Origin of the sequence: Streptomyces sp. NPDC086989, from assembly GCF_044745505.1 — a bacterium.
Lineage (GTDB): Bacteria > Actinomycetota > Actinomycetes > Streptomycetales > Streptomycetaceae > Streptomyces.
In genome coordinates, this window is record NZ_JBIVAL010000005.1 from 1 (window position 1) to 226,693 (window position 226,693).

Sequence of the window (226,693 nt, forward strand, 5' to 3'; positions counted from 1 at the left end):
CCTGCGGCCACCCTTGACCGCCCGTCCCGTCCCGGAAAGACAAAGACTGCCGGGAAGCCCCCGAAGGATGGCCGGGGGGCACGTGTCCAGGGGCGGCCCCATCACAGATCCGGGCCGGGAGTCCCCGTCCATCCGGAGCCGGCTCACCGGGACCGGCCAGCCGACCAGTAATGGCGGGCGCGGCCCCCATGCGGGCCCATAAAAGCCCTTTCGGGACCCCGGCAGGGTCAACCCGCATCAGGCAGCGGCCAGCACCCCATCCCGGTGGCCCTGGGCCGGTGGACGCCTCAGATCGCTACGCGCTTCTCCCGGCTAAGCGTCCACCGGCCGTCCGTGGCCGTTCACAGGCCGCCCGAACATGGGATATTGGCGACCTTTTAGGGCGTCTGCGTTCTGTTTGTGGTGAAAAGCGGCGAAGAGGGAGTCTGAGGCCGGATTTTCCAACCTCCCGCTCCAGTAAGCCGTCTCACGCTCCCGGAGTGCCGGATGAAAGGGACAAATGACCCGCTGTCGCGTGCTTGGTGAGGTGGTGTTGGTCGTGGGCGGCTTATGTCCGGCCCCAGACGGCCGGCGGACGCTGAGCAGAGAGAAGCGCGTAGCGATCTGGGGCGCCCTCGGGCCCGCCCCGCCCCTGATGGGCTTCTGATCGCTGCCTGGTGCAGGCTGCGCCCCATCGTCGTCTGACTGGCCGGTCCTGGCGGGCCGGCTGCGGATGGACGGGGACCCCCGGGCGGGATCTGTGATGGGGCCGCCCCTGGACACGTGCCCCCCGGCCATCCTTCGGGGGCTTCCCGACAGTCTTTGTCTTTCCGGGACGGGACGGGCAGTCAAGGGTGGCCGCAGGCCATCGCGAAGCGACGCGACGAAGGAGCGCCCTTGACGGGCCGGCACGGCACGGAAGGACAGTGGACTGACGGGAAGCCCCCGAACCCACCCCGACACCGCCCCACCCACACCCCGCCCCTCGGCTCCCGCCCTACTCTGCCGACCCCGCCCGCCTGTGTCCGCCCCTGGGAATCCCGCCCCGCGCTTCCGACCCCGACCCACCCAGCCCCCCAGCCCCCCAACCCCCCGCCCAACCGCAACCCCCCGCCCTCGCCCCCGCCCCGCCCAACCCCCACCTGGCCGGTTCTCGACCACCCGGCCCGCCCTTGGTTCTTCCCCGCCAAGGGGCTCGGCGGGCTTTTGGTCAGCGGGTTTGTGGGCCTGTGGGGGTTTCTGCGGCGCGGCCGGTGGGCTTCGGCGGGGCCTGCCGTACGGCCGGGTTCCGGCCCCCGTGGGCTTCCCTTTGGGGTTTTCCGGCGGGGCGTCGATTAAGGTGACCAGGTGAAGATCGCCCTCATGGACTCCGGAATCGGCCTCCTCGCGGCGGCTGCCGCGATGCGGCGGCTGCGGCCCGACGTCGATCTGGTCCTCTCCTCCGACCCCGTCGGCATGCCCTGGGGGCCGCGCACCCCCGACGACCTCACCGGGCGCGCCCTCGGCGTGGCCCGGGCCGCCGCCGGGCACCGGCCGGACGCGCTGATCGTGGCCTGCAACACCGCAAGCGTGCACGCCCTGCCCGCCCTGCGGGCCGAGCTCGAACCCGGCATCCCGGTGATCGGGACCGTGCCCGCGATCAAGCCCGCCGCCGCCGCGGGCGGGCGCGTGGCCATCTGGGCCACGCCCGCCACCACCGGCAGCCCCTACCAGCGCGGGCTGATCCGTGACTTCGCCGCCGGGGCCCGGGTCACCGAGGTGCCGTGCCCGGGGCTCGCCGACGCCGTCGAGGCGGGGGACGACAGCGCCGTCGCGGCGGCCGTCGCCGCGGCTGCCGCGCTGACCCCGGCCGATGTCACCGACGTCGTCCTCGGCTGCACGCACTACGAGCTCGTCGACGCGCCCATCCGGGCCGCCCTGGCCGAGCGGACCGGCGGCGCCGACCTGCGCTTCCACGGCTCCGCCGAGCCGGTCGCCGTACAGGCCCTGCGTCGCCTCGGCGCCCTCCCCGAGCCGGGCCTGCCCCGTACCGGGACCCTGACCGTCCTGCTCAGCGGCCAGGACGGTGCGCTCCCCGCCGCCGCGCTCGGCTACGCCGAGGGGCGGCTGCTCGTGGGCGAGGGCGCGGCCGTCGGACGGTGACCCCGTCCGCACCGGTGCGCGGCGGCCCCGACGGCCTCGGCTGCGGGTGATCCCCGGCCGTTACGTCCGCTCCGCCAGTGACCGAGCCAGCGAGCCCAGCGCGTCCGCGTCCAGCACCCGGCCGCCGTACCCGGGAAGCGGCACGTGCAGCGCGGCGGTCCACCCGCGCGGTATCGCCGCCCGGCCGTAGCGGGCTCCGGCCAGGGCGGGAGCCCGCACCGTATTACGGCCGGCGGTCGGCCGTACTGGCGAGGCGCTCGTCGGCCGCCGCTGCCCCGGTGGCTGGGGCCGTCGGGGTCATGCGCCCGTCAGTCGGCGGTCCAGCTCGTCCCAGGACACGTCCTCCAGGTGGGTCAGGAACACCCACAGGTGCCCGAACGGGTCCCTGAGGATGGCGGTCCGGTCGCCGTGGAACTGGTCGGCCGGCGGCTGGAGCAGTTCCGCGCCCTCGGCGACCGCCGTCCGTACCAGGGCGTCCACGTCCGGTACGAACACGTGCAGTGCGGCCGAGGTGCCGCCCAGCGTCGACGGGGCGGTGAACGGCCCCTCGGAGACGTCGCCGAGCATCAGGGTGGCCCCGGCGATCCGTATCTCGGCGTGCATCACCCCGCCCTCGGGGTGGTCGAGCCGGAAGTCCTCGACGGCGTCGAAGGCCCGTCGGTAGAAGGAGAGTGCGGCCGGCGCGTCGGCCACCATGATGTGCGCGACCACCGCCGTGCGGTAGCGGTCGGGGACGGTGTGTGCGGTCCGTACTGCCTGCTCGTCTGTCTCGTGAGTGCTCATGAGGGGGAACGTAGGACCTCAAGTTTGCTTGAGGTCAAGGCCGGGCAGATGCCTTCCGGCGCGTCCGCCGCGCGGGCGAGAGGCAGTGGCGCAGATGCGGAACGTGAGTACGCTGCTACACATGACGGTTCACCCACCGGGTCCCCTGTGGACGGGACGGGCCTCCAACCGCGGGCAATGGCTCCTTGCCGTGGCCGGCGCGGCCTGCGTCGCACTCGGCGTCGAGCTCGCCGTCGACTCGAACTGGACCGGCGGCCTCGCCCCGCTCCTCATGTCCGTCATCGGCTGCCTCGCCGTCGGACTGCTGATCCTCTTCGGCACCCTCGCGTTCGTGCACGTCGCCGTCACGGTCGACGCCGAGGCGATGGAGGTCCGCTGCGGCCACATCGGGCTGCCGCGCCGCAGGATCCGTCTGGTGGAGGTGACCTCCGCCGAGTTCCTCCCCCGTATCACCCCCCAGCAGTGGGGCGGCTGGGGCTGTCGCTGGCGCCCGGACAAGGGCACCGCCGTCATCGTCCGGCGCGGTGAGGGACTGGAGTTGCGGCTCGGCGACGGCAAGGTGTTCACGGTCACCGTCGACGACGCCGAGAACGCGGTCCGGGTCATCCGCGCCCACCTGCGCGCCCTCGCCGGCTGAGGCTTCTCCCGCTGCCGCGGGTGGGCACGTACACTCCGGCAAATGAGCAGCAGCATCACCGCAGAGCCCGGCCGCACCGCAGAAGCGGAAGCCGGAACCGAAGCCGCCGCAGCCCCCTGGAAGCGGTGGGCGGGCTCCTGGCCGCTGCGCGCCGCCCTCGCGGCCGGCTCCGGCGTGCTGCTCTACCTCAGCTTCCCGCCGCGCCCGCTGTGGTGGCTGGCCCCCTTCGCCCTCGCCGTGCTCGGCGGCTGCCTCCACGGCCGCCGCGCCCGCGCGGGCTTCGGCCTCGGCCTCCTGCACGGACTCGGCTTCCTGCTGCCGCTGCTCGTCTGGACCAGCGAGGGCGTCGGCCCGGTCCCCTGGCTCGCCCTCGTCACCCTCGAAGCCCTCCTGACCGGCCTCACCTGCCTCGGGATCGCCCTGGTCAGCCGACTCCGCGTCTGGCCCCTGTGGGGTGCGGCCGTCTGGATCGCGGGCGAGGCGCTGCGCGCCCGGGCCCCCTTCGGCGGGTTCCCCTGGGGCAAGCTCGCCTTCGGCCAGGCCGACGGGTTCTTCCTGCCGCTCGCGGCCCTCGGCGGCACCCCGCTGCTCTCCTTCGCCGTCGCCCTCTGCGGATTCGGGCTGTACGAGGCCCTGCGCACGGCCCGCAGCCAGCCCCGCCGGACCGCCGCCGCCCTCGCCGCGCTGACCGTCGTGGCCCCGGTCGGCGCGGCGCTCGCCGCCCGCCCGCTGGTGTCCGACGCCCCCGAGAGGGGCACCGCCGTGGCCGCCGTCGTCCAGGGCAACGTCCCGCGCGCCGGCTTCGACTTCAACGCCCAGCGCCGCGCGGTCCTCGACAACCACGCCAACCGCACGCTCCAGCTCGCCGCGGACGTCAAGGCGGGACGGGTCCCGCGGCCCGACTTCGTGGTCTGGCCGGAGAACTCCTCCGACATCGACCCGTACACCGAGCCCGATGCGTACGCGGTCATCGACAACGCGGTCAAGACCATCGGCGTGCCGGTCGCGATCGGCACGGTGCTGGCGCCCGAGACCGGCCCGCTGCGCAACACGATGATCCTGTGGGACCCGGCCAAGGGGCCCGTCGCCACGTACGACAAGCGCAAGATCCAGCCCTTCGGCGAGCGCATCCCGATGCGGTCGTTCGTCCGGCTCTTCAGTGCGGACGTGGACCGGGTGCAGCGCGACTTCGGCCCCGGCAAGGAGCCGGGCGTCTTCGCCATGGCGGGCAGCCGAGTCGGCATGGTCACCTGCTTCGAGGCGGCCTTCGACGACGCCGTGCGCTCCACGGTCCGGGCGGGGGCGCAGGTGATCGCCGTGCCGAGCAACAACGCGACGTTCGGCCGCTCGCAGATGACCTACCAGCAGCTCGCGATGGACCGGGTGCGCGCCGTCGAGCACAGCCGGACCGTGCTCGTGCCGGTCACCAGCGGTGTCAGCGCCGTGATCCGCCCCGACGGGCACATCGTCCAGCAGACCGAGATGTTCACGGCGGACGCGCTGGTCGACGAGATCCCGCTGCGCTCCACGCAGACCCCGGCCACCCGCGTGGGCCCGCTGCCCGAGTACGCGCTGCTCCTGGTGGCCGCGGGTGGCCTCGGCCGGATCCTCGCCCGCCGGATCCGGTCCCGCCGGGCCTCCTGACCCCTGACGCGGGCCGCCCGGCGCGGGCGGCGTGCGCGGTTCCGTAGGGTCGGGGGATGACCACACCTGAGTTCATCCGCCAGATCCGCGCCTCCGCCGGGAATCAGCTGCTCCTGCTGCCCGGGGTCACCGCCATCGTCTTCGACGACCGGGGACGGGTCCTGCTCGGCCGGCGCTCCGACAGCGGCCGCTGGTCCGTGGTCGGCGGTATCGCGGAGCCGGGGGAGCAGCCCGCCGTCACGGCGGTGCGCGAGGTGTACGAGGAGACGGCGGTGCACTGCGTGCCGGAGCGGGTGGTGCTGGTGCAGATGCTCGAACCGATCACCTACCCGAACGGGGACGTCTGCCAGTTCCAGGACATCACCTTCCGCTGCCGGGCCACCGGGGGCGAGGCCCGGGTCAACGACAGCGAGTCGCTGGAGGTGGGCTGGTTCGACGTGGACGCCCTGCCCGATCTGGAGCCCTTCGCGGTGGACCGCATCCACCGGGCCCGGCAGGAGGACGCCCCGACCTGGTTCGCCGGGGTGACGGGCCCGTCCGGAGAGGAAGGAGAGGAAGGCGAGGAAGGCGCCCTGCCGGAGGAGGAGCCCGCGGATCCGCGCGACGAACCGGCGCGGATCCGCGCGGAGCGTGACGCGGCGCTGCGCGACGCCGCCCGGCTGCGGCTGGAGGTCGAGTCCCTGACGTGGCCGGGCGAGGCCACGGCGGCGAGCTGGTCGCGCGTCGACCACCTGATCCTCGGGGGCCGCCGGATCCAGGCCGTGCAGAAGCTCCGGGAGGAGTTCGGCGTCGGCCTGCGGGAGGCCGTGGAACTGCTCGACAACCGCGTCGGGCTGCTGCGGCGGGAGCGGCCGGAGGATTTCGGCACGGACCCGCTCGGGCGGTCCGGCGACGAGCCGGGCGGTCAGCCCGCGGAGACCGCCGCCTCGCGGTAGAGCTCCAGGGCCTGGTCGCCCATCACCGCGCTGTAGGAGACCTCCGGGACGGCGCCGCCGGCCTCGTAGCCGCCGAGGACGCCGGCCAGGGCGCCGTCCGCGAGCCAGGGGCTGCCGCTCGTGCCGCCGCTGAGGTCCGGGCAGTCGATCCGGCGCTGGGTCTGCGAGAACAGGCTCGTGGCGTTGGCGCAGCGCAGCGGGGCCTCGTCCGAGCTGGGGTAGCCGAGGACCGTCACCGTCACCTCGTCCGGCTGCTCCGTGGCCACGGGAAAGCCGCCCACCGCGTCCTCGATGCGCCGGGCGCCGCCGTCCGCCGGGACGACCGTCGCGAAGGCGATGTCCTGGTCCGGGTCCCGGCCGTCCGTCCAGCTCGGGGCGATGTACGTGCCGGTCAGCTTCCACGTGCCGTACGGGGCCTTGCCGTCGCGGTAGCCCGGCGCGAACACCGTGGTGTCCGGGTTGTCCAGGCAGTGTGCGGCGGTAGCGATCACATCGCGGTCGTCGCTGTGCACCACGGCCGCCGTGCAGAAGTGGCCGCCGTCGAGGCCGTCCGCGAACAGGGCGCCCACCCGGTTCGCCGCGGCGTCGGACCCGGCCTCGACGGTCACCCCGAGCGGCGGCACGGCCGCGGCGTCGGGCAGGTCCACGCTGACCAGGGCGGCCATCGCGGCCAGCGCGAGCAGGATCCGGGACGCCGCACGCCGGGTGCGGGCTCGGTCGGCCGGTCGTCGGGAGTGCATGCGCGGGATCATGCCCCGAGCCTCCCCGCCGAAGCTATGTCCGGAGCCAGATATTCCATATGAATGAGCTGTGAATCATGAACGAGCTCTGCATCCGGGCGCCGCAGGTGGGCGGCGGCGTGGCGGGGGCGCGCGCCGCGGGCGAGACTGGCAGAGGCGCCAGGGGGGCCAGGAGGTGTCCCGTCATGACCGCACAGCGCCGCACGCCCGTGGTGTTCATCCACGGTCTCTGGCTGCACTCCACGAGCTGGGAGGGCTGGGCGGACACCTTCGCCGAAGCCGGGTACGAGCCCGTCCTGCCGGAGTGGCCCGGGGTTCCCGACACCGTCGCCGAGGCCCGCCGCCGGCCGGACGACCAGGCCGGGGTCGGGCTCGTCGAGATCTCCGACGCGCACGCCAAGGTGATCCGCGAGCTGCCGGCCCGGCCCGTCCTCGTCGGGCACTCGGTCGGCGGGTTCATCGCCCAGCACCTGCTCGGCCAGGGGCTCGCCGACGCCGCGGTGGCCATCTGCCCGGGGCAGATCAAGGGCGTCAAGGCGATCGCCCCGGCCCAGGCCAGGTCGACGTTCGCGGTCCTGCGCGACCCCGGGAACACCCGCCGGTCCGTATCGCTGAACCGCGAGCAGTTCCGCTACGGCTTCGCCAACGCCGTGTCCGAGGAGGAGTCCGAGGAACTGTACGAGGAGTGGACGATCCCGAGCACCGCCCGCCCGCTGTTCCAGCTGGCACTCGGCAACTTCACCCCGCACTCCCCGGCCGAGGTCGACACCGGGAACGAGACCCGCGGCCCGCTGCTCCTGCTCTCCGGCCGGCTCGACCACACCGTCCCGGACCTGCTGACCCGCTCGACCTACAAGCAGTACCAGCACTCACACGCGACCACCGAGTACCAGTGCTTCGAGGACCGCGGCCACTCGCTGACCGTCGACCACGGCTGGCCCGACCTGGCCCGCGCCTCGCTGTCCTGGCTGGACTCCCACGCCGCCGGGGCCCGCGCCGCCTGACGGCCTCCTACCGGCGCTCGTACACCGTCACGCGGCGGCCCCGGACCTGGCGGTCCTCCACCGCCCGGAACCGCTCCGCGAGCACCGCCGCCTTCGCCGCGTCCCGGGCGGCGCCCGACGGCTTCGCCACCTGCGCCGCGTCCGTCACCAGCAGCACCCGCCGCTGCCCGAGCAGCGCCGCCCGGATCCGCGCCGGGTCCGCCTCCTCGCCCTTGAGGGTGGCCGAATCCACCGGACTGCGTTCCAGGGCCACGTCCACCAGCCCCGCGAAGGCACCCGGCGACACCAGCGCCGTGTCCCGCCGGGCGGCCGGTACGAACAGCACCGCGTCCCCGGGCCGCCCGAGCCGGGCCACTTCCCCGGCCACCGACAGCACGTCGTCGACCCGGCTGGCCGGAGCCCGCTTGCCCAGCTCCACCGGCAGCAGCGCCACCACCGCGACACCCACCACGCCCGGCACGAGCAGGACCGCCGCCCGCGGGGAGCGCGGCCGGACGGCCCGTACGGCAGCGCCCAGCCCCGCACCGATCAGCAGGGCCAGCCCCAGCATGCTGAACAGCACGTACCGGTCCAGGAAGAGCGGCTGGACCAGGGAGATCCCGATCAGGCCCAGCTGGGGCACGGCCAGCAGCGGCAGCCCCACCGCCGTCGCCGACAGCCGCCCCGCACGCGGCCGGTCCGCAAGAGCGCAGACGCCGCCCACGGCGAGCAGAATCGCCGGGCCGATCATCATGTGCCAAGTCAGCGGCGGTATCCACGACACCTGGTCGGACTGGCTCCGGCTGAACAGCACCAGCGGCAACGCCCCCGCGACGGCGCACGCCCCGTACGCCGTCCAGCGCAGCCACACCCCGCGCCCGGCCCGCGCCCACCACAGCGTCGCCGCATGCGCGGGCAGGATCAGCAGCGACAGCCAGTTCAGCAGTGCGCACACCAGCACGGCGAGCGCGTACCCCGTCCACCGCGGCCGGGCCCGCCGGCCGGCCGGCTCCGACAGCAGCGACACCAGGAGCAGGGTCGACAGCCCGGCGCCGGCCGCGACCAGCGCGTACGGCCGGCCCTCCTGGAGGTAGAACTGCACGGCGGGCAGCAGCCCGAGCGCCAGCCCGCCGCCCAGCCCCGCCCAGAAGCCGGCCAGCCGCCGCCCGGTCACGGCCACGCAGGCCGCGGCCGCCGCCACCGCGAGCACCGACGGCAGCCGCAGCGTCGTCGTACCCGGCCCGAAGAGCCCGAAGAGCCCGTGCATCAGCAGGTAGTACAGCCCGTGCACGGCGTCGACGTTGCCGAGCATGTCCCATATCTCGCCGGTCGACCGGCGCGCCACCTGCCAGGTCGCCGCCTCGTCCCGCCACACGCTGTCCTGCCGGGAGAGCCCCCACAGGCCGAGGGCCAGGGTCCACAGGACCGGAACCAGCCACACGATGTGCCGGCGCGGACCGGTCGGTGTTCGGGAGATGTCGGAAGTCATGAAGGCGTGCGGATCCTCGATCGGCTGTTCGGGGGACGGCGTCAGTCTATGGACGCGGCGGCGGCTTTCGGGCCGGCTGTTGTGCGCCGCGGAGCGTGATCGCCCGGCCCGCCCGCCCCTAGCCTCGCCACAAGCAGCACGAACGAGGGGCGGTACCCGGTGAACTGGCTCATCCACGACTACCGCGAGAGTGATCTCGCCGCGGTGGTCCACCTGATCGACACCACGGCCGAACTCGGCCAGGAGTCCGTCTTCTCGCTCGCCGAGTGCATCAGCGCCCTCACCGACCGGCAGCCCTGCGTGGTCGCCGTCCACCAGGGCGTCCCGATCGGCGCGGCCCTCGCCTGCGTCACCGGCGAGCGGGCCTGGGTGATGCGGATCGCCATCGCCGCGGGCTGGCGCGGCCGGGGCCTGGCCAGCGCCCTCCTCGTCGAGCTGGAGCGTCGGCTGATCGCCGCCCGCGTCGGGCGGATCGCGTACGTCCTGCCCGAGGAGGACCTGCTCGGCGAGGGCCTCCTCAACGCCGGGTACACGCGCCAGCCCGCCGTCGCCTACTTCGAGAAGACGGAACCCCTGCACGGACCGGCGGCCGGCCTGCTCGACGACCTCGGCGGCCGCTTCCTCCCCAACGACCTGTGGACCAAGGTCGCCGGCATGGAGCACGAGAAGGACCTCATAGAGCGGCGCGTCGTCCTCCCGCTCGCCGAGCCCGAGCGGGCCGCCGCACACGGTGTGCGGCCGCCGCGCGCGATCACCCTCTTCGGCCCGCCCGGCACCGGCAAGACCACCTTCGCCCGAGCCATCGCCTCCCGGCTCGGCTGGCCCTTCGTGGAACTGCTGCCCTCCCGCCTCGCCGACGAGGGAAACCTCGCCGCGGCACTGCGCGACGCCTTCGCCCGGATCGCCGAGCTGGAGCGGGTCCTCGTCTTCATCGACGAGGTCGAGGAGATCGCTCCCGTGCGCACCGAGCCCGCGCAGCCCGGCGGGATCCACGGGGTCACGAACGAGCTGCTCAAGCTGATCCCCGGATTCCGGGAGGGCGACGAGCGGCTGCTGGTGTGCGCCACCAACTCCATCCGCTCCCTGGACCCGGCCTTCCTGCGGCCCGGGCGCTTCGACTACCTGATCCCCATCGGCACCCCGGACGCCGGGGCGCGCGCCGCGATCTGGTCCCGCCACACGGCGGGCCGGCCGGACGTGGACGTGGCGGCGCTGGTGGCGGCGAGCGAGCTGTTCACCCCGGCCGACATCGAGCACGCCGCGCGGATCGCGGCGCAGGTGTCCTTCGAGCGGGACCTGGAGGCGGTGGGCGCGCGCGGCGTGGCGGCGGTCCAGCCCGGCGCCTCCACCCAGGACTACCTGGCGGCGGTCGCGCAGTGCCGGCCGACGGTGACACCTGCGATGACGGGCGAGTTCGAGGCGGACATCACCGCCCACGCCCGCTTCTGAACGGCCTGCCACGGACGGGCCGGCAGGAAAGGCCCGCAGCCGCTCCCCGAAGCGGCTGCGGGCCTCCCGCGCGGACAACCGGCGGCCCCGGCCTGATCCGGAAGCAGGACTGACGGGACAGCCCTCAGCCGGCGCAGCGGTACGTGAACTGCGTCGCGGCGGTGCGCTGCGCGGGCGAGACCAGCTGGAGCTCGGCCTCGGCCGCGTACGTGCCCCGGCCCTGGAAGGTCCACAGCAGGTGCAGCCGGGCCTCCTTGCGCCCGCCCGGCACCCGTTCGGTGAGCTGCTCGGAGCGGGTGCCGTCGGAGCGGATCCACCGGTACGTGAGAGTCCCCGCCCGCCCGTTGGTCCGTACGACGGCCACCACGTCGGCCGTGGAGTCACAGCCGGGACCCTGCGCGCCGGCGGCGGCGACGGTCACGCCGCGGACTTCCAGGGCCGGGCCGTACCGCTGCCAGGCCAGGTACGCGAGCACCGCCAGCAGGACGACCGCGGCCAGGGTGTAGCGGCGCCACTCCCCGCGCCGGCGGCGCACCACCGGTTCGGCGACCACGGGGAACGGGGCCGGCAGGGCGGCCGTCACCCCGGGCCCGAAGCGCAGGACCGACCCCTCGACCCGGTCGGGCACGACGTCCTGAGGCTGCGGCTGGGGCTGCGCCAGAGGCTCGGTCGGGGAGTCCGGCTGCGGCAGGGGCCGGGTCGCGGACTCCGGCTGGGACTCCGGCCGCGGCAGGGGCTGGGTGCGGGGCTCCTGCTGGGGCGGCCCGCTGAACCAGTGGCTGCCGAGGACGGTGGCGCTGTAGTCGTCGTCGCTCATCCGATCGTGCACCTCCTGATGTAGACCTGGGAGGTCGGGGATCCGTTGCCGGCGGCGGGCTTGGTGGTGGCGCGCACGCCCCAGTAGCAGCCCCGGCCGTCGAAGGTGTGGGTCTTGACGAGCGGCGCGGCGGCGCGGCCCGGCTGGTACGTCAGGGTGTCGGGGGCGCCGTCCGGCGTGCCCAGCTTCCCCTCCGCGTTGCCGGTGAACCACTCCAGGACCACCGTCACCGGCGCGGTGCCCTTCGCGTCGACCGTCACCGTCGCCTGTCCGAGGGAGGGCCCCGTCTCGCGGAGGGTGACGGACACCGCGCCGACGACCACCGTGGGCTTCGGCGAAGGCGGCGCGGTGGTCGGCGCACTCGTCGTCGGCGCGGTGGTGGTGGGCGTCGCCGCCGGGGAGTGACTCGTACTCGTGGTCGGGCTCGGCGTGCCCGACGGCGAGGCGGACGCGGAGGGGGACGGCGAGGGGGAGGGCGACGGCGAGGCCGTGGCCGACACGCTCGGACCCGGCGCGGGCGCCGGGCCGGTGGCGCCGGGGCTCGCACTCGACGTCGCGAACGCGTTCAGCGCGGCGGCCCCGCCGCTCTCCCCGCCGGCCGCACTGTAGGTGAGCGCCGTGAGCACCCCCAGGACCAGCGCCGCGCCGCCCGCGACCAGGCCGCGCCGGCCCGGTGCCCAGCGCGAGGGGCTGGAGATCGTGGTCGTGGCCACCGCCGTGGTCCCGGCGGCCGGAGCGCCCGCGGAGGGGAACAGCAGCGGCAGCAGCGCGGCCAGCGCCGCGAGCTTGCGCTGCCCGCGCTCCTCCCAGTCCGGCCCGTACGCGGCGAGCGCCACGCCCTCCAGCTCCGCCACGAACGCCTCGGCGTTCTCCGGCCGCGCTTCCGGGGCCTTGGCCAGACCGCGCCGGATCAGCGGGCGCACCGGCTCGGGCGCCTCGGTCTCCGGGACCGGGGCCTCGATGTGCTGGACCGCGAGTTCCGCGAAGTTCTGCCCGGCGAACGGCTTGCGGCCGGTCAGGCACTCGAAGAAGGTCGCCGTCGCCGCGTACACGTCGGCGGCGGGCGAGGCCGGACGGCCCTGCCACTGCTCGGGGGCCATGTACGCCGGGGTGCCCGCCACCCCGGGTGTCGTCCCGCGGCGCGCGGCGATGCCGAAGTCCACCAGCTTCGAGGAGCCGTCGGGGGCGACCAGGACGTTCTCGGGCTTGTAGTCGCGGTGGACGACGCCCGCCCGGTGCGCGGCGGCCAGGCCGAGCAGGGAGCCCTTCAGCACGACGAGGGCGGCCTCGGGTTCCGCCTGCCCGGCCTGCTTCAGCAGGGCGCGCAGGGATACCCCGTCGACCAGCTCCATCACGATGGCCGCGCCGCCCGGAGCCTGCGTGTACTCGACGTACTCGTAGAGCCGCACCACGTAGGGGGTGTCCAGTCCGCCGAGCAGCCGGGCCTCCGCCCGGAACTCCGCGACGAACGCCGGGTCCTCGCGCAGCCGGTCGCTGAGGTATTTCACCGCGACCGGCGTGCCGGTGGCCTGGTGGACGGCGAGGACCACGCGGCCGCTGCCGCCGGAGCCGAGTTCGCGGACCTCCGCGTAGCCGGGCACCGTCCACGCGTTCTTCATCGTCTGCCCCCGTCCGTGGCGTCACCGAGTTCCGGGCCCGGTCGATCCGAGCCACACCCAGGGACACGGTTTCCGCCACGGCTGGTTCCCAACCTGACGGGGTGTCTCTCCCGGTGCTCAGGCCGCGGCCTGCGCGGCGCCGATCATGGCGTGCAGCCGGTCGGCCGCAGCCCTGCCGAAGGCCGGGTCGTTGATGTGGGTGTCGTAGTCGTAGAGCCGGGCGGAGCTGCCCCGCAGCCCCTCGCGCAGCGCCGAGAACAGGGCCCGGTCCGCGTCGGGGTCATGGTAGGTGCCGCCCGGCGCACCGAGCGTGGACAGTCCGCGGAGTGGGACACACACGGCCGTGGGTCCGGTCGCCGCGCGGAGTTTGGCGGCGACCCGGCGGCCGAGCTCCGCGCATTCGGAGCGGGTCGTACGGATCACCGTGATGGACGGGTTGTGCACGTGGACCCGCCGGTAGCGGGCCCGTTCGGGCAGGGTCTTCAGCGGGCCGAACTTCACCATGTCCAGTGCGCCCAGGCTCACGACCTGCGGGATCCCGGCCCGCCCGGCGGCGCTGAGCCGGTCGGGGCCGGCGGTCAGGATGCCGCCGCACAGGTCGTCGGCGAGCTCGCTGAGCGTCAGGTCGAGCACGCCGGCGAAGACGCCCTGCCCGGCCAGGGATTCCAGGGTGCGGCCGCCGGTGCCGCTGACGTGGAAGACCAGTACCTCGTAGCCGAGTTCCGTCAGCCGTTCGCGGGCCGCGTCCACGCCGGCCGTGGTGACGCCCGCCATGCTCGCCGCGACCAGCGGGCGGGATCCGGCGCCGAGCCCGGCCGGGTGGCGCAGGTCCGTCGAGGAGCGTTCGAAGGCCTTGGCCATCCCCGCGGCCGCCTCGACCGCGTTCGCGAGGACGGGCGCGGAGATGCTGTTGATCCCCGCGATGTCCACCACGCTGTACATCATCGTGATGTCCGAGGATCCGACGTACGGGGCCACGTCCCCGGACGCCATGGAGGAGACCATCAGCTTCGGCACGCCCAGCGGCAGTGCGCGCATCGCCCGGGTGGCTATGGAGGTGCCGCCGCTGCCGCCTATGGCGAGCACCGCGTGCAGCCGGCCCTCGGCGTGCAGGCGTAAGAGCGTCGCCTCGGCGCCCTCGGCCATCGCGGTCACGGCCGCACCACGGTCGGCGGCCGTGCGCAGGTGTGACAGTTCCGTTCCCGCGGCCCGGGCGACCGCATCGCGCGGTACGTCCGCGGGGACCCGGGGATCGCCCATGATTCCTGTGTCGACCATGATCACTTCGACGCCGGTGCGCAGCAGCCTCTCGCGCAGCCAGCCGTACTCGACACCCTTGGTGTCCAGGGTTCCCACCAGCACGACGTTCGTCATACGTGCAATGTCCAGGCAGGTGGGGTTTGTTGGCAAGTCAAGGTCGGGTCAACCCCGCTGCAGCCCCAACAGCCTCTCCAGAAAGGGAATCTGAGAGGGAATCAACTTGGTTTCGGCCACCGGGGGAGTGAACCACGCCACCCGGTCCAGCTCGGGGAACTCCTGCGTCCGGCCCGAGTGCGGAGGCCACTCCATCGTGAAGGTGCCGGGCACCATCAGTGCCGGATCGAGGTCCGCCCGCACCGCCCAGATCGTCACCAGCTTTCCGCCCGGGATCCGCAGCTCGCCGAGCGGCAGGTACGGGCCCTCGGGCGGCGGCAGGCCGATCTCCTCCGTGAACTCCCGGCGGGCCGCGTCGAGCGGAGCCTCGTCCGCCTCGTACTCGCCCTTCGGGATGGCCCAGCCCCCGTCGTCCTTGTGCTCCCAGTACGGTCCGCCCATGTGACCGAGGAGCACCTCGATGCCTTCGTCCGCCGGGGCCGTGCGGAACAGGAGCAGTCCGGCGCTGCGCTTCTGCGTCATGCGCCCATGTATGCCCCGCGGAGGGGCCGCTCAGTGCGCCGTCAGTGGTCGTGCGGACCCTGGCGGTGCACCGGGCCGTGCGCGTCCGCGCAGTGGGGGTCCGGGTCCGCGCCGTGGCGGCCGACGCTGAGCAGCGCCTCCTGCACGTGGTCCACCTGGAGGGTGGTGTGCGTGATCCCGTACTCCTTCTCCAGCAGCCGCTCCAGGTCGCGGCGCACGGCGTGGCAGTCACCGGCCGGTTCGACGAGGACGTGCGCGGACAGGGCGGCCTGCCCGGAGGTGATCGTCCAGATGTGCAGGTCGTGCACCTCGGTGACCGGCGGGTGCCCGGCCAGCCGGTCGCCCACCGCGTCCGGGTCCATGTGCGCAGGGGCGGCCTCCAGGAAGATCCGGCCGGACTCGCGGACCAGCCCGTAGCCCGCCTTGACCATCAGCACCACGACCACGAGCGTGGCGATGGCGTCGGCCTGGACGAATCCCGTGGTGAGGACGATCAGACCGGCGACGGCGGTGCCGATGAAGGCGAACAGGTCGTTCAGGATGTGCTGGTAGGCGCCCTCCACGGCGAGCGAGGAGCGGTTCGCCCGGGAGATGCACCACGCGGCGGCCACGTTCACGACGATGCCCGCGAGCGCCGTCACCAGGACCAGCCCGCCCGCCACCGGCGGCGGATCGAGCAGCCGCCGGACCGCCTCGTACGCCAGCCAGACCGCGAGCAGCAGCAGCGTGAGCCCGTTGGCCTGGGCGGAGAGTATCTCCGCGCGCTTGAGGCCGTACGTGAACCCGCCGCGCGCCGGGCGGGCGGCGAGCCGCATCGCGATCAGCGCGAGGACGATCGAGACGGCGTCGGTGAGCATGTGGGCGGCGTCGGAGATCAGCGCCAGGGACTGGGCCACGATGCCGATGGCCACCTCGACCGCCATGAACGCGCCGATCAGGCCGAGCGCGATGGCCAGCCAGCGCCGGTCGGCGTCCGCGGAGACGCCGTGGCTGTGACCCCCGTGGCCCCCGTGGTCGTGGCCGCCGTGGTCGTGACCCCCGTGGTCGTGGCCGGCGGCGTGGCCGTGGTCGTCGTGCGCGTGGTCGTGCCCACTCATGGCGTCCCCCGTGTGTTCGGTTCCGACGCGTGAAGTGAAGCGCACCCCGTCGCAATGGGCAAAGGCTGCAACGGGGACCGTTGTCATTACCCATAAGAGGCCGCTGACCTGCGGCGATGTCGACGGCTGCCGAGTCGGGCGGATCGTGGGAAAATCTGCTCATGGTCCAGCGCCCCGGTGTGCCGACCGCGCCCGAGCTCGTCCTGGAGACCGACACGGGCACCACCGCGATGGTCCCGGGCCGGACGTACCACGTCGGCCGGGACCCCCTCTGCGAGATCTGCCTGGACGACGCCCGCGTCTCCTGGCACCACGCCCTCCTGCGCCCCGACGGCGACCACTGGACCGTGGAGGACGAGAACAGCACCAACGGCACCTGGGCCGACGGCCACCGCATCCACGAGTGGAGCGTCGGCGCGGGCAGCGAACTGCGCTTCGGCAGCGCCGCGGACGGCCCGCGCGCGCTTCTCCTGGGCCCCGCCCCGGTACTCCCGGCCGCCCCGCCGGTATCGGCCGCCCCGCCGGTCCCGGCCGCCCCGTCGGCTTCGGCTGCCCCGCCGGACCGGGCGGCTGCGGGTGGCGGTTCCCGCCCGTCCTCGGTGTCCCAGCCCTCTCTGACCGGCACCTTCCGCCGCCCCACCAGCGTGCGCCCGCTGCCCGGCCGGACCGCCGTGCGCATCGGCCGCGCCCCCGGGAACGACCTCGTCATCGACGATCTCGTCGTCTCCCGCCGGCACGCCGAACTGCGCGCCCTCGCCGACGGCACGTACGAGATCGCCGACCTCGGGAGCCACAACGGCACCTTCCTCAACGGCACCCGCACCGAACGCGCCCCCGTCACCGAGGGCGACATCATCGGCATCGGCCACACCGCCCTGTGCCTCGTCGGCGACCAGCTCCAGGAGTACGTCGACACCGGCGAGGTCTCCCTCGACGTCCAGGACCTCGCCGTCGCCGTCGACCACGGCCGCAAGACCCTCCTCGACCACGTCTCCTTCCCCGTCGGCGCCAAATGCCTGCTCGCCGTCGTCGGCCCCAGCGGAGCCGGCAAGTCCACCCTCCTCGGCGCGCTCACCGGCCTGCGCCCCGCCGACCACGGCAGCGTCCTCTACGACGGCCGCGACCTCTACCGCGACTACGCCGAACTGCGCAGCCGCATCGGCCTCGTCCCCCAGGACGACATCCTGCACGCCCAGCTCACCGTCCGCCGCGCCCTCATCTACGCCGCCGAACTGCGCTTCCCGCAGGACACGGCCCCCGCCGAGCGCCAGGCCCGCGTCGACGAGGTGATCGGCGAACTCGGCCTCGGGCAGCGCGCCGACCAGCCCATCCACAGCCTCTCCGGCGGCCAGCGCAAACGCGTATCCGTCGCCCTGGAACTGCTGACCAAGCCCTCGCTGCTGTTCCTGGACGAGCCCACCTCCGGTCTCGACCCCGGCATGGACCGCTCCGTCATGCACATGCTGCGCGGCCTCGCCGACGACGGCCGCACCGTCATCGTCGTCACCCACAGCGTGCTCAGCCTCGACGTCTGCGACCGGCTGCTGGTCCTCGCCCCCGGCGGGCGCATCGCGTACTTCGGGCCGCCCGAGGAGACCCTCGGCTTCTTCGGCTTCGAGCAGTGGCCCGAGGCGTTCGAAGCCTTCGAGAACCAGCGGGACCGGGACTGGGCGGGGGAGTACCGCGGCTCCCCGCAGTACCGCAGGTTCGTACAGCACGCCGCGCGGCAGCCCCGGCAGGACGCGGACCGGTCCGGGACGGCCGCGTTCGCCGCCCCGCCGCCCAAGGCCCAGAGCTGGGGCGCCCAGCTCTCCACCCTGATGCGCCGCTACGCCGCCGCGCTCAGCGCGGACCGCACCTTCCTCGCCATCATGATCGCGCTGCCGTTCGTCATGGGCGCCATGGCCCGCGCCCTCGCGGGCAGCACCCTCACGGCGGAGACCGCGATCAACGCCCTGCTCATCCTGTGCGTCGGCGGCGTACTGACGGGCGCCGCCAACGCCGTACGCGAGCTGGTCAAGGAACGCGTCATCTACCAGCGGGAACGGGCCGTCGGACTGTCCAGATCCGCCTACCTGATGTCCAAGGTGCTGGTCCTCGGCGCCGTCACCGTCGCGCAGGCCGTGGTGCTGACGCTGGTCGGCCTCTACGGGGTCGACACCAATGCCCCCGGCGGCAAGGGAGTCTTCCTGCCACCCCTCGTCGAGATCACCCTCGCCGTCGCCCTGCTGTCCTTCACCGCCATGATGCTCGGCCTGCTGGTCTCCGCCCTGGTCCGCAAGGAGGAGGTCACCATGCCGCTGCTGGTCCTCCTCGCCATCGTCCAGGTGGTCTTCTGCGGAGCCCTGCTCCAGCTCGACGGCGTACCCGTCATCGGACAGCTGGCCTGGCTGGTGCCCTCCCGGTGGGCGCTCGGAGCCATGGCCGCCACCATCGACCTGGGCGCGATCGTGCCCGGCAAACTCACCGACGACCCGCTCTTCGCGCACAGTCCCGGGGTGTGGCTGCTGGACATGGGGATGCTGGTGGCCCTGTCCGTCCTGTTCGGGGTGCTGGTCCTGCGGCTGCTGCGCCGCCACGAACCCGCGATCATGCGGAAGTAGGCGCCGATGACCAGCCCGGCCGGTGCCGCCACCTTCCACCCCACGCACGTGGTCCCGCGCGAAGGGCTGCCCGCCTGGGAGGAACCCGACGTCTCCCGGCCCACCGCGGCCCTGGACCCCTTCCTGCCCGTGCAACTGCTGACCCGGCGCGGGGAGTGGGGGGAGATCCTGTGCGCCAACGGCTGGTCCGCCTGGGTGGACGGACGGCTGCTGGTCGCCGTCCCGGAGCCGCCACCGGCCGGCGGCATGCCGCCGACGCGCACCGAGGACCCGCTGCCGCTGCTCGCGCGCGGCGCCGAGACCCTGGAGCGCTACCGGCGGGCCGCCGTGGAACTCGCCGCGGGACGCACCGACTCCGGGGCCTTCGGGCGGGCGACCCGGGGACTGCGCGCCGGCATCGTGATCGACGGGGAGTCCGTCTGGCTGTACGAGGAGACCACCGGCCGCTGGATGTACGGGGACGGCACGCGCCTGACGACCTACGCGGCCGGTGAGGGCCCCGGCGCACCGGCCGAGCCGGATCCTCCGTCGCAGCCGCCGCGGGAAGCCGGACACGAGCCGACGCAGGTCTCGACCCCGCCCGGGAGCGGAGGGCGGTGATGGCGGCCGGCTCCCTCGGCGGACGGCCGTCCGACCTGTGCGGGAAACAGATCGCCGGATACCTCGTGGAGAGCGAGATCGGCCGGGGCGGCATGGCGGTCGTCTACCGGGCGCGCGACCTGCGGCTGGACCGGACGGTCGCCCTCAAGCTGCTGGCCCCCGAACTCGCGCGCAACGACACCTTCCGGCAGCGCTTCGCCCACGAGTCGAAGGTCGCCGCGGCGATCGACCACCCGCACATCGTCCCGGTCTTCGAGGCGGGGGAGACCGACGGACTGCTGTTCATCGCCATGCGGTACGTCCCCGGGCAGGACCTGCGCGCCCTGCTGGACCGCACCGGACCGCTGCCCGTGGAGACCGCCGCCCGGATCGCCGGGCAGGTGGCCTCCGCCCTGGACGCCGCGCACGATCACGACCTCGTCCACCGGGACGTGAAACCGGGGAACATCCTGGTCGCGGAGGGGACGGACAGCGAACACCCCGAGCACGTGTACCTGACGGACTTCGGACTGACCAAGAAGTCGCTGTCCCTGACCGGGTTCACCAGCGTCGGGCAGTTCGTCGGCACCCTGGACTACGTGGCGCCCGAGCAGATCTCCGGCAAGCCGGTCGACGCCCGCTGCGACGTCTACAGCCTGGGCTGCGTCGTCTACGAGACGCTGACCGGGAGCCCGCCGTTCCTGCGGGACGACGACATGGCCCTCCTCTGGGCCCACCAGTACGATCCGCCGCCGACGGTGAGTTCGCGGCGGCCCGGTCTGCCCGCCGCGGTGGACGGGGTACTGGCCAGAGCGCTGGCCAAAGCCCCGGACGACCGGTGGAACACCTGCCTGGAGTTCACGGCCGCGCTGCGCCGGGCCGGAGCGGAAGCGGCCCGGCCGCCCGCTGCGGCGCCCCCGGCCCCGCAGCCCCGCCCGATTCCGCAGCCCCCGCGCTGGGCGCTGCCGGTGTTCCGGGGCGGGAGGGACGAGGTCAGCGGCTGACGGTCTCCGCCGGCGCCCCGACGAGACCGCGGCGGTGGACAGGGCGGGCCAGCAGCGCCCCGAGGAAGCCCGCGAGCGCGCCCCAGAGCAGGGCGAGGCCCACGTTGCGCCACAGCACCGGCGTCAGCTCCACCTTGCCGCCGAGACCGCCGACGTCGCCGAGGCCCAGCAGGGACAGGCCCAACCGGGCCTGGACACCGGCCAGCAGGCACACCGTCAGGACGGCGAGGGCGAGGGCCACGCCCAAGTGGAGGGCGTGCTGCCAGGCGCGGACGCCCGCCGGGGAGCGGACGGCCGCCAGGAATCCGGCGCCGAGCAGCAGCACGGCGGCCACGACCACCAGCCACCAGGCGCGGGAGTCCCGCTGCGCGAGCGAGGCGACGTCGACCCGGGACAGGCCGGGCCCGCGCAGCACCTCGTCCGCCACCTGCGGCATCGGCAGCCCGAACGGCCCCTCGACCCTGCCCTCCCAGGCCCCGCCGAGCCCCAGGGTGAGGGCCGGCCAGGCCAGGTTCGGCAGGCCGAGCAGGATCACGGCGAACGTCCGGTCCGCATGCCCCTGCGTGGCGGCCACGACCAGCCCCACGCCGACGCCGACGACCACGTACGCGAGGAGCAGGACCACGGTGGCGAACGCGGCGGGCCGCACCGCCGCGTGGAAGCGGACCAGCCCGGCAGGCAGCGGTGCCCGCCGCGAGATCAGCAGGGCGACCAGCAGCAGGCCCAGGATCCACAGCAGCCCGAAGAAGAGGGTCGCGGGCAGCGCCGCCCGGAAGCCGGCCGTCGGGGAGGAGCCGAGCAGTTCGCCGAGGTCGGCGATCGGGGAGTCGCCGCCGACGCCGAAGCTCTGACGGGCGAGCAGCGCGGCGCCGGTGAGGGCGAGCAGCCACAGCACGACCAGCGGGACGACGTGGGCCAGCAGGAGTTCCCGCGGCCGGGCCACCGCCCGGTTGTGCAGCGGGCGCAGGAAGAGCGAGCCGGCCGTGAGGGCCCCGGCCAGGCTCACCGAGAGCGGGAGCACGGACAGGCTCGCGTCGGCCTCGGCCAGGAATCCGGCCCCGCCGGTCACCTCGACCGATCCGCCGGCCGCCATCACGACGACCGCCGCGAGCACCCGGGGGAACGCGCCGTCGGGTAGACCGGTCGCTCCGGCGCAGGCCAGACCCGCCGCGGCGACGGCGGTCATCGCCACGAAGCCCGCCACGACGGCGACGAGGGCGTCCCGCCACGCCCTCGCGGCGCCGCCGGGTGCCGAACGCGGTGCCGACGGACTGCTCACGCTGCAACCGTAGGCACGCTCCGTTCGCGGCCACCACCTGAACGGCGCACGCAAGGGGCCGCGGGAGTGCGGGAGTACCCCGGACTTCCCTATATGGAATGGGGGCCAGCTGCGGAACGTCCGCAGGGACCGGAACTCCTCCGTCTGGGAAGAAGAGCCCGTGACCACGCAACCCTCCGGCCCCGGCCGGGAGCCGCAGCGGCCGACGCAGTCCTCGCAGCCACCGCCCGGGCGCCCCACCGGCCCTCCCTCCGGTCCCCTCTCGGGCGGTGGGCAGGGCCCGCCCCTGCCACCGCCGCCCGCTCCGCCGCAGCCGCCCGGAGGCACGCCGCCCGGCTCGGCCGGGCCACCGGACAAGGGTCCCTGGTCGCGGTCCGTACCCCGGGTGGCCACCGCGCTCGTCGCGGTGGCCGCCGCCGTGGTCCTGGCCGTGGTGCTGACCCGGCCCGGCGGCACCCCCAGCGCCCGCGGCGAGGTGTTCCTCCAGCCCGCCTCCGCGACCGGCCCGGACCCGTTCACCGAGTCGACCGCCGCCAAGGAGGCCGTACCACCCCCGCAGAGCCCCGCGCCGTCGACGGGCAGCACGGCGCCCACCGCCACGCGCAGCATCAGCGGTGCGGCGCCGGGCCTGTACGGCGGGACCCAGTCCGTGGCCAGCTGCGACGTCGAGAAGCAGATCCGGGCGCTGTCCGCCCAGCCGGACAAGAACGCCGCGTTCGCCTCGGCGCTCGGCATCAGGCCGGCGTCCGTCCCGGGCCACCTGCGCTCGCTGACCCCGCTCCAGCTGCGCGCCGACACCCGCGTCACCAACCACGGCTACCGCGACGGCAAGGCCACCGCCTACCAGGCGGTGCTCCAGGCCGGGACGGCGGTCCTCGTGGACGACCGGGGCGTGCCGCGGGTGCGGTGCGCCTGCGGCAACCCGCTCGGCCCCCCGGTCGCGCTGAAGCCCGACCCGGAGCAGCACGGGCAGCCGTGGGGTTCGTACCAGCCGTCGAAGGTGGTGGTCATCGCGCCGTCGGCGACGGTCGTCGACAAGTTCGTGATCTACGACCACCACGGCGGGCGCTGGTTCGCCCGGGACCCGGGCGACCACCGGGGCAGCCACGACAGACCCGTGCCGCCCCCGGTGGTCCCGGCGCCGGTGACGCCCAGCCCCGCAGCCACCCGCACACCGCCGTCCCCCCAGACCTCGTCGGCGTCCCCGGTCCGGCCGACGGCGTCGCCCACCCCGTCCGGCCCGGCGTCCGAACCGGGCGCGACACAGCCGCCCACGCCCCCGCCGTCGTCCAGGCCCCCGTCCGCGCCGCCGTCCGAGCCCTCGTCCGCCACCCCGTCGGTCACTCCGTCGGTCACTCCGTCGGTCACTCCGGCCGCCGGCAAGACCTCGGGCCCCGCCATCGGATAGCCGGCCGGCGGCCTGTGCGGGCACACGTCCGGGAACGGTGAGACCCTGGCTGCATGGCCGAAAGGGGAGCGAGCCCCGAGGTCGACTGGCCCGCACAGCCGGACATGAGCCTCGCGCTCAACCGCATGGGCACCTTCGACTGGGACCTCGACAGTGGGCAGATGCATCTGGATCCCACCGCCCTGAGGGTCCTCGACCTGCGCCCGGAGGAGTTCAGCGGCACCCCCGACGGGCTGCGGGCCCGGGTGCAGCCGGGCGAGGAGGTCCGGCTCGACGCCCGGGTCGCGCAGGCGCTCAAGGACGGCCGGAGCCATTACGGGGCGTACGTCCGCACCCGCGGCCGCGACGGCACCCCCTCCTGGACCCACGTCCAGGGCCACATCCTGCGCGACGCCAACGGCCGTCCGTACCGGATCATCGGGATCCTGCGCGACGCCGCCCACGACCCCGGCGACCCGGGCGCCGGCGGGGAGCAGGCCGAGGGACGGCGCCGCATGACCGGCGTCGTCGAGCGGACCAGCGCCATCCTGGCCCACGCCCGCACCGTCAACGACGTGACCGACGTCCTGAAGGACCCCAAGGCGCTCGGCCACCTGGGCGCGGTCAGCGTGATGCTCGGCATCGTCGACGGCGGCCGGATCCACCTCGTCGCGGAGGGTCAGCTCGGCTCGTACGTCCCGGAGATCGAGTACACCCGCATCGACGCGCAGTTCCCGATGAGCGAGGCCGTACGCAACCTCCAGCCGGTCTTCATCGCCTCGCGCGAGGTGTTCCAGCGGAGCTACCCGGAGCTCTGGCCGTACATCGAGCCGCTGTCCGTGCGCAGCGGCGTCTACCTGCCGCTGATCGCCCAGGGGCGGGCCATCGGCGCGCTCGGCCTGCTGTACCGGCGGGACGGGGATTTCACCGCCGAGGAGCGGAACCTGCTCGTCGCCCTCGGCAGCGGCATCGCACAGAGCCTGCAGCGCGCCATGCTCTTCGAGCAGGAGCACGACCTGGCGGAGGGCCTCCAGCGGGCCATGCTGCCGCGCCGGATCCCGGAGGTGCCGGGAGCGCGGATCGCCGTACGGTACCGGGCCGCCCGGATGGGACGCGACATCGGCGGCGACTGGTACGACGTGATCCCGCTCGGCGACGGCCGCGTCGGGGTGATGATCGGCGACGTGGAGGGCCACGACACCGACGCGGCGGCCGTCATGGGCCAGCTGCGGATCGTCCTGCGGGCCTACATCGCCGAAGGGCACACCCCGGGCACGGCCATGGGGCGGGCCTCGACCTTCCTGCGGGAGCTGGAGACGGACCGTTTCGCCACCTGTACGTATGCCGAGATGGACCTGAACTCCGGCATGCTGCAACTGGTCCGCGCCGGCCACCTCGACCCGGTCGTGCGGCGCGGCGACGGCAGCTGCCACCGGATCCCGGTGGCCGGCGGGCTCCCGCTCGGACTGCCGCCGGGCGAGCAGTCGGGGACCGGGGCCGGATACCCGGTCACCAGTCTCGAACTGCACCCCGGCGACACCCTGGTGCTGTGCACGGACGGTCTGCTCGAACGACCCCAAGGCGCCCCCGAAGCGGGCATGCGTGAGCTCATGGAGGCGGTCCGCAGCGGGCCGGTGGACGTCGAGGAGCTCGCCGACGTCCTGTGCGACCTGGTCGGGGACGCGGGCGCGGGGGACGACATGGCCCTGCTCCTGCTGCGCCGCCGCGGCACCCCCACCCCGCGCGGTGGCGGACCGCTGCGGCTGCGGCTCACCCCGGGTGACCCCGAGGGCCCGGCGATGGCCCGCCACCTGATCCGCGCGGCGGTGGCCGCGTGGGGCGCCCGGGAGCGGTCCGACGAGATCGAACTGGCGGCGGACGAGCTGATGACCAATGCCCTCGTGCACACCGACGGCGTCGGCCACGTCAACGTGAGGCTGACGCCGGAGGGCCGGATCCGCATCGAGGTCGAGGACTCCAGCAGCGCCCTGCCGCACCGCCGCGAGGCCGGCGACTGGGCGGTGTCGGGGCGCGGCCTGCTGCTGGTGGACCGGCTCGCGGAGGACTGGGGCGTGGAGCCCCGGGGCGGGGGGAAGTGCGTGTGGTGCGAGTTCACCGTGCCGGGGCACGCAGGGGCACGGTGAGGCCCGGGCCCGGCCGGCGGCCCTGCGCCTGATCGCCGGGTCGCGGTCCGCCCGGCCCGGGTCCGCCGGGCGGGGAGGGGACCCGCACCACCCGCCGGGACCCGCACCACCCGCCGGGACCCGCAGCACCCGCCGGGACCCGCACCACCCGCCGGGCGGTGACCGGCGCGGGGAAACCTCGCGGAACGAGCCGTCCGGCGCGCACCGGGTGCCGGCGGTCCAGGTCTCCCTGGCGGTCAGGCGCCGCCCGACGTCCTCCGGGTCGGCGCTCACGCGCCCCAGGGGCGGGAAGACGTACGCGCTGACGGCCGCCGGGAACAGGCTGACCGCGGCGACGACCCCGAGGAGCGCGTGACCGCGACCGCCGGGCCGTGCGGTGCGCGCACTACGTCGACGGGGGACCACGGGGCTGCGCAGGGCATCCCGGGACGGGGCCCGCCGGGGCGCCCGGGCCGCCCGGCGGGCGCCGGCGGGCGCATTCGGACCGTTCGGACGTTGCCGGTCCCGCGTCCGGCGGCCGGATGCCTTCCGGAGCCGGACGGCGGGCGAATGGCTGAAACCGCGGGGCGCGGACCGCCGTGCCCGTACGGGACGGGCCGAGTGGCCCATCCTGCCTGGGTGCTGAGCCTGCGTCCGCGTCCGCTGCTGCCCGTGCTCTCCGTCCTGCTCGCCGTCGTCCTCTCCGTCCCCGCGCGGGCCGCCGGCGTGGAGGCGGACGGGATCGAGACCGCCCGAACGGGCCGGCAGATCGTCCCCGGGGTCCGCCTGGAGTCGTACGACCGGCTGGAAGCCGACCGCTGGCTGCGGATCGACGAACTCCTCGTCGACCTCGGCGGGAGCTCCGGCCTCCGCGCCGAATACCTGGGCGGCCACGGACCGGCCACCGTCGCCGACACCGCGGCCCGCCACGCCGCCGGCAGCGGCCGGCGCGTCGTGGCCGCCGTGAACGGCGACTTCTTCGACATCCGCGGTACGGGCGCGCCCCTGGGCCCCGGCCTCGGCGCCGGCCGGCTGCTGCACTCGGCCGGTCCCGGACCCGGTGCGGCCCCCGCCGTCGGGTTCGGCGCCGACAGCACCGGCCGGGTCCTGCGGATCGGCCTCGACGGCAGCGTCACCCTGCCCGGTGGGACGGTGCGTCCACTGGCCGGCTACAACGCCGCCCGCCCGGCCACCGACGGCCTCTCCGCCTACACCGCCGACCATCCCGGTGCGCAGCTGCCCGCCGTGGGCATCGCCGTGCCGGTCCGGGACGGCCGGGTCGCCGCAGCCGCCGCCCCGGTACGCGGCCCGGTCCGCCCGGCCCTCGGAACCACCCTGCTCACCGCCCCCGCGGGCGGTGCGGCCGCCGCCGAACTCGCCGCCCTGCACCCGGGGGACGCCGTCACCGTCGCCGCCCGCCCCGCCCCGGACACCGGGCCGGTCCCGGTGGCGGCCGTCGGCGGGCGCGAGGCCCTCGTCGTGGCCGGCGTACCGCAGGACCACGACGGCGAGCCGAACAACACCGCCGCGCCGCGCACGGCCGTCGGGTTCTCGCGCGACGGGCGGCGGCTGCGGATCCTCACCGTGGACGGCCGTCAGCGCGACAGCGGCGGCCTCACCCTGACCGAACTGGGCCGCATGATGCACCGGCTCGGCGCGTACGAGGCCCTGAACCTCGACGGCGGCGGCTCCACGACCCTGCTCGCCGCGCTGAGTGGGGCCACGGCCCTGACGCTGGAGAACTCCCCGTCGGACGGGCGGCAGCGGCCCGTGCCCAACGGACTCGTCCTCACGGCCCCGGCCGGCTCCGGCCGGACCGCCGGCTACCGGGTCGAACCCGCCGGCGGCGCCACCGAGGACCTCACCCGGGTCTTCCCCCGGCTCAGCCGGACCCTCACGGCCACCGGGTACGACGCGCTGCTGGGCCCGGCCCCGGGGGCGCCGGCATGGTCCGCCGACGGGGCCGGCACGATCGACTCCGCCGGGGTCTTCCACGCCGTGCGCCCCGGTCGTGCGACGGCGCACGCCCGGCGCACGACGGCGCATGGCACGCTCCCGCTCCAAGTCCTCGGGCCGCTGACCCGGATCCGGCCCACGCAGGCCCGGATCGGGCTCGCGGAGCAGGGGGAGGCGGCGGGCTTCCGGCTGACCGGGTACGACGCGCAGGGCGCGGCCGCCGTCGTGGAACCCCGCGACGTGGCCCTGGAGTTCGACCGGTCGCAGTGGAACGTCACCGACGACGGGCGGGGCGGCTTCACCGTCACCGCCCTCGTGCCGCAGGCCACCGGTCGGCTGCGCGCCACCGTACGGGCCGCCGCCGGGGCAGGAGCCGCCGGGGCCGGAGCCGCCGTGCCCGGAGCCGCCGTGCCCGGAGCCGCCCCGCCCGGAGCTGCCGGGGGCGCCTTCGCAAGGGCCTCCGGGGTGAGCGCCGAAATCCCGCTCGGCGTCGGGCTGGTGACCCTCCCCCTCACCGACCTGGCCGATGCCGCCGACTGGACCGGACCGGGCGCCGCCCCGGCCGTGGGACACCCCGGCGCGGGGCTCGCCTTGGACCTGCCCCGGCCCGCGGCCGGGGCGAGCGCCGCCCCGCCGCGGCCCCTTCCCGTCCCGGAACTCGCCCGTTCGCTCACGCTCTGGGTCGGCGGCGACGGCTCCGGAGCCCGGCCCGCCGTGGAACTGACCGATGCGGACGGGGCCCCCGTCACCGTCCGCGGGCCCGCGACGGACTGGACCGGCTGGCGGGAGGTCACCCTCGCGCTCCCGGCCACCGTACGTCCGCCGCTCAGCGTGACCCGGCTCTCGGCGGTCGGCGGGACCGGCCCCGGACGGCTGGCGCTGGACACGCTCGGCGCCCGGACCCCGCCCACCGGGCCCGCCGTGGAGTCCGAGGTCCGGGATCCGATCGTGGCCACCGAGGCCGGGGTGCGGGCACGGCCCTGGCGGTTCGCCGTCGAGCCGGGCGCCGGGGGCCGCGGCGGGACCGCCGGCGCGGCCGCCGACTTCGTACTGACCGGCGCCGACGGGCCCGCATTCGTCCACCGCGGCGTACGGTTCCTGCCGCTCGACACCACCCGGCCCACCGTGGGCGGCGGCGGTCTGTACCGGATCCGGGCCCTGCGCGAGGCTCTGGCGGCCGCCGCCCGGGAGCCGGCCACGGGCGCGCTGGCCGTCGTACAGGCCCATGCGCCGACCACCGTGGACCGCAAGGAAACGGCCCTCACGGCGCATCTGCTCGCCGAGTTCCGGCGCACCACCGGAAAACGGGCAGCCGTGATCACCCTCGGCGCCCCCGCCTTCACGGCCGGCCGCTCCGAGGGCGTCCTCTCGGTCGCCGCCCCGCACACCGGCCGGACCGTCGTCGGCGTGGACGCCTTCGCCCCGGGGGACTGGCTCGCCGTCCGGCCGGCCGGAGCGGTGACCGCAAGGCACTGAGGGGACGCTCTGACCGCTTCACCCGATTCGGCCGCTGGCTTGGGCCAGGTGGGCTGGTGGCGCGGAGCGACGGGGTTCGAGATCATCCGATCATGTCGGATGACACGCCAGGACAGGACCTCCCAGCCGGCTTCGGGTTCCGGCCGTATCGGGGCGACGAGGACCACGGCCCCATGGCCGCGGTGCGGCGGGGATGTGTCGAACGGGACCGGGTCGACGCCCGTTCGGTTGTGGAAGGGCTCCCGACCGCGGCCGAGATCGCCGAGGCCTCTGCCAAGCTGGACGAGCCGTCCAGGAACCAGGTCCTGGTGGTACGCGACGGGAGCGTCGTCGGCTACTCGGCGATCCGCTGGTGGCAGGAGCGGGACGATACGTGGCTTTACCTGCACCGCGGTCACCTCTTGCCCGAGCATCGCGGCCAGGGCATCGGGTCAGCCATGCTGAGCTGGGCCGAAGAGCGGATCCGCCAACTCGTCGAAGACCACGGCACGGCGCGGACGGCAGTGATCGGTGCGAATGCCATGGTCTCCGAGCAGGACGCCACGGCGCTTCTGCTCGCAGCCGGCTACCGACGTGTCTTCAGTCTCGTCGAGCTGGAGCTGAGCGATCTGCGGCAGTTGCCCGAGCCGGGCAGCGAACTCCCGGACGGGATACGGACCGGGCCGATCGGGACCAGCCACTACCGTGCGGCCTGGAGGACGGTCGTCGATTCGTATGCGCACACCGGTTTCACTCAGAAATGGTCCTTCCAGGACTTTGTCGACACCGCCGACCCGGCATGCTGGAGGGCTGCGTGGAACGGGCAGGACATGCTCGGCGTGGCCCTCTGCTCCATCCGCAGCCACGACCCCACCATGGGCGAGGTGGAAGAGCTGAGCGTCCGAACGGACCAGCGACGCCGCGGACTCGGCCGGATCCTGCTGCTGGAAGGGCTGCGAAGCCTTCGCGAACAGGGTGCAACGACGGCCAGGCTGTACACGGGCACGGCAAATCCGCACCGATCCTACGATCTTTACGAGAGCGTGGGGTTCCGCAGACAGAACGAGTACGTTCGTTACCGCAAGCCGCTCGCTTGACCGACCGTGCCCCGAGCAGGTCGAGCAGGAATCCGACGCTGGCGGCCGCGTCGAGGTGGCCGGCGAGCGGGTTGCCGTCGCGGTGGTTCTTCACCGAGCGGTAGAGCGCGTTGGCGTAGGTGACGGGTGGTCATGCCGTCATGGGCCCGGGAGCCCTTGAGGACGAGGCCGACGACGGCCGGGTCGGCCGTCGCGTCGGCTACGAACGCCTTGAAATCCAGTGTCACGCCAGTTCCTTGCGCATCAGAGTGCACATCGTCTCGTACCGCTGGAGCGAGCCTTCCTCGGCCTCCACGTCCCAGGAGTCGAGCTCGCGGCCGAAGGCCCGGTAGCCCAGACGCTCGTAGAGGCCGCGGGCGCGCGGGTTGCTCTCCTCGACGCCGAGTTCGGCGCGGGGCAGGCCGCGGGCGCCGATCCGCTGCTCGGCGGAGCGGATCAGCAGCGTGCCGATCCCGCAGGACTGCAGGGCCGGGTGGACGCCGAGTTGCCAGAGCGTGCCGACGCCGGGCTTGACCGTGTAGTCGATGCCGCCGACCGCCACCGGGAGCCCGACCGGCGTGCAGACTGCCAGGTAGTCGATCTCGCCCGCCTCGGCGCGGCGGATCTGGTGGACGAGCTCGCGCACGTGCTTGGGTGAGCCGGCCCAGGTGCAGGCAGGCAGGTCCGCGTCGGTGAGGCCGCGCACCGATAGGTGCAGCCTGATCTCGGTCATCGCCTCAGGATGCCCTCTGAGGGCTGTCCCGTGATCCCCGGCGGGCACGCGACGCCGGCAAACGGCACCTCGCTGCGTTGTCGGAACGCCCGGATACGGTTTTGCGGGACGGCCCTTAGAGCCGGACGAGTGTGACCTCGGTGGCCTTCACGCTCGTCCATACCTTCGAGCCGTCGGCCAGGCCCAGTTCGGCCGCGGCCTCCGGGGTGATCTCCGCGACCAGGTCGGGGGCCTCGCCCGAGGCCACCAGCACGCGCAGCCGGCTCCCGACCGCGGTGATCTCCCGTACGGAGCCCTGCCAGACGTTGCGGGGACTGCCGGCCGGGCGCTCGCGGTGCACCGACACCGCCTCCGGGCCGATGATCGCCAGTGCCCGGCAGCCCTCGGGCAGCGCCTCCGCCACCACCAGCCGTCCGCCGCCCGCCAGTGCGAGGCCGTCGGCCGACGCGGTGCCGGGCCAGGCGTTGCGGCCCAGCATCCGTGCGACCCACGGGGAGCGGGGATGGCGGGTGACCTCCGAGGGCGGGGCCTCCTGGAGGGTGCGCCCGTCGGCGAGGACCAGGACCCGGTCGGCGAGGGAGACCGCCTCGACGGGGTCGTGCGTGACGATGAGGCAGACCCCGCCGAAGCCGGCCAGATGGGTGCGCAGGGTGTGGCGGACCCGGGCCCGGGTGGTCTGGTCGAGCGCGGCGAGGGGCTCGTCGAGGAGCAGCAGGCGGGGCCGGGCGGCCAGCGCGCGGGCCAGGGCGACGCGCTGGGCCTGGCCGCCGGAGAGCTGGGCGGGCTTGCGGGCGGCGAGATGGCCGACGCCGAGCCGGTCCAGCCACAGCTGCGCCTCGCGGCGGGCCTCGGCGCGTGGCACGCGGCGGGCGCGCAGCCCGTACGCGGTGTTGGCCAGGGCGGTCAGGTGCGGGAAGAGGGCGCCGTCCTGCGGGACCCAGGCGACCTGGCGCCGGTGCGGGGGCAGCGCCGTGACGTCGGTGTCGCCGAGCCGGAGGTCGGCGTGGGCGCGCGGGGTGAGGCCGAGGAGGGCGCGCAGCAGGGTGGTCTTCCCGGCGCCGTTCTCGCCGACGACGGCGATGGTGGTGCCGGGATCGGCGTCGAGGGTGAGCTCGTTGAAGCCGGTGACCTCGGCGTGCAGGGGCCAAGGGCCGCCGTCGTGGGGGGCGGCGGGCGGGTCGAGGGTCCGGTCGGGGTCCGGGCCGGGGGCGTGCGCGGCGGCGGGTTCGGCCACGTCGGCGGGCAGGCCGGCGTGCAGGCCGGCGGGCGCCACTACCGCCTCGGCCTCCTGCGGCTTCTGCGGTGCCCCGGCGGGCCCGGCCGTGACCGGGGTGCCGGTCCAGCGGCCGCGCAGGGCGATCAGTACGGCCATGGCGGTCACGAGCAGCAGCAGGGAGACGGAGGTCGCGGCCTCCGGCGCGTCCTGCAGCAGGAGGTAGACCTGGAGGGGCAGGGTCTGGGTCGTCCCGGGCAGGTTTCCCGCGAAGGTGATGGTCGCGCCGAATTCGCCCAGCGCGCGGGCCCAGGTCAGCGCCGCGCCGGCGACCAGCCCGGGCGCCACCATGGGCAGTGTCACGGTGAAGAACACCCGCACCGGCGAGGCCCCGAGGGAGGCGGCGGTCTCCTCGTAGCTCTGCTTGAGGCCGCCGAGCGCACCCTCCAGGCTGATGACGAGGAACGGCATGGCGACGAAGGTGGCCGCCACGACGGCGCCCGACGTGTGGAAGGGCAGCGTGACCCCGAACGTGCCCTCCAGCCAGGGCCCGAGCAGTCCGCGCCGGCCGAAGCCCAGCAGCAGGGCCACACCGCCGACCGTCGGCGGCAGCACCATCGGTAGCAGCACCAGCGAGCGGACGAACGCCTTCCCCCTGAACGGGACCCGGGCCAGCAGCCAGGCCAGCGGTACGCCGAGGAGCAGCGAGAGCCCCAGGGCCCACAGCGACACGACGAGCGACAGGCGCAGCGCCTCGACCACACCCGGACTGGTGAGATGCGCGCCGAGCCGGCTCCACTGGGTGCGGCTGAGGATGCCGACCAAGGGCAGCAGCAGGAACGCGACGGCGAGCAGCGCGGGGAGCGCCAGGGCGGCGGGGGGCCGGGTGCGGGTGCGGGGTCTGCTCATATGGGTTCCTGGCGGGAGCGTGGGTGGATGCGGGGATACGTGGACACGGGGGACCGGCGGGCGGTACGCCGAAGGGACTGCCCGCCCCCCCCGGACCGGGCAGTCCCCCCTTTCGTCGTTCGGTCTCTCCGGCCGTGCGGCCGGTCACGCCTTCTGGAAGCCCGCGTCCTGGAGGATCTTCTGCGCCTCGGGACCGCTCAGCCAGGCCACGAACGCGGCGGCGGCCTCGGCGTTCTTGGAGGACGTGAGGGTCGCGGCCGGGTAGGAGGCGACGGCGTTCTGGTCGTCCGGGATGTCCACGTTGACGACCTTGTCCCCGGACTTGGCGGAGTCGGTCTTGTAGACGAGGCCGGCGTCGGCCTCGCCGAGCTCGACCTTGCTCAGCACGGCGCGCACGTTGGGCTCCTGGGAGACCGGCTTCACCTCGATCTTCTGCGCGTCGAGGATCTGCTTGCTGTAACGGCCGACCGGGACCTCGGGCGCGGCGAGAACGACCTTGATCTTGCTGTCGGCGAGGTCCTTCAGCTCGTCGACCTTGAAGGGATTTCCCTTGCCGGTCGCGATGACCAGGCGGTTCCTGGCGATGATCGAGGGGGCGCCGGTCTCGGCCTTGAGGCCGTCCATCGTCTTGGTGTCGGCGGTGACCAGCGCGTCGGCGGGGGCGCCCTGCTTCACCTGGGCGGCCAGTTCCTGGGAGCCGGCGAAGGAGAAGGTGACCTTCGTGCCGGGGTGCGCCTTCTCGTACGCGGCGCCCGCGGTCTTGAAGACGTCGGTGAGCGAGGACGCCGCCAGAACGGTCAGGTTGGCGGCCTTGGCCGTGGCCTCGGCGGAGGCGGGGGCCGAGGCGGAGGCCCCGGTGCCGGAGGCCTTGTCGTCGCTGCTGCCGCAGGCGGACAGCGCGGGCACGAGGAGGGCGGCGGTGAGCGCCGCGAAGACGGCGCCGCGGCGGTTCGGGATCGGGGACATGGGCTGGTGCTCCTCGGTCGGGTCGGCGGCCGGCCGGGTGCCGGTTCCGCGCGGTGGTGACCCGCGCCGGTGACGGGCGGAGCGGGTGGGGACGTGCGCTGGTGCTGGACGGTCAGGTGCGGTCGATGTGCACGCTGGTGGACTTCACGCGGGCGGTGGCCTGCATGCCGACCTCCAGTCCGAGCTCCTCGACGGCCTCACGCGTGAGGAGGGAGACCAGGCGGTGGGGACCTGCCTGGATCTCGACCTGGGCGGCGACGTCTCCGAGCTTGACCGCGGTGACGATGCCGGGGAACGCGTTGCGGGCCGAGGTGTAGGGCTCGTCGTCCTCGGCGTGGGCGCCCTGTCCCACCTCCACGGAGAATGCGGCCAGGTCGCGGCCGTCGATCAGTCGCCGGCCGGCGTCGTCGCGATGGGTCGCGACCCGGCCGGCGTCGGCCCAGCGGCGGGCGGTGTCCGGGCTCACGCCCAGCAGGCGCGCCGCCTGTCCGATGGTGTAGGACTGCATGTGCGACACGGTAGGGGCACGTGTCCCGCATTTGCAATTCGTTTCGGATGATGTATATGGCAGATGCAATGCGTCTTGGCTGATCTGCCAAAATGCGTTCCGGTTTTGCGGGGGCGGCTCGCTAAAGTGCTGGCATGGCTGATGAAGCAACGGGAACGGGAACCGCCCGGGTCGACGCCTGGATCTGGTCGGTCCGCCTGACGAAGACCCGCTCGGTCGCGGCGACCGCCTGCCGGGCGGGCCATGTGAAGGTCAACGGAGAGCGCGCGAAGCCGGCGCAGACGGTGCGGGCGGGGGACGAGGTACGGCTTTTCCACGCGGGGCGCGAGCGCATCGTCGTGGTCAAGCAGCCCGTGACGAAGCGGGTGGGCGCGCCGGTGGCCGCGGAGTGCTTCGTCGACAACAGCCCGCCCCCGCCGACGCGCATCGAGGCCGAGGTGGTCGGCGTCCGCGACCGCGGCACGGGGCGCCCGACGAAGCGCGACCGCCGCGAAATCGAATCCCTCCGCGGCCGCTGACCGCTCCTGCGCCGTCGGCCCCGGCCGAACCGCTGACCGCCGCCGAACCGGCCGGGGCTTCGCCCCCGGCCGGACCGCTGAGCGCTGCGGAGCGGCCGGGCGCGGCTGGCCGCTGCTGAGCCGCCGCCCCCGGCCCCGAACCGCTGACCGCTCCCGAACCGCTGACCGTCCCTGAGCCGGCTGCCGCCGGCCGGAGCAGCGGCGGGTCAGGTCTTGCGGTACGCGTAGGCCTCCTCGGCTGCCGCGGCCACCGCCTCCAGGGGCGCGCCCGCCGAGGCCGCCACCACCGCGGCCACCGCGCCCTCCAGGAACGGGGCGTCCAGCAGCCGGGACCCCGGAGGGAGTTCGTCCTCCACCAGCAGCGCCTTCACGGTCAGCACCGAGCTGCCCAGGTCCGCCAGCAGCGCCACCCCCGACCCCCGGTCCACCTCGCGGGCGGCCGCCGCGATGCGCTCCGCGCTCGTGCCCAGGGCGTCGTCCGCGGTGCCGCCCGCCGCCGCGACCGGGACGACCGGGCCGCCGGCCGCCAGGCCCCGCGCCAGGTCGGCCACGGACTGGGCGACCGCCGCGCTGTGCGACACCAGCACGATCCCCACCATCGGCCCGCTCACGCGGCACCCCCCGCATCCGCCGCATCCGCGAGCGCCGCCAGCAGCAGGGCCGCCGACGTCGCCCCCGGATCCTGGTGCCCGATGCTCCGCTCACCGAGGTAGCTGGCCCGCCCCTTGCGGGCCAGCATCGGCACCGTCGCCAGCGCACCCCGCTCCGCCGCCTGCGCCGCCGCCCGGTACGACGTGCCCAGTTCCGCCACCCCCGGCACCAGCGCGTCCAGCATCGTCTTGTCGCCCGGCGCCGCCCCGCCGAGCTGCGCCACCGCGCCGACCCCCGCGTACAGGGCCTTGCGCAGCTCCTCGTCGGAGACCTCGGCGGCCTCCCCGAGTTCCTTGCCGGTGCGCCGCAGCAGCGTCCCGTACAGCGGGCCCGACGCCCCGCCGACCGTCGAGATCAGCGTCCGTCCCGCCAGGACCAGCACCGCGCCCGGGCCGGTGGCGGGTTCGGCCTCCAGGGCGGCGCGCACTGCCGTGAACCCGCGCAGCAGATTGCTGCCGTGGTCTGCGTCCCCGATGGGGGAGTCCAGCTCGGTCAGCCGTGGCGCCTCCCGCTCCACCGCGGCCGTGGCGACCGTCATCCAGCGCCGGAAGAAGTCTCCGTCCCTCACGTGCGTCTCCTTGCCTCGTCCTTGTACCGTCACCCTCGTCTCACCGGCCCCAGCGCAGGGCCGCCGTCTGAACGGGCGCGTCCCACAGCCGCAGCAGCTCCTCGTCCGCCCGGCACAGCGTCACCGAACACCCCGCCATGTCCAGGGAGGTGACGTAGTTCCCGACGAGCGCGCGCGCCACCGGCACCCCGCGCTCGGCCAGCACCCGCGCCACCTCCGCGTGGAACCCGTACAGCTCCAGCAGCGGCGTCGCCCCCATGCCGTTGACCAGCGCCAGCACCGGCCCGTCCGCCGGAGCGAGGTCCGCCAGTTCCTCCAGTACGGCGCCGACCGCGATCTCCGCGATCTCCCGCGCCGGCATCACGGGGCGCCGCTCGCGCCCCGGCTCGCCGTGGATGCCGATGCCCAGTTCGAGCTCGCCGTCGGGAAGATCGAACGTCGGACTGCCCTTCGCCGGGGTCGTGCACGCGCTGAGCGCCACCCCGAAGCTGCGCGAGGACGCGTTGACCCGCCGGGCGAGCTCCGCGACCCGCTCCAGCGGGGCCCCCTCCTCGGCGGCCGCACCGGCGATCTTCTCGACGAACAGCGTCGCCCCGGTGCCGCGCCGTCCCGCCGTGTACAGGCTGTCGGTGACGGCGACGTCGTCGTCGACGAGTACGCGCTCGACCCGCAGCCCGTCCTCCTCGGCGAGTTCGGCGGCCATCTCGAAGTTCAGCACGTCCCCGGTGTAGTTCTTGACGACGAACAGCACGCCCTGCCCGGAGTCCACGGCCGCCGCCGCCCGCACCACCTGATCGGGCACCGGCGAGGTGAACACCTCCCCGGGGCACGCCGCCGACAGCATCCCGTACCCCACGAACCCGCCGTGCAGCGGCTCGTGCCCCGACCCGCCCCCGGACACCAGCCCGACCCGGCCCCCCTGGCGCGCGTCGCGCCGTACGACGACCCGCCGCTCGACGTCGACGTCCAGTTCGGGATGCGCGGCCGCCATCCCGCGCAGCGCATCGGCGACGACGATCTCCGGACTGTTGATCAGCATCCGCATGGGGTCTCTCCTGGTCGGGCCGACGGGTGGCGGGCGTGCAGCGCCCGCGCTCCCCCTACCCCGCCGGACGGCGCGCTCATGCCGGCCGCCGGTCCAGTTCCTCGTCGAGCGCCAGCGCGGCGTCGATGAGCGCCAGGTGCGTGAACGCCTGCGGGAAGTTGCCCAGCTGCTCGCCGGACGCCCCGATCTCCTCGGCGAACAGCCCGACGTGGTTGGCGTAGGTCAGCATCTTGTCGAACGCATAGCGTGCCTGGACGGTCCGGCCGGCCCGGGCGAGCGCCTCGACGTACAGGAAGCTGCACAGGTTGAACGTTCCCTCGCAACCGCGCAGCCCGTCCGGCGAGGCCGCGGGGTCGTAGCGGTAGACGAGGCTGTCACTGACGAGGTCGCGGTCCATCGCGTCGAGCGTGGACAGCCAGGAGGGATCGGTGGGCGAGACGAAACCCACCTTCGGCATGAGTAGCAGTGACGCATCGAGGACGTCCGACGCGTAGTTCTGCACGAAGGCCTGCCGTTCGGTGCTCCAGCCGCGCTCCACGATCTGTAGGAAGACCGCGTCGCGTGCCGCCGTCCACCGGGCGATGTCCGCGGGCCGGGAGTGGGCCTGGGTGATGCGGATGGCCCGGTCGAAGGCGACCCACGACATCAGACGGCTGTAGGTGAAGTCCTGGCGGCCGCCCCGGGTCTCCCAGATCCCCTCGTCCGGCGCGTCCCAGTGGTCGCAGAACCAGTCGATGAGGGCGGTGAACGCCTTCCAGCCGCGTAGCGCCCCCATGTCGTTCTCCTCGCCGAACGCGTAGGCGGCCTCGCCGTAGATGTCGAGCTGCACTTGGTCGGCGGCCGCGTTCCCGGCGCGGACGGGAGCGGACCCGCGGTAGCCCTCCCAGTGGCCGAGGACCTCCTCGGTGAGGTGGGGGTCGCCGTCGACGCGGTACATGATCTGCAGGGGGTGGCCGGACGCCGTGGGGGTGCCGGCCTCGAAGCGGTCGCGGATCCAGTGGCGGAAGGCGTTGGCCTCCTCGGTGAAGCCGAGTTTGACCAGGGCGCGCATCGACAGGGACGCGTCGCGGATCCACGTGTAGCGGTAGTCCCAGTTGCGTTCGCCGCCGATCTGCTCGGGCAGTCCCATGGTCGCGGCGGCGATCGGCGCGCCCGTCGGTGCGTACGTGAGCAGCTTGAGCGTGATGGCGGACCGGTTGACCATCTGCTGCCAGCGGCCCCGGTAGGTGGAGGTGCGCAGCCAGGCGTGCCAGTAGGCGCGGCACCGGTCGAACTCCACGAGGGCCCGTTCGCGGCTGAGCGGATCGGGGCGCGGGCTGCCGGTGGCGTCGGCGGTCAGGACGACGGCGGCGGCCTCGCCCGCCGTGAGGGTGAAGCGCGCGACCGCGTCCTGTCCTTCCGCGACGAGGGTGATCGGCGCGCTCGTCTGGACGAACAGGTCCGTTCCCGGGCCCTGCATCAGCGCCGACCGGTCGTCGAGGAGCTTCAGCGTGCGCGGGGCCCGGCCGTAGTCGAACCGGGGCCGGACCTCCAGGACGAACGGGAGGCTGCCGCGCACCACTCGGACCGTCCTGTGCAGTTGGTGCCGGTCGGTGGCCTCGCGGGAGTCGTCGGGGATCATGTAGTCCCCGACTTCGCCCACGCCGTCCGGGGTCATGAACCGGGTCACCAGCGTGGCCGTGTCTGCCAGGTACAGCTGCTTGACGGTGACGTCGCGGATCCGGTCGCGATCGACCGCCAGGTGGCAGTGGCCTCCGCCCGCCCGGTCCAGCAGTGCGCCGAAGACGCTGGGGGAGTCGAACCGCGGCGTGCACCACCAGTCGACGGTTCCGGCACTGGAGACCAGTGCGGCCGTCTGGAGGTCGCCGATCAGCCCGTGCTCTGCGATCGGGGGATAGACGTCCATGGCGGCTCCCAGGGGCGAGTGACTGCCCTCCCACGGTACGTACGGAGCCGGATCCGCGCCCGGTGTCAGCCAGCGTGGACGTGGGGGCGGCGGTTGCGGTCGGGTTCGGCCTCGCGGATGACCTCGCGGGTGACGGGGGCGACCTCGCCCTGTCCGAAGAGGAAGAAGCGCAGGAAGTTGGCCATCGGGTTGCCCTCGGTCCACTCGAAGTAGATGTGGGGCCGCTGCCCGGTCTCGTCGCGGATGTGGAGGAGGAGGGCGGCCAGCGCGTTGGGGATGCTGGAGCTCTCCAGGCTCAGGACGCGGTAGCGGCCGTGGAGGACCTCGCCGCGCACGCGCATGCCGGATTCGAATTCGGATGCGTCCAGAACGGTGACCTCGACGAACATGACGTCGTCCTCGGCGGGGATGTCGTTGTCCGCGCGGATCTGCTGCTTCTTGAGCCGGTATTCCTCGGCGTCGCGGTTGTCGGGCTCGTTCGCGATGAACCGGATGGTGCGGTTGGCGGTGTCGCGGATGAACCGCTGCGCCATGTCGTCGAATTCGATGTGCGTGACGCGCAGTTCGAAGACGCGGGCGAGGCGGGACAGGAGGGACAGGGCCATGATGCCGGCGATGAAGCAGGCGCCGATCTTCACGCCGTCGGGGCGTTCGGCGACGTTGACGGCGGTGGTGTAGACGAAGACGGCGGAGATGACGCCGAAGCCGATGGTCCATCCGCGTTCGTGGGCGCGGCGGGCGGCGATGGTCACGGCGACGGCCGCGGAGGTGATCAGGACCAGGACACCGGTGGCGTAGGCGCCGCCCTGGGCGTCGACGTCGGCGTCGAAGAGCCAGGTGACCAGGAAGGCGATCAGGGTGAACACGATGACCATGGGGCGCAGGGCGCGGGCCCAGTGGGGGGCCATGCCGTAGCGGGGCAGGTAGCGCGGCATCAGGTTGAGCAGGCCGGCCATGGCGGAGGAGCCCGCGAACCACAGGATCAGGATCGTGGAGACGTCGTAGACCGTGCCGAAGGCGGAACCCAGGTACTCGTGGGCCAGGTACGCCAGGGCGCGGCCGTTGGCCTCGCCGCCGGGCTGGAAGGCGTCGGCGGGGATCAGGAGGGTGGTGACGAAGCTGCTGGTGATCAGGAAGACGCTCATGATCACGGCGGCGGTGGTCAGCAGCTTCTTCGTGCCCCGGATCCGGCCCGCGGGCTTCTCCTCCGTGTCGTCGGGGGAGCCCTCGACGTGCGGCATGACCGCGACGCCGGTCTCGAACCCGGACAGGCCCAGCGCCAGCTTGGGGAAGACGACGAGGGCGATGGCGATCATCATGAACACGTTGCCGTGTTCGGTGATCAGCGCCTGCTTCCAGTCGGTGATGACGTGGGGCTCGCTGGCGACCTGCACCAGGCCGACCGCGATGACGACGACGTTCAGCGCGAGGTAGGAGAAGACCAGGACCACGGCCACGCCGATGGCCTCGCTGAAGCCCTTGAGGAACACGCCGCCGAGCAGGGCGATGAGGATCAGCGTGATCAGTACCTGATGACCGTTGAGGGTGCTGGTCAGGTGCGGGTTCTCGACCATGTGCGCGGTCGCGTCGGCCGCCGACAGGGTGATCGTGATCAGGAAGTCGGTGGCCGCGAAGCCCAGCAGGGTCAGGACGAACAGTTTGCCCTTCCAGAACGACAGCAGCCGCTCCAGCATCGCGATCGACCCCTCGCCGTGCGGGCTCTCCTCCGCCACCCGCCGGTAGACCGGCAGCGCCCCGAAGAGGGTGAGGATCACCAGCACGATGGTGGCCAGCGGCGACAGCAGCCCGGCCGCGAGCGCCGCGATGCCCGGCTGGTAGCCGAGGGTGGAGAAGTAGTCGAGGCCGGTCAGGCACATCACCCGCCACCACGGCCGGCCGTGGTCGGCTTCGGGTGTCCCGTCCTGGTCCGACCCTTCCGGCCGATGTCCCGACCGGTGTTTCGTCTGGTCGGTCAGGCCTTCCAGGAGCCATGCCCTCAGGCGGCTCGGCTGGGCGGGGGTGGCCATCGGGGGTGCTCCTTCGTACGGCTTGGATCCGGCCATCGGTGCGACGGCTGGGCAAGCGTACGGAACTCGGTCATTCGTGCACGCGCGCGAGCTCATCCTGACGGGCCGCAGACGGCTGCGCACGGGAGGTTGCTCCGGTTGGCCGGAGCCGCTCCCTCCGCCTCCGACCCGCCCCCCACCTGCACAGACGCGTCGGTGGGCGGCCCACCGCCGAGGGTGCGGCGCGTCGGTGGGCCCGGCCGGTCTTGACGGCTCCTTAACGCGTTCCTAGCGATACCTTGACGGGCCGCCCAGCCGGAGAAACCCCAGGTCGGCGACTTTATCGATCGGATGTTCGAATGGCGCGTTATGATGGGTGGGTGAGTACGATCCCCGGCCTCCAGGGCTCCCTCTTCGACCAGGGCGACGAGATCCGCCTCGGCCCGCTCTCGGGGCTGCACCGCACGCGGCTCGGCTCCGGCGCCTGGGTCGACCACCTGCCCGGCTGGCTGGCCGGAGCCGACGCGCTGTTCGAACGGCTGGCCGCGGACGTGCCGTGGCGGGCCGAGCGCCGCCAGATGTACGAGCGGGAGGTCGACGTGCCCCGCCTGCTCGCCTTCTACGGGGAGGGCGAGCCCCTGCCGCACCCGGTGCTCACCGAGGCCCGCTCCACCCTGACCCGGCACTACGCCGCCGAGCTGGGGGAACCCTTCACCACCGCCGGCCTCTGCCTCTACCGCGACGGCCGCGACAGCGTCGCCTGGCACGGCGACCGCATCGGCCGGTCCGCCACCGAGGACACCATGGTCGCGATCCTCTCGGTCGGCGACCCGCGCGACCTCGTCCTGCGCCCCCGCGACGGCGGTCCGACCCTGCTGCGCCTGCCCCTGGGACACGGCGACCTCGTCGTGATGGGCGGCTCCTGCCAGCGGACCATGGAGCACGCCGTGCCCAAGTCCACGCGCGCCGTCGGCCCGCGCATCAGCATCCAGTACCGCCCCCGCGGAGTCGGCTGACGCCGGGCCGGAGCCCGCCGCGCGTCAGAAGCCGTAGACGCTCAGTTCGGTGACGGACGCGAAGATGTGCTCCCAGACGGCGGCGCGCGGCTCCTGCGCGCCGTCGGACTCCAGGACCCCCGGCTCCAGCCGCGCCACCTCGGAGCGGAAGGAGCCGCGGCCGTCCTCTCCCGGGTACGGGTCCCAGCACGCCCCCATGAAACGTCGTACGGCCTCCAGGAGCCGTACGAACGTCTCGGTGTCCCGGGCGAAGGGGAACGGCCCCTCGCCCTCGTGGACCAGTGACACGGCGCCCGTCTCCGGGTGGACGAGCACCTCGCCCTCGTCGGCGAACGTCCCCAGGTGCAGCAGTCCGCCGAAGTCCGGCTCGGCGTCCGCGGAACGCGGTGCGCGCGGCCCGTCCTCGGTCCAGGCGAGCCGGAAGGAGGTCGCGCCCGCCGCCCAGTGCCGCGGCAGGCCCACCGTGCCGATCAGCTCCCGGGTCGGGCCGTGGGTCAGCTCCGCGGGCAGCAGCGCCTCCGGTACCCGCACGGTCCCGTCCGCGCCGAACACCGCCTCCAGGCGGGCCGCGTCCAGCGGCGCCTCGCCGGGCTCCGGGCCCGCGAACCAGGGCTCGCCCGCACCCTCCTCCCACGAGGCGCAGTCGGCGCCACCGGACGGCCAACCGGACGCCGCCACGGCCGCGTTCCGCTCCACCACCACGATCCCGCGCGCCTCGGTGAGCAGGAAGCGGCCCGCCCCCAGCGGCACGGGGTCCTCCCAGGTGCCGGGGCAGTGCAGGGCCCAGGCGTCCTCGTCCGGGTCGAAGAGGAACGGCTCGTCCTCCTCCGGCTCCTCCGTGCGCGGGGTGAACCCGCCGGCGTCGGATGCCGGGCACGGCTCGCCGGTGGCCAGGTCGAACCAGCGCTCCTCGGTCCACAGCGACCAGACCTTCAGCAGGCTCCGGCCCGCCGGCCGGTCCGGCCCGGCCGGGCCGCCCGGCCCGTCGAAGACTTCGGCGCAGGCGTCCCCGCTGAGGTTCGGCTCGGCCCGGAACGCCCCGACCGGCCGCCACCACGCCCAGACGGTGCGCCACGGCATGCCGGGCTCGGCCGCGGCGACCCGCTCGGCGTACGCGTCGTGCCCCAGCACCTTCGCGGCGAAGTGCAGCCACGAGGCGTATTCCGCCCGCGAGACGTCCGCATGGCCGAACACGGCCCCGGCCTGGGCGAAGACCTCGCGGCCGACCCCGCCACCGGCCTGCGGGCCGGACCATTCCCGCACCCGGGCGGCTCCGGCCTCCAGCAGGGCGGTGGGGGAGGGGGACCAGGCGTCACGATCTTCAAGAGGCATGGCGGACATGGTGTCAGCCGCCGCCGACGGTCCCCGGTCCAGGGGGCGTCGGGGCCGCGGGCGGCTTCCGGTGCGGGTCCGGACCCGGCGGCGGGTCCGGCCGCCGGGACTGCCCCGCCGTGCGGCCCGCTACGCCGTGCCCGCCTTCTTCGCCACGGCGGGCTCGGCGGCCACCCCGGCCGCGGCGGGCCGCACGGCGGCGGCCGCCGCGTGCAGGGAGCGCAGCGCGAGCAGCAGCACGCCGATGTCATCGAGGTACACCGGATCCGGGATCAGGTCCACGGGCGAGACCGTGTAGATCACCGCGACCCAGAAGAGCGCCTTGTCGCGCAGCGGGATCCCCGCGTCGAGCAGCAGCCGCCGCGCGGCGAAGACCCGTACGAGCAGCACGCCGGCCGTGATCGCCAGCCCGAGGGCGACGACCGCGGCGATCGTCAGCCAGACCGTTGCGTCCATGCCACCCCTATACCCCGTTCGGCCCGGTCATCCGTCGTCCGCGGGCCGGCCTTCCCTATCCGCCCTGCCCGCCGTGTTCGCGCAGCCGGCGGCTGACCTCGCCCAGCCCGTCCGCCAGGGTATCGAGCTGCTCGGGGGTCAGGACGTCGATCAGGGCCTCCCGGACCGTCGCGACATGGCCGGGAGCGGCCTCCTCCAGGCGGGCGCGGCCGGCGTCCGTGAGGACGGCGAAGATCCCGCGCACGTCGGAGGGGCAGCTGCGGCGGCGGACCAGGCCCGCCTTCTCGAGCTGGGTGACCTGGTAGGTCAGCCCGCTCTTCGAATTGATCAGGCCATTGGCCAGTTCCGTCATCCGCAGCTCGCGGTCCGGTGCCGCGGCGAGCCGCACGAGGATCTCGTACTGCGGGTGCGAGAGGCCGGAGTCGTCCTTGAGCTGCTGGTCCAGGCGCCGGTTCACCAGGGCGGAGGCGGCCAGGAAGCCGCTCCAGGCGCGCATCTCGCGCTCGTCCAGCCATCTCGTTTCAGCCATACCCCCAGCTTACACGGGTTGTTCCAATTTGAATCAATGGTTAAGGTCGGGCCTGGCGGTTCGAATTTGAACAACTCCTGTGCCCGTCCCCGCCCGGACCGCCCGACCGGAAGGAATCCCCCATGACCAGCCCCTCCGTCACCGCGACGAAGCAGCAGGCCGCCGCACCGGCCGTCCCGCCCGCCCCCTCCACCTCCGCCCAGGACGCCGGCCTGCTCCTGCTGCGCGTCGTCCTCGGGCTCACCATGGCCGGCCACGGCACCCAGAAGCTCTTCGGCTGGTTCGGCGGCGGCGGCATCGACGGCACCGGGCAGTTCTTCACCGCCAGCGGCTACCCCGCGGGCGACGCCATGGCCGTCGTCGCCGGTCTGACCGAGACCCTCGGCGGACTCGGCCTCGCCCTCGGGCTGCTCACACCGCTGGCCGGAGCCGCCGTCGTCGGCACCATGATCAACGCGATCGCCGTCCACGGCGCCGGGTCGTTCTTCGCCCCCAAGGGCATCGAGTACGAGCTGCTCCTGACCGTCACCGCCGCCGCGGTGGCCCTCACCGGCCCCGGCCGGTACGCCGCCGACCGCTTCCTGCCCGTACTGCGCAGCCACCGCCTCGCCCACGGCGCCCTCGCCGTCGCCCTCGGCGTGGTCATCGCGAGCGCGCTGCTCCTCGTGCGCAGCTGACGTGCGGGAGGGGGTGCCCGGGGCTTGCGCCGATTGGCCCCGGGCATTCGGGGGAACAGCGCTCAAATGACACAACCCATCGAAGACTACGCAGTCATCGGCGACCTCATGACCAGCGGGCTCGTCGGCCGCGACGGGTCCATCGACTGGCTGTGCCTGCCGCGCTTCGACTCACCCGCCTGCTTCGCGGCGCTCCTCGGCGACGAGGAGAACGGCCACTGGAGCATCGCCCCGGCCGGTGCCGCCCCCGGCGTCCGGTGCACACGCCGCGCCTACATCGACGGCTCACTGGTCCTGGAGTCCTACTGGGACACCCCGGACGGAGCCTCGTTCAAGGTCATCGACTTCATGCCGCAGCGCGACGACGCCCCCGACGTCATGCGCATCGTCGAGGGCCTGTCGGGCGAGGCCGTCGTGCGCAGCGTCCTGCGCCTGCGGTTCGACTACGGCCACGTCGTCCCCTGGGTCCGGCGCTCCGACGGCGAGCGCGTCGCCGTCGCCGGGCCCGACTCCGCCTGGCTGCGGAGCGAACCGGCCGTGCCCACCTGGGGCGAGGCCAACAGCACCCGCTCGGAGTTCACCGTCGGCCCCGGCGACCGGGTCGCCTTCGTCCTCACCTGGCACCCCTCGCACCAGCCGCGCCCCGCGACCGTCGACCCGTACCAGGCGCTCGAACAGAACCTCGCCGACTGGCGCGACTGGACCGCCCAGTGCACCTACGACGGCCCCTACCGGGAGGCGGTCACCCGCTCCCTGATCACCCTCAAGGCCCTCACCTACGCCCCGACCGGCGGAATCGCCGCCGCCGCGACGACCTCCCTCCCCGAGGAACCCGGCGGCGTCCGCAACTGGGACTACCGCTACTGCTGGCTGCGCGACTCCACCCTGACCCTCGGCTCCCTCCTGGAGACCGGATTCCAGGACGAGGCCCGCGCCTGGCGGGCCTGGCTGCTGCGCGCGGTCGCCGGCGACCCCGCAGACCTGCAGATCATGTACGGCCTCGGCGGCGAGCGGCGGATTCCCGAAACCGACCTGCCGTGGCTGCGCGGCTACGCCGAATCCGCCCCGGTCCGCGTCGGCAACGCGGCCGTGGACCAGCTCCAGCTCGACGTGTACGGGGAGGTCATCGACTCCCTCCACCTGGCCCGGGCGAACGGGCTGCCCACGGAACGGCACGCCTGGCGGATCCAGCTCGCGCTCCTCGACTTCCTGGAGCGCAACTGGCGCCGGCCCGACGAGGGCCTGTGGGAGGTGCGCGGGCCGCGCCGGCACTTCGTGCACTCCAAGGTGATGGCCTGGGTCGCCGCCGATCGGGCCGTGCGCACCCTGGAGAGCGACTCCTCGCTGCCCGGCGACGTGCACCGGTGGCGGAACATGCGGGACGAGGTGCACCAGGACGTGCTGGAGAACGGCTTCGACCCCGCGCGGGGCACCTTCACGCAGTACTACGGCTCCCGGGAGCTCGACGCCGCCACCCTGCTCATCCCCCGCGTGGGGTTCCTGCCGCCCGACGACCCGCGCGTGATCGGCACGGTCGAGGCGGTCCGCGCGGAACTCGGCAGCAACGGCCTGGTCCGCCGCTACAGCACCGAGGGCCCGTCGATCGACGGGCTCCCCGGCGACGAAGGGGCCTTCCTCGCCTGTTCGTTCTGGCTGGCCGACGCGTTGCACATGACCGGGCGGGAGAAGGAGGCGCGCGAACTGTTCGAGCGGCTGCTCGCCGTACGCAACGACGTGGGACTGCTCGCCGAGGAGTACGACCCGGTGTCGGACCGCCAACTCGGGAATTTCCCACAGGCGTTCAGCCACGTCGGGCTGGTGAACACGGCCATCACCCTGGGCCGGACCGCCTCCCCGCCCCCGGCCTGACCCGCAGGGAGGTCATGCGGGGCGACGGTTGGGCGGGGCGGGGATCAGGCGGGGCGACCGGGGCGGCGATCAGCGGGGCGGGCGGCCGCGCGTCGGCGCAGGAGGTCCGCCGTCGTGGCGTCGGCCGGGAGGAAGGCCTCCAGGTGCATTTCGGCCAGCGTGACGTCCACGGCCGTGGCGAACGAGGTCAGCGTCGTCAGCAGCCGGAGCTCGCCCGCGGCCGTCCGCAGCCGCAGCGGCACCGCGAAGCCGAGGTGGTCCGGGCCGGGCGGCGGCGCCGGAGGCAGGTAGCCGGTCAACTCCGCGACCAGGGCGTCGAGTTCGGGATCGGGGTGGGCGGTGGCCCGGGCCCGCAGGCTCTCCGTGACGTGCCGCCCCCACGCCGCGAGGTTCGCTACCCGCGGCGCCATCCCCTCGGGGTGCAGTGCGATCCGCAGCACGTTCACGGGCGGCGCGAGGAGACGCTCGGCCACGCCCTCGGTCAGGACCCCGAACGCGGCGTTCGCCAGGACGAGTTCGCCGCGCTGGCCGGCGACCACCGCCGGGTACGGGAGGTGCCCGGTCAGGATCGACCGCAGGGCCTCCATCGCCGGCCCGACGGCGGCGGAATCCGGCGGTGACTCCGCGTACGCCGGGGCGTAACCGGCGCTCAGCAGCATCGAGTTGCGCTCCCGCAACGTCAGCCCGAGGGACTCGCAGAGCCGCACCACCATCGCCCGCCCCGGCGTGGAGCGGCCGCTCTCGATGAAACTGAGGTGGCGCTGGGTGGTCCCGGCCAGGGTGGCCAGTTCCAGCTGGCTCATCCGGCGCAGCGCCCGCCGTCGGCGGACCTCCCGGGCGAACGGGGTCGGCGCGGGGGCGGCGGGGGCGGGGGTGGCGGCAGTGGTGGCCATGCCCCCTTTCTAGCCCCCTCCGGTCGGCCCCGGCCATTCCCCGCAGGGAATTGCCGGGCGTCTGCGCCGCCCCGGAACCTGGGCACCGGCGGCAGCCGTACCGCAGGACCGAAGCAGCACCGGAGCAAGACCGAAAGGGCGGAGGATGCAATGCGCTCGTACCACCTGGAAGCGTTCGGCGGCATCGAGGGGATCGTGCCGCGCGGCTCCGGCGGACCCCCGCCGGAGCCGGCCGGCCCCACCGCCGTCGTGGTCGCCGTCCGGGCCGCCTCCCTCAACAAGCGGGACCTGCTCATCCTCGACCGGAGCTACCCGCTGCCCGCCGTACCCGGCGTCATACCGCTCAGCGACGGTGCGGGCGAGGTCGTGGCCGTCGGGGAGGCCGTCACCCGGTTCGCGGTCGGCGACCGCGTGTCCTGCGCGTACTTCCCGCGCTGGCGCACCGGCCGGATCACCCCTGACGCCTTCGACCAGCCCGGCTGCACCCTGGACGGGATGCTCACCGAGTACGCCGTGCTCGACGAGCAGTGGGCGGTGCGCGTCCCCGACCACCTGACCTGGGAGGAAGCGGCCACCCTGCCCTGCGCCGGGGTCACCGCCTGGAGCGCCCTGACCGGCGGTGAACCGCTGCTGCCCGGCCAGACCGTACTGACCCTCGGAACCGGTCCGGTCGCCCTGTTCGCCCTGCAGTTCGCCAAGCTCCTCGGCTGCCGCGTGGTGTCGACCACCTCCAGCGGGGCCAGGGCGGACCGCCTCAGGACGCTCGGCGCCGACGAGGTCGTCGACTACCGGCGCACCCCCGACTGGGGCCGGGCCGTGCGGGAGCTCACCGGCGGCCTGGGCGCCGACCTCGTCGTCGAGACGGGCGGCCCCGAGACCGTGGAGCAGTCGGTCCGGGCCTCCGCCCTGTACGGGCAGATCGCCCTACTGACCACCGCCGGCGCCGGCAAGGCGGGCATCGAGATCTCGAACGCGGCGTACGCGTCGAGCCTGGCCACGATCCGCCGGGTCTTCGTCGGCAGCCGCACCCGGTTCGAGGACATGAACCGTGCGGTGGCCGCCCACCGGGTGCGCCCGGTCATCGACCGCGTCCACCCCTTCGAGGAGGCGCGCACGGCCTACCGCGCGTACGCGGCGGACGCACCCTTCGGGAAGGTCGTCATCAGCATCGACGGGGCCGAGGAGAACTGACCCCCGCCGATGCCGATGACCCGTGGACCGTGCTCAGGGAGCGGTCAGACGGCGGCGGACTCGCCGTCCTCCGGGATGCTGACCAGCCAGCGGGTGTCCCGCCGCGGCCGCAGGTACAGCGCCCAGTACAGCGTCGCCACGGCGGTGATCCCGCCGGTCCACAGCAGGTACTCGGTGTCCTGCTGCTCGAGGATGTACGCGAGGACCGCGATCAGCGCGACCGGTACCGCCGGCCACAGCGGCATCCGCCAGGCGGCCACCTCGCGGTGCGCGCCGCGCCGGGCGAACAGGGCGGCCACCGCGACCAGCAGGTACATGGCCGTCACCGAGACGCCGGTGACCCCGTACAGCGTGTCGAGGTTGACGAAGCACAGGGCCGCGCCCGGGACGCCGACCAGCAGGGTGGCCACCCACGGGGAGCCGAAGCGGCCGAGCTTGGACAGCGCGTTGTTGACCGGCTCGGGCCAGGCCTTGTCACGGGCCGAGGCGAACAGCACACGGGAGTTCTGGATCACCATGACGATGCCCGCGTTGATGATGGCGAGGGCGACACAGAGGCTGACGAAGGTGCCGACCGCCGAGTTGGACCACGCGGTGACCATCCCGCCGAGGTCGCCCTCGGTCAGCGCCGACAGGTCGGGGGCGCCGACGGTGATGGCGATGACCGGGACCAGGATGACGGCCGTGGAGATGGCGAGGGTGGCCAGCACCGTGCGGGCGACGTTGCGCCGCGGGTTCTCCAGCTCCTCCGACAGGTAGACGGCGGTCGAGAAGCCCTGGGTGATGAACAGCGCGATGGCGAGCCCGGATACGACCATCATCGCCGTCACCGTGGACGTACCGCCGCCCTCGGCCGCGACCGTACCGTGCACCAGCGCACCGGCACCCCGCTCGCTGTGTGCGAAGCCCAGTACGGCGACCAGCGCGGCGGCGACCACCTCCAGCACCAGGAAGATGCCGGTGATCCACGCGTTGGCCCGCAGGTCCAGCAGGCCGGCGAGGGTGGCGAGCAGCATCACGCCGCCGCCCGCGACCGGGGCCGGTATGTGCACGATCGGCGCGAGGTAGTCGGCGGTGCCCATGGCGATCACGGGCGGCACGATCATCACGACCAGCAGCGAGAAGACGAACACGAGCCAGCCGGCCAGCCGGCCCGCCATGGTCGACACCATCGCGTACTCGCCGCCGGCGCTCGGGATCAGTGTGCCGAGCTCCGAATAGCAGAACGCGACGCCGATGCAGAGCAGCGAGCCGATGGCGATCGTGAGGGCGGTCCACGTACCGAGGGACCCGAACAGGTCGGGCACGACGACGAACAGGGTCGAAGCGGGCGTCACGCACGACAGCGTCAGCAGTGTGCCGCCGACGACGCCGATGGAGCGCTTGAGCTTCGGGGGGACGGGCCCCGTGGCGGGGGCGAGGGCCTGAGGGGCGCTGATCGTTTCAGACATCGGTGCGGGGTTCCGATCGGCTGGTGCGGTGAACTGAGGTGCGGGAGCGGTATCGCCTCCGGGGCGGTGGTGAGCAGAGTGGTTCAGTGGCTCCCGGGCCCGTATCGAATCCCTGCGGGATCCGCAGGTCAATAGCGGTTCCCCTGCGGATTCCATCGTCGGGCCGGGCTGCGGCCGCCCAAGGCCGCGTTAAGACCGTGTAAACGCTGCACAGAGTCCGGGTGCGGGAACCGCAGCCGTGCGGGGGCAAATTTTCTTCCGCTTTGCCGACATGTGCCCCCGGCGACACCACCTGACCAAGGGGTGGGCACCCCCGCAAGATCCACCGGCGCTCACACCGTCCCCGTCGCACCCCCGGCGGGCGGGGCCTTCGTCCGAGAAGCCAGCAGCAGCGCGATGTCGTCCGGCCGGTCGGCGAAATCCCCCGCCTCGCCCACCAGCCGGTCGGCCAGCTCCGTCAGCGGTGACGGCCGGGCCGCGGCCAGCGCCGCCCGCAGCCGCTCCACCCCGAGGTCGATGTCCTCGCCCGCCTCCTCGACCAGCCCGTCCGTGTACAGGGCGAGCACCGCACCGGGCGCCAGCCGCAGCTCCGTCACCGGGTACGCGGCGTCCGCGTCGATGCCGAGCACCACCCCGCCCGGCAGGTCCAGCACCTCGCCGCGCCCGTCCGCATGCCGCAGCAGCGGCTGAGGGTGACCGGCCCGGACCGCACGCGCCCGGCCCGACACCGGGTCGAGCAGCACGTAGCAGCAACTCGCGAACTGCCCCGGGTCCAGATCGATCAGCAGCCGGTTCGTACCCGACACCACCCGTTCCGGCGGGCTCCCGCCGAGCGTGAACGCCCGCACCGCGCTGCGCAGCTGGCCCATCGTCGCGGCGGCCGCCACCCCGTGACCCTGCACGTCCCCGATCACCAGCGCCAGCAGGCCCTCGCCCGTCTCGACCACGTCGTACCAGTCCCCGCCCACGTCCATCCCCTGGGTGCCCGGCAGGTACCGGCCCACCGTCTGCACGTGCTCGCGCACCGGCAGCCGGTGCGGCAGCAGCGCCGCCTGCAGCCCGCGGGCCAGCGCCGCCTCGGAGTCGTAGCGCTGCGCCCGCTCCAGGGCCTGCGCGATCAGCCCCGCCAGCGCGGTCAGCACCGTACGCTCCTCCGCGCTGAACCCGCGCGGCGCGTCGAAGCCGAGGATGCACGAGCCCACCGGCCGCCCCGACGCGATCAGCGGCAGGAACGCGCGCGCCCCCACGTGGGCGTCCAGCGGGATCCCCGGGTAGGCGGCGGCCAGGCGCTCCATCGATTCGAAGAACATCGGCCGGCCCGTGGTCAGCGTCTCCACGCCCGGCAGCCGGACGTCGAGCCCCACCCCGTCGAACCGGTCCAGGAAGCCCTGCGGGAAACCCGTCTCCCACGCCAGGTGCAGATGCCGCTCGTTGAGCAGGTAGATCGCCAGCTGCCGGCCGCCGAACGCGGGCAGCAGCTCCTGGGTGACCACCGCCGACACCTGCCGGGCCGTGACCGCCTCCGTCAGCGCGATCGCCAGCGCCACCGGCCGGTACAGAGCCGAAGCCCGGTCGTCCGTCGAACCCAGCCCCGCGCCCGGCCGGACCACCGACCCCGGCGGGTAGACCGGCGCGTCCGCCGGGCCGATCGTCACCGTCACCCCGTCCCGGCTCGGGTACAGAGCCACCGTCAACCACTCCCCGCCCTGCTGCCGGCCGCGCCGCGCCGCGAAGTGCACCGGCTGCCCGGACATGAACACCCCGCGGAAGTGGTCCTCGTACGCGGGCTGCCCCAGCCAGGGCACCGCCTCCCACACCAGCCGCCCGCGCAGCTCCGCCGCCTCCAGGCCCAGCAGCCCGGCGGCGGCGTGGTTGACGAAGCGGATCCGGCCCTCCCGGTCCACCGAGAGCACCGCCAGCGTCAGCCGGTCCACGGCCTCGCGCGCCCCCTGCGCCGTGTCCGGCGGCGGCACGCACAACGGATCACCCGTCCACAGCACCGGGTCCCCGGCCGAGGTGAGCGCGGCGAGGTTCGCACCCAGCCCGTCCGCGGCGGCGCGCAGCCGCTCCCGGTCGGCGGCGTCGACCCTGCCCCCGGGGGTCGCGGGCCGCAGCACGAACAGCACCCCGAACCGCTGCGCCCCGGCCATCACGGGCTCGTACAGCGACCCGAAGGGGAACGGCAGTCCGGCCATCATCTGAGGGAAGCGCCGCATCGCCGCGTCCGCGTCGGGCAGGTGCACCGACTGTCCGGAGCGGAAGGCCTCGGCGACCGGGTAGGGACGGTTCACGTGCATCCGCCACCAGGGCCGGAACAGCCGTCCCGGCAGCCCCGTGAGCACGGCCAGCAGCAGCGGTCCCTCGGCTCCGGAGCGCACGTAGACCCCGCCCGCAAACCCGCCGACGGCCTGCACCGCATCGACGGCGGCCCGTGCGAGTTCCCGGGCCGCGGCATCGCTGGCGGGGCCGCTGCTGTCCGGTCTCGCCGTCACACAGTCAGCATGCGCCCCCGGCGCCGGACGCTGCATCCCGGCGGCCACCGCGCCGCGTGCCGCCACCGGTGCGGTAGCCCGCCACCACCACGACCGCCACCAGCAGCAGCACCGCCGCCACCGTGGTGAGCGCGACCCCCATCGCGTCCGTGAACGCGCCCACCTGCGCCGGATCCCGCGGATCGCCGTGGAACCGGGAGGCCAGCACCGTGCCGACCACCGCCACGCCGAGCGCCGCGCCGATCTCCCGGGCCGCTGTGTTCAGCCCGGAGCCCAGCCCCGCCTGGTGCGAGGGCAGCTCGGCCACCACGGTCAGCGTCAGTGAGGGCGCGCACAGGCCGGTCCCGACCGACAGCACCAGCAGGTAGCAGGCGTACAGCGGGTACGGGGTGCCCGCGTCGACGGTGGAGACCAGCAGCAGCCCGGCCCCGATCAGGCCCAGCCCTGCGCCGACCGGCAGCCGTGGCCCCGTCCGCTCCGCCAGCCGGGCTCCCAGCTTCGGCACGAGCGCCATGCCGACGGTCAGCGGGACGATCGCCAGGCCCGTCCGGGCCGGCGAGAAGCCCTTCGCGTACTGGAGGTACTGGGCGTTGACGAAGAAGAGGGAGAACAGTCCGAAGAAGCCGGCGCCGATCCCGAGCGCCCCGGCCCGCAGCTTGCGCGAGGCGAAGATCCGCGGGTCCAGCAGCGGGCGCGCGGCGCGCAGCGCGTAGCCCGTGAACGCGGCGAGCAGGACGCCGCCGGCGCCGAAGGCGGTCAGCACCGCCGCCGAGGTCCAGCCGTATGAGGGGCCCTCGATGATCCCGTAGACGACGGAGAGCAGCGCCCCGGCCAGCAGCAGCGCCCCGAGGGGGTCGACGGAGGCGTCGGACCGGGCCGGTGTGCGCGGGACCGTACGGGCGACGGCGAGGGCGAGCAGCACGCCGAGCGGGACGACCGCCCAGAACAGGGCCCGCCAGGTCAGGTACTCCCCGGCCAGGCCGCCACCGACGTTGCCCGCCAGGCCCCCGAGGCCGGCGGACAGCGTCCAGGTCGCCAGCACCTGGCCGCGCCGCTCGGGCGGGCTCAGGTGGACCAGGACGGACATGGTGGCGGGCATGATCAGGGCCGCACCGGCCCCGCACAGCCCGCGCCCGGCGATGAGCACCGCCGGGTCCGTGGCGAGCGCGCTGAGCGCCCCGCCCGCGGCGAACAGGCCGAGCCCGGCCAGCAGGGCTCCCTTGCGGCCGTACCGGTCGCCGAGCGCGCCCGCCGGGATCAGCAGCGCGGCGAAGACGATGACGTACGCGTCGACCGCCCACACCAGCTGGCCCGGGGTCGGGTGCAGGGCGGACGCGGCGAGCTGCGGGATCAGCAGGTTGACGGCGGCGACCATGGCCTGTGCGACGAGCACGCAGGCGCATAGGGCGAGCAGCGCGGCCCGGGTGAGCGCGCCGGCCGCCGGGGCGGTCGCAGAGGCGGGCGGACCTGCGGACGGACCGGGGGGTGGGCCTGCGGACGGACCGGCGGACGGTGCTGCGGTGGGACCTGCGGCGGGTGCTGCGGCGGGTGCTGCGGCAGCAGCTGCGGCATCCCGCTCGTGGACATGGCGGAGCACGGCTCCTCCTCGGAGTCGGTGAAGTGGTGAGTGTGGGGGAGGGGGAGGGCCGGCCGACGTCACCGCGGCCGGCGCCATCCCCCGGGCTCCACCGTAGAGTTGGCGTGACCTGCTTTCCAGTGCAAGTTCTGCAAGGGATGAATGCGTGTGACGCAATCCGGCCTGGACCTCAATCTCCTCGTCGCCCTGGACGTCCTCCTGGAGGAGTCGAGCGTGTCGCGCGCGGCCGCCCGGCTGCACCTGTCCGAGCCCGCCATGAGCCGCACCCTCGGCCGGATCCGCAAGGCCCTCGGCGACCCCGTGCTCGTCCGCGCCGGCCGGACCATGGTCCCGACCCCACACGCCCTCGCCGTCCACGGCGAGGTCCGGGCCGTCGTGGAACGCGCCCGGGCCTTGTTCCTGACGGGCGGGCAGGTCGACCTGACCACCCTCACCCGCACCTTCACCGTCCTGGCCCACGACGCCTTCGCCGCCACCTTCGGGGCCACCCTCTTCTCCCGCGTGGCCGGTGAGGCGCCCGGCGTCCGGCTGCGCTTCCTGTCGGAGAGCCACGTCGACGTCCCGGCGCTGCGCGAAGGAATCGCCGACCTCGAACTCGGCGTCGTGGACAGCGGTTCCCCCGAGGTGCGCGTCGAGTACGTGTGCGACGAACGCATGGTGGGCGTCGCCCGCGCCGGCCACCCGCTGCTGCGCGGGCGGATCACCCCGCGCCGGTTCGCCGCGGCCGAACACCTCATCGTCTCCCGGCGCGGCCGACTGGAGGGACCCGTGGACCGGGCCCTCGCCGAACTGGGCCTGACCCGGCGAGTGGTGGGCAGCGTCGGCTCCTACCCCGCCTCCCTGTTCATCCTGCGCGAGAGCGACCTCGTCGGCCTGGTCGCCTCCCAGGCCGTGCCGCTCGCCGCCGAACTAGGGCTGGAGGCCTTCGAGGTACCGCTCGACCTGCCGGCGCTGCCCTTCGGCCTCGCCTGGCACCCGCGCCACGACGCCGACCCGGCCCACGCCTGGCTCCGCGACTGCGCCCGCGAGCTGCTCCCGGCGGCCGTCGCACACCCCGTACGCCGTACGCACTGACCCGAACGCCTCCCCCGTCCGGGGGACGGGGCGCCTGACGCCGCCGCGGCGAACGTGCTCCGGGGCACCATACGCACGCGTCCCACCCGGCCACGGAAGGCAGAGCATGCGGTTCCAGTACGACACCATCGGCGAGCGCTTCGTGGAGTCGAAGGCCGTCGCGGCCTTCTCGGCGGCCGACACCCACACCCTGCTCGGCGCGCTCGACGCGCTCGGCGGGGTGCGCGGGCTCGACACCCTCGACCTGGCCTGCGGATACGGCTACAACACGCGGCTGCTGGCTCGCGGTGGTGCCCGGCGGGCCGTCGGCGTGGACGCCTCGGAGGAGATGATCCGCCTCGCCCGTGCGCACGGCGTGATCGGCGCGGACGACGTGGCCACCCTCGAAGGCGCGGTGGGCACGGATCCTTCGGCGGACGGCTCCGCGGCGGCGGCCGTCACCGCCGGGACCGTCACCACCGTCACCACCGGGTCCACCGTCACCACCGGGTCCGCCGGGGCCACCGGGTCCACCGGGGCCGCGCCGGGCGGGGCCGGGCTGCGGGACACCTCGATCGAGTACGTGGTCGCCGATGCGGCCAAGCTGCCGCAGCTGGGGCCCTTCGACCTCGCCACCGCCGTGTACCTGTTCAGCCAGGCCACCGACCGGTCCGTCCTGCACGCCATGTTCCGCTGCATCCGCGCCAACCTGCGCGACGGCGGCCGTCTGCTGGCCATCGTGCCCAACGCCGGCGCGTACCCGAACGTCGACTGGTCGCCGTACGGGGTCCGGATCGTCGACCGCATCCACGAGGGCGACGCGCCGCTGCTGAAGGCCCAGTTCCTGACCCGGCCCTCGGTCGACTTCGAGTTCCGCGAATGGGCGCACGCCGACCTCGCCGAGGCCGCCGTCGAAGCGGGCTTCTCCACGGTCGGATGGCAGCCCAACCGGACCCCGCCCCCCGACGGCACACGCGACGAGGCCTACTGGACCGCCTACCGCGCCTGGCCGATCAGCTCGCTGATGACCTGCACGGCATGACGCCCCGCCCACCGGCCGAGCCGGCCGCACCCCCGGAGGACGGGTCCCCCGACCGGTCGCCGAGCCGGACCGGCCTCACTCCTCGTCGGCGGCGGACCTGATCAGCTCCACGATCCGGTCCCGGGCCGCCCGCCCCTCCGGCACCGGTAGCAGCGGGTACCCGTGCGGCAGCCCCGGCTCCTCGTGGAACTCCACGTCGACCCCGTCCGCACGCGCCCGGCGCAACAGCTCGCGGCTGTCCGTGGTCAGCACGTCCCGGGTGCCCGTGAACACCGTCATCGGCGCCAGCCCCGCGAACGCGCCGCGCAGCGGGCTCACCCGGGGGTCGTCCGTGGCCAGCGTGCCCGCGTACAGCCGGCCGGCCTCCAGCAGCCCGGGCCGGGCCTGCACCGGGTCGCCCGCCTCGATCGCCGCCTGGTCCGGGTGGCTCATGGTCAGGTCCAGCCAGGGCGATATCAGCACGATCCGCGACGGCTGCGCCCCCGTACGGTCGCGCAGCCGCTGGGCGGCGGCCAGCGCCATCCCGCCGCCCGCCGCGTCCCCGACGAGTACGGTGCCGCCCGCTCCGCCGCTCGCGATCAACCCGCTGAGCAGGTCCGCCGCCACCGGAACCGTCCGGTCGGCCGTCCCGCGCGGGGCGAGTATGTACGCCGGTACGACGACGCGGGCCCCCGCCTCCGTCACCAGGGTCCGGATCATCGACCAGTGCGGCCGCTCCAACTCGTTGATGTACCCCCCGCCGTGTACGTACAGCACCTGGGCCGCAGGCTCGACCCCGCGCGGCGAAGCGTCGTACACCGGCCAGGCACCGACGAAGGTGCGGGAGACCTCGGCGACCCGGCCCAGCGAGCGCGGCGGCAGATGCGACGCCGGCCGGCGGGCCGACTCCGCCACCCGTGCGCGTACCGCCTCGGCGCTCGCGAACCGTCTTCGCCGTCCCGCCGCGATCAGCGCGACCGACAGCGCTCTGCTGCGCAGACTCGGCACGCCCCTCACCTCCCCATTCCCTGCCCCGGCCGCGGGCCCCTGCCCAGGCCACAGCCCTTCACGTGAGGAGCATAGGCGTGAAGCTGGGCTGTCGACCCGCTTAAGAAATCCTCGATGGACTGATCACCTCCGCGCTCGGCAGATTGGTCCCTGTCGATACGTCGCACCCGTCCCTGTGGTTGCAACGTCCCCTCCGCATGCCTGGAGCCACGCCCATGAAGGCACTCGTCAAGCACAAGGCCGAGCCCGGGCTGTGGCTCATGGACGTTCCCGAGCCCGAGTACGGCCCCGGCGACGTGCTGATCAAGGTGCTGCGCACCGGCATCTGCGGCACGGACCTGCACATCCGCTCCTGGGACGGCTGGGCGCAGGGCGCGGTCAAGACCCCGCTCGTGCTCGGCCACGAGTTCGTGGGCGAAGTCGCCGCGCTCGGCGCTGACGTCCGCGACATCGAGATCGGCGCACTCGTCAGCGGCGAGGGCCACCTCGTGTGCGGCAAGTGCCGCAACTGCCTGGCCGGCCGCCGCCACCTGTGCCGCAGCACGGTCGGCCTCGGCGTCGGGCGCGACGGCGCCTTCGCCGAGTACGTCGTGCTGCCCGCGCAGAACGTGTGGGTGCACCGGACCGCCGTGGACCTGGACGTGGCGGCGATCTTCGACCCGTTCGGCAACGCCGTCCACACCGCGCTGTCGTTCCCGCTCGTCGGCGAGGACGTGCTGATCACCGGCGCCGGCCCGATCGGGATCATGGCGGCGGCCGTGGCCCGGCACGCCGGTGCGCGCAACGTCGTCATCACCGACGTCAGCCCCGAGCGCCTGGAGATCGCCCGCAAGGCCGGCGCCACGCTCGCCCTCGACGTCTCGAAGGCGACCATCGCCGACGCCCAGGCCCAGCTGGGTCTGCGCGAGGGCTTCGACATCGGCCTGGAGATGTCCGGCCGCGCCGAGGCCATGCGCGACATGATCGACAACATGACGCACGGCGGCCGGATCGCCATGCTGGGCCTGCCCGCGCAGGAGTTCCCGGTGGACTGGGCCAAGGTCGTCACCTCGATGATCACGATCAAGGGCATCTACGGCCGCGAGATGTTCGAGACCTGGTACGCGATGACCGTGCTGCTGGAGGGCGGGCTCGACCTCAGCCCGGTCATCACCGGCCGCTACTCGCACCGCGACTTCGAGGCCGCGTTCGACGAGGCCGCCACCGCCCGCAGCGGAAAGATCATCCTGGACTGGACGGCGTAACCGCCGCTCCGCGTCCTCCCGCGAAGGCCGGCTGACTCCGGCCGGCGCCGCGAAGGCCGGCCGACCCCGGCCGGCGCGCGATGGCCGGCTGACCCCGGCCGACGCCCGCAGACCATTTCCCTCCGGCCGGGCCCCGCCCACCCTCCCCCCTCCGCGGGGCCCGGCCCCCTCCTTCCTCTGCCACCGCCGCACCAGGAGAAAGCGAGCACCGCACCATGTTCGAGACCGTCCGCGAGGACCTGCGCACCACCCTCGACGAGATCCGCGCCGCCGGCCTGCACAAGCCCGAGCGCGTCATCGGCACCCCGCAGAACGCGGCCGTCGCCGTGACCGCCGGCGGCGCCCCCGGTGAGGTCCTCAACTTCTGCGCCAACAACTACCTGGGCCTGGCCGACCACCCCGAGGTCGTCGCCGCCGCCAAGGACGCGCTCGACCGCTGGGGCTACGGAATGGCCTCCGTCCGCTTCATCTGCGGCACGCAGGAGGTGCACAAGGAGCTGGAGGCGCGCCTGTCCTCCTTCCTCGGCCAGGAGGACACGATCCTCTACTCCTCCTGCTTCGACGCCAACGGCGGCGTCTTCGAGACCCTGCTCGGCGCCGAGGACGCGGTGATCTCCGACGCCCTCAACCACGCCTCGATCATCGACGGCATCCGCCTGTCCAAGGCCCGCCGCTTCCGGTACGCCAACCGTGACATGGCCGAACTGGAAGCCCGCCTGAAGGAAGCCACCGAGGGCGGCGCCCGCCGCAAGCTGATCGTCACCGACGGCGTGTTCTCCATGGACGGCTACGTCGCCCCGCTCGCCGAGATCTGCGACCTGGCCGAGCGCTACGACGCCATGGTCATGGTCGACGACTCGCACGCCGTCGGCTTCGTCGGCCCCGGCGGCCGCGGCACGCCCGAACTGCACGGCGTCATGGACCGCATCGACATCATCACCGGCACCCTCGGCAAGGCCCTCGGCGGCGCCTCCGGCGGCTACGTCGCGGCCCGCGCCGAGATCGTCGAACTGCTGCGCCAGCGCTCGCGCCCGTACCTCTTCTCCAACTCCCTCGCCCCGGTCATCGCCGCCGCCTCCCTGAAGGTCCTGGACCTCCTGGAGTCGGCCGGCGACCTGCGCGAGCGGCTCGCCGCCAACACCGCGCTCTTCCGCACGAAGATGACCGAGGCCGGCTTCGAGATCCTCCCGGGCGACCACGCCATCGCCCCGGTGATGATCGGCGACGCGGCCGAGGCCGCCAGGATGGCGGAGCTGCTGCTGGAGCGCGGCGTGTACGTGATCGGCTTCTCCTACCCCGTGGTCCCGATGGGCGCGGCCCGCATCCGGGTCCAGCTCTCCGCCGCCCACTCCACGGCGGACGTGGAGCGCGCGGTGGCCGCCTTCGTCGACGCGCGAGCCGCCCTGACGGCCTGAGGCGCCCTGATGGCCTGAGGCGCCTGACCGGCCCGACCGGCCTGACCGGCCTCAGGGGCCCGGCCGGCCGGGCGGCCGGGGCGGCCGCTCCACCTGCGAGAATGGTGGGGTGATCGACCCCCGCCGGCTGCGCATCCTGCGGGCCGTGGCGGACCACCGTACGGTGACCGCCGCGGCCGCAGCCCTCTACCTCACCCCCTCCGCCGTCTCCCAGCAGCTCGCGGCGCTGGAACAGGAGACCGGCCACGCACTGCTGACCCGCAGCGGCCGCGGCGTACGGCTCACCGCGGCCGGCGAGATCCTGCTCGGGCACGCCCACGAGGTCCTCGCCCAGCTGGAACGCGCCGAAGCCGAGCTCGCGGCGTACGCGGGAGGCACGGCGGGCGAGGTCACCGTGGCCGCCTTCGCGACCGGCATCACCGAGGTCCTCGCCCCCGCGATCGCCCGCCTGGCCCGCGAACACCCGGGCATCCGCCTGCGCGTCCGGGACGCCGAAGGCGACCAGAGCCTGCCGCTGCTCCTCGACGGCGAAGCCGACCTCGCGCTCGCGGTCGAGTACCGCGGCGCCCCGGGCGCCGACGACGGCCGCCTGTCGGTGCTCCCGCTGTACGCGGAGCCCTTCGACGCGGTGCTCCCCTCCAGACACCCGCTGTCCGACCTCCCGGAGGTCCCGCTTGCGGACCTCTCCGACGCGGACTGGGTGGGGCAGTATCCCGGGAACCCGTGCCACGACGTGACGCTGCTGGCCTGCGAACTGGCGGGCTTCCAGCCCCGGTTCGTGCACTCGTCGGACGACTTCCGCGCGGTGACGGCCCTGGTGGGAGCCGGGGCGGGGGTGGCGCTGGTGCCGCGCTCGGCGCTGCGGGGCATGGACCTCAAGGAGGTCCAGGTCCGCCCGGTATCGGGATCGGCACCCACCCGCAGGGTCTTCGCGGCAACCCGCCGCGGCGCGGAATCCCACCCCCTGATCGCCCCGATCCTGACGGCCCTGAACAGGGAATCGGACCGCCTCCCGACCAGCTGACGCCCTGGGCCCTGGGCGCTGGGCCCTGGGCTGAGGGTGGGGGCGGGAGTGGGTCCCGGGGGCCCGAGCCCCGCCCCTACACCCGTCGTACCTCCACGCCCGCCGCCTCGAATTGGGCTGCCACGGGGTCCGGGAGTGCCGTGTCCGTCACCAGGACGTCCACCGCGCGGGTCGGGCAGATGCGGGCGAAGGCGCGGACCGCCAGTTTGCTGGAGTCCGCCGCGATGACCACCCGCCGGGCCCGCTCGCACAGCAGGCGGTTCATCGCCGCCTCGTCCTCGTGGCGGGTCGCCGCGCCGTCCTGGGGGTCGAAGGCGTCCACGCCGACGACCGCCGTGTCCATGGTCAGCTGCCCCAAGACCTGCTGCGCCAGCGGGCCGGTGAGTTCGTACGACTGGGGGCGGGCGACCCCGCCCGTCAGGACGATCTTGAACTGGGGTCTGATGACGAGCTCGCCGGCGATGTTGAGCGCGTTGGTCACCACCGTCAGGGCCGGCGAGCCCGCCGCCAGGTCCGGGCGGCCGGCCAGGGCGCGGGCCACCTCCGTGGTGGTGGTGCCGCCGGTCAGGCCGATCACCTCGCCCGGGGTGATCAGCTCCGCCACCGCTTCGCTGATGCGGTGCTTCTCGGCGGCGCGCCGGGACGTGCGGTAGCGCAGCGGGAGTTCGTACGAGACGCCGTGGACCACCGCCCCACCGCGGGTCCGCACCAGCAGCTGCTGTTCGGCCAGCTGGTCCAGGTCGCGCCGGATGGTCGCGGCGGACACGCCGAGCGTCTCCGCCGCCGGCTCGACCTCCAGCTCGCCCCGCTCCACCAACAGGTCCAGCAGCATCTGCCAGCGTTCCTTGCGGGTCATGGACCCCACGGCGATCGACCCCCTCGCGCTCTCTTGGCCTACCCGTCGACATTAACTCAGGGATCAACCCCCGAGATGCTTGAAGTTGCGTGAAACGGACCGCTACCTTGCAGGAAAACGCATATGCATTGCACCCGCCGCGCTAGGGAGCCGCCATGAGCCACGTCGCGTACGAGTTGGGCACACAGCCGGAGTGCTGGGAGCGGGCCGCCGAACTGGCTCCGGCCCACCGGGCGGTGCTGCCGCAGCCGGGGGAGCGCGCCGCGATCGTCGGGTGCGGGACCTCGTACTACATGGCGCAGGCGGCCGCCGCCCTGCGCGAGGAGGTGGGCCACGGGGAGACCGACGCCTTCGCCGCGTCGGAGTTCCCGCTGCACCGTCGCTACGACAGGGTCGTCGCGCTCACCCGGTCGGGGACCACCACCGAGGTGCTGGACCTGCTGGCCGGGCTGCGGGACGTGGGGATGCGGACGACCGCCGTCATCGGGGATCCGGCGACCCCGGTGATGACCCTCGCCGACGAGCTCGTCGTCCTCGACTTCGCCGACGAGCAGTCCGTCGTGCAGACCCGCTTCGCGACCACGGCGCTGACCCTGCTGCGCGCCCACGTCGGCCGGCACACCGCGGCCGCCGTCGCCGACGCCCGTACCGCCCTCGCGGAGCCGCTGCCCGAACAGGCCGTCGACCGCGGTCAGTTCACCTTCCTCGGCCGGGGCTGGAGCGTGGGCCTGGCCCACGAGGCCGCGCTGAAGATGCGCGAGGCCTCGCTGTCGTGGTCCGAGTCGTACCCCGCGATGGAGTACCGGCACGGGCCGATCAGCGTCACCGGCCCCGGCACCCTCACCTGGTCGCTCGGCGAGGCGCCCGAGGGACTCGCCGAGCAGGTGCGGGCCACCGGCGGCCAGTGGGTGGCCGGCCGGCTCGACCCGCTCGCCGAGCTGGTGCGGGTCCACCGGCTGGCGGTCGCGGTGGCGGCCCACCAGGGCCTCGACCCCGACCAGCCGCGGAACCTGACCCGCTCGGTGATCCTCACCGCCGGCGAGGAGGCGGTCCGATGACCCTCGTCTCCGCCGGGACGCTCGTCCTGGAGGCGGCGGCCGCGGGCCGCGCCGTCGCCGCCTTCAACATCATCACCCTGGAGCACGCCGAGGCCGTCGTCGCCGGGGCGGAACGGGCGGGCCTGCCCGTCATCCTGCAGCTGAGCGAGAACGCCGTGAAGTTCCGCGGCGGGCAGCTGCTGCCCATCTCGCGCGCGGCCGTCGCGTGCGCGGAGGCCGCCGGGATCCCGGTCGGCCTGCACCTGGACCACGTCAAGAGCCCCGACCTGCTCCGGCAGGCCGCGGACGCCGGGTTCAGTTCGGTGATGTACGACGCCGCGCAGCTCCCGTACGCGCAGAACCTGGAGGCCACCCGCTCCGCGGCCGACTGGGCGCACGCCAACGGGCTGTGGGTCGAGGCCGAGCTGGGCGAGGTCGGCGGCAAGAACGGCGCCGCGCCGCTCGACCCGCACGCGCCGGGTGCCCGTACGGACCCCGACGAGGCCCGCCGGTTCGTCGCCGACTCGGGGGTCGACGCGCTGGCCGTGGCGGTCGGCAGCAGTCACGCGATGACCAGCCGCACCGCCGAGCTGGACCACGCGCTGCTGGCCCGGCTCGCCAAGACCGTGGACGTGCCGCTGGTGCTGCACGGCTCCTCGGGGCTGCCGGACGCGGAACTCGCGGCGGCGGTGGCGGGCGGCATCCGCAAGGTCAACATCGGCACCGCCCTCAACCTGGCCATGACGGAGGCGATCCGTACCCACCTGACCCCGGCGGACCCCCGTCCCTATCTGACGGCGGCCCGTACGGCCATGGCGGCGACGGCCGCGGCGATGATCACCGCGCTGAACTGACCGCCGGGCGTGCGGCCGCCGCCCCCGGCGTGCGCCGACGCCGACGCACCGGGGCCGACGGGTCACCGGGGGACGAGCCGGGGCCGGCGGGTCACCGGAGCCGACGGGTCAGCGGGGGACGAGCCGGGCCCGGTGGCACGTCAGCGCGTGCCACCGGGCCCGGTCCGGTGTGGCGCCCCGGTCCAGGGTGCGGCGGCCCTCGACGGCGGTGACATGGCGGTCGCTGGACAGGCACAGCATCACCAAGAGGGCGGTGTGCGCGGGCTCGACGGTCTCCTCGTAGTACCACTCGGCCGTGACGACCCGCCGGTCGGGCAGGAAGGGGCGCTGGAGGAAGTCCTGTACGTCGAGGGGGAAGTGGCCGAGCACCCCCTGTGCCTCCGGCGGGTTCAGGACCAGGCGCTCCACGGGCGAGCCGGGGCGGCCCGGCGCGGCCGGGCCGCCCCCCGGCTGCGGTGGCCGTGCGTCGAACGGGCGGGTGTGCAGCGAGCCGGGCTCCACACGGGCCCGCTCGCCGCGGTGCTCCTGCGCCCGGCCGGCCCGGTACACCGGCTCGACCCGGCACAGTCCCCGGTCACCGAGCACCACGGCGAACGGGACGCCGTCGGAGTAGACGCGGGCCCACCACATCAGGGAGCGGCCCGCCTTCTCGGTGGCCTTGGTGCGCGTGTCGGCGGGCAGCAGCTCCCAGCACCTGTGGCGGTCGGGAGTCCGCGGGTCGACGGGCAGCGTCCCCGGTTCGTGGACCTGTGTCACGCCCTCGGAGTGCGCCGGGCTCCCGTCGGCCGGCCGGTCCCCGTGCCCGGGGAGCCGGTCCCGCGGTTCCGGCGTCCGGTCGCGCCGCCCGGGCATCCGGTCGCGGCGCTCCGGCATACGGTCCCGTCCGGCGAACTCCTGCTCCCAGGCCTCGTCCATGTGTCCCCCCGGTTCCTCGAAGTCCCGTGACGCGCAAGCCCATTGTCGGTCACGGACCGGCGCCGTGCCGGTGGTCGGGGAAACCGCCGACCGCGAGTCCTTCCCCCTTCTTGGAACACGTTCTACTCTGTGCGCCGCCACCACAGCGACCGGCTGGACCCGCGAGACACCCGGAGGGGCCGTGCACCTCGAATACACGCCTGAGCAGCAGCAGTTGCGCACCGAGCTGCGCGCCTACTTCGCCGAGCTGGTGCCTGAGGACGTCTACGCCCGCTACCGGGATCCGGCCGCGCAGAAGCGCTTCTACCGGGAGACCGTCCGCAGGCTCGGCGCCGACGGATGGCTCGGCGTGGGCTGGCCCGAGGAGTACGGCGGCCGCGGGATGTCGCCCATGGACCAGTTCATCTTCTTCGACGAGGCCGCGCAGGCCGTCGTGCCGCTGCCGTTGATGGCGCTCAACACCGTCGGGCCGACCATCATGCAGTTCGGCACCGACGAGCAGAAGGCGTACTTCCTGCCGCGGATCCTGTCCGGCGAGATCGACTTCGCCATCGGCTACAGCGAGCCGGACGCCGGTACCGACCTCGCCGCCCTCAAGTGCAGGGCCGTCCGCGAGGGCGACGAGGAGACCGGCACCTACGTGGTCAACGGGCAGAAGATCTGGACCACCAACGGGGACACCGCCGACTGGGTCTGGCTCGCCGTCCGCACCGACCCGGACGCCCCCGCGCACAAGGGCATCACCATGCTCCTGGTGCCGACCGCCGACCCCGGATACTCCTGCACCCTGATCAACACCCTCGCCTCGCACGACACCACCGCCAGCTACTACGAGAACGTCCGCGTCCCCGCGAGCCGCCGCGTCGGCCGGGAGAACAAGGGCTGGCGCCTGATCACCAACCAGCTCAACCACGAGCGCGTCACCCTCGCCGCGCACGGCACCATGGCGATCCGGGCGCTGCACGACGTCCAGCGCTGGGCCGCCGAGACCAAGCTCGCCGACGGCCGCCGCGTCATCGACCTCTCCTGGGTCCGCGGCCGCCTGGCCCGCACCCACGCCCGGCTCGACGCGATGAAGCTGCTCAACTGGCAGATGGTGGGCGCCGTCCAGGACGGCACCCTGACCCCGCAGGACGCCTCCGCCGTCAAGGTGTACGGCTCCGAGGCCCGCAGGGACGCGTACGCCTGGCTGATGGAGGTGGTCGGCGCGGCCGGCTCCCTCAAGGACGGATCCGCGGGCGCGGTCCTGCACGGCGAACTGGAACGCGGCTACCGCAGCGCCGTGATCTTCACCTTCGGCGGCGGCAACAACGAGATCCAGCGCGAGATCATCTCCTGGATCGGCCTGGGCATGCCCCGCGTCCGCCGCTGACCGGGTGCGACTCGCCCACGCCGTCAGTGGCGCATGACGACCGTTGCCGTCACCGGAAAACGTGTGCGGTCGGACTTCACGCCTCGGCCGGTGCGCCCAGCCGGCAGCGGACGTCGACCACGCCTTCGACGGAGTGGGTGAGGCGTTCGGCCACGGGGATCAGGTCGGCAGGTTCAGTACGGCCAGGACCAGTCCGCGATCTCCGGCAGGTCCGTGCCGTGCTCGCGGATCCAGCTGTGGTGGCGGATGCGCTGGTCGTCCATCGCCTGGCGCAGACCCTCGGCGCGGCCGGCCAGGCCCGGGACGCGGTCGATGACGTCCATGACGAGCCGGTACCGGTCCATGTCGTTGCGCACGACCATGTCGAAGGGGGTGGTCGTCGTTCCGGACTCCTTGTACCCGCGGACGTGCAGGTTCGGGTGGCCGGTGCGACGGTAGGCGAGGCGGTGGATCAGCCACGGATAGCCGTGGTACGCGAAGATCACCGGCTTGTCCGTGGTGAACAGGGCGTCGTACTCGGTGTCCGTCATGCCGTGCGGGTGTTCCCCGTGGGGCATCAGGCGGGCGATGTCCACGACGTTGACGACTCGGACGGCCAGCCACGGGAGGTGCTCGCGCAGGAGGGCCGTGGCGGCGAGGACCTCCATGGTGGGTACGTCGCCGGCGCAGGCGAGGACGACGTCCGGTTCGCGGGAGCCGTGGTCCGTTCCCGCCCACTCCCAGATGCCGGCGCCCCGCGTGACGTGCACGAGGGCCTCGTCGGCGGACAGCCAGTCGAAGGCGGGCTGCTTCCCGGCGACGATGACGTTGACCTGGTCGCGGCTGCGTAGGGCGTGGTCGGCCACGGCGAGGAGGGTGTTGGCGTCCGGCGGCAGGTAGACCCGGACGACCTCGGGGCTCTTGTTGAGGACGTGGTCGACGAACCCGGGGTCCTGGTGGGAGAAGCCGTTGTTGTCCTGGCGCCAGACGTGCGATGTGAGCAGGTAGTTGAGGGAGGCGCTGGGCGCGCGCCAGGACAGCTTGCGCGAGGTCTTCAGCCACTTGATGTGCTGGCTGGCCATGGAGTCGACGATGTGGGCGAAGGCCTCGTAGGTGGAGAAGAGCCCGTGGCGGCCGGTGAGGAGGTACCCCTCCAGCCAGCCCTGGCAGACGTGTTCGGACAGGATCTCCATGACGCGGCCGTCCCGGGACAGGTTCCTGTCCGTGGCCTCCGTCAGCCCCTGCCAGGCTTTGCCGGTGACGTCGTACAGGTCGTCCAGCCGGTTCGAGGCGGTCTCGTCCGGACCGACGACCCTGAAGTCCCGCCGCTCGGCGGTGTCTCGCATGATCTGGCTGAGGAAGCGCCCGAGGACCCGCGTCGGTTCGTGGAGGCTGCTGCCCGGCTTGTCGACGGGGACGGCGTACGCACCGGGGGCGGGCAGCGGGAGGGGCCGCAGCAGCCGTCCGCCGTTCGCGTACGGGACGGCGCCCAGGCGGCGGTCACCCCGAGGGACATGGGCGAGCACCTGTTCGCAGGGCCGCCCGTCGGCGTCGAAGAGCTCCTCCGGTCGGTAAGAGCGCAGCCAGCTCTCCAGCTGCCCCAAGTGCGTGGGGTTCTCACGCACTTGGGCGAGCGGGACCTGGTGGGCACGCCAGGTGCCCTCGACCGGGTCGCCGTCGACGGTGGCGGGGCCGGTCCAGCCCTTGGGGGTGCGCAGCACGATCATCGGCCAGCGCGCGTACTCCCGGCCCGGACCGGTGCCCGCCGTCCGGGCCGCACGCTGGATGGCCGCGATGCGGTCCAGGGCCTCGTCCATCGCACGGGCCATGGCCCGGTGCACGAGGGCGGGGTCGGTGCCGCTCACGTACAGCGGATCGTGGCCGTATCCCCGCAGCAGCGAGTCGAGCTCACCCTCGGGGATCCGGGACAGCACCGTCGGGTTGGCGATCTTGTAGCCGTTGAGGTGCAGGACCGGCAGGACCGCGCCGTCGTGGACCGGGTCGAGGAACTTGTTGGAGTGCCAGGACGCGGCCAGCGGCCCCGTTTCGGCCTCACCGTCCCCGATGACGCAGGCGACCAGCAGGCCGGGGTGATCGAAGGCGGCTCCGTAGGCGTGGGCGAGGGAGTATCCGAGCTCGCCGCCTTCGTGGATGGAGCCGGGCGTCTCGGGGGCCACGTGGCTCGGCACGCCTCCGGGGAAGGAGAACTGCCGGAACAGTGCCCCCATGCCGGCCGCGTCCCGCGTGATGTCCGGGTAGGTCTCGGTGTACGTGCCCTCCAGCCAGGAGTTGGCGAGGACGGCCGGACCGCCGTGGCCCGGACCCCAGACGCACAGGGCGTCCAGCGAGCGGTCCTTGATCACGCGGTTGAGGTGGGTGTGGACGAGGTTCAGGCCGGGGGAGGTGCCCCAGTGGCCGAGCAGCCGCGGCTTGATGTGCTCCGGCCGCAGCGGCTCGGTGAGCAGGGGGTTGTCCATGAGGTAGATCTGGCCGACTGCCAGATAGTTGGCGGCGCGCCAGTGCGCGTCGAGCTCCGAGATGGGGTACGAGGTCATGCCCGCTCCTGAGTGTGACGGTCCGGGACGTTCGTCTGCTGGGTCGATGCCTCCACACTGCCCTCCCCGAGGGGGGCGCCGCGAGGGGAGGACCGGCCCTGGGGGAGGGACAGTCGGCCCCTGCGTGCCACAGTGCCCAGCCGGGAGGGTGAGGTCGCGCCCGTGCCGGTGCTGCCACGGCGTGCCCGGCTTCTGGCCGTTCGGCGGCTGGCGCGGGGCGATCGCGCGCGGGGCGATCGCGTCAGGCGCCCGGTGGTGTCCACTCCCGGATTTCCAGCACCTCGGGCAGCGGGCAGCGGGCGGCGGGGCGTGTCGGGGCCTGCGGGGCCGTAGCCGAGGCGGAAGACCATCTGCACGTGGCACGGCGGTGCGCTTCCGCAGGCAGGGTGCGCTTGCGCAGCCGGGTCCGGCCTCCTGGCACGCCGGTGGGCGACGGACGGAATCGGTCGCCCGCGGGCCTTTTCCGGCCCGTGCCGCACCCCCGGATCAGGGTCGGCCGCTGCGCGTGACCCGGCTCGCACGTCTGCACGGGCCCGCCGTGCCTCGGTAGGCTGGAGCGGAGGCGACACGGGAGGTACGGGAATGGCCGCGACCCGGGACGGGGCACCGTCCCCGTCCCCGCCCGACCCGGGGCTCTACGGGCCCTCGTCCGTCACCTGGCAGTGCCACGGGGACCCGATCATGTGGATCGCCGGAGTCCGCGCGCTCTACCTCCAGGCCCTGCACCCCCGCGCGGTCCGCGGGGTCATGGAGAACAGCGACTTCCGCGCCGACGCCTGGGGCCGTCTGCTGCGCACCGCCGACTTCGTCGGCACGCTCACCTACGGCACCACCGAGGCCGCCGAGCGCGCCGGTGCCCGCGTCCGCCGGATCCACCGCACGCTGTACGCCACCGATCCGGCCACCGGCGAGCGGTTTCCCGTCGACGACCCCGAGCTGCTGCTCTGGGTGCACTGCGCGCAGATCGACAGCTTCCTGCACGTCCTGCGCCGCTCCGGCGTCCCGCTCACCGCCGCCCAGGCCGACCGCTACGTCGACGAGAACCGGGTGAACGCCCGCCTCGTGGGCCTCGACCCGGCCCGCGTCCCGGCCGGCACGGCGGCCCTCGCCGCGTACTTCGAGGAGGTCCGGCCGCGGCTGGCCGCCGGACCCGACGCCCGTGCGGTCGACGCGTTCCTGCGCAATCCGCCCACCCCTGCCCTTCTCGTCCCTGGCCGAAACCTGCTGTGGCGCCCCGTCGCGGCTCTGGCCTACGGTTCCCTCCCCGGATACGCGCACCGGCTGTACGGGCGGACGCCGCCGCCGACGCCCGTCATCACCCGACGCCTGCGCCTCACCGGTACCCTGCTGCGCAGCATTCCCGCAGGTCTACGGTGGCAGCTGCCTCCAGGTCACATCTTGAAAGCGATGCGCCGCATGGGCCCCGGGAGCCGCCCCTCGGCGTACACACTGCGTACATCAGCGGCCATACTGGACCGGCCGGGGAGGGCGTAGGACGGAGCACGACAACGGGGGCGGCTTTAAGACATGGCGGAGTCCAGACTGATCCAGGGCCGTTACCGGTCACTCGATCTGATCGGGCGCGGCGGCATGGGCGAGGTGTGGCGCGCCCGGGACGAGTCGCTGGGCCGGCAGGTCGCCGTGAAGTGCCTCAAACCGCTCGGGCCCGAGCAGGACAAGCACTTCGTCCAGGTCCTGCGCGAACGCTTCCGCCGCGAGGCGCGCGTCGCCGCCTCCCTCCAGCACCGGGGCGTCACCGTCGTCCACGACTTCGGCGACGACAGCGCCGCGGGCGGTCCCCTCTACCTCGTCATGGAACTCCTCGACGGCCGCAACCTGAGCCAGCTCCTGGAGGAGAACGAGGCGCACCCGCTGCCCGTGGACGTCGTCGTCGACATCGCCGAGCAGCTGGCCGCCGCCCTCGGCTACACCCACGACCAGGGCGTCGTCCACCGCGACCTGAAACCCGCCAACATCATGCGGCTCACCGACGGCACGGTGAAGATCTGCGACTTCGGCATCGCCCGCCTCGCCCACGACATCGGCTTCACCGCCAAACTCACCGGCGGCGCCATGGCCATGGGCACCCCGCACTACATGTCGCCCGAGCAGATCGCGGGCGGCGAGGTCGACCACCGCAGCGACCTCTACTCGCTCGGCTGCGTCCTGTACGAGATCGCCACCGGCGCCCCGCCCTTCGACCTCGGCGACTCCTGGTCGGTGCTGGTCGGTCACCGCGACAACGCGCCCGTGCCGCTGCGCGAGCACCGCCCCGAGCTGCCCGCGTACTTCGAGCAGGTCGTGCTGGACCTGCTGGCCAAGCGCCCCGAGGACCGCCCCGGCGACGCCCGCCACCTGCACCGGCGGCTCGTCGAGGCCCGCCTCGGTCCGAGCGGCCCGCCCGGCGCCCACGCCCCGCTGCCCGCCTGGGCCCGCGCGATGACCGCCGGCCGCAAGGCGGGCATCGACGCACGCCCCGCCAGCGGCGCCTGGGCCGTGCTCACCGGCTCCTGGACCGCCGCGCGGCCCGGGGGCAGCCACCGGATCGTGCGCCCCGCCGCCGCCGAGGACCCGCGGCTCACCGCGCCGTACGGGGTCCCGTACGCCTTCGGCTCCGAGGGGAGCGGCCTGCGCGGGGCAGGCCCCGACGCGCTCGCCGCCGCCCACGCCCGGGCGTTCGCCCTCAGCCGCGCGGGTCGGCCCGAGGAGGCTCTGGCCGCGTACGAAGCCGTCGCCGAGGGGCGCACCGGGGCACTCGGCGCCGACCACCCCGACACCCTCGCGGCGCGTCAGGAGGCGGCGTACGAACTGGGTCGGCTCGGACGCCACCGCGAGGCCCACGACGTCTACCGTGCGGTGCTCGTCGCCCGGGAGCGCAGCATGGGACCGCTCCATCCCGACACGCTGCGCTGCCGCCACAACCTCGCCTGCACCCTCGGGGCGCTGGGCCGCTTCGAGGACGCCCACCGCACCGCGGCCGGGGTCGCCGCCGACCGGGCCGCCGTCCTGGGCGCCGAGCACCCCGACACGCTGCTGACCCGGTACGAGGCCGCCTACGCGCTGGGCCGCCTCGACCGCTGGCACGAGGCCCTCGACGGGTTCCGGCAGGTCGCCGCCGTCCGGGACCGGGTGCTGGGCCGGGACCATCCGGACACCCTCGCCGCCCGCTACGAGGTCGGCATCGCGCTCGGCCGGACCGGGCACGCCGCCCAGGCCCTGGACCTGTTCCGGGGCCTGGTCCGCGACCGCACGCGGGCGTACGGCGCCGCCGACCCGGAGACGCTCCGCGCGCGGCACGTCCTCGGCGTCAACCTGGGCCGGCTGGACCGCTGGGAGGAGGCGGTGGCCGAAGCCCGGCAGGTGGCCGCGGCCCGGGCCGACGCGCTCGGCGCCGAACATCCCGACACCCTCGTCAGCCGCCGCGAACTGGCCGTCGGACTGGGTCGGCTGGGCCGCTGGGACGAGGCCCTGCCCGTCTACCGCGACCTCTCCGGCATCCGCGAACGCGCCCTCGGCGACGACCATCCGGACACGGTCGCGGCCCACGCCGACGAGGCGCACTGCCTGGAGCAGCTCGGCCAGGTGTGCTACCAAGAGCCATGACGAGCTTCGGGCACGATGTATACGACGACGTGATCGTGGGCGGCGGACACAACGGGCTGGTCGCCGCGGGGTACCTGGCCCGGGCGGGCCGTTCGGTGCTCGTCCTGGAGCGGCTGGGGAACACCGGCGGTGCCGCGATCTCCACGCGTCCCTTCGCCGGCGTCGACGCCCGGCTCTCCCGGTACTCCTACCTCGTCTCCCTCCTCCCGGCGAAGATCGTGCGCGATCTGGGGCTGGACTTCGCCGTCCGCAAGCGCACGGTCTCCTCGTACACGCCCGTCGAACGCGACGGCCGGCCCGGCGGGCTCCTCGTCGGCGGAGGCGAGGCCCGCACCCGGGAGTCCTTCGCGCGGCTGACCGGTTCGGAGCGGGAGTACGACAGCTGGCGCGCGTTCTACGGGCGGACCGGGCGGCTCGCCGAGAAGGTGTTCCCGACGCTGACCGAGCCGTTGCCCACACGGGCGGAGCTGCGGGCCCGCATCGCCGACGAGGCGGCCTGGCGGATGCTGTTCGAGGAGCCGCTCGGGCGGGCCGTCGAGGAGCACTTCGCCGACGACCTGGTGCGGGGCGTGGTGCTGACCGACGCCCTGATCGGCACCTTCGCGGACGCGCACGACGCCTCGCTCGTGCAGAACCGCTGCTTCCTCTACCACGTCATCGGCGGCGGCACGGGGGACTGGGACGTTCCGGTCGGCGGCATGGGCGCGCTCACCGGTGCCCTGGCGACGGCCGCCCGCGCGGCCGGTGCCGAGATCGCGACCGGCCACGAGGTGCTCCGGATCGAGACGGACGGACGCACGCCGGCCGAGGTGACCTTCCGCACGGCGACCGGCGAGGGACGGGTCGTCGGGCGGACGGTACTGGTCAACGCCTCACCGCGGGCGCTGGGTGAACTGCTGGGGGAGGCGCCGGCTCCGGGCCCGGCGCCCGAGGGGGCACAGCTCAAGGTCAACATGCTGCTGCGGCGGCTGCCGCGGCTGCGGGACACCTCGGTGGACCCGCGTGAGGCCTTCGGCGGCACGTTCCACATCGCCGAGGGGTACGCGCAGCTGGCGCGGTCCTACGCCGAGGCGGCCACCGGCGAACTGCCGTCCGTGCCGCCCTCGGAGATCTACTGCCACTCGCTGACCGACCCCTCGATCCTCGGGCCGGAGCTCGTGGCGCAGGGGTACCAGACGCTCACCCTGTTCGGCCTGCACACCCCGGCCCGGCTGTTCGAGAAGGACAACCAGGGGGCGCGGGAGGTGCTGCTGGCCGGCACGCTCGCCCAGCTGGACGCGCACCTGGCCGAGCCGATCACCGACTGCCTGGCCTTCGACGCGGACGGCCGCCCGTGCATCGAGGCGAAGACCCCGCTGGACCTGGAACGCGAACTGCGGCTGCCCGGCGGGCACATCTTCCACCGGGACCTCTCGTGGCCGCACGGGGACGACGCCGACGACGCCGAGGGCGGGGAGGGGGCCGCCCGGAGCGGGGCGGGCCGCTGGGGCGTGGGGACCCCGTACGCCAACGTCCTGCTGTGCGGCGCGGGCGCCGTGCGCGGAGGCGGCGTCAGCGGGGTCCCCGGCCACAACGCGGCGATGGCCGTGCTGGGGCACTGACCGCCGTTACTCGGCGAGTTCGGTCGCCTCGATCACGACGACCGGGATCTCGCGGTCGGTCTTGCCCTGGTACTCGTCGTACGCCGGCCAGTGCTTCACCATCACGGGCCAGTACGCGGCGCGCTCCTCGGAGGAGGCGGTGCGGGCCGTGCCCTGGAGTACCTTCGGGCCGACCTGGATGCGGACCTCGGGATGCGCCGTCAGGTTCTTGTACCAGAGCGGGTGCTCGGGGTCGCCGCCCTTGGAGGCGACGACGAGGTAGCGGCCGTCCGCCTCGCCGTAGATCAGCGGGGTGCGCACGGCGTTGCCGGAGACCCGGCCCACCGTGGTGAGCAGCAGGGTCTGGGTGCCGTTCCAGTACTGGCCCTCGGCCCCGTTCGATCCGACGTACTGCTTGACGTGGTCGAGCTGCCAACTGCCCGGCTTGGGGTCCTTGGGGTGGTCCCAGTCGATGTCCGTGGTCGCCATGTCCGTGTACCTGCCTTCGCTGCCGAGCTGATTGCGGGGGTTGAACCGTCAACGAAACTCAACGACTGGCAACCGAGGCGGGCACGGTTTTATGCCCCCGGGAGCGTGAAGCCGTCGAACAGGTCGTCCAGGGCGCGCCGGGTGACGCGGGCCGGGGTGGCCCGTACGGCGAGGTCACGCACGGCCACCGCGAGGGGATGGGCGAGCGCGGCGACCCGGCCGGCCCGGCGCGACCGGATCCGGATGGCGTCGGTACGGGAGCACCGGGCGGCGCTGTAGGCGGCCAGCGCGGCCGGTACCCCGGCTCGGCGGTCGAGGAGGTGCGCGAGGACGACGGCGTCCTCGACGGCCTGGCAGCCGCCCTGGCCGAGGTTGGGGGTCATGGCGTGCGCGGCGTCGCCGAGCCAGGCGATCCGGCCGTGGTGCAGACGGGGGAGCGCGGCGGCCAGGTCGTACAGGTCGTGCTGGAGGACGGCCGCGGGGTCGATCCGCTCCAGCAGCGCGGGGACCGGGTCGTGCCAGGAGCCGAAGCGGCGCAGGAGTTCGGCCCGGACGTCGGCGGGGCGGTGGCCCTCCGGGGCGACGGCGGTGGCGTACACGTACACGCGGCCGTCGGCGAGGGGGACGACGCCGAAGCGCTCGCCGCGGCCCCAGGTCTCGGCGGTGTCCAGCGGCCGCCCGGCCGGGCCGTCACCGGACAGGACGGTGCGCCAGGCGGTCGCCCCGCCGTGGAGCAGGCCGGGGTGGTCCGGGAAGTACGCGCGGCGCAGCCCGCTGTGGATGCCGTCGGCGGCGAGGACGACGTCGGCGGTGAGGTCCCCGGCCGAGGTGCGCACCACGGGCGCGTCGGGGGAGCCGGGTTCGTGGTCGACGCCGGTGACGCGGGCCCCGTAGTGGATCGCGGCGGGCGGGAGCGCGGCGGACAGGGCCTCGGCCAGGGCCGGCCGGTACACGGCGAGCGGGGGCCTTCCGTACCGGGCCGTCAGTGCGGCGGTGTCGGCCCGGTGCAGCCAGCGGCCGTCCGGTCGGCGCAGTCCCATCGCGGCGGGGACGGCGCGGCCCGCGGCGCGGGCGGCGTCGAAGCCGATGGCGTCGAAGGCGCGCAGGGCGTTGGGGGCGAGGACGATCCCGGCGCCGGCGGCCGACGGCTGCGGGGAGCGCTCGCAGACCGTGACCCGCCAGCCGCGACGGTGCAGGGCCACCGCTGCCGTGAGTCCGCCGATCCCGGCCCCTGCCACGACCGCGTGCGGTGAGGACATGGTGAGTTCCTCCCTTTCTCCCCTTCGGCCTCTACATCCGTAGAGGGTCCGTGAAGGTCACTCTACAGCTGTAGAGTGACCTCATGTCCACCCCCGACCGCAGGACCCTGATCGCGGACACGGCGATCGCCCTCGTCGCCGCCGCCGGCCTGCGCGGCCTGACCCACCGGGCCGTCGACGGCGCGGCGCGGCTGCCGGCCGGCAGCACCTCGTACTACTTCCGTACGAGGACGGCGCTGATCGGCGCCTGCTACCAGCGGCTGGCCGAACTGGACCTCGGTGACGTCGAGGCGGACCTCGGCGCGGAGTTCGGCGTGGACGCCGGCGCCGGCGTGGACGTCGGGGTGGACCCGGGTGGGGATCCGGGTGGGGACCGCGGGCAGGCCGAGGGCGGCGCCGTCGCCGCACCGGGTGGGCCGTCCGGCCGGGAGGCGGCCGCGAAAGCGCTGGCCGAGGTCCTGCACCGGTGGCTGACCACCGGCCGGACGCGCCAGCTGGCCCGCTTCGAGCTCAGCCTGGAGGCCGCACGGAACCCGGAACTGGAGCCGGAGTTGCACCGGGCCGGGCAGGGCGCCCGGGCGCGGGCCGCCCGACTCCTCGCGGCACTGGGCGCGCAACGGCCGCAGGAGTCCGCCGAGCTGCTGGCCGCGTGGACCGACGGACTCCTCTACGACCGCCTCGTCGGCGCCCTCGCGCGCACCCGCCCGGCCCCGGACCGGGCCGAACTGGCCTCCGTCGCCCACCGGATGCTCGACGCGGCGCTGGCCGGGAACGACGGGCAGGGCGCCGGTACGGTCCGGGAACCCGGAGCTTAGGATCAGGGCGTGACAGCCGAATTTCAGTGTGTGGTGCTGGACTGCCCCGATCCGCTGCGCCTTGCCGAGTTCTACCGGGAGGTGCTGGGCGGGACCGTCAACCGGCCGGACCCGCGCTGGACGGTCGACGAGCACTGGGCGACGCTGCACGTTCCGTCGGGTCAGGTCCTCGCCTTCCAGCGGGTGGCGGACCACCGGCCGCCGCGCTGGCCCGACCCCGCGCACCCCCAGCAGGTCCACCTGGACTTCGCGGTGCCGGACCTGGACCGGGCGCAGGAGCAGGTGCTGGCCTGCGGCGCGAAGCTCCTGGACGCCCGCCCCGGCGCGGTCCCCGACGACTGGCGCGTCTACGCCGACCCGGCGGGGCATCCGTTCTGCCTCATCCGCAAGGCCTGACCGCCGCCCGACGCTCCCACCGCGGGACCCGCCGGAGCCGCGCTGAACGTGCCACACCCGCCGGACCCGCTGGACGCGCCGGACGTGCTGGGCCCGCTGGACGCGCCGTGCCCGCTGGAGCCGCGCTGAACGTGCCACACCCGCCGGAGGCGCTGGGCCGCGCCCCCGTCCGGCCGACCGTGTGAGGGCCGTGGCGGGGGCCGGGCGCCCGGTGCATCAGTCCGTCGAGCGGGTCCAGCCGGCGGCCTCGATCCGGGACGCGTCGGCCGGACGGTCCTCCGCAAACAGGAGCCGGCCCGGTTCCGCCACCCGTACGACGTCCACGTACACCCCGCGCCCGACGTAGCGGCCGGTCGCGGCGTGCCGGAAGCGCAGGTGCACCGGGCGCCCCGCCCAGGCGCCGAGCGGGGCTTCGAGGCGGTGCCAGATGCGGCCGGACCAGCCGCCGGCACTGCCGCGCGGCCACTGCTCGGGCGTCCCGCCCGTCGACCGCAGCGTGCTGAACGCCAGCGGCTCCCAGGACTCCCCGTCGGCCGAGGCCTCCAGGTGGAAGGCGCCCTCGCCGGGCACGGTGTCCCACCACACGGCGCAGCGCAGCCGGGCCGCGCCGGTGGCCGGGGTCAGCGGCGGCAGGGTGAGGGTGCCGGAGCCGCCGGTCTCCATGCCCGAATACCACGCCGGACCGCCGTGCTTCGTACGGACCGGGACGGCGCGGGCGAAGCGGTTGCCGACCGCGACCCGCGGCGCGCTGCCGGCCCGCCAGGTGCGCACGGGGTGGACGGAGTTGCCGAGCAGGACGAGGAAGGAGTCGGTGGAGGGGTCCAGGACCAGGGAGGTGCCCGTGAAGCCGGTGTGGCCGGCGGAGCGCGGGGTGGCCATGGCCCCCATGTACCAGTGCTGGTAGAGCTCGAAGCCCAGGCCGTGGTCGTCGCCGGGGAAGGCGGTGTTGAAGTCGGTGAAGAGCAGTTCCACGGAGGCGGGCCGCAGGATGCGCCGGCCGGCGTAGACGCCGCCGTCGAGGAGGGTGCGGGCGAGGACGGCCAGATCCCAGGCCGTGCCGAAGACGCCGGCGTGGCCGGCGACGCCGCCGAGGGCGTGGGCGTTCTCGTCGTGGACCTCGCCCCACACCAGCCCGCGGTCCAGGCCGGACCACGGAGGCCGCTGCACCTCGGTGGCGGCGGTGACGCGGCGCCACGAGAGCGGTGGCCTGTAACGCGTGCGGTGCATCCCGAGCGGAGCGGTGATCTCGTCCTGGAGCAGGAGGTCCAGAGTGTGACCGGTGATCCGTTCCAGGAGCAGCTGAAGCGCTATCAGGTTCAGATCGGAGTACCGGTACACCGACCCCGGCGTTTCCTGCGGACGCACCGACCACAGCATCCGCAACTGTCCCTCGCGGGAGGACTGCTGGTAGAACGGCGCCCAGGAGCGCAGCCCGGAGGTGTGCGTGAGCAGCTGGCGGACCGTGATCAGCTCCTTGCCGCCCCCGGTGAACTCGGGCAGGTACCGGTCCACCGGAGCCTCCAGCTCCAGGTTCCCGCGCTCCATCTGCTGCACGGCGATCAGCGAGGTGAACAGCTTGGTCAGCGAGGCCAGGTCGAAGACGGTGTCCTCGGCCATCGGGATCCGCTGGGCCGCCGGGAACTCCCGGACCCGGTCGGTGCGGCCGTCGTAGTCCGCGTACCGCACGGCCTCGCCCATCGCGCGGTGCAGGGCGACCGTGCGGCCCCGGCCGGCGAGCACCACGACTCCGGCGTAGTAAGGATGTTCGGGGGAGGGGCCCAGGAACCTCCGCGCCTCGTCGGCCGCCGCCTCCAGGTGCCTTTCGACCAGTCCCGCCTGCCGTGCCGACCCGTACCGCAGGCGCAGTCCCTGGAGAGCGCGCCGCTCGGCCGCACCGCCCGCGGCCCCAGGCAGTGCGGCGTGCAGGGCGAGCACCCCGCCGAGCCACAGCAGCCGCCCCGCGAGCCGCCGCCGGCTCGGCCCCGGCCCGCGCGCGGCCGCCGGCCCCTGCGGCGCGCGGCTCCCGTGTCCGTCCGGGACGCCCCCGGTCCCGTCGAGGGGAGCCGCCGATGCCTCTGCGGCCACCCTCCTGCCTGCCGCCCCGTGGTCCTCCATGACCGGTCCTCCCGTCCACCGCCGCGCCCTCCCGAAGTATCTGCCCGCGGGCGCGGCGGGCCCCGCACCGACGGACCGTCAAAGAATCTGACGATGCATCAGAAAAGCTCTTCCCTCGGCCGCCGGGCTGCGGCATGCTGCCGCCCATGGAGACGGAGCTGAGCAGGAAACTGGGAGTCGAGTACGCCATCTTCGGTTTCACGCCCTTCCCGGCGGTCGCCGCGGCCATCACCCGCGCCGGCGGCTTCGGCGTCCTCGGCGCCGTCCGGTACACGGCCCCCGACGACCTCAATCGCGACCTCGACTGGATGCAGGAGCACACCGACGGCAAGCCGTACGGCCTCGACGTCGTCATGCCCGCCAAGAAGGCCGTCGACGGCATCAGCGAGGCCGGCGTCGAGGCGATGATCCCGGCCGGGCACCGCGCCTTCGTCCGCGACACCCTCGCCAAGCACCACGTCCCCGAACTGGCCGAGGGCGAGGCCTCCGGCTGGCGGATCACCGGCTGGATGGAGCAGGTCGCCCGCAACCAGCTTGACGTCGCCTTCGACTACCCCATCAAACTCCTGGCGAACGCCCTCGGTTCCCCGCCCGCCGACGTCATCGCCCGCGCCCACGACCACGGCGTCCTCGTCGCGGCTCTCGCCGGGAGCGCCAAGCACGCCCGCCGCCACGCCGAAGCCGGCATCGACATCGTCGTCGCCCAGGGCTACGAGGCCGGCGGCCACACCGGCGACATCGCCACCATGGTCCTCGTCCCCGAGATCGCCGAGGCCGTCGCCCCGCTCCCCGTCCTCGCCGCCGGCGGCATCGGCAGCGGCGAACAGATCGCCGCGGGCCTCGCCCTCGGCGCCCAGGGCGCCTGGCTTGGCTCCCTCTGGCTCACCACCACCGAAGCCGACCTGCACTCCCGCGCGCTCACCGAGAAGCTGCTCGCCGCCGGCTCCGGTGACACCGTCCGCTCCCGCGCCCTCACCGGCAAACCCGCCCGCCAGCTGCGCACCGAGTGGACCGACGCCTGGGACGACCCCGAGGGCCCCGGTGCGCTCCCGATGCCGCTCCAGGGGCTGCTGGTCGCCGAGGCCGTCTCCCGGATCCAGAAGTACGAGGTCAAGCCGCTGCTGGGCACACCCGTCGGCCAGATCGTCGGCCGCATGAACTCCGAACGCAGCGTCCAGGCCGTCTTCGACGAGCTCACCGTCGGCTTCGAGCGCGCCATCGACCGTATCAACCGCATCGCCGGCCGGGCCTGAGAGGTGTGATCAGCATGAGTGGCACGAGTGAGCAGCCCTGGGGGTCCCCCCGGACGAACTCCGGGGGAGGATTCTGGGCACAGGCGGCCGCCGACCCCGGGCGCACCGTACTGGTCACCCCCGAGGGCGAGGAGTGGAGCGCCGGCCGGCTGCACGCCGACGCCAACCGCCTCGTCCACGGACTGCGCGCCGCCGGCCTGGAGAGGGGCGACGTCTTCGCCGTCGTCCTGCCCAACGGCGTCGAGTTCCTGACCGCCTATCTCGCCGCCACCCAGGCCGGCTTCTACCTGGTCCCGGTCAACCACCACCTCGTCGGCCCCGAGATCGCCTGGATCGTCTCCGACTCCGGCGCCAAGGTCCTCATCGCCCACGAGCGGTTCGCCGACGCCGCCACCGCCGCTGCCGACGAGGCGGGCCTGCCCGCGAGCCACCGCTACGCGGTCGGAGCGGTCGCCGGTTTCCACCCGTACGCCGAACTCCTCGGCGGACACCCCACGCAGCCCCCGGCGGACCGCACCCTGGGCTGGGTGATGAACTACACCTCCGGCACCACCGGACGTCCGCGTGGCATCCGCCGCCCGCTGCCCGGCAGGCTCCCGGAGGAGACGTACCTCGGCGGCTTCCTCGGAATCTTCGGCATCCGCCCGTTCGACGGCAACGTGCACCTCGTGTGCTCCCCGCTGTACCACACCGCCGTCCTCCAATTCGCCGGCGCCGCCCTGCACATCGGGCACCCGCTGGTCCTGATGGACCGCTGGACGCCGCAGGAGATGCTGCGGCTGATCGACGCCCACGCGTGCACGCACACCCACATGGTCCCGACGCAGTTCCACCGGCTCCTCGCCCTGCCGCAGGAGACGAAGAACGCGTACGACGTCTCCTCGATGCGGCACGCCATCCACGGCGCCGCGCCCTGCCCGGACCACGTCAAGCGAGCGATGATCGACTGGTGGGGCACGTGCGTGGAGGAGTACTACGCGGCCAGCGAGGGCGGCGGTGCCTTCGCCACCGCCGAGGACTGGCTGAAGAAGCCGGGAACCGTCGGCAAGGCCTGGCCGATCAGCGAACTCGCCGTCTTCGACGACGACGGGAACCGGCTGCCGCCCGGCGAACTCGGCACCGTCTACATCAAGATGAACACCGGAGGGTTCAGCTACCACAAGGACGAGGACAAGACGAAGAAGAACCGCATCGGCGAGTTCTTCACGGTCGGCGACCTCGGGCTGCTGGACGAGGAGGGCTACCTCTTCCTCCGCGACCGCAAGATCGACATGATCATCTCGGGCGGGGTGAACATCTACCCGGCCGAGATCGAATCGGCCCTGCTCACCCATCCGGCCGTCGCCGACGCCGCCGCCTTCGGCATCCCGCACGCCGACTGGGGCGAGGAGGTGAAGGCGGTCGTCGAACCGGCCGAGGGCTTCGCGGCCGGGGACGCCCTCGCCGCGGAGATCCTGCACCACTGCGAGCGGCAGCTGGCCGGCTTCAAACGGCCGAAGTCGGTCGACTTCATCGAGACGATGCCCCGCGACCCCAACGGCAAGCTGTACAAGCGGCGGCTGCGCGACCCCTACTGGGAGGGCCGCGAACGCGCCATGTGAGCGCCCCGAGTGTGGCGGACCGGAATCCGAGTCCCGCGACCCGAGCTCCGAGTCCCGCGACCCGGGCTCAGGGTCCCGCGACCCGAGCTCCGGGTCCCGGTCCGCCACGCCCGACATTTCGTGAGAAGCGCCACGTCAGAGCTCCGGTCGCGCCCCATGCGCCGCACATCGGGGACACTTCTGGCAAGTTGGCTGATATGAGTACGGCTACCCGCAGATTCCCCCTGACCGACTGGACCGTCGTGGTCCCCGTGGTGGCGCTCCTCGCGCTCGCCTTCAGCTGGGGACGCGATCTGCCCGGATTCGCCGTGGGCCTGGTCGCCCTGTGTCTCGGGGGCGCCGTGCTGGCGGCCGTCCACCATGCCGAGGTCGTCGCCCACCGGGTGGGCGAACCCTTCGGCTCGCTCGTCCTGGCCGTCGCCGTCACCATCATCGAAGTGGCCCTCATCGTCACCCTGATGGCCGACGGGGGCGACAAGACCGCCTCCCTCGCCCGGGACACCGTCTTCGCCGCCGTCATGATCACCTGCAACGGCATCGTCGGGCTGTCCCTGCTCGTGGGCGCCCTGCGCAACCGGGTCGCCGTCTTCAACGCCGAGGGCTCCGGGGCGGCCCTGGCCACGGTGGCGACCCTGGCCGTCCTCAGCCTGGTCCTGCCGACGTTCACCACCAGCAAGCCGGGGCCGGAGTTCTCCACCGCACAGCTGGCCTTCGCCGCGGTGGCCTCGCTCGCCCTGTACGGGCTGTTCATCGCCGTCCAGACGGTCCGTCACCGGGACTACTTCCTGCCCGTGGACACCGCGTCCGCCGCATCCGGCGCTTCAGGCGCGTCCGCCGCGCCCGGAGTGTCCGCCGCGCCCGGTCCGAAGAAGGCGGACGGCGGGGACGGCGACGGGGGGCACGCCGCGCCGCCGACCTCCCGCGCCGCCCTCGTCAGCCTCGGCCTGCTGCTGGCCGCGCTCATCGCCGTCGTCGGGGACGCCAAGGCCGTCTCGCCCACCATCGAGGCGGCCGTGGCCGGTGCAGGCCTGCCCAACGCCGTCGTCGGTGTGATCATCGCCCTGCTGGTGCTGGCCCCCGAGACCCTCGCCGCCGTCCGCGCCGCCCGCCGCGACCGCGTTCAGACCAGCCTCAACCTCGGCTACGGCTCCGCCATCGCCAGCATCGGCCTGACCATCCCCGCCATCGCGCTGGCCTCCGTCTGGCTGTCCGGCCCGCTGCTGCTGGGCCTGGGGCCGGTCCACATGGTGCTGCTCGCCCTGACCGTCGTGGTCAGCGCCCTCACCATCGCCCCCGGCCGGGCCACGCTGCTCCAGGGTGGTGTCCACCTCGTGGTGCTGGCCGCGTACCTGTTCCTCGCCGTCAGCCCCTGAGCGCGCGCGGCGGGTCCGGACCGACCGGACCCGCCGCACACCGTCCGGTTCCGCTCAGCGGCGCTCGTGCGGCCGGACCACCTTCAGTTGCGGCGAGGTGAGGATGTCCCGCTCGCAGAACCGCGAGGTCACCCACCGCTCCTGAGAGAACAGCCGGGTCTGGTCGGCGTAGTGTGGCGAGGCGGGGTCCGACGACTGGCCGTACGTCAGCAGCGTGCGCGCCACCGGACAGCGGCTGCCGTCCCAGCCGACCGCCTGGATGTGGCTGGAGCCGTGCACGACCTCTGGGTAGCCCCCGGCCGCCGTGTTCCACGGCGCCTCCACCTTGTTCCACACGCCCAGCGCCTCGGTCCCGCCCGGGACCGGCAGCCTCTGGCCGCCGCGCACCACGAACTGGTGCTCGCCGAGCGGCGCGTCCGGCGCGATCCCGGCCGCCGTCAGCTCCGCGACGGTGTCCGCGAGCGCCCGGCCGATCCCGGGTGCCGCCCGGTTGAGCGTACGGGGGGTGTGGACCGGATCGGCCGCGGAGAACGGCACCAGCCACAGGTCCTTGGCCGCCGTGCCCGCCGTGAGCCTGCGCCAGAACCGGTCGAAGAGCAGCGCGCCGCGGCTGCCGGTGTCGGCCGTGCGGTCCCAGCCCGCCAGCACCGGGCAGGCCGCCGAGACGTCCACCGTCCGGCCGTCGCTCGCGGTCGCCGCGCCACCGGGCAGAGCCGCGCAGGCCCTCGCCGCGTCGGCCGCGGCCAGATCGCCGGCGGGGACCCGGTTCGCGAACTGCTGCCTCTGCAGATCGGCCACGGTCAGCCGGCCCTTCGCGGCCATCGCCGCGACGTCCTCGACGGCGCCGCGGGTGCGCAGCGACCGCGGAGCGCCGGCACTGCCCCAGATCCGCTCGTACCCGGTCAGCGGCCGGTCGGCATTGGCCAGCCAGGCGCTGTCGTTGGAGTTCTCCGCGTACGGGGCGTCGCGCAGCGTCGGTGCAGCGGCCGGGCCGAACACCCCGGGCTGTACCGCGTCCGGGTCCGAGCCGAGCGCGCAGTCGCCGCGCGCGCCGTCGAGGACCGCGAGCCCGGACGCCGGGTAGGTGGCCCTGCCGAGCGGGGTGGAGCAGCGGGCGGCGAGGTCGTCGGTGATCCGGGGGAGCACCTGGGACTGGGTGAACAGCGTGCCGCCGGCCGAGTCCGCGGCGATCGTGTTCACCCAGGGCAAGCCCTGGGTGCGCTTCAGCGCGTCCTGGATCCCGGCGACCGAGCGGGCCCTGCCCATGGCGAGGGCGGTGTCGGAGCCGCGGAGGTTGGCCGCGTTCGGGTCGTTCAGCGCGTACGCCGTGGTCGCCGTCCAGGGCAGCGGGAGCCCGGGGCCCAGGCCGGTGATCACCGGCCCGTAGCGGGTCCACCACTGGGTGCGGGTGACGGGGGCGCCGCCGGCCACCTGGACGCTGACCGTGCGCTGCGTCATCCTCTCCGGCGCGCCGTCGACCAGATAGGTGGTCGGGTCGGCCGGGTCCAGGGTGAGCTGGTGCAGGTTGACGGGGGTGCCGGTGGCCACGGTGTGGCTCCAGGCCACCTTCTCGTTGAAGCCGATGTTGACCACGGCGGTGCCCAGCAGGGAGCCGCCGGAGACGTTCAGTTCGCCCGGTATGGTCTGCTGCGACTGCCAGAACCGGCGGCCCCCCTTCCAGGGGTAGTGCGGGTTGCCGAGCAGCAGTCCGCGGCCGTTCGCGGTGGTCGGGCCGCTGAACGCCACCGCGTTGGAGCCCATGTCGTAGCGGCTCGTGTCGAAGAACGCCCGGGCGGCCTCGGCGGCTGCCGCCGGGTCGGTCCCGGCGGCAGGCCCGGTACGGGCCACGGCGCCACCTCCCGCTGCCGCCCCGGCCGGCGGCCGGGCCGCGGCGATGTCGTCGACGGCGCGCCCCTGGCCGCCGAGCACCGAGACGGCGAACCCGCGGGAGGCCACGTCGAGCGTGGTCACCGGGCGGACCCAGCCGGCGCCCTTGCAGGCCGGATCGGTGATCTTGTTCTGGGCGAGCCAGGCGTTGTACCCGGCGGCCCAGCCGCGCATCAGCTCCCTGAGGTCCCGGCTGGGTCCGGCCGGGGCGGGCATGGCGAGGAGCCTCTCGACGGTGCCGGCCTCCCGCACCCCCTTGAAGTACAGATCGCTGGAGAGGTTCCCGGTCGCGGAGGACAGCGAGCCGTCGGGCGCCGCGCCCGCGCCGAACCAGCGGGAGCGCTCGCCGGCGACGGTCACGAACCCGTCGGCGAGCACGCAGACCTGGTCGGCTGCCTGCGCCCAGCCCGTGCCGAAGCCGAGGTGGGCGTAGTCCTGGGCCAGGATGTGCGGGATGCCGTTCTCGGTGTACCGGATGACGGCGGACAGGCCGCCGCCGGACGGCCCGCGGTCGGCGGCGGCCGTCGCGGCCGAGGCCTGCGGGGCCGCGGCGGTGACGGCGAGCAGGGCCGCGCCGGTGAGCGCGGCGCGGCGGAGCAGCGGGCGGGTGCGGGAATGTCCGTGGAGTAAGCGCAACGTGCCTCCCAAGTGGCCTGCGACGGGGCGTGGTTGCCCCGTGGTGCAGGAGGTGCTTGCGTGCCCCCACACTCGTGCAGCCGGTCTGATGATCTGTCAACATGCCGTTTGGTATCCGGTCGTTGTGGTCCTTGACCCCGGGCGCGCGCTGAGACGAGGATCGCGCCATGACGGCAACGCAGTCGGGGCGGGCAGGGCGGTCGGTGCGGGGGAACACGGTCGACGGGCTGGTGCGCGACAGCGCGCTACGCGTCCCCGGCCGGCCGGCCGTCCACTACCGGAACCGCACCTGGACGTACGCGCAACTCGACGCCGCCGTCTCCACCGGGGCCGCCGTGCTGCGAGAGCGGTACGGGCTGTCCGCCGGCGACCGGGTCGCGGCCTTCGCCCACAACTCCGACGCCTACCTGCTGGCCTTCCTCGCCTGCGCCCGGGCCGGGCTCACCCACGTTCCGGTCAACCAGAACCTCACCGGCGAGGACCTCGCGCACATCCTGGACGACTGCAGCAGCGCGCTGGTCCTCGCCGACCCCGACCTGTGCGGGCGGATCCCCGGGGGCCACGCCGTACGGCCGCTGCGCGACGCCCCCGGCTCCTTCCTGGCGGAGCTCGCCGATCCGCGGCCCTTCGCGGCGGACGGCGATGCGGACGCCGTGGTCCAGCTGCTCTACACCTCGGGGACCACCGCGCTGCCCAAGGGCGCGATGATGACGCACCGGGCGCTGGTCCACGAGTACGAGAGCGCGATCGAGGCGCTGGACCTGGCCGAGGAGGACCGGCCGGTGCACTCGCTGCCGCTCTACCACTCGGCGCAGATGCACGTCTTCCTGCTGCCCTACCTGGCGGTGGGCGCGCAGAACACGATCCTGGACGCGCCGGCCGCCGAGGAGATCTTCGGGCTGGTGGAGCAGGGGCGGGCCGACAGCCTCTTCGCGCCGCCCACGGTGTGGATCGCACTCGCGGGCCACCCCGACTTCGGGCGCCGCGAGCTGGGCGCGCTGCGCAAGGCGTACTACGGGGCCTCGATCATGCCGGTGCCCGTACTGGAGCGGCTGCGGGCGAGGCTGCCCGGACTCGGCTTCTACAACTGCTTCGGGCAGAGCGAGATCGGCCCGCTGGCCACCGTCCTGGGACCGGACGAGCACGAGGGGCGGATGGAGTCCTGCGGGCGGCCCGTCCGCCACGTCGAGGCCAAGGTGGTCGACGAGGACGGGGCGGAGGTGCCCGACGGCACGGCCGGCGAGGTGGTGTACCGCTCGCCCCAGCTCTGCCTGGGCTACTGGAACGACCCCGAGGCGACGAGGAAGGCCTTCAGGGACGGCTGGTTCCGCTCCGGTGACCTCGCGGTGCGCGACGCCGAGGGGTACTTCACGGTCGTCGACCGGGTGAAGGACGTCATCAACTCGGGCGGGGTACTGGTGGCGTCCCGGCAGGTCGAGGACGTGCTCTACACCCACCCGGGGGTTGCCGAGGCGGCGGTGGTGGGCCTGCCCGACGAACGGTGGATCGAGGCGGTCACGGCCGTCGTGGTGCCGCGCGGCGAGGTGACGGAGGCGGAGCTGCTGGCGTACGCGCGGGAGGGGCTGGCGGGTTTCAAGGCCCCGAAGCGGGTCCTGTTCGTGGACGCCCTCCCGCGCAACGCCAGTGGCAAGATCCTCAAGCGGGAACTGCGCGACCGTTTCGGGCAGGAGCCCCGGCCCAACCCCTGAGGCCGCGCCGCGGCGCCGGTCCGGCGAGGGCCCGCGCGCGTCACTCGGGCGGCAGGCCGGTGTCCCGGAGGCGGCGGGCCGTCAGGTGTTCGTGGACCAGGCGCCCGACGAGGGCGCCGCCGTAGACGACGAAGCCGACGCCCACCAGCCAGGACTGGACGACCAGCAGCGTGCCGAACGGGCCGTACGTGACGGCGTTGGACGCGATCAGCGGGGAGAACACCAGCTGGGAGAAGACCCGCAGTCCGAGCAGGCCCAGGCTGGTCGCCACGGCCCCCGGCAGCAGGGCCCGCCAGCGGACCCGGCCGCCGAGCAGCAGCCGCTGGGAGCCCCAGAAGAACAGGCAGGTGCCGACGAGGTCGCCGGTGGTGCCGAGGATCGCGCCGATGGCGTCGTCGGACGGCGCGCGGATCCCGACCAGCAGCCCGAGGTAGCAGACCAGCAGGGCGAGCCAGACGACGTGCCGCCACATGGTGTGCCAGCGGGCGGTGGGCAGGTCCCACACCTTCTCGTACCCGGTCTGCACGGCCGAGCCGAACGTCAGGCCGAAGACGGCCAGGGCCGCGAGGCCGAAGGCCGTGGTCCGTTCGAGGGCCAGGTCGGCCGCGCCGAACAGCATCTCGACCCGGGCCCGTGACGACGCGGTGACCCCGAGGGCCTGGCCGAGCCAGCGCCCGAAGCCGGACCCGCTGCCGGGGGCGGCGGCCGCGACGACCACCAGCAGCGGCACCAGGGTCAGGAACCCGAGGGCGGCGAAGCCCATGGCCCGGTGCATGAGCTCCATCTCCCGCCCCCGGCTCCACGCCAGCCCGGCCGGGGAGGCCTGGAGCCGGTCATGGAGCCGGTGGAAGATCGAGGTCACGCCTCATGGACTACCCGGAGGCGCCCGCCGGGTCCCGGAGGCTCCCCCGAAGTAGGCCCGAAGGGGTGGTTCCGGCGTCCCCGGGGAAGCCGCCCTGGGCCTACCCCGGGGAAGCCGCCACGGGCCTAGTGCGGCGGCTACCCGGCCCCTCTGAGGTCCACCATCCGCTTGATCTTGCCCACCGAGCGCTCCAGGGTCTCCGGCTCGACCACCTCGACGGCCACGGAGACCCCGACGCCCTCCTTGACCGCGCGGACCACGGCGGCCGCCGCAGCCTGCCGCTGACCGGGGTCCGCCTCCCGGCGGGCCTCCACCCGTACGGTCAGGGCGTCCATCCGGCCCTCGCGGGTCAGCCGCAGCTGGAAGTGCGGGGCCAGGCCGGGCGTGCGCAGCAGGATCTCCTCGATCTGCGTCGGGTACAGGTTGACGCCCCGCAGGATGATCATGTCGTCGCTGCGGCCCGTCACCTTCTCCATCCGCCGGAAGGCCGGCCGCGCCGTACCCGGCAGCAGCCGGGTCAGGTCCCTGGTCCGGTAGCGGACGACCGGCATGGCCTCCTTGGTCAGCGAGGTGAACACCAGTTCCCCGGACTCGCCCTCCGGCAGCACCTCACCGGTGAACGGGTCGACGACCTCCGGGTAGAAGTGGTCCTCCCAGATGTGCAGACCGTCCTTGGTCTCCACGCATTCCTGGGCCACGCCCGGCCCCATCACCTCGGACAGCCCGTAGATGTCCACCGCGTCGATGCCGAGCCGCTGCTCGATCTCCCGGCGCATCTCCTCGGTCCACGGCTCCGCGCCGAATATGCCCGTCCGCAGCGAGGTGCTGCGCGGGTCGATCCCCTGGCGCTCCATCTCGTCCAGCAGCGTCAGCATGTACGAGGGGGTCACCATGATGATCTCCGGCCGGAAGTCCTGGATCAGCCGGACCTGGCGGTCGGTCATCCCGCCGGACGCGGGGACGACCGTACAGCCGAGCCGCTCCGCGCCGTAGTGCGCGCCGAGCCCGCCGGTGAACAGGCCGTACCCGTACGCGATGTGCACCGTCTGGCCCGGTCTGCCGCCCGCCGCCCGGATGGACCGGGCCACGACGTCCGCCCAGGTGGACAGGTCCCCGTCGGTGTACCCGACGACGGTGGGGCGACCCGTCGTACCGCTGGAGGCGTGGACGCGGCGCACCTCGGAGCGGGGCACCGCGAACATGCCGAAGGGGTACTGGTCGCGCAGGTCGGCCTTGGTGGTGAACGGGAAGAGGGACAGGTCGGCGAGGGAGCGGCAGTCGTCGGGGTGCACGCCGGCCTTGTCGAAGGCCTGCCGGTAGTGGGGCACCCGCTCGTAGGCACGGCTGAGGGTGGCGCGCAGCCGCTTCAGCTGGAGCGCGGCCAGCTCGTCGCCGCTCAGCCGCTCGCCGTCGTCGTGGACATCGCCGTACGCCGTCATGCCGTCACCCCATCGTGAGCGTGGTCCGGGCCTGCGCCCGAGCCCGGCCCGCCTAGAACCGACCGATCATTCGGTAGATTGCCCCAGCGCGGCGGCTAAATCAATGACTCGAACGAGTGATCGCATGATGGGATGGCCTCATGCCGATCTTCACCTCTTACGACGGAACCGAGCTCGCCTACCACGTCAAAGGTGAGGGCGAGCCGCTCGTCTGCCTCCCCGGCGGCGCCATGCGGGCCTCCGCCTACCTGGGCGACCTCGGGCGGCTGACCGCCGGACGCCGGCTGGTCCTCCTCGATCTGCGGGGTACGGGCGACTCGCAGGTCCCGGCCGACGAGTCCACGTACCGGGTCGACCACCAGGTCGCCGACGTCGAGGCGCTGCGGATCCACCTCGGACTGGAGCACATGGACGTACTGGCCCACTCCGCCGCCGGCAACCTCGCCCTGCTCTACGCGGCGGCGCACCCGGCCCGGCTGCGCCGCCTGGCCCTCGTCACTCCGACCTGCTGGGCCGTGGGCCTCGACTCGACCCCGGAGCAGCGCCTGGAGGTGGTCCGGAAGCGGGCGGGCGGCGAGCCGTACGACAGCGCCATCGCCGCCTACGAGGAGATCCTCGGCGTCCTCGCGGCCGGCGGCGCCCCCGCCCCGGCGGACTGGAGCCGGACGATGCCCCTCGCGTACGGGCGCTGGGACGCGCAGGTGCGCGCCCACATCGACGCGAGCGACCGCGAGAAGAACGCGGTGGCCTCCGCCGCCTTCGCGGGCCCCGGCGCCTTCGACCCGCCCGCCACCCGGGCCGCCCTGCGGAGCGTGAGCGGCGCAGTGCTGGTGCTGGCCGGGGAGCTGGACAGCAACCCCACGGCCGGCCTCGCCGCCGAACTCGCGGCGCTCTTCCCGCGGGGACTGGCCGACGTCCAGCCAGGCGGCGCGCACTTCCCGTGGCTGGACGACCCGAAGTGGTTCGCGGCCCGTGTGGAGCGCTTCCTGGCCGCCGGAGTCTGAGCGCCGGGGGCGCGCAGCACCCCCGGTCCCGGCGGCCGCGGCCGCGGCGCGGTGCGCGGCGGTGGGCGGGACCGGGCGGACCCGGCGGGATCCGCCCCCCGCCTGCCGCGACGCCGCCCGTCAGCGCCCCGTGTCCGCCTCCGTCGCCACCGACTTCGCCCAGCGGTAGTCCGCCTTGCCGCTCGGCGAGCGCTGGATGGCCGGCGCCACCACCAGCTGGCGCGGGATCTTGTACCCCGCGAGCCTGGTCCGGCAGTGCCGCTGGATGTCGTCCAGGGTCGGCTCGGGCGCGCCCGCCCGCACCTGCACCACCGCCGCCACGTGATTGCCCCACTTCACATCCGGCACCCCCGCGACCAGGGCGTCGTACACGTCCGGATGGGACTTCAGCGCCTGCTCGACCTCCTCCGGATACACCTTCTCGCCGCCCGTGTTGATGCACTGCGAGCCGCGCCCGAGGACCGTGACGATGCCCTCCTCGTCCACCGTCGCCATGTCCCCGAGCAGCACCCACCGCTCGGAGCCCTTCCGGAAGAAGGTCTCGGCGGTCTTCTGCGCGTCGTTGTAGTAGCCGAGCGGGACGTGGCCGCGCTGCGCGAGCCGCCCCGGCACGCCCACCGGCACCGGCTCGTGCGTCACCGGGTCCACCACCTGCGTACGGTCGTTGACCACGAGGCGGAAGCCCCTCTCCGGGCCCGAGTCGTCGGCCGCCCTGCCGTTCGACCCCGACTCCGAGGAGCCGAAGTTGTTCAGCAGCAGCACGTGCGGCACGAGCCGCTGGAACTCCGCCCGGACCGTCTCCGACATGATCGCCCCGGACGATGAGACGCTGAACAGCGAGGACAGGTCGGTCCCCTTGAGCGGGCCCTTCAGGGCGTCGATGAGCGGCCGGAGCATCGCGTCGCCCACCAGCGAGACGCTCGACACCTTCTCCTTCTCGATCGTGCGGAGCACCTCCTCCGGCGCGTACTTGCGGTGGATGACCACCCGCTGGCCGTAGTTGAAGGCGATGAACGAGGTCAGCGTCGACGTTCCGTGCATCAGCGGGGGAGCGGGGAAGAAGGTCAGCCCCGCGCCCTTCGCCGCCACCCGCTCGGCCAGCTCCTCGGGCCGCTTCACCGGCTCGCCCGAGGGCTCGCCGCCGAACAGCCCCGCGAAGAACAGGTCCTCAGCGCGCCACATGACGCCCTTGGGCATGCCGGTGGTGCCGCCCGTGTAGATGATGAAGAGGTCGTCGGGGGAGCGGGGCGCGAAACCGCGCCCGGGTGAACCGGCCGCTTCGGCGTCCGCGTACGCGACCGGGGTGAGCGACGGCTCCGGCGCTCCCTCGGGTACCGGCCCGACGCGGATCAGGTGGCGGAGCTTGGGCGTCTGCGGCAGGGCGGCGGCCACCCGGTCGGTGAACTCGCCCTCGAAGACGAGCGCGGCGAGGTCGGCGTCGTTGTAGAGGTAGACCAGCTCCTCCTCCACGTACCGGTAGTTGACGTTCACCGGTACGAGGCGGGCCTTGAGGCAGGCCAGGACGGTCTGGAGGTACTCGATCCCGTTGTAGAGGTGCAGTCCCAGGTGCTCGCCGGCCGTCAGCCCGCTGTCCAGCAGGTGGTGTGCGATGCGGTTCGCCGCGGCGTCCAGCTCCGCGTACGTGAGGCGGCGCTCGGCGCCGGTGCCGGGGTGGTCCACGTACACCAGGGCCTCGCGGTCCGGGACCACGTCGACGACCGACTCGAACAGGTCGGCAAGGTTGTACTCCACCGTTCCTCCTCACCCCCGAGGTATCCCGTTTCCGGGCCATGGCCGTGCAGCCCGGCGGTCATTAGAGCGCCGCTCAGCCCAAGTGGGAAGGGTGCGGCCCAAAAATCTGACTGTGTGTCAGAAAACTATTGAACTGCACCCTGCCCTCCTGCAACCTGTTCTAGGTCTTGAGACGGGAGGACGGCAATGGGTGGGACCGAACACCTGACCGTGGAGCGCCACGGCGCCACGCTGGTGCTCACCATGAACAGGCCCGAGGCGAAGAACGCGCTCTCGCTGCCGCTGCTGGTGGGGCTCTACGACGGCTGGCTGGAGGCGGACGCCGACGACACGGTCCGCTCCGTGATCCTGACCGGTGCGGGCGGCGACTTCTGCGCCGGAATGGACCTCAAGGCGCTGGCCGGCAAGGGGATGGCGGGCGACGAGTACCGGGACCGGCTGAAGGCCGACCCCGACCTGCACTGGAAGGCGATGCTCCGCCACCACCGGCCGCGCAAGCCGGTGATCGCGGCCGTGGAGGGCTACTGCGTGGCCGGCGGGACCGAGATCCTCCAGGGCACGGACATCCGGATCGCGGGCGAAGGCGCCACCTTCGGGCTGTTCGAGGTCCGGCGGGGCCTGTTCCCGATCGGCGGCTCGACCGTACGGCTGCCCCGGCAGATCCCGCGGACGCACGCACTGGAGATGCTGCTGACCGGGCGGCCCTATTCCGCCGAGGAGGCCGCCCGGATCGGGCTCATCGGGCGGGTGGTCCCGCAGGGGGGCGCGCTGGAGGCGGCGTTGGGGATCGCCGAGCAGGTCAACGCGTGCGGGCCGCTGGCCGTCGAGGCCGTCAAGGCCTCCGTCTACGAGACGGCCGAGATGACCGAGCGGGAGGGGCTGGCCTCCGAACTGGTGCGGGGGTGGCCGGTCTTCGACACGGCCGACGCGAAGGAGGGGGCGCGGGCGTTCGCCGAGAGGCGGCCCGCCCTGTACCGGCGGGAGTAGCCGCACCCCCGGCCGGCCCCCCGTCCCGGCCCTCGGACCCCCGTCCCGGCCCCCGGCCCCCCCTGTCCCGGCCCCCGGATCCCGGACGGACCTGTACGTGTCGTGTCGTGACCGTCGCGAGTACTGGAGAACCTCTTATGACAGCAGCCGCGTCCCCACCCGAGGTGCTCCGTGCGCCCCTCGTCGTCGAGTTCCCCTTCACCCGGTCCCTCGGGCCCGTCCAGAGCGCCTTCCTCACCGGGCTGCGTGAGCGCGTCGTCCTCGGCGTCAGGACCACCGACGGGAAGGTGATGGTCCCGCCCGTCGAGTACGACCCCGTCACCGCAGAGGAGATCCGCGAACTCGTCGAGGTCGGCGCCACCGGGACCGTCACCACCTGGGCGTGGAACGGCGACCCGCGCCCCCACCAGCCCCTTGCCACGCCGTTCGCCTGGGTCCTCGTCCGGCTCGACGGCGCGGACACCGCGATCCTGCACGCCCTCGACGCCCCCGGCCCCGAAGCCGTCCACACCGGCATGCGGGTCCGCGTGCGGTGGGCCGCCGAGCGCTCCGGCGCCATCACCGACATCGCCTGCTTCGAACCCGACGGTGCGGGCACGCCCGAACGGCAAGCGCGCCCGCACGACGGGCGGTTCGCCGACACCGTCACCGGCATCGTCGCCGAGGCGCGCCTCGACTACACCTACAGCCCCGGGCGCGCCCAGACCGCGTACATCAACGCCCTCGCCGAACGCCGGACGGTCGGCGAGCGCTGCCCTTCGTGCCACAAGGTGTACGTCCCGCCGCGCGGCGCCTGCCCCACCTGCGGGGTCGCCACCACCGAGCAGGTGGAGGTCGGACCGGCCGGCACCGTCACCACGTTCTGCATCGTCAACATCAAGGCGAAGAACCTGGACATCGAAGTCCCCTACGTCTACGCCCACATCGCCCTCGACGGAGCCGACCTCGCCCTCCACGGCCGGATCGGCGGCATCCCGTACGACCAGGTCCGCATGGGCCTGCGCGTCGAGCCCGTGTGGACCGAGGGCGGCCGCCATCCCGACCACTACCGCCCCACCGGCGAGCCGGACGCGGACTACGACGCGTACAAGGAGCTCATCTGATGCCCAGGACGAGCAGGCACGCACGCGACGTGGCCGTCGTCGCCTTCGCGCAGAGCGACCACCGGCGGCGCACCGACGAGCTCAGCGAAGTCGAGATGGTCATGCCGGTCCTGCACCAGGTGCTGGACCGGACCGGTCTGAAGGCCGGCGAGATCGGCTTCACCTGCTCCGGATCCAGCGACTACCTCGCCGGCCGGGCCTTCTCCTTCACGATGACCCTCGACGGGGTCGGCGCCTGGCCGCCGATCTCCGAGTCCCACGTCGAGATGGACGGCGCCTGGGCCCTGTACGAGGCCTGGGTCAAGATCCAGACCGGCGAGGCCGACACCGCGCTCGTCTACGCGTACGGCAAGTCCTCGCCGGGATCGGTACGGGACGTCCTGACGAGGCAGCTCGACCCCTACTACCTGGCGCCCCTGTGGCCCGACTCGGTGGCCCTGGCCGCCCTCCAGGCGCAGGCGCTGATCGACGCGGGCGGGACCGACGAGGACGCCCTCGCCGCAGTCGGCGCCCGCAGCCGTGCGGCCGCCGGGGCCAACCCGCACGCCCAGCTCGGTGGCGCCGTCCCGCAGGGCGACTACCAGGTCCGGCCGCTGCGCACCGGCGACTGCCCGCCGATCGGCGACGGTGTGGCCGCCGTCGTCCTCGCCGCGGGCGACGCCGCCCGCAGGCTGACCGCGCGCCCCGCCTGGATCACCGGCATCGACCACCGGATCGAGGCCCACGGCCTCGGCCTGCGCGACCTCACGGACTCCCCGTCCACCCGGATCGCCGCCGAGCGGGCCGGGTTGTTCGAAGCCCCCGTGGACACCGCGGAGCTGCACGCGCCGTTCTCCTCCCAGGAGGTGGTCCTGCGCAAGGCGCTGGGCCTCGGAGCGGACGTCGTCGTCAACCCGTCCGGCGGGGCGCTCGCCGCCAACCCCGTCATGGCCGCCGGCCTGATCCGCATCGGCGAGGCCGCCGCCCGCATCCACCGCGGCGAGTCCGACCGGGCCGTCGCGCACGCCACGTCCGGCCCCTGCCTCCAGCAGAACCTGGTCGCCGTCCTGGAAGGGGACCGAGCATGAGCACATCGCGCACTCCGGGTGCGCCGGGCACCGCGGGGGCCCGGGGCAAGGAGCCCGTGGCCGTCGTCGGCGTCGGCCAGACCAAGCACGTGGCCGCCCGCCACGACGTCTCCATCGCCGGACTCGTCCGCGAGGCCGCGGTGCGCGCCCTCGCCGACGCCGAGCTGACGTGGGCGGACATCGACGCGGTCGTCATCGGCAAGGCCCCCGACTTCTTCGAGGGCGTGATGATGCCGGAGCTGTACCTGGCGGACGCCCTCGGCGCGGTCGGCAAGCCCATGCTCCGCGTCCACACGGCCGGATCCGTCGGCGGGTCCACCGCCCTGGTCGCCGCCAACCTGGTGGCCGCCCGGGTTCACCGGACCGTGCTGACGCTCGCCTTCGAGAAGCAGTCCGAGTCGAACGCCATGTGGGGCCTCTCGCTGCCCGTCCCCTTCCAGCAGCCGCTGCTGGCGGGCGCCGGCGGGTTCTTCGCCCCGCACGTGCGCGCGTACATGCGGCGCACCGGCGCGCCCGACACGGTCGGCTCGCTCGTCGCGTACAAGGACCGCCGCAACGCGCTGAAGAACCCGTACGCGCACCTGCACGAGCACGACATCACCCTGGAGAGGGTCCAGGCCTCGCCGATGCTGTGGGACCCGATCCGGTACTCCGAGACGTGCCCCTCCTCGGACGGGGCCTGCGCGATGGTCCTCACCGACCGGGCGGGCGCGGCCCGTTCGCCCCGGCCGCCGGCCTGGGTACACGGCGGGGCCATGCGCAGCGAGCCGACCCTCTTCGCGGGCAAGGACTTCGTCTCCCCGCAGGCGGGCAAGGACTGTGCCGCCGACGTCTACCGGCAGGCCGGGATCACCGACCCGCGGCGGGAGATCGACGCGGTGGAGATGTACGTCCCGTTCTCCTGGTACGAGCCGATGTGGCTGGAGAACCTCGGGTTCGCCGAGGAGGGCGAGGGCTGGAAGCTCACCGAGGCCGGGGTCACCGAACTCGACGGGGACCTGCCGGTCAATCCGTCGGGCGGGGTGCTGTCGACCAACCCGATCGGCGCCTCCGGCATGATCCGCTTCGCGGAGGCGGCGCTCCAGGTGCGGGGGCTGGCCGGCGAGCACCAGGTCCCGGGAGCCCGCCGGGCCATGGGCCACGCGTACGGTGGCGGCGCCCAGTTCTTCGCGATGTGGCTGGTGGGGGCGGAGCAGCCGGCCTCCTGAGCCCGACGGCTCCTGCGGGTGGCCGCGCGGCGCGGTGACGGACCGGCCGCGGGTGACTCACCGTGGCCTGTGCGGCACCCGCTGCGATGGTTACTCTGGCCCCCGGACGACGTACCGGCAGTACCGGGAGGAGCACGCACGTGGCCGAGAGCATGATTTCGCAGCCTCTGGCCGGCTGGGACAAGCCGGACCTCGATCTCAGCGAGGCGGACTGGCAGTCGAGCAGCCGGGGAGCGGGCGACGTCCAGATCGCCTTCGTCGAGGGGTTCATCGCGATGCGCAACAGCGAACGCCCCGAGAGTCCGTCGCTGATCTTCGCGCCGGACGAGTGGCGCAGGTTCGTGATGGGCGCGCGGGGCGGGGAGTTCGACCTCACGTAGCCCTCCCGGATGGACGGAGGGACGGACGGACGGAGGGGCGGGCATCCCCCGGGATGGACGGCCCCTCCGTCCGCCCGCGCCCGCCGTGGCCGTCGGGCCCCGTGGTCAGGCGTCCGTCGGCAGGTGCCCCAGCAGGACGCGCGGCCAGCACGAGCAGCCAGGTCAGTTGTACGGCGGCGGCCTCGTGGGCCAGCGCTCCGGCGAGGAGCACCACGGCCAGCGAAGGCCCCACGAGGAGCACCGCGGTGCCGGTCCCGCGGGCCGAGGCAAGCGCCGCCACCCCGGCGATGGCCAGGTACACCGCGAGGCTTCCGCACAGCAGCCACCGCACCGGCTCCGGGGCCGGGTGGTCCGTGAACTCCACGGCGTTGCCGAGCGCGGCCGCCAGGGCCGCGACCGAACCCGCGACGAAGCAGTGCAGCGGCAGCACCAGTCGCACCGGAAGGACGTCCCACGCCAGCAGCGGCACACCGTCCGCGCCGTGGCGCAGCGACAGTGACCAGAGGAGGAGCAGCAGGAGGAACGCGGCGACGCCGACCCCGTAGAGGGCCGCGTCCCACTCCACCTCCGACGCGGAGGCCACCACCTGGGCGATCGCCTCGCCCAGCACGATCAGCTGGAACAGGCCCAGCCGCTCCCCGAGGTGCGGGGCGTCCATCGGTGCGGCCACGAGCCCCGGCGCCGTTCGCCGCCGGCGCGCCTCCAGGCGCTTGCCCGAGACCGCGAACATGACCGCGAGGTCGATGGCCAGCCCCAGCGCCCACAGCGCGTACCGGGCCGTCCCGTCGAACCACATCGACACGATCCACGGCGTCAGACCCATCCCCAGCTGCGTGATCGGCAGATCGGGTACGTACTCCCCGCGCCGCTCCCACGCCTTGCCGGCCAGCGAGCGCACCAGGATGTAGGCCAGCGCGAACGCCCCCGCCCGGTCCTCCCGCACGCCGTGCACCGATGCCGCCATGACCGCCATGCCGAACATCCCCGCCAGCACCGTCCACGTCCGGGCCTCGTCCCCGCTGACGTTCCCGTACACCGTGAACAGCATCCAGCCAGTCCAGAACGCCAGGAACATCACCGCGTACAGCGCGACGTCGTTCCAGCCGGGACTGCCGTGCAGCAGGTGCGCCAGCTGGGCGACGCCCGCCACCGCCGTCAGGTCGAAGAACAGCTCCAGCCAGGAGGCGTGCCGTTCCCCCTCCACGAAATCGGTCATATCGGGATGATAGGTATCTGTGGGCGTGTGTGGCGGTCGGTAAGGGGCCGTTCACAAGAATTCCGGTCCTTCCTGGCCAGGCCTTCCCGCGGGCGTGCGCGGGCGTAACCTGAGGGCCCGAACGGGCCTGAGGGGTACCAGCCATGACGGAACGCCGGACCCGTGGACGGCGCGAAATGTTCGAACGCGAGGTCGAACTCGCCGCGGTGGACGAAGCCCTGGCCCGGCCCTCGGCCTCTGCGCCCCCGAGCAGGGCGCACCGCCCGACCTCCAGGGCCTGCGCGACGGACTCGACTGGGTCCTGACCCACCTCGTCGTCACGCGCGCCCCCGTCGCCCTCGTCCTCGACGACGCCCACTGGGCCGACCCCGAATCCCTCACCTGGCTCGCCGCGTTCGCCTCTCGCGCCGAACACCTCCCGCTGCTCCTCGTCGTCGCGTACCGCCCCGAGGAACTGCCCGCGCACGCCGAGGCCTTCCGTACGCTGCCCGGCCGCGCGGGACACCGAACTGGAGGCCGTGGACCGCAGGCTGAGTCCACGCGGCATCCAGAACCCGTCCTGGTGCCCGTGGCGGCTGCACCTGGCCCGGGCCCTGGCGGCCGAGGACCCCGAGCGGGCCCGCGACCTGGCCGACGGCGCGGTCCGCAGGGCCCGGGCCTTCGGCGCCCCCTCGGGCATCGGCCAGGCGCTGCGGGTCGCCGCGGAGGTCGCACCCCCGGGGGAGCGTCCGGCGCTGCTGACCGAAGCGGTGTCCCTGCTGTCCGAGTCACCCGCGGGGTACGAGCTGGCGCTCGCCCTCGCCGCACTGGGCACCGAGCTGCGCGACACGGCCCTGCTGACCAGGGCGGCGGTGATCGCCCGCGAGTGCGGCGCCGATGGCCTGGAGCGCAGCGCGGTGAACGCCGTGCGCGCGCTCGGCGGGGGACCGCCGTGCGCCGCGGCCCCCGAGGGCGCCCTCACGGAGGAAGAGGCCGGGCTGGCGCGGCGGGCCGCCGAAGGCGACCCGGCGGTGTCCGGGCCGGGCCTGTCGGCGGTCTGCCGGAAACTCGGCACGGACCGCACCGGTCTCCGCGAGGCGCTGGAGGTGTTCGCCCGCAGCTCAAGGTGATACGGGCGGTGACCGCGGGGGCAGGGTGGACCCATGGACCCCATCGACCACTCGACGAGGCTCTCCCATTTCCGCAACGAGACGGCGGCCTTCGAGAGGGCCGTCCGGCGCGCGATCGACGACGTCGGCGACACCCCGGTCCCGCTGGTGCCGTCCTGCCCCGGGTGGTCGGTCGCCGACCTGGTCGGGCACCTGGGCTCGGTGCACCGGTTCGTGGCCCGCATCCTGCGCGAGCGCCTCTCCGAGGCCCCAGACCACACCGATCCCACGATCTACGACCTCCCGCAGGACCCGGCGGTACGGGCGGCCTGGCCGAAGCTGGAGGGCGTACCGAACCCGGGACCGGTGCCGCAGGCGCTGACGGAGTGGTTCGCGCAGGGCGCGCGGCGGCTGGAAGCCCTCTTCCGGGAACTCGGGCCGGACGTGCCGGTGTGGACGTGGTCGGCGGATTCCGCCGACCGCACGAGCGGCTTCTGGCTGCGCATGCAGACCATCGAGCTGGCCGTGCACCGGTGGGACGCCCAGTCGGCGACCGGGGCGCCGGAGCCGGTCGACGCGGCGATCGCGGCGGACGCGGTCCCGCACACCTTCGAGACGATGGCCCCGTTCCGGCGGGCCGCCGCCGGGGCCCCGGCCGGGGCGGGCGAGCGGTACCGCTTCCGGCGGACGGACGGACCCGGGTCCTGGACCGTCACGTTCTCCGGGGACCTGGTCCAGGTGGAGCACGGGGCCACCGGCACGGTGGGCGTGGAGGCCGCGGGCACGGCCTCGGACCTGATGCTGTTCCTCTGGCGGCGGATCCCGGCGTCCGCCCTGTGCGTCAGGGGCGATGCGGAGCTGCTGCCGCACTACTTCACCCTGGTCCCGCCGGTGTGACCGCCGCCCGGTCCGCCGCCGTGACCGCCGCCCGGTCCGACCCGGTCCCTCCCCGGCCCCTCCCCGGTCCCTCCCCGGTCCCGGCCGCCCGGCCGCCCGGCGCGCCGGTTCGGCCACGGGAGCGGTGCGGTGGGCCCGGGGCCGGAAAACACGGGCGGGCACGTACCATGGCGGCATGTCCTTCCTCCGCCGCAACCGCGCCGCCACACCCGCCGGCCCGGACTTCGACGTCCTGGCCATGGACCCGGGGGACTGGCCGGGCAATCTCGGGGCCGGGCTGCTGCCCGCGCCCGACGGCAGCTGCCAGGGCGTCTTTCTCCGCTACGACCTGTTCGGCGGACGCGGCCCCGCGATGATCATCGGCAACCTCCCCGAGGGCTCCCCGGCCCGGGAGCTCGCCGACGGCCAGGTCCCCTTCGAGGTGGCCCAGCTCCTCGACGCCCTCGAGAACGACGAGGAAGTCGAGGTCACGGGCATCGAGGACTGCCCCGTCATGCAGGGCGACAACCTCCTGATCGTCCGCAAGGTCAAGCTCTCCGAGGGCCGGATCAGCTGCGTGCAGTTCGACCGCAGCGACAACGTGCTGGTCACCATCGCCAGCTGGGACCGGCCCATCACCGACGACCTGTACGCCCTCCTGAAGCCGCTCCCCGCCGAGCTCTTCCAGCAGGGCTGAGCCCCACCCCCCTCCAGACGTCACGCGTCCGCGATGTCGTTCGCCGCCACGTAGCCGAACGTCATCGCGGGACCGATCGTCGATCCCGCCCCCGCGTAGCTGTGGCCCATCACCGCCGCGCTCGCGTTGCCCGCCGCCCACAGGCCCCGGATCACCGACCCGTCCGGCCGCAGGGCACGGGCCCGGGCGTCCGTGACGATCCCGCCCTTCGTGCCCAGGTCACCCGGCACGATCTTGAAGGCGTAGAACGGCGGGGCCCAGACGGGGGCCAGGCACGAGTTCGGCTGCACCCCCGGGTCCGTGTAGTAGTGGTCGTACGCCGTGTCGCCCCGGTGGAAGTCGGGGTCCGTCCCGTTCCACGCCTGTGCGTTGAACCGGTTGAGGGTGGCGCGCAGGGCCCCCGCCGGCACGCCGATCTGTCCGGCCAGCGCGTCCCAGGTCCACGCCTTCTTCGCCGCCCCCGCCTCGTACCAGGCGTCCGGGAAGAGGATCGTCGGCAGGACGTCCTTGAACAGGTACTTGTTGCGGTAGTTCTGGTCCACGATCAGCCAGGCCGGAATGTGCGAGCCGACCGCCCCACGGTCCTTCTCGTACATCACGTGCACCACATCGCTGTACGGGGCCGCCTCGTTGACGAAGCGGGCGCCGTTGCCGTTGACGATCAGCCCGCCGGGCAGGGTCCGCTCGGCCAGGCAGAAGTACGGCTCGCCCGGCAGCGGGATCGACGGCCCCCACCAGGCGTCCTCCATCAGCGCCAGCGCCGCCCCGGCCCGCTGCCCCGCCCGGATCCCGTCGCCGGTGTTCTCCTTGGCGCCCACCGACCACTGGGTGCCGATCGGCTGCTGCTGGTACTGCGCCCGCATCTGGGCGTTGTGCTCGAACCCGCCCGAGCCGACGACCACGCCCCTGCGGGCCCGTACGACACCCCGCGCGCCGTCCCTCTCCACCACCACGCCGGTGACGGCGCCCGCCTCCTGCACCAGGTCGACCAGCGGGCTGTTCAGCCACACCGGCACGCCCGCCTGCATCAGCCCGGCCCGCAGCCCGGCCGCCAGCGCCTGTCCCATCGTGAGCGGCTTCTGCCCGCACAGCGCGGCCTTGGTGCCGCGCGCCAGGCACTCCGTGGACACCGCCAGGCCCCTGGCGTTCACGGCCGCCAGGTTCAGCCACTTGTAGTCCTGGCTGAACACCACCATCCCGGCCGGCACCGGCATGTACGCCGGGTTCAGCCGGGCCAGTTCGCCGCCCAGGATGTTGCCGTCGATCTGGTCGGGCTCGATGGACCGGCCGTTCGGCATCCCGCCCGGCAGGTTCGGGTAGTAGTCGCTGTACCCGTCCATGTACCGGAACCGCAGCGGGCTGTTGGCCATCACGAAGTCCAGCATCCGCGGACCGTTCGCGAGGAAGGCCGCCTGCCGGTCCGCCGGGGAGCCGTCGCCGACCACCGCCGCCAGGTAGGCGGCCGCCTTCTGCGGGGTGTCCGGCACCCCCGCCGCCAGGATCACCGAGTTGTTCGGCAGCCAGATCCCGGCTCCGGAGCGCGCCGCCGAACCGCCGAACGTCGGTGCCTTCTCGACGACCAGGACGCTCAGGCCCCGCTTGGCGGCGGTGAGCGCGGCCGTCATCCCGGACGCCCCGGACCCGACCACCACGACGTCGTACTCACCGAGCGGAACCCCCGCATCGGCCCGGGCTCCGGCCGGCGGCAGCACGGCCGCGGCGAGCACCCCCGCGCCGGCCCCGGCGAGGACCGTGCGGCGGGAAGGAGAAGGAGGGCACGCGGACGCTGCGCTTGCGGACATGGGCGGGCTCCAGCGGAGTGGGGACGGCGGGGACGGCGGCTCCAGGGATTCTGATGCCAAGTCAGAAAAGGTGTTCGCGGGATCATGTGATGTCAAGACATGCGCAGGGGTGGCGAGACGGCCCTGAACGCACGAAATCCCGTGGTACGCACATCAAGTGCGTACGACACGGGATTTTCGTACGGGGTACGACCGCCGGGTCAGCGGGTTCCGACCGCCGCGCGTACCGCCCTGCGGGCCATGCCGCAGTCGTCGTGCAGCCGGCGGAGCAGCAGCCGCTGCTCCTCGCCGGAGGACAGCGCGCCCGCCGGCAGGGGCTGGCTCGGGGCGGTCGCCAGCATGGAGCGCTGGACCGCCGTCTCACACATCCGGATCTCCCGGGTCAGCACCAGCATCAGGTTGACCAGGAAGGCGTCCCGCGACGCCGGACCCGCCGACTGGGCGAGCCGGCTGATCTGGCTGCGGGCGGCCGGGGCGTCGCCCAGTACCGTCCACAGCGTGGCCAGGTCGTACCCGGGCAGATACCAGCCCGCGTGCTCCCAGTCGAGCAGCACCGGCCCCGCGGGGGACAGCAGCAGGTTCGACAGGAGGGCGTCCCCGTGGTTGAACTGACGCTGTACGCCCGCCAGTTTCAGCCCGCACAGCAGCTTCTGCAGATCACCCAGATCCCGGTCGGTGAGCAGCCCCAACTCGTGGTACCGCGCCACCCGCTGTGCGTAGTTCAGCGGGTCCCCGAACAGATCGGCCGGCGGACGCCACTGGTTCACCCGGCACACCGCCCCCAGCGCGGCCCGTACGTCGGCCCGCGGCGGAGCCTCCACGGGGTGCCGCTGCAATGCCGCGACCCGGCCCGCCATCCGTTCGACCACCAGCGTGCAGTTCTCGGGGTCCGCGGCGACGAGCCGCGGCACCCGGACCGGCGGGCGGTGCCGGACGAACGTCCGGTACGCCGCTATTTCGTGCCGGTACCGCTCGCGCCATTCCTCTGAGTGGTCCAGTAAAACCTTCGCGACGGCGGTCATCCGTCCCGTCGTCCCGACCAGGAGGACCGATCGGCCGCTGCGCCGCAGCACCTGCACCGGCGCGAACTCCGGGCAGATCCGCTGCACCGAGGCGAGCGCGGTGCGCAGCTGCGCGCCCTGCGGCCCCGAGAGGTCGATCCTGCCGCTGAGCGGCTGCGATCCGGCCCCCGGCATCCGCCGCGCCCGTACGGCGCCCTGCGCCGGAGCCGCCTGGCGGCCGGGGTCGAGGTAGGGGCCGCCGCCAGCCTGGAGCGTGCGGTGCGGCCGGACCGGGGCGGACACGGAGGACGTTGCTGCGTACATGGCGTTACGGATCCCTTCGTGCGCCGACGAGTTGCGTACGCCACCCCGCCGGTCCCGTACTTCACCCTGGGGAGTTCCGCCCGGAGACCGGGTCGGGGAGGCGCATTCCTACCTGACACCCGGCCGTGGGTGGCGGACCACGAAGCGTGCCCTGGCGAAGCCTGGCGAATATGCACGGGGCCACTGACGGAGGGCTACTGTCAATTCAGCCGAGAACCTGGGGGCTTGACGTGAGCAAAGGACCAAACACCCGCCTGAACGACTTGTTCGGCCTGGCCGGCTGGTCGAAGGGTGAGCTGGCGAGGATGGTCAACCGGCAGGCGGCGGCCATGGGCCACCACCAGCTGGCCACCGACACCTCGCGGGTACGGCGCTGGATCGACATGGGGGAGACCCCGCGCGAACCGGTGCCCACCGTACTGGCAGCCCTGTTCACCGAGCGGCTCGGTCGTGTCGTGACCATCGAGGACCTCGGGTTCGTACGGCAGCGGCGCACCACGAAACGGCAGCCGGACGGGGCGAAGGAGAACCCCGACGGAATGCCCTGGGCGCCCGAACGCACAGCCGCGGTCCTCACCGAATTCACGGGAATGGACCTCATGCTCAACCGACGCGGTCTGATGGGCGCGGGTGTCGCGCTCACCGCAGGCTCCGCCCTCGCCCACGCCATGAACGACTGGCTCCACACCGATCCCGCCCCCGCCAAACCCCCGCAGGCCTTCGGTGACTCCTACCAGGCCGACCCGATCGGCTACGACCGCTACGAGGCCGCCCCGATCGGCTCCCAGGAGATCGAGGCGCTGGAGCGCTCCGTGGAGGTCTTCCGAGCCTGGGACGCCTCCCGGGGGGGCGGACTCCAGCGCAAGGCCGTGGTCGGCCAGCTCAACGAGGTGGGCGGCATGCTCGCCTACCACCACCCCGACCACCTCCAGCGGCGGCTGTGGGGGGTGGCGGCCAACCTGGCGGTGCTCGCCGGCTGGATGTCCCACGACGTGGGGCTCGAACCCACCGCGCAGAAGTACTTCGTCATCGCCGCACACGCGGCCCGTGAAGGCGGGGACCGGCCGCGGGCAGGCGAGGCGCTGTCCCGGGCCGCCCGCCAGATGGTCCACCTGGGCAAGCCGCACGAGGCCCTGGATCTGATGAAGCTGGCGAAGTCCGGCTCCGGCGAGCAGACCCTGCCCCGCACCCGCGCCATGCTGCACACCATCGAGGCCTGGGCGCAGGCGGCGATGGGCAAGGGCCAGGCCATGCGCCGCACCCTCGGCGAGGCCGAGGACCTGTTCGTCTCGGACCGGGGTGACGTGCCCCCGCCCTCGTGGATGCAGAACTTCGACGAGGCGGACCTGCACGGCATGCAGGCCCTGGCCTTCCGCACCCTCGCCGAACACGACCCCTCGGTCGCGCCGATCGCGCAGCGGCACGCCCGGGAGGCGCTGCGGCTGCGGTCCGGCGGTCACCAGCGCTCGCAGATCTTCGACTACATCTCCATGGCGTCCGCCTGCTTCATCGCCGACGATCCGGAGCAGGCCGACCGCTACGCGCGGCTCGCGCTGGTCTCGATGAACGAGACCTCCTCGCACCGGACCTGGGACCGGCTGCGCGAGATGTACCGGCTGACCGGCCAGTACGCCGGGTACGCTCGGATCGAGGACCTGCGCGCGGAGATCGAACTGGCCCTGCCCAACAGCCCGTCGCAGCGCAGCGTCTAGGCCTTGCGCGGGCACCCCGGACCGGCATCCGCCCCGCCGCCGTCCCCATCGCCAGCCGCAGTCGCACGGGACGCCCCCGTACCCGGACGAGAAAGGCCGCGCCGTGCGGCGCGGCCCTGAAGCGGTACCCGTCGGCCCGTCGCGGGAGCTCAGCCCCCGACCCTGGCCACCAAGACGCAGGCGTCGTCCTCGCGTTCACCTCCGCCGAACTCCTCGACCACCATCCGCACGCAGTCCTGCGCCGACCCCGCGGCCGTGAACCGCGGCGCGAGGGCCAGCAGCCGCTCAGTGCCGTCCGCCCGGCTGAACTCGATGCTGCACGGCGTCAGTCCGTCCGTGCGCAGGACCAACACGTCGCCGGGTTCCAGTCGTTCCTCGGCCTGCCCGTACGCCGCCCCGGAGGTCGCGCCCAGCAGGACGCCCTCCGGTGGCTGCAGGGAGCGGCCGGAGCCGCCGCGGAACAGCAGCGGGGCGGAGTGGCCCGCCTGCGCCCAGGACAGTACGCGACGCGCCGGATCGTAACGGCAGCAGACGGCCGAGCCGAGCGCGGGCTGTACGGAGGCCTCCAGCAGCTGGTTGAGCCAGCCCATCAGCGGGCCCGGCTCGATCCCGGCCATGGCCATGCCGCGCAGGGCGCCGAGCATCATCGCCATCCCGGAGGTGGCCGTGACACCGTGCCCGGTGAGGTCGCCGACGGTCAGCAGCGAGCGTCCGTCGGGCAGGTCCAGCGCGTCGTACCAGTCCCCGCCGATCAGCGCGCTCGTCGCCGCGGGCAGATAGTGCGCGGCGACGTCGAGGGCGCCGGTGGTGTGGTGCGGGAACCGCAGGGAGCCGCGCCACGGGGGGAGCACGGCTTCCTGCAGCTCGACCGCCAGCCGGTGCTCGGTCTGCGCGATCTCCTGCCGGCGCTGCAGCGAGTCACGGGACTCGCGCACGGCGCGCTGGCTCCGGCGCAGTTCACTCACGTCCCGGAACACGGCCCACATGGAGGCCGTGCAACCGTCGGAGTCGAGTACCGGCTCGCCTCGCATGTGCAACGTCCGGACGCGGCCGTCGGCCCGGACGATGCGGAACTCGCCGTCGATCGGTCTCCCGTCGACCAGACAGGCCGTCACCATGGAGGTGAGCAGCGGCTGGTCCTCGGAGAAGAGGGTGGACCCGAGTTCGTCGAGGGGCAGCGGGCCGGCCTCGGGCGAGCGGCCGAAGATCTGGAAGAGCTCCTCGGACCAGTTGACCTCGTCGGTGAGCAGGTTCCACTCGGCGCTGCCGACGCGCACCTGCTGCGCCTCGGGCCCGGCGTCCGTCCCCGCGTCGTCGTCGGGGAGCTCCCTCAGATCGGGGGCGACGGGCAGGCCTTCCTTGAGCTGGCCCAGGTGTTCGCCCAAGTCGTCGAGCTGGTGGACGGCGAGGTCACACAGGGCGCGCTGCCAGCGGCCCTGGGCGTCGTCGTCGTCCACGGCGGTGTCACGGCGCACCGCGTCCACCTCGCCGCGCAGCCGCCGGGTCTGCGAGATCAGTGCGTCCACCGACCCCGGCTCGGGCGGCTGCGCGGGACGGTCCGCGAAGAGGTGGGACGGCATGAGAACTCCGATACAGGCGGCGCGGTACGGCCAACGTCTGAAGGAAGGACCGGTTACGACTGTTGCACAGGCCGCCACGGCCCGTAAGGCGTTTGGCAACATCCGTACAGGCCTTGCTTCGGGCATATGCCTAGGGCCTCCCCGGCCCGGCCAAGCCTGTACGAACGATTCCGGACAGCCCTTCCGGGCCCGCCCGGAAGGGCTGTCCGCGGCCGCCCCCGGTGTCACACGACGATCGGCACCGCGTGGATCTCGCTGGCCGGGTGTCCGGTGCGCTCGTGGATCCGCATGACCGCCTCCGCCGAGGGCGCCTCGGACAGGCAGTACACCGTGCCGGACACGGGGTCGGCCCAGGCGCGCTCGAAGTGCACCTTCTCGTCGCCCTCGATCGCCAGGTCCGCGTTGTGGGCGGCCATCAGCTCGGCTTCCGTGATGCCCTTCATGCCGTGGTGGACGTCCATGTACATCGTCACCGCCGCACACCTCCTCCTGCGTTTCGGCGCATGCGGCTGCCGGCGTGGCGCCGCTCCTGCTCCCATCGTCCTCCCGCGGCCGGAAACCGGCCCTCCGGAGGAGGCGGATCGATCGTACGGACGAGGTGTGCGAGTCCTCGGGCCGCAAAAACGGCACCGCGGCCGGTTCGGCGCCCCCGCCGGGTTACCCCCCGAACGAAGGACCCCGTCCGCGCACGGCAGTGACGACGCTCCGCTTCCCACCTCACCCGGTGATCGCTACGCTACGTGCCGGTAACGACTCGGGGAGGCCCGCGAAGGCGGGCCCGCGCAGGGCGGGGACACAGCAACATGACCGGGCAGAGCCGCCGCTCCTTCCTCACGCACCTCGTCGCGGCGCCGACGCTCGCCCTCGTCACCCGGGCCGGCGCCGACGCCCTCGCCCCGCAGTCCGCCCACGCCGTGGTCCCGACCCTGCCCGCCCCGGCCGATCTGGTCGACCTCGGCGACCTGTTCATCCTGGCCGGCGCGCCGACCTCCGCCCTGCTGGCGCTGTCCGTGGAGACGGACGGCACCGTCCGCTTCCGGCTGCCGCGCGAGGAGGTCGGCCAAGGCCTCACCACCGCCGTCGCCATGCTCGTCGCGGAAGAGCTCGACGTGCCGCTGGCCTCCGTCCGCGTGGAACTGGACGACGCGCGACCGGAGTTGCTGTTCAACCAGCTCACCGGGAGCTCCAACTCCGTCCGCTCCCTCTACGGCCCCGTCCGGCAGACCGCCGCCACCGCCCGGGCCCGCCTGGTCGCCGCGGCCGCCCGCAGGTGGAACCTCGCCGCCTCCTCGCTGACCACCGCCGACGGCGCCGTACGGGCCCCCGACGGCCGCACCGCCGACTACGGCGGCCTCGCCGCGGCCGCCGCCGACCCCGCCCTGACCGTCCTCGGCGCCGTCCCGAAGAAGGCGTCGACGCACACCCTCGTCGGCAGGGCCACCGGCCGCATCGACGCCCGCGCCATGGTGACCGGCGCCCAGCAGTACACCCTGGACCTCGACGTGCCCGGCGCCAAACCCTGCGTGGTCCGCCGCCCGCCCACCCTCGGCGGAAGCGTCACGTCCGTCGCCAACCTGGCCGCCGTCCGCGCCATGCCCGGCGTCCTGCACGTGGTCACCGTCCCGACCGGGGTCGCCGTCGTCGCCGAGACCTTCGGCCAAGCCCTCGACGCCAGGGCCGCCCTCCAGGTCACGTGGGGGCCGGGTCCCGCGGACCGGCTCTCGGACGCGGAGATCCGCGCCGCACTGCGCGCCGCCACCCCGCCGCTGCTCGTGCCGCCGCTGCTCACCCCCTACGTGGACGCCGAGTTCGACTTCGCGTTCGTCAGCCACGCCCCCATGGAGACCAACTCCGCCGTGGCCGACGTACGGGAGGACCGCGCCGAGATCTGGTCCGGGCTCAAGTCCCCGATCGTGGCGCGCGAGACGATCGCCGCCGACCTCGGGCTGCCGCTCGACAAGGTCACGGTGCACGTCGTCCAGGCCGGCGGCTCCTTCGGCCGGCGGCTCTTCTTCGACGCGGCGCTGGAGGCGGCCCGCGTCTCCAAGGCCTGCGGCCGTCCCGTACGGCTGATGTGGACCCGCGTCGACGACACCCGGCACGGCCGGATGCGCCCCGCCACGCACCACAAGATCCGCGCCACCCATCTGCTGGGCGAGGTGCTCTCGTTCGAGCACCGGGTGGCCGCCGCCGAGACCGACTTCCGGCACGGGCTCGGCGAGATCATCACCGCCACCGCGGCCAGCCTCCCGCCCGGCATCGGCAACGCCGCCCTCGCGCAGACCCTCTTCCACACGACGATCAAGTCCCCCTACCACTTCGGGCTCACCACCCACGGACTGAGCGAGGTGCCCACCGGCATTCCGACGGGGTCCTGGCGCTCGGTGTACTCCGCCAACACCCGGGGCGCCGAGGAGATCGTGGTCGACGAACTCGCCGCGCGGACCGGCAAGGACCCGTACCGGTTCCGGCGCACCTTCCTGAAGACCGACGCCCAGCGCGCCGTGCTGGACAAGGCGGCGACGGAGGGGGAGTGGGGACGGCCGATGCCGGCGGGCTGCGCGCAGGGCATCGCCTTCCACGAGGAGTACAAGTCCCGTACCGCCTGCCTCGTCGAGATCGACGCCCGCGACCGGGAGCACGTCCGCGTCACCAAGGCCGTCATCGCCGTCGACGTGGGCCTGCCCGTCAACCCGCGCGGACTGGAGGCCCAGATGATCGGCGGCCTCACCGACGCGATCTCCACCACCCTGAAGGCCGGGCTCCACCTCGACAAGGGTCTCCCGCTGGAGGGAAGTTACAGCCAGTTCCACTGGGCGCGGCAGCGCGACACCCCGCGCGACGTCCGGGTCTTCGTGCTGCCGGCCACCGGTGAGGAGCCCGGTGGCGCGGGCGAGCTCGGCGTCCCCGCGGCGGTCGGCGCGATCGCCAACGCCTGGGCCAGGGCCACCGGTGCCAAGCCGCGCAGCTTCCCCCTCGACTTCGACGTCGACTTCACCCCCTACCCCCGCTAGCCGACAGCCCGGTTCAGGAGAGTCCGCCGTGCCCTCGCACACCTTCACCGTCAACGGGCGGAGCGTCACCGTGGACGCGCCCGACGATCTGCCCCTGCTGTGGGTCCTGCGCGACCTGCTCGGCGTGCGCGGCCCCAAGTACGGCTGCGGCGTCGACGTCTGCAAGGCCTGCACCAGCCATCTCGACGGGGCGGACATCCGCCCGTGCGTGGTGCCCGTCTCCGCGTGCCACGGGAAGACCGTGACCACCATCGAGGGACTGGCGAACGGCGACGAGCTGCACCCCGTGCAGGAGGCCTGGCTCGAACAGGACGTCTCCCAGTGCGGCTTCTGCCAGCCCGGCCAGATCATGGCCGCGGTCGCCCTGCTCAAGCGGACGAGCACGCCCACCGACGAGGACATCGACGCGATCGCCAACATCTGCCGCTGCGGCACCTACTTCCGCATCCGTGAGGCCATCCGCAGCGCGGCCGCCCGGATGTGAGCGAGAGGGGCCCCGGCGACTCCCCCGTCGATGCCGGGGCCCGACCGCTCGTGGTCAAACGTAGGCGGGCGCCGGCCGGTCCGCAGGGTCCGCCCTGCACAGCGACCGGGCGGTACGGGTAACACTGGGCACAGTGTGTGCGCCGCGTGACCGAGCGCGGAAGCGACCCGGACCGGAAGGAGCCCGTCATCTCGCACCAACCGATCCCGCCCGCGGCGGCGCCGTCGTCCGCGGACCGCTCCCGCAGCCGGTCCGAGGACGTCCTCAAGCTGCACCGGCTCGCCCACTCCGGCGGCTCGGCCGCGGTCCTGGAGTGGCTCGCCGCCCGGCTGGGCGGCTGGACCGGCGTGGTCGAGGCCGGGGGTACGGCCGGTCCGGAACTCGCCGTCCGCGGGGCCGCGGAGCTGAGCGCCCGCGGCGTGCGCTCGGCCGTCCTGCACGGCGAGCGTTCGGCCGCGCTGCTGTTCGCGCTGGACGGGAGCCGCGCCCTGGCCGCGGTACTCGACCTGCCGCACCGTCCCGGGGCGTCCGCGCTCCTCGGGGACGCCGCCGCGGTGCTGGCCCTCGTCCTGCGCGCCGAGGAGGCCGAGCGGCGCGAGGAGCGGGCCGAGCGCGCCGAATCGCGGGCCCGCGAGGCCGTCCTGCACCTGCTGATGAACGGCGGGCTCTCCACCGCCCACCAGATCGCCGAGGCGCTGAGCCCCTCGCTGCCCGATCCGCTGCGGATGTACGTCGTGGAATGCCGGGCCGGGGCGCGCGGTGAGGTGGCCCGGCTCTTCGCGGAGCTGACGGGCGGCCGGGCCTGGACCGTGCGCTGCCCGGTGTACGTGCGCCACCTCATCGCCCTGGTCCCCGCCGGCCCGGCCGGCGCCGGTGGCGGGCACGACCCCCTCGCCGAGGCACTGGTGGGGCAGGCCCGGGAACGCGCGGTCGGGGTCAGCGGGCACCTGCGGCTGCGCGAGGCCCCGGCCGCCTACACCCAGGCCTTCCACGCCCTGGCCGTCGCCCGCGGCCGCGCCGGGCGGAACGCCCGCTTCGGCCCCGGGCCGGAGCTGGAGCTGGCCGCGCACGCGGCGGGCAGCCGCTGGGCCGAGGCGCTGCTCGCGCCCCTGCACGCGTACGAGCCGCGCCGCCCGCAGGACCCCGGCGCACAGGAGCTGCGGGCCACCGCCCACGCCTGGCTGAACTTCGGCCCGCACGCGACGCGGCTGCTGAAGGTCCACCGCAACACCCTGGCCAGCCGGCTGCGCCTGATCGAGGCGGTGCTCGGCACGGACCTCGCCAGGCTGCCCGAACAGGCGGCGCTCTCGCTCGCGCTGCGGCTGACCCCGGGCGGGGCGGACAACTCCCCGGGCGGCGCGGCCGGCGGTCCGGACGGTCCGGGTGCGCTGGACGCCGTACTGAGCCACCCCGACCTGGCGAGCTGGGCCCGCGCCCACCTGGAGCCGCTGACCGGGCCGGACGCCCCGCCCGGCGCCCGCGACACCGTGCGGGTCTGGCTGCGCAACGACGCCCACCTGGTTCCGGCGGCGGCCGCACTCGGCATCTCGGTGCCCGGCACCCGCAAGCGGCTGACCCGGATCGAGGCCCTGCTGGAGCGTTCGCTGCTGCAGTCGCCGAGCGCCCGCCACGACCTGTGGCTGGCTCACCGGGCCGAGGAACTGGCCGGGTCCGCGGTATGACACAGCCTCAAAAGGGAACATAGTGCATGAAATATGCACGATCATGCCGGGATGAGGCGTATCAATCTGAAGCGCGTGCTGGTGGGTGAACCGCTCGACACCGCACGACTGGGCGAGACCCTGTTGCCCAAACGGCTCGCGCTGCCGATCTTCTGCAGTGACCCGCTCTCCTCGGTGGCCTACGCCACCGAGGAGATCCTGCTGATCCTCGCCCTCGGCGGTGTCACGCTGCTCCACCTCGCCTGGTACGCGGCCGCCGCCATCGTCTTCCTGATGATCGTGGTCGTCGCCTCCTACCGGCAGACCTGCCACGCCTATCCCGGCGGCGGCGGTGCCTACGTCGTCAGCTCCGAGAACCTCGGCCAGACCGCCGCCCTGACGGCCGCCAGCGCACTGCTCGTCGACTACGTGCTGACCGTCGCCGTCTCCGTCGTCTCCGGCGTCGATGCGATCACCTCGGCCGTTCCCTCCCTCAGTGACCACGAAGTCGCGCTGTCGGTGGGGTTCGTGGTGCTGCTGATGCTGATGAACCTGCGCGGCGTACGGGAGTCGGGACGCATCTTCGCCGTACCGACCTACGGCTTCGTCCTCGTCATCTACCTCATGTTCGCCGTGGCGGCGGCCCGGCTCGCGACCGGTGAGACCATCCACGCCGAATCCGCCGACCTCCCGATCACCCCCGAGGGCACGTTCACCGGCCTCGGCCTGGTCCTCCTGGCCATGCGGGCCTTCGCCTCCGGCTGTACGGCCCTCACCGGCGTCGAGGCGATCAGCAACGGCGTGCCCGCCTTCCGCAAGCCCAAGAGCCGCAACGCCGCGAACACCCTGGCCGCGATGGGCGCCCTGTCGGTGACCATGTTCCTCGGCATCACCGTCCTCGCCATGGTGTACGAGGTGCACGTCGCCGCCGACCCGACGGAACTGGGCCTGCCGCCCGGCACCCCGATGTCCACCGCGCTCGCCCAGATCGGCCGCGCCACCTTCGGGAACTGGCACTTCCTCTTCTACCTGCTCCAAGCAGTCACCGCGGGCGTGCTGATCCTCGCCGCGAACACCGCCTTCAACGGCTTCCCGATGCTCGCCTCCATCCTGGCCAGGGACCGGTACGCGCCCCGCCAGCTCTTCAACCGCGGCGACCGGCTCGTCTACTCCAACGGCATCGTGCTGCTCGCCCTCGCCGCCATCGCCCTCATCGTGGCCTTCGACGCCCAGCTGACCCGCCTCATCCAGCTCTACATCATCGGCGTCTTCGTCTCCTTCACCCTCTCCCAGGCGGGCATGGTCCGGCACTGGCGACGGGAACTCGCCGCCCCGGACACGCCCCGGGACCAGCGCATCCACATCCACCGCAGGCTGGCGATCAACGCGGTCGGAGCCACCATGACCGCCGTCGTCCTCGTCATCGTGCTGATCACCAAGTTCACCCACGGCGCCTGGCTGGTCGTCATCGCGATGCCGGTGCTCTTCCTCGGCATGAAGGGCGTCCGCCGCCACTACGACCGGGTCTCCGCCCAGGTCGCCGTCGCCCCCGGGATCAAACCGCGCAGACCCTCCCGCCACCACGTACTCGTCCTGGTCGCCAACGTGCACGCCCCCACCCTGAAGGCGCTCGGCTACGCACAGGGACTGCGCCCGGACACCCTGACCGCCGTCACCGTCGCGGCCGACGAGGAGGACGCGCGCCGGCTGCGCGAGGCCTGGGCGGAGCACGACCCGGGCGTCCCGCTGAAGATCATGCACTCCCCGTACCGGGAGGTGGTCGGGCCCGTCCTCGCCCACGTGCAGGAACTGGCCGCCGCCGAGGGCACGGACGTGCTGTCCGTGGTGATCCCCGAGTACGTGGTGGGGCACTGGTGGGAGCAGCCCCTGCACAACCAGAACGCGCTCCGGCTCAAGGCCCGGCTGCTGTTCACCCCGGGGGTGGCGGTGATCGACGTACCGTACCTGCTGGAGTCGGCCCGGCGGGCCGTACCGCCCGAACCGGCGCAGGCGACGCAGTAGTCCCCCCGTTCACCCGCTCCGCCGCGCGCCCCGGCCGGCCGGCGGCTTCGCGTCGCCCGGTACGCCCGGCGCGGCGGATGTGGCCGGTGCGCCCGGCGCGGCGGATGAGGCCGTCGCGGCCGACGCGCCCGCTGCCCGCTGGAGCACCGCCGCATGGGCCAGCGCCAGCTCCACCACGTGCGCCGGGTCCGACAGCGTCCGGCCGGTCAGCTGCTCCAGGCGGCGCAGCCGGTTCGAGACGGTGTTGCGGTGGCAGTACAGCCGCTGGGCGGCGTACGTCGTCGAGCCCCGGCAGGTCAGCCAGGTGCCCAGCGTGGTCAGCAGCACCCGGCGGTCCTCGGCCGGCAACGCCAGTACCGGTCCCAGCACCACCTGCCGCAGCCGCCCCGCCAGTTCGGCCTGCGAGGCGACCAGCGCCGTCGGCAGCCGCTCGTCCAGCAGGGCGGTGCACGGACCGCCCGACGCCGGGACGGTGCGCAGCGCCAGCGCGGCCAGCCAGCGCGCCCTGGCCAGGTCGCCGGGGGCCTCCACCACCGGGCTGACCCCGGCCCGGGCCCCGAGCGGGCCGAGCAGCTCCCGTACGGACTCCAGCGGATGGTGGCCCAGCTCCAGCAGCCCGGTCTCCCCGTCGGCGCGGATCCGCCACAGCACGCGCGGGCCGTCGGCGCCCGGCTCACCGCCGATCCGGCCGGCCCCGCCCGCATCCGCGGTCCCGCCGGGGCCGGCCGTCCCGCCGGGGGCGAGGACGACGACCGCGAACCGGCCGCGCTCGGGAAGGCCCAGCTGCGCCGCAGCCTCCGAGGCCGCGGGGCCGTCCGAGGGGCCCGCACCGTCGAGCAGCGCGTCCAGCAGGGCCGCCCGGCGCTCCCGGTCGCGGTCGCAGCGCGCGGCCTGCGTGCGCCGGTACGCGTCGGCCACCGCGTCCGTCAGCTGGTCCAGTACGTCCCACAGCACGGCGGCGGCCGGCAGCAGCCGCGGCAGCGCGGCCGGGTCGTGCACGGCCACCGCCTCGTGGAGGTCCTGCCACACCAGGCGGCCGCCGCGCCGGTAGGTGCGCAGCAGCGAGGCGAGCGGCAGGCCCTGTTCGGCCCGGAGGACGCCGGTGGCCCGGGCGTCGGCGAGTTCCACGGGCAGTCCGCGGATGCCGCGGACCAGGCCGTCCACCGACTGCCGCAGGTTGCGGTGGATCCGCTCGCGCAGCTCGGCCCGCCCGAGCAGCGCGGCGTACGCGGGATCCTCGGCCAGCGTCCGGTCGGCGAGCCGGTCCGCCGTCACCGCGATGCGGCGGGACAGGTCCTCTCGTATCTCCTCGATGATCCGCTCCATGACGGGCAGAGTGACACGGGGGAGGGCGCGGTGGGGAGGGCCCGGACCGTCCCGCCTCCGCCGGCGGGCCCGGACCACTGCCTGCGGAGCGGCTCCAGCGCCGCGCTGCGCCACCGCCCGACACCCGCCACCCCCGCCCCCGGCTCACGCCGTCAGGGAACCACCCATGGGCCAGAACCCGGAGCGCCGTCCCGCGCTGCTCGACCCGTATGCGGGGGAGGGGCTCGTCGCCGCGTTGGTCGAACGCCTCCTCCCGGAGCGCCCGTGCACTGACTATGGTGCCGCCGGGGGAGTACCGGCACGACGCGAGGGGGCGGAGGAGACCGTGGAGACGACCGAGGGCACGCGCGACGGCATCCGGTGGCTGGCGGACTGGGACGGCTGGTACGTCGGCCTCACCTTCGCCCGGGGCGTACCACCGGGTGAACTCGCGCTGCGCCTCGGTGCGGTGCCGGGCGTCCGGCCCGGCCCGCTGGGCGCGCGGGACGCCTGGAGCCTGGCGGGCGAGACGATGGACGGCGACGGAGTCGCCCGGGTCGGGAGCTGGGCCGGCTGGTCCTTCGCCGTCGAGCACGGCCTGCCGGCCGGCGCGGAACGACTGGCCGAGGTCTCCCGGTCCGGCGCCGAGGCCGTCCACCTCGACCCCCAGCCGGACCACCCGCCCCGGCAGTTCGCGTACGCCCGCGACGGCGAGGTGGTGTGCTGCTTCGGCCTGGGCGAGGAGTGCTGGCGCGGCGGCCGCCAGCCCGACTTCCTGCTCCCGGAACTCGTCGCCGCCGGGCTCCTCGAACCGGACGGGACCCACGCCGGCCCCGAGGACGAACCCGGGGCGGAGCGCGACCGCCGCACCCTCGCCGTCCTCGAACACCGCTTCGCCCTGTCGCTGCCGCGCCGCCTGATCGAGGAGACCCCGCTCCCGGCCTTCGTGACGTGCACCCGGTAGCACCCGTGCCCCCGGCCCGGTCGCGTCCGGAGGGAGCGGGGACGGGGGCGTCGGTGATCTCATGTCCGGATGTGGCGAGTCAACTGGGATTGCGGGCGGTGAGCGACTTTCATGGGGGTGCCAGGACTCGCACCGGAGCAGGGGGAGTATGCATGGGCACCGACGGAAGCCAGAAGGACAGCGCACCCACCCTGATCGGTTCCGTGCAGCGGGCGCTGCGCCTGGTCGAGGCGATGTACGCCGAGGGCGGGGCGACGGCGAAACGGCTCGCGCGGGTCACCGGCATCCCCCTGCCCACCGTGTACCACCTGCTGCGCACCCTCAGCCACGAGGGGTACGTCGAGCGCGAGGGCGGCGCCTTCCGGCTCACGGACCACCTTCCGCTTGCCTCGTGAACTCCCGGTGCGCCCCTTGCCCGGCCGACGGCCGTGATCATCATTCGTGATCAGAAGTCGACTGGTTCCGGCCAAGCTGCCGCGCTGTTCCGTGCATGTTCCCGCGGAAAATGCCAGAAGCCCCTTCCGCGCTGGGGAACGTGAGTAAGTTCCCTCCTGTCGCGCCGTAGACCGTGCACTTCGCACGTCTGGCCGGGAGGGGAGCCCGCGTGCCCGGGATCGACGAATGCCTGCTCGAAGCCATGGCCCTGCCTGGTGCGCGGGGGGCCGCGCTGGTCGACTGGAGCAGCGGACTGGCCCTCGGCACCGCCGGGGACTCGCCCGTCGGAGACCACGAGACCACCGCTGCCGAGACCGCCGAGCTGGCCCGGGCGGCCGCCGAATACGAGTCCTTCGCCCAGCCGGGGACGGACACCGCACCGGGTGAGCTCCTGGGCCAGCCCGTGGAGGACCTGATCGTCACCACCCGCACCGGATACCACGTCCTCCGCTTCGTCGAGACCAGCTTCGACAGCAGCGTCTTCCTCCACCTCTGGCTGGACCGCGCCGACGGCAACCTCGCCCTCGCCCGGCACAGACTCCGTGCGCTCGCCGAGGAGCTGGTCCTCAGATGAACGGCACCCAGGTGGGTGGCCTCGCCACCGTCGCCGTCTCCCCGCTCCTGACCCGGCTGGCCGCCGAGCGCGCCACCGGCGCCCTGCTCCGCGACCGCGGCACGCTCTTCCTGGAGGACGGCCGAATAGTCCACGCCGAGAGCCCGGCCACCCCCGGCCTCGACGTCCTGCTCACCACCGGCGGCGGGCTCGCCCCCGAACGCTGGCGCGAGGCCGTGGACCGGGCCGGCGCCCGCCGCCAGGTCGCCCGCTTCCTCGTCGACAGCGGGGGCCTGGCCGGAGGCGAGCTGGAGATCTGCCATCTCGCCGCCATCTTCGACGCCGCCTTCTTCGCCCTGTCCCCGGGGACCGGGCCCTCCCGCTTCCGCCGCGGCGCCACCCACTGGATCGGGTCCGTCCGCTCGGTCCCGGCCGCCGCCGTGGAGCGCGAGACCCGCCGCCGGCGGGAGCTGCTCGACGCGGTGTGGCCCTACCCGCTGCTGGACACCTCCCCCGTGGTGCCCCGGGCCGCCGCCCCCGGCCAGACCGTCACCGCCCGCCAGCGGACCCTGCTGGCCCGCGCGAACGGGGTACGGACCCCCGCGGACCTCGCGTGGGTGCTGGGCCGGCCCGCGTTCCACACCCTGCTCGACGTACGGCGCCTCGCGGCGGCCGGACTGGTCGAGACCCCGCACGAACCGGCGCCGACACCGGTCGAAACGTCCCTGCCCGACTGGATGACCCAGACCCAATCCCCGGACGTGGCGCTGCTTCGCCGGTTACGCGACGCACTGGAGGCAAGCCTGTGAGGCTCCCGCTGCGACCGGCTCTGCGCTCCGAGCGCGCCGACCGCTCCGAGCGGAGGCAGCCCGAAAGGAGAAAGGCCGACATGAGCACGGCGATGGTGCCCCCCGAGGCCGAGGCCGACATACTCGCCGAGCTCCGCAGGCTGCGGGCCCGGGTCCCCCAGCTCACCGGCGCCCTCGCCGGCAGCGCGGACGGCCTCGTGCTCGCACAGGACAGCGCGGCCACCGAGGTGGAGTCCGTCGCGGCCCTGACCGCGGCCGCCCTCGGCGTGGCCCAGCGGCTCAGCGACACCACCGGCCAAGGCGGGTTCCGCGAGCTGCTGATCCGCGGCGAACACGGATACGTGGCGACGTACGCGGCCGGGGACGCCGCCGTCCTCACCCTCATAGCGGAGCCCCGCGTCAACGTCGGCCGGCTCCATCTGGAGGCCCGCCGCTCCAGCGTGCGGATAGCGGAGCTCATCGACCACATCCTCGGGCGCCGCGGACCCGAGGTGCCGCCCGTCCCGCCGCTGCCCCCCGTACCGCCCGTCCATCCCGGCGCGGACCGGTAGCCGGTCCGCGCACCCCGCCGGATCCGCCGGGGAATCCACACCCATACGAATCAGCCCACACCAGCACGCTTCATCTCACACCGTTACGTAACCACCCATATCAACCCGTACAAGCGGAAGAAGACAGAGGAGCCACTCATGGCCAACGTGGAGACCGCACTCAAGGAAGCCACCGCCACCATCGACGGCGCGATCGGTGCCGCCCTGGTCGACTACGACAGTGGCATGGCGCTCGGCACCATCGGCGGCGGCAAGGAACTCGACCTCCAGGTGGCCGCGGCCGGCAACACCGACGTGGTCCGCGCCAAGGTCCGCACCATGGACATGCTCGGCCTGAAGGAGGAGATCGAGGACATCCTGATCACCCTCGGGACCCAGTACCACCTGATCCGGTTGCTGAAGGGGCGGGGGAGCAAGGGCTTCTTCCTCTACCTCGCGCTCGACCGCGGTCGAGCCAACCTCGCCATGGCCCGACACCAGCTCAAGAAGATCGAGAACGAGCTCGAAGTCTGAGCGGACGTTCGGTCAGACCCCGACCTCCAGGTGGCGGGCGGCTGAATTCTTTGCCGTCCGCCTCGGGGCTGCAGGCCCTTATGTCCAGGATGGGGGGACTTTATCATCTCGTTACCGAGTAGGATGCTCTCATCACCTGATCATCGAAATAGCTTGAAACGCTGGAGAACTCGCTACCCATGCCCCCGCGCCTGAGCATCGTCGTCCCCGTCTACAACGTCGAGCTCTATCTCGACGAGTGCCTGGAGTCCATTGCAGCCCAGACGTTCGCCGACTTCGAGTGCATCCTCGTTGACGACGGGTCCACCGACACCAGCGCCGTCATCGCCAAGGCCTTCGCCGCGCGGGACAAGCGTTTCCGGGTCGTCATGCAGGAGAACGCCGGCCTCGGCGCCGCCCGCAACGTCGGCGCCCGCCACGCCTCCAAGGACAGCGAGTACCTGGCCTTCGTCGACAGCGACGACACGATGCCGGACTACGCTTACGAGCGCATGATCGCCGCACTCGACGAGACCGGCTCGGACTTCGCGGGCGGCAACGTGAAGCGCTTCCGCTCCGTCGGCATGCAGCAGTCCTGGGGCCACCGGGCCGCGTTCGCCAAGACCCAGCTGAAGACCCACATCTCCAAGTTCCCGGCGCTGGTCACCGACCGCACCGCCTGGAACAAGGTCTACCGGCGCACCTTCTGGGACGAGCACGGCTTCCAGTACCCCGAGGGCATCCTCTACGAGGACGCCCCCGTCAGCATCCCGGCGCACTACTTCGCCTCCAGCGTCGACATCCTCAGCGACTGCGTCTACCACTGGCGCGTCCGCGAGACCGGGGAGCGCTCCATCACCCAGCGCTCCACCGACCCGGTCTCCCTGATCGACCGCGTGACCTCCGTCCGCCTGGTCCGCGAGGCCCTCAAGGCCAAGGAGGGCGCCAAGTACGTCCGCTACCTGCGCGACTACGACTACAACGTGCTGAGCGAGGAGCTCCCGCTCATCTACAAGTACGTCGGCGAAGGCGGGGCCGACTTCCGCGCCGCCTTCGTCAAGGAGGTCGGCGGCCTCGTCCGCGAGATCGGCACCGGCCCCTGGTCCGACCTGACCGTCGCCGACCGCCTCAAGGCGTACCTGGCCGGCGAAGGCCGCGTCGAGGACTTCATCGCCCTCACCCAGCACCAGAGCGACTACTCGTACAGCGTTCCGGTCAAGGGCCTGGCCCGCCCGCAGGCCGACTACCCGTTCCTGCACGGCCGTCCGCCGGTCCCCGCCAAGATCCTCACCCTCGGCCCGCGCGAGCGCCGCGTCGTCAGCCGCCTGGAGCAGGCCGTCTGGAGCGACGGCAAGCTGCTGCTGCGGGGCTACGCCGTACCCGGCCACCTCGGCGCGGAAAGCCGCCTCGGCTCGCGCAAGATATTGGTGTTCCGTGAGGGCGGCAAGCGACGCCGCACCGTCGTCAGCACTCGCACGGTCGCCTCCCCGATGGCCACCGTCAACGCCCCGCACCTCGCCCTGCGGCACGCCGACTGGGCCGGCTTCACCGCCGTGGTCGACCCCACCGTCTTCCAGTCGGGCGGCAAGTGGACCGACGGCATATGGACCACGTCCATCGCCGTCACCGGCGCCGGCGGCCTGCACCGCGCCCGCCTCAAGGGCGGCGAGTCCGACAGCGGCCAGAACCCGCCCGCCCACTGGGTCGCCCCGGACGTCCGCATCGTCCCGAACTCCACCGGTGCCCTCACCATCCAGGTCGAGACCGTCCGGGCCCGCGCCCTCGACGTCCGGCCGGCCGGCGACGACGCCGTCGAGGTGATCGGCGAGCTCTCCGCCGAGATCGGCGCCGGCGCGACCCTGCGCGCCGAGCACGTCTCCACCGGCACCGTCCTCACCCTCCCGGTCGAGACCGACGCCGCCGTCGCGGGCGGGCGGCTCCCGTTCACCGTGCGCGTACCGCTGGCCGACCTGGCCGCCGTACCGGACGCCCCGTGCGAGCCCGGGCAGTGGACCCCCGAGCCGTGGAGCATGACCGTCGTCGCCGCGGACGGTTCCGAGCACCGGCTCGCGCACGACGAGCGCGGCGGCTTCGCCGGCCTCGTCGTGCCCCTGACCGGCGGGGAGACCGGCCGCTCCCTCTTCGCCAAGCGCGGCAACACCGGACACCTGACCCTCTCTGTGCAGCCCTCGCCGCCGCTGGTCGACTCGGTCGCGAGCCAGGACGGCACCCTCACCCTGAAGGGCCGCTTCGTCGCGCCCACCGACGAGCCCTACGAGCTGGTCCTGCACGACGCGCACGGCACCGAGTTCAGCTACCCCGTCACCCGGGACGGCGACCGCTTCGAGTCCACCTTCGAACCCGTCCTCCCCGAGCCCTACGCCGGCCGCACCACGCTGCCCCAGGGCCGCTGGTGGCCCACGCTGCGCCCGCTCGCCCAGGGCGGCACCACCGCGGGCCTGCTCGGCGTCGACCGCGGGGCGCCGGTGCAGTTCGCACCCACCGCCCTGCACGCGGGACCGCACGCCCTGACCGTGCTGGGCCGCCGGATGCGGGTCGAGGCCCGCTTCTACGACCGCATGGTGCTCGTCGCCGACCCGATGCTCAGCCCGCACGACCGGACCCGGTACGCGCAGCGCGTCACCCGGTACGAGACCTACCCCGCGCAGCGCGCCCTGCCGGTCAAGGACATCGTCGTCTACGACACCCACCAGGGGAACGGCGCAGGCGACTCGCCGCGCGCCATCCACGACGAGCTGGTGCGGCGCGGCGAGAAGCTGGACCACGTCTGGCTCGTCCGCGACGGCCGTGCCGAGGTCCCCGCGACCGCCCGCGCCGTCCAGTACGACAGCGCCGAGGCCTGGGAGGTCCTGGCCCGGGCCCGCTACTACGTCGTGAACGACAACGTGCCGCGACGCTTCGAGCGCCGCGCCGGCCAGATCGTCGTCCAGACCTGGCACGGAACGCCGATCAAGGAGATCGGCCACGACTTCATCCACGACTACTACACGAGCCCCGACGTCCTGGAGGGCCTGGAGCACGACAGCGCCCAGTGGTCGCTGCTCGCCTCCCCGAGCTCCTACGCGACGCCGATCCTCAAGCGGGCCCTCGGCTACCAGGGCGAGGTCATCGAGTCCGGCGCCCCCCGCGCCGACGCGCTCGTCAAGCCCGACGCGCAGCGGATCGCGGAGGTCCGCCGCCGGCTCGGCCTGCCCGAGGGCAAGAAGGTCGTCCTCTACATGCCGACCTGGCGCGAGAACCGCGAGGGCTGGTCGGGCGGCTACAAGCTCGACCTCCAGATCGACCTGGACGCGGCGCGGCGCGAGCTCGGCGAGGACCACGTCCTCCTGGTCCGCGGCCACCACCACGTGACCGAGCAGGTCCGGGACAACGTGCGCGACGGCTTCGTCGTCGACGTGTCCCGCTGGCCCGACGCGACGGACCTGCTGCTCGTCGCCGACGTGCTGATTTCGGACTACTCCTCGGCGCTGTTCGACTTCGCGCTGACCGACCGGCCGATCCTGCTCTTCACGTACGACCTGGAGCACTACCGGAGCACGCTGCGCGCCTTCAACTTCGACCTGACGGAGAAGGCTCCCGGCCCGCTGCTGTACGACTCGGCGAGCCTGATCGAGGCCGTGCGGGGCGCGGACGCGGTCGGGGCGGAGTACAAGGAGGCCCGTGCCGCCTTCCGCGCCGAGTTCTGTGACCTGGACGACGGCGCCGCCGCCGAGCGCGTCGTCGACCGGATGCTCGCGATGGGGGCCAAGCCCTCGGCGTAAGCCGTTGGAGTGCATTCAGGACGCGTGACGCAACGGCCCCGGGCCCACCGATGAATTTCGGGCCCGGGGCCGGTCTGTATGGGGGAGCGGGCGGTGCGCCACCGCCCGCACCCGACCACGCACCCGCCTGGAGGCAGTCATGAGCAGCAGCAGCGGATTCACCACGTGCCTGTGGTTCGACGGCAACGCGGAAGAGGCCGCCGACCACTACCTGTCCGTCTTCAAGGACGGGAAGATCGGGCGGATCGGCTACTACAACGAAGCCGGACCCGGGCCGGCCGGCGAGGTGATGGTCGTCGAATTCGAGATCAACGGCCAGAAGTTCATCGGTCTCAACGGCGGCCCCCAGTTCCCCTTCACCGAGGCGATCTCGTTCCAGATCCACTGCGCCGACGAGGAGGAGGCGGACTACTACTACGACGCCCTCACGAAGGACGGCGGCGAGGAGTCCGCCTGCGGCTGGGTCAAGGACAAGTTCGGGGTGTCCTGGCAGGTCATCCCGCCCGGCGCCATCGACCTGATCTCCGACCCGGACCCGAAGCGGGCCGCCGCCGCCACCGCCGCCATGATGAAGATGAAGAAGCTGGACGCGGCGGAGATGCGACGGGCGGCCGACGCGGCGTAGCCCGAGCAGGGCCGGACACGGGTCTCAGGCCGGGCCCCGGCCGGCGATGCGGGACAGCAGCGCCGGGAGGGCGGTTCCGATCGGCTCGCGGATGACCTCCTCGGCGAGCGAGTCGTACGGGGTCTCCTCGGCGTTCACGATGATCAGGCGGGCCCCCGCCTCGGCGGCCATCGCGGCCAGTGAGGCGGCGGGCTGCACCTGGAGCGTCGTCCCCACCGCGATGAACACGTCGCAGCCCTTGGCCACGGCCACGGCCTGCCGCAGCACCTCCGGATCGAGCCGCTCGCCGAACATCACCGTCGCCGACTTGAGGATCCCGCCGCAGACCGAACAGGCGGGATCGGGCTCGCCCGCGGCGACCCGGGCCAGCGCCTCGTCCATTCCCGACCGGGCGTGGCAGGCCGTGCACACCACCGCCCGGGCGGTCCCGTGCAGTTCGAACACCTTGCGCGGCGGCATCCCGGCGAGCTGGTGCAGTCCGTCCACGTTCTGCGTGATCACCCGGACCGGGGTGCCGCCGCGCTCCAGTTCCGCCACGGCCAGATGCGCGGCATTCGGCCGCGCCCCGAGGGAGCCGATCTCGGCACGCATCAGCCAGGAGCGGCGCCGGACCTCCGGATCCGCCATGTAGTACGCGTACGTGACGAGCTTCTCCGCCTCGGGATCGCGGCGCCACAACCCCTGCGGCCCCCGATAGTCCGGAATCCCGGAATCGGTGGACATCCCGGCCCCACTGAACACTGCGACGAGCGGCTTCCCCATGCCCCGACCCTACGTACCGGCGGGCGGGAGCCGCGAGCGAATTGGCCGCGGCGGGGGCGCGGCCCGCCCGTCCGGCACGAAACCCCGCGTCTCGTGCGGTGAATCCCGCCCCCCACAGGAGTGAGATCCACGCTCCACACCCGCCCACGCGGACGCCGGGCGGTTACACATCCCGCATGAAGATCACGCCGTACAGCCTCGGTGCCCTGCTGCTGCCCCTGCTCGCGCTGCCGGCTCCGACCCCTGCCGTCGCCCACCCCACCCCGGTCGCCGCCCACCACCGGCACAGCGCCGCAGCCATCAGCGCCTTCCTCACCTCCTTCTACGGCCACCACGGCCCCTCCGACCTCGACCGGGAGTTGCGCATCTCGCAGCAGCTCAAGGACAAGCAGGCTCACACCCCGCTGTCCGACGTCCTGCTCTGCGCGCAGAACGAACCCGAGGACATCGCCATCGGCACGGTCACCGTCGCCCAGGCGGCCGGCGTCGGCTGGGCGACGGTCACCACCCACTGGGGCGACGACCGCACGGACACGTTCACCGCGTACGTGCGCCTCGACTCCCGGCCGATCAAGCTCGATGACGTGATCTGCGCGGGCTGACCCCCCGTACGCCGTCTGGTACAACACCGGACATGACGGTATTCGAGATCACCGGCGCGAGCATCGCCGACATGGAACTCATCCGTACCTGGGCCGACGAGGAGGGGTGGAACCCGGGGGACTCCGACCGCTTCGCGTTCGCCGTCGCCGATCCGGCCGGCTTCCTCGTCGGCCGGCTCGACGGCGAACCGGTGGCCTGCGTCTCGGCCGTGCGGTACGGCTCCGGCTTCGGTTTCATCGGCTTCTACATCGCCCACCCGTCCGTCCGCGGCCAGGGTTACGGGATACGGCTGTGGCAGGCCGCCATGGAGCGGCTCGAAGGGCGGCTCGTCGGCCTGGACGGGGTCGTCGACCAGCAGGACAACTACCGCAAGTCCGGTTTCCGTCCGGCCTGGAACAACGTCCGGTACGAGGGCGTGCCGCGGGCGGGCGGCACGGGCCCCGCAGGAGCGGGCGCCGGAGCGGGCGCGGGCGGGTTCGAGGTGGTCGACGCCGCGTCGCTGCCGTTCGCGCTGCTCGCCGCCTACGACCGCCGGTTCTTCCCCGAGACGCGCCACGCCTTCCTGGCCGCCTGGATCGGACTGCCCGGCCGCACCGCCCTCGCCGCCGTCCGCGGCGGGCGGATCGAGGGCCTCGGCGTGATCCGGCCCTGCAGCGGAGCCTCCCGGATCGGCCCGCTGTACGCCGCCACCCCCGAGATCGCGGCCGCCCTGCTGCACCGGCTCGCGGAGCACACCCCCGACGGGGTGGTCGCCGTCGACGCGCCCGACGCGAATCCGGCGGCCACCGCCCTGCTGGCCGGACTGGGGCTGGTCCCCACGTTCGAGGCCGCCCGGATGTACACGGGCCCCGCCCCGGAGGTCGAGCTGGCGGAGCTGTACGGCGTGGCGAGCCTCGAACTGGGCTGACGGGCTGACGGGCTGACGGGCGGACGGCCCGCGGGATGCCGGGCGGCGGTCGCACGACGCCGCCCGGCCGGTGGCGTCGTCGCGGGTCAGAAGCCGAACAGCGCGCCGCTGGTGTGCCGCAGGCCGCAGGGGTTGCCGAAGGTGTAGGAGTAGCTCATTCGCCGGCCCTGCCACACACCGACCGCGGACACCGTCATCGGATTCCACTCCCGGGTACAGTCGACGCCCGCTCCGGGTGCGGCGACGGCATCCAACTGGGTGGCGTGGGACCTCAGTTCGGCACACGCGGCGGCCGGGGACGGGTGCGTCCCGCCCGGAGCCGGCGCACACACGAGCGTCACCGCGCGCAGCACCGTGCCGTGCGCGGCGTCCTCCCCGGCCGTGACGCTCAGCACGAGGGCGGACGGTGCGTACAGGCTCTCCGCACCGGACGGTGCGGCGTCGGCAGCTCCGGGCCAGGCCAGGGCCGTGAGGGCGGTGAGCGCCATGGCGGCGGAACCGAGGCCGAGACCCTTTGCGATGGACCGCATTTCGAACTCCCTTGAGTGGTTGTTTCGGATAGCGGACAGGAGTCTTGCCGACACGGACCGTGAACGCCCGTTCGTACCCTCATTTCTCGTCACCGATCGTGAGCGAATGTATGCAGACCGCAGCGGTGCGGACCGTGCTGACCTGTGGGGGAGCGGATCGGCGAATCGGCCGAACACACGCGCTGAAACATGCCCCGGGGCGGCTCCGGCCCCGCCCCGGGGACTGCGCCGGCCCTCCTAGCGGGTGGTCGTGATGCGGGGCGCGTACAGGTCGATCAGGCGGGTGCGGGTCTGCTGGAGGCGCAGCGCGAGCACGCGCCCGACCCAGTGGCCGATGGCGGAGCCGAAGGCGGGGTCGGCGTCCATCAGCATGCGGACGGCGGTCGCGTCGAACTCGTAGGAGCGCACCGGGGTCATCGCCTCCGCGCTCAGCTGCCAGACGTACGGAGGAAAGAGCCAGGACCAGCCGACCAGTTCACCGGGGCCGAGGTTCTCGACGGGGGCGGGTTGGCGGCCGGGCAGCGGGACCTGGAGCGTCACCGTGCCCGAACGCATGATCCAGAAGGCCTCGGCGCGCGCACCCTCCTCGAAGATCCTCGCGCCCTCGGCGAAGTTGACCTCGCGGGCCTGCGACATGAGCCGTCCGCGATGTTCGGCGGAGAGCACGGCGGCGATGCGGATGGGGGAAGGTGTGCTCACGACGGCCTCCGATCAGGGCCCCCCGCTACCCCCAGTGTCGCCGACATCCGCCCGAATCCGAGCGCGGCGCATCACCCGGTGTCCGGAGTACACCACGGGCGGCCCCGCACACCGCCGCCGGGGGCACCGGCACCGACTCCCCGACCTCCGCAGACGGGATCGGCCCTCGGCGTCAGTCCTCGGCGTTGGCCTCCAGGCAGGCCAGCTCCATCGCGTCGAGGACCGCCTCGTGGCTGCGCCGGCTCAGCTCGGCGACGTTCTCGATCTGCGCCGTGGCCCAGGCCGCCAGGGTCATCACCAGGACGCGCAGCCCGTCGGTGCCGTGCTCGGCCAGGATCGCGTCGGCGACGATCATCGCGTCCTCGGGCACCTGCTCCGGCGGCTCCAGTCCGGCGAGACCGCGGAGCATGGTGAGGGTGCGGCGGGAGATCTCCGGCGTCATCCTCGCCAGCCGCATGTCCTCTTCTTCGTCCATCCGCCCCACCCTCCCGTGCGTTCCCGGCCCCCTCAGGGCACGGTAGGCGCTGACGGCCCCGCGCGGGGCGGTTTCCTCAGGGTGGGCGCACGCGGGTCGGGGCGGCGGCCGGAAACTCGTCGGGGGCGTGGGTTCCGTGGTCGGCGACCGGCCGGTAACTTGTCCGCGGCATCCGTCCGTTGCCCGACCAGCCGGACGGCCCGACCCTCGGCAGGAGCGATATGAAGAGGCTCATCCGCGCGCTGTCCGGCGCCCTCGTGCTGCTGGTGGCGGTCCCGCCGGCCGTGGCCGCGCCGGTGCCCGCGCCGGTGTCCGCCGCGACCGGCCGGACCGCGACCGGGACCGAGGCGTGGACCCCGCCGCTGTCCACGCGCGGCCGGTACATCGTCGACGCGCAGGGCAACCGGTTCCGGCTGCGGTCCGGCAACTGGGACGGCGCCCAGGGCTCCTGGAACGGCAGTGGCGACCGCAACGACCCCGCGACGCACCACGCGGGCCAGAACTCCTCCGGCATCCCGATCGGCCTGGACCGGGTGCCGCTGCCCACGCTGCTCGCCGACTTCCGGGCCCTCGGCCTCAACAGCGTCCGGCTGCCCTTCTCGAACGAGATGCTGCACACCACCGCCCCCGTCCCGGACGCGGCCGTCGCCGCCAATCCGGCCCTGCGCGGCCGCACCCCGCTCCAGGTCTACGACGCCGTCGTCGCGGCGCTCACCGACGCCGGGTTCGCCGTCATCCTCAACAACCACACCGTCACGACCCGTTGGTGCTGCGGACTCGACGGCAACGAGCGCTGGAACAGCGGCCGGTCCACCGCCCAGTGGGCCGACGACTGGGTGTTCCTGGCCCGCCGCTACCGCGACAACCCGCGCGTGGTCGGCGCCGACCTGTACAACGAGGTCCGCCGCGACCTGTTCGACGACCCCAACTGGGGCCTGGGCGACGGCCACGACTGGCAGGCGGCCGCCCAGGAGGCCGGCGACCGGATCCTCGCCGAGGCCAACCCGAACCTGCTGATCGTGATCGAGGGCATCAACTGGACCGGCATCCCCGCGGACGGCCTCCCGCACGGCCGGCCCACCCTCACCCCCGTGCGCACCCTGTCCCACACCCTCGTCGTGTCCGGCAAGCTCGTGTACTCGGCGCACTTCTACGGGTACACCGGCCCCCGGCACAGCGGCGCGACCGGCCTCGGCGAGACCCATGACCTCCGCTACCAGGACATGACCCGGGAGCAGCTCGAACAGACCCTCCACGACCAGGCCTTCTACGTGTCCGCCGAGACCGGCACCCACTTCACCGCGCCCGTCTGGGTGAGCGAGTTCGGCATCGGCGCCGACGAGAACGGCGCCGCACCGCGCGCCTGGTTCCAGAACCTGACCGGCTATCTGACCAAGGCCGACGCCGACTTCGCGTACTGGCCGCTCGTCGGCTGGAGCACCACCGCCCAGGGCGCCCCCGGCGGCGACTCCTGGGCCCTGCTCCGCTACGACGCCTCCGGCCGCCGCTCCGGCGTGCTCGACGCGGCCGACTGGCGTACGCAGCCGTGGACCGCCCTCGCCGGCGACGCCGGGCGCACCGGACCGATCCCCGCCACCCCGGCCTGGTACCAGCTGGACACCGACCACCGGGACCACAACGCCTCGCTGCGCACCCTCGCCGCCGGGGACTGGGACGGCGGGGCCCGCAAGGCGGTCTGTCCGGACGGCGCCCGCCTGGCCGGACTCGGCCACACGGGCGGGCGCGGCCTGTGCTCCACCTCCGACCTGCGGGCCCCGACGGGCGGGCACACCGTCGTCCGCGACGAGTCGTACGTCCCGGCGGGCGGCGACTGGGCCACCGGCTACACGAAGTTCCAGTGCCCGGCCGGACAGTTCCTGATCGGATACAGCCTGCGGGGCGAGCGGGTCTCGGCGGCGCTGTGCGCGCCGGCCCGGACGGCGCTGCCCGCGGGCGGGCGCACCCTCTGGTTCGACCGCGGCGACAACCGGCCCTCCGGAGCCCCCGGTGGCGAGTTCGCGTACGGCGACTACAAGGGCCAGTGCCTTCCCACCGAGTTCGCGGCGGGCATCGCGTTCACCACCCGGGTGGGCTCCCGCCCGGGCCCGGCGGCGCTCCTGTGCCGCCCCCTGCCGGCCGCCTGACCGGGCCGGCGGGCGCCTTCCCCGGCGGTGGCCTTCCCCGGCGGTCCGGCTCGCTGCCGATCCTGCCGGGGAGGGCGTGCCCGCGGGGTTCAGCGGCCGCCGCCGACCACGGCCCCGGCCGCGGCGAGCAGACCCGGGAGCTCGCGCATGTCGGTGAACACGACCGTGCCGGGTCCGGCGAGCCGGTCGGCCGGGGTCAGGCCGCCCGCGTAGCCGAACGAGCGCATGCCCGCCGCGCGGGCCGCCTCGACGCCCGGGCGGCTGTCCTCGACCACCACGCAGGCCGACGGGTCCACGCCCATGCGGGAGGCCGCGTACAGGAAGAGGTCCGGGGCGGGCTTGCCGTGCGCCACCTCCGTCGCGCTGTGGATGCGGCCCGCGAACCGCTCGTACAGGCCGGTGCGGCCCAGGGTGTGCCGCATCTTCTCGTGCGTTCCGCTGGAGGCGACGCAGGTCGGCAGGGTGATCGCGTCGAGTGCCCCGGGCAGTCCGTCGACCGGGGTCACCCCGGCGTCCACCGCCTCCGCGTGCATCCGCACGAAGCGCTCCTCCCACTCCCGGGCGGCCTCCGCGCCGAGCCGGGCGGCGATCTGCTCCCGGTTCGAGGCGCTGGAGCGTCCGATGAACAGGCGGATCACCTCCTCCTCGGTGAGCGGCCAGCCGAGCTCCGCACCCAGGGCGACGTTCACCCGGGCCGCGATGCGCTCGGTGTCGACGAGCACCCCGTCGCAGTCGAATATGACGAGTTCGATCGGTTCAGTGGAAGTGATCATGGCGGGAAGAATATGCGGCCGCAGGCTCCGCGAATTTGGCATCTGATGCGTCAAGTGGGCTGAACGCGTCCGCGAAGGGGCCTAAGGTGCGCCCGTACGCAGGGTCGCGAACGGCTGTACGGCTGTTTTCGGCCATCACCGCACAGTCATACCGAACTGGGGGGCTCATGCGTAGAACCAGAGGGCTGGCAGCCGCTCTCGCCCTGTCCCTGGCCGGAACCGGCGCGGGCGTCGGCCTCGGCCTCGTCCCGCAGGCGGCGGCCGTCACCCCGCCCGTGGCCTTCACCGCCGATCCGCTGTCCACGTGGCAGCCCAACGGCGTCGTCTGGGCCCTCGCCGAGGCGGGCGGCACGGTGTTCGTCGGCGGCACCTTCTCCGCCGTACGGCCTCCCGACGGCGCCGGCGGCGCCGAGCAGTCGGCCGTGAACTTCGCCGCGCTCGACGCCGCGACCGGCGCCCCGACCTCCTGCCGGCTCTCCTTCACGGTCGGCGGCGGCACCGCGACCGTCCGCGCCCTGACCCTCTCGCCGGACAAGAAGACCCTGTACGCGGGCGGCTACTTCGGCGCCGTCAACGGCACCGCGGTCTCCAGCCTCGCCGCCGTCGACGTGGCGACCTGCACCGTCAAGACCTCCTTCCGGCCGGCGTTCGCGGCCACCGTGCGCGCCCTCGCCGTCACGGGTGACACGGTCTACGCGGGCGGCGACTTCCTGACCGTCGCCGGCCAGCAGCGCGAGCGGTTCGCCGCCGTCGACGCGGCCGACGGCGCGCTGCGGCCCTTCCGCGCCGACGCCGACGAGCCGGGCCGCGCCGTCGAGGTCACCCCCGACGGCGCCCACGTCCTCCTCGGCGGCGACTTCTTCACGCTGGGCGGCACGGACACGCACGCGCTCGCCGTCGTCGACGCCACCAGCGGCGCGCTCACCAAGGCCTACCCCGGCTTCATCGAGACCAACTCCGTCGTCAAGGACATCGCGACCGACGCGACCGGGTTCTACACCGCCAACGAAGGCACCGGCGGCGGAGTCTTCGACGGCCGGATCGCGCTCAACCTGAGCGATTTCAACCAGCGCTGGCGCGACACCTGCCTCGGCGCCACGCAGGCCGTGCTCCCGTACCAGAACGTGCTGTACAGCGCCTCGCACGCGCACGACTGCTCCAGCGTGGGCGAGTACCCGGACGGGCAGCGCCACCACCTGCTCGCGCAGCCGACCACCGGCGTCGGCAAGCTGGGCTGGGCCCCCGACACCAACGACGGCATCGGCGAGGGCATCGGCCCGCGCGTGATGGCGGTCGGCTCCAAGGGCGGCGTCCAGTACCTGTGGGTGGGCGGCGAGTTCACCACCGTCAACGGCTCGGCCCAGCAGAGCCTGACCCGGTTCGCGTCCACCGGCGACACGGGCGCGCCCACCGTTCCCGTCGCGACCGCGGCGAGCTTCAGGCCCGGTGAGGTGCAGGTGCGCTGGCGCACCAGCCTCGACCTGGACGACAGCGCCCTGACCTACCGCGTCTACCGCAACGGGGCCGCCGCGCCGATCGCCACGGTCACCGCGGACTCGCTGTTCTTCAAGCGCCCGCAGGCCTCGTGGACCGACACCACCGTCACCGCGGGGCAGTCGTACACGTACCGGGTGACGGCCACCGACGCTGCCGGCAACACCAGCGCCCTGTCGGCGACCGCGAGCGTGACGGTCCCGACCTCGGTCGACGCGTACCCGAGCCAGGTCCGCGCGGACGGCGCCCAGCTGTTCTGGCGCTACGACGAGTCGGCCCTGCCGAACGTCGCCGACTCCTCCGGCGGCGGCAACCAGAACGGCGTGCACCTGAACGCCCCCGCCCTGCGCCAGGCGCCCGGAGCGGTGACCGGCGCGAGCACGGCGATCGGCTTCAACGGCACCGACACCCGGGTCTACGGTGACCTGCGCCAGAGCATCGGCAGCAGCTACACGATCGAGACCTGGTTCAAGACGAACACCACCCGGGGCGGCAAGCTCTTCGGCTTCGGCAACAACCAGGTGCGCGGCAGCAGTCAGTACGACAAGCACATCTACATGACCAATGACGGGCGGCTCGTCTACGGCGTCTACACCGGAGCCACCCGCACCATCACCACGGCCACCGCGTACAACGACGACCAGTGGCACCACGTCGTCGCCACCCAGGGGCCGGGCGGCATGGTCCTCTACGTGGACGGCGCCCCGAAGGGCACCCTCGCCGTCACCACCCACGAGAACTACGCCGGATACTGGCACGCCGGCGGCGACAGCCTGGGCGGCTGGCCCGACCGTCCCGCCAGCGAGTTCTGGGCGGGCCAACTCGACGAGACCGCCGTCTACCCGACCGTCCTGAGCGCGGCGCAGGTGCAGAACCACCACGCCCTGGCCTCCGCCCCCGCCGACACCGTCGTGCAGGTGCAGGCCGCCGAGGACACGTACGCCAACGCCGGGGCCCCGGACGGCAACTACGGGACCTCGGCCTCGCTCGCCGTCCGCGGCACCTCGCTGTACACGAGCTACCTGCGGTTCAACCTGCCCGCCGCGCCCGCGGGCACCGTACTGAAGTCGGCCGCCCTCAGCGTGAAGACCAGCACGATGAGCGGAGCCGGTACGGCGGACACGGTCTCGGTGGTCCCGGTCACCGGCACCTGGACCGAGTCCGGGACCACCTACGGCAACCGCCCCGCCACCGGAACCCCGGCCCTCGGCAGCTTCGCCGGCGTCCCGGACGGCTCGGCGGTGCACACCACCGGGCTGAACACGGCCGCCCTCGCGGGCGCGCTCGGCACCGGTTACAGCCTCGCGCTGACCAGCCCCGGTACGGACGCCCTGTGGCTGTGGTCCTCCGAAGCCCCGGCGAACGAGGGCACGCCGCAGCTGACGCTGACCTTCGGCGCCCCGTAGAGCGGGCCGAGGGACGCAGACGACAGGGGGCGCGGGCCCGAATGGCCCGCGCCCCCTCCCGTACGGCCCCGTCAAGCGATCGTGTAGCCGAACTCGTACGCGACGGACGTGTCGCCCGCGCGGTACGTGAACGAGCCGGAGCCCGACAGTCCGGCCAGCTCGCCCGTCGCCGAGCCGGGGACCACCTCGAAGGTGCACCGGGTGCCGGAGCCGTCGAAACTGCCGCGCTGCTCCAGGACGAAGGCGCCCTTGCGGCCGTCCACGGAGCCCGACAGCAGCTCCAGACCGGTGAAGGCCCCGACGCCCTCCCCGGTGTACGTGAACGTGTACGCGGCGCTGGTCGCCCCCGCCTCGATCCCGCCCGCGAACGCGTTGACGACCGTCGAGCGGGCCAGCCGCGGCGTGGCGTCGGCCGGGCCGACCGGCTGCTCCTCCCAGTCGGCGAAGGTGAAACGACCGGTGGTAACGGTGGGGCCGGTGGTACGGGCGGACATGGCGGGACCTCCTGGTTCACGGCCGGCGGGCTCGGTCCCCCCGGCACGGGAACAGCCTCCCCGGGGTACCTGACACCTCCTGTCAGGTACCCCGGACAATGTCCGCATGCGCGCCGACCGGATCCTGTCCCTGCTCCTGCTGCTCCAGAGCCGCGGCCGGATGACCGCACCCGAACTGGCCGCGGAACTGGAGGTGTCGGTCCGCACGGTCTACCGGGACATCGAAGCCCTCGGCGCCTCCGGAGTCCCGGTCCACGCCGATCGCGGCCCCGCCGGCGGCTACCGGCTCATGGACGGCTACCGCACGCGGCTCACCGGCCTCACCGACACCCAGGCGGGCTCGCTCTTCCTCGCCGGTGCGCCCGGCCCCGCGCAGGAGCTGGGCCTCGGCGCCGATCTGGCCGCCGCCCAGCTCAAGCTCCAGGCGGCGCTGCCCGCCCCCCTCGCCGAACGGGCCCGCCGGCTCCAGGACCGTTTCCACCTGGACGCCCCCGCCTGGTTCCGCGACGCCGACCCCGTGCCGCACCTCGCGCGGATCGCCCAGGCGGTCTGGGACCAGCGCGTACTGCGCACCCACTACCGCCGCTGGAACGGCGAGGAGCGGGCCGGGCGCCCACTGCACCCGCTCGGCCTCGTCCTGAAGGGCGGCATCTGGTACCTGGTGGCCCGGGCGGCCGACGAGCGCGTACGCAGCTACCGGGTCTCGCGATTCCTGGCCGTGGACACCACCGAAGAGGACTTCGAACGCCCCGAAGGCTTCGACCTCGCCGCGTACTGGACGCAGTCCGCGCGCCGGATGGAGGAGGCGTGCCGGCAGCAGACCGCCCGGCTCCTGCTGTCCCCGCGCGGCCGCCGGCTGCTGCCGATGCAGTTCGGTGCGGCCGGCGTACGCGCCCTCGCCGGCGCCGTCCCGGCCGCCCCCGGAGACCCGGAGGGCTGGACCCGCGTCGACCTCGACGTCGAATCCGAGGCCGTCGCGGTCGGGGACCTGCTCCGGCTCGGCAGCGAGGTCGAGGTCCTGGGGCCGCCCGAGCTGCGCCGGGCCCTCGCGGACACCGTCGCCGTGCTGGCCGAGCGGTACGGCTGAAAAAGCGGGCCGTCAGGGGCCGGACCGATCACGGGGGTCGACCGCCACCAGGTCACCGTCCGGGGTGAGCCGCGCGAGGGCGCCCGTACGGAACCAGCCGTCGGGGGTGAAGGAGCGGGCGTCCTCGTCCGGTGCCCGGTAGTAGCCGCGCACCGTGTACGGACCGCGGGCGAGGAGTTCGCCGGGCTCCCCGCCGGGCACGGCCTCGCCGTCGGCGCCGGCCAGGCGGACCTCGTCGTCCGGCGAGAGCGGGCGGCCCTGTGTGGTGAGGACCGTCTCGTCCGGATCGGTGGGCCGGGTGAGCGTGACGAGCCCTTCGGCCCTGCCGGACACCTGCTGCAGCCGACAGCCCAGTTCGGGGCCGATGCGTTCTGCGGTCGCGCGCGGCAGGGGAGCGCCGCCGACCTGCAGGAGCCGCAGACTGCCCAGGTCGGCCCGGACGGCGGGAAGCGCGTCGAGCCACTGCCGGGCGGTGGCGGGCTCCACCGACGTGAGGGTGACGCGTTCCCGTTCGATGAGCGGCAGGCACGTTTCGGGCTCCGGGCCGTCGGCCAGGACGACCGTACCGCCGACGGAGAGGGTGCCGACGATGCCGGGGCAGCCGAGGGCCAGGCCGGACTCGGCGGGCAGCGCGGCGAGGTACACGTCGTCCTCGGTCAGCGACACCAGTTCGGCGGCGGCCCGCGCCTGGTAGGCGTAGTCGTTGTGGGTGCGCGGGACGAGCCGCGGGGGCGCGGTGGAGTCTGCGCGGGAGAGCAGGAGGAACGCCACCTCGCCGGCGTTCTGCACGCGCGCCGGCGCGGGCGGCGCGTCGATGGAGCCCAGCGGGAAGTAGTGGCAGCCGGCCGGGTCCGTGGTGAACCCGCCGTACGGGGACGAGGTGTCCGGGGCCTCCAGGGTGAACACCCGCCGCAGGAAGGGACCGCCGGCCGCGATCCCGGCGGCCATCGCGGTGTGGTCGAACCCGTCGTGGGTGGAGGGGCCGACGTAACCGCGGGCCTCGGTGACCCGCACGAGGTGGGCCACCTCGGGCGCGCGGAGCGGGAGCGGGCAGAGCACGGGGACCGCGCCGACGCGCATCAGCGCGAACACGGCGACGACGAACTCGGGCACGTTGGGCAGCTGGACGACGACCCGCTGCCCGGGCCGCAGGGCGAGCAGCCCGAACCCGGCGGCCATGCGGTCCACGCGCCTGTTCAGGGCCGCGTACGTGAGGCGGGTGGACCCGTGGACGAGCGCGGTCCGCGGCCCGTACTCGACGGCCAGGTCGCGCAGCATGCTGTCGAGCGTGGTGCCGCGCCAGTGCCCGGCGGCCCAGTAGCGGTCGACGAACGCCTCGGGCCAGGGCGTGCAGCCGTCGAGCAGGGGTCCTTTTCGCATGGATTGATCCAAATCCCCGGGTGTCCGGCACGCAATGTACCGTCCGAACCATGGGCGCCGTCCTGCCTCGGCGGATCGTCCAACGGGACAGTCCTCAGGGCAGGTACTCCCAGCGGACCTCGCCGTCCTCGCGGTGCGGGGTCGGGGTGAAACCGCAGGCCGCGGCGACGGCCGCCGAGGCGTGGTGGTCCAGGTGGACGTGCGCGACCAGCCGGCCCACAGGCAGTGCCGCCAGCCACGCGGTGACGGCCCGCGCCGCCTCGACTGCGAACCCCCGGCCCTGCCAGGGGGTTCCGACCACCCAGGCGACTTCGGCGGTGTCCGACGCGGGGGTGACGGTGGCCTGCACGGTCCCCACCAGCCGCCCGTCCCCCCGCTGCCGCAGCACCCAGTTGCACCACACGACCCCGGGATCGGGCGACCCGGACTCCAACCGGACATAGCGCTCCCGCAACGCCTCCGCCGAGAGGGGAACGCCGCCGATGAACCCGTGCAACGCGGGATCCCCGAGCACGCCCGCCATCTCCCCGGCGTACTCGACCCGCAACGGCAACACCTCAAGCCGCCCGGTCCCGAGCTCCCCCGCACGGACGGTGGGGGGCGCGGGCCGCCGGACCTTGGCGGCCGCACCCGGGCGGGGCACGCCGTCCACGGCGAGGCAGATCCCGAAGACGCGGTCGTAGCCGGTCCAGCCGTTGACCCGGCCCCGGTTGTTGCTGATCTGCACGCGCCGGCGCTGGGGGTCCACGGCCGAGACCAGATGCAGGTACACGGTGCCGCAGACCCGGGCCAGGACGATGTCGCCCGGTTCGACGAGCGTCGGGTCGACCGGGGCGACCTGCACCCGCTGCCTGCTCCGGACGAGCGGCGTCATCGAGTCGTCGGTCGGCCGGAACTCGGCGGTCGCCCCCCGGCCGATGAGGTCCGCCATCGCGTCGAGCATGCCCATCGGGCGAGTGTGCCTGCCGGGCGCGGGTTCCGGACAGCGATTTTCCCGGGCCGGCGCCCGGCCCCGACGGTCAGGGCGGGGGTTCGACTTCCAGGAAGCGGCGGTGGCGGGGGCCGCGGTAGAGGAGGCAGGTCCAGCCGAGGGGCTCCAGGGCGGCCGCACAGGCCGTCAGGCCTTCCTGCTCCGCCTCGGCCGCGCCGCCGCCCGGCGGGCCGACCCAGGTCACCTCGACCCGGCCCTCCCGGGGCACCACCCGGTACCCCGTCCGGGTCCGTCGGCCCTCCGCATCGGCCGCCGACGACGTCAGGCCCGCCGCCTCCAGTACGATCGCCACCGCCCGCGGCATCTGCCGCAGCTCCCACGGCGCGGGAACCGCCGCGCCCGTCCGGCCGTTCAGCATGCGGCGGATCTGCAGCAGGCCCTCGTACGCCGTGCGGACCTCGGCCTCCCGCGCCGCACCCGCGGCCGGCTCCGGTCCGTCGCCGGTCGCGGGTTCGAAGCCCTGCCCCGGTCCCGTCACGCCCACCACCCTCCCTCGGTCTGAGTACCCCACACCCAACGACCTGAGTATCCGCCCCGATTCCCCGCCCGTCCGCCGCTGATCGAATGGGGGCATGACCTCCGAAGCCACCGCCGCCCGCACCGCTGGGCACCGCCCGCGCCGCATGCAGCACGTGACCACCGCCGGCTCCGCCCTGGCCGTGGCCCTGGTCCCGCTCGTGGTCGGGGTCCTGGTGGCCAAGGGGATAGCCGCCGACCCGCACGCCCCCGTCAACGCCCTCATCACCGGCGGCGGTCAGCGGGCCGGCCTGCCCCGCGCCGAATGGCGCCGGCGCGGCCACGCCACGATGCGCCGGCTGCGCACCGCGCGCCGGCAGACGGCCCTGCGCTGTGCCTCGGTCCGCGCCCGCCGCCGCCCCGCGTCCTGAGACGATGTCGCCGCTCGGCCCGCTCGGCCCGCTCGGCCCGCTCGGCCCGCTCGGCCCGCTCGGCCCGCTCGGCCCGCTCGGCCTGCGCGGCCTGCGCCGCCACCCCGCCGAGGCGGAACGCGACCGGCGCCCCCGGATCACCGACGGCGACCCGCTGGGGCTGTACCGGCGCGAAGGACGCGACATCGCCGGAGCCGTCGCCGACCCGGCCGTGGTCGACGCCGCGTACGCCGACATGGAACGCGAGCGGGCCGCGACCGACGCCGCCGTCGCCGGGCACGTGGACCTCGGCGAACGGGCCGGCCGGGAACGGGTCGCGATCCGGGAGCTCAATGCGCACCGGATCGATGCGTACGCACGGCACTGCGGACACGCCGACCTGCCGCCCGAGTGCGCCGACGGACGCGTGAGCCGGTGACGGACCGGTCCTAGCCGGCGGGCGCGAGCGGTTCCTGGAGCTCCGTGACCCACTGGTCCCGGTCCTCCGGGCAGGCCAGGGTCAGCTCGCGCGCGTACCCCGCCGAGCGGTGGCCGTTCCCGTCGATCCACCGCGCGAGCGCCTGGGCGGTCGGCAGGACGCCGTCCATCGAACCCCGGTGCACCACGGTCGCGGCCCGCTCCACCGCGGGCAGCTCGACCACCCGGACCGCGCCTCCGAGGTCCTCGGCACGCACCGAGGCACCCACGGGCAGTCCGGCGTGCACGAGGACGGCCCCGGCCCCGGCCCCCGCCCCCGACGCGTCCTCGTAGTACGCGATCCCCGGGCCGGTCGGGACCACCCCGGCGGCCTCGACCCGACGGCACAGCTCGTCGTAGAGCGGGCCGATGACCGGCCCGATGTCCTGCGGCTCGTAACTCCCCGCGACCCCGGTCAGTTCGACGAGCCGGACGGGCGGAAGGCTTTTCACGACGACGTCCACTGCGGACATGGATCCCTCGCTCTCGATGGTCCGGAGCCTCGCCTCGACCTGCGTCAGCCGGGCCGCCGCGGCGGCCATCGCCGACTCCAGTTCGGCTCGGCGCAGCCGCAGCATGCCGCGCAACTCCTCCGCGCCCAGCCGCTCGTCGAGGATGGACCCCACCTCGTCCAGACTGAAGCCGAGCTCTTTGAGTGCGATCACACGGTTGAGGCGGGCGAGCTGCCCGGCCTCGTAGTGGCGGTAGCCGCTGACGGGGTCGACACGCGCCGGGCGCAGCAGTCCGATGGCGTCGTAGTGACGCAGCATGCGGACCGATACCCGGCCGTGCTTGGCGAAGTCTCCGATGGTGTACATGACGCCTCCCAGTGCAGGCCCTGACACGGTGTGAGGGTCAAGTTCTGAGCGATACCCGCTGGTCAGTGGCCATACTGCCGGATGCACAGGTCCACGATGGACGGCGGTACGGATCCCTCGGCGGCCGCGCACGGATCGTCCGGAGCGCTCGGCGGGGCCAGCTGCCGCGGGGTGCGCGGCGGCGCGGGCTTGGCCTGGCGCGCACGACGCGGGGCCACCGGCGGTTTCGTGCCGGGCACGGCGGGCGCCGAGCTGCCGCGCGCGGGCTCCGTGTCCGGGGCCGGAGCCGTCTCCGGGCCCGTGGAGACGCAGCCGGCGCTCGCGAGCAGCGCGACGAGGGACAGGGGCAGGGCCCGGCGGAACCGCACCCGACCACCATGCCGTAGCGCAGGGCGGCTCGGGTCCCGCGCTCACGCGTCCGGGTGACGAGGCCGCGGAACCGGGCCCGGGGTGCCGCCGGCGCCGGCCCGGGTTGCGGCGGCGCGGACCCCGGGCCGGGCCCGCGCCGGCAGGCGTCTTCACGTCCGGCCATCGCGGCGGGCGCGTTGGCGGGCGGCCCCGCCGTCGACCGGATCGGGGCTCCGGCGGCCCCCGCTCACGGGGCGCCCTGATGCTCCTCGCGGCGGTCACGGTCACCCTCACCGTCACGGTCCGGATGCCGACGGCTACCACGGCCGACCACGGGACCGGATGGATCGGGCAGTTCGGACACCCGGTTTGACCCGGGCCATCCCGGCAGGAAAGAGTGCGCCCGATCAAGCACTCGAGAACCACCGCATGAGCTGCACCTCGGAGACATCCCCATGTTCATATCGGTCCGCTCTTCGCTTGACCCCGTGACCACCGCAGGCGTCCCCGTACCCGGTGCCGGGACGGGCACGGTCCTGGTCGCGCGGCGGCGCAGGGCCTGACCGGCCGGGTGGGGGCCGACACCGCACCGCCGCGCCGGTCCCCACCCCCACCGGGAGACAACGTGTCCCACCACTCCGATGAGAGCGCCGCCGTCCCCGACGACCGCCTGCTCGTACGCCCGTACGTCGCCCCCTCCGGGACACCGGCCCGGTCGACGGCGACGCCCGCCTGGCCGCACACCGGGCCCGTCCCCGTCTCGCTCCGCACGCCCGAGGGCCGGCGCGGCGACTCCGAGCGCACCCCCGGCGCGGAGCCGGCCGCCGCAACCGCCGCCACCGCAACGGGCGCTGCGCACGGAGCCCGCGCCGCCGGGCGCGAGCGTGGCAGCCGGCTTCCGCTGGCGGTCCTCGCGCTGCTCGCCCTCGGCGGTGCCGGTTCACTGGTGTGGCTGCTGACCGGCCCCGAGCCGCAGCCCGGCCGCGCCGTGGTCCGGCCGGACCTGTCCGTTCCGATGCTCCCGGCACGCCCCGGCGCCGGGGGCGACACCGACGAGCCCTCGCCCGCAGGGTCCGTACGGGCCTCCGTGCGCTCGACGCCCCCGCCGACCGCACCGGCGTCGCCGTCGGGGCCGTCCACGGCGTCGGGCCCGAAGCCGACGCCGCCGCCGGGGACCCCGGCCGGACAGCCGTCGTCGGCGTCGTCCGGGACGCTGCGGATGGGCGACCGCGGGCCCGAGGTGAGCACCCTCCAGCAGCGGCTCCACGGGCAGGGGTTCACGTACGTCTCGGTCACCGGCGTCTACGACAGCCAGACCAAGCGCGGGGTCGCGCAGCTCCAGCGAGACCGGGACATCAAGGGCGACCAGCCGGGGGTGTACGGCCCGGCCACGCAGGCGGCGTTCGGCGGCTGACCGGCGGCTGATGCCGTCGGCCACCACCGCTCAGCGGCCGCCCGAGACCCGCAGGACGGCGCCCGTCGTGTACGAGGCGTCCGGGGACAGCAGCCACGCGACGGCCCCGGCGATCTCCTCGGGCTGTCCGGCCCGCCCGAGCGGAATGCCGGCGGCCGCCCGGGCCGGCCGGTCCGGGTCGCCCATCGCGGCGTGCATGTCCGTCTCGATGATGCCGGGCGCGACCCCGTTGACCCGGACGCCGTCCGGGCCGAGTTCCTTGGCCAGCCCCACCGTCAGGGCGTCGACGGCGGCCTTGGTCGCCGCATAGTGGACGTACTCGCCCGGGCTGCCGAGCGTGGCGGCCGTCGAGGAGACGTTCACGATGGCCCCGCCGCCCGCCTGCGCCATGTCCCGGGCCGCGCGGCGGCAGGACAGCAGGTACCCCAGCAGGTTGACCTCGACCACACGCCGCAGGTCCTCGGTCGAGGCGTCGGCGAGCCGGCCGAGCGGGCCGGTCACCCCGGCGTTGTTCACCAGGGCGGTCACGGCGCCGAACTCGGCCCCGGCGAGGTCGAAGAGCCGCTCCACGCCGTACTCCTGGGAGGTGTCGCCCCGTACGGTCAGACAGCGCGCGCCGGCCGCCCGTACGCGTTCGGCGACGGACGCGGCCGCCGCGTCGTCCCGGAGGTAGCCGAGCACGATGTCATGGCCCTCGGCGGCCAGCCGCACACAGGTCGCGGCGCCGATGCCCCGGCTGCCCCCGGTGACGACGGTGACGGGACGGCGCGGCACGGGAACCTCCGGGGGCGGCGGCAAGGGGAAGGGGAAGGGGAAGGGGAAGGGAAGAGCGGGTCAGGCTAACACCGTGATTTCCGCTGGACCAGCAAAAATAGCGGCCCGCAGAGTGGACGCCGTCGTATCCGACACCACCACACACCACACCGTCACACACGGCACCGTCCCGTCCCAGGAGTTGCGCCCATGTCGACCTTGCGGGTCACCGCCGAAGAGCTGACCGTCCACGACCATCCGAACGCCGACGCGCTGGAGCTGGCCCAGGTGGGTCTGTACCGCGCCGTCGTCGCCAAGGGCGCTTACCGCACCGGCGAGTTCGCCGTCTACATACCCGAACAGGCCGTGCTGCCCGCCGCACTGATCGAGGAGCTCGGGCTGACCGGGCGCCTCGCCGGCGGCGACGCCGACCGGGTCAAGGCCGTCCGGCTGCGCGGCGAACTGTCGCAGGGGCTCGTGTGCCGGCCGCGTGCGCTGGCCGGAGTGGACCTGGCGCGGGCGGCGCAGGAGGGCACGGACTTCGCCGGACTGCTCGGGATCACCAAATGGGCGCCGCCCGTCCCGACGACGATGAACGGCGAGGTGGAGTCGGCGCCCGACCTGCTGCCGTGGGTGGACATCGAGAACCTCCAGCGCTACCCGCACCTCTTCGAGCCCGGGGAGCCGGTCGTGCTCACCGAGAAACTGCACGGCACGGCCTGCCTGCTGACGTACGTCGCGGACGACGGGCGCGTGCTCGTGTCCTCCAAGGGATTCGGGGCCAGGGGACTGGCGCTCAAGGAGGAGGAGCGCAACCTGTACTGGCGGGCCGTACGCGGCCACGGCGTCCCGGAGGCCGCCGCGAAGGCCGCCGCCCGGCTCGGCGCCACCCGGATCGGCGTGTTCGGCGAGGTGTACGGCGCGGGCGTCCAGGACCTCGGCTACGGAACCGACGCGCGCACCGCCGCCCGGGGGCCGGGGTACGCCGTCTTCGACGTCTCCGCGGAGATCGACGGGCAGGTGCGGTGGCTCGATCCGCAGGAGGTCTTCCCCGACGCCGAACTGCCGCTCGTGCCCAGGCTGTTCGAGGGGCCGTACGCGCTCGACACGGTGCTGGAGCTGGCCAGTGGCCGGGAGACGGTATCCGGCAGGGCCGTGCACCTGCGCGAGGGCGTCGTGATCCGCCCGGCCGTGGAGCGCCACAGCCCGGTCGTCGGGGGACGGGCCATCGCCAAGGCCGTCAGCCCGGCGTACCTGACGCGCAAGGGCGGTACGGAGTACGAGTGACCGTGCCGAGCCCCTGCGGAGGGCACACCCGAGGCCGTCAACGTGGCGTCGGCCGGCCGAAGGGCGGGGCCGCCGGGCCCCGCCGGCCAGACGGGACCTCGGCGGCACGACCTAGGCCCTCCGGGCGACGACGGGAGTTTGACGACAGGGCCTAGCTCCGCCGCGTCAAGGACGTCTGCCGGCCGGGTCGTTCCGGGGTGGCGGGCGGGGCGGGCCGGCGGCCGCCGGTGGTGAAGAAGGCGGAGAGGGGCAGCGTGGCCGCGCCCACCGTGACCGCGTCCGGGCCGAGGGAGCCCAGGTCGACGCAGACCCGGGCGGCCGGGTGGCGCAGGGAGTAGCGCGCCGCGTGCTCCCGGACCGCCGGGAGGATGTGCGGGCCCAGCAGCAGCCCCGCCCAGCCGCCGACCAGGATCCGCTCCGGCCGGAACAGGTTGATCAGGTCCGACAGGCCCGCTCCCAGGTACTCTGCGGCCTCGTCGAGGACGTCCCGGGCCACCGGGTCGTCCGCGACGGCCGCCGCCAGCAGGGCCGCGAGGGCCTCCTCCTCGTCGACCGGGTCCGCGGAACCCGCCGCGTCCGCCAGGGTGCCCCCGGCCCCGCCCCGCTCCGCCCAGCGGGCCAGTAGTGACTCGGCCCCGGTGTAGGCCTCCAGGCAGCCCAGTGCCCCGCACCGGCAGCGCCGGCCCCCGACCGACACCGTCACGTGGCCCCACTCCAGCGGGGTTGCCGTCGTGCCGGCGCCGTTCGGGGAGCCGTCCGTGATCAGGCTCGCGCCGACCCCGGACCCGAACAGGACCACGACGGCGTCCCGCGCCCCCCGTCCGGCCCCGAACCACATCTCGGCCTGGCCCAGCGTCCGCGCGCCGTTGTCGATGAGGTACGGGACCTCCGGCGGCAGCGCCCCCGTCGCGCGCAGCAGGGCCTCCAGAGGCACGGCCTCCCAGCCGATGGTCTGCCCGTGCACGACGGCTCCGCCCGGGGCGGTGCGGTCCACGATGCCGGGGACCCCCACTCCCACGCCCAGCAGCCGTTCCGTACCGACCCCCGCCCGGGCGAGCACCGCCTCGATCCCGGTGCGGACGTGGTCCACGACCGGGTCTACGTCGTAGCAGCCGCGCGGCAGCAACGGCATCTCCGTGCGGGCGAGTTCGACCAGGGTGAGATCGAAGAGCCCGACGCGGACGCGCGTCTCGCCGACGTCGACCCCGATCAGGTGGGCGCTGCCCGGGGCCACGCGCAGCAAGGTGCGCGGGCGGCCGCCGTCGGAGTCGACGACGCCGGCCCCCTCCAGCAGTCCGTCCGTGAGGAGTTCGCCGACGACGTTGCTGACGGATCCGGAACTCAGCCCGGTGGCGGGCCCCAGCTCCTGGCGGCTCAGCGGTCCGCCGAAATAGAGCCGCTGGAGTACGGCGCCGCGGTTGCCGCGCCGCAGGTCCCGTACCGTCCGGCCGCCACGCGCTGTCGTCATCCGGCGTCTCCCGCATTGCAGTTGGCCGCAACATACCCCTGCGCGAGCTCTTGACGCGAGCCTTTCACGGGCCTTTGCTCACGTCCTGAATCAAGGCCTGGACGAGTGGGCGCCGCTCAGGCGCCCCGGCCGGAACCGCCTGCCGGCCTTCCCCCGGCCCCTGCCGAATGGGGCCGATCCGCCATGCGCGCCTCGGTGGGCCTACGGCCATGACAAGCGGTTCGTCCTCGTCCGCGTCGACCACGCCACGCAGCGCCGCACGGTCAAGACCAGCGGCCGCCGCCAGGCCGAGGTCATCGTCGAGCACCGGGCCGTGCGAGAGCGCGGGCCCGCGCGCCGCGCCGTGCCCGCCGCGCTTCTCGGGGCGGGCACGGGATTTCGTGATGGGATGGGCCGTGACGGCTCATGGCACACGGAGAGGTCGGGTAGATGTCCGAGGACACCATGCGGGCGATGGCGTACGAGACGTACGGCGGGACGGAGGTGCTCACCGAGACCCGGCTGCCGATGCCCAAGGTGGCCCCCGGTGAGATCCTCGTCAAGGTCAAGTGCGCCGGGGTCAACCCCGTCGACTGGAAGATCATGGCGGGCGGTCTCGACGCCCTCATGGACGTGGTGTACCCCGTCGTCCCCGGCTGGGACGTCGCGGGCACCGTCGAGCGGGTCGGCATCGACGTGCCCGAGTTCGCGGTCGGCGACGAGGTCATGGCGTACGCCCGCAAGGACTACGTGCACGGCGGGACCTTCGCCGAGTACGTCAGCGTCCCCGTCCGCGCCGCCGCGGCCAAACCCGCCTCGCTCGGCTGGCACGAGGCGGCCGGCCTGCCGCTGGCCGGGCTCACCGCGTACCAGCTGCTCACCCGGCTGGCCACCGGCAAGGACGACACCGTCCTCATCCACGGCGCCGCGGGCGGCGTCGGCTCCTTCGGCGTGCAGATCGCCCGCGCGCTGGGCGCCCGGGTGATCGGCACCGCCTCCGCGCGCAATCACGACCGGCTGCGCGAGCTCGGCTGTGAACCGGTCGAGTACGGGGACGGCCTGGTCGAGCGGGTGCGGGCGCTCGCCCCCGACGGGATCACCGTCGCCGCGGACTTCGTCGGAGGCGTCCTCGACGTCACCCAGGCGGTCCTGGCGAAGGGCGGCCGGCACGCCTCCATCGCCGACCACACGGTGCTCGGCGCGGGGGGCCAGTGGATGTGGGTGCGCCCCGACACGGAGGCGCTGGCCGAACTGGGCCGGCTCGCGGACGGCGGGCAGCTCACGGTCACCGTCGCCAAGACCTTCCCGCTGTCGGAGCTCGCGGCGGCCTTCGAGCTCAGCCGGACCGGGCGCACCGCCGGGAAGATCGTCGTGGAGGTCTGAGAGCACCTCAGCTCGCGTCGACGGTGGGCATGTTGTGGAGCCCGACCATCGTGCGCACCGCCGGGGGCAGCCAGTCCCCGGCCGGCTCCTCCTGCCCGCGGCCCAGGTGCTCCAGGATCTGCGCCGGGGCCGGCCGGGCGGCCGGGTCGGCGGAGAGGCAGGCCGTCACCACCGCGGACAGGTCCGGGGCAGCATCCGAAGACGCGTCCACGACCTGCGCCGTGTGGAAGCCGCCGACCCGTCGTACGGAGTCGGTCTCGCGCGCGAACCGCTGCCGGAACCCCGGGTCCGCCGCCAGGTCCGCCCGTACGACCTTGACCGCCACGCGCCGCTCACCGGGCGAGAGCCCCAGGTAGACCGTTCCCATCCCGCCCTCGCCGAGCCGTGCGGTGAGCCGGTACCGGCCGACTCCCCGGGGGTCGTCGGGCAGCAGCGGATCGTGGCGTACGGGCCGTGAGGGCATTGCGGCCGGCCCCGCCGCCCCCGCGGCCCGGCGGTGGACCTCCGCTGCCGCGACCTCGCCCTCCATCCCGAGCGGGGAGGCGCGGAACGGCCGGAAGCCGTCCGCGCCTCCGTGGGGTCAGGGGTAGGAGACGACCGTGGACGGGGTCGTCGACGTGCCCGAGGTGGGCGCGCCCGTCGTGTTGATGACGTGCTCGTACTGGCCCTTGCCGCCGAGCGAGACGACGAGCAGGTCGTGGAACTTCACGCCCGGCCTCGCCGGCGCCTGGAATCCGTGGTCCTGACGGATCGTCGGGTCGACGTCGTAGTAGCAGTAGCTGCCCAGGCCCCAGCCCTCGTGGGCGTTCACCGAGTCGGCCACCCTGTAGGCCGCGTAGCCCTTGGTGGAGCCGTTCTGGATCGCGGCCTGGTTCGGGGCGTCGTACGCCTTCTCGTTCTGGAAGAAGACCGTGCGGCCGCGCTCCCCGTTCCACTCCACGTCGTACTTGTTGAAGTGCTCGACGAACAGCCCGGTTGCCAGGACGTCGTCGCCGTTGACGCGGAAGCCGTAGTCGGCGCGGTTGGTCTCCCAGCCCACGCCGTCCCCGTGGTCGGCGCGCCAGATCCAGGTGTGGTCGACGATCGTGTCGTGGTTGTTGATCACCATGCCGACGGTGGCCTTCCCGGGGCCGGCACCGCCGACCCGGATGAACACGTCCTGCACGGTCGTCGGGTTGCCGCCGTGGTCCGTGCTCGTGCCGGCCGGGCCGACCTCCAGCAGGCTGGGTGAGCTGACCGGGCCCGCGTCGATCAGGAACCCGGCGAGCCGCACCCCGTCCACGTCGGCGACCTGCATCGCGGTCACCCCGTTGTCGGGGACGATCGTGGCCAGGCCGAGGCCCAGTACGACCGTGTCCGCGCGGTCCACGCGGATCGTCCGGTCGACGTGGTAGACGCCCGGGGTGAAGAGCAGGTGCAGGCCCTGGGCCAGGGCCTGGTTCATCGTCGCCGCGGTGGTGCCGGGCTTGACCACGTAGAACCGGCTCAGCGGGAGCGAGGTGCCCTGCGGTGTTCCGTTGCCCCATGAGGTGCCGCGGGCGCCCACCCGCTTGGCCGGGACGAAGACCTTGTACTCGGCCCCGTCCAGGTACAGGAAGGGCTTTTCCCGGGAGACGGGCGTGGAGTCGAGCGTGGTGTACGGCGGGTTCGGGAACGACTGGGCGGGCGCGCCCTGCACCCCGGAGAAGACCTGGTTCCAGACGCCGTTGCCCCAGCCGCCGATCGCGCTGTCGCGCGTGTACCACTGCTGCTGCGAGTAGTTGCCGACCTGGCCGTCGATCCTCGAGTCGGCGATGTAGCCGCCCGAGGCCCAGCCGAAACCGTCGGGCGCGAGGTTGAGGCCGCCCTTGACGTGCATGCGGCGGAACGGCGCGGCCTGGGACACGGCCCAGCGGTCGGTGCCGTTCACCGGGTTGAGCGCGAGGTTCTCGGCCGAACGCCAGAAGTTCTGGGTGGCGTTGCCGCCGAACCAGCCGGCGTCGACGGTCACGTCACCGTTGATCGTGGTGTCGTCGGGGCTCAGGCCCAGACCCGAGACGGAGGTGTAGAAGCCGATCTGGGCGTTGAGGCCGTTGTACGTGCCCGGCTTGAACAGGAACTGGTAGCGGCCTGCGCCGAACTGGGCCGACTCCTGCTGCCGGAACACCTCGTCGAGCCTGGCCTGGATGCCGGGCGTCGACGGGTCGAACACGATGACGTTGGGGCCGAGGTCACCGCCGCCGGGGAGGGTGGGGCCGCCGCCGGAGGTGCCGAAGACCTGGAACTCGTAGAGCGAGTAGCCCCACGGGGTGGCGCGCTGGGTGCCGTTGACGCGCACGTAGCGGGCGGTCCCGGTGAGGTCGTGGGTCCGCACTCCGCCGGTTCCGGCGGTCGTCGAGTAGGCGGTGCTCCAGTGGGTTCCGTCGTCGGACAGCTCGATCCGGTACGCCGTCGCGTACGCGGTCTCCCAGCGCAGTACGACCTGGCTGACCTGGGCGGGGGCCCCGAGGTCCACCTGTATCCACTGCGGGTCGGCGAACTGGCTCGACCAGCGCGTGGTGGTGTCGCCGTCGACGGCGGCGGACGCGGGCGTGCCGCCGTTCTCCTGGCTGGAGGCGGTGGCGGGTCTGCCCTGGGAGAGGAGCACGGGCGCGGCCTGGGCTGCGGTGCCCGGCAGCAGAACGAGGAGGGCCGCGACGAGGGCGGCGGCGAGGGCAGCGACCGCCGGTCGCGGGGGATGGTCCGGGAGGCGGGGCATGGGGGCTCTCCTGACATCGGGGATCGATCCGGGGGGACCGAAGCGTGAGTGAACTGCCCGTCAGGTGGAGCGTCAAGGGTTTCAGCGTTCATGAGTTGAAGACTTGAGGGGGTGTCAATTGCCCAAGGCGCCCGTGAACTCAGGGTTTCTTCAATCCTTGTGAAAAGTGTTGACGAAAAAAGGTGGCCGCAATCTTCTGAGTCGCGTGACCGCTCTGTCGCGCCGTGCCCGCTGGGCGGGACGGAGCGCGTCACGACGCGTCAGTGTTCGGAGAGTGGTTCCGATGGGACGGTCGGAGCCTCCATGCGTTCGTTACTTGGCGTCAGGGAGGGTGGGAGCCGAGAGGGTCGGAACCGCGCCGCATTCCGCCAGGGCGACCTCGACGCCCGGGAGGCCGGCGGACCAGCGGTTCGACAGCACGGCGAGCCCGGCCGCGTCCGGCGGGGCGGATCCGAGGCCGATCGCGTACCGGGCCGAGGTGGCGCGGACCGCGAAGGGCCGCGGCCAGGCGTGCGCCTCCAGGACACCGGCCTCCGCCAGGGCGCCGAGCAGCGCGCGCATCCGTCCCCGGGCCCGGCCCAGGCGCTCCTCGAACTCGCGCGGTGTGTCGGCCCGTACGGTCACGACCGCCCAGGCGGCGTGCCGGCGGTGCAGTGGCGCAGCCCCGCGGCCGGCTCCGCCCTCCTCCCACGTGCGGTACAGCTCCCGCACCAGCAGGTCGAGCAGGGCCGGGCCGACCTGCGGCGTGCAGCTGCGGACCGGCGCGCAGGGGGTGAGGACCGTGACGGGCGCGGGGGCGGAGCCCGGGTCCGCGTCCGGCCTCCCGTCGGGCGGCGTCAGGGCGACCGGGTCGCGCCAGTCCCAGGCGGCCCAGGTCCCGAAGAACTCCTGGAGCAGGGCCGCGGGGGACAGGTCGACGGCGTCGCGGACCGTACGGGCCGCCAGCACCGCCCACGCCAGGCTGGGCAGCCCGCCGAACGGCGCCGAGTCCAGCCCCCGGGCCCGGGCCCACGCCTTGACCTCCCGGGCCAGCCGGGCGAACTCCGCCTGCCGTTCAGGGCCGACGGACTCCCGTACCGCGTCGGCGTCGCTCACGGCGCTCAGGGCGATCGAGGCGGCCTCGCCGAGCTCCGCCCGCCGCTCCACCGCCTGCGCCGGATCCACCGCACCCGTGGCGACGACCACCAGGTCGACATCCAGTCCGGCGATGCGCAGCCGCAGCCCCGGAACCCGGGCGCCGACGACCTCCCGCATCCGCTCGGCCTCCGGAAGCGCTGCCGCGACCCGCTCCCGTACCTCCGCGATCCCGGGCGCCCCCGGCAGGGCCGCGACCAGATCGACGTCCGCGCCGGGCAGGGCGCACCCCATCCGCCGGGATCCCGCGAGGTGCACCACCCCCTCGCCCAACGCCCCCGCGATCCGCGCCCGCACACCCTCGGCCGCGGACCCGGCGCCGGCCTCGGCACCGGGCCCGGCCCCCGCCGGGGTGGGCGGGGCCGGTGCTTCCGAGGCCGGGGCCTGCGGAGTCGGTGCCTCCGGAGTCGGGGCCTGCGGAGTCGGGTACGTCTGCGGCTCCGGTGTCCACCGCCAGGCACCGGTGCCGAGTTCCACCGTTGCCCGGACCCGCATCGGCTCGTCCCCGCGGCGCGAGAGCACCGCGAGCTCCCCGACCCGGACCGGCGTCCCCGCGCCGGACCCACCGAGCCGCGCGGTGAACTCCGCCCGGGCCCGCTGCGGATCGCGGCTGCGCCCGAGCGTCAGGTGCGGGGTGAAGCCGTCGCGGCCCCCACAGCCCGGGAACCGCTCGGCGAGGGCCCTGCGCAGCTGCCGCCACGGCGCCTCACCGGCCGCCGCCGGGTCCAGCCACAGCGTGGCGTCCTCCCGGTGGCCGAAGTCGTGCACCCCGGCCGGCCGGGCCGTGAACGGCGCCGTCTGCGCGGCCGCCTCGGCCAGCAGCGGCAGCGCCGCCTCGAACGAGGACTCCGGTACGAAACCGAACAGCAGGTTCACGTGCGCCGGCCAGCGGTCGACGGCCGGGTCGTGCGCGCGGCGCAGCTCCTCCACCACCGGATCGTGCGGCGGAAGCCAGGCCACCGCCGTCCGGGCGGTCGCCGGTACGTCGAGCACCACGCGTCCTTCGTCCCTTACCCCGAAGTCCACCACCGCCTCGACGCCGAAGTGATCGGAGATGAACAGCCCTTCCGGGCCGGGAGTGTCGCCGCGTAGCGCGGCGTCCCGCACCCGTGCGTCCGCCGAGCGCAGCAGGACCCGGTCCAGCCGGGCCGCCCGCCCCGACAGCGAGCCCACCGCGGCCAGCGGATTGGCCACCGGGTCGAAGGTCGGCGTGGCGTCCTGCGTCCCGTGCACCTCGCTCCAGGCATCGCGCATGCCCAGCGCCGCGGCCGGCCCCCGCACTCCGGAGCGGCCGTCGTTGAAGTCCCCGAGCAGAGCCACATCGGCCTCGATGCCGCTCAGCCCCTCGGCGATCCGGTCGAGTTCGATGCCGCGGCGCCCGGAGCCGTTCTCGGTGTGATCGCTCGTCAGATGGACGCAGGCCACGACCATCGGACCGCTCGCGCCGTCCACCGTCACCGCGGCGACCGCCTTGTGCGGCCCCAGCAGGTGCAGCCCCGCCTCCCGGACGGGCAGCCGGCTCAGCACCAGCAGTCCGCTCGCGGCGACGTCCTTGCCGCGCGGATCAGTGCCCACCGTGTATCCGGCGCGCACCCACGGCTGTGCCAACAGCATGTCGAGCAGCGCCGGTTCGACCTCCTGGAGGGCGATCACATCCGCGTCGGCGGCCGCCAGGTCGGCCAGCAGCATCGGCCTGCGCCGGGCCGTGTCGATGTGCGGGGCGTCGTACCGGTCCCACAGCGTGTTCCAGGTCAGCAGCCGTACGCGCTGCGGCCCCGGGCCGGGGTCCGGTGTCACCCGTCCGGTCCCGGCCGGCCGCCAGGCGCCCCCGTCCGCCGGATCCCAGGCGTGCGGGGTCCGTGCGGTGAAGAACGGAGCCCGCAGCAGCCGCGGTGCGCTGACCCGGCCGGCCCGCGTGGAGTCGACGAGGTCCACACCGCTCGCCCGGTCCCACACCAGCTCACCGTCCGCCTCGACGAACAGCACCCGGTGCCACGGGATGTCGCCGCCGGGGACGAACGAGTGCAGCGGGATCCGCTTCGGCGGCGCCCCCCGCTGGTGCAGCCCGAACACGAACCGCGCCGGATCGAACCGGGGGTCCCAGCGGACCTGGTGGTAGAGCTCCTCACTGGTACGCATCAGCCCTCCTCGCCCACTGCCGCCGGGGCCGTCGGCGCCGGTGCCGTCGCCGTCGCCGCGCCGAGGGTGCCCGCCGTGTCCTCCACGGTCCCGCCCGCGCCGACGTACCAGGTGCGGTGCGCCGGCCCCTGCCCCGGATACGGCGGACTGAAGCGGTGCAGCTGCGCCGCCAGCACCTGCGCCGGTACGGGGTGGGGGCGGACGGCGTTGCGCCGGACCAGCTCCGCCTCCTCGACCAGCACCACGGCCTGGGTGACGAGCGCGTCGTGGCGCTGCGCGACCGCGCCGGCCAGACCCCGCTGCTGCTCGGTGAGGCAGGTGGCGTCCCACACGACGGTGCCGCCCGCGGCGAGCGCCGCGTCCAGCCGGTCCAGGCCCTCGCGCAGCACGTCCCCGTTGGCCCGCTGATCGGCCCGGGAACCCCGGGCCGTGCGCAGATCGTCGAGACTGATGTACGCGGACACGCCCGGCAGGCTCCGGGCGTACGTGCTCTTCCCGCTGCCCGAGGGCCCGCACAGCTGCACCAGCTGCGGGAAGCCGCCGTCGCGCCACCGCCAGGTCGCGGCCACCGCCTCCTGCGCGGTGGAGATCCCGCCCCGCCCGAACGCCTCCCGGGCTTGCGCCCAGCACCGGTCGGCCGCGTCCGCGTCGAGACCCGCGAGGGCCTCCCGCAGCCCGGCGCGCAGCGGGCCCAGCGGATCGGGGCCGAGCAGCCCCGCCTCCTCTGCGTACAGCGCGGACCACTCCACGCACTCCCGCGCCCCGGCATCCCCCGCGGCCGCCGCCCCGGCGAGCGCGTGGAGCACCCCGAGATCGGCGGCGACGGCCATCCGGACCAGCCCGGCCCGCCGGCCCGCGTCCGGGAACGGACGCTGCAGACGCGGGTACAGCCCGACCAGGTCGGCGACCCGCCGGGCCGTCGGCATGCCGAGCGGCCCCGCCGCCAGCCGTGCCCCGGTCCGGGCCCGCGGCGCGCGGTGCAGTACGGCGGCCAGTACGCCGGCCAGCCGGGCCTCCCCGGTGCGGCCCGACGCGTCGAGCCGGCCCGCCACCTCGGCGACGACCGGCTCGACCGCAGCGCCCGGGGCCGGGTCCGCACCGAGGGCCGCCGCCAGCTGCGCAGCATCGGGTTCGGAGCCCGACCGCACGTCCCACAGCGCGGCCTGCGGCCCGAGCCCGTTCGGCACCACCTGCGCGTACATCCAGTGCGTGTCGGTCTGCACGTGCCCGCCGCGCACCCACTTGGCGACGCACCGCCCGAAGTCCGCCCGCTCGAATCCGGCCACCGTCCGGACCACGTAGCCCTCCTGGCGTGCGGTGTCGAGCCGCAGCCTGCGCAGCGCGCGCTCGTCGAAGACGCCCCGCCGGAGCACGCGCGGGGTGGGCACCCCGAGACCGTGCAGGAAGCTCACGGTCCGGTCCCAGTCGAGGCAGTGCTCCCCGTCCCACACCGAGAAGCCGTAGAACCAGCTGTCCAGGTCCTCGTAGGGCAGCGAGTGGCGGGCGTACAGGTTCTCCCCGCACACCCGCCACCCGGCCGGTATGCCGGCGCCGATCCGGCTCTGGAGCCCCTTGACCCAGGCCCGCGAGGGATGGTGGCCCGAGTCCAGTGAGCGCGCGTGGAGGCCGTCCGCGTACAGGGTGGTGTTCTCCCCGTCGAGCTTCTCGGTGACCACGACCTCGCGGCCGGCCAGCCCGGCGAGTCCGAGGGCACGCACGTCGTCCGCCGCCGCCCCCGGCGACCAGGGCAGATGCGGGGTACGGGGATAGTGCGTGCGCATGACCGGCTCCTGCTCGACGACGTGGTGCATCGTCACTCTAGGTATCCGGAGCGGGGCCATCCACCCAATAACCGCTCAGCGTGACGGCCTCAGGGCCGGCGGCCCGCCCACGCGACCAGCCGGTCGATGGCCGGGGCTCCCGGGTCCACGGTCACGACCTCGGCGAACGGGATCCGGCCGCCGCGGGTTTCGGCGGGCAGCGCCTTCGTCACCACGGCGCGCACCCGCTCGATCAGGGCCGGGTCCCACTCAGGCTGCTGGCCGGTCGCCCGGGCCAGGTCCCAGGTGTGCACGACGAGCTCGTGCGTGTAGACGGCCGCCGCGGCCGCACCCGGCAGGACCCCCATCGGCAGACGCAGCTCGCGGCCGAGGATCTCCGGGTCCGCCCACACCTGCGCGACGTCGCGGGCGCCCGGCTCCCAGGCCGCCGCCCACCCGCCGTCGGCGATCTCGTCGGCGAAGGACGGGACGCCGAACGGGTCCTCACCGCGCCCGATCACCGCGATCCGGCGGACCACGGCCACGAGGTGGCTGGAGAGCCGCCGTACGTCGAAGTCGTCACAGGGAGTGGGGGCGTCGTACTGGTCGGACCGGACGGCGGCAAGGGTGCGGCCCGCGAGCGCGACGGCCGCGGCGAGGTCGGTCCGCGGGTCGAAAGAGGAGGGGGAAGAAGAGGACGGGGCTTCGGTGAGCTGCGTGGTTTCAGTCATGAGTACATCCTCAGAGGCAAAGTGGCCACCTTCTGGCCTGTTTTCCGAAGAGAATTGCGACGAACGGAAACGACGGAACCCGCCGCGGCGGGAGAGGGCGGGCAGATGAGAGCCGACCGGCTGGTGGCGACCCTGTTGTTCCTCCAGGAACGCGGCCGGGTCACGGTCGGCGAAGTGGCCGCCGAACTGGAGGTGTCCGAGCGCACGGCCCGGCGTGATCTGGAGGCCCTGGCCGCGTCCGGCATCCCCGTCTACTCGCAGCGGGGCCGCGGCGGCGGCTGGTCGCTCGTCGGCGGGGCGCGGACCGACCTCACCGGGCTGACCGCCGAGGAGATCCGGGCGCTGTTCCTCGTCACCGGGCCCCTGACGGCCACGCCCGAGCTGCGCACCACCCTGCGCAAGCTGGTCCGGGCGCTGCCGCCCACCCTGCGGGAGCAGGCACAGGCCGCCACCCGGGCCGGGGTCGTCGACGCCACGGACTGGTCCCGCAACGCCGTCACCGCGGACGCCGCCCACCGCTCCGCGCTCCAGGGCGCCGTCGTGGACGGGATCCGCGTCCGGCTCGGCTACGCGGGCCCCGGCAAACCGGCCGGCGAGCGCACGGTGGACCCCCTCGGCCTCGTCGCCAAGGCGGGGGTCGACTACCTCGTGGCCGGTACGGACAAGGGGCTGCGCACCTTCCGGCTCAGCCGGGTCCGCTCCGTCGAGCTCACCGGCGCACCGGTGGTCCGGCCGCCCGGCTTCGACCTGGCCACCGCCTGGCGGGAGTTGTCCGGGGCCTTCCAGGAGGGCATGAACGCGGTGTCGGCGCGGGCCCGTGTCCATCCGGGCACGCTGGGCCTGCTGCAACGGTTGCTCGGCGGCCGGGTGCGGGTCGGCGGTCCGCTGCCCGACGGCTGGACGGAGGTGTGGGTCGACGGCCCGGCCCCCAAGGCCCTGGCCGGCCACCTGGCCGGGCTGGGGGCGGGGGTCGAGGTCCTGGAGCCGCCGGAGGTGCGGCAGTGGCTGGCCCGGCTCGGCGCCGAACTCGTGGCGACGTACGCGGCGGACGCGCCGGGCGCGCCGGCCGTGGCGGCCGTGGACGGGGCCGAAGCGGCGGACATGCCGGGCGGGGTTGACGTACGCCCCGTTCAGCAGCCGGTTCGGTAGCGGTTCAGTAGCCGATGGTGAACCGCTTGCCCGGGTGCGCGTCGCGCTCGATCTCGTCGACGAGGGCCACGGCGTAGTCCTCGGCCGAGATGCGGCTGCCGCCGTCCTCGTCGGCGACCAGGTCGTCGAGGGCCAGCCGGTACGTTCCCGTGCGCTCGCCCGGCGCCATGTCCGCCGCGGGACTCAGACAGCTCCAGCGCACCTCCTCGACGGGCACGGTGCGCAGGAAGTCCAGGGCCTCCCCGTGGGCGTGCATGAGGGCCCGGACCGGCTCCGGGACGCCCGCCGCCTCCCAGACCAGCGGGCCGGCGGGGGTACGGAGCGAGCCCGCCCCGCCCACGACGAGCACACGGGGCCGGGCGTCCTGGGCGAGCGTGCAGACGCCCCCGATCAGGGACTTGGCGGCGGTCACGAGAAGCCCCGGGTCCTCGGACCCGGGGCCGACGGCGCTGACGACCACGTCCTGGCCTGCGGCCGCCTCCGCGACGGAGTGCGGGTCGAGGACGTCGCCCTGCAGCACCTCGGCCGCGGAGTCGGCGACATCGGCGGAATCCGCGGAATCCCCGAGCCTTTCGGGGTCGCGGACGACGACGGTGACCTGGTGGCCGCGGCCGACCGCCTCGTGGAGCACGCGGGCTCCGATGGTGCCGGTCGCGCCGAACAGGGCGATCTTCGCCATGGCGACTCCCTGGGATGGGGGCGGTGCGGGCCGCGGTCGGACCCGTGCCGTCCATCCAAGCGAACCTGCCCCCCGACACCCGGCAGCCGGGCCGGGTCCACTCGGATGATCCGGTCCGCGCCCCACCGAAAGGCGCTCCCTCAAAGGCGGGCCCTTAGCGGCAGAGGGCCACGATCTCGGGGGAGACCATGCCCTTGGCCGCCTCGCACAGGGCGGTCATGTCGTAGGCACGCGGCGGCGCCGGCCGGGGTTTCGGCCGGGCGGGCGGCCGCTTGCGGGGTCCAGGCGCCGGGGCGGGGCGTGCGGGGTGTGCCCGCCCGCCGGGCGCGCCGTCGTCGGTGCGCCGTGGCGTCCTGCGTCCCCCGGGCGGTCCGGGTTCCGCAGCGGCCGCGGGCGGGGCGGGCGGGGGCTCCGACGTCGGCAGGCGGCCCAGCGGCAGGGCCTCGACCGCTGCCTCCCCCACCGCCGCCGTCCGGTCCGCCCCCGGAGCCGGACGGCCCGGCTCCGGGGGCCCGTCCGGCCGTACGGTCACGCACCCGGCGGTCAGCGCCAGCGTGGCGAGCATCAAGGGCAGGGGCACGGCCACCCGGCGTAACTGCATCCGCCCAGCCTGCCGTACGGAAAGGGGCGGACGTACGCGCCGTCACGCGAAAGAGTGATGCGAGGGCCGGCAGGTGTCGGGAGCGGGCCCGTGACGTGGTCGGACCGGCGGTTCTCAGGCCGCCAGTCCGCGAGGCGAACGTACCAGCGAAGACGTAACAAGGTAATAAGCAGGTATGGGGACGGTAAAGCTGAGGTCACCGGTCCGGGACACCCGGCCGGCGTAACCCGCGGGCCGTACGGGCTGTTTGCACGGGCGGAAGGCCCATCCACGGTGAACGGAGTCCCGATGCCGCAGCTGACCGACGAGGCCGTGACGGACGACGGCGATGGCGGCGGCGGTGGCGGCGACGGCGGTGGTGGCGCGCCGGGCACGTGGATGACCCCGCAGGAGTACGGGGCATCGCGGGCCGCGCTCTGGACCGGAGCCGTCGTCCTGATCACCGACACGGAGGGCCGCGTCCTCGTCCAGAGCGTCGACTACCGCACCGACCAGCTGCTGCCCGGCGGCGCCGTGGACGCCGGCGAGGCCCCGGCCGCCGCGGCGGCCCGCGAGGTGCGGGAGGAACTCGGCGTCGACGGCAGCTATCCGCACGCGCTCGCCGTGGACTGGATCCCGGCGGACATTCCCGGATTCCCGCCCGAGATGCGCTTCCCGGGAGAGATCCTGTACGTGTACGACGGCGGCACCTGGACCGCCGACCGGATCGACGCGATCCGCCTCCCCGCCCAGGAGATCACCGGCATCCACTTCGCCGAACCGGCCGACCTGCCCGCCCTCATGGACCCGGGGGACGCCCGCCGCGCCCTGTCGGCGCTGCGCGCCCGCATCAACGGCGGCGGCCCGGTCCTGCTGGAGGACGGCCGCCCCACCGTGCCGACCGCCCTGGACCGGCTCGGGGTGCCGGGCGCCCGCCGCACCCGGCTCCACGGCACCTGGCACTGCGGTCCGGTCCCCGCGGAGCTGCCCGTACGGGAGCCCTCGGCCTGGCTGTTCGCCCCCGACGGCCGGGTCCTGCTCCTGGTCTCCCGGACCACCGGCGCCGTGCACCTCCCGCCCCCCGCGGCGGGCTCCGCGCCGCTCGGCTACCGCTGCACCGGCGACGCCGCCCATCCCCGCACCGTGGCCCGCCTCACCGGCCCGCCCCCGGCCGCGGACCCGCAGTACGTGCACCTGCTGGCCACCCCGGAGCAGGTCCGCGAACTCGCCGACTGGGGACCGGCCGGCCACGCCGAACTCGCCGCGGTCCGCACGGCCCGCACCCGCCTCGGCCTCCCGTCCCCACCCCGCACCCCCCTCACCGAACTCCCGGACGATTCCCCGCACCGGTGACCGCCCCGTGCGCCGTCAGTGGTGCCTCGTAGCGTGATCGTCATGGGATTCACCAGCGCCTGGTCGATCAGCAGCCACCCCGATTCCACCATCGCGGAGCTCACACCCCGCCTCGCTCCGGCCCTGCGAGCCGACCGCGCGCATCCGGCGGCGCGCAGCCGCTGGGAGGCCTGGCGGCGCGCCCCGCTCCCGGACCACCGCACCTGGTACGCCGACCGGGCGTACGACGCGGCGGTCGACTCCTTCCGGACCCTGACCCGGCCCGGCGAGCACGTCGACGAGGTCTGCAACGGCATCACCGACCCCGCGTTCCACGTGATGGACGACATCTGGGAGCCCGAACCAGACGCCGCGGACATGTTCGTCTCAGTACACCGCAAGGACTACGCCGTGACCGCCCTGTTCCACGCCGTGGGGCCGGCCCGGGCCGCTCTGCTGCCGGGCTGGTGCGGGAACGTGCTCCTCACCGCCGCGGAGGTCCGCCGGAGACTGCCGGACGTGGAGCGGGCGCTGACCTTCACCCGGGAGGAACGGGCCCGCGTCCGGGACCAGGACCGGCTGGACTACGGCTGCCGCGACGAGCCCGTCACCGACGGCCCCCTCCGCGTCTGGCGGAGCGCCGCAGCCGCGGGACGCGGGATCTGCGCGGTCGCACTGCACATCGACTGACCGGCCGGCCCCGCCGCGGGGCGGTCGGTCCCCGGTCCGCGGGGGGCCGGGCGGCAGGATGGGGGCATGAGCGACAGTGCGATCACCTACACCGTCTACATCCAGGCCGATCCCGCCCGGGTCTGGGAGGCCCTCACCGATCCCGCCCTCACCCGGCGGTACTGGGAGCTGAGCTTCGAGACCGACTGGGCGGTGGGATCGACCATGGTCTGGGTGGAGCGCGGGGCACGGACCGGTGATCCCGAGCAGGTGGTCCTCGAATGCGTTCCCGACCGCCGGCTCTCGTACACCTGGCACACCTTCACCCCGCAGTGGGCGGCCTCCGTGGGGGTCGCCGAGGAGCTGCGCGCCGAGCTGGCGCAGGAGCGGCGCACGAAGGTGACGTACGAGATCGAGCCCGTCGGGGACACCCTCACGCGGCTGACCGTCCTGCACGAGGGCTTCGAACCCGGCGGCACCCTGATCGGCATGTGTAGCCAGGCGTGGCCGATGCTCGTCTCCAGCCTCAAGACCCTGCTGGAGACCGGCGCTCCGCTGTCCGGGCAGGAGATTCCCGAGGCCCACGAGGCCTGAGCGCGGCAGCCCACCCCGCCGAACGGTCCGCCGGCGCACCTGAGATCATGTGCAGCGACCACCTATCCGGGAGTGTTGGCATGGACTTCGGGCACCACCGCGTCGTCATCACCGCCGCGGGCCGCGACTTCGGGCGCACCCTGGCCATCGAGTTCGCCGCCCGCGGCGCCGAGGTCCACCTCTCCGCGCGCACCCTGGAGGCCGCCGCCCGTGTCCGGGAGGAGATCCTCGCGCAGGGCCACGACGGCGGCCGCGTCCACGCGTACGCGTGCGACCTCGCGGACCCCGCCTCCGTAAGGGAGTTCGCCGCCGCGGTGGCCGCCCGCACCGACCACGTCGACGTGCTCCTCAACAACGGCTCCCGCTACCAGCACGGGCGCGACCTGCTCTCCGCCTCCGACGAGGACGTGGCAGACACCCTGGCCTCCGGCGCCACCGGCACCGTCCTCGTCACCAAGGCCTTCCTCCCGCTGCTCCTGGAGTCCGCGAAGCCCGACATCGTGACGATGATCTCCGGCTGCGGCGAGACCGGCAACCACCGCTCCGACGCCCACGACGCCTTCTACGCCGCCAAGTCCGCCCAGTCCGGATTCACCGAGATCCTCTCGCGCCGGCTGCGGGACCGGGGCGTGCGCGTCATCTCGCTCTACCCGCCGGACTTCGACAACCACGATCCGCTGTCCCCGCAGTGGGAGGACGCCCCGCGCACGGCGAAGGACCCGCTGACCGCCCAGTCGCTGGTGGACTGCATCTTCTTCGCGATCGGCCAGCCCCGGGACTGTTTCATCAAGTCCTTCACCTTCGAGCAGGTGTGACGGGCATGGCGGACATGGGCGACACCCTCGAAGACATTCTCGACGCCGTGGCCCGCGGGCAGTTCCCGCCGGCCGACGGGGGCACGACCGTGGTGGCGCAGCCGAGCCCGCGCGACACGGGCGTGATCGCGTTCACCGCACACTCCGTGGTGTTCACCGACGAGGACCCGCAATGGGTGCACGCCGCCCTCGCCGCCGTCGAATGCGACGCCCTGGCCGCCTCGATGCACCCGCGCTTCCTCGGCGCCCTGCTGGACCGCACCGGCCGCACCACCGACACCATCGACCTGCTGACCGTCGCCGGCCCGCTGCCCGGCGACCCGCCGCTGGAGCTGCGCGAGGTGTCCGACGCCGACCACCCCCGGGTGCGCCGGGCCCTGCGCCGCCGCGACGACGTACGGGTCTGGTCGGCCGACGGGGGAGTGCTCGTACTCGGCCGCGGGGTCGCGGGCCGCTGGGAGACGGCGATCGAGGTGGACGAGGGCGTCCGCCACCGGGGCCTGGGCCGGGACCTGGCCCGTGCCGCCCGTCACCTCGTCCCCGACGGCGCACCGGTCTGGTCCCAGCAGGCCGCGGGCAACGCCCGCAGCATCCGGGCCTTCCAGGCCGCCGGGTTCCGCCCGGTGGGCTCGGAGGCCCTGCTGGCACCCCGCACGCCCCCGCAGCAGTCCTCGTACGCTGGCTGACGCGGCCCGGGCACCCCTGCCCACCGGCCCGTCACCGCGGTCGTGTGGAATGGGATGCATGGGGAGAAGCGAGAACCACATACGCCAGGGGGGCGGCCCGGCCCCCCGGCCCGAGGGGACGGCCACCGCGCCCGACTACTGGCGTTACGCCCGCCACCTTGACGCCCTGGCCGCCGCGGCCGGCACGTCCGTGGGACCCGAGGCGGACGCCGTGGCCGCCGTACTGCGCGACCGCGACCCGGTGATGGCCGAGAGCGCGGTGGTCACCCACCTCGGCCGCCGCGCCGCCCGCCTGCTGACCGACCCGGGCTTCCCGGCCTGGGCCCGGGCCATGGGCGCCGCGATCGGCACCCGTGCCTTCCCGGCCCGCAGGCTGCGCGAGTGGACCCTCCTCAAGGAGATCACCCACGGAGAGCCGTGGACGGCGGCCGAGCTCACCGCCGCCTCCGACTGGTGCCAGCGCATCGCCGTCCAGTCGCTGACCTCGTTCGAGGCCCTGGACCTGCTCGCCGCCGCGGGCCGCACCCGACGCGTGCGCAACACCGCCGCCCAGCGCCTGGGCCGCCGCAGCCGCCCCGGCCTCCCCGCCCCTCCCCAGCTCCCGGGCTGAGGCGGAAAATGGCCGGTCCGGGGCCCGGGCCGGGGCCCCGTCCGCGGGAAGATCACGGGGTCAACCGGGAGGAAGACGGGAAATCGGAGCCGGTCGTTCTGTCTGCTGGGTACAAAGTCTCGTCAGACGGCTGTTCGGGGGCTTAAAGTCGGCCTACCCGGCCGGGTATCAGCGTTGATCCGATGCCGTTTCACTGGAGGCTGCTCTCCGTGTCGCACGTTTCCCAAGCTCCCGTCACCACCCCCGACGGCGAGCCGGCTCCGCCCGCACCCACCGCGTACAGCCAGGTCAAGGGGTGGTTCTCGGGCTATGACCAGGTGCTCTTCGACTGGTTCCTGACACGCCGGACCGGCGGGGAGGAACAGCCGGGCGATCTTCTGGAGCTCGGCGCGTTCATGGGGAAGAGCGCGATCTTCCTCGGGGGGTACCTGCGGGAGGGCGAGGAGTTCACCGTCTGTGACCTCTTCGACTCGCCCGCACCGGACGATTCCAACCTCGCGGAGATGCAGGACTCGTACTCCACGCTCACCCGCCGCGGGTTCGAGACGAACTACCTGGCCTTCCGCGAGGCGCTCCCCACGGTCATCCAGGCGCCGACCTCCGTGGTCGCCGACCGGGTGCGCCCGGCGAGCTGCCGGTTCGTCCACATCGACGCCTCGCACCTGTACGAGCACGTCGTCCAGGACATCGCCTCCTCGCGCGTCGTGGCGGCCCCCGGAGCCGTCGTCGTCTTCGACGACTACCGCTCCGAACACTGCCCCGGCGTCGCCGCGGCCGTATGGGGCGCCGTGGCCACCGGCGAGCTGCACCTGATCTGCGTCTCGGCGTCGAAGCTGTACGCGACCTGGGACGACCCGGCGCCCTACCAGGCGGAGCTGCTCACCTGGCTGGAGGGCCGCAGGGACCTGTGGCACGGGGTGGACCTCGTGGCGGGCCAGTCGCTGGTCCGCATAGGTGACGAGGGGGCCGTTCCGCCGGCGCCCCCGCAGCCGCTGCGTCCGGCGCCCGAGGGCGCCGCGCCCGCGCCGGCCGGACACCAGCCCGGTCCCCGTCCCAGGGCCGGCGTCGCGTGGCGCAAGCTGGCCAAGGACCTGCTCCCGCCGGTCGTCACCCGCGCGATCGTGGCCTGGCGGCGCCGTCGCCGGGGCTGACCCCGCGCCGCCCCCCGCGCCCGTACGCACGAACGGCGCCGGCCCCCGTCGCGGGGGGCCGGCACCGTCGTGCCGGAGCCGTGGGCAGGCCGGTCCCGTTCGTGGTCCGGCCGTGCCGCGGGGTCAGCCGCCCCGGCGGACCCGGGCCGCGCGGCGTGCCTCGGCGAGCTTGCGGGCCTCCGAGGTCTTGCGGGACTCCTTGGCGGCCCCCGGCCGGCCCGGACGCGTGCCGATCCCGCGGAAGCCGAGGTCCGAGCCCGAGGGCCGACCCTTGGCGTCGGTCGGCTCGGCGCCCGCCAGCGGCACCCCGGACGGGGCCTTGGCCCCGGTGATCCGGCTCAGCGCGGCCTCGCCGGAGCGGACCTGGGTGGTGGTCGGCCGGATCCTGGCCTCGGCCATCAGCCGGACCATGTCCCGGCGCTGGTTCGGGGTGACCAGGGTGACGACCTTGCCGGACTCGCCCGCGCGGGCTGTACGGCCGCCCCGGTGCAGGTAGTCCTTGTGGTCGGCGGGCGGGTCCACGTTCACGACGAGGTCCAGGTCGTCGATGTGGATGCCGCGGGCGGCGACGTTCGTCGCGACGAGGACCGTGACGGCCCCGGTCTTGAACTGCGCGAGGGTGCGCGTGCGCTGCGGCTGCGACTTGCCGCTGTGCAGCCCTTCCGCCCGTACGCCCATGGCCCGCAGGTGCTTCACGAACTGGTCCACGCCGTGCTTGGTGTCCAGGAACATCAGCACCCGGCCCTCGCGCGCCGCGATCTCGGTGGCGGCCGAGTACTTGTCCGCCGAGTGGATGTGCAGCACGTGGTGGTCCATCGTGCTCACCGAGGCCGCCGACGGGTCGACGGAGTGGGAGACCGGGTCCTTCAGGTAACTCCGTACGAGCTGGTCCACGTTGCGGTCCAGGGTGGCCGAGAACAGCATCCGCTGCCCGGCGTGGTGCACCTGGTCCAGGATCTCGGTGACCTGCGGCATGAAGCCCATGTCGCACATCTGGTCGGCCTCGTCGAGGACGGTGATCCTCACCCGCTCCAGGTGGACGTCGCGCCGCCCGACCAGGTCGCTCAGGCGCCCGGGGGTGGCCACGACGACCTCGGCGCCGGTGCGCAGCGCGCTCACCTGCCTGCCGATCGACAGCCCGCCGACCAGCGTGGCCATCCGCAGGCCCACGGCCTGCGCGTACGGCGTGAGCGCCTCGGTCACCTGCTGCGCCAGCTCGCGCGTCGGTACGAGGACCAGCGCGAGCGGCCGCTTCGGATCGGCCTTGCGGCCCGCGGTCCGTGCCAGCAGGGCGAGGCCGAAGGCCAGGGTCTTGCCGGAGCCGGTCCGGCCGCGGCCGAGGATGTCGCGCCCGGCCAGGGAGTTGGGGAGCGTGGCCGCCTGGATGGGGAACGGCTGGTTCACCCCCAGGTCGGTCATCGTCTTCACCAGCTCACGGGGCAGGTCGAGCTCGGAGAAGGCCTCCACCGGCGGCAGCGCCGGCTCGACCGTCCTGGGCATCGCGAACTCGCCCTGCAGGGGTGCCGTCCGGGGCGTCTTGCCGCCCGGCTTCGCACCGCCCTTGGGGCCTGCCTTGGCTGCGGCCTTGATGCCGAAGCGCCCGTGAACCGACGGGTTCTTCATGCAGAACCTTCCGTGAGACGTGAAAAGGGTGATTTTACCATCGGGGCTACGGCGTGCCGGGGCCGAGCCTCCCGGACCGCACCTCGGCGAGATGGGCGGTCATCTCGACCGTCGCCCGCGCGAACCAGTCGGCGATCACGGCGACCTCGTCGGGGGAGTACTGCGCCAACACCGCGCCGAGCCGGGTGTAGAAGGGCTCGTACACGGCGATGACCCGGGCGGCGGCTTCGGGTACGGCCACGACGCGCACCCGGCGCCGGTCCGCGGGATCCGGCTGCCGGCGGGCGTATCCGGCCCGCTCCAGGCGGTTGAGGACGCCGGTCACGGCCCCGGTGGTCAGGTTCGTCAGCTCCGCGAGGTCACCGGCGCCCAGCGGGGCGTCGCAGGCGCCGAGGATGTGGCCCAGGCAGGTCAGGTCGGTGACGTTCAGCCCCAGGAGCTGCGCCACCTCCTGCTGGCCGATCAGGCCCAGCGCGACGTACCGGTCCATGCGCGACAGCGCCTCCTCGGCCGTGGCCGCGGGGCGGGGCTTGCCCTGCATGCAGATATTCCTTAGTATCTAAGTTACTTAGCTCGTGAGATACTTATCTTGCTCACTAAGACATCTCTGCTCAAAAGCCTACCGCCGCCCGACCTTCCGGGGAGAATCATGAGTGCGCACGGAGACGTCGACCTCGGCCACACCGTGGCCGGCTGGACCGGCACCGCCCTGGCCCTGCTGGGCTGCGCCGGAACCGGCATCGCCGTGTGTGCGGCCTGGACACCCGGCGTCTGGCTCGGCCTGGCCCTCGTCGCGGTGGCGGCGGTGGTCACCTGGGTGCTGCACCTCGCCGGCTGGGGCAAGCCCGGTGGGCCCCGCCCCCGCGCCGAATGGGACTGGCGCACCCGCGACGCCGGCGCCCGTGCCGGGCACGCCCACTGCCTGGGCTGCCGGATGAGCGGACCGCGCCGTGCCGCGGCCGCGGCCCCGGCGTCACGGCCCGCCCTGCCGGTCGGACAGCCGTTCGAACCCTCCCCGGTTGGCCGCGCCCGGGGTGTGGTCCGCGGGACGGACGGGCAGGATCGAGACGGTCGCACCACACGTGCGGCCCGCGTGGAACGTTGAGAAGGATCAGTGCAGATGGCAACAGGCACCGTGAAGTGGTTCAACTCGGAGAAGGGGTTCGGTTTCATCCAGCAGGATGACGGCGGCCCCGACGTGTTCGTGCACTTCTCCGCCATCCAGACGACCGGCTTCAAGGAGCTGGCGGAAGGCCAGAAGGTCGAGTACGACGTCACTCAGGGACCCAAGGGTCCGCAGGCCGAGCGGGTGGTCGGCATCGGCTGAAGCCGCTTCACGAGCCCGGCCCGTGACATGAGCCCCGCCGGTCCGTCCGGCGGGGCTCACGGCTGTCCGCCCGCGGCCGCGCGGGGGGCGGTCACCGCACCGGGCGCGAGCCCGCCCGGTGCAGCGCCAGCAGCAGCGGCCACAGGTGCTCCGCCAGCTCCGTCGGGGAGCCCGGGACGCTGCCGTGCAGCCAGTCGGCCAGGATCGCGGTGAAGGTGGCGGCCACCGCCGTGGCGACCAGGTCGGCGTGCGGGGCGCCGGCCGCCGTCCGTTCGGCGCGGGCCCGGGCGCGCAGCTCCCGGTGCAGCCGCTCGCCGAGCGGGCCGCCGCCCCCCGGCAGGAGCAGGGTGCGGTAGAGGGCCGCGTGCCCGGCGGCCCCGGTGAGGAACCCGGCCAGCGCGGCCGGGGGGCGGGCCGGGGCCTGCGCCCCGGGCTCCGTCTGCCAGGCGTGCAGGGCGTCGACCGCCTCGTGCACCACGTCCGCGCACGCGTCGACGGCCAGCGCCGGGAGGTCCTCGTAATGCAGGTAGAACGTGGCGCGGCCGACGGCGGCGCGGCGGACCACCGCCGAGACGCTGACCTCCCCGAGGGGCCGGCCCGCGCACTCCGCGAGGAGGCTCTCGCGCAGCCGGGCCTTGGTGCGGGCCGTCCGCGGGTCCCCGGGGGTCATCGGGTCCGCCCGCTCACGCGGCCAGCAGTGCCGCGCCCAGGGCGAGTGCGGCGGGCAGGGCCTGGGCGATCAGGATGCGGCGGTTTGCGGTCGCCGCCCCGTACAGCCCGGCGACGATCACGCAGACGAGGAAGAAGATCTGCGTGGCGAGCGAGTCGATGACCAGCGACCAGACCAGTCCGGCGGCCAGGAAGCCGTTGTAGAGGCCCTGGTTGGCGGCGAGCGCTGCGGTGCGGCGGGCGAGCTCCTCGTCGAAGCCCGACAGGGCCCGGCCGGGCGGCCGCTGCCACAGGAACATCTCCAGCACCAGGAAGTACACGTGCAGAGCGGCGACGACGCCGATGAGGACCTGAGCGACTGTGTGCACGGGGCAACCTCCCTTGACCGGATTTCCTGGACAACTGTACAGGAAGTCGCCGTCGGGTCCATGGAGCGTGCACGGATAGGCTGATCGCATGACTGTGCTCGTGTACGAAGACTTCGGGACCGGACGCCACCGCGAGGCCTCCCTGATCCGCCACGCCCTGGGCAGCGCCCACGACGAGGAGCTGATCGCGGGCCTGGCCGGCGGGATCGGCTTCATGTACTTCGTGTTCGAGTACGCCGGCCGGGCGCCCCTCGCGACGATCGTCGCGCAGGCCCACCCCGAGCCCTGGGTGCAGGTCGCGCTGCGGCGCCTGCACATCCCCTACGACGCCACGCGCGCCACCAAGCCCCGCTGGGGCAGGGTGCGTGCCGCGCTCGACGGCGGTCAGCCCGCCTTCTGCGTCGTCGACCGGTCCTCGTTGCCCTGGCACGAGGCCGACGCCGATGCCGAGCTGACGGGCACCGACCCGTACACCGTCGTCATCGCCGGGTACGACGGTGACGACCTGCTGATCGAGGACGGTGCGGAAGTCCCCTACCGGATCGACCGCGAGGAGTTCGGCGCGGCCTGGACCGCGCACCGCAAGGGCCGGCACCAGCTGATCGTGCCCATCGGGCCGCCCGAGGGCGAACCGGACGTCGACGGGGCGGTCGCCGCGACCGCCGCCCGCCTCACCGGACCGGTGCTCGGCAACCACTTCGACGTCAACTTCGGTTTCACCGGGATGGAGAAGCTGGCCGCACAGCTGCGCGACCGGACCACCGCGACGGGATGGGAACGCCGCTTCGGCGGCTCCGCGGAGCTCTTCCGCGCCGGCACCGGGAGGCTGTACACCTGCCTGGAGGAGGAGTGGACGGCCCCCGGCGCCACCCGGCCGCTGTACGCCGACTTCCTCGACCTCGCCGGGCGGCCGGAGGCGGCCGCCCTCCTTCGGGACTCCGCCCTGCACTGGTCGCGGCTGGCGAACCTGGCCCGTACGGCCGAGCCGGACGCCGACCAGGCCCGGCGGCGGGACCTGTTCGACGAGTGCGCCGAACAGGTGGACCGCTCGCTGGACCTGGAGCGCCGGGCCGTCGCGCTGCTCTGAGCCGTACGGATCCCGCGCGGCGGTGGCGGGGGGTTACTCCGCTCGTGCCTCCCGGATGCTGATGGCGGCGACCGGGCAGGCGCGGACGGCCTCGCGCAGCAGTGGGCTGCCGTTGCCGTCCTCCCGGCCCGGGAGGACCTGGCTGAAGCCGTCGTCGTCCTGCGTGAACACGTCCGGCGCCGTCAGGGCACACTGCCCGGCGCCGATGCAGACGGCGGTGTCGATGTCGATGCGCTGTGGCGACATGTCCTCACCATGCCACGGGGAGTTCGACCATGCCCTGAATCGTGTCCCCGGGCCGGAACGGGATGCGGTCCGGCTCGGCCGCCAGCCGCAGCCCGGGCAGCCGCTCGAACAGCGTCCCCAGGGCGATCTCCATCTCGGCCCGGGCCAGGTTCTGCCCGAGGCACTGGTGGATGCCGAAGCCGAACGCGACGTGGTGGCGGGCGGAGCGGTGCCAGTCCAGCGAGTCCGGCTCCTCGAACACCGCCGCGTCCCGGTTGATGACGGAGGTGGAGAAGACCACCCCGTCGTCCGCGCGGATCGTCTCCCCGCCGATCTCGATGTCGTCGGTGGCCACCCGCAGCATCCCGTCCGCGATCGACAGGAAGCGCATCAGCTCCTCCACCGCCACCGTGATCAGCGAAGGGTCGGCGCGCAGCTCGGCCAGTTGCTCCGGGTGGCGCAGCAGGGTGAACGTACCGAGCGAGATCATGTTCGCGGTGGTCTCGTGGCCCGCGATCAGCAGGATCGCGGCCAGGGAGACCAGCTCCTCGACATCGGTCTCACCGGTCTCCAGGCGGGTCGCGATGAGCTCGTCCAGCAGCCCGTCGCCCCGGTCGGTGCGCTTGCGTTCGATCAGATCGGCCAGATAGCCGTTGATCTTGTCCCGGGCGTCCTCGACGTCGGCGAGCTCCGGCCCGCGCAACAGCCGCCGCGACTGGGACTCGAAGAACTCGTGGTCCGCGTAGGGGACTCCGAGCAGGGCGCAGATCACCATCGACGGGACCGGCAGGGCGAAGTCGCTGACCAGTTCGGCCTGCGGGCCCCGGGCGACCATCTCGTCGATCAGCCGGTCCACGGTCTCCTGGATGGCGGGCCGCAGGGCCGCGGTGCGCTTGAGGGTGAAGCTCGGGATGAGCATCCTGCGCTGGGCGTTGTGCTCGGGGTCGTCGACGCCGAGCAGCGCCGTGCGGCGGTTCTGCAGCCCCTTGAACCGCTTCGTGGGGGTGGGGAAGGCCTCGTTGCGCCGGTCGGACGAGAGGCGCCCGTCGGCGAGCAGGGCGCGCGCCTCGGGATGCCCGGTGACCACCCAGACCGAGCGGCCGTCGAAGAGGGTGACCCGGGAGAGCGGCTTGCCCTCGCGGAGGGGATCGTAGGCGGCCGGCGGGTGGTAGGGGCAGGTTCGGTCCTGAGGAAAGGCAACGGTCTCTGACATGCAGCACCTCGTAAGCATGGTTCCGTGGGTCCGTCTCGCCGGAATCCATTACATGCCCTAGGCACCTATCTGACCTATGCCAGTTTCGGCCAGATAGCCCACTTTGGACCCCGGTGGCCCACGGGCCGCCGGAGCGCTCAGAGATGGGCCTCCAGGAACTCCCGGAGCTCCGCGCGGCTCATCGCACCGGCGTGGCTCGCCACGGCGGCGCCCTCCTTCACGAGGACCACGGTGGGCGCGCCGGTCACATCGAAACGCCTGGTCGGCCCGGGACAGCGGGTCATGTCGGTGCGGACGGCCGTCAGCCGCGAGCCGTACTCCTCCGCCGCCTCGGCCACGAGTGCGTCCATCGCCCGGCAGGGCTCCAGGGCCTTGGGCCACGTCCCGATGAAGTAGGCGAGAACCGGCCCCTCGGCCATCCCGAGGATGAAGTCGAACTCCTGGTTCTCCAGTGGCTGGTGTACCCGACGTGCCATGGGCGGTGCTCCTGCTTCGTGTACCGGGTGGTCCGTACCGATCCCTCTGATCCGTACGCGGCCCCCCATCATCGCCGCCGGCACCGCAGCCCCCGAATCCCCGGCCGGCCCGGGTGTCCCCGCTCCCGCTCCCGCGGCGGCCTCGTGCAGCAGCGGCCGGCCCGGGGCGACGCCCTCGCGCGGTACGCAGGGCAGGAGGCCTCCGCCCTGTTCGCCGGGCCGCCCGGGCCGCGCCGGGGGAGTGCGTCGGGCAGCGCCTCCTCGGAGGCTGGGGCGGCCGGGCCTGCCCGTCGGGGCTGCCCCTGCGGCGGGGGCCGTTGCCAGTCAGTGGCAGAGCCACGACCACCGGGACCCGCTACGAGTATCAATGTCAGTGGCGGCTGTGAAGCTGGGGGGTATGGACGACAGGATGCTCCGGCGCCGGGTCTACGGCGCCGACCACGACGACCCCGATCCCGGCCCGCGCCCCGGCCACGTCTACGGCGAACTCGTGGGCGGCCCGCTGGACGGACTCCTCCTGGACATCACGGGCTGGAGCCCGCGCCGGCTCGCCGAAGAGGCCCGGCTCCCCACCGAGATAGGCCGCTACGGATCCGGGGGCCGCGCCCACTACCGCCGCCGGGCGGCTGAACCGGACCGCTGGGACTGGTCCGGCGACAGCCGGTGACCGGGGTGGCGGAGCGTCAGCCGGCGGCGCCCCGGCTCACGTTCCGGGCCCACAGGACCAGCGGCACCTGAAGCGGCAGCCGGGCGAGCGTCACGGCCCGGGTGGCGGGGGAGCGGCGGCGCGCGTCGACGGCCATCTTCACGTTCGCGGGGAACACCCCGACGAAGAACGCCGCCGCGGCCAGCGCCGCCACCCGGCGGGTCCGCGGATGCGCGACACCCGCGGCGAGCGCCAGCTCGGCCGCGCCGCTCGCGTACGTCCACTGCCGGGCGGTGCCGGGCAGCGCGCTCGGGACGGTCGCGTCGAACTGTTCCGGTATCAGCGCGTGCGCCACGCCGGCGCCGGCCAGCAGGCCGGCGAGCAGCAAGGGGGAGGAAGGGGTGCGCGGCATCGGGGACGTCCTCTCGCAGGGGCAGGGGCCCGCGATCCTACTCCCGGGTAGCGGATCCTCGGGAGGGTCCGGGTGTCGCTGCGGACCGGCGACCCGGCGGTCCGGAAGATTCTTCGAAGAATTTCCCGGGGAGCTGTCGATCCGGCCGTCTCCCGTTCGACGCAGGGGTGAGAGGCGGGGACAGCCCCCGCCCGTCCGACCGAGGAGTCACCGTGCCGCGCTTCCTTTCCATGATCCGTATCGACGAGCAGAGCCTTCCCGCCGACACCGAGTTCCCGCCGGAGTTCGGGCAGCGCATGGGAGCCCTGCTGGAGGAGATCACCAAGGCCGGGGTGATGCTCGACACCGCCGGGCTGCTCCCCACCGCCGAGGGGACCCGCGTGACCTGGTCCGGCGGCAAGCTGAGCTACACCGACGGGCCCTTCACCGAGACCAAGGAGGTCGTCGGCGGCTACGCCATCCTCCAGGCCAAGGACAAGGCCGAGGCGCTGGAGTGGACCAAGCGGTTCCTGGAGATCCACCCCGTGGAGTGGACCGTCGGCGCCGAGCTGCGCCAGATCGACGAGGGCTGACCGCGCCGTATTTGCCCTGCCTCGTCACGGCTGCTCTGATGGGTGGCCGTGACGGCAGTGAGTACGGCCCAGGCGGTCGAAACGGTGTTCCGGATCGAATCGGCGCGGATCATCGCCGCCGTCGCGCGCATCGTGCGCGACGTCGGCATCGCCGAGGAGATCGCACAGGACGCGCTGGTCGCCGCCCTGGAGCAGTGGCCGCAGTCGGGTGTGCCCGACAGGCCGGGCGCCTGGCTCACGGCCACCGCCAAACACCGCGCGATCGACCTCGTCCGCCGCAGGGAGACGTACGCCCGCAAGCTCGCCGAGGTCGGCCGGACCCTGGAGGACGTGCCCGCACCCGCCGAACCGGCCGCCCCGGACGACATCGACGACGACCTGCTGCGGCTGATCTTCACTGCCTGCCACCCCGTGCTGGCCACCGAGGCCCGGATCGCGCTGACCCTGCGCCTGATGGGCGGGCTGACCACCCAGGAGATCGCCCGCGCCTTCCTCACCTCGGAACCGACCGTGGCCCAGCGCATCGTCCGGGCGAAACGGGCCCTGGCCAAGGCGGGCGTCCCCTTCGAAGTGCCGTACGGCGCCGACCGCGAACAGCGGCTCGCCTCCGTCCTGGAGGTCATCTACCTGATCTTCAACGAGGGGTACTCGGCGACCGCCGGCGACGACCTCGTCCGCCCCGCCCTGTGCGAGGACGCCCTGCGCCTCGCCCGGGTACTGGCCGCCCTGATGCCCGAAGAGCCGGAAGTGCACGGGCTGGCCGCGCTGCTGGAGTTCCAGGCCTCCCGGATCTCCGCCCGCACCGGACCCGACGGCGAACCGGTGCTGCTCGCCGACCAGAACCGGTCCAGGTGGAACCGGATGCTGATCCGCCGCGGCGCCCTGGCCATGCAGCACGCCGGAAGCGGCCCCTACTCCGTACAGGCCGCGATCGCGGGCTGCCACGCGGAGGCCGTCCGCTACGAGGACACGGACTGGGCGACGATCGCCACCCTCTACGGGCGGCTCGTCGAGCTGGTCCCCTCACCGGTCGTGGAGCTCAACCGGGCGGTCGCCGTCTCGATGGCCGAGGGCCCCCGGGCGGCGCTCCCGCTCGTCGACGCCCTGGCCGCGGAACCGGCCCTGCGCACCTACCACCTGCTGCCGAGCGTCCGGGGCGACCTGCTGGAGCGGCTGGGCCGCGGGGAGGAGGCACGGGCGGAATTCGAACGCGCCGCCGCGCTCACGCACAACGCGCGGGAACGGGTCCTGCTCCTCGGGCGTGCCGCCCGCGCCTGAGCACGGGCGGCCGGCGTCGTCAGCTGCGGCGGGCGTACGGGGCGGTGTCGAGCGGCGCCCCGAGGGGGCGGCGCGGCGCGGCGAGCGCGACCGGGCGGCGCAGCGAGCCGTGCCGGGCGATCTCCCGGACCGTCTGCCGCAGCGCCTCCTGGAAGTCGGCCATGGTGCGGCGCGCCGCGGGCGTGTCCACGTAGATCGAGTTCATGTGCAGTCCGTCGGCGTCCCGCTGGAACCACGAGCAGGCGCCGTTGGCGCGCGCCGACCACACGTGCGAGGTCGGCCGCCAGTCCTCGTGCCGCTCGGCGCCCGGGCACTTGCGGATGTCGATGTACGAGAAGAAGTTGACCGGGTACGGCCAGGAACGCGCGGCGAACTCGACGGGCGCCAGCAGCTGCCAGGCCCGCACGAACGGCACGTCGATGTGGTCCATCATCTCGCCGAAACCGGCCCGGACCGCCGCCATGACCTGGGCGAAGTCCCGGCCGGGCGAGGCGTCGAACTCGATCGGCATGGTGTTGACGAACCAGCCCACCGAGTTCGCCCAGCCGGCCCGGCCGCGCTCGCTGACCGGCATGAACCCCCGGTACACGCCGGGCCCCCCGGCCTCGCGCAGACAGACCGCGACGGCCGCCAGCACCCCCATGAACGGCTTGCCCTCCACCGCCCGGCAGGCCTTCTCGAACACCTCGGCCTCGGCGGCGTCCAGCAGCGGCGAGGCCTCGTTGACGATCGGGTACATCCGGTCCGGCTCCACACCGAGTTCGAGCGGGAACCGGGGGAAGAACTCGCCCCCGCCCCGCGCCATGAACGCCTTCCAGTAGCCGAGGCGCGCGTCGTCGGCGTCGATGGAGAGGTAGCGCCGGCGCTGCTCCTCGGCGAAGTCAAGGTAGCTCGGCGCGGCCGGCAGATCGATGTCCTCGCCGCGCCGCAGGGCCTCGTACGCGCTCTGCACCTCGTGGACCACGATCGGCATCGACAGGCCGTCGCACACGATGTGGTCGAAGGCCAGGTAGACGGTCGAGGAGTCCTCGCGCAGCACGGCGCCCATGGTGAACAGCGGCCAGGACAGCGTGTCGATGCTGCGCTTGAACCGGTCGACGAGGAAGCCGCGCAGGGCCTCGGAGGAGTCGAACGCCGCCACGGGGACGGCGTCGAGGGCGAGTTCGGCGGCATCGATCGGCTCGCACGCCAACTCGCCCGCCAGACGCCGGAACTCGCACCGCAGCACCTCGTGCCGGCGTACGAAGGCCAGCAGGGCCCGGGTCAGAGCCCGCTCGTCCAGCGTGCCCGCGACCTCGAAGGTCACCGCGATCCAGGACGCGACGGGGTCGTCGGCGCCGCGGCTCTCCTCCGCCACGGTGAAGTGCTTGTCCTGGTTGAACGAAGCCCTCCTGCCCGCCGCATCACCCGTGCCGTCGGTGTCCGCCGCCGCGGCGGCCGTGGACCGCAGCCGCCATTCGACGACCCGTCCCGGTGCCATGTCGTGCGTCTCCAGAGGAAACTGCCGCATTCCGTCATCCCTTCGCCCCCCGAGTCAACCCCGAGGCCCTAACGACACCCGCCCCACGGAAGTGACGCCCACCAGGTCGTCCACCAGGTCGTGGCAGCGCGCGGGCCGCGGCGGCGCCCGCGTCAGACGGGGTCCTCCGCGGAGTCGGGGCGCACCTCGATGTGGTCCGCGGCCAGGTCCACCGCCACGCGGTGCTCCATGCCCAGCGCCTGGAGGAACTTGTACGGGAGCTGCACGCGGCCGGTCCGGTCCAGCATCACGTACTCGCGCTCGCTCACCGACTCCGCGCCGTGCTCGTCCGTCACCGTGCGGCGCAGCACCTCGCTGCTGGTGCGTCCGTCGCGGATCGCGACCGTGCGGCGGACCTCGCCCGCGACGAGCGGGTCGTGGGTCACGATGACCACGGTGGCGCCGAGCTCCCGGTTGACGGTGCGGAAGGCCTCGAAGATCGCCGCTCCCGTCTCGGAGTCGAGCTCACCGGTGGGCTCGTCGGCGAGCAGGACGGCGGGGTCGTTGGCCATGGCCACGGCGATGGCCACCCGCTGCTGCTGCCCGCCGGAGAGTTCCGCGGGACGCCGGTCCGCGAGATCGCCGATCTCCAGGGCCTCCAGGAGACGGGTGACCTGCGCCGCCCTGCGGTCGGCCGTGCCGCGCCCGCGCCGCCCCCGCAACTGCATCGGCAGGGCGATGTTCTGCGCCGCGGTCAGGAAGGGCAGCAGGTTGCGCGCGGTCTGCTGCCAGACGAAGCCCACCGCCTCGCGCCGGTAGCGCAGCCGGTCCCTGGCCGACATCGTCAGCAGGTCGTAGCCCTCGACGGTGGCCGAACCGGCCGTGGGCACGTCCAGTCCCGCCAGGACGTTGAGGAGGGTGGACTTGCCGCTGCCGGAAGCGCCGACCAGGGCGACCAGGTCACCGCGCTGCACCGTCAGCTCCAGGCCCTGCAGGGCCTGCACCTCGACCCCGTCCGCACTGAAGATGCGGACCAGGCGGTCGCAGACGATGGCGGTGTCCGCCCGCTCGATGAGCGGACCGGAGGCGGCCAGGGCCTGCCGCCGCAGCTCCTCGTACGTCGGCTGGTCGCTGTTCAACGCTGGTCTCCCGCTCTCAACTCGGTGGTGATCTGGCGCCGTCCGGATATCGCCGCCTCGGCGAGCACCGCCAGGGTGACGAGGACGGCCAGCCCCAGCGCCTGGGCCAGCACGGGCAGCGCCGTCAGGCGGAGCCCCGTGGGCACCGTCGAGCCGACCAGGGCGGACAGGTCCATGGCCGGCCCCAGCAGGGCGACGGCCGCGGCCGCGACGAGTGCCCCGCCGAGGGTGGCGGCCAGCGCCTGCGGCAGTGCCTCCGTCAGGATCAGCCGGAAGCCGTCCCGGGGCCGCAGTCCCATCGTGCGCAGGCGCGCGAGCAGCGCGGCGCGTTCGGGCGCCGCCCGTACCAGCGTCAGCAGGACGGCCAGCAGGGCGAAGCCCGCGGCCCCGGCCACGGACGCCCAGAACAGCCGGCCCGCCGAACGCTGGAGCGGGTCGCTGCCCAGCTCGGCGGCGGTGGCGGCGCTGGTGCGGACGGTGAACTGCCCGGCGGCCGCCGCCGGGGCGGTGGCCCGGACGGTCTCCCGCAGCCGGGCCCCGTCGACCTCGCCGGTCGCGAACCACCGGTCGGGCTTCCCGGTCCGCGGCACCAGGGCGGTGGTGGGTCCGGCGGGCAGGACGACCAGGGCACCGCCGGTTCCGCCCCTGGCCGGGGTCCCCTCGACCACGCCGACCGAGCCGATGCGCAGTTCGTCCCCGCCGCTGAGGCTCAGCCGGTAGGTTCCGCCCGACGCCACCTTGGCGAGGCCACTGCTGAACAGCGCGGGCAGCGGGGCGTCGGCGGAGGCGGGGGCACCGGCGGCACCGCCGCCCGCGGCGCCCGAGAGCAGGGCCGCGTCGAACGGCCCGCGCCCCACGGTCCGGGCGAGTTCCGCGTACGCCGCGGGCTCCGCGACGATCACCGTGACCTGGGTGGAGCCCTGGTCGGTGCCGAACACGAACGCCTGGTCGTCCGTCCACACCCCGACCGACGTGCGGACGCCCGGCAGGGCGGCGGCGGCCCGCACCATCTCCGGGGGCAGAACGCCCCCGTACGGAGCCGAGATCTGGACGTCGCCGCCGACGGTGAGGCGGGCCACCCGCAGCCGGCCGGCGTCCACCGCGTCGAGCACCGTGGACCCGAACCCGCCCGTGGTGACGGCCAGCAGCAGGGCGATCAGCGGCAGCACCGAGGGGCGGGCCCGGCCGCCGGTACCCCGAGCGGCGCGCGCCAGACCGAGGAAGCCGACCAGGCCGGGCCGCCGCCCCGCCATCCGGGCCAGAGCCCCCACCAGGACCGGCTGGAGCCGGGCCAGGACCAGCCCCCCGCACAGGGCGAGCAGCAGCGGGGCGGCGACCAGCAGCGGGTCCAGGCCCTCACCGGCGGGCGCGACCCCGCGGCTGCGGACCTCGAAGACGGCCGCGGCGGTGGCTGCGACGACCAGCAGTTCGGCGACCAGCCGGCGCCGCGGGGCCGGCCCGCGGCGCCGGGCGGACAGCAGCGCGGCGGCCCGTACCGGGAAGGCCAGCAGCGCCAGCAGGGTGACGGCGCCGGCCGCGAGCAGGGTGGCGGTCCACCGGGGGGTCGGCAGCAGCCAGGTCGCGAGTCCGGTCGCCAGCACGGCGGCGGGCAGGACGGTCACGGCGCCCTCGCCGAGCAGCCGCCCGACGATGCCGCCCGGCGAGCCGCCGCGGGCCAGCAGCAGCCGCAGCTCCGACTCCCGCCGGTCGGCGGTGAGGGCGGCGGCCAGGCAGAACACCACGGCGGCCACCCCGGCGACGCCCGCCGGGCCGATCGCGGCGAGCGGCGCGGCCGCCTGCTGCCGGGCCTGTGCCCGCTTGAACAGCTCCGGCAGCCGCGAGGTGACGCGCAGGTCGCCGCGCAGGGTGGCGCGCCGCAGACCGGAGGTGGTCGGGCCGCTCACGTACGCGGCGATCTCGGCGGCGACCTCGGGCAGCCGGTCGGCGCGCAGCCGGCCCGTGTCCACCGGGAGCCGCCAGAAGTCCTCGGCGCCCTCGCCCCACTCACCGATCCGGCCGAGTGCGTCGGGTCCGACGAGGGCGGCGGTCTGCCAGAACCGCAGCGGCGGAATCCCGGGGGTGTTCTTCTGACAGGCACGGGTGAGGCAGGGGAGCCCGGTCCAGTAGACGTCGGCTTCGTCGGTGGCCCGGTAGAGGCCGACCACCTCGGCGCTGATCGGCGTGGAGAAGCCGCCCGCGAACGTCTCCAGGACCGTGCCGATCCGCACGCCCAGCGTCTGTGCGGCCTGCTGGGACAGCGCGACGGGAACGGGCCCCTCCCGGCTGCCGCCGCCGGGCCAGCGCCCGGCCACCAGCTCGGTGTGCGCACCGGCCTCCCGCAGGTACAGCAGGTCCAGCTTGGGCGGAACGCCGTCGGGGTTCGGCAGTTCGGGATTGGCGAGGTCGCGCGCCTTGACGGCCTGGGAGCCGTGGACCGGCCCCGCGGGGGCGACGGCGAAACCGCCGCCGGTCCGGGCGACCAGCGCGTCCCGTACGGAGTCCAGCTCGTCGACGGACTCCTTGCCGTACCGCGCCTCGGAGGTGGCGAGCAGACTCGTCGAGGCGGCCCCCCGGTCGTCCAGGAACGAACGCAGCGCCTGATCGGCACCCCGGTCCACGGCGCGTGGCAGGGCGGCCGCCAGCAGTACGGCGACGAAGGCGAGTGCCGCGGCGAGCACGGCACTCGACGGCGCCGACCGCAGCCGGGTCCGCACCCACGGCGCCGACCGGCCCCCGGCTCCCCGGCCGTCGCCGGTCGCGGCCGCGGACGTGTGGTCCGGCGGGCCGTCCGGTGTCTGTGCGGGCCTGGTCACATCTCCTCCACGTGCCGCAGCCGGGCGGCCGCGTTCGAGACGTTGCGGTCGCGGCGGCCGCCGAGCACCGCCGACAGCAGCGGTACCGCGGCGACGACGGCGGTCAGCAGCAGCGTCGTGCCGCCGGGCAGGTCGACCAGCACCTGCGGCACGGGGCGGCGCGCGGCGGGCGTCAGCACCACCAGCGGCACCACCAGGTGGACGATCGCCGCACCGAGCCCGACCCCGACGGCGCTGCCGAGTCCCACCAGCAGGCAGCTCTCCGCGGCCGCCGTCCGCGCCAGGCTCCGCCGGGACGCCCCGAGCGCCAGCAGGACCGCCGACTCGCGGGCCCGCTCCCGGGCGCCCGCCGCGGCGGAGGCCGCGAAGCCGATCGCCGCCAGTACCGCGCAGGCCGCGGCGAGGGCGGCGAGCGCGCTCTGCGGGCCCGCGCTCAGCGGGTCGTCCAGCAGTCCGGCGGCGACCTCCTCGCGCAGCCGTACCTGCTGCACCCCGGCGCCGGCCCGCAGTTCGGCGGCGGCACGGGCGGGCGCAGTGTCGGCGGCGGACTTCGCGGGCAGCCACCACTCCGTCGGCGCGGGCAGTTCCCGTACGCCGCCCGCGGCCAGCAGGCGTCCCACGGCGTCCAGATCGACGGCGAGCGCGGTGTCCCCGGCGACGGGCAGCGAGCCGACCGCGGCCGTGATGCGCACCGGCACCGACACGCCGGCCAGCGGGACGGGAACCAGGTCGCCGACGGCCGCACCCACCCCCGCGAGATAGGTACGGGTGGCGACGCCCGCCACCTCGGCGACGGTCCGGGCGCCCGGCGGTGCCAGCGTCAACTGGACTCCGCCCGCGGCCCTGTGACCGCCCCGGTAGCGCAGCCGCACCAGCTCGAAGCCGTCCTGCGCGCCCGGCAGCAGTTCCGCGGCGGGGGAGCCGCCGGTGAGCGCGGGCGCGGTCAGCGTCCAGCCGCCCGGGACGCCCGCGCCGTCCGCGGCGGAGGCCGGGACCGCGGCGGCCGGGACGGCCACGGGTTCGGCCCGGCCGCCCGGCGCCTGCGCGACGGCCAGCCGGCGTACGGTCAGCTCGCCGCCGGCGTCGGGCGGCTCGGGCACGCTGAAGTCCGAGGAGCCGTACTCGCCCGGCACGTACGACACCGCGAGCCCGGCGAGGGTCAGCGGGGCCGCGGCCGAACCGAGCGGCGCGCCGGTCAGCCCGCCGAGGTCCACCGAGACGGTCGTCGCACCGCCCGTGGGCAGCTGGGCCATCGGCGCCCGGTAGGTCAGCCCGAACCGGTCGCGCAGCAGCAGCCCGAGCGCGGTGTGGCCGTTGTCGCCGCCGGAGGCCCGCAGCTCCACGTCGAGGTCGATGCGCTGCGGCCGCCCGGGCAGGGCGATGCCGGCGGCCGGGGCGGCGGGCGGCAGGGACAGCGGCGCGAACAGCTCCCGCATCCCGCGCCCGTCGCGCAGGTCGGCCCGCAGCGGCACCCGTTCGCCCACCGCGGCCGCATCCAGCGCGAGTACCTGCGCGATCCGGCCGCCCGGCAGCTCCTGGGGTTTGCGGATCACCGGGATCACCGCTTCGCCGCCGGGCAGCGCCGCGTACCGGCCGCCCTGGCCCATCGCGGGCAGGTCGCTGCCGGAGATCCGCAGCCCCCCGGCGGTCGCGAACTCGGCCTGGTCGCGCTGGGAAGCGGACCAGGCCGTGTGCTGGCCCAGGGCCAGGACCCCGCTGGAGACGGCGAGTACGAGCAGCAGTACGGGCCCGGTGGCCCGCCCGGGCCGGCGGGCGAGCTGCCAGCCCACGAGCGCGGGGCCCAGCCCGCGGCCCCGCGCGGCGATCCGTCCGCCCAGCCGCGCCGCGAACGGCAGCAGCCGCAGCACCAGGAGGGTGCCCGCGCACAGGGCCAGCGTCGGCGCGGCCACCAGCACCGGATCCACGCCGAGCCGCCCGCCGGGAGCCGGCGTACCTGCGGTCGGTCCGTCCTCGCCGTGCTGGGCCAGCTGCTGGTAGGCGAGGCCGGCCAGCGCCAGCAGTGCCAGGTCGGCGCCCGAGCGGGCGGCCCCGGCGACCAGCGCCTGACGGCGGCCGGTGCGGCGCAGGGCGGCGGCCGCGGCGCCGCGCAGTACGGCGGGCAGCGCGGCCAGCAGCACGCAGGCCAGGGCGCAGCCGGCCGCGACCGGCCACAGCAGCCAGGTCCCGGTGGTGCCCAACGGGACCCGGGCGAGCGGCCCGAACCCGCCGAGCAGGCGCAGCAGCGGCGGGGTGAGCAGGGGAGCCAGGACGGCAGCCGGCAGGGCGAGGAGCAGCGACTCGGCCGCGCTCAGCACGCCGAGGCGGCGGCGGGAGGCGCCGCGGGCGGTGAGCAGGACGCGCTCGCCCTCCTGACGTTCCGTCAGGAGGTGGGCCACGAGCAGCAGGGCGGCCGCGGCCAGCACGGCGAGCTGCAGCGCGCCGATGAGCAGGGTCGACCGGGCGACCAGCTGCGCGGACGCCAGTTCGCCGAGGAACTCCGGCAGTTCGGTCCTGGCCTGGAGGGACCTGGTGCGCTTCAGCGCCTCGGCGGCCGCGGGCGTACGGTCGCGGACGGCGTCCGTGTCGGAGCCGTGGGCGCCGGAGAAGTCCGGGGTGAGGAGCGAGCCGCGGTTGTTCTGCACCAGGCCGCCCGCGGTGAAGGCCGTGTCGTCCACGAGCAGCGGGCCGTACGTGGTGAAACTGCCGACCTGGAGCTCCCGGCCGCCGAGCGGGTCGAGCCGCCAGTAGGGCGCGTCGGGATCGGCCGCCCGGTACACGCCGGTGACCAGCACGGTCAGCGGGGCGCCGCCGTACCGGTCGTCGAGCCGGACCTCGGCGGGCAGGGCCTGCGCGCTCAGCCCGAGCCGGGCCAGCGCCGCCCGCGGCACGGCCACCGGCAGCCGGCCGCCGGGAGCGCCCACCGGCTGCGGCCACTGCCCGGCGAGCAGCCGTACGTGCCGCCGGTCGAAGGCGGCGAGCAGGGTCAGGTCGGCGTCCTTGCCCGGGGCGTGTGCCCCCGGCAGCCCGAACGAACGGCTGCGCGCCACGCTCTCGACGGCGACGGGCAGCCGGCCGAACAGCCCGTCGGCGAAGGCGCGTACGGCCTCGTCGTCCGTGCCGCGGTCGGGCGCGGCGTGCTCGCCGGTGACGAGGACGGTCGTCCGGATCCGGTCGGGGCCCTGGAGCGCCTGACGCAGCCCCGCCTCGCCCACGTCGCGGGTGAACGCGGACAGCGCGGTCAGCACCGTCGTGGTGATCAGTACGGTCAGCAGTACGGCGGCGGCGAGCGGCACTCGCCCGCGCAGCCGGCGCACGACGAAGCCGAGCATGTGCCGTGTTCCTCCCCCATCCGGACCGCTGGTACCGGATAGCGGACAATGCTGACAGATTCGAACGCGCCACGGAAGGGGCTTGCGCGAAGGGCGGGACGGATGAGCAGAATCGAAACGAAGCGATGGAGACGACCGGGGTGAGGGCGGCGCGTGCGAGCGACCGCAGCGGTGGTCGTCGGCCGATTCCAGGGGGAGCCACACCATGACGCAGGATCAGGACGCCACGGCGGCGACGCCCATGGTGGTGGTGGAAGACCTCCACCGCAGTTTCGGCAGCGGCAGGCGCGCCGTACACGCCCTGCGCGGAGTGTCGTTCGAGGTGGAAAGAGGAGTGCTCACCGCTCTCAAGGGCCGGTCCGGCTCGGGCAAGACCACCCTGCTCAACCTGGTCGGCGGACTGGACACCCCGAGCGACGGCACCGTCGTGCTCGACGGCACCGATCTCGCCGGGCTGGACGAGCACGGACTGCTCGCGCTGCGCCGCGACCGGATCGGTTTCGTCTTCCAGTCCTTCGGCCTCCTCCCCGTCCTCACCGCGGTCGAGAACGTCGGCGTCCCGATGCGGATGCGGGGAATACCGGCGAAGCAGCGCGAGGAACGCGCCCGCACCCTCCTCGCCCTGGTCGGCCTGGCCGAACACGCCGAGCAGCGCCCCGGCGAGCTCTCCGGCGGCCAGCAGCAGCGGGTCGCCGTGGCCCGCGCGCTGGCCAACGAACCGGCCCTGATCATCGCCGACGAGCCCACCGGCCAGCTCGACTCCGAGACGGGCCACTCGATCATGCAGCTCCTGCGTGCGGTGGTCCGCAGCGAGGGGGTCACCGTCCTGGTGGCCACCCACGATCCGGCGTTGATCGAACTCGCCGACCGGGTGGTGGAGTTGCGCGACGGCCGCATCCACGCCGAGGCCCCGGACGCGCCCCCGCCCGGTGAGCCCCTCGTCACCCCGTGAGCAGTCCGGCCATCACGCCGACGGGCAGCGCGGGGTTGGCGGCCGCCGCCCGGGCCACCTCGGGGTCGGTGTCCCCGAGCAGCCCGACGAGGACCTGAACGGGCAGCGCCGGGTGTCCGGCCGCCCGTGGCCGGGCCCTCGGATCGGCGAGGCAGGGCAGGAGCGCCCCGGCGGTCGCGTTGCGGTGGCCGGCGATCGCGCGCAGCGCCCGTCGCACCGGCGGATCGTGGCGGGCCAGTTCCTCCAGCAGTCCCGGCGGGGCATCCGGGTTGGCCGCTACCCGTGCCATGACCGGTACGCCGTGCAGCGCGACCATGGCGCGCAGCCGCTGCCCGGTCAGGCCGGGATGCGGGGCGACGGCCTTGGCCACCGGGGCATCCGGATCGGCGGCGAGGGCATCGCGCAACTCCGGGGGAAGGTCGTGCCGTTCCGCGACGAGCATCCGCAGGCGGGGGGCCGGCGCCCCGGCCGCCTCCCTGAGCTCGGCCGGCTCGGCGGCGGCGATCCTCGGCAGCAGCGTCGGGCCGATCCGGGTCGCCGCCGCCAGCTGCGCCAGCACGTCGAACGGCACGCGCGGGTGCCGGGCGAGGCTGCGCGCCGTCCCGTCCTCACAGCCTCCGGCGGCCAGTGCGCGGATCAGGGGTTCGCCGATCGCGGGATTCCCGGCCGCTTCCTCGCGGACCGCCGGCACCGGGTCGGCGGCGAGCCGCGCGTACAACTCCTGCGTCAGGTCGGACCGTTCGGCCAGCGCCCAGCGGATCAGCATCGAAGGATGGACGGCGAGGGAGGCCGCGGCAGCGGCAGGTGTCGCCGGGTTCCGCGCGGCCTGCTGCAGGATCTCGTGCACGGTGGACTCGTGCCCGCCCGCGCAGGCGGCGCCGCCGCGCAGCGTGCAGTCCGTCCGCGGGCAGTGCGGATCGTGCGCGAAGGGGATCTCCTCGCGGTCGCAGACCAGGCAGGAGCGGGCCGGTGCGAGCCCCTCGCCCGTGATCAGCGCGGCCAGCGCGGCCGCCGGCACCACCTCGTTGGACGCGGCGCCCCGGCGCACCTCGGCGTGCGGGTGGGCCGCCAGGCGCTCGGCGACCGATGGATCGGTCGTCCACAGGGCCAGCTCCGCCACCACCTCGACGTCCGGATCGGCGGCCAGCGTCTCCCGTACGTCCAGCGGCAGCCCGGGGCACGAGGCCAGCGCCCCGCGGATCCCCCGGTCCGGATGGGCCGCGAGCAGGCGCGCCCACTCGGGCGGTCCGGCGCCCTCGTCCAGCAGGGCCAGCGCCACCGAGGGGCGGGCCACCGGGTCCACGTCGGCGACGTCCAGCACACCCGCGCGGGCGAGCCGGACCGCGATGTGTTCGTCACGCGCGGCCAGCGCCGCCGCCCGGACCGGCCCGAGGTCCGGGCGCTCGCTCAGCGCGTCGGCGAGCTCCGCCTCCCCGTCCCGGTCCGCGACCGCACGCTCGACGAGCCGGTCCAGCAGATCGCCCGGCAGCGCGGGGTTGGCGGCGAGGCCGGACCGCAGGGGGCCGGTCATCGCTGCACCGTCCCCGTCCCCGTCCCCGTCAGCGCCGCGGTCAGGGCCCCGGCGTACGGGTGCGGGCGGCGCAGGCGCGGGGTGACCACCCCGATGTGCCGGGCGGGACGCGGAGGTTCGATCCGTACGACTGCGAGCGATGCCTCCGGGGCCAGCGACACGTCCGGGACCAGTGAGACGCCGACCCCCGCGGCGACCAGGGTCTGGGCGAAGAAGTAGTCGGTGGTGGAGGCCGCCACCCGCAGGTCGAAGCCGGCGAGGCCGGCGTACCGGTGCAGGAAGGCCTCCGTCTTGAGGCAGCCGAGCACCCAGCGCTCCTCGGCCAGTTCGGCGAGGCCGAGCGAGGCACGCCCGGCCAGCCGGTGCTCGCCCGGCAGGACCAGCCACAGCGGATCGTCGGTCAGCGGCGTCCAGTCGAGCCCGGCCCGCAGGGGCAGCGGCCCGTCGAAGTGGTAGGTCAGGGCGAGGTCGGCATGGCCGTCGCGCACCATCGGCACGGCCACCTCCGGTTCGGCCTCCCGTACGGTCAGCTCGACGTCGGGGTGTGCGGCCACGAACCGGGCCAGCGCCGGCGGCAGCAGCCGGCGGCCGCCGCTGGTGAACGTGGCGACCGTGAGCCGGGGCCGCTCCGCCGTCAGCCGGTCGATGGCCAGGCGGACCTGGTCCAGCTCGGCGGAGATGGTCTCCGCCGCCTCCACCAGCAGCCGCCCCGGCTCCGTCAGGGTGACCCCGCGGGTGCTGCGCACCGCCACCGGGTGGCCGAGGCTCCGCTCCAGCGAGGCGATGTGCTGCGAGACGGCCGAAGGGGTCAGCAGCAGGGCCCGCGCCGCCCGGTTGAAGCTGCCGTGCTCGGCGACGGCCCGCAGAATGCGCAGCCGCTGCACATCGATCATCGGTTTTCCTTCGTACCCGTTCAGCAGGTGATCGGTCCTGCCCGGGACGATACAGCCGCGCGCCCGAGCCCTCACCCGTCGCCCGTGCGGCGCTCCAACGGGGTGGCCACCGCGGAGTTGCTCACACTGAACGTGACGCTGCCGGCACGGTAGCGGTCGTCGCTCCACTCGATCGGGCGGCCGGTGGAGGTGGCCGAGACGTGCCGCTGGCGCAGCAGGGGGCTTCCGCGCCGGACCTCCAGCAGCCGGGCGTCCTCGCTCCCGGCCGCGAGGGCGTCGATGAGGTGCTCGCCGTAGTGGGCGACGATCCCGGACTCGTTCGCGAGGCCGTCCATCACGGACCGGACGTCCTCCGGCATGGCCTCGACCGCGGCCGCGGCCCAGTCCGCGTACGCGGTCCGCTCCACCATGGTCGGCTCCCCGTCCAGGAGCCGCAGCCGCAGGACGGCCAGGATCTCGGTGCCCGGCGCGAGCGCGAGCCGGTCCGCCTCCTCGGCCGTGGCCGGCCGGCGGGTCCGGGCCAGGAAACGGCTGGTGACCTCCTGGCCGAGCCCCTCGGCCCACTGGGCGAAGCTGTTCAGCTCCCCGAAGCTGTGCCGGCGCTCGTGGCGCAGGACGATCCTGCGGGCGCCCTGCCGTGACCCGATGAGGCCCTCGGCGGCGAGCGTGGCCACGGCCTGCCGGACGGTTCCCCGCGAGGCGGACCAGCGCGCGGCCAGATCGCTCTCCGAGGGCAGCTGGGCGCCCACGGCGTACTCACCGGAGAGGATCGCCGTGCGCAGTGCCTCGGCGATCTCCAGATACCGGACCGTGCCCATGCCGTGCCGCCCCCTTGCCGTCGCAGCCGTCGCAGCCGTCGCAGTCGCGCAGCCGTCACGGCTGCTCGTGTGTCCCGTCACCCTAGGCGCTGAAGATCATTGCACCGGTCTTGTCACGACTGCTTTCGGTCATTCTCGTCTCTTCGTCGAGTCGTGCCCCGCGGTCCAGTCCCCGTTCACCGTCCGTACAGCGGGGCCGGGCGAACTGGAGCCAACTTGTTCAGACAAGTCGACCCCCGTCAGGAACCCGTCTCCGGGAGAGACCGTGCTCAGTTCCTCCGCCCGCCGTGGTGCGGCCGTACTCCTCAGCGCCGCCGTCCTCACTACGCTCAGCGCGTGTGGCGCCGCTCCGGACCAGGCCGGCGGCACCGCCGCCGACGGCAAGTCCAAGAAGCAGCCCGGCGCCGCCACCTCGGTCGCCGACCTCGGCGGCATGGACGCCCTCGTCGCGGCCGCCCAGAAGGAAGGCCAGCTGAACGTCATCGCGCTGCCGCCGGACTGGGCGAACTACGGCGAGATCATCAAGGCGTTCGAGGCCAAGTACAAGGTCAAGGTCAGCAGCGAGAACCCGGACGCCTCCAGCTCCGACGAGATCGCCGCCGTGAAGTCCCGCAAGGGCCAAAAGCGCGCCCCCGACGTCATGGACCTCGGCATCGCCTTCGCGCGCAGCGGAGCCGACGAGAACCTCTTCGCCCCGTACAGGGTCGCCGCCTGGGACAAGATCCCCGCCGGCCAGAAGGACGCCGACGGCCGCTGGTACAACGACTACGGCGGCTACGTCTCCATCGGCTGCGACGCCGCCAAGATCCCCAACTGCCCCGCCACCTTCGCGGACCTGCTGAAGCCCGAGTACAAGGGCAAGGTCGCCCTCAACGGCAACCCGACCAAGTCCGGCTCCGCCTTCGGCGGCGTCTACGCGGCCGCCCTCGCCAACAAGGGCTCCTTCGCGGACATCCAGCCCGGCATCGACTTCTTCGGACAGCTGCGCAAGAGCGGCAACTTCATCCCCGTCGAGTCCACCCCGGCCACCGTAGAGAAGGGCGAGACGCCCATCTCCATCGACTGGGACTACCTGAACGCCGGCTACGCCGAGCAGTTCAAGGACAAGGGCGTCGACTGGAAGGTCGCCGTCCCCACCGACGGCGTCTACGCCCAGTACTACTCGCAGGCCATCAACAAGGAGGCCCCGAACCCGGCCGCCGCCCGCCTGTGGATGGAGTTCCTGTACAGCGCCGAGGGCCAGAACCTGTGGCTCAAGGGGCACGCCCGCCCGGTCCTGCTCCCCGTCATGACCCAGGACGGCACCGCCGACAAGGACGCCGCCGCCAAGCTCCCGCAGACCCAGGGCACCCCGGCCTTCCCCGCCTCCCCGGAGCTGGACAAGGCCAAGGCCACCCTCGCCGAGAAGTGGGACAAGGCCCTCTCCTGATGTCCCCCTCCACCCCCACCTCCCACCCGGAGGGGACCGCCGGCGGCAGCACCGGCCGCCGCCGGCGGCGCGGCCCGCGCACCTGGCTCGCCGCCCTCCCGCTCCTCGCCTTCACCGCGCTCTGCTTCGGCGTCCCGCTGGGCGCCATCGCCTTCGGCGCCGTCACACAGACCGACCCGGCGACCGGCGCCACCCGGCTGACCGGCGAGCACCTCGCGCGCTCGCTCCAGGGCCCCTACCTCGGCTCGCTCATCGGCAGCGTCCAGCTCTCCGCCCTCACCGCGACCGTGGGCGGCGTGCTCGGGGTCCTGATCGCCCAGGCCGTCGTCACCTCCCGGTCCCGGGCCCTGCGCAGTGCCACGCTGACCGCCTCCGGCGTCCTCGCCAACTTCGGCGGCGTCCCGCTCGCGTTCGCGTTCATCGCCACCCTCGGCATCTCCGGGGTCGTCACCCGGCTCGCCGATCTCACGGGCCTCGGCTGGAACCTGTACTCCTTCACCGGCCTCACCGTGGTCTACCTGTACTTCCTGATCCCGCTGATGGTCCTCGTGATCGCCCCGGCGCTGGACGGACTGCGTCCACAATGGCGCGAAGCCGCCCAGAACAACGGGGCCACCGGATGGCAGTTCTGGCGCCACGTCGGCCTGCCGGTCCTGACCCCCTCGCTGCTCGGCGGGTTCGTACTGCTCTTCGGCACCGCCTTCGCCGCGCACGCCACGGCTGCGGCCCTCGTCGGCGGCTCCGTACCGCTGGTCACGCTCAAGATCGCCGACGCGCTGTCCGGCAACGTGCTGACCGGACAGGAGAACGTGGCGCTCGCCCTCGGCCTCGACATGATCCTGATCGCCGGCCTCGTCATGGCGGTCTACCTGCCCCTCCAGCGACGGAGCGCCCGATGGCTGCGATGACCCCGACGCCCGCACCGACCGCCCCGGAGACCGGGGCGGCCGCGTCCGGCACCGCCCCGGCGGCCACGGCGGCCCCGACGCGCCGCCGCCCCCGTCCCCGGGTCTGGCGCGCAGCGGTACTCCTGCTCGCGGGCGCCTACTTCCTCGTCCCGCTCGTCGCCTCCTTCGTCTTCACCGTGCACGTGCCCGGTCAGGGCATCAGCTTCGAGGCGTACACGCAGCTGCTCTCCGCCGACGGGTTCACCGAGAGCCTGCTGCTCTCCCTCGGGCTGGCCGCCGCCACCATCGCGGCGTCGCTGCTGCTCGCCGTGCCCGCGCTGGTCGCCGTACGGCTCGGCTCGCCGCGGCTGCGGCCGGTCGTGGAGGTGATGTGCATGCTGCCGCTGGTGGTCCCGCCGATCGCGCTGGTCACCGGCATCACCACCGTGCTGCGCTGGGGCCCCGAGCACCTGTCGCGGACCCCGCTGTACCAGACCTTCCTGGCCGTCCAGAACGAGCAGTTCCCCGTCGTCCTGGTCCTCGCGTACACGGTGCTGGCCCTGCCCTTCGTCTACCGCTCGCTCGACGCCGGCCTGCGCGCCATCGACGTGCCGACGCTGGTCGAGGCCGCCCGCAGCTGCGGCGCGAGCTGGCCGTACGTGGTCCTGCGCGTGCTGCTGCCCAACCTGCGGGCCTCCCTCGCCGGCGCAGCCTTCCTCACCCTGGCCCTGGTCCTCGGCGAGTTCACCATCGCCTCACTGCTGGGCTTCAGGCCCTTCGCCGTGTGGATCGTCACGATCTCCGGAGCCCACGCCCGGATGTCGGTGGCCGTCTCCATCCTCAGCCTCCTCATCACGTGGCTGCTGCTGCTCGTCCTCTCGCGGGCCGGGACCAACCCCGCCACGGTGTCCTCCGCCCCCCGCACGTCCTCCACCTCCCGCAAGGAGTCCTGACCCACATGTCCACCACCCTTCCCGCGGCCAGGAAGCCCGAGCAGTCCGCGTCCCCCGCGGGCGCGCGCGTCGAATTCCGCGGCCTGCGGCGGGCGTTCGGCTCGACCGTCGCCCTCGACGGGCTCGACCTGACCATCGAGCCGGGCGAACTCGTCGCCCTGCTCGGCCCGTCGGGCTGCGGAAAGACCACCGCGCTGCGCGTGGTCGCGGGTTTCGAGCAGCCCGACTCCGGTGAGGTCCTGGTCGACGGCGAGGACATCACCCGCGTACCGGCCAACCGGCGCGACGCCGGGATGGTCTTCCAGTCGTACAGCCTCTTCCCCAACCTCAGTGCCCGCGACAACGTGGCCTTCGGCCTGCGCGTGCGCAAGGCCGGGGCCGCCGAGCGCCGCGAGCGCGCCGCCGAACTCCTCGACCTGGTCGGCCTCCCCGACCACGGCGACCGGTACCCGCACCAGATGTCCGGCGGCCAGCAGCAGCGCGTCGCCCTGGCCCGCGCCCTCGCACTGCGCCCCCGCGTCCTGCTGCTCGACGAGCCGCTGTCGGCGCTCGACGCCAAGGTCCGGGCCAGCCTGCGCGACGAGATCCGCCGGCTCCAGCTCTCCCTCGGCATCACCACCGTGTTCGTCACGCACGACCAGGAGGAGGCGCTGTCGATGGCCGACCGGGTCGCCGTCCTGAACGCCGGGCGCCTCGAACAGTGCGCCGCCCCCGCCGAACTGTACGACCGCCCCGCGACGCCCTTCGTCGCCGAGTTCGTCGGCACCATGAACCGGCTGCCCGGACAGCTCACCGACGCCGGCCTGGTGGAGGTGGCCGGCGTCCGGCTGCCCGTCGACGGCCCGGCGCCCACGGGGACGCGGGAGGTGGAGGTGCTGGTCCGGCCCGAGAACGTCACCGCGACCGCGGACGCCGCGGGCACGGCCACCGTGGTCTCCGCGTCCTTCTTCGGCGCGGTCACCCGGCTCCACCTCGAACTGCCCGGCGGCACCACCGTCAAGGCGGACCTGCCCTCGCGGGACGCCGGCGAACTGACGCCCGGTGCGCGCGCCGCCGTCGGCCTGGCCAAGCGCCCGGTCCTCGTCGTGGCCCGGTCCGCGTGAGCGCCCTCGCCGCCGTCCTGTTCGACATGGACGGCACCCTCGTCGACACCGAGGTGCTGTGGTGGCGGACCGCCGAGCGGATCGCGCAGGGCCTCGGCCACGAACTCACCGGCGCGGACGCGCCCGAGGTAGTCGGCCGCGCCGTCGAGGACACGGCCGCCCACCTGGTACGGGTCTGCGGAGGGGGAGACCCGTACGAGGTGGCGCGCGCCCTGACCGAGGACTTCTTCCGCCGGGTGGAGGCCGGGGCGCCGATGCGGCCCGGCGCCCAGCGGCTGCTGACCGCGCTGGAGACGGAGGGCGTCCCCTTCGCCCTGGTCAGCGCCTCGCCGCGGCTCGTCGTCGACTCCGTGGTCGGCGGCTCGCTGGCCCACGTCCCGTTCGCGTTCACCCTGTCCGCCGACGACACCGACCGGACCAAGCCGCACCCGGACCCCTACCGGACGGCCGCCGGGCGGATCGGCGCCGCGGTACGGGACTGCGTCGCGGTGGAGGACTCGCCCGACGGCGCGGCCTCCGCCGAGGCCGCCGGATGCGCGGTGCTGGTGGTCCCGTCACTGCTGGAGGTGCCCGCCTCGCCCGTACGCACCTTCGCGCCCTCCCTGGAGGACGTCACCCCGGAGCTGCTGCGGCGCTGCGTCGAGGCGGCCGCCGCCTCGGGGCTAGGTCGTCAGGAGGCCAGGCCGAGCAGCTCCACGACACCGTCCACGTAGGCGGCCGTCGGGCTGCCCGGAGCGGCGTCCGCCGCGCGGTGCAGCGAGGGCAGACAGGCCCGGACGAACGCCGCGCACTGCCCGTACAGCCCGGCCTCGTACGCGGACCCGTCGTCCTCGCTGCCCAGCAGGGACAGCACGGTCCACAACAGCGCCTCGCGGGTGGCCAGCCGCGGTGGGCCCGCCGACCAGACGGCCATCAGCACCCCGCACACCGCGGGGGCCGGCGGATGCAGGCGCCCGGAGAGGAAGGCGTGGCCCTCCAACGCCCGGAAGGCCGCCGGATGGCCCTCGGCCGCAGCCCACAGGGTGTCCACCAGATGCCCCGCGCCGCGGCCGCAGCCGCACGTCACGGTCTCCCAGTCGTGCCGGCCGATCTCCGCCCCCACCGCGTCCGGCACCAGCGGGCTGCTGCGCGGCTTGTCCGTCCCTCTCATGCGAGCAGTATGGGCATCGGCAACTGCCCTGACCAGGGGGTTCCGCGAGTCGGAACGGCCCTGTGACCAGGGGGCGACGACGGTGGCCGGAACCGGATCACAGGGGTCCTCGTCTGAGACCCCGTGTGGATGAAACGAAGAATCGCCGCCCTCCTGCTGGCCCTGCTCGCGACGCAGCTGGGATCGCTGATCAGCCCGGCGTACGCGTGCGGCTGCGGCGCCATGATCCCCCCGGGCTACGCCCGGATCGGCGTCGAACGGGAGACCTCCGTCGTGCGGTTCGACGGGCGTACGGAGCAGATCGTGATGGGGTTCGTCGTCCGCGGGGACGCCCCGCGCGCGGCCTGGATCATGCCGGTACCCGGACGGGCGACGGTGGAACTGGGCGACGGGGAGGTGTTCCGGCAGCTGACCCGGCTGACCCGGCCCGAGTTCAGGACCCGCGGCTACTTCTGGCCCCGTGACCGGGACTGGCCCTTCTCCTGGGGCACGTCCGACTCCGCGGGCGACGCGGCGCCCCGGGCGGGCGCACCCTCCGTCGGCGTCGTCGGCCGCGAACAGCTCGGTGACTTCGACGTCGCGCGCCTCACCGCGACCGACCCGGACGCGCTGCGCAACTGGCTGGAGACGAACGGCTTCACACTGCCCGACGGCCTCGCCGCCGAGCTGAAGCCGTACGTCGACCGGAAATGGGAGTACGTGGCCGTACGCCTGGCGCCCCGCGAGCCGGGCAAGACCCTGACCGGCACCCTCGACCCGCTGAAGATCCGTTTCGACAGCGACCGGCTGGTCTACCCGATGCGGCTGTCCCGGCTGGCCAAGACCCCCCAGTCGCTCGGCCTGTACGTCCTCGCCGACCACCGGATGGAACCCGCCTCCCGGATCGGCGGCGCCGAGCCGAAGGTCACCTTCGCCGGCGAGGTCACCCCCGAGGGCGCCCTCGCCACGCTCACCGGCGGCAAGCCCGCCTTCCTGACGGCGATCGACCAGGAGTTCCCGGAGCCCGGCCGCATCGACGGTGATCACGAACTGCGCGCCACGGCCGCCGACACGCCGTACCGGAAGGTCATCTACCACGGCGAACTGCTCACCGTCGGCGGCGTCCCCGCCTGGCTGCTGACGCTCACGGCCGTCCTCGTCGCCCTCGCGGCGGCGGTGTTCACCCGCCGCCGCCGGACATCGCGTACGCACTCCGGCTGAACGGTCCCGGCCCGGCCCCCCGGACCGGGGCGGCCGGGGGGGGGCAAGCGCGGTCGTGTGGGCCGTCCCGGCGGGGCGCGCCGGCGTCAGGGCGTGTAACGCCCACCCCGTCCGCTCCCACTGCCACCCTCGGGTCCGTGGACGTCAAAACCTTCTACGCGCTCTTCTCCGCCACGTGCTTCACGCTGGTCGGCCTGTGGTGGAACGTCGTCCAGAACCACGCGGACTGGATGCGGGACCCCGCGCTGCGGCGTCTCGTCGGCGGGATCTACCTGTCCTTCCTGCTGCCCGCCCTGATGGGCCTCTTCGCCCAGGTCGGCGGCACCCAGCAGCCGCAGATCTGGCGTGCGGCCTTCATCGCCCTCGCCGTGGTCGGCTGTGCGTGCACCCTGCGGCTGCTGGCCCGCACGCGGGGCGACCGCTTCGTCACCTGGCAGCAGGCCGGCGCCGCACTCCTCTACGCCCTCATCGCCGTCGTCGGCGCCTTCCCCGAACTCGCCGGCCACATCGGCCTGCGCCCCATCCAGGCCGAGGCCCTGATACTGATCGGACTGATCGTCCTGGGGCACGCCCTGGTCTGGCGTTTCATGGCGGGAGAGGGCCGCGCCGACGACTGAACCGCGTCCCCCGCGCTCGTCCCGCGCCCCGATGCGGCCGGGACCCGAGCCCGCCGCATGACCCCCGCCGCCGGCGCGCGTCTCAGCCGAAGAGCAACGGCACCTGCCTCTCGACGCAGAAGCGCAGGACGTCGGCCAGGCGGCGGGCGTCCTCGAGGTGCCGGTGGAGCAGCGGGCCGTCGTCGTCCTGCGCCCACGCATGGGTGATCGCCTCCAGCCGGGGCAGCATCACCGCACAGTCGTCGGGTGACAGGTCGTCACCGCACACATCCGGATGATCGAGCAGTGGCTCCAGCACGGTGGACACCCCGCTCCACGGCCGATCGCCGCCGAAGCCCCACATCCCATCGAGGTCGAACCCCTCGGATCGGGCCAGGCGCCTGCGGAACGAGTGGAAGCGTACGCAGGACCAGGTGGCGTCCGGACTGCTGTTGTCCCCGTCGCCCGGGTAGAGGATCAGCCCCATGTTTTCTTCCTGTTTCCGTGTGCCGAGCACACAGGATCGACGGGACCGCGCCGCCTCGGCAACCGGGTTGATGCCCGAGCTTGCGGGGGAGAGGCTCGATATGATCACGGCCGCGCACAACGGAAGGCGATCATGTCGGACAGCCCCCTCAGGCCCAGCTCGCTGATCACCACGGTCTACGGAGCGTTCCTGCGCCGCCTCGGCGGCTGGATCTCCATCGCCGACCTGATCACGCTGATGGATGAGCTGGACGTCGACGGACCGGCGGTGCGGTCGGCGATCTCGCGGCTCAAGAAGCGCGGCGTCCTCGAACCGGAGCGCCGGGGCGCCAGCGGCTACCGGCTCAGCGAGACCGCGCGCCCCGTCTTCGACGAGGGGGACCGCCGCATCTTCGCCAGCCTCGAACCCGCCGACCTGGCCGACGGCTGGGCCATGGCGGTGTTCTCCGTACCGGAGTCCGAGCGCTCCCGCCGCTACCAGCTGCGCTCCCGGCTGACCTGGCTCGGCTTCGGCAACATCGCCCCCGGCGTGTGGCTGGCCCCGGGACGGCTCCTGGACGACGCCCGCGGGATGCTCGTACGGCTGGGCCTCAGCGAGTACGTGCACCTGTTCGCCGCCGACTACGCCGCATTCAGCGACCTGGCTCAGACCGTGGGCGACTGGTGGGACTTCCCGGCGATCCAGACCCAGTACGCGGCCTTCACCGACACCTACGGCCCCGTCGCCGAACGCCTCGCCGCGCAGGGCGGACCCGGCCCGGCGGACGCGTTCCGCCACTACGTGCCGCTGCTGACGCAGTGGCGCCGCCTCCCGTACCTCGACCCGGGCCTGCCGACCGAACTCCTGCCGCCCGACTGGAACGCGGTGGAGGCCCGCCGGCTCTTCCAGCAACTCCACACGATCCTCCAGACCCCCAGCCTCCACCACGTCCAGGAGATCACCGGCCTGACGGAGGGCACGGACGGGACCTGACTAGGCGAGGGCCGCCGCGAGCGGGGAGCGGGGAGCGCGTCCCAGCAGACGGCGCAGGTCACCGGTGGTGCCGGACAGGAATCCGGCGGCGATGGCGGAGTACGTGCCCACCAGCATCGGCACCTGGAAGAGCTCGGCGCCGGAAGCGGCGATGTGCGACCGGGCCGCGGCGAGCGTCCCGGGCTCGTACGTGACGTGGGGCCCGTGTGCGCGGGCCAGATCGGCGCCTCCGACGGCCTGCTCGCCGACGAGTTCGTAGACGCGCCCCGCATGGGCGGGCGCCTCCACCGCCACCCGTACCGCGACGTCCGCCAGATCCGCGCGTGCGACGGCCGCCAGTCGGCCCTCGCCGAGCGGTGCCGTGATCCGGCCGTCCGGCGACGGCGCCGCGATCGCGCCGAGCAGCTCCGCGTAGAGACCGTTGCGCAGGACCGTCCAGTGCATGGCGCTCTCCCGGAGCCGGCGCTCGGTCCAGCGGTGCGGCAGGGCGTAGGGGAGGTGATCGCCGCCGGAGGCGAGGCTCGTGTAGACGACCTGCCGGACACCGGCCCTCTCGGCGGCGTCGACGGCGGCGCCGTGCCGGGCGATGACGGTGTCGTCCTCGCCGTAGCCCGCGGAGACCAGCAGCAGCACGTCCACGCCCGCGAAGCCCTCGGTGAGAGTGGCGGGGTCGTCGAAGTCGATGCGGCGGACCGGCAGCGAAGCCCGGACCTGCCGGGGATCGCGCGTCCCGAGGACGGTGTCGTCGCGGCCGGACAGCCGTTCGGCGATCAGCGAGCCCAGGGCGCCGGTGGCGCCGGTGACCAGGATCATGAGGATCTCCCGTTCCGGTAGGTTCTCTTCGGTAACCGGGTTCATCCTGCGGGGTCGCGCCAGGGGGCGTAAGGAGGCACTTGCATGTCAGCAGGGCACACGGCGGTAACCACCCCACCCGTCGTCAGCTGCGGCGACGAGCACGAGGACTGTGGGATCCGTGACGTGCTCGACCGGATCGGCGACAAGTGGTCGGTCCTGGTCGTCGTCGAACTGGCCCAGGGCGTACGCCGTTTCCGGCAGCTGCAACGCGCCGTGCCCGGTATCTCGCAGCGGATGCTCACGCTCACCGTGCGGCGGCTGGAGCGCGACGGGCTGATCACACGGACCGTGCACCCGACGGTGCCCCCACAGGTCGAGTACGAACTCACCACGACGGGCCACAGCCTGACGCATCTGGTGAAGGCCCTCGCCGACTGGTCGGCGCAGCACCGCGATGCCATCGCGAGGGCGCGCCGCGCATGGGACACCGCACATCCCGACGCCGGAATCCGCTGACCCGGCGGCCCCGAAGCCCTACGGCAGCGGCGCGATCGTGTAGGTGGGGATCGAGGGGTCCTTGAGGTCGGGCTTCCACGGCGTCCAGTTCGGCGTCGGGACGTGCGTCGGCGCCGGTGGCGGGTTGGGTCCGCGGTTCGGGTTCTGGGGGACCCTCGAAGCACCCGCCGGGGGCGGGGACTTCGGGCGGGCGCCGGGCGTGGCCCCCGGGTCCGGGGTCTCGTCCGGCTCCGTGGAGGCGGCGGGCGGCGTCCCCGTGGGCGCCGGGGTGGGGGCCCCGGGGGCCGGTGACGCGGGCGGCGTCGGGCTCGCGGTCGGCGCCGGCGGGTGTGCCGGCCCCGGCGCCGGGGACGCCCCGGCGGAACAGCCGGTGAGCAGCAGGGCCCCCGCCAGCAGCGCGGTCACGGACATCGGCACTCTGCCGTGAGGGCTGACGCCCACCGGCCACCTCCTGGAACGATGATCTGGTCAATGCGCCGTGATCGTAGCCCAGCCCTGCGGGCCGGCCCCCAGGAGGGACGATGCCCCCCCCGCACCCGGGGTCGTGCCCATCGCGGTGACGGCCTGGGGGGCCTGGCCGGTCGTGGGGGCCGCAGCGCTCCCGGGCCGTACGGCTGCGGCATCGGGGGGCACGCGTGGTCCGCCCTGCCGTGGCGGCCCGGGAGCTGCGGCTCCCGGCCGGTCAGGGGGCGCCCGTGCCGGCGCGGGCGAGGGCCACGACGCCCGCGCAGATCAGCGCCACGCCCAGCAGCTGCGGCAGCAGCCACCAGCCCGCCCGCAGATGCTCCTCGTACAGGGCCACGCCCAGCGCGATGCTGACGCTCGCATCGCCCAGGGTCAGCGCGGGCTGCGAGGCGACCAGCGGTCCGCCCTGCATGGCGTGTTCGAGGAGCAGCAGGGCGCAGACACCGGTCGCGCCGAAGGCGTACGTCTGCCATGCCGTCAGGAACCCGACGATGCCGTTCTCGGTCAGCACGTACACGGAATGCTTCATCAGGGCGGCCGTGAGCGCGTAGCAGACGGCGGTGGCCGCGCCCAGGCAGCCGGCCCGGGCGCGGCCCGGCGGGCGGCGCAGCCCGGCCACCGCCAGGCCCGCGACCACGGCCGCACACACGGCGAGCGCCGGGACCCACCGGTCGATCGGCACGTGCGTCCGGTTCCCGGCGGGTGCGGCCGCGGCCAGCGCCACACCGAGCCCGGCCACCACCCCCGCCACGGCCAGCCACAGCGCCCCCGGCAGCCGCCGCCGGGTCAGCAGTGAGGCGATCAGCAGCGCGAGCGGCAGCTCCAGGACGAACAGGGGCTGTACGAGGACCAGCGCGCCGGTGGCCAGCGCCGCGGCCTGCCCCACCCCGGCCGCGATCACGGCCAGGATCCCGGCGATCCACACGGGACGCCGCAGCAGGTCGAGGACGAGACCGAAGCGGAAGCCCTTGCTCTGCGGCACGGTGAGCGCGGCCCGTCGCTGGAGCACGGTGGCCAGCGCATTGCTGAGCGCCGCGAACAGCGCGAAGAGGACCGGCAGCACGAAGCCCATCCGCCGATCCTCACGGCGTCCGCCGCCGGCGCGGCCCGCCGACACGCCCCGCGGCGCCGATACCGCACGTCCGGGCCCCCGCCGGGCGCGACCGGTGCCGGGCGGGCCTCCGCCGGGCGGGATCAGCGGGCGGGATCGGCGGGCGGGATCAGGCGGCCGGGATCAGCGGGCGGGGCCGGCGGGCGGGATCAGCGGGGGCGGGCGGCCCGGTCGAGGGCGAGGGCCGCCAGGGCCTTCGGCGCGCCGGCCTGGCCCCGGATGCCGGGGAAGGCGTTGACGTCGACGATCAGCGGGGTGCCGTCGCCGGTGTCGACGAGGTCCACCCCGTACACGTCGAGCGCGAACACCTCACCGGTCCGGCGGACCAGGTCGGCCCAGCCCGGCGGCAGTTCGGCGAGGGACAGCGGCCGCGCCGGACCCCGTACCCCGGGCGCGAGCTCGGAGCGGCGCAGGGCGGCGAAGACGCGGTCCCCGACGGCCCACAGCTTGTGGTCCCAGCCGCTGTTCGGCGCGAACTCCTGGACCACCACCGGCTCCTGCGGCCAGTGCGCGGCGAGCTCGCGCAGCCGGGCCCCGTCGTCGACGAGGGCGACGAGGTCGTGCCGGCGGCTGTGCCGGCTCTTGACCACGAGGGGCGGACCGGGGAGCGGCTCCGCGGCCGCCCAGGCGGCGAGGGAGCCGTACGTACGGGTGCCGGCGAACGGCAGACCGGCGGACAGGGCGAGCTCCGCCATCGCGGTGCGGTCCTGGCAGAGCGTGGTCGCCGCCGCGGAGTTCAGCACCGGGGCCCCGCGGCGCTCCAGTTCCCGCGCGAGGTCCAGGGCCCGCGGTGTGCGCGCCTTGAGCAGGTACACGTCGGCCGGGTCGGCGGGGGCACCGCCCGCCGCGCCCGGGTCCAGCGACTCCACCCGGTGCCCGGCGGCCTCCAGCAGCGCCGTCGCGCCGGCCAGCAGCGGATGGCCGGGCTCCGGGGTGACCAGGCAGACCCTCACAGCGCCACCTCCCCGGTCCGCGCGGCCGCCGCCCCCTGCGCCGGGATCGACACCGGCAGGCCCTGGGCCCGGGGGTGGCAGGCGGCTGCCGTCGCGCTGCCCGCGCTCGCCAGCCCCAGGACGGCCCGTGCCACCCGAGCCGCCGCGTCCGGGACCTGACGGAAGCTCGGGAAGTCGTTCACGTCCACCACGACCGGCCCGTCGGGGCCCAGCAGCACGTCCACGCCGTACAGGTCGAGCCCGTACACCGCACCCACCTGCGCGGCGATCGCCGCGACCTCGGCCGACAACGGCACCCGCCGCTCCCGCACCGCCGGATCGGGGTGCAGCGGCGAACAGCGCTCGGTGGCGAACAGCTCCCCGCCGACCGCGTACACCTTGATGTCGGTGCCCGAGTTGGCCACGTACGGCTGCGCGATGAGCATGTGCTCGCCCGCGAGCACCGGCAGCACCGCTTCGAGCTCCGCGGGCGACGACACCAGGTGCACGGCCCGCCCCGAGCTGCCGTCCGCGGGCTTGACGACGAGCGGGTACTCCGCCGCCGGTATCTCCCGCAGCAGTTCCGGCTGCGCCGCGGCGTACGTCGGCGGCATCGGGAGCCCCCGGGTCCGCCCGATGGCCGCGGCCAGCGCCTTGTCCCGGACGCCCCGGATCGAGCGGGCGTCGTTGACGGTCGTCATACCGGCCGCGGCAGCGGCTTCGAGCAGCGTCAGCCCCGGACCGCCCGACACGGTCTTGAGCACCCAGGCGTCGTGCGTGCCCGAGGCCACGGCCTCATTCATCCGCAGCAGCGAACCGCCCGGCCGCACGACGTCCACGCGGTGTCCCCACGCCGTCAGTTGCCGGATCACCTCGTTCGGCATGCCGTCGTGGCGGTAGTGCTCCTCCACCAGGAAGCAGAGCCTCATCGACCTTCCCCATATTTCCCGGACGTCCGCCGATCCCGTCCGGCGAGTTGTGACGTCACAGGATGTCATGAACCGCAATGTGATGATCGGTCCGGATGGGGTGTGGGACCCCGAGCCGTCGGAGGGCCGTCACTCGTGGTGCGTGACCGCCACGAGTGCCGCGTCCCGTACCTCCGTCTCCGCGTGTCTCGTCAGCCCCCTCAGCAGCTCCCGCCACTCCGGCGGCCACCCGAGACGCCGCCCCACGGCCGTGGTGAGCCCGACCGCGAACCGGCCCGCCACCCCGGCCCCGTCCTGCGCGAGGGCGCGTACGGCCTCCAGGACCACCTCCGGATCCCCCACCCGGTCGCCGTGCAGGCTCCCGTCGCGCAGGGCGTTCGCCGTCGAGGCCGCGAGACCGGGCCGGCCCTCGCGGGCGGACACGAGGTCGTCCAGGGCCGCCCGCAGGACCGCAGGCTCCGCGCGCAGCTCCACCGCACGCCGCGGCAGCGCCACGCGCCTCGTGGCCAGGGCCGGTTCGCCGACGAGCAGTCGCACCAGCGCGTACGGCGAAGAGCCCGGGCGGCCGTCACCGGCCGTCCGGGCTCCCCGGAGGTCGCGCCGGCTACACCGGCATGGGCACGGACACGAACCGCTTGCCCGCGTCGTTCTCGACCACGACCTCCTTGACGTTGGCCGGGTCCACGGCCGCCGAGCCGTCCAGCGAGGCGCCCTTGCCCTCGCCGTTCTGGCTGCCGACGACCCAGCTGCCGGCCGGCGTCCGCTTCCCGTCCCGCCCGACCACGATCAGCATGCAGCGCTCGCCCGGCGCAATACCCGCCACGGCCGCGTGCACCCGGACCCACTTGGCGGCGGGCGTGACCTGGACGGTCATCCGCGCCCCGGTGCTCGCGTCGGTCGCCGCGGCCACCTTCGTGCCGGCGACCGGGGGCGACGGGGCCGCCGTCTGCGTCGGCGTGGGCTGCGGAGGCAGGGCGACCGGCCCGGCGTCCGCGGAGCCCAGCTGGGCCCCGGCCCAGAACACGGCGGCCAGCGAGGCCGCCGCGGCCAGTCCCGCGACGCTCCAGCGCCGGCGCCGGTCCCCGGCCGCCTCATTGCGCACCTGCCGCAGCGTGCGCTGGAGCAGCAGGTCACCACCTTGCGGCGGCCCGTCGAGGAAGGCCTCCGCAGGCACCTCGCCCAATGCCGCCTCCATCTCGCGCAACGCGGCCACCTCCTCCCGGCATTGCACGCAGCCGCTCATGTGCTCCTCGACCCGGCGGACGTCCTCCGCCTCCAGAACGCCGAGAACGTACGGGCCGAGCAGTTCCTCCTCGTGCCGCTGCCGGTTCATGCCACCACCTCACGCAGTCCGGCGGGCCGCTGGGGCGGCCTGCCCATTCGATTGCCCTCCTTGGTACTTCCTTGTCGGAACACCTCGCGCAACGCCTTGAGCGCATAGTGCGCGCGGGATTTGACCGTCCCCGCCGGGATGCCGAGGCTGTCGGCCGCCTCGGCCACGCTCAGCTGGCGGTAGTACAACTCCTTCAGCACGTCCCGGTGCTCCGGGGAGAGCTGGTCCAGGGCGCCCAGCACGGTCATCGTGTCCACGATGGAGTCGGCGTGGTCCAGTTCGACCGGCGGAGCGGCGGCGGCCCCCGAGACCTCCGCGGGGCGCGCGGCCTTGGCCCGGTAGCGGTCGGTGATGATGTTGCGGGCCACCGTCAGCAGCCAGCCGCGCACCGATCCCTTTCCGTTGACCAGCACCTCGGAATGCCGCCAGGCGCGGATGAGCGTCTCCTGGACGACGTCCTCGGCGGTGGCCCGGTCCCCGGTCAGCCGGGTGGCGTAGGCGAGCAGGGCGTGGCCGTGCTCCTCGTACACCGACCTGATCAGTGCCTCATCGGTCGAGCCCCGCCGCGTGCGGGGCCACAGTGGTCCGGCCATCTCACCCTCTCCGTCTTCCTCGCCCATCTGGTGCGGACAGAACACGCGTCTGCGGAGCGAGCGGTTCATGTGACCCGCGTCACACGGGCGGTGGCGCTCAGGTGCGGCAGGTGCGCCCCTCGTTCAGGCAGCCGACGACGGCGGCCATCTGTGCGTCCGTCATGGCGTCCACGAACATCGCGTGGTCCGTCTTCGGGCTGTGCCGCTGCTCGGGGAAGGAGTCGACGGCGACCGGCGCCCCCGGCGGCACCTCGTACGCGAGGGAGATGCGCAGCTGCGGCACCGCGAAGGTGCCCTGCGGGCAGACGCCGTTGGACGCGGGGAAGAGGAGGTGCGAGCGGTGGCCCGGGCTCTCGGTGTCCAGCCCGTTCCAGCAGCTGGGGAAGACGAGCGTACGGGTGAGGCGTTCCCCGGCGGGGCAGCGCGGGTAACGGGTGGTGGACCGGTCGGGCGTGCCGGAACAGCCCCAGCGGGCCCGGACGTCGGCGTCGCTCGCCGCGGTGCGGGCCACCGCGTCCCCGGTCATCGCGCGCAGGAAGCGCGGCATCGGTACGACCTTGCCCACCGGGCTGCCGCGGAACTCCACGGACACCGCCGCCTCGGGCAGGATCGGGCCCACGTTGCCGTGCCCGGCGGAGCCCTCCTGCGGATGACCGCCCGCCCGGTCCGGCCGGCGCAGGACCGGCCAGTAGTACGTCGAGCGGTCACCGCCGCGGCAGCTGGTCGCCGCGGCGGCCAGGGAGGCGTCGGTGGACATCGCGTCCGTGGACAGGTTCCCGACGTACGCGTGGGTGTGGTGGGCGCCCGAGCGCAGCCCGGGCGACACCACCAGGTTGTCCTCGTTGTAGTGGCGCTCCTCGTTGCGCCCGCAGTCCACCGTCACGGTGCCCGTCGAGGCGTCGGGGCCGGCCGGCGGCTCGCCCGGGCCGGAGGGTACGTCCCGTATGTCCACGTAGTCACGGGAGTTCGTCCCGGAATGCGGCTTCCCGTCGGGGCCCGCTAGCCGGGTGGCGCCCAGCACGGCGGCCGTCAGCCCGATGCCGAGCACCAGGCAGACGAGCAGCGTGAGCAGACGGCGTTCGTTCCCCATGCCGGTCACGGTCGTCGGTGCGCGCCGCATCGTCAACTCCGAGTCCGCATGTCGGCCAGGCCCCCGCCCGGCGGGTTGCCGAGCCGGTGCGCGGCCGCGCAGAGTACCGGGCATGACACCCGCTGAGCTCCTGCACGCGTTCGCCCGCACCCGCGCCTCGCTCGACGGCACCGAGGTGACCTTCTGGTGGACCGGGGACATCTACTCCTGGGCCCCCGAACAGCCCTACCGGCACGTCTTCGGCTTCGAAGGCCTCAACGTGGCCCGCCTCGTCGAGGACTCCGAGGGCGGCGGCTTCCAGCTGCTCACCAGGGAGGCGGGGTTCTACCTGGACCCGCGGACCCGGGAGATCCTGGACACCTGGGAGGGCAAGCCGGTGGTCCACATCTGGAACGATCCGGCCAACCTGCGGCTGCGGCCGTTCCCGGTCCCCGTGACCGAACTCGGCGACCAGGTCTGCTTCAGCCTGGAGATCCCGATCGCCTACCCCTCGCCGCTGCCGGTCGCCGAGTACCCGCTGAACTCCGCCGACGACACCTACCGGGCATTGGAGCTCTTCCAGTTCTTCGCACCCGGCGCGGTGTTCACCACCGACGCACCCGGCGTGCCGTGCACCATGTCCTGGATGCGGATGTCCCCCTGGCTCCCGTGGATGGAACAGGGACAGCGTCCGGGCGGCCTCGCCTTCCACTGCCGGGGCCGCAAGCTCGGCTCGTACACGGAGGTCCCGGAACACCTGCGCACGTACGTCGCGGACCGCCACCCGGAATACGCCCACGCCCCGGAGAAGTGGACCGAACCGAACGAGACGAGCTGGACGTACTTCCGCACCCACCACGGATCCCCGCCGCGCTAGGCCCTGTCGGGTTCGTCCCAGGTTGCCCGGGGGTCGGCCGGTCGGCCGCGCCCGGCGGTGGCGCGAAGGGCGGTCCGCCTTCGCCCGGGCGGGTAGCCCGGGGGCGTCGGATCGGGGCAGGGGCGAGGGCAGGGACTGGGGGAGGTGCAGGGGGGCCGTCAGGGGGCGGACAAGGGTTTTCCCCGTATCGGGTTCATCCCCCGGTTGCCTACTGTCTGCCCACCGGCGATCTCTTCCGTCCCGGACGGACCCCGCACCAACCCCACATGGTGTGAATCCGTGCGGCCGGGCGATCGCCCGCACCGCCGTCGTCCCAGCCCCGCCGAAGCGGCCGGGACGACGCGGCGAGCAGCGGTGGCCGGGACGGGCATGACCAACCCGTCCTCGGCCCCGTGGCCGCCGGTTCACCTCCCACACAGCTCCAACCGCCCGCTCCGGCTTGCCCGGAAACGGCCCGCGAAGGGAACACCGTGCACGCAACGAGACGCAGGCTCATATCCGTGGTGGCGATGTCCGTCACCCTGCTCGCCGGCTCCGCCACCGCTTCCGTGGCGCTGACCGGCTCGGAGCCCGCTCCGGCCCCCGCCGCCGCCACCCTCCCGGCCGCCGGCGCCCCCGCGACCCCGGCAGCCGCGCCCGTGCAGAACCTGATCGTCGGCTACAAGGCCTCGGCGACCGAGGCCAGTTCCAATGAGGCCGCCGCCGACGACGCCGCCGCCAAGGGCAAGAAGGCCGGCAAGAAGGCGAAGTTCGACCGCCGCCTCGGCACCGGCGCCGCCCTCGTCAACCTGGGTGGTGCGACCGCCCCGGCCGACGCGGCGGACGTGATGGCCCAGTTCCGCGCCGACCCGGACGTCGCGTACGTCGAGCCGGACGCCCGCGCCTACGCGATGGCCACCCCGGACGACACCGAGTACGCCAAGCAGTGGGACCTCTTCGAGCCCACCGGTGGCATGAACGTTCCGGCAGCCTGGGACAAGACCACCGGTTCCGGAGTCACCGTCGCAGTGATCGACACCGGCTACGTGGCCCACTCCGACGTGGCGCCCAACATCGTCGCCGGCTACGACTTCATCTCCGACTCCACCGCCGCCCGTGACGGCAACGGCCGTGACAACAACCCGGCCGACCAGGGCGACTGGAGCGCGGCCGGCGAGTGCGGCACCGGCTCCACGGCCAGCGGCTCCTCCTGGCACGGCACCCACGTCGCGGGCACCATCGCCGCCGCCACCAACAACGCCAAGGGCGTCGCGGGCATCGCGTACAACGCGAAGATCCAGCCCGTCCGCGTACTCGGCAAGTGCGGCGGCACCACCTCCGACATCGTCGACGCCATCACCTGGGCCTCCGGCGGCACCGTCGCGGGCGTCCCGGCCAACGCCACCCCCGCCAAGGTCATCAACATGAGCCTCGGCGGCTCCGGCGCCTGCACCACCAGCTACCAGAACGCGATCAACGCGGCCGTCGCCCGCGGCACCACGGTCGTGGTCGCCGCCGGCAACAGCAACGCGGACGCCGCCGGCTTCTCGCCGGCCAGCTGCAACAACGTGGTCGCCGTGGCCGCCACCAACCGCACCGGCGACCGCTCCTTCTACTCCAACTACGGCGCCAAGGTCGACGTCGCCGCCCCCGGTGGTGAGACCCGCCGCGCCACCGACACGCCCGGCACCGTCACCACGCCCGAGAACGGCATCCTCTCCACGCTGAACAACGGCACCACCACCCCGGGCTCCGAGATCTACAAGCCCTACCAGGGCACCAGCATGGCCGCCCCGCACGTCGCGGGCCTCGCCGCCCTCGTCGTCGCCGCCAAGCCCTCGCTGACCCCGGCGCAGGTCGAGGCCGCGATCAAGGCCAACGCCCGCCCGCTCCCCGGCACCTGCACCGGCGGCTGCGGCACCGGCATCGCCGACGCCGCCGCGACCATCAACGCCGTGACCTCGACGCCCCCCACCCCGGGCTTCGAGAACACCACGGACGTGAACATCTCCGACAACACCACCGTCGAGAGCCCGATCACGGTCAGCGGAGTCGCGGGCAACGCCCCGGCCGCCCTCAAGGTCAACGTGGACATCAAGCACACCTACATCGGTGACCTGAAGGTCGACCTGGTGGCTCCGGACGGCAGCGTCTACACGCTGCACAACCGGGCCGGCGGGAGCACCGACAACATCAACCAGCAGTACACCGTGAACGCCTCCTCGGAGGTCGCCAACGGCACCTGGAAGCTCCGCGTCAACGACAACGCCGGCGGCGACACCGGCTACATCGACGCCTGGAGCCTCGCCTTCTGAGGGCCCGATAGTACGGACCATTGAGCCCCGCGGACCTGCCAGTACACCTCGTACCGGCAGGTCCGCAGCCGTTTCCGCACAACCGACTGAATTCTGCGTCACAATCCGTGTCCACCCGGCACCCGACCTCGTATTGTCGCCTCTCACAGGAGAGGCACAGAATGGGGACCGAGAGGCTGGTGGCTGTGCGTGGTGGCGGCGACGGGGAACGCTGACACGACCGTCGGGCACGGTGAACTGATCAAGGCGGTCGAACGCGCGCTGAACACGCACGGGCGGGCGCTGCTCACCGGGCCCGCCGGCGCGGGCAAGACCGAGGCGCTCGCCACGGTCGCGGCCGCGGCCTCGGCCCGCCACGAGACCGTGCTCCGCCTCACCCCCGAAGCCGCGGACCAGTGGATTCCGGAGGCCTCCGCCGCCGCACTCCTCGCCTCCGTCCCCGCCGCCGCGCTGGAGCGGCTCTCCGGACCCCAGCGCACCGCCATCGCCCTGCTGTGCCGCGAGACCGACGCGCCCCGCGCCGGCCGCGACCACGTCGCGCTGCGCCTCGCCGTCGTCGAGGTGCTCCGCACCCTCGCCAGCGCCAACCCCGTCCTGCTCGTCCTCGACAACGCCCAGTGGCTGGACGCCGAAAGCACCGATCTGCTCCGGTTCGCCCTGCGGCTCACCCCGCCCCGCGTACGGGTCCTCGTCGCCGAATGCGTCCAGGGCGGAGCCCCGGTCGGCGGGCCCCTGTGCGGCCCCGGCACCCCCGCCATCCGCGTCCCCGCACTCGGCGCCGACGAGATAGCCGAACTCCTCGCCCGCCACGGCCTGCCCGCCCGGCTCGCCGGCCGCATCCACCAGGCCAGCGGCGGGAACCCCCGCCTCGCGCTCGCCCTCGGCCACTCCCTCGCCGAAGCCGCCGAGGCCCGCGACGGCAGCGCCCACCACGCCGATCCGCTGCCCCTGTCCGGCCAGGCCCGCGAAGTCGCCCGCCGGCTCCTCGCCGAAGCCCCGGCCCAGGCCCGCCGCACCCTGCTCCTGGCCGCCCTCGCCGCCCGCCCGACCACCGCCCTGCTGCGCCGGGCCGGCCGCCCCGACGCCGAGGCCGAACTCGCCGAGGCGGAACGGGCCGCGCTCGTCACCGTGGGGGAGGACGGCGCGGTCGCCTTCACCGCCGGAGCCCTTCCCATGGCCCTGGCCGCCGACGCCCGCTGGCCCGAGCGCGCCGCCGCACACGCCGCGCTCGCCGACGCCGTCGACGACCCCGTACAGGCCGTGCGCCACCGGGCCCTGGCCGTGGACACCCCCGACGAGTGGCTCGCCGCCGAGATCACCGAGGCCGCCGCGTCCTGCCGACGGCGCGGCCAGCGCGCCCTGGCCGCAGAACTCGGCCTGCTCGCGGCCGAACGGACGCCGAGCAACCGGGCCGGGGACGAACTGTCCCGCCTCGTCGCCGCGGCCGAGGACGCCGGCTGGGCCGGCCGCGCCGACCTCGCCCGCCGCGCCACCCGCGCCGTACTGGCCCGCGACGCCTCGCCCGCCGACCGGGTACGGGCCCGCCTCGCCGTGATCGACGCCGCCGGACAGGCCCTCGCGGACCTCGACGAGACCTTCGCGTACGCCATGGACGACGCCGCCGCCGACCCCGCCCTCCGGGCCGCCGTACAGCTGCGGATCGCCACGAAGTACAACCTCAGCGACGGCGACCCCGTCCGCTCCCGCGACGCCGCCGCCGAGGCCGGCCGCCTCGCCGCCCTGGGCGGCGACCAGGTGGCCGAGGCCATGGCGCTGACCGTACGGGCCCGGATGGGCCGCATCCTCGGGGACCCGGACGCCGAGGACATCCTCGCCGAGGCCCTGGCCCTGCCCGCCCCCGAGGTGCCGCTGGGCATGCGCAACGCACCGCAGTACCTGGCCGTACGGCACGCCCTGTTCGACGACCGCCTCGCCGACGCCCGCCGGCAGCTGCTCGTCCTGCTCCCCGCCGTCCGGCGCACGGGATCCGCCGAGGACGTCTTCGAGGTCCTGCGCAGCCTCACCGAGGTGGAACTGCGGCGCGGCCGCTGCGCCCTCGCGTCCGCGCACGCCCGGCGCGCCCTCGAACTGACCATCGAGGCGGGCCTCTCGCCGGGCCCCGCCTGGTACGCCGCTGCGATGGCCGAGGCCGTGGGTGGAAGCTTCGCGCGCGCCGCGGCGTACGCCCGGCGCGGCATTCAGGCCTCCGAGGAGGAACACGACCAGGTGTTCCTCTCGCGCAGCCTGTACGCGCTGGGCCTGACCGAACTCGCGACGGGGGAGGCCGCAGCAGCAGTGGCCACGCTGCGCCGCGTGGCCGAACTGGAGGAGGCCCAGCAGGTCGTCGACCCCTCGATCCTGCGCTGGCACGGGGAGCTGGCCGAGGCGCTCGTGGCCGTGGACGCGCCCGACGAGGCCGCCGAACTGCTCGCCTCCGTCCGTACGGTCGCCCTTCGCCTCGGGCGCACCGCGGTGCTCCCCGCACTCGACCGGGCCCGCGGCCTGTGCCTGTCCGCGCAGGGCGACGCCGACGCCGCCGTGGACCTGCTGGCGGCCACGGCGGACCGGTTCGCCGCGCTCCAGCTCCCGGTGGAGCGCGGCCGTACGCTGCTCGCCCTGGCCCGCGTGGAGCGGCGCCGGCGCCGGCGCGCACCCGCCCGTGCCGCGCTGGGCGCCGCGGCCGAGGTGTTCGCCGCGGCCGGCGCGAAACCCTGGGCCGAACTCGCTGAGGAGAACCGGGACCACACCCCGGCCGCGGCCGCGGGCGGTCCGGCCGTGGCCCTCGCGGCACTGACCGAGGCGGAGGCCCGGCTGGCCCTGCTCGTCGCCGAGGGCGCCAGCAACCAGGAGGCGGCCGCGAAGCTGTTCGTCAGCGTCAAGACGGTCGAGGCCCGGCTGACCCGGATCTACCAGAAGCTCCGCGTGCGCTCCCGGGCCCAGCTGGCCACCACCCTGCGCACCCCGTGAGGGAGCGCCGGGCGGCGGCCCGGCCGGTCAGCAGCCGAGGTTGTCGCCCGGGGTCACGCCCAGGATCTGGGTGAAGCTCTGGTACGCGTTCACCCGGCTCTGGACCTGGGCGGGGTTGCCGCCGTTGCACTCCAGGGACCCGTTGATGGAGCGGATCGTCTCTCCGAACCCGGCGCCGTTGACCATGGCGGCGTGGGCGGTCATCGTCCCGGGGCCGTTCTGGGTGTTCCAGTACCACAGGGCGGTCTTCATGGCGACGGCCGGATCCTGCTCCACGAGGTACGGGTTGGCGAGCAGGTTGATGCCGAGGGCGTCGCCGGCCGCCTTGTAGTTGAAGTTCCAGCTGAGCTGGATCGGGCCGCGCCCGTAGTAGGCGGCCTGTCCGGCGGGACAGCCGTACGGCTGTCCCGCGTCGCAGTAATGGGGGTAGTTGGCGGTGTTCTGCTCGACGATGTGGACGAGGCCGCCCGTCTCGTGGGAGACGTTCGCCAGGAAGGCGGCGGCCTCGCGCCGCTTGACGGTGTCGTCACCGGTGTTGGTGAAGGCGGGGTACGCGGAGAGGGCCGAGACCAGCCCGTTGTACGTGTAGAAGGGGTTCCGGTTCGGGAACATCCGGTTGAACTGGGCCTCGGACACCACGAATCCGGACGGCGTGCCGGGATCCGGGTCCTGGCCGCCACCGCCGCAGGAGCCGAGGTCGGACCAGACGCCCCACTGCCCGGTGGTGCCGGGCGTCTCGCCCTGCGTCCACCACTTGGCCTGCCAGTTGTGCCCGCTGTACGAGGCGCTCATGCCGTTGGTGTAGACGGCGGACGAGGCCCACGGGGCCGCGCAGGCAGCGGCCGCGGAGGCGGGGGAGGCGGGGAGGGCGACCGCGAGGCCGAAGGTGGCGGCCGCGGCGGCTGCCAGGGCGAGCGCGCGGCGGCGTAGCACACGTATCACGTAAGGGCTCCTTCAGTGGGGGGAGTTGCCGTGGGGGGCGAGTACCGCCACTGAAGCGAAACTGGTCTGGACCTGTCAAGGTCTAGACCAGCTTTCATCGTCTGGGAACAAACGGACGGGGCCCGTACGCGCCGATGCGCGTACGGGCCCCGCCGTTCGCCCGCGAGCGGTCAGCTGCCGGCGGAGACGTTGCCGGAGAGGATCGGGATGTTGCTGAGGATGTGCGAGGCCGAGTCGTCGCCCTTGGCCTGGGTGGAGTTCTCGGTGCACTGCTGGTTCATCGGGTTGTGCAGGACATTGATGTCCTGGACGCCGATGTTGGCGATGAGCGCGACCAGGGACTGGGCGTTGACCTTCGCCGGCAGGCCGACGCAGAGCTTGTTGAGCGAGCCCTGGACCAGGCTGAGCTGCGGGCTCATCGCGCCCTCGGTCTCCTGGTTGCCGTAGATCTGCGAGGAGTCGTTGCCGTTGACCGTGTTGACACCGTCGTCGTTGCCGATCGCCATCGCCGGGGCGGCTACCGCGGCACCGAAGCCCAGCACGGAGGCGGTGACCGCAGTGGTGGCCATGAACTTCTTCAGCATGAGGTGGTTCCTTCTGTCGCACTGTTGCTTGGGATGGCTGCCCCCGGCGGGACGAGCTGATCAACTGCCAACGGCGCGCTTGGTTATTGCGTGTCACCCGAGTGGCCCAGTGCACCGGCCGTGAGAAGGGGTACGCGAAGGGGGTACGCGAAGGGGCCGCCTCCCGCTCGGTGAGCGGGAGGCGGCCCCTTGTCCGACCTCTTCAGGGCATCGCCGGGAGAGACCGCGGCCGGCGGTCAGCCCGTCTTGCGGCGGGTCTTCTTGTTCTTGCCGCCCGCGCCACCGCTGGCCCCCTGGATCTTCGCCCGGCTCTGGTGGGACTGCTGCGCGTGGGCACTGCGGGCGTTGCGCTCGAGGGCTTCCCGGAACTTGCGCTTGGCCTCCTCGGCCGGCGATTCGTCCTGCGGGGTGTCCGACTCTTCTGACATGTGTCCTCCTGGGTTGACCTGAAGCGGCCTCAGTCTGTCACCCGTCGTTCCCCCTGACCAGCGGGTTCCGAGCCGCGGCGGGCCGGGGCGGCGGATCACGGGCGCAGCCGGTGCTTCGGTCCGGGGAGGGCCGTCCGCCGGCCCGGCGGCCGACCCGGACGAGGGTGGGCGGCCCTGGGGCGGGGAAAAGCGCCGGGGACACACGAAGGCCCGGGACTCGCGGGGAGTCCCGGGCCTTCGCTGGTGCACTTCGCTTGACCGCCGTGTTCAACGACGGACCGCGCCGGAGGTCACCCCCCGTCCGGGTGGCGTTCCACGCGCCGCTGGTGCACCCGGAGCTGCAGGGTGGCGAGGTCCAGCAGCGGGGTGGGTACGGCGAGCGCGCGGGCCCGGCCGACCAGGTCGCCGAAGAGGTGCTCGACCTCCGTCGGCCGGCCGGCGATCAGGTCCCGGTACAGCGACGGGGTGAGCGGGGAACCGGGCGTGGTCACCGTCCGGGCGGTGAAATCGAGTTCGGCGTCCGGCACCGGGTGGCCCGCCGCGGCGGCGACGGCCGCGCCCTCCGCGAGCACGGCCGGCCCGAGTCCGGCGCCGCCGGGCACGGCGACGGCTTCGCCCACGGCTCCGCGCGCCAGGCACGTGACGGCCGCCAGGGTGGTGATGAAGACCCACTTGTGCCACATCGAGGCGACGACGTCCGAGGTCCCGGGGCTGTCGACGCCGGCCCCGGTCAGCAGGGCGCGTACGGCCTCGACGCGCTCGGAGGCCCGGCCGTCGAGTTCACCGGTGATCAGGGTGGACGGCGGGGCCATGCGCACGATGTCGCCGTGCTCGTTCAAGGTGGTGACCACCTTGGCAACGCCGCCGAGGACCGGCCCGGCGCCGAAGTGGCCCCTGAGGTGGTCGAGGTGGGCCATGCCGTTGAGCAGCGGCACGATCACGGTCCGCGGCCCGACCGCCGGGGCCAGGTCCTTCGCCGCGCGGCCGAGCGCCGTGGACTTCACCGAGAGCAGGACGAGGTCGTACGGGTGCGACAGCGCGTCGGCGGTCACCAGCCGGGGGGTGAGGGTGAAGTCCTCGCCCAGGCCCGTCACCCGCAGCCCGCGCTCGCGCAGGGCGGCGGCCCGGTCCGGGCGGACCAGGAAGGTGACGTCCTGCCCGGCCTGCGCGAGGCGGGCGCCGAACCAGCCGCCCGCGGCTCCGGCACCCACAGTCAGGATTCTCATGCGGGAGAGCCTATGCGCGGGGACCGGCCCGGAGGTTCGGATCGTGAAGGTCCGCGGGACGGACTCCTGCTGCGGTGTGCGCGGGCCGGCCGGACCGCGTGGACGGGTCAGCCGGGCGAGACGCGCAGCGCGTCGCCGACGAGGCGGACGGCGCGGGAGAGCCGGCCCAGCTGCTGGAGCTCGACGGCGTACATGCGGATCGAGTTCTCGATGACGGCTTCGGCCACGCCCATCGAGGGCAGTTCGGCCCGGCTGGTCTCCAGCGCGACCCGGACCGCCCGCATCTCGTGCTGGAGCTGGAGCTGGGCGTGCCGGCTGAGGAGGACGGGGCTGCGGGTCAGCGTCGAGTAGCTGCCGTAGCGGGCCGGGAGCAGATCGCGCAGCCATCGCATGGCCGTGCGTTCCCAGTCCTGGGTGCCGGGGGCCTTGACCTGACAGGGCCAGTCCGGGCTGAGCGTGGTGGAGGCCATCTGGCGCATGCTCGTCGCTTCCGAATGGTGTCGAACTCTGATCGAGACGTTGGTGGGCGGCCTCGGCCCAGGGGTTGACCGAGGCCGCCACAAGCGCTCTGGTGGATCCCAGTGCCGGGAACGGGCAGCGAGGCGGGGCGTGAGGAGGAGCGTCCCGCGCGGGATGTTCGTTCTGGGAGGGCGTGGGGTCGCTCTCCTTGGCGTCTGGTGGATCCGGCGCGCTGCTCAGTAAACATATATACCGTCGAGTAAACAAGAGAATGAAAAATTACATACGCCTCGACGGCATGAAAGTGGACTGCCTTATACCGGTTGGAAAGGGGCCTTACAGGAAGAATCCGTGCTGGTCGGCGACCTGCTCGTACCCCTCAAGCCGCGCCTGCGTGCGCTCGGGATCCGCGTCGGCCATCGCCTGGAGCAGGGCCGCGGACAGCATCCCGGGCGCCGCGTACGAGTCGAAGACCAGCCGGGCGCCGGTCCCGGCCGTCAGGGCCACGTCCGCCTCGTCCACCAGGGGCCCCAGGGTGGTGTCGGTGATCAGCGCGATCTTCAGCCCGGCGCTGCGCGCGGCCCGCAGCGCCGACAGGGTCTCCTTGGCGTGCCGCGGCATGGCGAAGGCCAGGGCCCAGGTCCCACCGGCCTCCCGGGACTGGAGCAGGGCGTCGTAGGCCACGCTGCCTCCACGTGTCACCAGCCGGACATCGGGATGGATGCGCCGTGCCGCGTAGGCGAAGTACTCCGCCAGCGAGACCGAGATCCGCAGCCCGAGGACCGTCAGCGGCACCGAGCGGGCCAGCTCGCGGCCGATGTCGAGCACCTGGTCGGTGTCGGCGAGCAGCCGCCGTACGTTCTCCAGGTTCGCGATCTCGGCGTCCACGGCCGCCTGGAGCTCGTTGCGGCGGAACTGCTCGCTGGTCTCCGGGGAGCCCGCGACGGCGCTCAGTGCCATCGGCTGGAGGGCGTCCCGCAGTGCCGGGTAGCCGCTGAACCCGAGGGCGGTGGCGAAACGCGTCACCGACGGCTGGCTGACGCCCACCCGCTCCGCGAGCTCGGTGATCGACAGGAACGCGGCCTCGGTGAGGTGGTCGATCAGGTACTGGGCGATCCGCCGCTGCCCGGGGGAGAGCCGGTGGCCGTCGAACAGGGCGCGGACCCGGTCGCCCGGAGCGCGCTCCTGGACCGGCGGCGTCTGCCCGCTCGGCGTGATCGCAGCCGCCTGCGCGCGTGCCTGCTGCCCCGATGACACCGGTGGGCCTCCCTCTCATGTCACTCGTCTTCAAACATAGCTCACGCCCTGTGGTCGGCCGCCCCCGTCGGACGGGGCCGGGCGCGGGCCCGCGCCCGGCCGCATCCCTCGCGACCCCCGGAGGCCGAAACTATGATGTGCTCGGGTCTTTGGCGCACCGCGCGCAGTGAGAGCCGAGAGCAGGGACATATGGATGCACCCGGGAGCGGTCCGTGATCCCGCGCCGTCCCCCGAAGTCGGTGAGCGCCACCGACCTGCTGGCCACGCTCGGCCGGCTGACGGCCCGGGCGAAGGCGGGAGCGGAACTCCAGCAGGCCCGGGTGGAACTCGCCGAGGCCCTCCAGCGCGAGATGCTGCCTGCCTCCCTGCCCGCCCTGCCCGGCCTGCGCAGCGCCGCCCGCTACGCACCCGCCCGGCACGGTCTGGACATCGGCGGCGACTGGTACGACGGCTTCCGGCTGCCCGAGGGCGCGCTCGCGTTCTCCATCGGCGACGTCCAGGGGCACGACGTCGAGGCGGCCGCCTTCATGGGGCAGGTCCGCGTCGGCCTGCGCGCCGTGTCCACCGTCGTCTTCGATCCGGGCGAGATGCTGAGCCGGGCCAACGACGTGCTGCTGGCGATGGACTGCGAACTCTTCGCGACCTGCACCCTGCTCCGTTTCGACCCCGATACCTGGGAACTCGAAACCGCCCGGGCCGGCCACGTGCCCTCCGTCTGGGCCACGGTCGACGGCCGCTACGGCATCAACGAGGAGGAGGGCGGCCCGCCGCTGGGGGTCGATCCGGGCGCCGGGTACGCGGTCACCCGGCGCAGGCTCGACCAGGCGGGCACCCTCGTCCTGCTCACCGACGGCGTGGTCGAAGGGCCGTCCTTCCCGATCGACGTCGGACTGGCCCGCGTGGCCCGGGTGGTCCGGGAGGCGGCGGGCGCCGATCCCGACGAGATCGCCGGGGAGATCATGAAGGTGGCGGATTCCACCGGCCACGCGGACGACGCGGCGGTGCTCGTCCTCAGCCACGACGCGGCAGGACCCCGGACCTGGTAGCGCGTGTCACGGCCCGCCCGGAGGCGGCGGCTGTTGTCTGATGCTGTGGTGCGCAAAGAGGAATGGCGACGTCTGACCGGGACTCTTCTGCAGGTCCTGGCCGTCGCCGCCGCCTACTACGCCGCGGCACGGATCGGCCTCCTGCTGCGCGTGGTGGTCGAAGGCGCGGTGGTCACGGCCCTGTGGCCGCCCACCGGCCTCGCGGTGGCCGCCCTGCTGTGGTTCGGCCCGCGGATCTGGCCGGGGATCGCCCTCGGAACGTACCTCTCCATCCAGCACCTCAGCAGCTTCCAGGTCGCCGACGCCGGCATCGTCGTGGGCAACACCCTCGCCCCGTTGTGCGCGTACCTGCTGCTGCGCCGCGTGGACTTCCGCACCGACATCGTCCGGCTGCGCGACGGTCTGGCCCTCGTCTTCCTGGGCGGGTTCGTGCCGATGCTGCTCAGCGCGTCCATCGGCACCGGTGTGCTCCTCGCCACCGGTGACCTGGCGCCGGACGACTTCCTGCCGGTGTGGTCGGCCTGGTGGGCCGGAGACGCCATGGGCGTGCTCGTGGTGACCCCGCTGCTGCTCGTCCTGACCCGGATCCGGATGCCGCACGACGCCTACCAGGTCGCCGAGGCGGTGGCGCTGACCATCTGCGCCGGTCTCGTCGCCCTCGCGGCCACCCGGAGCTCCCTGTCGCTGCTCTTCCTCGTCTTCCCGCTGCTGATCTGGGCGGCCGTGCGCTTCCAGCTGGCCGGCAGCGCACCCTGCGTGCTGGTCCTGTCCGTGGTGGCGATCTGGGCGGCGACCGATCGCGCCGGACCGTTCGAGGGTCACACCCTCTTCGAGGTCATGGTCAACCTCCAGGCCCTCAACGGCTCGGCGGCGCTCACCGCGCTGCTGCTGTCCGCGATGGTCACCGAGCAGAACAACATCCGCGTGGAGATCGAGCGGGTGTGCGAGGACCTGGCCGAGGTCGTCGAAAGCCTCGCCCCCCGGGGTCCCGGCGACCGGGGCCCGGCGTGACCCGGACGACGGGCCCCGGCCCCGGCCGATGACGCCGATGGAGGCCGTCCGGGGATCCGGGCGCGTTCCGCCCCCGGCCTCCGCGATCCGTGCCGGGTGCCGGCGGTACAGGTCGCAGCCGGGCCCGTCAGCGCACGGCCGTGACCGAGGCTTCGCCGACAGCCTTTGGGGAGTGCAGTCGAAGGAGCGTCGGCCAGACGGGACTTTGACGGCACGACCCAGGTGACGAGGTAACCGGCGGGCGCGTGTGCTTCGGCGGCGACCGGCTTACCATTCCCGGCACGCCGAGCGCCACCACCCCTGCCGCTCTCCACCGGCGCCCGCCTCCGCCGGGCACGCGCCCGCCCGGGCCCGGACGCCACCGCCGTCGTCGTCACCGGGTGAACACGCCGACCAGGGCCGTGAATCGGCCACCGGCCGTCCGTGCCCGCACCGGGCGCGGCCGGGCCGGATTACCGTGGCCGCCGGGCTCGACCACGGAGCCCGGCGCGGCGTGCGGCCGCCGAACCGCCCCACCACCACTGCCTCCCCCCCACCGGAAGGGCGCCATGAACCCGATACTCGACGCGGTCCGCGAAGGCCGCACCGACCTCCTGCCCGGCCTGCTGCGGCCGCTGACGGCATCCGAGCGCCAGGAAGTGCTCGCCCGGCTCGCCCATCTGCGCGCCGAGATGCGCGGCTGGGACTGGAGCCGGTGGCGCGAACGCGACCGCATCCGCTCCGCCCTGCTCGTCGCCGGCGCCGGCTGCCACACCGGCGCGTCCCCGGCGGCCTCCTGGATCGGCGCGCACGATCTGCGCGAGAAGCAGGAGTTCCCCACCGGGCCGCTGCTCGGCGTGCTCGCCGACCGCGACCCCGGCTGGCTCGGCGAACTCGCCCACCGCCTCGCCGAGCGCGCCGGGACCGCCGAGGAGGACTATCCGCTCATCCGGGAGCTGGTGCGCCTTGCCGGCTGCCCCGTGCCGACGACCGACGCGTTCGTCCACGGCTGGGTGCGGTCCATCTTCACCATGGACCGCGCGCGCTCCACGCACAGCCCCCTCTCGATCGCCCTGCGCCAGGACCCGTACGCACGCGAGCTGGTGCCCCTGCTCTTCACGACGGCCGAGTCTCCCGAGGCGCTGCACTGGTGCAGCGATCCCACGGCCCCCAACCACTGGCCGTCCGAGCTGGCCGCGCTCGCGCAGGAGGGGATCGTCGAACGCCGCGTCCTGGTCGACGGCTGTGTCGCGCGCCTGCGGCGGGGCGGCCGGCAGAACCAGCTGAAGTTCTTCCTCGCCATGCTCACGCGCCTCGAACTCACCCCCGCCGAGGAACGGGAGCGGACGGCCGACTGGATCGCCCTGGCCGCCGAGGCGCCGTCACCGCTCGCCGGACACGCCCAGCAGGTGCTCGTCCGGCTCGCCGATGCGGGCGGCATCGCGGCGCAGCGGCTCGCCGAGATGTCGGACGCGGTGCTCCGCCGGCCGGAGAAGAAGCTCGTACGCGCCCAACTGGGGCTTCTCGGCCAGGCCTTACGACGCGACCCCGAGGCCCGGCGCACCCTGCTGCCTGCCGTGGCCACCGCCTTCGGGCACGAGGACACCGCCCTCCAGGAACGCGCCCTCGGACTGGTCGTCAGGTACCTGCCGCCCGGTGACCGCGAGCTGCGCCGGCAACTCGCTCTTTCCGCACAGGCGTTGAGCCCCCTTCATCGGCGCGCCGCGACGGAGCTGCTCGGGTCCTCCACGTCGCCCGCGGCCGGCACCTGCGCGGAGCCTGCCTACCGGGAGGTCCTGCCCCCGCCGCCGGTACGCCGCCGTCTTGCCTGCGGCCCCCTGACACTCGCCGGGACCGTGGCCCTGGTGGCGGCCTCCGACACGGACGGCGAGCCGGCCGCCGCCGCCTTCGAGTCGGCCATGGACGGCCTGGTCCGGCACGCCCACCACGACCGTGCCGCCCTGGCCGGAGCCCTGCGCCCGGCCCTCGCCGGCCGCAGGTGGCATCCGGAGGGCGACCGGCCGGTGGACCCGCAGCAGCTGTCCGGGCTGGACCTGATGGCGGCGGCCGTCCTCGGCCGCGTGCGCGCGCAGGACCTGACGCCGGGTCGGGGCGCACTCGGCGGCGGCTGCCGGCCCGACTGCGTCCACGCCGCGCTGAGCGCCGTGACGGCCTCCCGGCTGGCCGAGGCCGCGCACCGGGTCCTCACCGACCCGCAGCCCTTCCTCCTCGCCACCCCCACCTGGGAGACGGGTTCGCTGGAGCCCGGGGAGCTCGTCGTACGGCTCGCCGCGTACCGGCGGCTCGGCGCGGAGCCCGGCCCCGCCGACTTCGCCCAGGCGCTGCTGCGGGTGCGGCGCGACCCCGGCGCCGTGCCCGCCGCGGCCGCGCTCGGCACCCCCGAGGGGGACCGGCTGGCGGCCTGGCTCGCGGGTGCGGGCGAACCGCCCCCGGTGCGCCGCCGGGTGACGGACCCGTTCCCGGACGCGGTCCCCGCACCGTGCACCGACCCCTTCGCGGACCCCGTCCCGGACCCCGTCCCGGACGCGGTCCCGGACCCCGTCCCGGACGCGGCACCGCAGGCCGGATCCCTGCGGTGGGACCGGCCGCCGCGGCCGTCCGTTACCCGCCGCATCGTGCTGGAGACCGCCGAACGGTGCGTCGTGCGGCGGGAGTTCCCCGCCGCCTTCCGCGGGCTGGGCCGGGCGCACACCGAGCGGTCCCGCAGCTGTTCGCCCGCCTGCGCCGGCGGCCTCGTCCAGGGGGCCGTCCTGCCCGAGGACCGCGAGACGCAGGCGGCCTGGCTGCTGCCCGTGGTGACCGCGGGCGCCACCGCCCGGGAGCGCGCCGCCGGAGCGCCGCTGCCACTGCCGCGCCTCGCGGAGCTGGGCGGACCGGCGGGGCCGGCCCTGCACCTGGCGGTGGCCACCGGTCTCGGCGCCCGCCACGCCGAGGACCGCCGCGCGGCCGTGGACGCGCTGCTGCTCCTCGCCGCCCGGGGCGAGCTGGACGCCCCGAGGCTCGGGCGGGACCTGGCGGAACTGTTGGATCTGGGCACGGTGAAGCCCAGCCGGCTGGCCGAGGCGGCGCGCACCGCCGCCGCCACCGGTGCGTACGCCACGACCTGGGCGGTGCTCGCGCAGGCGCTGACGCCGCTGCTGGCCGGTGACGGGCCGGCGCGGGGCACGGGGGAGCTGCTGGCGGTGGCCGCGGAGTGCGTGGAGCGCTGCGGGGCGCACGGACCCGCCCCGGCGGGTCTGGCCGAGGCCGCGGCCCGGCCGGGCTCCTCGCAACTGGTCAGGCAGGCCAGGCGGCTGCGGGCGGCCCTGACGGCGGCTCCGTAGGGGGCGGCCCCGGGAGCAGCCATCCGCCCTCACCCCCCCCCGTGGCGCCGGGCCGGTTCCTGCTCCTGGCCCGGCCGGCGCAGCGCCTTCATCACCGGCCGGAAGAGCACGGCCGCCGCCACGGCCGTCTCGGCCTTCCCGGCCTCGGAGGGGTACGTGTCCACGAAGTCCAGGTCGCGGACCGCCGCCCGGTGCACCAGCTCGGCGTACGGGGCCATCAGCTCGGCGTGCCAAGGGTGGCCGAGCCGGATGAGCGGGGCCACCGCCACCACCAGGGAGCGGTGCACGGGGGAGAGGGGCCGAGCTCCCGGGCCGTCACCACCGGGATCCCGCCCACCTGGAGGAGCGCGCGGATGGCCGCAGCCCTCACAGGTGTCCCCCGTCGTACTCGGCCGTGGTCGCGCCGACCCTGCGTCCGGGCGCCGACAACCCCTCCGCAAGTGGTACTTGACGGTCGCGGAGGAGACGCCGCTCCGCTCGCTCAGCTCTGCCAGCCGCCCGACCGGCGTTCCGGAGGCCGTGTGTTCGCCGAGCCGATTCGGGGCTGCGTACGCCGGGGCGCCGCACGTGTACCGGTGGAGCGCCGCGGCCGCCGGCCCGTGAAACGCGGCCACCCGGCAGCGGACGGACTCCGCTGCCGGGTGGGAAAGGGAAGAGGGGCGGCCTCAGCCCTTGGGGACCTGGATGACGACGGTGCTGCACACCTTGTCGGCGAAGGTCTGCTTCTTCTCGTCCCACAGCGGCCACAGCCAGCCGATGTAGCAGGGGAGGCCGTCGAGGACGTGGGCCAGCTTGCGGACGAACGCCATGCCGAACCCGAGGAAGGCGCCGTCGCGCTCGCGGCGCAGGCTGATGCCGAGGACCTTCTTGCCGGTCGTCTGACCGGTGGTGCCCTCCTTGTAGAGCTGGAAGAGGGCCATGCCGACCGCGTACAGGACGCCGATCGTGAAGAAGATGCCGGGGCCGGCGGTGGCCGGGTCGTCGCTGCCGGCCAGGTCGATGAACCCGAGGCCGTACATCGGACCCGCGATGATCAGGGCGTCGAGCAGGTACGCACCGACGCGCTGGCCCCAGTGGGCCAGCGGCGGCATACCGGCGCCCGGCATGCCCGGCATCGGGGGCGGCGGGTAGGCGCCGTACGGCGGCGGGGTCTGCTGGGGCTGGCCGTACTGCGGGGGGACGCCCTGCGGGTAGCCGTACTGCGGCGGCACGCCCTGCGGGGCCTGCTGCGGGTAGCCGGGCTGACCCTGCGGGGGCTGCTGGCCGTACGGGTTGTTCGGGTCGCCGAAGCTCATGGCGAAAACTCTCCGATGTCGGAAACGGGGACGTAGCGGATCGATCGGAGGAACGTCACCATCTGACCGGTTTGCCCCCCTGAGCTGCCGCGATCTAGCGCGCATCATCGTGGTCGGTCCATCGACCACTTGTCCAATCCAGCCACGCCCACCCTCCTTTCGGTACGGCAGGGCGAGTCCGCCGCGCCCCGTGGCCGAATCCGACATGTGTGAATTCCCCGCCGTTGTGACGCGGTGGTAACTTCCGCGAGTTGATCTTGCCGGTCGCCCCCTCGCGGCGACGGCGATCCCTCCTGCAAGGAAGTCACCGTGCACCGCCATACCCTTCACCGCCCGTCCGCCGCCGCCGTCCGCACCGCGGTACCGGCGGTCGTGCTGGCCCTGTTCGCCGCCGGGCCGGCCTCAGCCGCCGCCACCCCGGCACCCCACCTCGACGCCGTGGAGCAGACGCTCCGCCAGGTTTCCCCGGGCCTCGAAGGCCAGGTGTGGGAACGCACCGGCGGCAACGTCCTCGACGCCTCGACGCCCGGCGGCGGCGACTGGCTGCTGCAGACCCCCGGTTGCTGGGGCGACGACACCTGCACCGCACGCCCGGGAACCGAGCGGCTGCTCGCGAAGATGACGGAGAACGTCTCCCGGGCGACGCAGACCGTCGACATATCGACTCTCGCGCCGTTCCCCAACGGCGCGTTCCAGGACGCCCTCGTCGCGGGTCTCAAGTCCTCGGCCGCGCGCGGGAACAAGCTGAAGGTGCGCGTGCTGGTGGGCGCCGCGCCGGTATACCACCTCAACGTGCTGCCCTCGAAGTACCGGGACGAGCTCGTCGCCAGGCTCGGCGCCGACGCCCGCAACGTCGACCTCAACGTCGCCTCCATGACGACCTCGAAGACGGCCTTCTCCTGGAACCACTCCAAGATCCTCGTGGTCGACGGCCGGTCCGTGATCACCGGTGGCGTCAACGACTGGAAGGACGACTACCTGGAGACCGCCCACCCGGTCGCCGACGTCGACCTCGCCCTGCGCGGTCCGGCCGCCGCGTCCGCCGGCCGCTACCTCGACGAACTGTGGTCCTGGACCTGCCAGAACAGGAGCAACATCGCCAGCGTCTGGTTCGCCTCCTCCAACGGCGCCGCGTGCATGCCCGCGCTGGCCGGGGACACCGCACCCGCCACGCCCCCGGCCGCCCCGGGCGACGTGCCGGCCATCGCCGTCGGCGGTCTCGGCGTCGGGATCCGGCGGAGCGATCCCTCGTCGGCCTTTCGGCCCGTCCTGCCCGCCGCCTCCGACACCAAGTGCGGCGTCGGCCTCCACGACAACACCAACGCCGACCGGGACTACGACACCGTCAACCCGGAGGAGAGCGCCCTGCGGACGCTGATCTCCAGCGCGAACCGGCACATCGAGATCTCCCAGCAGGACGTCAACGCGACCTGCCCGCCGCTGCCCCGCTACGACATCCGCCTCTACGACGCCCTGGCGGCGCGGATGGCGGCCGGCGTGAAGGTCCGCATCGTCGTCAGCGACCCCGCCAACCGCGGCGCCGTGGGCAGCGGCGGTTACTCGCAGATCAAGTCGCTCGCGGAGGTCAGCGACACCCTGCGCGACCGTATCGCCCTGCTCACCGGCGACCGGGACAAGGCGAGGGCCACGATGTGCTCGAACCTCCAGCTGGCCACGTTCCGCAGCTCCCAGAGCCCGAAGTGGGCCGACGGCCACCCGTACGCGCAGCACCACAAGGTGGTCTCCGTGGACGACTCGGCCTTCTACATCGGCTCCAAGAACCTCTACCCGGCGTGGCTCCAGGACTTCGGCTACGTGGTGGAGAGCCCGGCGGCGGCAGGACAGCTGAACGACGGGCTCCTGGCCCCGCAGTGGAAGTTCTCCCGTGCGACGGCCACGGTCGACCACGAACGCGGCATCTGCCCGGCCTGACGCGCCGGGCCGACGTGCGCAGCCGCCCCCGCCCGGCCGCGGTGCGCAGCCGCCCGACCCGGCGCGGCCGCGCATCCGGCCGCGTCGCGGCCCGGGGACGGCGGAGGCCTTCGCCCCCGACGGCCGGGCCCTCCTGGGGGGCTCTTCCCCGACGCCCCGCGCATGTCCCCCGAGGTTGCCGCGGTGTTCGGGCTGGACCCGGTGTGCCGCAGCTGCCGCAACCCCCTGCGGGGCTGCGGCAGCTGCGGATACCGGTCAGTGGAACAGCATGGAGGCGTCGCCGGCCGCCGTCGTGACCGATCCGGGGCACAGGAAGCTGCCCGAGACCTTGGCCGCGGTGAAGGCCTGGTTGACGTACCGGCGGGTGGCCGCGTCGCGGTTCCACGTGAGGTTCGTGGCCTTGTAGCGGCAGGAGATGAAGCTCTGCTTGCCCGTGATGTCGATGGCGTCCGTCCGGGCGAGACCCGCGGCGTCGTCGAAGGTGAAGGCGGGGTTGTTGTTGAGGGTGGCGGTGATGCTGCCGTTGCAGCTGAGGTTTCCACCCGGGGTGTTGATGGTGGTGCGGTCGACGCTCAGTGCGCTCGGGGGGTCGGCGCTGGTGTGCGCGTTGGTCCAGGTGCAGGTGTTGCCGGCGACGACGATGACGCCGTCCAGCCGCTGGTCGGCGGTGGGGCCCAGGGCCGTCGCCGACGTCGCTCCGCCGACGATCACCGCTGCTGCCAGGGCGGTCACGCCCGGCCATGTCGAGATCTTCATCCTGTCGCTCCTCTTCGCCACGTCCTCGTGGGGTGTGAAGCGGGGCCTTGGGGGGCCTCGCCGGCGTGCGCCCGGACGTGCGGGGCGGTTCCGCAACGGCCGGGGAGAGAGCTTGCGAACACGCTGCGGAAGGTCCCACAGGGACCTTGAAATGTCAGGCCCATGTCAACAGATTGGCCGGAGTTCGCCCTGGCGCCGGCACTGCCGGTTTTCCGGCCGGGTCGCGACGGTGTGGAACGGATCGGGTCCGGTTGCTGTCTAGTCCTGTGCGCCGGCACCCGCGGCGCGGCCGGGCCCGGGTCCGCGCCGACACAGCGTAGAGAGTCTCCCTGATCCGTGAGTCTGACCAGCAGCACGCTCCTGACCGTCGTCGTACTCGCCACGGTGCTGGCCTTCGCGGCCGCCGTGTGGCTGTGGCCCCGGCTCGGCCGGCGCGGCGGGCGGCCGGCGCTGGGCCGCATCGGGGTGGTGCTGGTGCTCCAGGTGCTGCTGCTCTCCTCCGTCGGCCTGGCGGCCAACCGGACCTTCCTCCTCTACGGTTCCTGGGCGGACCTGGCCGGAAAAGAACGGCCGATGCCCACCATGGGCCGGGACGCGGACGCGCCCGGGGGTTCGGCCGTGCGACTCCTCGGCCGGCAGCCGACGCAGATGCGGGGCGGCGGCACGCCGCACCTCGGCGGGGAGATCGAGAAGATCACGGTGCAGGGCGAGCGCTCCAAGGCCGTCGTCCAGGCCTACGTGTACCTGCCGCCGGAGTACTTCCAGAAGGGGAACGAGAACAGGAAGTTCCCCGCCACCGTGGTGCTCACCGGGTTCCCGGGGATGGCGGAGAACCTGCTCAAGCCGCTGCCGTACCCGAAGACGGTGTGGACGCTCGCGAAGCAGAAGAAGATGCCCCCGATGATCCTGGTGATGATGCAGCCCTCGGTGGTGCCGACCCGCAACACCCAGTGCATCGACGTGCCCGGCGGCCCGCAGAGCGAGACCTTCTTCGGAACGGACCTGCCCAAGGCGCTCTCAGGCGCCTACCGCGTCGGCACCTCGCCCTCGAACTGGGCCGTCATCGGGGACTCCACCGGGGGCTACTGCGCGCTGAAGGTCGCCTTGCAGCACCCGGAGAGCTACGCGGCGGGGGTGGGTCTGTCGGCGGACTACAAGCCGGAGATCGACGCGGACTCCGGCGATCTCTTCCACGGGAACGCCGCCGAGGAGAAACGATCCGACCTGCTGTGGAGCCTGGACAACCTGCCCCAGGGGAAGTCCTCCTTCCTGGTGGCCACCTCACTGCAGGGCGAGGGGAACTACAAGGCGACGCAGAAGTTCATCGAGAAGGTGAAGGCGCCGGCCCACGTCTCGTCGATCACCCTCGACCACGGCGGACACAACTTCAACACGTGGAAGCGGGAGATCCCGCCCGCGATGGAGTGGATCGGCGCCCGCATCGGCGCCGAATGACCTCCCGCGCACGGCCCGGGCCACCGGGCACCGGACCCCGCGACCAGACCCCCGCACCGGACAGGGAATCCTTTACGGCATGACCCGGAACGCAGCGACCACCCCCGCGCAGCCCCTCCCGTGCCCGTTCGACGAAGCGTTCGCACGCGACCCGCACGCCGTCCACGCCCGCCTGCGCGCCGCCGGCCCGGTGCACCGCGTCGCGCTCCCCGACGGCTCCCCGGTGTGGCTGGTCACCCGCGCCTCGGACGTGCGGGACGGGCTCGCCGACGCCCGGTTCTCCGTCAACAAGCGTCATTCGACCACGGGGTTCAGCGGATTCAGCCTGCCGCCGGCCCTCGACGCCAACCTCCTCAACGTCGACCCCGAGGACCACCTGCGGCTGCGCCGCCTCGTCGCGAAGGGGTTCACCGCACGCCACGTCGAGTCGCTGCGGGCCGGCATCCAGGACTGCGTCGACGAGCTGGTCACCGGGCTCGCGCAGGAGATCGCCCGCTCCGGCGAGGCCGACCTGGTCGCCTCCTTCGCCAGGCCGCTGCCGCTGCGGACCGTCGGCGCACTGCTGCGCGTACCCGCCCCCGATCAGGAGCGGTTCTCCGGCTGGGTGGCCACGATGCTCGCCCCGCGCACGAAGGAGGAGCTCGTCGCGGCCGTCGGCGACGTCCACCGCTTCCTGAAGGAACTGGTGGAGCAGCGGCGCGGCGCCCCCGGGGACGACATGCTGTCGGGCCTGATCGCGGCCCGCGACGACGAGGACCGCCTCACCGAGGACGAGCTCGTCTCGCTCGCCTTCCTGATCCTGATGGCCGGCAGCGAGACCGTCCAGCACGTCATCGGCAGCGGGCTCCTCACCCTGCTCACCCACCCGGACCAGCTCGCCGTGGTGCGGGCCGACCCCGCCCGGCTCCCCGACGCCGTCGAGGAACTTCTGCGGTACACCGGCCCCCATCAGACGGCGGTCCGCCGGTTCCCGACCGAGCCGGTGGAGATCGGCGGAGTCCGCATCCCGGCCGGCGACACGGTCCTGTTCTCGCTGGCCTCGGCCCACCGCGACCCGGAGCGCCACCCGGACCCCGACCGGTTCGACATCGACCGGGACGACAAGGCCCACCTCGCGCTCGGCCACGGGCTGCACTACTGCCTCGGTGCGCCGCTGGCCCGCCTCCAGATCACCCTCGCCCTGGCCGCGCTCCTCGACCGGCTGCCCGGACTCCGCCCGGCCCGCCCCGTGGACCAGCTCTCCTGGACGACCACCTTCCGCTTCCACGCGCTCCGGGCCCTGCCCGTCACCGCGGACCTCTGAGGCCCACGGAGTCGGGACGGCCGGGGCCGCTCCCTGCGGATGCGGCCCCGGCCGTCCCGGCGGAGGCTGGGCCCATGCACCGTGCACCGATCCTCGTCCACCCGATCGCCCCGGCCGGCGGCCGCCGGGTCTCCCTGCGCGCCCAAGGGCAGGACACGGTCCTGGGCCTGGCCCGCAGCGACGCCGACGTGATCGAGTTCCTGCGCCGGGCCGGCGTACCCGACCCCGACGACGTCGTCCTCGGCGACTCCCGCCTCGTGGAATGGCAGAACGACGAGCCGCACGCCTACGAGGCGGAGCCCTCGGACACCGACATCCCGTGACGCCGCGCCCCGAACCCCGGGAACCCCCGCGCCGGGGCGGCCGGGCAGGCACCATGGAAGGCGGTGGCTGACCCAAGCCGTCCGTTCGGGAGAGAAGGGGATGACGGCATGCTGAAGGCCTTCACCGACCTGTCCACGCCGCTCGTGGCCGACGCCTGCGTCCGTGCCGGCGTGCCGCTGCGCGTCGCGCCGCCCGGCATCGGCGCGGTGCTGCCCGGTCACCGGGTCGCGGGCCGTGCGCTGCCGGTACGCCATTACGGCAGCGTCGACGTGTTCCTGGAGGCGTACGGGTCCGCCGAGCCGGGCGACGTGCTCGTCATCGACAACGGCGGACGCACGGACGAGGCCTGCGTGGGGGACCTCGCCGCCCTGGAGGCCGAATCGGCCGGCCTGTCGGGCCTCGTGGTCTGGGGCCTGCACCGCGACACGCCCGAACTGGCCGAGATCGGCCTGCCCGTCTTCAGCTACGGGAGCCTCCCGGCCGGCCCGGTGCGACTGGACGAACGAGAGCCCGAGGCG

Annotated in this window: 197 protein-coding genes and 4 pseudogenes (1 of these 201 cut by a window edge); 103 read left to right on the top strand and 98 right to left on the bottom strand. The window is 74.1% G+C overall.

The features are described from left to right. Positions 1–1,326 precede the first annotated feature (1,326 nt). Positions 1,327–2,121 carry a glutamate racemase gene (locus tag ACIPK4_RS12830; RefSeq protein WP_376204058.1) on the top strand — a complete coding sequence of 265 codons (795 nt, stop codon included), beginning with the start codon at positions 1,327–1,329 and terminating at the stop codon, positions 2,119–2,121. A gap of 60 nt (positions 2,122–2,181) precedes the next feature. On the opposite strand, the gene ACIPK4_RS12835 is transcribed toward ACIPK4_RS12830, so the two are convergent. Continuing rightward, on the bottom strand, positions 2,182–2,340 hold the full coding sequence (locus ACIPK4_RS12835; RefSeq protein ID WP_402311831.1) for a hypothetical protein: 159 nt from the start codon (positions 2,338–2,340) through the stop codon (positions 2,182–2,184). A 78-nt stretch (positions 2,341–2,418) separates the two neighbouring features. Next, on the bottom strand, positions 2,419–2,904 hold the full coding sequence (locus ACIPK4_RS12840; RefSeq protein WP_402311833.1) for a VOC family protein: 486 nt from the start codon (positions 2,902–2,904) through the stop codon (positions 2,419–2,421). Positions 2,905–3,025: 121 nt separating this feature from the next. Here ACIPK4_RS12840 and ACIPK4_RS12845 point away from each other — a divergent pair, with 121 nt between their 5' ends. The 3 genes and pseudogenes from ACIPK4_RS12845 to ACIPK4_RS12855 form a co-directional block, all read left to right on the top strand. Continuing rightward, on the top strand, positions 3,026–3,541 hold the full coding sequence (locus tag ACIPK4_RS12845) for a hypothetical protein (protein ID WP_402311835.1): 516 nt from the start codon (positions 3,026–3,028) through the stop codon (positions 3,539–3,541). Positions 3,542–3,583: 42 nt separating this feature from the next. After that, positions 3,584–5,185, top strand: a complete 1,602-nt coding sequence (lnt, locus tag ACIPK4_RS12850) for an apolipoprotein N-acyltransferase (protein WP_402311838.1) — start codon at positions 3,584–3,586, stop codon at positions 5,183–5,185. A 56-nt stretch (positions 5,186–5,241) separates the two neighbouring features. Then, a pseudogene (locus ACIPK4_RS12855) lies at positions 5,242–5,703 on the top strand (NUDIX hydrolase); the annotation flags it as partial. A 386-nt stretch (positions 5,704–6,089) separates the two neighbouring features. Here ACIPK4_RS12855 and ACIPK4_RS12860 read toward each other — a convergent pair. Continuing rightward, a complete protein-coding gene (locus ACIPK4_RS12860; protein ID WP_402311840.1) occupies positions 6,090–6,860 on the bottom strand; it encodes a trypsin-like serine peptidase in 771 nt (256 codons plus the stop codon). Between the two features lie 185 nt (positions 6,861–7,045). On the opposite strand from ACIPK4_RS12860, the gene ACIPK4_RS12865 reads away from it, so the two are divergent. Continuing rightward, positions 7,046–7,864, top strand: a complete 819-nt coding sequence (locus ACIPK4_RS12865) for an alpha/beta hydrolase (RefSeq protein WP_402311843.1) — start codon at positions 7,046–7,048, stop codon at positions 7,862–7,864. Positions 7,865–7,871: 7 nt separating this feature from the next. Here ACIPK4_RS12865 and ACIPK4_RS12870 read toward each other — a convergent pair whose 3' ends face one another. Further along, entirely contained in the window at positions 7,872–9,332 is a 1,461-nt protein-coding gene (locus ACIPK4_RS12870; protein ID WP_402311846.1) for a hypothetical protein, read from the bottom strand. A 159-nt stretch (positions 9,333–9,491) separates the two neighbouring features. Here ACIPK4_RS12870 and ACIPK4_RS12875 point away from each other — a divergent pair, with 159 nt between their 5' ends. After that, a complete protein-coding gene (locus tag ACIPK4_RS12875; RefSeq protein ID WP_402311849.1) occupies positions 9,492–10,781 on the top strand; it encodes an ATP-binding protein in 1,290 nt (429 codons plus the stop codon). Positions 10,782–10,905: 124 nt separating this feature from the next. On the opposite strand, the gene ACIPK4_RS12880 is transcribed toward ACIPK4_RS12875, so the two are convergent. From ACIPK4_RS12880 to ACIPK4_RS12900, 5 genes are all read right to left on the bottom strand, one after another. Beyond that, positions 10,906–11,598 carry a hypothetical protein gene (locus tag ACIPK4_RS12880; protein ID WP_402311851.1) on the bottom strand — a complete coding sequence of 231 codons (693 nt, stop codon included), beginning with the start codon at positions 11,596–11,598 and terminating at the stop codon, positions 10,906–10,908. Then, positions 11,595–13,217: a serine/threonine-protein kinase gene (locus tag ACIPK4_RS12885; protein WP_402311853.1), complete on the bottom strand. Its 1,623-nt coding sequence runs from the start codon at positions 13,215–13,217 to the stop codon at positions 11,595–11,597. The genes ACIPK4_RS12880 and ACIPK4_RS12885 overlap by 4 nt, the downstream gene beginning before the upstream one ends. 117 nt (positions 13,218–13,334) lie before the next feature. Beyond that, the gene (locus ACIPK4_RS12890; protein ID WP_402311855.1) at positions 13,335–14,591 is read right to left on the bottom strand and encodes a Tm-1-like ATP-binding domain-containing protein; all 1,257 of its coding nucleotides are present in this window, start codon (positions 14,589–14,591) and stop codon (positions 13,335–13,337) included. Between the two features lie 48 nt (positions 14,592–14,639). Continuing rightward, positions 14,640–15,113, bottom strand: coding sequence for an NUDIX domain-containing protein (locus ACIPK4_RS12895; RefSeq protein ID WP_376196015.1), 474 nt, complete (start codon positions 15,111–15,113; stop codon positions 14,640–14,642). A 41-nt stretch (positions 15,114–15,154) separates the two neighbouring features. After that, entirely contained in the window at positions 15,155–16,210 is a 1,056-nt protein-coding gene (locus ACIPK4_RS12900; protein WP_402311857.1) for a cation diffusion facilitator family transporter, read from the bottom strand. A gap of 161 nt (positions 16,211–16,371) precedes the next feature. Here ACIPK4_RS12900 and ACIPK4_RS12905 point away from each other — a divergent pair, with 161 nt between their 5' ends. From ACIPK4_RS12905 to ACIPK4_RS12915, 3 genes are read left to right on the top strand one after another with little or no spacing between them, the layout of a single operon-like run. Beyond that, positions 16,372–18,813 carry an FHA domain-containing protein gene (locus ACIPK4_RS12905; protein ID WP_402311860.1) on the top strand — a complete coding sequence of 814 codons (2,442 nt, stop codon included), beginning with the start codon at positions 16,372–16,374 and terminating at the stop codon, positions 18,811–18,813. Positions 18,814–18,819: 6 nt separating this feature from the next. Beyond that, positions 18,820–19,413, top strand: coding sequence for a hypothetical protein (locus ACIPK4_RS12910; RefSeq protein ID WP_402311862.1), 594 nt, complete (start codon positions 18,820–18,822; stop codon positions 19,411–19,413). Further along, the gene (locus ACIPK4_RS12915; RefSeq protein WP_402311865.1) at positions 19,413–20,396 is read left to right on the top strand and encodes a serine/threonine-protein kinase; all 984 of its coding nucleotides are present in this window, start codon (positions 19,413–19,415) and stop codon (positions 20,394–20,396) included. The genes ACIPK4_RS12910 and ACIPK4_RS12915 overlap by 1 nt, the downstream gene beginning before the upstream one ends. Here the strand turns inward: ACIPK4_RS12915 and ACIPK4_RS12920 are convergent. Then, positions 20,386–21,675 carry a streptophobe family protein gene (locus tag ACIPK4_RS12920; protein ID WP_402311868.1) on the bottom strand — a complete coding sequence of 430 codons (1,290 nt, stop codon included), beginning with the start codon at positions 21,673–21,675 and terminating at the stop codon, positions 20,386–20,388. The genes ACIPK4_RS12915 and ACIPK4_RS12920 overlap by 11 nt on opposite strands. Positions 21,676–21,835: 160 nt before the next feature. Here ACIPK4_RS12920 and ACIPK4_RS12925 point away from each other — a divergent pair, with 160 nt between their 5' ends. The 4 genes from ACIPK4_RS12925 (at position 21,836) to ACIPK4_RS12940 (ending at position 29,693) form a co-directional block, all read left to right on the top strand. Continuing rightward, the gene (locus ACIPK4_RS12925) at positions 21,836–23,083 is read left to right on the top strand and encodes a DUF6777 domain-containing protein (protein WP_402311871.1); all 1,248 of its coding nucleotides are present in this window, start codon (positions 21,836–21,838) and stop codon (positions 23,081–23,083) included. A gap of 53 nt (positions 23,084–23,136) precedes the next feature. Next, positions 23,137–25,206 carry a SpoIIE family protein phosphatase gene (locus ACIPK4_RS12930; RefSeq protein WP_402311874.1) on the top strand — a complete coding sequence of 690 codons (2,070 nt, stop codon included), beginning with the start codon at positions 23,137–23,139 and terminating at the stop codon, positions 25,204–25,206. A gap of 618 nt (positions 25,207–25,824) precedes the next feature. Beyond that, positions 25,825–28,617: a phosphodiester glycosidase family protein gene (locus tag ACIPK4_RS12935; RefSeq protein ID WP_402311876.1), complete on the top strand. Its 2,793-nt coding sequence runs from the start codon at positions 25,825–25,827 to the stop codon at positions 28,615–28,617. A gap of 92 nt (positions 28,618–28,709) precedes the next feature. Beyond that, positions 28,710–29,693 (top strand): GNAT family N-acetyltransferase, encoded by a 984-nt coding sequence (locus ACIPK4_RS12940; protein WP_402311879.1) that lies wholly within the window; start codon positions 28,710–28,712, stop codon positions 29,691–29,693. 223 nt (positions 29,694–29,916) lie between these two features. Here the strand turns inward: ACIPK4_RS12940 and ACIPK4_RS12945 are convergent, their stop codons facing one another. The 4 genes from ACIPK4_RS12945 to ACIPK4_RS12960 all read right to left on the bottom strand — a co-directional run bounded on the left by ACIPK4_RS12945 (position 29,917) and on the right by ACIPK4_RS12960 (position 34,001). Beyond that, positions 29,917–30,405 carry a GNAT family N-acetyltransferase gene (locus ACIPK4_RS12945; protein WP_402311882.1) on the bottom strand — a complete coding sequence of 163 codons (489 nt, stop codon included), beginning with the start codon at positions 30,403–30,405 and terminating at the stop codon, positions 29,917–29,919. Between the two features lie 115 nt (positions 30,406–30,520). After that, complete coding sequence (locus ACIPK4_RS12950; protein ID WP_402311883.1) at positions 30,521–32,527, bottom strand: ABC transporter permease; 2,007 nt, start codon at positions 32,525–32,527, stop codon at positions 30,521–30,523. Positions 32,528–32,671: 144 nt separating this feature from the next. After that, a complete protein-coding gene (gene modA / locus ACIPK4_RS12955) occupies positions 32,672–33,493 on the bottom strand; it encodes a molybdate ABC transporter substrate-binding protein (protein ID WP_402311886.1) in 822 nt (273 codons plus the stop codon). A 112-nt stretch (positions 33,494–33,605) separates the two neighbouring features. Next, the gene (locus tag ACIPK4_RS12960; protein WP_266669753.1) at positions 33,606–34,001 is read right to left on the bottom strand and encodes a helix-turn-helix transcriptional regulator; all 396 of its coding nucleotides are present in this window, start codon (positions 33,999–34,001) and stop codon (positions 33,606–33,608) included. A gap of 134 nt (positions 34,002–34,135) precedes the next feature. Here ACIPK4_RS12960 and ACIPK4_RS12965 point away from each other — a divergent pair, with 134 nt between their 5' ends. After that, on the top strand, positions 34,136–34,519 hold the full coding sequence (locus tag ACIPK4_RS12965; protein WP_402311889.1) for an RNA-binding S4 domain-containing protein: 384 nt from the start codon (positions 34,136–34,138) through the stop codon (positions 34,517–34,519). Between the two features lie 206 nt (positions 34,520–34,725). Here ACIPK4_RS12965 and ACIPK4_RS12970 read toward each other — a convergent pair whose 3' ends face one another. From ACIPK4_RS12970 to ACIPK4_RS12990, 5 genes are all read right to left on the bottom strand, one after another. Beyond that, positions 34,726–35,118, bottom strand: a complete 393-nt coding sequence (locus tag ACIPK4_RS12970) for a PTS-dependent dihydroxyacetone kinase phosphotransferase subunit DhaM (RefSeq protein ID WP_402312936.1) — start codon at positions 35,116–35,118, stop codon at positions 34,726–34,728. Between the two features lie 8 nt (positions 35,119–35,126). After that, positions 35,127–35,738 (bottom strand): dihydroxyacetone kinase subunit DhaL, encoded by a 612-nt coding sequence (dhaL, locus tag ACIPK4_RS12975; RefSeq protein ID WP_402311891.1) that lies wholly within the window; start codon positions 35,736–35,738, stop codon positions 35,127–35,129. A 40-nt stretch (positions 35,739–35,778) separates the two neighbouring features. Further along, positions 35,779–36,783: a dihydroxyacetone kinase subunit DhaK gene (dhaK, locus tag ACIPK4_RS12980; protein ID WP_402311893.1), complete on the bottom strand. Its 1,005-nt coding sequence runs from the start codon at positions 36,781–36,783 to the stop codon at positions 35,779–35,781. A 76-nt stretch (positions 36,784–36,859) separates the two neighbouring features. Further along, a complete protein-coding gene (locus ACIPK4_RS12985) occupies positions 36,860–38,689 on the bottom strand; it encodes a glycoside hydrolase family 15 protein (protein WP_402311895.1) in 1,830 nt (609 codons plus the stop codon). Between the two features lie 65 nt (positions 38,690–38,754). Next, positions 38,755–40,716, bottom strand: a complete 1,962-nt coding sequence (locus tag ACIPK4_RS12990) for an amino acid transporter (protein ID WP_402311898.1) — start codon at positions 40,714–40,716, stop codon at positions 38,755–38,757. A 338-nt stretch (positions 40,717–41,054) separates the two neighbouring features. Between ACIPK4_RS12990 and ACIPK4_RS12995 the strand changes: the two genes are divergently transcribed. Beyond that, positions 41,055–41,711: an alpha-ketoglutarate-dependent dioxygenase AlkB gene (locus ACIPK4_RS12995; RefSeq protein WP_402311901.1), complete on the top strand. Its 657-nt coding sequence runs from the start codon at positions 41,055–41,057 to the stop codon at positions 41,709–41,711. A gap of 24 nt (positions 41,712–41,735) precedes the next feature. Here the strand turns inward: ACIPK4_RS12995 and ACIPK4_RS13000 are convergent, their stop codons facing one another. From ACIPK4_RS13000 to ACIPK4_RS13010, 3 genes are all read right to left on the bottom strand, one after another. Beyond that, positions 41,736–43,043 carry an SUKH-4 family immunity protein gene (locus tag ACIPK4_RS13000; protein ID WP_402311903.1) on the bottom strand — a complete coding sequence of 436 codons (1,308 nt, stop codon included), beginning with the start codon at positions 43,041–43,043 and terminating at the stop codon, positions 41,736–41,738. Positions 43,044–43,172: 129 nt separating this feature from the next. Next, complete coding sequence (locus ACIPK4_RS13005; RefSeq protein WP_402311906.1) at positions 43,173–43,499, bottom strand: YkvA family protein; 327 nt, start codon at positions 43,497–43,499, stop codon at positions 43,173–43,175. Between the two features lie 55 nt (positions 43,500–43,554). Next, the gene (locus ACIPK4_RS13010) at positions 43,555–44,028 is read right to left on the bottom strand and encodes a MarR family winged helix-turn-helix transcriptional regulator (RefSeq protein ID WP_376196035.1); all 474 of its coding nucleotides are present in this window, start codon (positions 44,026–44,028) and stop codon (positions 43,555–43,557) included. Between the two features lie 122 nt (positions 44,029–44,150). Here ACIPK4_RS13010 and ACIPK4_RS13015 point away from each other — a divergent pair, with 122 nt between their 5' ends. Continuing rightward, complete coding sequence (locus tag ACIPK4_RS13015) at positions 44,151–44,705, top strand: DoxX family protein (protein ID WP_402311909.1); 555 nt, start codon at positions 44,151–44,153, stop codon at positions 44,703–44,705. Positions 44,706–44,771: 66 nt separating this feature from the next. Next, a complete protein-coding gene (locus tag ACIPK4_RS13020) occupies positions 44,772–46,574 on the top strand; it encodes a glycoside hydrolase family 15 protein (RefSeq protein ID WP_402311911.1) in 1,803 nt (600 codons plus the stop codon). A 44-nt stretch (positions 46,575–46,618) separates the two neighbouring features. Here the strand turns inward: ACIPK4_RS13020 and ACIPK4_RS13025 are convergent, their stop codons facing one another. Beyond that, positions 46,619–47,467 carry a helix-turn-helix transcriptional regulator gene (locus tag ACIPK4_RS13025; RefSeq protein WP_402311914.1) on the bottom strand — a complete coding sequence of 283 codons (849 nt, stop codon included), beginning with the start codon at positions 47,465–47,467 and terminating at the stop codon, positions 46,619–46,621. A gap of 150 nt (positions 47,468–47,617) precedes the next feature. Between ACIPK4_RS13025 and ACIPK4_RS13030 the strand changes: the two genes are divergently transcribed. Then, positions 47,618–48,658, top strand: coding sequence for an NAD(P)-dependent alcohol dehydrogenase (locus tag ACIPK4_RS13030; protein ID WP_402311917.1), 1,041 nt, complete (start codon positions 47,618–47,620; stop codon positions 48,656–48,658). Between the two features lie 44 nt (positions 48,659–48,702). On the opposite strand, the gene ACIPK4_RS13035 is transcribed toward ACIPK4_RS13030, so the two are convergent. From ACIPK4_RS13035 to ACIPK4_RS13045, 3 genes are all read right to left on the bottom strand, one after another. Continuing rightward, a complete protein-coding gene (locus tag ACIPK4_RS13035; protein WP_402311919.1) occupies positions 48,703–50,109 on the bottom strand; it encodes an APC family permease in 1,407 nt (468 codons plus the stop codon). A 332-nt stretch (positions 50,110–50,441) separates the two neighbouring features. Further along, entirely contained in the window at positions 50,442–52,637 is a 2,196-nt protein-coding gene (locus ACIPK4_RS13040) for a SpoIIE family protein phosphatase (RefSeq protein WP_402311921.1), read from the bottom strand. Further along, positions 52,606–53,994: an MFS transporter gene (locus ACIPK4_RS13045; protein WP_402311923.1), complete on the bottom strand. Its 1,389-nt coding sequence runs from the start codon at positions 53,992–53,994 to the stop codon at positions 52,606–52,608. The genes ACIPK4_RS13040 and ACIPK4_RS13045 overlap by 32 nt, the downstream gene beginning before the upstream one ends. 345 nt (positions 53,995–54,339) lie before the next feature. Between ACIPK4_RS13045 and ACIPK4_RS13050 the strand changes: the two genes are divergently transcribed. Beyond that, positions 54,340–55,272 carry a LysR family transcriptional regulator gene (locus ACIPK4_RS13050; protein ID WP_402311926.1) on the top strand — a complete coding sequence of 311 codons (933 nt, stop codon included), beginning with the start codon at positions 54,340–54,342 and terminating at the stop codon, positions 55,270–55,272. 106 nt (positions 55,273–55,378) lie between these two features. Beyond that, complete coding sequence (locus tag ACIPK4_RS13055; RefSeq protein ID WP_402311928.1) at positions 55,379–56,293, top strand: class I SAM-dependent methyltransferase; 915 nt, start codon at positions 55,379–55,381, stop codon at positions 56,291–56,293. Positions 56,294–56,368: 75 nt separating this feature from the next. On the opposite strand, the gene ACIPK4_RS13060 is transcribed toward ACIPK4_RS13055, so the two are convergent. Then, positions 56,369–57,280, bottom strand: a complete 912-nt coding sequence (locus ACIPK4_RS13060; protein WP_376196044.1) for an alpha/beta hydrolase fold domain-containing protein — start codon at positions 57,278–57,280, stop codon at positions 56,369–56,371. A gap of 215 nt (positions 57,281–57,495) precedes the next feature. Here ACIPK4_RS13060 and tdh point away from each other — a divergent pair, with 215 nt between their 5' ends. The 3 genes from tdh to ACIPK4_RS13075 all read left to right on the top strand — a co-directional run bounded on the left by tdh (position 57,496) and on the right by ACIPK4_RS13075 (position 60,963). Then, on the top strand, positions 57,496–58,524 hold the full coding sequence (tdh, locus tag ACIPK4_RS13065) for an L-threonine 3-dehydrogenase (protein ID WP_402311931.1): 1,029 nt from the start codon (positions 57,496–57,498) through the stop codon (positions 58,522–58,524). 215 nt (positions 58,525–58,739) lie between these two features. Next, entirely contained in the window at positions 58,740–59,939 is a 1,200-nt protein-coding gene (locus ACIPK4_RS13070) for a glycine C-acetyltransferase (RefSeq protein ID WP_054227736.1), read from the top strand. Between the two features lie 109 nt (positions 59,940–60,048). After that, positions 60,049–60,963 (top strand): LysR substrate-binding domain-containing protein, encoded by a 915-nt coding sequence (locus tag ACIPK4_RS13075; RefSeq protein WP_402311933.1) that lies wholly within the window; start codon positions 60,049–60,051, stop codon positions 60,961–60,963. Positions 60,964–61,039: 76 nt separating this feature from the next. Here the strand turns inward: ACIPK4_RS13075 and ACIPK4_RS13080 are convergent, their stop codons facing one another. Continuing rightward, positions 61,040–61,819, bottom strand: coding sequence for a DeoR/GlpR family DNA-binding transcription regulator (locus tag ACIPK4_RS13080; RefSeq protein WP_402311936.1), 780 nt, complete (start codon positions 61,817–61,819; stop codon positions 61,040–61,042). Between the two features lie 155 nt (positions 61,820–61,974). On the opposite strand from ACIPK4_RS13080, the gene ACIPK4_RS13085 reads away from it, so the two are divergent. Next, the gene (locus tag ACIPK4_RS13085; protein WP_402311939.1) at positions 61,975–62,877 is read left to right on the top strand and encodes an SIS domain-containing protein; all 903 of its coding nucleotides are present in this window, start codon (positions 61,975–61,977) and stop codon (positions 62,875–62,877) included. After that, a complete protein-coding gene (locus tag ACIPK4_RS13090; protein ID WP_402311942.1) occupies positions 62,874–63,710 on the top strand; it encodes a ketose-bisphosphate aldolase in 837 nt (278 codons plus the stop codon). The genes ACIPK4_RS13085 and ACIPK4_RS13090 overlap by 4 nt, the downstream gene beginning before the upstream one ends. A 108-nt stretch (positions 63,711–63,818) precedes the next feature. Here ACIPK4_RS13090 and ACIPK4_RS13095 read toward each other — a convergent pair whose 3' ends face one another. Further along, positions 63,819–64,625, bottom strand: a complete 807-nt coding sequence (locus ACIPK4_RS13095) for a hypothetical protein (RefSeq protein WP_402311944.1) — start codon at positions 64,623–64,625, stop codon at positions 63,819–63,821. 181 nt (positions 64,626–64,806) lie between these two features. Between ACIPK4_RS13095 and ACIPK4_RS13100 the strand changes: the two genes are divergently transcribed. Continuing rightward, positions 64,807–65,997 carry an acyl-CoA dehydrogenase family protein gene (locus tag ACIPK4_RS13100; RefSeq protein ID WP_402311947.1) on the top strand — a complete coding sequence of 397 codons (1,191 nt, stop codon included), beginning with the start codon at positions 64,807–64,809 and terminating at the stop codon, positions 65,995–65,997. A gap of 173 nt (positions 65,998–66,170) precedes the next feature. Here ACIPK4_RS13100 and ACIPK4_RS13105 read toward each other — a convergent pair whose 3' ends face one another. Further along, a complete protein-coding gene (locus ACIPK4_RS13105) occupies positions 66,171–68,531 on the bottom strand; it encodes a phosphoketolase (protein ID WP_402311950.1) in 2,361 nt (786 codons plus the stop codon). Between the two features lie 582 nt (positions 68,532–69,113). Between ACIPK4_RS13105 and ACIPK4_RS13110 the strand changes: the two genes are divergently transcribed. Genes ACIPK4_RS13110 through ACIPK4_RS13120 form a run of 3 tightly spaced genes read left to right on the top strand, consistent with a single transcriptional unit; the run spans position 69,114 to position 73,735 of the window. Next, positions 69,114–70,025: an oxygenase MpaB family protein gene (locus ACIPK4_RS13110; protein WP_402311952.1), complete on the top strand. Its 912-nt coding sequence runs from the start codon at positions 69,114–69,116 to the stop codon at positions 70,023–70,025. A 33-nt stretch (positions 70,026–70,058) separates the two neighbouring features. Beyond that, a complete protein-coding gene (locus ACIPK4_RS13115) occupies positions 70,059–72,134 on the top strand; it encodes a tetratricopeptide repeat protein (protein ID WP_402311955.1) in 2,076 nt (691 codons plus the stop codon). After that, positions 72,131–73,735 carry a phytoene desaturase family protein gene (locus tag ACIPK4_RS13120; protein ID WP_402311957.1) on the top strand — a complete coding sequence of 535 codons (1,605 nt, stop codon included), beginning with the start codon at positions 72,131–72,133 and terminating at the stop codon, positions 73,733–73,735. Before ACIPK4_RS13115 ends, ACIPK4_RS13120 begins: the two co-directional genes overlap by 4 nt. Positions 73,736–73,741: 6 nt before the next feature. Here ACIPK4_RS13120 and ACIPK4_RS13125 read toward each other — a convergent pair whose 3' ends face one another. Further along, entirely contained in the window at positions 73,742–74,203 is a 462-nt protein-coding gene (locus ACIPK4_RS13125) for a nitroreductase family deazaflavin-dependent oxidoreductase (protein ID WP_402311960.1), read from the bottom strand. An 89-nt stretch (positions 74,204–74,292) separates the two neighbouring features. Next, the gene (locus ACIPK4_RS13130) at positions 74,293–75,462 is read right to left on the bottom strand and encodes an FAD-dependent monooxygenase (protein WP_402311963.1); all 1,170 of its coding nucleotides are present in this window, start codon (positions 75,460–75,462) and stop codon (positions 74,293–74,295) included. An 83-nt stretch (positions 75,463–75,545) separates the two neighbouring features. Here ACIPK4_RS13130 and ACIPK4_RS13135 point away from each other — a divergent pair, with 83 nt between their 5' ends. Both ACIPK4_RS13135 and ACIPK4_RS13140 read left to right on the top strand, forming a co-directional pair. Continuing rightward, complete coding sequence (locus ACIPK4_RS13135; RefSeq protein ID WP_402311966.1) at positions 75,546–76,277, top strand: TetR/AcrR family transcriptional regulator; 732 nt, start codon at positions 75,546–75,548, stop codon at positions 76,275–76,277. A 9-nt stretch (positions 76,278–76,286) separates the two neighbouring features. Beyond that, on the top strand, positions 76,287–76,673 hold the full coding sequence (locus ACIPK4_RS13140) for a VOC family protein (RefSeq protein ID WP_402311969.1): 387 nt from the start codon (positions 76,287–76,289) through the stop codon (positions 76,671–76,673). Positions 76,674–76,889: 216 nt separating this feature from the next. Here ACIPK4_RS13140 and ACIPK4_RS13145 read toward each other — a convergent pair whose 3' ends face one another. After that, positions 76,890–78,788 (bottom strand): serine hydrolase, encoded by a 1,899-nt coding sequence (locus ACIPK4_RS13145; RefSeq protein WP_402311972.1) that lies wholly within the window; start codon positions 78,786–78,788, stop codon positions 76,890–76,892. Positions 78,789–78,934: 146 nt separating this feature from the next. On the opposite strand from ACIPK4_RS13145, the gene ACIPK4_RS13150 reads away from it, so the two are divergent. From ACIPK4_RS13150 to ACIPK4_RS13160, 3 genes are all read left to right on the top strand, one after another. Continuing rightward, the gene (locus ACIPK4_RS13150) at positions 78,935–80,041 is read left to right on the top strand and encodes an NAD(P)H-dependent flavin oxidoreductase (protein WP_402311974.1); all 1,107 of its coding nucleotides are present in this window, start codon (positions 78,935–78,937) and stop codon (positions 80,039–80,041) included. A gap of 14 nt (positions 80,042–80,055) precedes the next feature. Further along, positions 80,056–81,642 (top strand): acyl-CoA synthetase, encoded by a 1,587-nt coding sequence (locus ACIPK4_RS13155; RefSeq protein WP_402311977.1) that lies wholly within the window; start codon positions 80,056–80,058, stop codon positions 81,640–81,642. Between the two features lie 197 nt (positions 81,643–81,839). Further along, entirely contained in the window at positions 81,840–83,015 is a 1,176-nt protein-coding gene (locus tag ACIPK4_RS13160; RefSeq protein WP_402311980.1) for a calcium:proton antiporter, read from the top strand. Between the two features lie 54 nt (positions 83,016–83,069). Here ACIPK4_RS13160 and ACIPK4_RS13165 read toward each other — a convergent pair whose 3' ends face one another. Next, complete coding sequence (locus ACIPK4_RS13165; protein WP_402311983.1) at positions 83,070–85,538, bottom strand: penicillin acylase family protein; 2,469 nt, start codon at positions 85,536–85,538, stop codon at positions 83,070–83,072. A 167-nt stretch (positions 85,539–85,705) separates the two neighbouring features. Between ACIPK4_RS13165 and ACIPK4_RS13170 the strand changes: the two genes are divergently transcribed. Then, positions 85,706–87,247 (top strand): fatty acyl-CoA synthetase, encoded by a 1,542-nt coding sequence (locus ACIPK4_RS13170; RefSeq protein ID WP_402311985.1) that lies wholly within the window; start codon positions 85,706–85,708, stop codon positions 87,245–87,247. 40 nt (positions 87,248–87,287) lie between these two features. Here ACIPK4_RS13170 and ACIPK4_RS13175 read toward each other — a convergent pair whose 3' ends face one another. Next, positions 87,288–88,109, bottom strand: coding sequence for a YhjD/YihY/BrkB family envelope integrity protein (locus ACIPK4_RS13175; RefSeq protein WP_402311988.1), 822 nt, complete (start codon positions 88,107–88,109; stop codon positions 87,288–87,290). Between the two features lie 137 nt (positions 88,110–88,246). Further along, positions 88,247–89,548, bottom strand: coding sequence for a phenylacetate--CoA ligase PaaK (paaK, locus tag ACIPK4_RS13180; RefSeq protein WP_402311991.1), 1,302 nt, complete (start codon positions 89,546–89,548; stop codon positions 88,247–88,249). A 140-nt stretch (positions 89,549–89,688) separates the two neighbouring features. Between paaK and ACIPK4_RS13185 the strand changes: the two genes are divergently transcribed. Continuing rightward, positions 89,689–90,552 carry an alpha/beta fold hydrolase gene (locus ACIPK4_RS13185; RefSeq protein ID WP_402311994.1) on the top strand — a complete coding sequence of 288 codons (864 nt, stop codon included), beginning with the start codon at positions 89,689–89,691 and terminating at the stop codon, positions 90,550–90,552. 120 nt (positions 90,553–90,672) lie between these two features. Here the strand turns inward: ACIPK4_RS13185 and ACIPK4_RS13190 are convergent, their stop codons facing one another. Next, positions 90,673–92,304: an acyl-CoA synthetase gene (locus tag ACIPK4_RS13190; RefSeq protein ID WP_402311996.1), complete on the bottom strand. Its 1,632-nt coding sequence runs from the start codon at positions 92,302–92,304 to the stop codon at positions 90,673–90,675. Between the two features lie 186 nt (positions 92,305–92,490). Between ACIPK4_RS13190 and ACIPK4_RS13195 the strand changes: the two genes are divergently transcribed. The 5 genes from ACIPK4_RS13195 to ACIPK4_RS13215 all read left to right on the top strand — a co-directional run bounded on the left by ACIPK4_RS13195 (position 92,491) and on the right by ACIPK4_RS13215 (position 97,049). Then, entirely contained in the window at positions 92,491–93,291 is an 801-nt protein-coding gene (locus ACIPK4_RS13195) for a crotonase/enoyl-CoA hydratase family protein (protein WP_054225560.1), read from the top strand. 137 nt (positions 93,292–93,428) lie between these two features. Then, positions 93,429–94,394: a Zn-ribbon domain-containing OB-fold protein gene (locus ACIPK4_RS13200; RefSeq protein ID WP_402311998.1), complete on the top strand. Its 966-nt coding sequence runs from the start codon at positions 93,429–93,431 to the stop codon at positions 94,392–94,394. Beyond that, positions 94,394–95,461, top strand: a complete 1,068-nt coding sequence (locus tag ACIPK4_RS13205; RefSeq protein WP_402312001.1) for a thiolase domain-containing protein — start codon at positions 94,394–94,396, stop codon at positions 95,459–95,461. The genes ACIPK4_RS13200 and ACIPK4_RS13205 overlap by 1 nt, the downstream gene beginning before the upstream one ends. Next, on the top strand, positions 95,458–96,669 hold the full coding sequence (locus ACIPK4_RS13210; RefSeq protein ID WP_402312003.1) for a thiolase domain-containing protein: 1,212 nt from the start codon (positions 95,458–95,460) through the stop codon (positions 96,667–96,669). Before ACIPK4_RS13205 ends, ACIPK4_RS13210 begins: the two co-directional genes overlap by 4 nt. A gap of 140 nt (positions 96,670–96,809) precedes the next feature. Beyond that, on the top strand, positions 96,810–97,049 hold the full coding sequence (locus ACIPK4_RS13215; RefSeq protein WP_054220994.1) for a DUF397 domain-containing protein: 240 nt from the start codon (positions 96,810–96,812) through the stop codon (positions 97,047–97,049). Here ACIPK4_RS13215 and ACIPK4_RS13220 read toward each other — a convergent pair. After that, the gene (locus tag ACIPK4_RS13220) at positions 97,042–98,265 is read right to left on the bottom strand and encodes a low temperature requirement protein A (protein WP_402312005.1); all 1,224 of its coding nucleotides are present in this window, start codon (positions 98,263–98,265) and stop codon (positions 97,042–97,044) included. The genes ACIPK4_RS13215 and ACIPK4_RS13220 overlap by 8 nt on opposite strands. A gap of 220 nt (positions 98,266–98,485) precedes the next feature. Between ACIPK4_RS13220 and ACIPK4_RS13225 the strand changes: the two are divergent. The 4 genes and pseudogenes from ACIPK4_RS13225 to ACIPK4_RS13240 form a co-directional block, all read left to right on the top strand. Then, positions 98,486–98,773, top strand: a pseudogene (locus tag ACIPK4_RS13225) (ATP-binding protein); the annotation flags it as partial. 10 nt (positions 98,774–98,783) lie between these two features. Further along, complete coding sequence (locus ACIPK4_RS13230; RefSeq protein ID WP_402312008.1) at positions 98,784–99,374, top strand: hypothetical protein; 591 nt, start codon at positions 98,784–98,786, stop codon at positions 99,372–99,374. A 33-nt stretch (positions 99,375–99,407) separates the two neighbouring features. Next, a complete protein-coding gene (locus tag ACIPK4_RS13235) occupies positions 99,408–100,250 on the top strand; it encodes a maleylpyruvate isomerase N-terminal domain-containing protein (RefSeq protein WP_402312010.1) in 843 nt (280 codons plus the stop codon). A gap of 175 nt (positions 100,251–100,425) precedes the next feature. Further along, on the top strand, positions 100,426–100,926 hold the full coding sequence (locus ACIPK4_RS13240) for a hypothetical protein (protein WP_054220998.1): 501 nt from the start codon (positions 100,426–100,428) through the stop codon (positions 100,924–100,926). Positions 100,927–100,946: 20 nt separating this feature from the next. Here the strand turns inward: ACIPK4_RS13240 and kstD are convergent, their stop codons facing one another. Next, positions 100,947–102,728: a 3-oxosteroid 1-dehydrogenase gene (kstD, locus tag ACIPK4_RS13245; protein WP_402312013.1), complete on the bottom strand. Its 1,782-nt coding sequence runs from the start codon at positions 102,726–102,728 to the stop codon at positions 100,947–100,949. Between the two features lie 200 nt (positions 102,729–102,928). Continuing rightward, complete coding sequence (locus ACIPK4_RS13250; RefSeq protein ID WP_402312016.1) at positions 102,929–104,053, bottom strand: aminoglycoside phosphotransferase family protein; 1,125 nt, start codon at positions 104,051–104,053, stop codon at positions 102,929–102,931. Positions 104,054–104,283: 230 nt separating this feature from the next. Here ACIPK4_RS13250 and ACIPK4_RS13255 point away from each other — a divergent pair, with 230 nt between their 5' ends. Continuing rightward, positions 104,284–105,765, top strand: a complete 1,482-nt coding sequence (locus ACIPK4_RS13255; protein WP_402312019.1) for a hypothetical protein — start codon at positions 104,284–104,286, stop codon at positions 105,763–105,765. Positions 105,766–105,914: 149 nt separating this feature from the next. On the opposite strand, the gene ACIPK4_RS13260 is transcribed toward ACIPK4_RS13255, so the two are convergent. Beyond that, positions 105,915–107,345 carry a PP2C family protein-serine/threonine phosphatase gene (locus ACIPK4_RS13260; RefSeq protein WP_402312022.1) on the bottom strand — a complete coding sequence of 477 codons (1,431 nt, stop codon included), beginning with the start codon at positions 107,343–107,345 and terminating at the stop codon, positions 105,915–105,917. A gap of 224 nt (positions 107,346–107,569) precedes the next feature. Beyond that, positions 107,570–107,818 carry an SCO4226 family nickel-binding protein gene (locus ACIPK4_RS13265; RefSeq protein WP_107095820.1) on the bottom strand — a complete coding sequence of 83 codons (249 nt, stop codon included), beginning with the start codon at positions 107,816–107,818 and terminating at the stop codon, positions 107,570–107,572. A gap of 330 nt (positions 107,819–108,148) precedes the next feature. Here ACIPK4_RS13265 and ACIPK4_RS13270 point away from each other — a divergent pair, with 330 nt between their 5' ends. From ACIPK4_RS13270 to ACIPK4_RS13285, 4 genes are all read left to right on the top strand, one after another. Then, positions 108,149–110,359: a molybdopterin cofactor-binding domain-containing protein gene (locus ACIPK4_RS13270; protein ID WP_402312025.1), complete on the top strand. Its 2,211-nt coding sequence runs from the start codon at positions 108,149–108,151 to the stop codon at positions 110,357–110,359. A gap of 28 nt (positions 110,360–110,387) precedes the next feature. Continuing rightward, entirely contained in the window at positions 110,388–110,843 is a 456-nt protein-coding gene (locus tag ACIPK4_RS13275) for a (2Fe-2S)-binding protein (RefSeq protein ID WP_402312028.1), read from the top strand. 146 nt (positions 110,844–110,989) lie between these two features. Next, positions 110,990–112,525 carry a helix-turn-helix domain-containing protein gene (locus tag ACIPK4_RS13280; RefSeq protein ID WP_402312030.1) on the top strand — a complete coding sequence of 512 codons (1,536 nt, stop codon included), beginning with the start codon at positions 110,990–110,992 and terminating at the stop codon, positions 112,523–112,525. A gap of 51 nt (positions 112,526–112,576) precedes the next feature. Further along, the gene (locus tag ACIPK4_RS13285; protein ID WP_402312032.1) at positions 112,577–114,526 is read left to right on the top strand and encodes an APC family permease; all 1,950 of its coding nucleotides are present in this window, start codon (positions 112,577–112,579) and stop codon (positions 114,524–114,526) included. 9 nt (positions 114,527–114,535) lie between these two features. Here the strand turns inward: ACIPK4_RS13285 and ACIPK4_RS13290 are convergent, their stop codons facing one another. Further along, positions 114,536–115,852: a helix-turn-helix domain-containing protein gene (locus tag ACIPK4_RS13290; RefSeq protein WP_402312035.1), complete on the bottom strand. Its 1,317-nt coding sequence runs from the start codon at positions 115,850–115,852 to the stop codon at positions 114,536–114,538. A gap of 166 nt (positions 115,853–116,018) precedes the next feature. Between ACIPK4_RS13290 and ACIPK4_RS13295 the strand changes: the two genes are divergently transcribed. The 8 genes and pseudogenes from ACIPK4_RS13295 to ACIPK4_RS13330 all read left to right on the top strand — a co-directional run bounded on the left by ACIPK4_RS13295 (position 116,019) and on the right by ACIPK4_RS13330 (position 124,042). Next, a complete protein-coding gene (locus tag ACIPK4_RS13295; protein ID WP_402312038.1) occupies positions 116,019–116,795 on the top strand; it encodes a DUF6461 domain-containing protein in 777 nt (258 codons plus the stop codon). A 152-nt stretch (positions 116,796–116,947) separates the two neighbouring features. After that, positions 116,948–117,163, top strand: a pseudogene (locus tag ACIPK4_RS13300) (helix-turn-helix domain-containing protein); the annotation flags it as partial. 236 nt (positions 117,164–117,399) lie between these two features. After that, on the top strand, positions 117,400–117,804 hold the full coding sequence (locus ACIPK4_RS13305; protein ID WP_402312041.1) for a hypothetical protein: 405 nt from the start codon (positions 117,400–117,402) through the stop codon (positions 117,802–117,804). Then, a complete protein-coding gene (locus ACIPK4_RS13310; protein WP_054220870.1) occupies positions 117,801–118,592 on the top strand; it encodes a DUF4388 domain-containing protein in 792 nt (263 codons plus the stop codon). The genes ACIPK4_RS13305 and ACIPK4_RS13310 overlap by 4 nt, the downstream gene beginning before the upstream one ends. Before the next feature lie 80 nt (positions 118,593–118,672). Continuing rightward, on the top strand, positions 118,673–119,143 hold the full coding sequence (locus tag ACIPK4_RS13315; RefSeq protein WP_402312044.1) for a roadblock/LC7 domain-containing protein: 471 nt from the start codon (positions 118,673–118,675) through the stop codon (positions 119,141–119,143). 138 nt (positions 119,144–119,281) lie between these two features. Continuing rightward, the gene (locus ACIPK4_RS13320) at positions 119,282–119,656 is read left to right on the top strand and encodes a hypothetical protein (protein ID WP_054220871.1); all 375 of its coding nucleotides are present in this window, start codon (positions 119,282–119,284) and stop codon (positions 119,654–119,656) included. Positions 119,657–119,835: 179 nt separating this feature from the next. Further along, positions 119,836–123,417, top strand: coding sequence for a CDP-glycerol glycerophosphotransferase family protein (locus tag ACIPK4_RS13325; RefSeq protein ID WP_402312046.1), 3,582 nt, complete (start codon positions 119,836–119,838; stop codon positions 123,415–123,417). Between the two features lie 139 nt (positions 123,418–123,556). Continuing rightward, positions 123,557–124,042 (top strand): VOC family protein, encoded by a 486-nt coding sequence (locus ACIPK4_RS13330; RefSeq protein WP_402312048.1) that lies wholly within the window; start codon positions 123,557–123,559, stop codon positions 124,040–124,042. 24 nt (positions 124,043–124,066) lie between these two features. On the opposite strand, the gene ACIPK4_RS13335 is transcribed toward ACIPK4_RS13330, so the two are convergent. Further along, positions 124,067–124,804, bottom strand: a complete 738-nt coding sequence (locus ACIPK4_RS13335; RefSeq protein WP_402312051.1) for an SIR2 family NAD-dependent protein deacylase — start codon at positions 124,802–124,804, stop codon at positions 124,067–124,069. A 176-nt stretch (positions 124,805–124,980) separates the two neighbouring features. On the opposite strand from ACIPK4_RS13335, the gene ACIPK4_RS13340 reads away from it, so the two are divergent. Together ACIPK4_RS13340 and ACIPK4_RS13345 are read left to right on the top strand one after the other, a co-directional pair. Continuing rightward, a complete protein-coding gene (locus tag ACIPK4_RS13340) occupies positions 124,981–125,406 on the top strand; it encodes a hypothetical protein (RefSeq protein WP_402312054.1) in 426 nt (141 codons plus the stop codon). Positions 125,407–125,438: 32 nt separating this feature from the next. Further along, positions 125,439–126,314 carry a GNAT family N-acetyltransferase gene (locus ACIPK4_RS13345; RefSeq protein WP_402312056.1) on the top strand — a complete coding sequence of 292 codons (876 nt, stop codon included), beginning with the start codon at positions 125,439–125,441 and terminating at the stop codon, positions 126,312–126,314. Between the two features lie 86 nt (positions 126,315–126,400). On the opposite strand, the gene ACIPK4_RS13350 is transcribed toward ACIPK4_RS13345, so the two are convergent. The 3 genes from ACIPK4_RS13350 to ACIPK4_RS13360 all read right to left on the bottom strand — a co-directional run bounded on the left by ACIPK4_RS13350 (position 126,401) and on the right by ACIPK4_RS13360 (position 128,018). Beyond that, positions 126,401–126,844 (bottom strand): SSI family serine proteinase inhibitor, encoded by a 444-nt coding sequence (locus ACIPK4_RS13350; RefSeq protein WP_402312057.1) that lies wholly within the window; start codon positions 126,842–126,844, stop codon positions 126,401–126,403. 237 nt (positions 126,845–127,081) lie between these two features. Further along, entirely contained in the window at positions 127,082–127,543 is a 462-nt protein-coding gene (locus ACIPK4_RS13355; protein ID WP_376195755.1) for a cyclic nucleotide-binding domain-containing protein, read from the bottom strand. A 172-nt stretch (positions 127,544–127,715) separates the two neighbouring features. Further along, positions 127,716–128,018, bottom strand: coding sequence for a hypothetical protein (locus ACIPK4_RS13360; RefSeq protein ID WP_366102914.1), 303 nt, complete (start codon positions 128,016–128,018; stop codon positions 127,716–127,718). Positions 128,019–128,239: 221 nt separating this feature from the next. On the opposite strand from ACIPK4_RS13360, the gene ACIPK4_RS13365 reads away from it, so the two are divergent. After that, the gene (locus tag ACIPK4_RS13365) at positions 128,240–130,162 is read left to right on the top strand and encodes a glycoside hydrolase family 5 protein (protein ID WP_402312062.1); all 1,923 of its coding nucleotides are present in this window, start codon (positions 128,240–128,242) and stop codon (positions 130,160–130,162) included. An 89-nt stretch (positions 130,163–130,251) separates the two neighbouring features. Here ACIPK4_RS13365 and ACIPK4_RS13370 read toward each other — a convergent pair whose 3' ends face one another. Beyond that, a complete protein-coding gene (locus ACIPK4_RS13370; protein ID WP_402312064.1) occupies positions 130,252–130,935 on the bottom strand; it encodes an HAD family hydrolase in 684 nt (227 codons plus the stop codon). Between the two features lie 167 nt (positions 130,936–131,102). Here ACIPK4_RS13370 and ACIPK4_RS13375 point away from each other — a divergent pair, with 167 nt between their 5' ends. Beyond that, a complete protein-coding gene (locus ACIPK4_RS13375; RefSeq protein WP_402312067.1) occupies positions 131,103–133,835 on the top strand; it encodes a DNRLRE domain-containing protein in 2,733 nt (910 codons plus the stop codon). A 71-nt stretch (positions 133,836–133,906) separates the two neighbouring features. Here ACIPK4_RS13375 and ACIPK4_RS13380 read toward each other — a convergent pair whose 3' ends face one another. Further along, the gene (locus ACIPK4_RS13380) at positions 133,907–134,329 is read right to left on the bottom strand and encodes a DUF3224 domain-containing protein (RefSeq protein ID WP_402312070.1); all 423 of its coding nucleotides are present in this window, start codon (positions 134,327–134,329) and stop codon (positions 133,907–133,909) included. Positions 134,330–134,435: 106 nt separating this feature from the next. On the opposite strand from ACIPK4_RS13380, the gene ACIPK4_RS13385 reads away from it, so the two are divergent. Beyond that, positions 134,436–135,416, top strand: coding sequence for a helix-turn-helix transcriptional regulator (locus ACIPK4_RS13385; protein WP_402312072.1), 981 nt, complete (start codon positions 134,436–134,438; stop codon positions 135,414–135,416). Between the two features lie 12 nt (positions 135,417–135,428). On the opposite strand, the gene ACIPK4_RS13390 is transcribed toward ACIPK4_RS13385, so the two are convergent. The 3 genes from ACIPK4_RS13390 to ACIPK4_RS13400 form a co-directional block, all read right to left on the bottom strand. Further along, positions 135,429–136,796, bottom strand: coding sequence for an AMP-binding protein (locus tag ACIPK4_RS13390; protein ID WP_402312075.1), 1,368 nt, complete (start codon positions 136,794–136,796; stop codon positions 135,429–135,431). A 94-nt stretch (positions 136,797–136,890) separates the two neighbouring features. Continuing rightward, positions 136,891–137,745: a GNAT family N-acetyltransferase gene (locus ACIPK4_RS13395; protein ID WP_402312078.1), complete on the bottom strand. Its 855-nt coding sequence runs from the start codon at positions 137,743–137,745 to the stop codon at positions 136,891–136,893. Between the two features lie 70 nt (positions 137,746–137,815). Beyond that, complete coding sequence (locus tag ACIPK4_RS13400; protein WP_402312081.1) at positions 137,816–138,265, bottom strand: hypothetical protein; 450 nt, start codon at positions 138,263–138,265, stop codon at positions 137,816–137,818. A gap of 94 nt (positions 138,266–138,359) precedes the next feature. On the opposite strand from ACIPK4_RS13400, the gene ACIPK4_RS13405 reads away from it, so the two are divergent. Both ACIPK4_RS13405 and ACIPK4_RS13410 read left to right on the top strand, forming a co-directional pair. After that, entirely contained in the window at positions 138,360–138,674 is a 315-nt protein-coding gene (locus ACIPK4_RS13405; RefSeq protein WP_402312084.1) for a hypothetical protein, read from the top strand. Positions 138,675–138,678: 4 nt separating this feature from the next. After that, the gene (locus ACIPK4_RS13410; RefSeq protein WP_402312086.1) at positions 138,679–139,092 is read left to right on the top strand and encodes a DUF664 domain-containing protein; all 414 of its coding nucleotides are present in this window, start codon (positions 138,679–138,681) and stop codon (positions 139,090–139,092) included. Positions 139,093–139,102: 10 nt separating this feature from the next. Here ACIPK4_RS13410 and ACIPK4_RS13415 read toward each other — a convergent pair whose 3' ends face one another. Next, a complete protein-coding gene (locus tag ACIPK4_RS13415) occupies positions 139,103–139,948 on the bottom strand; it encodes a MerR family transcriptional regulator (RefSeq protein WP_402312088.1) in 846 nt (281 codons plus the stop codon). A gap of 62 nt (positions 139,949–140,010) precedes the next feature. Beyond that, positions 140,011–140,316, bottom strand: a complete 306-nt coding sequence (locus tag ACIPK4_RS13420) for a hypothetical protein (RefSeq protein ID WP_402312090.1) — start codon at positions 140,314–140,316, stop codon at positions 140,011–140,013. Between the two features lie 605 nt (positions 140,317–140,921). Here ACIPK4_RS13420 and ACIPK4_RS13425 point away from each other — a divergent pair. Then, the gene (locus ACIPK4_RS13425) at positions 140,922–141,710 is read left to right on the top strand and encodes a peptidoglycan-binding protein (RefSeq protein ID WP_402312092.1); all 789 of its coding nucleotides are present in this window, start codon (positions 140,922–140,924) and stop codon (positions 141,708–141,710) included. Between the two features lie 30 nt (positions 141,711–141,740). On the opposite strand, the gene ACIPK4_RS13430 is transcribed toward ACIPK4_RS13425, so the two are convergent. Further along, entirely contained in the window at positions 141,741–142,484 is a 744-nt protein-coding gene (locus tag ACIPK4_RS13430) for an SDR family NAD(P)-dependent oxidoreductase (RefSeq protein ID WP_402312095.1), read from the bottom strand. A 189-nt stretch (positions 142,485–142,673) separates the two neighbouring features. Between ACIPK4_RS13430 and ACIPK4_RS13435 the strand changes: the two genes are divergently transcribed. Beyond that, positions 142,674–143,750 (top strand): RNA ligase (ATP), encoded by a 1,077-nt coding sequence (locus ACIPK4_RS13435; RefSeq protein ID WP_054224102.1) that lies wholly within the window; start codon positions 142,674–142,676, stop codon positions 143,748–143,750. Between the two features lie 151 nt (positions 143,751–143,901). Here the strand turns inward: ACIPK4_RS13435 and ACIPK4_RS13440 are convergent, their stop codons facing one another. Then, positions 143,902–145,218 carry an ROK family protein gene (locus ACIPK4_RS13440; protein ID WP_402312099.1) on the bottom strand — a complete coding sequence of 439 codons (1,317 nt, stop codon included), beginning with the start codon at positions 145,216–145,218 and terminating at the stop codon, positions 143,902–143,904. Positions 145,219–145,662: 444 nt separating this feature from the next. On the opposite strand from ACIPK4_RS13440, the gene ACIPK4_RS13445 reads away from it, so the two are divergent. Beyond that, entirely contained in the window at positions 145,663–146,580 is a 918-nt protein-coding gene (locus ACIPK4_RS13445) for an NADP-dependent oxidoreductase (protein ID WP_402312938.1), read from the top strand. Positions 146,581–146,587: 7 nt separating this feature from the next. On the opposite strand, the gene ACIPK4_RS13450 is transcribed toward ACIPK4_RS13445, so the two are convergent. The 5 genes from ACIPK4_RS13450 to ACIPK4_RS13470 form a co-directional block, all read right to left on the bottom strand. After that, positions 146,588–147,109 (bottom strand): hypothetical protein, encoded by a 522-nt coding sequence (locus ACIPK4_RS13450; protein WP_402312102.1) that lies wholly within the window; start codon positions 147,107–147,109, stop codon positions 146,588–146,590. Between the two features lie 51 nt (positions 147,110–147,160). Further along, the gene (locus ACIPK4_RS13455; RefSeq protein WP_402312105.1) at positions 147,161–149,317 is read right to left on the bottom strand and encodes a discoidin domain-containing protein; all 2,157 of its coding nucleotides are present in this window, start codon (positions 149,315–149,317) and stop codon (positions 147,161–147,163) included. 312 nt (positions 149,318–149,629) lie between these two features. Then, positions 149,630–152,590, bottom strand: coding sequence for a poly(A) polymerase (locus ACIPK4_RS13460; RefSeq protein ID WP_402312107.1), 2,961 nt, complete (start codon positions 152,588–152,590; stop codon positions 149,630–149,632). Continuing rightward, positions 152,590–154,371, bottom strand: a complete 1,782-nt coding sequence (locus tag ACIPK4_RS13465) for an RNA ligase family protein (RefSeq protein ID WP_402312940.1) — start codon at positions 154,369–154,371, stop codon at positions 152,590–152,592. Before ACIPK4_RS13465 ends, ACIPK4_RS13460 begins: the two co-directional genes overlap by 1 nt. 89 nt (positions 154,372–154,460) lie before the next feature. Beyond that, complete coding sequence (locus ACIPK4_RS13470) at positions 154,461–155,081, bottom strand: TIGR03086 family metal-binding protein (RefSeq protein ID WP_402312110.1); 621 nt, start codon at positions 155,079–155,081, stop codon at positions 154,461–154,463. A gap of 105 nt (positions 155,082–155,186) precedes the next feature. Here ACIPK4_RS13470 and ACIPK4_RS13475 point away from each other — a divergent pair, with 105 nt between their 5' ends. After that, positions 155,187–156,230 carry a helix-turn-helix transcriptional regulator gene (locus ACIPK4_RS13475; protein ID WP_402312112.1) on the top strand — a complete coding sequence of 348 codons (1,044 nt, stop codon included), beginning with the start codon at positions 155,187–155,189 and terminating at the stop codon, positions 156,228–156,230. 4 nt (positions 156,231–156,234) lie between these two features. On the opposite strand, the gene ACIPK4_RS13480 is transcribed toward ACIPK4_RS13475, so the two are convergent. Both ACIPK4_RS13480 and ACIPK4_RS13485 read right to left on the bottom strand, forming a co-directional pair. Beyond that, entirely contained in the window at positions 156,235–156,909 is a 675-nt protein-coding gene (locus ACIPK4_RS13480; protein ID WP_402312115.1) for an NAD(P)-dependent oxidoreductase, read from the bottom strand. A gap of 154 nt (positions 156,910–157,063) precedes the next feature. Further along, positions 157,064–157,510 (bottom strand): hypothetical protein, encoded by a 447-nt coding sequence (locus tag ACIPK4_RS13485; protein ID WP_402312117.1) that lies wholly within the window; start codon positions 157,508–157,510, stop codon positions 157,064–157,066. A gap of 288 nt (positions 157,511–157,798) precedes the next feature. Between ACIPK4_RS13485 and ACIPK4_RS13490 the strand changes: the two genes are divergently transcribed. The 7 genes from ACIPK4_RS13490 to ACIPK4_RS13520 all read left to right on the top strand — a co-directional run bounded on the left by ACIPK4_RS13490 (position 157,799) and on the right by ACIPK4_RS13520 (position 163,346). Then, a complete protein-coding gene (locus tag ACIPK4_RS13490) occupies positions 157,799–158,842 on the top strand; it encodes an NUDIX domain-containing protein (RefSeq protein WP_402312119.1) in 1,044 nt (347 codons plus the stop codon). Positions 158,843–158,884: 42 nt separating this feature from the next. Further along, complete coding sequence (locus ACIPK4_RS13495; protein WP_402312121.1) at positions 158,885–159,511, top strand: hypothetical protein; 627 nt, start codon at positions 158,885–158,887, stop codon at positions 159,509–159,511. Positions 159,512–159,577: 66 nt separating this feature from the next. After that, entirely contained in the window at positions 159,578–160,084 is a 507-nt protein-coding gene (locus ACIPK4_RS13500; RefSeq protein WP_402312124.1) for an SRPBCC family protein, read from the top strand. A gap of 80 nt (positions 160,085–160,164) precedes the next feature. Continuing rightward, positions 160,165–160,899, top strand: coding sequence for an SDR family oxidoreductase (locus tag ACIPK4_RS13505; RefSeq protein ID WP_402312127.1), 735 nt, complete (start codon positions 160,165–160,167; stop codon positions 160,897–160,899). A gap of 14 nt (positions 160,900–160,913) precedes the next feature. Beyond that, the gene (locus ACIPK4_RS13510; protein WP_402312942.1) at positions 160,914–161,585 is read left to right on the top strand and encodes a GNAT family N-acetyltransferase; all 672 of its coding nucleotides are present in this window, start codon (positions 160,914–160,916) and stop codon (positions 161,583–161,585) included. Between the two features lie 58 nt (positions 161,586–161,643). Further along, positions 161,644–162,195: a hypothetical protein gene (locus tag ACIPK4_RS13515; RefSeq protein ID WP_402312129.1), complete on the top strand. Its 552-nt coding sequence runs from the start codon at positions 161,644–161,646 to the stop codon at positions 162,193–162,195. Between the two features lie 209 nt (positions 162,196–162,404). Further along, entirely contained in the window at positions 162,405–163,346 is a 942-nt protein-coding gene (locus ACIPK4_RS13520; protein WP_402312132.1) for a class I SAM-dependent methyltransferase, read from the top strand. A gap of 123 nt (positions 163,347–163,469) precedes the next feature. Here ACIPK4_RS13520 and ACIPK4_RS13525 read toward each other — a convergent pair whose 3' ends face one another. Both ACIPK4_RS13525 and ACIPK4_RS13530 read right to left on the bottom strand, forming a co-directional pair. Beyond that, on the bottom strand, positions 163,470–164,969 hold the full coding sequence (locus ACIPK4_RS13525) for a DEAD/DEAH box helicase (RefSeq protein ID WP_402312135.1): 1,500 nt from the start codon (positions 164,967–164,969) through the stop codon (positions 163,470–163,472). 46 nt (positions 164,970–165,015) lie between these two features. Next, positions 165,016–165,510 carry a MarR family transcriptional regulator gene (locus ACIPK4_RS13530; RefSeq protein ID WP_376200960.1) on the bottom strand — a complete coding sequence of 165 codons (495 nt, stop codon included), beginning with the start codon at positions 165,508–165,510 and terminating at the stop codon, positions 165,016–165,018. A gap of 108 nt (positions 165,511–165,618) precedes the next feature. Between ACIPK4_RS13530 and ACIPK4_RS13535 the strand changes: the two genes are divergently transcribed. Both ACIPK4_RS13535 and ACIPK4_RS13540 read left to right on the top strand, forming a co-directional pair. Then, the gene (locus ACIPK4_RS13535; protein WP_402312137.1) at positions 165,619–166,074 is read left to right on the top strand and encodes an HGxxPAAW family protein; all 456 of its coding nucleotides are present in this window, start codon (positions 165,619–165,621) and stop codon (positions 166,072–166,074) included. 15 nt (positions 166,075–166,089) lie between these two features. Beyond that, positions 166,090–166,296: a cold-shock protein gene (locus ACIPK4_RS13540; RefSeq protein ID WP_054226408.1), complete on the top strand. Its 207-nt coding sequence runs from the start codon at positions 166,090–166,092 to the stop codon at positions 166,294–166,296. 91 nt (positions 166,297–166,387) lie between these two features. Here ACIPK4_RS13540 and ACIPK4_RS13545 read toward each other — a convergent pair whose 3' ends face one another. After that, positions 166,388–166,966, bottom strand: coding sequence for a TetR/AcrR family transcriptional regulator (locus ACIPK4_RS13545; RefSeq protein ID WP_402312140.1), 579 nt, complete (start codon positions 166,964–166,966; stop codon positions 166,388–166,390). A gap of 13 nt (positions 166,967–166,979) precedes the next feature. Further along, positions 166,980–167,333 carry a DUF1304 domain-containing protein gene (locus ACIPK4_RS13550; protein WP_054226410.1) on the bottom strand — a complete coding sequence of 118 codons (354 nt, stop codon included), beginning with the start codon at positions 167,331–167,333 and terminating at the stop codon, positions 166,980–166,982. Positions 167,334–167,421: 88 nt separating this feature from the next. Between ACIPK4_RS13550 and ACIPK4_RS13555 the strand changes: the two genes are divergently transcribed. Then, a complete protein-coding gene (locus tag ACIPK4_RS13555) occupies positions 167,422–168,420 on the top strand; it encodes a BtrH N-terminal domain-containing protein (RefSeq protein WP_402312144.1) in 999 nt (332 codons plus the stop codon). 33 nt (positions 168,421–168,453) lie between these two features. Here the strand turns inward: ACIPK4_RS13555 and ACIPK4_RS13560 are convergent, their stop codons facing one another. The 3 genes from ACIPK4_RS13560 to ACIPK4_RS13570 all read right to left on the bottom strand — a co-directional run bounded on the left by ACIPK4_RS13560 (position 168,454) and on the right by ACIPK4_RS13570 (position 170,334). Beyond that, entirely contained in the window at positions 168,454–168,666 is a 213-nt protein-coding gene (locus ACIPK4_RS13560) for a ferredoxin (protein ID WP_376200950.1), read from the bottom strand. 4 nt (positions 168,667–168,670) lie between these two features. Continuing rightward, positions 168,671–169,858 carry a cytochrome P450 gene (locus tag ACIPK4_RS13565; protein ID WP_402312147.1) on the bottom strand — a complete coding sequence of 396 codons (1,188 nt, stop codon included), beginning with the start codon at positions 169,856–169,858 and terminating at the stop codon, positions 168,671–168,673. Positions 169,859–169,995: 137 nt separating this feature from the next. Continuing rightward, a complete protein-coding gene (locus tag ACIPK4_RS13570; protein WP_376200946.1) occupies positions 169,996–170,334 on the bottom strand; it encodes a thioredoxin family protein in 339 nt (112 codons plus the stop codon). A 397-nt stretch (positions 170,335–170,731) separates the two neighbouring features. Between ACIPK4_RS13570 and ACIPK4_RS13575 the strand changes: the two genes are divergently transcribed. After that, positions 170,732–171,001, top strand: coding sequence for a hypothetical protein (locus tag ACIPK4_RS13575; RefSeq protein ID WP_054226415.1), 270 nt, complete (start codon positions 170,732–170,734; stop codon positions 170,999–171,001). A gap of 16 nt (positions 171,002–171,017) precedes the next feature. On the opposite strand, the gene ACIPK4_RS13580 is transcribed toward ACIPK4_RS13575, so the two are convergent. Then, a complete protein-coding gene (locus tag ACIPK4_RS13580) occupies positions 171,018–171,392 on the bottom strand; it encodes a hypothetical protein (protein ID WP_054226416.1) in 375 nt (124 codons plus the stop codon). A 212-nt stretch (positions 171,393–171,604) separates the two neighbouring features. On the opposite strand from ACIPK4_RS13580, the gene ACIPK4_RS13585 reads away from it, so the two are divergent. Together ACIPK4_RS13585 and ACIPK4_RS13590 are read left to right on the top strand one after the other, a co-directional pair. Further along, entirely contained in the window at positions 171,605–171,964 is a 360-nt protein-coding gene (locus ACIPK4_RS13585; protein WP_054226417.1) for a YciI family protein, read from the top strand. A 57-nt stretch (positions 171,965–172,021) separates the two neighbouring features. Beyond that, a complete protein-coding gene (locus ACIPK4_RS13590) occupies positions 172,022–173,242 on the top strand; it encodes an RNA polymerase sigma factor (protein ID WP_402312944.1) in 1,221 nt (406 codons plus the stop codon). 19 nt (positions 173,243–173,261) lie between these two features. Here the strand turns inward: ACIPK4_RS13590 and ACIPK4_RS13595 are convergent, their stop codons facing one another. From ACIPK4_RS13595 to ACIPK4_RS13610, 4 genes are all read right to left on the bottom strand, one after another. Beyond that, on the bottom strand, positions 173,262–174,752 hold the full coding sequence (locus ACIPK4_RS13595; protein ID WP_402312151.1) for a condensation domain-containing protein: 1,491 nt from the start codon (positions 174,750–174,752) through the stop codon (positions 173,262–173,264). Between the two features lie 122 nt (positions 174,753–174,874). Beyond that, positions 174,875–175,840 (bottom strand): ABC transporter ATP-binding protein, encoded by a 966-nt coding sequence (locus tag ACIPK4_RS13600; RefSeq protein ID WP_402312154.1) that lies wholly within the window; start codon positions 175,838–175,840, stop codon positions 174,875–174,877. After that, positions 175,837–178,653 carry a hypothetical protein gene (locus ACIPK4_RS13605; protein WP_402312157.1) on the bottom strand — a complete coding sequence of 939 codons (2,817 nt, stop codon included), beginning with the start codon at positions 178,651–178,653 and terminating at the stop codon, positions 175,837–175,839. The genes ACIPK4_RS13600 and ACIPK4_RS13605 overlap by 4 nt, the downstream gene beginning before the upstream one ends. Continuing rightward, on the bottom strand, positions 178,650–181,982 hold the full coding sequence (locus tag ACIPK4_RS13610; protein ID WP_402312160.1) for an FtsX-like permease family protein: 3,333 nt from the start codon (positions 181,980–181,982) through the stop codon (positions 178,650–178,652). The genes ACIPK4_RS13605 and ACIPK4_RS13610 overlap by 4 nt, the downstream gene beginning before the upstream one ends. Positions 181,983–182,187: 205 nt before the next feature. Between ACIPK4_RS13610 and ACIPK4_RS13615 the strand changes: the two genes are divergently transcribed. Continuing rightward, positions 182,188–182,934 (top strand): ABC transporter ATP-binding protein, encoded by a 747-nt coding sequence (locus ACIPK4_RS13615; protein ID WP_402312163.1) that lies wholly within the window; start codon positions 182,188–182,190, stop codon positions 182,932–182,934. On the opposite strand, the gene ACIPK4_RS13620 is transcribed toward ACIPK4_RS13615, so the two are convergent. From ACIPK4_RS13620 to ACIPK4_RS13630, 3 genes are all read right to left on the bottom strand, one after another. After that, positions 182,924–184,465, bottom strand: a complete 1,542-nt coding sequence (locus tag ACIPK4_RS13620; RefSeq protein WP_402312165.1) for a hypothetical protein — start codon at positions 184,463–184,465, stop codon at positions 182,924–182,926. The genes ACIPK4_RS13615 and ACIPK4_RS13620 overlap by 11 nt on opposite strands. Then, positions 184,462–185,358: a LysR family transcriptional regulator gene (locus ACIPK4_RS13625; RefSeq protein ID WP_402312168.1), complete on the bottom strand. Its 897-nt coding sequence runs from the start codon at positions 185,356–185,358 to the stop codon at positions 184,462–184,464. Before ACIPK4_RS13625 ends, ACIPK4_RS13620 begins: the two co-directional genes overlap by 4 nt. A 71-nt stretch (positions 185,359–185,429) precedes the next feature. Further along, positions 185,430–186,176: a GntR family transcriptional regulator gene (locus tag ACIPK4_RS13630; RefSeq protein WP_376200931.1), complete on the bottom strand. Its 747-nt coding sequence runs from the start codon at positions 186,174–186,176 to the stop codon at positions 185,430–185,432. A 265-nt stretch (positions 186,177–186,441) separates the two neighbouring features. On the opposite strand from ACIPK4_RS13630, the gene ACIPK4_RS13635 reads away from it, so the two are divergent. Genes ACIPK4_RS13635 through ACIPK4_RS13655 form a run of 5 tightly spaced genes read left to right on the top strand, consistent with a single transcriptional unit; the run spans position 186,442 to position 191,261 of the window. Further along, entirely contained in the window at positions 186,442–187,605 is a 1,164-nt protein-coding gene (locus tag ACIPK4_RS13635) for an ABC transporter substrate-binding protein (RefSeq protein ID WP_402312171.1), read from the top strand. Next, on the top strand, positions 187,605–188,513 hold the full coding sequence (locus tag ACIPK4_RS13640; protein WP_402312173.1) for an ABC transporter permease: 909 nt from the start codon (positions 187,605–187,607) through the stop codon (positions 188,511–188,513). Before ACIPK4_RS13635 ends, ACIPK4_RS13640 begins: the two co-directional genes overlap by 1 nt. Next, the gene (locus tag ACIPK4_RS13645) at positions 188,501–189,445 is read left to right on the top strand and encodes an ABC transporter permease (protein ID WP_402312176.1); all 945 of its coding nucleotides are present in this window, start codon (positions 188,501–188,503) and stop codon (positions 189,443–189,445) included. Before ACIPK4_RS13640 ends, ACIPK4_RS13645 begins: the two co-directional genes overlap by 13 nt. A gap of 5 nt (positions 189,446–189,450) precedes the next feature. After that, on the top strand, positions 189,451–190,548 hold the full coding sequence (locus ACIPK4_RS13650) for an ABC transporter ATP-binding protein (RefSeq protein WP_402312178.1): 1,098 nt from the start codon (positions 189,451–189,453) through the stop codon (positions 190,546–190,548). Continuing rightward, complete coding sequence (locus ACIPK4_RS13655) at positions 190,545–191,261, top strand: HAD family hydrolase (RefSeq protein WP_402312181.1); 717 nt, start codon at positions 190,545–190,547, stop codon at positions 191,259–191,261. Before ACIPK4_RS13650 ends, ACIPK4_RS13655 begins: the two co-directional genes overlap by 4 nt. Here the strand turns inward: ACIPK4_RS13655 and ACIPK4_RS13660 are convergent. Continuing rightward, entirely contained in the window at positions 191,219–191,698 is a 480-nt protein-coding gene (locus ACIPK4_RS13660; protein ID WP_402312184.1) for a hypothetical protein, read from the bottom strand. The two genes, ACIPK4_RS13655 and ACIPK4_RS13660, sit on opposite strands and share 43 nt — an antisense overlap. Positions 191,699–191,827: 129 nt before the next feature. On the opposite strand from ACIPK4_RS13660, the gene ACIPK4_RS13665 reads away from it, so the two are divergent. Continuing rightward, entirely contained in the window at positions 191,828–192,898 is a 1,071-nt protein-coding gene (locus ACIPK4_RS13665; protein ID WP_402312186.1) for a DUF2330 domain-containing protein, read from the top strand. 137 nt (positions 192,899–193,035) lie between these two features. After that, complete coding sequence (locus ACIPK4_RS13670) at positions 193,036–193,515, top strand: hypothetical protein (RefSeq protein WP_402312189.1); 480 nt, start codon at positions 193,036–193,038, stop codon at positions 193,513–193,515. Positions 193,516–193,597: 82 nt separating this feature from the next. Here ACIPK4_RS13670 and ACIPK4_RS13675 read toward each other — a convergent pair whose 3' ends face one another. Further along, entirely contained in the window at positions 193,598–193,981 is a 384-nt protein-coding gene (locus ACIPK4_RS13675; RefSeq protein WP_402312191.1) for a hypothetical protein, read from the bottom strand. Positions 193,982–194,113: 132 nt separating this feature from the next. Between ACIPK4_RS13675 and ACIPK4_RS13680 the strand changes: the two genes are divergently transcribed. Further along, positions 194,114–194,953 (top strand): PaaX family transcriptional regulator C-terminal domain-containing protein, encoded by an 840-nt coding sequence (locus ACIPK4_RS13680; RefSeq protein ID WP_402312194.1) that lies wholly within the window; start codon positions 194,114–194,116, stop codon positions 194,951–194,953. Here ACIPK4_RS13680 and ACIPK4_RS13685 read toward each other — a convergent pair whose 3' ends face one another. Beyond that, positions 194,954–195,766, bottom strand: coding sequence for an NAD(P)H-binding protein (locus tag ACIPK4_RS13685; RefSeq protein ID WP_402312197.1), 813 nt, complete (start codon positions 195,764–195,766; stop codon positions 194,954–194,956). Between the two features lie 84 nt (positions 195,767–195,850). Between ACIPK4_RS13685 and ACIPK4_RS13690 the strand changes: the two genes are divergently transcribed. Continuing rightward, the gene (locus tag ACIPK4_RS13690; RefSeq protein ID WP_376200356.1) at positions 195,851–196,264 is read left to right on the top strand and encodes a winged helix-turn-helix transcriptional regulator; all 414 of its coding nucleotides are present in this window, start codon (positions 195,851–195,853) and stop codon (positions 196,262–196,264) included. Between the two features lie 18 nt (positions 196,265–196,282). Here ACIPK4_RS13690 and ACIPK4_RS13695 read toward each other — a convergent pair whose 3' ends face one another. From ACIPK4_RS13695 to ACIPK4_RS13730, 8 genes are all read right to left on the bottom strand, one after another. Continuing rightward, entirely contained in the window at positions 196,283–196,675 is a 393-nt protein-coding gene (locus ACIPK4_RS13695) for a hypothetical protein (protein ID WP_402312200.1), read from the bottom strand. A 271-nt stretch (positions 196,676–196,946) separates the two neighbouring features. Next, positions 196,947–197,801, bottom strand: coding sequence for a DMT family transporter (locus ACIPK4_RS13700; RefSeq protein ID WP_402312203.1), 855 nt, complete (start codon positions 197,799–197,801; stop codon positions 196,947–196,949). A gap of 188 nt (positions 197,802–197,989) precedes the next feature. Continuing rightward, entirely contained in the window at positions 197,990–198,793 is an 804-nt protein-coding gene (locus ACIPK4_RS13705; RefSeq protein WP_402312206.1) for a RimK family alpha-L-glutamate ligase, read from the bottom strand. After that, entirely contained in the window at positions 198,790–199,701 is a 912-nt protein-coding gene (locus ACIPK4_RS13710; RefSeq protein WP_402312209.1) for a RimK family alpha-L-glutamate ligase, read from the bottom strand. Before ACIPK4_RS13710 ends, ACIPK4_RS13705 begins: the two co-directional genes overlap by 4 nt. A gap of 129 nt (positions 199,702–199,830) precedes the next feature. Further along, positions 199,831–200,238: a hypothetical protein gene (locus tag ACIPK4_RS13715; RefSeq protein WP_402312212.1), complete on the bottom strand. Its 408-nt coding sequence runs from the start codon at positions 200,236–200,238 to the stop codon at positions 199,831–199,833. A gap of 67 nt (positions 200,239–200,305) precedes the next feature. Further along, positions 200,306–201,034: a zf-HC2 domain-containing protein gene (locus tag ACIPK4_RS13720; protein WP_402312215.1), complete on the bottom strand. Its 729-nt coding sequence runs from the start codon at positions 201,032–201,034 to the stop codon at positions 200,306–200,308. Further along, positions 201,031–201,627 carry a sigma-70 family RNA polymerase sigma factor gene (locus tag ACIPK4_RS13725; RefSeq protein ID WP_054221182.1) on the bottom strand — a complete coding sequence of 199 codons (597 nt, stop codon included), beginning with the start codon at positions 201,625–201,627 and terminating at the stop codon, positions 201,031–201,033. Before ACIPK4_RS13725 ends, ACIPK4_RS13720 begins: the two co-directional genes overlap by 4 nt. A gap of 97 nt (positions 201,628–201,724) precedes the next feature. Then, complete coding sequence (locus ACIPK4_RS13730; RefSeq protein ID WP_402312218.1) at positions 201,725–202,717, bottom strand: DUF1996 domain-containing protein; 993 nt, start codon at positions 202,715–202,717, stop codon at positions 201,725–201,727. A 112-nt stretch (positions 202,718–202,829) separates the two neighbouring features. Between ACIPK4_RS13730 and ACIPK4_RS13735 the strand changes: the two genes are divergently transcribed. From ACIPK4_RS13735 to ACIPK4_RS13745, 3 genes are all read left to right on the top strand, one after another. Next, positions 202,830–203,573, top strand: coding sequence for a DUF1838 family protein (locus tag ACIPK4_RS13735; protein WP_402312221.1), 744 nt, complete (start codon positions 202,830–202,832; stop codon positions 203,571–203,573). A gap of 509 nt (positions 203,574–204,082) precedes the next feature. Then, entirely contained in the window at positions 204,083–205,867 is a 1,785-nt protein-coding gene (locus ACIPK4_RS13740; protein ID WP_402312946.1) for a S8 family peptidase, read from the top strand. Between the two features lie 189 nt (positions 205,868–206,056). Then, on the top strand, positions 206,057–208,834 hold the full coding sequence (locus ACIPK4_RS13745) for an AAA family ATPase (RefSeq protein WP_402312223.1): 2,778 nt from the start codon (positions 206,057–206,059) through the stop codon (positions 208,832–208,834). 27 nt (positions 208,835–208,861) lie between these two features. Here ACIPK4_RS13745 and ACIPK4_RS13750 read toward each other — a convergent pair whose 3' ends face one another. From ACIPK4_RS13750 to ACIPK4_RS13775, 6 genes are all read right to left on the bottom strand, one after another. After that, a complete protein-coding gene (locus ACIPK4_RS13750) occupies positions 208,862–209,776 on the bottom strand; it encodes a glycoside hydrolase family 19 protein (protein ID WP_402312226.1) in 915 nt (304 codons plus the stop codon). Between the two features lie 170 nt (positions 209,777–209,946). Then, positions 209,947–210,360 carry a rodlin gene (locus ACIPK4_RS13755; RefSeq protein ID WP_402312228.1) on the bottom strand — a complete coding sequence of 138 codons (414 nt, stop codon included), beginning with the start codon at positions 210,358–210,360 and terminating at the stop codon, positions 209,947–209,949. Positions 210,361–210,596: 236 nt separating this feature from the next. Beyond that, positions 210,597–210,788 carry a DUF5302 domain-containing protein gene (locus ACIPK4_RS13760; RefSeq protein ID WP_402312231.1) on the bottom strand — a complete coding sequence of 64 codons (192 nt, stop codon included), beginning with the start codon at positions 210,786–210,788 and terminating at the stop codon, positions 210,597–210,599. 290 nt (positions 210,789–211,078) lie between these two features. Continuing rightward, a complete protein-coding gene (locus tag ACIPK4_RS13765; RefSeq protein ID WP_402312233.1) occupies positions 211,079–212,014 on the bottom strand; it encodes a 2-dehydropantoate 2-reductase in 936 nt (311 codons plus the stop codon). A 107-nt stretch (positions 212,015–212,121) separates the two neighbouring features. Then, positions 212,122–212,484 carry a hypothetical protein gene (locus ACIPK4_RS13770; protein ID WP_054222072.1) on the bottom strand — a complete coding sequence of 121 codons (363 nt, stop codon included), beginning with the start codon at positions 212,482–212,484 and terminating at the stop codon, positions 212,122–212,124. Positions 212,485–212,809: 325 nt separating this feature from the next. After that, positions 212,810–213,730, bottom strand: a complete 921-nt coding sequence (locus tag ACIPK4_RS13775) for a MurR/RpiR family transcriptional regulator (protein WP_402312236.1) — start codon at positions 213,728–213,730, stop codon at positions 212,810–212,812. A gap of 212 nt (positions 213,731–213,942) precedes the next feature. Between ACIPK4_RS13775 and ACIPK4_RS13780 the strand changes: the two genes are divergently transcribed. The 3 genes from ACIPK4_RS13780 to ACIPK4_RS13790 all read left to right on the top strand — a co-directional run bounded on the left by ACIPK4_RS13780 (position 213,943) and on the right by ACIPK4_RS13790 (position 219,110). Next, the gene (locus tag ACIPK4_RS13780) at positions 213,943–214,776 is read left to right on the top strand and encodes a PP2C family protein-serine/threonine phosphatase (RefSeq protein WP_402312239.1); all 834 of its coding nucleotides are present in this window, start codon (positions 213,943–213,945) and stop codon (positions 214,774–214,776) included. 45 nt (positions 214,777–214,821) lie between these two features. Then, complete coding sequence (locus tag ACIPK4_RS13785; protein WP_402312947.1) at positions 214,822–215,787, top strand: MASE1 domain-containing protein; 966 nt, start codon at positions 214,822–214,824, stop codon at positions 215,785–215,787. 548 nt (positions 215,788–216,335) lie between these two features. Beyond that, positions 216,336–219,110 carry a DUF6493 family protein gene (locus ACIPK4_RS13790; RefSeq protein WP_402312242.1) on the top strand — a complete coding sequence of 925 codons (2,775 nt, stop codon included), beginning with the start codon at positions 216,336–216,338 and terminating at the stop codon, positions 219,108–219,110. A gap of 29 nt (positions 219,111–219,139) precedes the next feature. Here the strand turns inward: ACIPK4_RS13790 and ACIPK4_RS13795 are convergent. Together ACIPK4_RS13795 and ACIPK4_RS13800 are read right to left on the bottom strand one after the other, a co-directional pair. Beyond that, positions 219,140–219,604: pseudogene (locus ACIPK4_RS13795) on the bottom strand (MerR family transcriptional regulator). A 171-nt stretch (positions 219,605–219,775) separates the two neighbouring features. Beyond that, entirely contained in the window at positions 219,776–220,405 is a 630-nt protein-coding gene (locus tag ACIPK4_RS13800) for an RDD family protein (protein WP_402312244.1), read from the bottom strand. A gap of 309 nt (positions 220,406–220,714) precedes the next feature. On the opposite strand from ACIPK4_RS13800, the gene ACIPK4_RS13805 reads away from it, so the two are divergent. Continuing rightward, complete coding sequence (locus tag ACIPK4_RS13805; RefSeq protein ID WP_402312246.1) at positions 220,715–222,337, top strand: phospholipase D-like domain-containing protein; 1,623 nt, start codon at positions 220,715–220,717, stop codon at positions 222,335–222,337. Between the two features lie 255 nt (positions 222,338–222,592). Here ACIPK4_RS13805 and ACIPK4_RS13810 read toward each other — a convergent pair whose 3' ends face one another. Continuing rightward, the gene (locus ACIPK4_RS13810) at positions 222,593–223,093 is read right to left on the bottom strand and encodes a hypothetical protein (RefSeq protein ID WP_376203293.1); all 501 of its coding nucleotides are present in this window, start codon (positions 223,091–223,093) and stop codon (positions 222,593–222,595) included. Positions 223,094–223,429: 336 nt separating this feature from the next. Between ACIPK4_RS13810 and ACIPK4_RS13815 the strand changes: the two genes are divergently transcribed. From ACIPK4_RS13815 to ACIPK4_RS13830, 4 genes are all read left to right on the top strand, one after another. Further along, entirely contained in the window at positions 223,430–224,548 is a 1,119-nt protein-coding gene (locus ACIPK4_RS13815) for an alpha/beta hydrolase (RefSeq protein WP_402312249.1), read from the top strand. Between the two features lie 79 nt (positions 224,549–224,627). Beyond that, a complete protein-coding gene (locus tag ACIPK4_RS13820) occupies positions 224,628–225,851 on the top strand; it encodes a cytochrome P450 (RefSeq protein ID WP_402312251.1) in 1,224 nt (407 codons plus the stop codon). A 74-nt stretch (positions 225,852–225,925) separates the two neighbouring features. Then, positions 225,926–226,174 (top strand): hypothetical protein, encoded by a 249-nt coding sequence (locus tag ACIPK4_RS13825; RefSeq protein ID WP_402312254.1) that lies wholly within the window; start codon positions 225,926–225,928, stop codon positions 226,172–226,174. Positions 226,175–226,282: 108 nt separating this feature from the next. Next, positions 226,283–226,693, top strand: partial view of an RraA family protein gene (locus tag ACIPK4_RS13830; RefSeq protein ID WP_376201208.1) — the 5' portion only. 282 nt of this gene lie beyond the right edge of the window; 411 of the gene's 693 nt are visible here — the first part of the coding sequence; the start codon lies at positions 226,283–226,285; its stop codon lies off the right edge, out of view.

Coding starts and splice junctions, on each gene's coding strand:
- ACIPK4_RS12890 (WP_402311855.1), bottom strand. CDS start 14,591: ATGACGAACGTCGTGCTGGTGGGAACCCTGGACACCAAGGGTGTCGAG.
- ACIPK4_RS13295 (WP_402312038.1), top strand. CDS start 116,019: ATGGGCCAGAACCCGGAGCGCCGTCCCGCGCTGCTCGACCCGTATGCG.
- ACIPK4_RS13260 (WP_402312022.1), bottom strand. CDS start 107,345: ATGCCGTCCCACCTCTTCGCGGACCGTCCCGCGCAGCCGCCCGAGCCG.
- ACIPK4_RS12860 (WP_402311840.1), bottom strand. CDS start 6,860: ATGCACTCCCGACGACCGGCCGACCGAGCCCGCACCCGGCGTGCGGCG.
- ACIPK4_RS13645 (WP_402312176.1), top strand. CDS start 188,501: ATGGCTGCGATGACCCCGACGCCCGCACCGACCGCCCCGGAGACCGGG.
- ACIPK4_RS13610 (WP_402312160.1), bottom strand. CDS start 181,982: ATGCTCGGCTTCGTCGTGCGCCGGCTGCGCGGGCGAGTGCCGCTCGCC.
- ACIPK4_RS13675 (WP_402312191.1), bottom strand. CDS start 193,981: ATGGGGCTGATCCTCTACCCGGGCGACGGGGACAACAGCAGTCCGGAC.
- ACIPK4_RS12930 (WP_402311874.1), top strand. CDS start 23,137: ATGGCCGAAAGGGGAGCGAGCCCCGAGGTCGACTGGCCCGCACAGCCG.
- ACIPK4_RS13020 (WP_402311911.1), top strand. CDS start 44,772: ATGACACAACCCATCGAAGACTACGCAGTCATCGGCGACCTCATGACC.
- ACIPK4_RS13290 (WP_402312035.1), bottom strand. CDS start 115,852: ATGGAGCGGATCATCGAGGAGATACGAGAGGACCTGTCCCGCCGCATC.
- ACIPK4_RS13015 (WP_402311909.1), top strand. CDS start 44,151: ATGACCAGCCCCTCCGTCACCGCGACGAAGCAGCAGGCCGCCGCACCG.
- ACIPK4_RS12910 (WP_402311862.1), top strand. CDS start 18,820: ATGACCAGCCCGGCCGGTGCCGCCACCTTCCACCCCACGCACGTGGTC.
- ACIPK4_RS13205 (WP_402312001.1), top strand. CDS start 94,394: ATGCCCAGGACGAGCAGGCACGCACGCGACGTGGCCGTCGTCGCCTTC.
- ACIPK4_RS13825 (WP_402312254.1), top strand. CDS start 225,926: ATGCACCGTGCACCGATCCTCGTCCACCCGATCGCCCCGGCCGGCGGC.
- ACIPK4_RS13195 (WP_054225560.1), top strand. CDS start 92,491: ATGGGTGGGACCGAACACCTGACCGTGGAGCGCCACGGCGCCACGCTG.
- ACIPK4_RS13115 (WP_402311955.1), top strand. CDS start 70,059: ATGGCGGAGTCCAGACTGATCCAGGGCCGTTACCGGTCACTCGATCTG.
- ACIPK4_RS13200 (WP_402311998.1), top strand. CDS start 93,429: ATGACAGCAGCCGCGTCCCCACCCGAGGTGCTCCGTGCGCCCCTCGTC.
- ACIPK4_RS13495 (WP_402312121.1), top strand. CDS start 158,885: ATGGGATTCACCAGCGCCTGGTCGATCAGCAGCCACCCCGATTCCACC.
- lnt (WP_402311838.1), top strand. CDS start 3,584: ATGAGCAGCAGCATCACCGCAGAGCCCGGCCGCACCGCAGAAGCGGAA.
- ACIPK4_RS13350 (WP_402312057.1), bottom strand. CDS start 126,844: ATGCGGTCCATCGCAAAGGGTCTCGGCCTCGGTTCCGCCGCCATGGCG.
- tdh (WP_402311931.1), top strand. CDS start 57,496: ATGAAGGCACTCGTCAAGCACAAGGCCGAGCCCGGGCTGTGGCTCATG.
- ACIPK4_RS13650 (WP_402312178.1), top strand. CDS start 189,451: ATGTCCACCACCCTTCCCGCGGCCAGGAAGCCCGAGCAGTCCGCGTCC.
- ACIPK4_RS13170 (WP_402311985.1), top strand. CDS start 85,706: ATGACGGCAACGCAGTCGGGGCGGGCAGGGCGGTCGGTGCGGGGGAAC.
- ACIPK4_RS13070 (WP_054227736.1), top strand. CDS start 58,740: ATGTTCGAGACCGTCCGCGAGGACCTGCGCACCACCCTCGACGAGATC.
- ACIPK4_RS13090 (WP_402311942.1), top strand. CDS start 62,874: ATGACCCTCGTCTCCGCCGGGACGCTCGTCCTGGAGGCGGCGGCCGCG.
- ACIPK4_RS13735 (WP_402312221.1), top strand. CDS start 202,830: ATGACACCCGCTGAGCTCCTGCACGCGTTCGCCCGCACCCGCGCCTCG.
- ACIPK4_RS13435 (WP_054224102.1), top strand. CDS start 142,674: ATGTCGACCTTGCGGGTCACCGCCGAAGAGCTGACCGTCCACGACCAT.
- ACIPK4_RS13720 (WP_402312215.1), bottom strand. CDS start 201,034: ATGAACCGGCAGCGGCACGAGGAGGAACTGCTCGGCCCGTACGTTCTC.
- ACIPK4_RS13470 (WP_402312110.1), bottom strand. CDS start 155,081: ATGACTGAAACCACGCAGCTCACCGAAGCCCCGTCCTCTTCTTCCCCC.
- ACIPK4_RS13310 (WP_054220870.1), top strand. CDS start 117,801: ATGAACGGCACCCAGGTGGGTGGCCTCGCCACCGTCGCCGTCTCCCCG.
- ACIPK4_RS13405 (WP_402312084.1), top strand. CDS start 138,360: ATGACCTCCGAAGCCACCGCCGCCCGCACCGCTGGGCACCGCCCGCGC.
- ACIPK4_RS12960 (WP_266669753.1), bottom strand. CDS start 34,001: ATGCAGTCCTACACCATCGGACAGGCGGCGCGCCTGCTGGGCGTGAGC.
- ACIPK4_RS13325 (WP_402312046.1), top strand. CDS start 119,836: ATGCCCCCGCGCCTGAGCATCGTCGTCCCCGTCTACAACGTCGAGCTC.
- ACIPK4_RS13480 (WP_402312115.1), bottom strand. CDS start 156,909: ATGGCGAAGATCGCCCTGTTCGGCGCGACCGGCACCATCGGAGCCCGC.
- ACIPK4_RS13185 (WP_402311994.1), top strand. CDS start 89,689: ATGCCGATCTTCACCTCTTACGACGGAACCGAGCTCGCCTACCACGTC.
- ACIPK4_RS13525 (WP_402312135.1), bottom strand. CDS start 164,969: ATGAAGAACCCGTCGGTTCACGGGCGCTTCGGCATCAAGGCCGCAGCC.
- ACIPK4_RS13375 (WP_402312067.1), top strand. CDS start 131,103: ATGCGTAGAACCAGAGGGCTGGCAGCCGCTCTCGCCCTGTCCCTGGCC.
- ACIPK4_RS13530 (WP_376200960.1), bottom strand. CDS start 165,510: ATGCAGGGCAAGCCCCGCCCCGCGGCCACGGCCGAGGAGGCGCTGTCG.
- ACIPK4_RS13820 (WP_402312251.1), top strand. CDS start 224,628: ATGACCCGGAACGCAGCGACCACCCCCGCGCAGCCCCTCCCGTGCCCG.
- ACIPK4_RS12895 (WP_376196015.1), bottom strand. CDS start 15,113: ATGACGCAGAAGCGCAGCGCCGGACTGCTCCTGTTCCGCACGGCCCCG.
- ACIPK4_RS12945 (WP_402311882.1), bottom strand. CDS start 30,405: ATGACCGAGATCAGGCTGCACCTATCGGTGCGCGGCCTCACCGACGCG.
- ACIPK4_RS13695 (WP_402312200.1), bottom strand. CDS start 196,675: ATGTCCGTGACCGCGCTGCTGGCGGGGGCCCTGCTGCTCACCGGCTGT.
- ACIPK4_RS13560 (WP_376200950.1), bottom strand. CDS start 168,666: ATGTCGCCACAGCGCATCGACATCGACACCGCCGTCTGCATCGGCGCC.
- ACIPK4_RS13025 (WP_402311914.1), bottom strand. CDS start 47,467: ATGGCCACCACTGCCGCCACCCCCGCCCCCGCCGCCCCCGCGCCGACC.
- ACIPK4_RS13475 (WP_402312112.1), top strand. CDS start 155,187: ATGAGAGCCGACCGGCTGGTGGCGACCCTGTTGTTCCTCCAGGAACGC.
- dhaK (WP_402311893.1), bottom strand. CDS start 36,783: ATGCGGATGCTGATCAACAGTCCGGAGATCGTCGTCGCCGATGCGCTG.
- ACIPK4_RS13460 (WP_402312107.1), bottom strand. CDS start 152,590: ATGCGTACCAGTGAGGAGCTCTACCACCAGGTCCGCTGGGACCCCCGG.
- ACIPK4_RS13040 (WP_402311921.1), bottom strand. CDS start 52,637: ATGCAGCGTCCGGCGCCGGGGGCGCATGCTGACTGTGTGACGGCGAGA.
- ACIPK4_RS13080 (WP_402311936.1), bottom strand. CDS start 61,819: ATGACCCGCAAGGAACGCTGGCAGATGCTGCTGGACCTGTTGGTGGAG.
- ACIPK4_RS13155 (WP_402311977.1), top strand. CDS start 80,056: ATGAGTGGCACGAGTGAGCAGCCCTGGGGGTCCCCCCGGACGAACTCC.
- ACIPK4_RS13755 (WP_402312228.1), bottom strand. CDS start 210,360: ATGCTGAAGAAGTTCATGGCCACCACTGCGGTCACCGCCTCCGTGCTG.
- ACIPK4_RS13130 (WP_402311963.1), bottom strand. CDS start 75,462: ATGTCCTCACCGCACGCGGTCGTGGCAGGGGCCGGGATCGGCGGACTC.
- ACIPK4_RS13320 (WP_054220871.1), top strand. CDS start 119,282: ATGGCCAACGTGGAGACCGCACTCAAGGAAGCCACCGCCACCATCGAC.
- ACIPK4_RS13340 (WP_402312054.1), top strand. CDS start 124,981: ATGAAGATCACGCCGTACAGCCTCGGTGCCCTGCTGCTGCCCCTGCTC.
- ACIPK4_RS13505 (WP_402312127.1), top strand. CDS start 160,165: ATGGACTTCGGGCACCACCGCGTCGTCATCACCGCCGCGGGCCGCGAC.
- ACIPK4_RS13685 (WP_402312197.1), bottom strand. CDS start 195,766: ATGATCCTGGTCACCGGCGCCACCGGCGCCCTGGGCTCGCTGATCGCC.
- ACIPK4_RS13030 (WP_402311917.1), top strand. CDS start 47,618: ATGCGCTCGTACCACCTGGAAGCGTTCGGCGGCATCGAGGGGATCGTG.
- ACIPK4_RS12990 (WP_402311898.1), bottom strand. CDS start 40,716: ATGGCCACCCCCGCCCAGCCGAGCCGCCTGAGGGCATGGCTCCTGGAA.
- ACIPK4_RS13565 (WP_402312147.1), bottom strand. CDS start 169,858: ATGTCAGAGACCGTTGCCTTTCCTCAGGACCGAACCTGCCCCTACCAC.
- ACIPK4_RS13740 (WP_402312946.1), top strand. CDS start 204,083: ATGTCCGTCACCCTGCTCGCCGGCTCCGCCACCGCTTCCGTGGCGCTG.
- ACIPK4_RS13095 (WP_402311944.1), bottom strand. CDS start 64,625: ATGGACGAGGCCTGGGAGCAGGAGTTCGCCGGACGGGACCGTATGCCG.
- ACIPK4_RS12845 (WP_402311835.1), top strand. CDS start 3,026: ATGACGGTTCACCCACCGGGTCCCCTGTGGACGGGACGGGCCTCCAAC.
- ACIPK4_RS13035 (WP_402311919.1), bottom strand. CDS start 50,109: ATGTCTGAAACGATCAGCGCCCCTCAGGCCCTCGCCCCCGCCACGGGG.
- ACIPK4_RS12950 (WP_402311883.1), bottom strand. CDS start 32,527: ATGAGCAGACCCCGCACCCGCACCCGGCCCCCCGCCGCCCTGGCGCTC.
- ACIPK4_RS13445 (WP_402312938.1), top strand. CDS start 145,663: ATGCGGGCGATGGCGTACGAGACGTACGGCGGGACGGAGGTGCTCACC.
- ACIPK4_RS13380 (WP_402312070.1), bottom strand. CDS start 134,329: ATGTCCGCCCGTACCACCGGCCCCACCGTTACCACCGGTCGTTTCACC.
- ACIPK4_RS13760 (WP_402312231.1), bottom strand. CDS start 210,788: ATGTCAGAAGAGTCGGACACCCCGCAGGACGAATCGCCGGCCGAGGAG.
- ACIPK4_RS13050 (WP_402311926.1), top strand. CDS start 54,340: ATGCGTGTGACGCAATCCGGCCTGGACCTCAATCTCCTCGTCGCCCTG.
- ACIPK4_RS13395 (WP_402312078.1), bottom strand. CDS start 137,745: ATGGGCATGCTCGACGCGATGGCGGACCTCATCGGCCGGGGGGCGACC.
- ACIPK4_RS12915 (WP_402311865.1), top strand. CDS start 19,413: ATGGCGGCCGGCTCCCTCGGCGGACGGCCGTCCGACCTGTGCGGGAAA.
- ACIPK4_RS13105 (WP_402311950.1), bottom strand. CDS start 68,531: ATGACCTCGTACCCCATCTCGGAGCTCGACGCGCACTGGCGCGCCGCC.
- ACIPK4_RS12840 (WP_402311833.1), bottom strand. CDS start 2,904: ATGAGCACTCACGAGACAGACGAGCAGGCAGTACGGACCGCACACACC.
- ACIPK4_RS13500 (WP_402312124.1), top strand. CDS start 159,578: ATGAGCGACAGTGCGATCACCTACACCGTCTACATCCAGGCCGATCCC.
- ACIPK4_RS13615 (WP_402312163.1), top strand. CDS start 182,188: ATGACGCAGGATCAGGACGCCACGGCGGCGACGCCCATGGTGGTGGTG.
- ACIPK4_RS13125 (WP_402311960.1), bottom strand. CDS start 74,203: ATGGCGACCACGGACATCGACTGGGACCACCCCAAGGACCCCAAGCCG.
- ACIPK4_RS13440 (WP_402312099.1), bottom strand. CDS start 145,218: ATGACGACAGCGCGTGGCGGCCGGACGGTACGGGACCTGCGGCGCGGC.
- ACIPK4_RS13535 (WP_402312137.1), top strand. CDS start 165,619: ATGAGTGCGCACGGAGACGTCGACCTCGGCCACACCGTGGCCGGCTGG.
- ACIPK4_RS12885 (WP_402311853.1), bottom strand. CDS start 13,217: ATGAAGAACGCGTGGACGGTGCCCGGCTACGCGGAGGTCCGCGAACTC.
- ACIPK4_RS13690 (WP_376200356.1), top strand. CDS start 195,851: ATGTCAGCAGGGCACACGGCGGTAACCACCCCACCCGTCGTCAGCTGC.
- ACIPK4_RS13765 (WP_402312233.1), bottom strand. CDS start 212,014: ATGAGAATCCTGACTGTGGGTGCCGGAGCCGCGGGCGGCTGGTTCGGC.
- ACIPK4_RS13455 (WP_402312105.1), bottom strand. CDS start 149,317: ATGCCCCGCCTCCCGGACCATCCCCCGCGACCGGCGGTCGCTGCCCTC.
- ACIPK4_RS13385 (WP_402312072.1), top strand. CDS start 134,436: ATGCGCGCCGACCGGATCCTGTCCCTGCTCCTGCTGCTCCAGAGCCGC.
- ACIPK4_RS13450 (WP_402312102.1), bottom strand. CDS start 147,109: ATGGAGGGCGAGGTCGCGGCAGCGGAGGTCCACCGCCGGGCCGCGGGG.
- ACIPK4_RS13270 (WP_402312025.1), top strand. CDS start 108,149: ATGACCGGGCAGAGCCGCCGCTCCTTCCTCACGCACCTCGTCGCGGCG.
- ACIPK4_RS13000 (WP_402311903.1), bottom strand. CDS start 43,043: ATGCCTCTTGAAGATCGTGACGCCTGGTCCCCCTCCCCCACCGCCCTG.
- ACIPK4_RS13570 (WP_376200946.1), bottom strand. CDS start 170,334: ATGGCACGTCGGGTACACCAGCCACTGGAGAACCAGGAGTTCGACTTC.
- ACIPK4_RS13730 (WP_402312218.1), bottom strand. CDS start 202,717: ATGGGGAACGAACGCCGTCTGCTCACGCTGCTCGTCTGCCTGGTGCTC.
- ACIPK4_RS13145 (WP_402311972.1), bottom strand. CDS start 78,788: ATGGAGGACCACGGGGCGGCAGGCAGGAGGGTGGCCGCAGAGGCATCG.
- ACIPK4_RS13160 (WP_402311980.1), top strand. CDS start 81,840: ATGAGTACGGCTACCCGCAGATTCCCCCTGACCGACTGGACCGTCGTG.
- ACIPK4_RS13010 (WP_376196035.1), bottom strand. CDS start 44,028: ATGGCTGAAACGAGATGGCTGGACGAGCGCGAGATGCGCGCCTGGAGC.
- ACIPK4_RS13770 (WP_054222072.1), bottom strand. CDS start 212,484: ATGGCCTCCACCACGCTCAGCCCGGACTGGCCCTGTCAGGTCAAGGCC.
- ACIPK4_RS13315 (WP_402312044.1), top strand. CDS start 118,673: ATGAGCACGGCGATGGTGCCCCCCGAGGCCGAGGCCGACATACTCGCC.
- ACIPK4_RS13055 (WP_402311928.1), top strand. CDS start 55,379: ATGCGGTTCCAGTACGACACCATCGGCGAGCGCTTCGTGGAGTCGAAG.
- ACIPK4_RS13150 (WP_402311974.1), top strand. CDS start 78,935: ATGGAGACGGAGCTGAGCAGGAAACTGGGAGTCGAGTACGCCATCTTC.
- ACIPK4_RS13210 (WP_402312003.1), top strand. CDS start 95,458: ATGAGCACATCGCGCACTCCGGGTGCGCCGGGCACCGCGGGGGCCCGG.
- ACIPK4_RS13110 (WP_402311952.1), top strand. CDS start 69,114: ATGGCCGCGACCCGGGACGGGGCACCGTCCCCGTCCCCGCCCGACCCG.
- ACIPK4_RS12965 (WP_402311889.1), top strand. CDS start 34,136: ATGGCTGATGAAGCAACGGGAACGGGAACCGCCCGGGTCGACGCCTGG.
- ACIPK4_RS12865 (WP_402311843.1), top strand. CDS start 7,046: ATGACCGCACAGCGCCGCACGCCCGTGGTGTTCATCCACGGTCTCTGG.
- ACIPK4_RS13335 (WP_402312051.1), bottom strand. CDS start 124,804: ATGGGGAAGCCGCTCGTCGCAGTGTTCAGTGGGGCCGGGATGTCCACC.
- kstD (WP_402312013.1), bottom strand. CDS start 102,728: ATGTCCGCAAGCGCAGCGTCCGCGTGCCCTCCTTCTCCTTCCCGCCGC.
- ACIPK4_RS13810 (WP_376203293.1), bottom strand. CDS start 223,093: ATGAAGATCTCGACATGGCCGGGCGTGACCGCCCTGGCAGCAGCGGTG.
- ACIPK4_RS12900 (WP_402311857.1), bottom strand. CDS start 16,210: ATGAGTGGGCACGACCACGCGCACGACGACCACGGCCACGCCGCCGGC.
- ACIPK4_RS13085 (WP_402311939.1), top strand. CDS start 61,975: ATGAGCCACGTCGCGTACGAGTTGGGCACACAGCCGGAGTGCTGGGAG.
- ACIPK4_RS13725 (WP_054221182.1), bottom strand. CDS start 201,627: ATGGCCGGACCACTGTGGCCCCGCACGCGGCGGGGCTCGACCGATGAG.
- ACIPK4_RS13235 (WP_402312010.1), top strand. CDS start 99,408: ATGGACCCCATCGACCACTCGACGAGGCTCTCCCATTTCCGCAACGAG.
- ACIPK4_RS13680 (WP_402312194.1), top strand. CDS start 194,114: ATGTCGGACAGCCCCCTCAGGCCCAGCTCGCTGATCACCACGGTCTAC.
- ACIPK4_RS12995 (WP_402311901.1), top strand. CDS start 41,055: ATGGCGCGTTATGATGGGTGGGTGAGTACGATCCCCGGCCTCCAGGGC.
- ACIPK4_RS13625 (WP_402312168.1), bottom strand. CDS start 185,358: ATGATCGATGTGCAGCGGCTGCGCATTCTGCGGGCCGTCGCCGAGCAC.
- ACIPK4_RS13545 (WP_402312140.1), bottom strand. CDS start 166,966: ATGACCCCCGGGGACCCGCGGACGGCCCGCACCAAGGCCCGGCTGCGC.
- ACIPK4_RS13005 (WP_402311906.1), bottom strand. CDS start 43,499: ATGGACGCAACGGTCTGGCTGACGATCGCCGCGGTCGTCGCCCTCGGG.
- ACIPK4_RS13370 (WP_402312064.1), bottom strand. CDS start 130,935: ATGATCACTTCCACTGAACCGATCGAACTCGTCATATTCGACTGCGAC.
- ACIPK4_RS12985 (WP_402311895.1), bottom strand. CDS start 38,689: ATGGACGTCTATCCCCCGATCGCAGAGCACGGGCTGATCGGCGACCTC.
- ACIPK4_RS13250 (WP_402312016.1), bottom strand. CDS start 104,053: ATGTACGCAGCAACGTCCTCCGTGTCCGCCCCGGTCCGGCCGCACCGC.
- ACIPK4_RS13415 (WP_402312088.1), bottom strand. CDS start 139,948: ATGTACACCATCGGAGACTTCGCCAAGCACGGCCGGGTATCGGTCCGC.
- ACIPK4_RS13555 (WP_402312144.1), top strand. CDS start 167,422: ATGACTGTGCTCGTGTACGAAGACTTCGGGACCGGACGCCACCGCGAG.
- ACIPK4_RS13220 (WP_402312005.1), bottom strand. CDS start 98,265: ATGACCGATTTCGTGGAGGGGGAACGGCACGCCTCCTGGCTGGAGCTG.
- ACIPK4_RS12870 (WP_402311846.1), bottom strand. CDS start 9,332: ATGACTTCCGACATCTCCCGAACACCGACCGGTCCGCGCCGGCACATC.
- ACIPK4_RS13390 (WP_402312075.1), bottom strand. CDS start 136,796: ATGCGAAAAGGACCCCTGCTCGACGGCTGCACGCCCTGGCCCGAGGCG.
- ACIPK4_RS12970 (WP_402312936.1), bottom strand. CDS start 35,118: ATGGTGGGGATCGTGCTGGTGTCGCACAGCGCGGCGGTCGCCCAGTCC.
- ACIPK4_RS13135 (WP_402311966.1), top strand. CDS start 75,546: ATGTCCACCCCCGACCGCAGGACCCTGATCGCGGACACGGCGATCGCC.
- ACIPK4_RS13510 (WP_402312942.1), top strand. CDS start 160,914: ATGGGCGACACCCTCGAAGACATTCTCGACGCCGTGGCCCGCGGGCAG.
- ACIPK4_RS13640 (WP_402312173.1), top strand. CDS start 187,605: ATGTCCCCCTCCACCCCCACCTCCCACCCGGAGGGGACCGCCGGCGGC.
- ACIPK4_RS13365 (WP_402312062.1), top strand. CDS start 128,240: ATGAAGAGGCTCATCCGCGCGCTGTCCGGCGCCCTCGTGCTGCTGGTG.
- ACIPK4_RS13410 (WP_402312086.1), top strand. CDS start 138,679: ATGTCGCCGCTCGGCCCGCTCGGCCCGCTCGGCCCGCTCGGCCCGCTC.
- ACIPK4_RS13710 (WP_402312209.1), bottom strand. CDS start 199,701: ATGAGGCTCTGCTTCCTGGTGGAGGAGCACTACCGCCACGACGGCATG.
- ACIPK4_RS13665 (WP_402312186.1), top strand. CDS start 191,828: ATGAAACGAAGAATCGCCGCCCTCCTGCTGGCCCTGCTCGCGACGCAG.
- ACIPK4_RS12880 (WP_402311851.1), bottom strand. CDS start 11,598: ATGAGCGACGACGACTACAGCGCCACCGTCCTCGGCAGCCACTGGTTC.
- ACIPK4_RS13790 (WP_402312242.1), top strand. CDS start 216,336: ATGAACCCGATACTCGACGCGGTCCGCGAAGGCCGCACCGACCTCCTG.
- ACIPK4_RS13285 (WP_402312032.1), top strand. CDS start 112,577: ATGAGGCGTATCAATCTGAAGCGCGTGCTGGTGGGTGAACCGCTCGAC.
- ACIPK4_RS13630 (WP_376200931.1), bottom strand. CDS start 186,176: ATGGGCACGGTCCGGTATCTGGAGATCGCCGAGGCACTGCGCACGGCG.
- ACIPK4_RS13595 (WP_402312151.1), bottom strand. CDS start 174,752: ATGCGGCAGTTTCCTCTGGAGACGCACGACATGGCACCGGGACGGGTC.
- ACIPK4_RS12905 (WP_402311860.1), top strand. CDS start 16,372: ATGGTCCAGCGCCCCGGTGTGCCGACCGCGCCCGAGCTCGTCCTGGAG.
- ACIPK4_RS13490 (WP_402312119.1), top strand. CDS start 157,799: ATGCCGCAGCTGACCGACGAGGCCGTGACGGACGACGGCGATGGCGGC.
- ACIPK4_RS13660 (WP_402312184.1), bottom strand. CDS start 191,698: ATGAGAGGGACGGACAAGCCGCGCAGCAGCCCGCTGGTGCCGGACGCG.
- ACIPK4_RS12940 (WP_402311879.1), top strand. CDS start 28,710: ATGTCGGATGACACGCCAGGACAGGACCTCCCAGCCGGCTTCGGGTTC.
- ACIPK4_RS13800 (WP_402312244.1), bottom strand. CDS start 220,405: ATGAGCTTCGGCGACCCGAACAACCCGTACGGCCAGCAGCCCCCGCAG.
- ACIPK4_RS13540 (WP_054226408.1), top strand. CDS start 166,090: ATGGCAACAGGCACCGTGAAGTGGTTCAACTCGGAGAAGGGGTTCGGT.
- ACIPK4_RS13580 (WP_054226416.1), bottom strand. CDS start 171,392: ATGCCGCGCACCCCTTCCTCCCCCTTGCTGCTCGCCGGCCTGCTGGCC.
- ACIPK4_RS13240 (WP_054220998.1), top strand. CDS start 100,426: ATGTCCTTCCTCCGCCGCAACCGCGCCGCCACACCCGCCGGCCCGGAC.
- ACIPK4_RS13485 (WP_402312117.1), bottom strand. CDS start 157,510: ATGCAGTTACGCCGGGTGGCCGTGCCCCTGCCCTTGATGCTCGCCACG.
- ACIPK4_RS13330 (WP_402312048.1), top strand. CDS start 123,557: ATGAGCAGCAGCAGCGGATTCACCACGTGCCTGTGGTTCGACGGCAAC.
- ACIPK4_RS13120 (WP_402311957.1), top strand. CDS start 72,131: ATGACGAGCTTCGGGCACGATGTATACGACGACGTGATCGTGGGCGGC.
- ACIPK4_RS13515 (WP_402312129.1), top strand. CDS start 161,644: ATGGGGAGAAGCGAGAACCACATACGCCAGGGGGGCGGCCCGGCCCCC.
- ACIPK4_RS13345 (WP_402312056.1), top strand. CDS start 125,439: ATGACGGTATTCGAGATCACCGGCGCGAGCATCGCCGACATGGAACTC.
- paaK (WP_402311991.1), bottom strand. CDS start 89,548: ATGACGGCGTACGGCGATGTCCACGACGACGGCGAGCGGCTGAGCGGC.
- modA (WP_402311886.1), bottom strand. CDS start 33,493: ATGTCCCCGATCCCGAACCGCCGCGGCGCCGTCTTCGCGGCGCTCACC.
- ACIPK4_RS13620 (WP_402312165.1), bottom strand. CDS start 184,465: ATGACCGGCCCCCTGCGGTCCGGCCTCGCCGCCAACCCCGCGCTGCCG.
- ACIPK4_RS13465 (WP_402312940.1), bottom strand. CDS start 154,371: ATGCGCACGCACTATCCCCGTACCCCGCATCTGCCCTGGTCGCCGGGG.
- ACIPK4_RS13360 (WP_366102914.1), bottom strand. CDS start 128,018: ATGGACGAAGAAGAGGACATGCGGCTGGCGAGGATGACGCCGGAGATC.
- ACIPK4_RS13575 (WP_054226415.1), top strand. CDS start 170,732: ATGGACGACAGGATGCTCCGGCGCCGGGTCTACGGCGCCGACCACGAC.
- ACIPK4_RS13700 (WP_402312203.1), bottom strand. CDS start 197,801: ATGGGCTTCGTGCTGCCGGTCCTCTTCGCGCTGTTCGCGGCGCTCAGC.